A 230,686-nucleotide genomic window follows, 5' to 3' on the forward strand; every position below is an offset into this window, starting at 1 on the left:
GATCATCCAATGTGTATATGTTTAAAACAGCTATTGCAATTGGTGAAGGCAATTATGTTCCGAACGGACCATTATCTGTAAAACCTGAAGCATTTGATATGATGCGAAATCATTTCTATGAGTTTGGATTGGGTAAACGAACAGGTATCGATCTGCCCGGAGAACAAATTGGCTACAAGGGGACAGAATTGGGTGCCGGTAAACTGATGGACTTGGCGATCGGGCAATATGACACATATACTCCGTTGCAGCTTGCCCAATATATCTCTACCATCGCCAATGGTGGATATCGTATTCAGCCTCGTGTTGTTAAGGAGCTTCGTGAACCAGTACTTGAAAAAGGAAAACTTGGACCAATCTTCCAAGAAATTGAACCTAAATTCCAAAACCAATTGAGTATGAATGAAGATTGGATTAATCGTGTTAAAGAAGGGTTACGGCTTGTTACCCAAACGTCAACAGGAACCGGATACAAAGAAATGGGTAGAGAACCATATAGACCAGCTGGCAAGACAGGTACAGCAGAAGCCTTCTATGATGGACCAAAATGGACACCAGGAACCGAACAACCGGAAACATGGAATATCACATTTGCTGCGTACGCACCACATGATAATCCGGAAATCGCTATAAGTGTTGTAGTACCGTGGGCGTATCAATCAAATGGACATCGTATGAATATGGATATTGGGAAAAAGGTATTTAGAGCCTACTTTGGAACGGAAAAAGAGAAGGAAGCAAATTAAAGAGACAAACCATACAAAAGGAAATAATACAATACATTCTGTTTGAGCCATCGCCCATCTTTTAGACGAATAAGCTCCTTCTTTATATAGACACATATACTATAAGGAACCAGTTCAGAAGGAGTGAATGGAATGCCAAATGAATATGATCAGCAAAATGTAAATTTCCCACATGAAATGAGACAACAAGGCTATTATGGCAGCGGTTATGGACATGGGCAACACGGTCATTATGGTGGTGGTATGGGCCATCATCAACATCATCACGGATATCACGGCGGTATGGGATACCCTCATTATTCAGGCGGAGGATATGGACACCATATGCCTTACCATCCAGGCCATCACCATCATCAACATCACGGATATGGCGGAGGCCACGGATTCCCACATCACGGCTGGCAAGGACAGCAGTGGGGCCAAGGATGGGGTCAAGGACAATCAGGTTACGGAGGCTTTTCATCTCAAGGTCGCGATCCGTATTCCTATGAGGAATTTGCCACAGATCCATCACAATATTCAAACCCATATTACCAATATTAATAGAGTAAAACACACAGGTTTATCCAATCTGTGTGTTTTTTTCGTAAAATTTATCCAGATTAACTTTACGCTTTCAAGGGTAAAAACCTTCAATAAGCTTATTAAGTACTTAGAAAGGAATTTTTCTCATGAAAGAGCTCTCGATAACTGAAAAACAGGTTTCTAGTGCCAACTTCCAATTTGTATTCCCATTTTCGCTTATACGCGGAAAGGAAGATGATTTGGTTGAGAAATTGAAAAAAAATCAGTTTAAATGGTTTAGACTGGATAACCTTGAAAAAGAAGATGATTTCTATGGCAGGTTTGAAATAAATCACGAGAACATGGAAAATTTTTTTCTTCCTTTTACAAATCGAATTATGTTCCCTAAAAAGGAGGATGGAAAAGGATTTCAACGGTATTCGAAAATGTATCAGGTTCCTAGTACATTAAAGACAAAGTATTGCAACACAAGATTTGTAGTTGAATCCATTGATATAACCGTGTGTCCATATCAGTTAGGTTTTTTAACCATACGTATTCACTTGGAAGACCAGGATCAATCATTGGATCTTACTGAAGCTATTCATTTTGCTTCAGAATTTAGAATCATGGAACAAAATCAGCCGACTTCCAAAATAATCTATGAAGATCAGGAGTTCGAACATGTTGAGCGCTTTTTGCTAGACTGTCTCATGCCTGAAATTAAAAAATATATGGATGATAGCACTGAAGATAATGCTTACTTTGAATCCTTCCCATTTTTTGAAAATAATCATTTATACGTCCAGTCCTTGATTGGATTAGTACCTGATGAAAAAATTGAGGATTACGATGTTTACCGATTAGGTAATCTGGATGGGTATTCCCAAAATAAAAAGCCATATATCAGTTGCAATAATCAACAATTTATTGATCAATATATGGAGTCGATCGTTTATACCCGTTGGGCACCGTTTACTTATTACATACCCGATGAACAGGGAATTGCTTGTATAACCAATCGTACAAATGAAGCATTTAATAATATTGCCAGTACTTTTTATGGCGAATACTATTACGGATTAATGCTCACTTTATTTCATAAAATCACCTTGCTTAAGGTGGCAAACGAATACTCACGTGTGAGAATTTCACAGGATACAAAACAAGTGGAAAAATTAATTCATGCGATCAATGCCTTCTCATCCAATTATTATTTTTTTGAACTGGCAACCAACTCGAAGGGCCGTGATATTTTTATCCGGCTAAGAGAAAGGTTTAAGGTAGACGATCTATTCGAGGATACACGTGCAACGCTGCAAAGTTTAAATCAATATCAAGAAAATTTCACATCTAAACAAGGTAATATGCTTTTACAAATTTTAACTCTCTATTCTGTCATAACTGGAATATTCGGAATGAATTTAGTTTCTGAACAGCTTAAAGGGAATATAAATTGGTCCAGTTTATTATCAAGTTATAATCGGCTCGAATACTTAGCATTATTTGTAACATTAACCGGTGTATTTATCTCCATTATCTTAGGACTTAGATTTATTTTTTTATGGATAATAGATAAAAGGGACCGTAAAAAATGGAGAAAGGAAATTGAGTATCCAAATACAAAGTAAATTTTATAACAGATAAACCTCCGTTTACATCAATGTAAACGGAGGTTTTTATATTCCTCCCCCTCTAAACTAAATCAAAAAGATTTAACTCCAGAATTATCCATGAATCAAAGACCTAATTTGCTTACTATTACTTTTGGCTATCTTATTTTCAATCAAGTTTTGCAGCAATTCATAATCCAGCACACCTGCAATCATTTGAATAATATTCCTTAGTTAACTAATACTAACGTTTATCAATTAAGGTTTAGGTGATGGATATGAAATTCTTTAAAAAGAGAACGACAAACCAGACTAACGAACAAGTACAATCGAACGAGGCATCTACTCCAGATATACGGAGCTTACAAACAACCTGTCATGTAGAAGATAATATTGAAAAACTGAAAACAGCCTTTTCTAGTACACAAGATTTCGATACACGTTATTTCTCAAATGGTGATCAAAAATATGGAATGGCATTCATCAAAACAATCGTTAAAAAGGATATTATTGATCACTTTCTGATAGAACCATTAGTGATTAACTCTTCACTCAGCCCTGCTAACTTACCTGTGGCACATGTTTCTGCTTATACCTGTTTTGAAGATATTATTAATAATATGCTCGACGGTAATATTGCTCTGTTTAAAGAAGGTGATACAGCCTGTTATTTAGTAGAAGCAGCAGATTTTAAGACTCGTTCTATTGAGGAACCTGCATCGGAACAAAGTATACGTGGTTCTCATGAAGGGTTTGTAGAGAAAATTGAAGATAATTTAAATCTGATAAGAAAAAGGGTCAAAACGGAGAACTTGGTGGTTAAAACAAAAACACTTGGTTCATATCCAAAGGCTACTGCCGCTCTTTTTTATATAAATGGGAAAGCAGACCCGGAGGTTATAGAAAAAATAGAAAAAAAATTAGACTCTATTCATCTTGATACAGCTATCAATACAGAAGTTATTCAAAATTATATAGAAGACTCAGTTTATTCACCATTTCCGCAAATTTTGAATACAGAAAAACCTAATCGGGTTGCACATCACTTATCAATGGGTGCCGTTGGCTTAATGACTGAAGGAAGCTCTACTGTCTTCCTGATGCCAATTACATTCTTTACTTTTTTTCATGCAGCGGATGATATTGAAAGCCGTTTTTATATAAGCTCATTTGAACGGATTTTACGCCTGTTTGCCTTATTTCTGGCCATTACCTTACCATCATTTTATATCGCTCTTGTATCATTTGATTTCGAGATTATCCCGTTAAATCTTGTAGCAAATGTTAAAGGATCTTTGGAGAACATTCCCTACTCCCCCTTAATCGAAGCTCTTATTATGGTGGTCATATTGGAACTTCTTAAGGAATCCGCCATCCGTTTACCCAGTTCCGTTTCACCAACGATTGGTGTGGTAGGTGCTTTGGTCATAGGTACTGCAATTGTTCAGGCTAACCTGGTTTCTAATACGATGTTAATCGTGATTGCGATTACAGCCATTTCGGCATTTACTATTCCAAATCAGGAAGTCGCACAAATGATTCGTATTCTAAACTTCCCGCTCATCATTATAACTTATATTTTTGGCTTAGTTGGAATAGCGATTGGATTCACTTTAATTATCTATCATTTATGTGAATTGGAATCTATGGGAAAACCTTATTTAGCACCGGTCGCGCCGTTTAATTTTAAAAGCTTGTCGAAAATGCTATTCAAAATACCATTTAAGAAGGAGAGTTAAATGGACTATGATAGCTTCTAATAAAAAGTTATTGTCAGCTCACCAATTATACTTTTTAACCGTCCAATCCGTTAGCTCTGTCATGATTTTTGCCATTCCTTATCTTGTTAATGAGCATAGTAAACATAATGCCTGGATATCTGCCATCATCACTTTAATCTTCTTTCAACTAATTGGATGGGTCATCTTTTCATTGCATAAACGATTACCGGATAAGAATCTATTCCAAATGACAGAGATTCTAACAAGCAAATGGATCGGAAAAATAATGAATTGGCTGTATATCATCTATTTCATTGGCCTTGCTACCTATACGGCTTTATATTTTACGTATTTATCAAAGGAATGGACACTGCCTGTCACACCGCTATTTGTTGTTTACCTAATCTTTATTTTAATGGGACTCTATATAGCCAAAGGGACGATAACTACACTCGCGCGGTTCAGCGGCATAACATTCCTAGCGTTAACAGGCTTTCTCCTGTTCTCTATTTCTTTTGCCATTCCTAAAATGCATCTTTTATTTCTACTGCCAGTTGGGGATGTTCCGGTTACTAAAATTTTGAATGGTTCATATCATATGGGGATTGGTTATGCAGGCCTAAGTTCATTACTTGTATTATTACCACTTCTTCATGACAAATTAAAAACAAAAAAAAGAGTAATTACTTTTTCAATCCTGACTATTTCATTGATTTATCTTGTTTTATTAGTAATCTGTCTTGCCCATTTTGGTACATATTCATTAGGTCTAGTTCCAATTCCAGTTCTCTATTTACTAAAAATATTGACGATACTTAGCATTTTTGAACGGATGGATTTGATTATTATGTGCGCCTGGATTTCTCCAATGCTCGTTTCCTATGTCCTATATATTTTTATAGCAGGAATAGGAATATCAGAAAATACTCGATTCAAGAACAAAAAAATCATTGTATTGGTTATTACTTTGATAATCTCACTTCTATGTGCTCTTTTTCCGGAAGCGCAGGATAACATGATTCGTCTTAATAATTATTTGCTACCCTTTACTTATGTGTTCATGATAGGGTTTCCCATTCTTCTACTGGCTATTGCTATGATTCGAAAAATAAACCAGAGTCATCAAAATCAGGCAGGTGATTGATCCATGAAACTATTAAAGATAGGTTTAATATTATCAATATTGATTGCTACCACAGGATGCTGGGACCAAAATTTTTTATCTAAAACTTCCCTGGCATTCAGTTTAGGTTTTGACAAAGCTAAAGGCCCGGAACCACTGGAATTAATTACAATTATTCGTGCATTAAAGCCTGCAGGTGGGGGACAAATAGAACCCTATAATACCAGTTATAAAGTAAAGGGAGCATCTCCATTAATTTTAAGGGAAAAAATGAATCAAATTACGCCCGGCGAATTCTCAATAAATAAATTAAGTAATGTTTTAATAGGCGAGGAATTGGCGAAAACAGATATCTATCCCCTGCTGGATGTGTTATATCGTGATGCAAAAAGTAATGTAAACGCAAAAGTCTTGATTACAAAAGGAAAATCACGAGACATTTTAAAAGACGAGTATATTAAGGGCACTTTAATTAGTAGAGCCATACAAGAATTACTCGACAGTGCAGAAGACCATTCCATGATTCCTGAGCAATCATTAGCTACGATTATGCCTGCCATGTTTGATCCAGGTCAGGATTTTGTCCTTCCCTATGTAGAAAAACTTAAGGGTGGCCTGGTAAAAGTAAAGGGAGTAGCTTTATTCGATAACTTAAGTTATACCGGTAAAAATTTAATTGGGGAGGACTCTTCTTTATACTTATTAATGGTTGGCAAAGAAGGAACCTATACTCAATTTACAATAAATAATCCGGAGAAAAAAAATGAAATTGATGAAAAGGTTAGCTTTTTTATTCGAAAAAACACCCATAAAATAAAATTAAAAATCAAGGACTCTAAACCGGTCTATACAGTTTCATTAAACTTAAGGGTTTCTGTATCTGAATATACAAAGGGTTTGCTTAAAGAGGACGAAATTAAAACCCTTGAGGAGCATATTTCTAAGGACTTAACGAAACAAGCTAGAAAAGTAACTGATACGTTAGTGAAAAGCAATTGCGATGCACTCGCGCTTGGCCGTAAGCTGATGGTTAAGGATCCAAAATTGTTTGATGAGTATAAGAAGAATGGAAAGTTAGATTTAAAAAAAGTTGAGATTAACCCAACTGTTAAAATAAAAGTTGTGGACAATGGAATTTTAGATTGAATAGATTTTTGATAAGAGCGAGGACGACGTATGAATACTGCTCAGTATATTTTCAATAAACTTCATTTAGTTGCTCGTCTGATTATTATTATCGTTGGCATTATTCTGGTCTATGGAATCCTTATGCATCTGATTGAGCCTTCAACATTTACCAACATTGGTGAAGGAATATGGTTTACCATTGAATCAATTACAACTGTGGGGTATGGCGAAATTGTGCCCAAAACTCTTTTAGGGAGGTTAACTGCCAGTACATTAATCTTAATTGGTGCAGCATTTGTTTCTTACTACTACGCATCTATGTCATCCTATGTGATTAAACGGCAGACAGCCCTGCAGCTTGGTTCTGCCATCTATACAAAACGTAAGCATCTTATTATAGTTGGTTGGAATGAATGTACTAAAATGCTAATCGATACATGGCATAAGGAGAATCCACGAAGAAATATAGTCATCATAGACGAGACATTAGAATCTCATCCAATGCCAGACACTCATATCTTTTTTTTGAAAAATGACAGTACAAATGAACAGACATGGATTCATGCAAATGTAACCGAGAGTGAATTCATCATTTTAACAGCAGATCGCTCGAAAACTGAACGTGCTTCTGATTTGCATGTCATCGCTTCCTTACTGTGTATTAAAGGCCTTTATCCAGAAGCCACTTGTATTTGTGAAATAATGGCTCCCTTTCAAATGAAAAATGCCAAACGAGCTGGTGCAGATCGTATTATTGCAACTAATACGATTATTAGCCAAACCATTATAGAAACAGTCGAACAAGAGCCGTCTTCAAGATAATTTTATTCATATCCCAACACAGCAATTTCCGCTTCATTTACTAATACTCTGCCTAGATCTAAATATCTTTCCAAACCTGAATCACCACCGTACACATTATCTGATGGATTTGAGTAATGATCAAATTCACATTCATCTGAATATGGGTGGTGATTCATATAAAATTGGGCACCGGTTTTAGCTTCATAAGATAATAAGTAAGGAGTCCCAAAGCGGATTACTCCGTTTTTATCTTCTATAGACCCCTTAATGGTGGTAAAGGGAATCCTAATATAATTTGATTTACTACCGCTATCCATTAGATAATCAAAATAACCATGCTTATAATCCCAGTTCCCGCCAACGATAAACCCATGGCTTCCAAGCTGATGATGGGCATACACATAATTTGTTATAGTATTTGTTAGACGTGATGGTATTTCAATCATGTTATCCCTTCCTTCCTTTAGATCCTTTATTAATATCCACTGATAGAAGGAAAGGTATGTCTGGTATTGGCAGCCTTCAACACCTAATATTCTCAACTATGGTACATATAAAAAATACCCGGTTCATTTACCGGGTATTTTTTGCACGAACATAATATTAAGAATTTAATCGTTTTTCAAGCTCAGCTTTCTTTTCTTCAAAGCCAGCTTTGCCAAGTAAAGCGAACATATTAACTTTATACGCTTCGACACCTGGTTGATCAAATGGATTTACCCCCATTAAATAGCAGCTCATTGCGCATGCTTTTTCGAAGAAGTAGACCATATAACCAAATGTATATTCATCAAGTGCCGGAATGCTCACAACCAAGTTCGGAACTCCGCCATCTGTATGAGCTAATAATGTACCCTCAAATGCCTTATTATTCACGAAATCTACTGTTTGTCCAGCTAAATAATTGAGGTTATCCAAATCATTTGCTGCCTCTTCAAGAACTAATTCATGGCGTGGCTTTTCTACTTTTATAACTGTTTCAAACAGATCTCTGCGACCTTCCTGCACGTATTGTCCTAATGAGTGAAGATCAGTTGAGAAGTTCGCAGAAGATGGATAAACTCCTTTTTGATCTTTTCCTTCACTTTCACCAAAGAGCTGTTTCCACCACTCGGAGAAATACTGTAAGGATGGCTCATAGTTAATCAACATCTCAATGGTTTTCCCTTTACGATAAAGAAGATTACGAACAACTGCATATTGATACGCCTCATTGTTCTCTAATTCAGATTCAGAATAATCTTGCTCAGCTGCAGCTGCACCTTTCATGATAACATCGATATCCGCTCCGCTTGCAGCAATCGGCAGTAATCCAACAGCTGTAAGAACAGAATAACGTCCGCCTACATCATCAGGAATGACAAATGTTTCAAACCCTTCTTCATCAGCAACTGTTTTTAAAGCGCCTCTAGCTTTATCTGTAGTTGCATAAATGCGGCCCTTTGCTGCTTCTGCGCCATATTTTTCTTCCAATAGCTTACGGAAAATACGGAAGGCAATCGCTGGTTCAGTAGTTGTACCGGATTTAGATATAACATTAATCGAGAAATCTTTTCCTTCAAGAAGATCCATTAAATCGCGCATATATGTAGAACTGATATTGTTACCTGCAAAAATGATTTGCGGAGCTTTACGCTTTTCACTAGGCAGAATATTAAAGAAGCTGTGTTGAAGCATTTCAATTGCCGCTCTAGCTCCAAGATAAGATCCGCCAATCCCAATAACTAATAAGATATCAGAATCGTTTTTAATCTTTTCTGCTGCTTTCTTTATACGTGCAAACTCTTCTTTATCATAATCAGAAGGCAAAGATAACCATCCAAGATAATCATTACCAGCTCCTGTTTTTTCATGGATTGTATGATGCAGTTGCTTTACAGTATCCTTCATATAAGACACTTCATGCTCTTGGAAAAATTCTAGTGCTTTTGAATAATCAAATTTAATATGAGTCATTTTTTGTCCTCCATTCAGTTTCCTCATTTTCACTTTACAGAATCCGAAAATGATAATCAAGTTGCGACTAATAGCTTCAAAAATTTCAAGCGTTTACATTTCGTAACATTGAGAAAAAGGTCTTACAGGAAGACCTTTTTCTCAAACTATAAAGATGCTTTGAGAATAGATAGTACATCCTCTTTATTAAGCTTTTTAAAGTTTCCGAACTCTCCATTCACCATTGCTTTGTCTGCTATTAACTCTATTTTGGAATCGTCTATATCATAATCAGCCAATCGGGATGGAGCACCGATTCCTGTCCAGAAATCTCTTATATTACGGATACAATCATTAGCGATTTCCTCTTTTGATTTACCAGCTGGATCAACGTCAAATACCTCAGTTCCCAATCTGACTAACTTATCAAGATTTTCGTGCATACAGTGCTTCATCCAGTTTGGAAATAAGATTGCAAGCCCCCCTGCATGAGGAATATCATAGACAGCTGAAACAGCATGTTCGATATTATGCGTTGCCCAATCGCCACGGATACCCACACTCAATGTACCATTTAAAGCCACCGTTCCACAGTAAAGAATAGTTTCCCGATATTGATAATTTTCCATATCGTTCAATAATTTCGGAGCCGTTTCTTTAACTGTTTTTAACACTGATTCACACATTCTATCCTGTAAAGGAGTATTTTCTGTGTGGTTAAAATACGTTTCCAACACATGTGACATCATATCAACCATTCCGTAAATCGTCTGATCGCGAGGAACTGTGAACGTATTAACCGGATCCAGGATAGAAAACTGAGGGTATGTATAGGGTGAACCCCACCCGTGCTTCTCCTGTGTCTCCCAATTCGTAATCACACTGCCAGAGTTCATTTCAGAGCCTGTGGCTGCCAGTGTTAAAACTGTACCAAACGGCATAGCGCCCTTTACTTTGGCTTTCTTGGTGACTAAATCCCATGGATCTCCCTCATACACAACACCTGCCGCAATTGCCTTCGTACAATCAATAACACTACCTCCGCCAATAGCTAAAAGAAAATCAACCTCATTTTCTCGGCATATATCGACACCTTTGCGCACAGTAGAGATACGCGGATTTGGTTCTACTCCAGATAATTCATGATAGGTTAGTTCTCTGTGCTTCAGCTCATCAACAACACGATCATATAAGCCATTTTTCTTTATGCTTCCCCCACCATAAATTAATAAAATATTTTTTGAATCGGCTGGTATTAAATTTTTCAGTTCTTTAACTGTATCCTTACCAAATACTAAATTTGTCGGATTTTTATATGTAAAATTTTGCATAATTCTATTTCCTCCCTATTATTCCGTTTTCTTTATCTTTAATTCCTTTAATTTCATTAATAAAACCTAAAATCATGTATAATATTTTCTTTTTTTAACCACTCTATAACTGAACCATGCTTTTTGAAGGAGGAAATCAAATGAGTGGTATACAACGTACCGCACTTGTCTTAACAATTATAGGCGCCATTAACTGGGGACTTATCGGATTTTTCCAATTCGATTTGGTTGCCACTGTTTTTGGGGGCGGAAGCCAAGCTGGTGGTTTCGCACGTGTTATTTATGCACTTGTTGGAATTGCAGGCCTTGTCAATCTTGGATTATTATTCAAGCCAAGCGAACAAACAAGCAGCCAGGAACAACCAAATCCATCAAAATCATAATATCTAGAATAGGCCCATCCCTTTATTTGGATGGGCCTATTCATTTATACAGACAATACCTTTTTAATTTTTGAAATCGCCCAATCAAGCTCTTCTTTGGTAATGATAAGTGGTGGGGCAAAACGGATGACATTATCATGAGTTTCCTTACATAATAAGCCCTCATCCTTTAACCGTTCACAATATGGGCGTGCTGATTCCGTTAATTCCATACCAATAAATAAACCACGGCCTCTGATTTCTTTTATAATAGGATTTTCAATCTTCCTTAATTCTTCACTCAGATAGGCTCCCAGCTGTTCGGATTTTCCAGCCAAATTCTCTTCAACTAACACATCAATAGCCTCCATAGATACTGCGCAGGCTAATGGATTACCACCAAATGTAGATCCATGGGATCCCGGATTAAAAACATCAAGAATATCATGATTGGCCAGAATACAGGAAATTGGGAATACTCCGCCACCAAGGGCCTTACCCAAAATATAAATATCAGGAACAACATCCTCCCACTCACACGCAAACATCCTGCCCGTTCTGCAAAGCCCTACCTGAATCTCATCTGCAATAAATAAAACATCATTAGCCTTACATACATTATATGCTTCCTTAAGGAACCCTTCAGAAGGTATATTAATTCCTGCTTCACCTTGGATCGGCTCAATCAAAAAGCCTGCTGTATTGGGAGTAATCGCTTCCTTTAAAGCTTCTATATCGCCAAATGGGATAAGCTTAATGCCTGGCAGCATTGGACCAAAACCTCTTTTATATTCTTCATCAGAAGAAAGAGAAACAGCGAGCATCGTTCTGCCATGAAAGTTCCCAGTGCAGGCGATAAATTCTGCCTTGTCCTTTTCCACTCCTTTTACATCATAGGCCCATCTTCTTGCAGCTTTAAAAGCTGTTTCAACCGCCTCCGCACCAGTATTCATAGGAAGTGCTTTGTCTTTGTTTGCTAGCTTACAAATTTTTTCATACCATGGACCAAGCTGATCATTATGAAAAGCTCTTGACGTCAGAGTTACACGATCTGCTTGCTCCTTTAAAGCTCGAATAATTCTTGGGTGACGATGTCCCTGGTTTACAGCCGAATAAGCACTCAGCATGTCCATATATCGGTTTCCCTCTGGATCCTTCACCCAAACACCCTCAGCTTCTGCTATAACAATCGGCAATGGGTGATAGTTCCTGGCACCATATTGTTCTGTTTGTTCAATCACTTCGTTGGAAACAGTTGTCTTTGTCACATGAATCGGCCCCCTATCTAAGTTTTTCATTCGTATAAGGTATAATTCCATTCGACTAAAAACCCATTTAAACGATAATTGAGTCTTGTCTATATTATCCGATAATTTACGAACAATTGGAATTAATAACTGTTTACAACAAAAAAACTGCCCTCATCACAGTCGAAACAAGTGATGAGGGCAGTTTCTGCATTTCTATTCAATTATTTTTTAATAAGATCTTCGCGTTTGGATTGTTCAATCCACTCTTCCAATTTATCTTTAAGTGTATTGAATCCTTGTGGTGTTTCAGCAGGCGGAATTTTAACTGAACCTTGTTGAGATTTTTTCTTAGGCTTACGAGCTTCCTGTTTAACTGCTGGTGGCTCTTCTGTAGCACGAATAGATAGAGCGATTTTCCCAGCTTCTTCATTAACGGAAAGAACTTTAACTTTAACTTCATCGCCTAATTTTAATTGATCATTAATATCTTTCACAAAACCGTACGTAATTTCGGAAATATGAACGAGTCCTTGTGTATTTTCGTCTAAAGCAACGAATGCTCCGTAAGGCTGAATGCCAGTTACTTTACCTGTAAGAATTTGACCTACTTCATATTTTGTAGTCATAATAACACTCCTATAAATGTTTAAATTTTTCGTTTATATACGCAATATAAAATTATAGCACAATGTTTAACCATTATCAAAAATGACCTACATACCTTTCTATTTTTATTTACCCTATTGCCTAATAATAAACACCTTTATCGGCAGGAATAACTTACCTGTTTAATCAGATTTAATATTCTGGCAATTATTCCTGTATAATGCTACTATTATACGATTAATAAGATTACAAGCTATGAGGTGCATACATGCAAAAACATGAACAATGGTCATCAAAGATTGGATTTATTTTAGCTGCTGCCGGTTCAGCAATTGGACTGGGTGCCATTTGGAAATTCCCCTACATGGCTGGAACAAATGGCGGTGCAGCCTTCTTCCTTTTATTTATTGCGTTCACACTTTTTATCGGTGCTCCTATTTTAATTGCCGAATTTGTCATTGGACGAAATGCACAAAAAGATGCAGTCAGTGCCTATAAAGTTATAGCCCCTAATTCTAAATGGTTTTTATTGGGGTGGATGGGTGTAATTGCTTCCGTTCTGTTGCTATCCTTTTACAGTGTGGTAGGCGGCTGGATTTTATCCTATCTAGGCAGAAGTCTACTTGGGCAGATAACAGGGGTAGCTAATTATGAATCATTATTTAATAACATTATTGAAAATCCATATGAATCAATCATTTCTCAGATTCTGTTCATATTATTGACAATATGGGTGGTTCAGGGAGGAATCAAAAAAGGGATTGAACGGGCAAGCAAGTATATGATGCCGGCATTATTCATTTTGTTTATTATATTGGCCGTTCGATCGTTAACCCTGGATGGAGCTATGGAAGGTGTTAGATTCTTCTTGCAGCCAGACTTCAATAAAATCACGGGTGAATCCGTATTGCTGGCACTTGGACAAGCCTTTTTCGCTCTTAGTGTGGGAACATCTGTAATGGTAACCTACGCTTCCTATTTGCCGAAAAACGAGAATTTGATGAAATCCGGCTTTTCTGTTGTGGGATTAAATATTTTAATCTCCTTATTAGCAGGACTTGTTATTTTCCCTGCCGTATTTGCGTTGGGATATGATCCTGCATCAGGTCCAGGGCTAGTTTTTGTCATACTGCCAGCTGTATTTAATGAGATCGCATTCGGAGGATTTTTTATGATCATCTTTATGGTCTTATTGTTATTTGCGACTCTTACCTCCGCCTTTTCCATTTTGGAAATTGTTGTAGCAGTCATTTCAAAAGAAAATCCCGAGAAACGAAAATCTTCCGCATGGCTGGCTGGAATCATCACCTTCATTGTTGGGATTCCGAGTGCTTTATCCTATGGAATCTTAAGCGATGTTCATATTGCAGGTAAAACTTTCTTTGATCTGGCAGATTTTATTGTTTCAAATCTTGCCCTGCCGCTCGGTTCGCTGTTTATTTCTATATTTATAGGTTACGTTATGGATAAAAATGCAGTCAGAACAGAGTTACAAAATGGCTCGAAATTGAAATACTGGATGTTTAACGGTTGGTATATCTTAGTCCGTTACGTATGCCCTGCCGCAATTTTATTAGTCTTCCTGAACTCTATTGGAATTATTTAGTAAGGTGGTAGAATATAAGGAGAACTATTAATTTAAGGAGGGATTGATAATGGCTACAATTGGCGAAAATATTCGTAAGTACAGAATTGACAAAGGAATGAGTGTGGAAGAGCTAGCGTTACGCTCCAGAATCGGCACTCACAAACTTGAGCAATACGAGGAAAATGAATTAACACCAAGCCTCCAGGTTCTCCTGACTATTTCAACTGCATTGGATTGCCCTGCCTCCGAATTAATGGAGCATGCCAATCCAACAGGACCATGCCAACTAGATCCCGAACTCCATCACCTCATCAACACAATGGGGCAAAAGCGAGCGAAATTAATACTAAAGAAAACCCAAGACATAACCGAAGCCGACTTCCTAAGGATAATGGGGAATTTAAAAGGCTGAAACGACTGCCCAGGCCCGAAAAGCATAAGAGAGAGGCACGCAGGGAGGTGTTCTTCCCTCCCGCAGTGGCTATCCTTATGACTCGAGGGACTAGGAGTTGAAGCTGGATTATTAAAAGGCTGAAACGGCTGGAAAAGGAACGAAGACTAAGAACGCCACGTCCTGTGGCAACGTCTTCATGACCAACATCCTGTAGCCCTCCGCAGTGGCTATACTTATGTACCGATACCTTACGCCTTGAAGAGGCTGGGACATAACTAAATTTACTATGTCTAAAGCCGAATGATATATTGGATTTTTATTAATCTAAATAGAAAAAGCCGAACTATTATAAATAATGCTAACACTGCATTTAATAATAGTTCGGCTTTTTTAGTTATTGGAAACCTTTTGTCCCAGCCTCTTTTTGATCAACATTCTGTTTTAATAATTGAGCTTGGCTGGAATTTGGCTGGGTCGGCTGGATTTCAATAAGATTCGGCTGAATTCCCATCCAACTTGGCTCTATTTCTATTAAAATACGTGTTTATTTAGAACCGGATTCCCAAGTAAGCAAACATATTGCGGCTAATTGCCTTTATTAGCTGCATTGATTTCTATAGCCTGGTGTGTCTTTAAGAATGCTTTTCCTTTTAAAGGACTTAAAATTAAAATAATCAAATCCTTATGAACAAAACAAAGGGGAAACCATAGGTCATTTAACGACTTATGGTTGCCCCCTCATTTTTTATATTTGAAAATCTTTTCCCTATACTCAGAAAACTCTTAGTAAAAGTCCTTAAGGAAATTTATGAATGATTGTTTAAAAATCGTTCAATCCTGGTTAAGGCTTCCCGTAATTGATCGATAGATGTAGCGTAAGAGCAACGGATATGCCCTTCTCCGCCTATACCAAATACATTGCCTGGTACTACTGCTACCTTTTCCTCAATCAATAATTTTTCTGCAAATTCTTCAGAGCTCATGCCAGTAGATTCAATGGATGGAAAAGCATAAAATGCTCCACCCGGTGTGTGGCACTTCAAACCAATCTCATTAAATGAACTAACAATATAATTTCTTCGATGATTATAGCTCATACGCATTTCTTCCACATATCCCGCCCCATATCGCAGGGCCTCCAAAGCAGCATATTGGGCAGATGTAGGGGCACACATAATCGCATACTGGTGGATTTTCAGCATAGCTTCAGAGATTTCTTTGTTTGCACATACAAAACCAAGCCTCCAGCCTGTCATAGCAAATCCCTTTGAGAAGCCTGATATTAAAATCGTCCGTTCATACATCCCTTCAATGGCTGCAAAGCTGGTATACGCGTCATCATAAACAAGTTCCGCATAGATTTCATCGGAAATCACAAGAACATCATGTTTAATAGCAATTTCAGCTAATGCTTTCAAATCATCCTTAGACAATTGGGTTCCTGTTGGATTATTAGGTGAACAAATCATAATCGCCTTCGTTTTCGGTGTTATAGCTGCTTCTAACTGTTCGGGTAACAATTTAAAATCAGATTCTTTCATGGTTCCAACCGAAACAGGCTTACCTCCTGCCAATGCCACTAATGGAGCATAGGATACGAAGCATGGTTCAACGACTATTACTTCTTCTCCTGGGTTGAGAATGGCTCGTAAGGCGATATCGATTGCCTGACTTGCACCTACAGTTACAATAATTTGATTTTCAGGGGAGTATGTTACCTGAAAACGTCTACTCATATAGGCTGCAATTTCCTCGCGTAAATCAAGCAATCCTGCATTTGCTGTGTAAGACGTATAGCCTTCTTCCATCGAGAGGATAGCAGCTTCCCTGTATCGCCACGGAGTAACAAAATCTGGCTCACCTACACCAAGCGAAACGATACCTTCCATGCCTGCTGCCAAATCAAAAAATTTACGTATTCCGGAGGGCTTCATTTCTCGAGCCGTATCAGATAGATAACTCGTTTTAATCATGGAGTTATCACAATCCTTTTATCCTCATCAAGAGGTGCAAATACAGTCCCATCATGTTTATACTTTTTAAGAATAAAGTGAGTCGTTGTAGAAATAACTGAATCAAGAGTCGATAATTTGTCTGAAACAAATCGCGCTACCTCATTCATCGACTTGCCCTCAATGACCACAGATAAGTCATAAGCACCTGACATTAAATAAACGGATGTGACCTCTTCATAGCGATAAATTCGTTTTGCTGTCTCATCAAAGCCTACGCCTCTTTTAGGGGTTACTTTCACATCAATCATGGCAGTAACTCCTTCGTGATCTTTAACTTTCGACCAATCGACCAAAGCGGCATAGCCAACAATAATATTGGATTCTTTCAGTTTTTTTAAGGCTAGTTCAACTTCCTCTTTAGACATTGCTGTCATTTTTACTATATCATCCAGAGGGATTCTGGCGTTTTCTTCGAGAATATTCAAAATCTCAATTTCCTTAGCTGTAAGGTTCATACCCTCACCTCCATTAAAAGTATCATTAGATATAAAGATATCTGAAAATTTAATTTAAATTAAACTTTTTCCATTATAACACTCATTTTATACATATGAATATGTAATCAATTATTTTCATCTCACATACCATATTTATTTGAGAAAACAAGCCAATTAATAAATCTTCTAAAACTGCCAGTCTGTAAATATATGATAAAATAAGGGAATCATATAAAGGCGGGGTGAAAAAATGAATAGTACAACAAATACAGAAACCATTATAGATCGTAAAGGAACAGCTTCGTATAAATGGGATAACGTTGATTCATTATTCGCAGGCAGTGACTTATGGCCGATGTGGGTGGCAGACATGGACTGGGCTTCGCCTGTTCAGGTACAGGAAGCTTTAATTACCCGCATACAGCACCCAATATTCGGATATACATATGCCTCCGATTCTGTATACCAGGCTATCATAAATTGGATGAACGAAAAGCATAAATGGTCACTTAAAAGAGAAAATATTTCTTTTAGTCCAGGTGTAGTTCCGTCCTTATCAGCAGCTGTTCTTGCATTTACTGAAGCTGGAGATCAAGTGATGATTCAAACACCTGTCTACGGTCCATTTCATAATGTCGTTAAAAGTAATGGCCGAACTCTTGTTACCAATAGAATGAAAATCAACCAAAATCAATTTGAAATTGATTTTGGAGACTTTGAAAACAAGCTTCGTAATGGAGTAAAATTATTCATCTTATGCAGCCCGCACAATCCTGGCGGAACGGTTTGGGCAAAGAAAGACCTTGAGAGAATGATTAGCCTATGTCAGCACTATCAAGTGCCTGTCATTTCCGATGAAATTCACGCTGACCTGATTCTTTATGACAATATTCACACACCTGCCGGAATCATCAGCAAAGATGTTATTACACTGATGGCTCCTAGTAAAACCTTTAATATCGCTGGATTGCATGGCTCTCTGATCCTAAGTGAAAATAAAGATTACCTCTTAAAAATGGAACAGCAATTCCTCAAGCAAGGTATTGGGGGCATTAATGTACTTGCCTATACTGCCATGGAAGCGGCCTACACACATGGTGCTGAGTGGGTGAGTGAGACCGTATCCAAAATTGAAGAGAATATTGAAATCCTGACTGATTATGTTTCTAAGCATTTACCGAAAATAAACATCATGATTCCTCAAGCATCTTTCCTTGTTTGGATCGATTTACGGGATTTAGGAATATCAGATATTGAAATCACAGAAAGGCTCATCCATAAAGGGAAATTGGCTCTTGAACCCGGTGCGAAATATGGGCAGGATGGCCAAGGATTTGTTCGAATGAATATAGGGTGCTCTAAGGATACTCTCACTGAGGGCTTGCGCAGATTGCACGAAGCATTCCAAGACCTCAACTAATTATGTAACAAGCATTTGCCAATCAGTCTGGCAAATGCTTGTTTAATTTTAAGAAGAATCCACTCAGATATCGGCAAAAAAACTGCACACTTTGCATGTGCAGCCATCATTGAATATTTTGCTCTTTTAATTTTTCTTCCAATTCCTTTGCCTTCTGTACCTGCTTACGATTATAAACAATGATAAACCGCATCGTTAACACTGCAAACAATGTAAAAATGGCCATCGTTAATCCGGCTGGAATGTATTCTCTTTTATCTTCAGGAAAATACAAGAATAATCCTATAATAAACGCTAATGGCTGAGACATGTTTGGAGACACCCCTTCCTGATTTGAAAACATTTGAATTTTAACCATATTATAACACGACCAGGGTGAGTATAAGTGATATTTGATTATCCTCATTTATAAATAAGAAAAAAGCTGCCGAGTCATCGACAGCCTACTTACATTATAGGGATTATTTTAGGATGTTGATTTTTTCAATCACTACATCATAAACCGGTTTATCGTTAGGACCTACTTTAGTAGTTGCGATGTCATCTACAACATCCATTCCTTCAGTAACTTGTCCAAACACGGTATGTCTGTGGTCAAGCCAAGGAGTTCCGCCTATTTCCATGTATTTTTCCACTGCTTCCTGAGGATATCCCGCTTGTTCCATTTGTCCTTTTAGATTCGCTTCAACAGCACCTTTTTGAACAATAAAGAATTGACTTCCATTTGTACCAGGGCCGGCATTTGCCATAGACAAAGCACCACGGAAATTAAATAAATCCATCGTGAATTCATCTTCGAATGATTGACCCCAAATGCTTTCTCCACCCATTCCTGTTCCAGTTGGATCTCCGCCTTGAATCATGAAATCATTGATCACGCGGTGGAAAATGATCCCCTCGTAGTATCCATTTTCTGCATGAGTCAGGAAATTTTCAACCGCTTTAGGAGCTTGGTCAGGGAATAATTTGATTTGGATGGAACCTTTATTAGTTACCATCTCCACTAATCTTTCATTACCTTGTACTTCTGTAAATTGAGGTAATACTGTCATTTTATCTTCGCCTTCTTTCTCTTTAATGGTTTGATCCAGCTTTAAAGTTGTTTGATCACCAGATTGGAATACCTTATCTTTTATATACAGATTCCAAATCGCTGCACCAAGGAGGATTATTAATAATAGTATCATGGTCTTCCATTTCATTTAAACTACCTCCAATTTTTCACTTTACACGATTCTCAAAAAAAAAGCATCTTTCTGAAGAGCTTTTTATAGGATTGATTATGGTACATCGGTATGATAGAGAAGAACAGATATGAATGGGGGATAAAAATGAATGAACTCACTATTGGCGACCAAGTGATTGCACATTATAAAACCGGTAAATATGTAGGCGAAATCACCAATATCCGAACAAATGGATATATGGTTGTTAAAATACTGGCTGTATTAAAGCACCCTATGCAGGGAGATCTTCATCATCCAAAACAAACAGAAGTTGATTTTTTCCATGAGCGAAAGGCTTTAGCTTACAGGGAACAAACCAACATCCCGGTAAACATGGTGAAACCGTTTAAAGGGGAAATTCCTGATTACACAGAATCCCTGCGCCAGTCTCTTGAAACATTAAAACAGGAATTGCAAAAAGAAGAATCAAAGTGGTCAGATATGTCTTTGTCAGCTATATCGAATATAGAGCGCGAGTATTTTCCAATATGATAAACATAAAAAACCAAATCACTCTTTACTGATTTGGTTTTTTACGTCAACCCATTAAATAACTGTGAAAAATCCACAACGTCTCCGATTGTCGTTGGCTTATAGTTATCCACATACCTCCTGTCCTGCTCAATTAATGTAAACAGTTCATAAGTCATTCTGGCATCATCCAAAGCACGATGCCAAACGCCTTTAGCCTTGTCCCCATATTGCTGAACTGCTTTCCATAGGCCTGTCTGATTTCGGTCACCAAAGAATTTTTGATACTCAATCGATAAATCCAATTGCTTTCCCGTTAAAGGGAATATATGTCCTGAATACTGACAGTTTTGCTTTAACACCTTCATATCCATGTTTCCCCATGTAGCAATCGTTGGAGAGTTAGGATGATCCAATTCTCGCAGTAAACTGTGAAAAACATCAAATTCCACCCCTGTCTTAAGATCATCTTCGGTAATGTGCAAAAAGTTCTTACATCGGTTCGTTAACGACTGAAATACTCTGGGCAGGACATAAGAATTGTATTGATTGACTATTGTTCCACTCTTTACCTCGATAATTCCATATTCAATGATTTCAGGAAAGAACCCATTCGGATTATTTCGATCCTCTGGCATTGTAAATTCAAAATCTATGAATAAATAGTGGTCATCCTTCTTCACAATGATACAACCTCCTTGTTTTCGTGTAATCTATTGCTCCTTCCAAATTTTCCTCTTTTAACCATAAAATCAATACGATATAGTTAAATATACGAATAGAATTCCAGGTGGGTAAAAATGAGAAAATCAATTGGATTTTGTATGATTTTATTACTGGTTCCATCCTTATACGGATTGAGTACATTAACACTGAATGAGTTTTCCAAATTGCAAAGCCTCAATCATGTTTTGGACACCAATTTACAAATAGATCAATCAGCCATGCAGCTTAACAGTACAATCACAGATTCCGATGGACAATTATCAGAGAAATCTATCAAACAGAGAATCGGAAATATATAAAGGATGCTGATATCCCTCAAATTTTAAAGGATATTTACGTAGTTTCAGAGGATCAACATTTTTATTCACATAAGGGGTTTGATTTATCAGCTATTAGCAGAGCGTTCATAATTAATACGGAAAGCAGGGGAATTCATCAAGGGGGCAGCACCATTACACAACAGCTCGCTCGAAATTTATTCCTCACAAATGAACGTACATATAATCGTAAATTAACTGAACTGCTTTACGCCTATCAGCTTGAGCGTGATTTTTCAAAAGATTAACTATTAAATACTTACATAATTGCAATTTACTATGGTAACAGTTCCTATGGAATTGAAGCTGCTGCTCATTTTTATTTTTCCAAATCAGCAAAGAATCTCAAGCATGGTGAACTCTCTTTTCTAGCGGCAATTCCTAATAACCCTAGTCTTTATGACCCGCTGACTAATTTCCAAAATACAAAAAAACGCCAGGTTAGACTTCTGCAGCAACTTGAGAATAAGAATTTCATAACGAATGGAGAAAAAGAGCAAATTTTAAAAGAATCAATAAAATTAAATCTTTCCAAACGAATCCAAGAATTTCCTGATTATACCGATTACACGCTGGCTGAATTTCGTCAGCTGGTCGCAGAGCAGGATGGTTATCAGTTTTCTGGTTTATCTGAACAAGAATCTAATCAATTAACAGAGAAATTAGATAACCGCATCACGGAACTGCTGCATTCAGGAATTACGATCCACACTTTTTCTCGATTCAGATATTCAGAAAAAGCCAAATCAGCCGTTAGTAGCATCCTGCCTTATAAAAACGTTGAAGCATCAGCGGTAGTTATTAATCATTCTACTCATGAGCTTGTCTCATTGATTGGGGGAAAAACATATAAACCCTCAACATTTAATCGAGCCCATTAAAGTTTTCGTCAGCCAGGATCTACGATTAAACCATTGCTGGTATATGCGCCTTATTTGAAAACTAATAAGGATCCAAAAAATAGACGCTTCAGCGATATGCATCGAAAATTACTGCCCAGAGAACTATGGTCATTCAACATATAGCAATCTTCCACTCAATCAGGCAATGGCCAAATCGGTTAATACTGCAGCTGTTCGATTGCTTCAAAAAACAGGTAGCTTATATAGGAGGAAAAACCGGTACAACAAATGATTATCATGATTTATGGTTTATTGGGATGACTGCTTCGTATACTGGTGGGGTCTGGGTGGGCAAGGATCAGCCGTCCAGTATTGATTTTTTAAATAAAAGTCAGCCGCAAATACAAATATGGAAAAGCATGATGTATTCTCTCTATTAGAGGTTCATCATGCTTTTTCCTTTACAGCGGAAGTCCCGCCATTATACTATTATATAATTTTAAGACAGAGAGACAGACTGCCAATAACAGAACGGCCCAGATAGTTACATGAAAAAATATAATCCCTATCAATCAGGTACCCGATAAGGATGAACTGATTTTATACAGAAAGTATATAAAAGCGAATAATGAAGTAAGTAAAAAGCAGCCTGCAAGCAACCAAAGACAACATAACATAGATATAAGTCCACCTATCAGAAAAATGATAGAAGTCCCTCTCAGCTTTTGCAGGTCTTCTCCCACCTTATCCTTTGAGAAAAATAAAAGTGACAGTTCCAAAAAGGTATCGACAAGAAGCTTTAACGCAGCAAGTAACATAAAAAAACAGATAAAGAACAATAATATTTAATATGGATCTCTGATAACAATCCAGTCATGCCTGAATAGAGCCCATTGCTTTTTAAAAATGCAATCATTCTTACCATAAGATGAACAGCAAAGAACAGACTAAATGCCATTATCGATAATAAGGGAAAATAACCTGTTACATATGTATTCTTCATTTTCATTATTCCTTATACTTCACATTTTCCCATTATAAACCATTTATCGGAAAGGAGAATTAAATTTTTAAATTTTTTCCTTCATATAATACATGGTTAAAACACATGAATACCAGTCTTTTCAAGTACAGTCTAATATAAATTTGCTGTATAATTTGCTATGCTGAATGTACGGATTGGTACATTTTGTTGTAATTTTTCAATATTTTATAATTTTTTAAGGGAGGTCCTTATGTCAATGCTTCACTTGAGTATATTACTGCCTTTTTTGGCTGCGATATGTATTCCGTTTATAGGCAAATATGCTCGTAAAATACATACCGGATGGTTCGTACTCATTATACCTATCGTATTATTTGGTTATTTGTTTACGTTCCTGCCTGAAATAACGGATCATCAATCCATAACAGCTAGTTTTGAGTGGATTCCTTCACTAAACATATCATTTGATGTTTATGTAGACGGATTAGGCCTGCTCTTCGCTATGCTGATCACAGGTATTGGTACACTAGTTATTCTGTACTCCATCTTTTATATGGACAAAACAAAAGAAAAACTGAGTAATTTTTATGTTTATTTACTATTATTTATGGGGGCTATGCTTGGGGTTGTCCTATCTGACAACTTAATCGTCCTTTATACGTTTTGGGAATTTACCAGCCTTTCTTCCTTCCTGCTGATTGGCTATTGGCATGAGAGAAAAGGATCTCGCTACGGAGCGCAAAAATCATTATTAATCACCTTTTTAGGTGGCTTATCCATGCTAGGAGGTTTTATAACCCTCTCTGTAATGGGAAATACCTTCAGCATCAGAGAATTAATTTCAATGGCTCCTGATTTGGTAAACCATCCTCTTTTTTATTTTTTCGATGATACTCGTTTTATTAGGGGCATTCACGAAGTCTGCCCAATTCCCATTCCACATTTGGTTACCTGATGCAATGGAAGCACCTACACCAGTCAGTGCATATCTTCATTCAGCAACGATGGTTAAAGCAGGTATCTATTTAGTAGCACGTTTGAGCCCTATATTTGCTTTATCAGGTGAATGGGTATGGATTATCGGCCTGGTCGGTATCATAACCTTAATTTGGGGTTCCTTTAATGCAGTACGTCAGTATGATTTAAAAGGGATTCTTGCCTACTCAACAGTCAGCCAGCTCGGCTTAATCATGTCCCTGCTTGGCATCGGTGCGGCTTCCCTCCATTTTGGATCAGCCGAGAATAATGTATATATTGCCGCTGTTTCGGCAGCTGTTTTTCACCTAATTAACCATGCAACCTTTAAAGGTTCATTATTCATGGCAGTCGGTATAATTGATCACGAAACGGGAACTAGGGATATTCGTAAACTGGGCGGATTAATGACCATAATGCCAATCACTTTTACTATTGCTGCAATCGGAGCATTCTCAATGGCAGGCTTGCCTCCATTCAATGGCTTCTTGAGTAAGGAAATGTTCTTTGGCAGCCTATTAGATATAACAAAAGCAGATTTTCTTAACCTGCAAACATGGGGTAATTTATTCCCTGTTATTGGATGGCTGGCAAGTGTATTCACATTTGTTTACTGTATGATTCTTTTATTTAGAACATTTGGCGGCAAACTTCAGCCTGAAAAATTAACGAAAAAACCACATGAAGCACCGATTGGATTATTGATTTCACCAATCACGCTTGCAGCCTTGGTTATTATTTTTGGATTATTTCCAAACATCCTTACTTCAACAATTATTGAGCCAGCTACTGCAGCTATCCTGCCGAGCCTTTATGAAAACGGAAACCCTCCGCATCTTCATATACAAATGTGGCACGGAGTAAATGGCGCATTATTAATGACAATCGGAGTTGTCATCTTAGGAATTATCTTGTATAAGTTCTATCCAAAATGGAGCAAGATTTATACGTATTTCTCTGATAAATACACATTAAACAATGCATATAATATGGGATTAAGATCACTGGATACAGGTTCACGTCTCATTACCCGCGGATATATGAACGGGAGTATCCATGATTATTTAGTTTATATATTTGGCTTCTTGATTATCAGTTTACTTTATACGGTTTGGAAAACCGATAGCTTTGCATTCGAAACAACCAGTATGACTCCAATTGGGGTATACGAAGTTATTTTGATCTTTATCTTAGTTCTGGCTTCAATCATGATTCTATTTGCAAAATCGAGACTGACTTCAATCATTTTAATGGGAGCGGTTGGTTATACGGTATCACTTTTATTTGTTCTATTTAGGGCACCTGATTTAGCCTTAACTCAATTTGTCATTGAAACAGTATCTACATCGCTGTTCTTGCTTTGTTTCTATCACTTGCCGAAGTATAAACCAAAGGAAAAGCGTATGCGTTTTAAATTGACAAACCTGGCAATCTCTCTCGGTGTCGGAATTACGATGACACTTATCGCGCTGGCTTCTCACAGTACGAAGCTATTTGAATCCATCTCTGAATTTTATAAAGAGGTTACGTACAAAGAAGCTGGTGGAGAGAATATGGTTAACGTAATCCTGGTTGACTTCCGTGGTTTGGATACCATGTTTGAAATCACCGTATTATCCATTGCAGCCATGGGAATTTACACCATGATTAAACTCCGTCTCACGAAAAGAGGAGGGGAAGAATGAAAACAAATGATTTAATTTTACAGACGGTTACTAAAATCGCAACTTTTATTATTATTTTGTTCTCTATACACATTTTCTTTGCCGGACACTATACGCCGGGCGGTGGATTTATCGGTGGTCTTATGACTTCTTCTGCCATCATTCTTTTATTGCTGGCATTTGATTTAAAAACCGTAAAAAGTTTTCTGCCGGTAAATTATTTATCGTTGATAGCTGTGGGGTTGTTGTTATCTGTCGGGACTGGAGCTGGTGCGTTATTCTTCGATGCTCCTTTCCTGACGCACGCCTTTGATTATTTTGATTTGCCGCTCCTTGGAAAAACATCCCTTCATACAGCAGTTATCTTTGATACGGGTGTTTATCTAGTTGTAATCGGCGTGACAATGACCATTATTCAAACGATTGGGGAGAGTGAATGATGGAGATTTTAATGTGTTTTGCTATAGGAATTCTATTTACGATTTCCACCTATTTACTTTTATCAAAAAGCTTGCTTCGTATCATTATTGGAACAAGCATATTGAGCCATGCGGTGAATTTATTGGTTCTTACCATGGGAGGATTAAAACAAGGAGCTGTGCCTATCTTAAGTGAACACGCCAAATCCTATGTGGATCCGCTGCCACAGGCATTAATCCTGACAGCGATTGTAATTAGCTTCGGTGTCACATCTTTCTTCCTGGTATTGGCCTATCGTTCCTATCAGGAACTTGGAACGGATAACATGGATCAACTGAGAGGAAATAAGTCATATGAATAACCTTGTTATATTACCTATTTTACTTCCGTTATTGACAGGAATTTTATTGTTATTCCTTGCGAAAAAAATAAATGCCCAACGAATAGTCGCCTTGGCCTCATCTATACTGGTCCTGGTAGTTACCTTTTCACTTTTAATAGAGGTAAAAACAAATGGCATTCTAACCTTGCAGGCCGGCAGCTGGGATGCCCCTTTCGGAATTAGTCTTGTAGCGGATATGCTGGCAGCCTTACTGGTTTTAACTACATCTCTTATTACATTAGTAACGATTATTTATTCTTTTAAAAATATTGATGCAAACCGTGAAAAATATTTCTACTATGCCCTTATCCAATTTTTAATTGTAGGTGTTAACGGGGCATTTTTGACCGGAGATATATTCAACTTATTTGTATTTTTTGAAGTAATGCTGATGTCATCTTATGTATTACTTGTGACAGGTGGTACAAAAGTACAGCTTCGCGAGTCTATTAAATATTTGCTTGTAAATGTAATTGCTTCTGGCCTTTTTGTTGCTGCTGTTGCATTCTTATACTCTGTTGTAGGTACGCTGAATATGGCAGATATCTCAGAAAGAATTGCGGAAGTAGACCAGCCGGGAATCATCACGGTTATCGCTGTTCTGTTTCTAATCGTGTTTGGATTGAAGGCAGCCATTTTTCCTTTATATTTTTGGATGCCCGGCTCATACTTTGCGCCGCCAATTCCAATCCTGGCTTTGTTTGGTTCATTATTAACGAAGGTTGGTGTTTATTCCATCCTAAGAACCTTTACCATTATGTTTTATCATCATACTGATTATACGCATACATTGCTGGAGTACCTTGGAATTTTAACCATTGTATTTGGCTGTATCGGTGTATTGGCCTATATGGATGGTAAAAAAATCATCATTTACAATATCGTAATTGCCATTGGTGTTATAATCTTCGGTATTTCAATCATGAATACCGCATCCATATCCGGTTCAATTATGTATACAATTCATGACATGATGATTAAAGCAGCCCTGTTTCTGCTTATTGGAGTAATGATGGCCAAAACAGGGACAAGTAATATTAAGCGCATGGGTGGGTTAATTCACGAATCTCCACTTTTAGCTTGGATGTTCTTCATAGCGGCTATATCGTTAGCAGGGGTTCCACCTTTCAGCGGTTTTACAGGAAAATTACTAATCATTCAGGGTGCCTTTGATGAAAGGCATTACGTAGGAGGATTGGTAGTCCTATTCTCAAGTTTAATTGTTTTATATTCCGTGATGCGCATTTTCATATTCGCGTTCTGGGGAGAGAAAAAAGTTTACGATGAGAACTTCTCCAAGAAAGATAACCGTTTTTTACTATTGCCGATCGGCATTTTACTTGTAGTCTCAATATTGTACGGATTGGGCTCTGAAGTTGTTTATACGTATGTTTCTGATGCGGTTGATGTTTTAATGAATCCATCAGATTACATTCAGGCCGTACTAAAGGAGTGATGAAGATATGTCTTATCAAATATTATTAAATGTAATTCTAGCCTTGACCTGGATGTTCCTGACGACGTCAAATACAGCCGCTTCCTTTATTATCGGCTATTTAATTGGGGCGATTATTCTTTTTCTATTCAGACGCTTTTTTTCGACTCGGTTTTATTTGCATAAGGTAGTGGCTGTCCTTCACCTTCTGGGGATATTTATACGAGAATTATTGATTGCAAACTTCGACGTTTTTAAAACAATCATCAGACCAAAGCTTGAACTGAAGCCAGGAATTTTTACTTATGAAACCAAACTTAAATCGGATTGGCAGATCACTCTTCTGTCCTGTCTGATTACCTTAACTCCCGGTACATTAGTTCTGGATATTTCTTCTGATAACAAAACATTATTCATCCATGCATTAAACATATCGGAGATTCCAGAGATGCAAGAAAGTATAAAAAATTCATTTGAGCGACTTATTCTGGAGGTGAGTGAGTAATGATTAATTTCATCCTTCAGCTTTCTTTAGTCTGTATAGCTATTTCGATGCTCATTCTAATTTATAGAGTAATTAAGGGACCAAGCATCCCTGATCGTGTAATGGCATTGGATGCTATTGGCATGAACTTAATTTGCATGATTGCCATACTATCTTTATTGCTCAGCACATCCATGTTTTTAGAGGTTATCCTTCTGATCAGTATTCTTTCGTTCACTGGTACGGTTGCCTTTTCGAAATTCCTGGAGAAAGGGGAAATCATAGAAAATGAACGAAATTAGTTCCTATATTTTTGTTTGTATCGTTTTAATCGGTTCTATATTAACCGTTGTATCAGCTCTTGGAATACTCCGTTTACCCGATGTCTATACGCGGAACCATGCAGCTTCTAAAACATCCACTTTGGGTGTAACCCTTGTATTGCTTGGCACATTCTTATATTTCTGGATTACAGAGGGCCATTTTAACTCCCGTATCCTGTTAGCTATCTTCTTTATTTTTATGACAGCTCCGGTTGCCGGACATTTAATCAGCCGTGCAGCCTATAATACAGGCGTTAAATTGTGGAAACATAGTGTGCGTGATGATTTAAAAAAGGCAAAAAAACAAAAAAATAGCTAATGACAGAAAAAGAGGATGCTTACAAGATCGCTTTAGACCTTGTAAAACATCCTCATTTTTTTATTTGAATAACAGCAAGCGTACATCTGCTGATACATATTAATTCGTTCTCTTCATCCGTTATTTTAATTTCCCATACCATTGTTTTTTTTCCTCTGTGTACAATATTTCCTGTTGCGGTCACCAAGCCTTCCCTTTTGCTTTTAAGATGATTCGCATTAATCTCTAAACCAACGACTGCTTCTTTCTCCTCGTCAACCATTGTATATCCACCAAGACTGGCGACCGTTTCGGCAAGAGCCACCGATGCGCCACCGTGAAGAAGTCCCATCGGCTGGTGTGTCCGATGGTCAACAGGCATGGTTGCAACAACTCTTCCTTCACAGACCTCAACTATTTCTATCCCTAATGTACCCATCAATGTTTTACTTAAATCCAATTAAAGGCATCCTTTCCATTGCTTATTTGTTATGAATTAGATAAAGAGCGGAAAAATAAAGGAGTAAAGCTTTCTTACAACTGATTCCTATTCTGATTTTTAAGGTGAATCCCTTCGAAAAAAGATGAACTGGATATCTGTAAGACTTTACAAAAAGCATATCTAGATGATGGAGGATTGGTCAAATGGATCTTCGAGAAGGAATGGTTCCAACTGTATTAGGTACCGCTGTTGCTGCTACTGGTTATGCCCTTAAACAAAAGCATAATAGCAATAAAATGATTGCCAATGCACTATTTGGATTTGGGCTTGCCCATATTGCTCTTGGTGTTATTGATTTAGTCGAGCATCGCAACGATATCTAAACGAACATCATCTATCCCCTAAATAAGCAACCTAACCGTTGCTTATTTTTTGGTCTAATACAATCTACCTTCTCTTATATATAGTTATAAGGTATTTTATTTCGTAAGAGGAGGTGCCCATATGTATGCAAATCAACAGTTTTATAACTGGGCTCAAAGTCTAGGTCCTCATTACCACATACCCACATGGATCCATCCATCTGTTACTGGTATGAATTCTTATTCTTCATATAACAGAAAAGTTCCTGCTATAGATACAACAAAATTTAAGAATTCTGCCAATCGAACCGCGTCCTATCTGACTGAAGCATTAAGAATTGCCAATCAGATCTCTGCATCTCAAGATTTAGCTCGTCAAATTATGGCAGCCTCTGAGTTTAATAACCTAAGCGAAGTGAATCGATTATTGCTTTCAACCGGTATTCGAATAGCTCCTTCCATCTATTACGATCCGGAGGGAATTCGGCTGGTTTTTGCTGATAAACAAACCAGTCCTCCCTGTTGTGAAGTTGGGGTAGTCATACGATGGAGCTAAAAACCAGCAGTTTGATAACTGCTGGTTTTGTTTACAAATTATTATTAATAAAATCCGCCACCATATCCCCATGGGGACCCATATCCATACGGAGGATAACCATATCCATATCCCCATGGTCTGCTAAGCAATGCTCCACCTATTAATCCGCCGGCTAATCCTAAACCAAATCCCCCGATCGGACCTCCAAATCCAAAACCAAAACCTGGTCTACCCCATGGTCTTCCCCACGGTCCGCCCCACGGTCTGCCCCATGGTCTTCTCTGTCTGTAATCCATCTGTAAAATACCTCCTGTTTGTTTAAATGCCTACACTATTATGTATGCAGAAACCTAACAGCAGGTAAGGGCGTATGCCCTCTTACAAGGATAACATTCACATTTAAATCTATTTATGAGATTAGATTAATCTTCACCATCCAAACCAAAACGTTCAACCAATACAGCCAATGTCCTCGCCATTACACCAGTAGCACCTGATGGTCCAAGTTCATAGCTGGAACGTCTTGTAGATGTACCAGCTATATCTAAATGCACCCATGGAGTCTCCTCGGCAAACTCACCAACAAATGCACCTCCCATAATGGCATGCCCCTCTGCTCCCGGCGAATTATTAAGATCAGCTATTTTGCTATTGCGAACACGCGCTTTATCCCTTTCGGTAATTGGCAATCTCCACATGGGTTCTCCAGCTTCATCAGATGCTTTTAAGACTTCCTCAAACCAGCTTTCATGATTTGTCATCGCACCTGTCATTTCTACACCTAATGCTGTAATAACTCCCCCGGTTAATGTAGCTACATCAACTAAATAATCCGCTCCATGCTGTTTAGCATATGTAATCGCATCTGCCAACACAAGACGCCCCTCGGCATCTGTATTCAAGACCTCAATTGTTTTACCAGCCATGGAAACTATGACATCATCCGGTTTGAAGGCATTTCCGGAAATCATATTATCTGTTGATGGAATAACAGCCACAACATTTTGTTCAGGTCTCAATTCCCCAATTATCTCCATAGCTCCAAGGACAGCGGCTGCTCCCCCCATATCCGTTTTCATTCCAACTATCCCTGCTTTTGTCTTTATTGAATATCCGCCTGTATCAAATGTAATTCCTTTGCCAACCAAACCAATTACATCTGTCCAGTCAGATTTCCCTTGATATTTTAGGACAATCATTTTAGGTGGTTCAGCAGATCCTTGGTTGACGGCAAGCAAGGCTCCCATTCCAAGCTCCTGCATATCTTCTTTTTCAAGGATTTCGCACTCAAACTGATACTTATCAGCCAGCCCTTTAGCATAATTGGCCATATCTGTAGACGTTAGCATATTACCTGGAAGATTTACTAAAGTCCGAGCTGAATTGGTTCCTTTTCCATATGTATATCCAACAAAAAGGGAAGACTCAACTAGCTCTCGGTCGGCTTCCGTATATACAGAAACCTCTTCTATTTTCTGATCTGGTTCATTTTTCTTATGCTTATATCCTTCAAATTCATACGTAGACAAGGCTAATGCTTCTCCTAAAGCATGTGCTGCATCCTCCACCGTAATGACATCTGTCAGGAATGACGTTAAGTCGACGCTAATCTTTGTCCATCCACGACCTTCGACTTTCTGAAACATTTTGCCAAATGCTTCTTTCAGCTCTTCGAATGTTAAATCTTTTTGTTTCCCCAATCCAACGAACACCAATCTCTCCGGTGGAATAAGATCAAGTGTATGCAATGTCGAAACTTTTTTCTTCCGAGCGGAAATATCTCCAACCTTGGCAAGCTCCTGAAGCTTACTATTCATCATTTTATCCGCTTCCGATAAAGTCGCTGCAAGCGTAACTGGATGATTAAATGCTCCAGTTACCAAAACAGGCATATGTATTTGACTCGGATTTTCATTATAAACTTTAAACATACTACTCCTCCTGATCGTTTATCTTTATTCATGCCTTTTCTTACACATTAACTATCCTTACCTATTATCTTACCATTGACATCATAATTTAGAACAAATGACGCATTCTATTCACTGAAAAATTAAACGATTTACCCCGACATATCTTGCCTATTTTACCCTTCCTTTAGACATAAAAAAACAGAGGACTATTATCCTCTGTGAATTAGTTGCGGAGGCCAACAGGATGTTGGTCACAAAGACGTTGTCACAGGACATGGCGTTCTTAGTCTTTGTTCCTTGAAATGGTCGCCTCAGCTTTTATGCAATCCAGCTTCAACGGCTAGAAACTCAGGTCATAAGCATGACCTCTACAGGAGGGAAGAACTCCTCCTTCCGAGCCCCTGTCTTATGCTCCTCGCTTCTGAGCAAGCCGTTTCAGCACTATAGTCAATCCGGCTTCGGCTCCTAGCTCCTCGAGTCATAAGTGTAGCCACTGCGGGAGGGGAGAACGCCTCCCTACGTGCCTCCTCTTATGCTTGTCGGAGCTGACCAGTCGCCTCAGCACTATATCCAATACATACCGGTGCTTGGTCATATGGGTCGATGATGATTCTGGCTTCTATTTGAAATACGGTTTTTAGTACTTCTTGGTTAATGATTTCGGTTGGTGTGCCGGATTTGATTATACTGCCGTCTTTCATGGCTATGATATGGTCTGAGTATCTGGAGGCATGGTTAATATCATGAAGAACCATTACAATTGTACTTTTTTCTTGGCGATTGAGTTCCTGAATAATTTGCAATACATCCAGCTGGTGGGCCATATCCAAGTATGTTGTGGGCTCGTCTAAGAGGATGATATCTGTTTTCTGAGCTAGGGCCATGGCTAGCCAAACCTTTTGTCTTTGCCCACCAGATAAGCTTGCGATGCTTCGGTTTCGGAAAGGGGATGTTTTAGTTATATCCATTGCCCATTCAATGATTTCCATATCTTCATTCGTCATTATTTTATTATTTTTACGATGTGGATAACGTCCATAGGATACCAATTCCTCCACACCCAACAAGCCCGGTGCAACCGGGCTTTGCGGCAGCATAGAAAGCCGTCTGGCAATCTCCTTCGTTGAAATCGTGTTCATATCTTGCTCTTGCAAAAATACCTTCCCTTGCTTTTGTTTCAGTATACGTCCCATTGTTTTTAATAAAGTAGATTTTCCACAACCGTTCGGTCCAATAATAGTCGTTATTTTTCCTTTAGTAATGTCTAAGTTTAAATTTTGAAACACGGTCTTTTTTTCATAACAGGCCTCAAGATTTTCTGTACGCAGAATACTCATATCAAATATCCCCCCTTTATGCTTTCGCCTTTTTGAGTAAATACAAGAAGAATGGTACCCCAATAATGGATACGATAATACCAACTGGCAGTTCAGCAGGGGCAATGATTGTTTTGGCAATATAATCAGAAGAGACTACCAACAGCGCACCGATTGCTGCACTCACAGGGATAACAAATCTATTTTGAACACCAACAAGATAGCGCGATATATGCGGCGCCATTAAGCCAATAAATCCAATACTGCCTGATACTGATACACAAGCGCTTATTAAGCCGATACTGCTGAGAAGTAAGATTGATTTTTCTTTATTAATGGCTATACCTAAACTGATAGCGCTACTATCCTCTAATTGGAGCAAATCAAGTATATAGGCCTTTTTTAGAATGATCGGTATACATATAAACAGCCAGGGGGCCATGGCAAGTATGTAAAGCCAATTGGCATCATAAATGCTGCCTGTGATCCACACAACTGCCATTTCAAAATCAGTTGCTTTCATTTTCAGCGACAAATATAAGGAAACGGCACCAAAAGCTGAACCAATCGCTATTCCAGTCAAGATGAGTCGTTCTACATCAAGGGAACCATTTTTCCATGAAAAGGCGAATATAATTAAGGCCGCCAGCAATCCTCCAACGAGACCAAATAAGGGCATAGCCATAATGGAGAGCCATGTCATTCCTTGAAATACGCTATGAAAGAAAAACATAAATAAAACTACAGCCGTACCAGCACCGGCATTAATACCAAGTATTCCTGGATCGGCCAAGCCATTCTTCGTCACTCCCTGAATCACAGCACCGGCTATTCCAAGCCCAATCCCAACCAGACAGCCAATCAGAATCCTCGGTAACCTAAAATCAAAGATGACCAAATCGTGTTCCGGATTTACGTCTATTCGAGCTAATGTCTTTATTACATCGATAACAGACAATTGAAAGGTTCCGGCCATCAAGCTATAAACGATGACTGCTGTAATAGCGAGTACAATCAGCCATAATGTTATGTAATATCTTAGTTTTGAAACTTTATGCAAGGCCTCTTCCTCCTTTTGTTCTGATTAAATAGAGGAAGAATGGTACACCAATCAATGCAGTCACAACGCCAATCGGTGTTTCAAAGGGATAATTAATAAACCTGCTTAAAACGTCACATAAACCAAGAAATACAGCCCCGAGTATGCCTGCACAAGGAATTATCCATTTATAATCAACGCCGACAAGCATACGGCTAATGTGCGGAATGATTAAGCCTACGAAACCAACTTTTCCTACTAATGCAATTGCCGTACCCGTTAAACAAATAACAGACAGAATACAAATTACTTTGACTAATCCGGTACGCTGGCCCAGGCTGATTGAAACTTCTTCACCAAGAGAAAGAATCGTTACGGATTTGGAAACTAGTAAGGCAAGGAAGATTCCAACTATTCCAATTGGTACAGCCAGTCCAAGGAGCTCTGAATCTATTTGATGCAATCTCGCATTATACCAAAAACTAATATTCTGGGAGACTTGGTAATAGGAGGCCAATGCTTGAGACAGGCTGCTCAGAAACGTCCCAATTACAGTACCTATAATTGCCAAACGAACAGGTGATAAACCATTGGGAAGCATAGAGCCAAATCCATAAACAATTCCTGCACCGAGCGCTGAACCAACCATTGACAACAAAATCATTTCAATAGATGTCATATTCGGTAGGAAAATCATTGATACAGTAATGATAAAAGCTGAACCGTCTGCCACCCCCATAATGGAAGGGGATGCAAGATAGTTTCTTGTCATCCCCTGCATTAGTGCACCTGATATGGCAAGGAAAGCTCCAACAAGAAGTGCGCCTATTGCTCTCGGTAAACGGGATGTCATAATAATGGCATGGTCTACATTACCGGCATCATAATGAAAAAGGGCATTCCAAATCGTTATATAATCTATATTTTTGGCTCCATAAAAAACGGATAACAGGATGATAAGGAGTATAAGAATGGGTGCCGCACATATTATCAATAAAGGTAATTCCCTCTTATCCATACACCTTCAACCTTACTCAGTCAAAGAGCTGGTTGCAGCTTCGAGGAAAGCCGTCTTACTCCATGCCGTACCGCCCTGGGCAAGAGGATCCACAGTATTAACGAATACTTTTTCGTTTTTAGCAGCATTCATACTTTTCCAAATTGGATTAGCTTCTAGTTCTTCTAATGCTTTCGGTTTATCAGCATTTTCACTTTCTTCGAATTGAAGGAACACATAATCCGGATTCACTTCCGCAAGCTTTTCCATTGAGATAACTTCCTGTGCCTTCGCAGATTTTACCACTTCCGGTACCTCAAGTCCTAAATCATTGTATAGAACTGGGTTAAGGTACATACTTTCCGGATACACATAGACATTGCCTCCTCGGATACGAAATACCATTGCCTTTTTCCCTTTCAGAGATTCACCCAATTGTTCTTTTGCTTCCTCAGCATCTTTCTTATAACCAGAAATAATCATATCTGCTTCAGTTTCTTTACCTGTCAAATGAGCCATTAAATTTAAGTTATCTTCCCAATTTGTTGAGATATGGGAGTATGGGAATGTTGGTGCAACCTTCGTTAATTGTTCAGTAACATTCTCCTTCGCTTTGGAAGTCCAAAGGATTACATCAGGCTTTAATCCAAGTAACGTTTCATAATTTGGCTGTGTTTTTTCCCCTATCGACTTGGCACCAGCCAAATCTTCAGCCAAATAAGCAGGTAGTTCTCCGGCAATTGTAATAGCGCCTACAGGCTTAACTCCTAAAATTGCTGCATCCTCCATGGATTCAAGACTCGCTGTAGCAATCTTTTTCACTTCAGAAGGTACCGTATATTCTTTATCTAGGTATGTAATCGTTTGAGTTTTATCTTCTGATTTCTTGCTTTCATTAGCTTGAACTTTATTGTCGGATTGTTTTATTTGTGTCTCCGTACCATTGCATGCTGCCAAACCAAGGCAAATCATTGCGGATAAACCCACTATTAATAAATTCTTTTTAATACTCATTTTCCTCTTCCTCCATCTAATCTTTTTTCTATGTACTCGCTTTCACTCTAACTTAACTATTGTTTTTCCTACCCCCATATTTATCGCAGAAAGTATTGAAAATGATAATCATTATCAAGTATTATATAAAATATATACTAACAAACTGGAATTTTCAATTAATTTTATGTAAATTTTTGAATGATTTATACTTAATTTGTCAAATAATCTTTTGAATCAAATGAAAAGAGGTCAATAAATGAGAGAGACACCCAAAAAAAATCCTATGGAAGACAGCTTGCCTTGGCAGCAAAATATTTCTTTACCCAATACCTGGGAAATAGATATGTACAATCAGAAACAGGACCGGTTTTATCGTATTTTTATTTACAAGCCGGATACTGTTCCTCCTCCTGAAGGATACCCGGTTATCTATGCGTTGGATGCAAACTCTGTATTTGGCACCTTTGTTGATGCAATGCGTGTGCAGATGAGAAAGCCGGAAAAAACTGGCGTGTATCCAGCGATTATTGTTGGAATTGGTTATCACACAGATCAGCCATTCTCTCCTTACCGTGTCTATGATTTTACTAGGGCAATATCAAAAGAGGATTTACCGCCGCACCCAGCAGGCTTGGAATGGCCGTCTCATGGCGGAGCTGAATCTTTCATTACATTTATTAAAGAGAAAGTTAAACCTGAAATTGAGCGCCATCTGCCGGTCAATATAGACAAACAAACACTATTTGGCCATTCACTAGGCGGATTATTTGTTTTACAAACTCTTTTTTCAGAGCCAGATACTTTTCATACATACATTGCAGGAAGCCCCTCTATTCATTGGGATATACAGTTTTTTAGAAGTGAGAAAGAAGCATTCATCCATAAGGTAAAGCAATCTCAACGGCAAATAAAGATTTTGGTCGGGGTAGGCGAGCTGGAAAAGCTACACTTTAGCGGAATGAATAAAAATGCTGCTGAAATTTCCGAAGAACTTAATCAATTGCATCAATACGGTATTCACATACAGTTCAGAGAGTTTACAGAGGAAAGTCATGTATCGGTATTATTACCACTTATTAATCGTGCAATTAAACTGGGGAGTATATAAAAAAGCTATATAGCGAACACCGAATTTAAATCATAAAAAAACCGCCCATGAGGAACGGTAAAGGAAGAAAAATATTTCACTACTTGTTATTAATAATTTGATTTCTAAATACTTGCAAGCTCTCTGTTTCATTCAAAGCTTTTAGCTCAGGTTCAGTCAGCTTGCCTGTTCCCATACTGACTACATACACCTTCAGCTGCTTTTTCCCCCATTTCTGATATACATCGTCCACGGTATCGTAATAAAGATCTATTTTATTCCCCTTTATGGCTGAACCTGTATCAGCAACCACTCCATACCCATAGGATGGGATAAAAAGAATGGTCCCAATTGGAAAGACACTTGTGTCCGCTGCAATCGTTGAATATAAGTCACGTTTTACCCTAACACCGGAATAGGTGATTCCGTAGCTGGGATGGTTTGGATTTTTCCCAGTTGACTCGTATCCTGCTGTATAACCTGTAGCAATCACTTCTTTAGCCGGGTATTTATTCCAATTATCATTTTCTTCCAGCGTGGACGCTGATTTTATTTGTTTAACAGAGGAAGTTGTGTCATAGCTTGATAACGATATTTGCTCTTTGGGCTTAGGATTTTCCCTTACTATTTTAGAATGTATATGGCGAAAAACAGGAAACTCATGAACACTAATTCCTGTAAAATATGAAAGGGTTACAACGGTAGCCAGTAAGAATAAAAAAACGAGTGAAATTGCTCTGATAAATTTAAAAGTATGGTCCATGTGACGATTTCTCCTTTCACACAAACCATTTTTCCCAATACCAGATTATCTATTCGTTTTTCAGAACTATCTATATTTTTTCAAATAAAAAACCCTTTAACGATTGCTCGAAAAGGGTTAAAACATTCTGTATCCCATGGTACGAAGTATTCTTATAACGATACCTGAAACAATCGACCCTGCTAAACCTGCGGCTAGAATAATTGCATCTGCAGAGGCAAGATTGAATAAATGCTCTTTTAATGATTGAAAGCTAGAAGATGGATTTACAAAGTACTCCGTTAACTTAACACTGTTAATAAAATATAATGCTGCCAAAGGATAAATAACGGCCATAATCCATGTCTTTCTAAATAACATATTTAAAATAAAGCCCAATCCGAAAAAAAGAATAAAGAACAATACAACTGATATAATTACAACCGGAATTGACATGCCCATTCTCTATAACTCCCCCTTAGTCGTACAAAAGTAAGTTTATAGGATGGAATAATTTTCGTCAATTGGGTTGTTTTTGAAAAATAACATTTATTTAGTGTTTTTTGTTTTACCACTTCCTCCGCAACATGAGCATGTTTCAGATCCTCCAAGCAATAATTGAAAATATCCCTTTCCATAGCAATACGGGCACTGATAGGCTTTTTGATTCATAATATGATCAACCCCTAATTTAATTGAATTTTCTGATAATATAACAGAAAATTTGGTAAATGAAAAGCACCCCAAAAGACTCAGTAATTTAATGTAAGCGTATACAAGTTAAATTTCCTTTTAAATACTCCCTTATACACCGCTTATAAATTATATAAATAATTTATAAGCGGTGTATTGAAAGACATCCCCAGGATTGATTCCTTCAAGCGGTTTCTTATGAAGGGATGCATGCTTTTCATTTAACTCCGTCAATAACAATGAACTGTCCGGATCCTTTTTAATTGTCTCCTGGTCCATAAAAGCGACATCCAATAATTCAGTTTTTTGTATCGAAATCTCTCCGGAAATTGGTTCCAATAAAAACAGCAGCATATTATCACTGATTTCATTACGTATAACACCTGTTCTAAGGCCAAATAATCCAATGATTTTCGTCTCAATCCCCGTCTCTTCTTTAATCTCTCTAACCACTGCTTCATCTGCTGTTTCTCCCGGCTGTACAAAACCTGCCGGCAATGACCATTTCCCTTTTAAACCGCCATAAGACTTCTTCACAACAAGCCATCTGCCATCCTTTGTTACGACCAATCCTGCTACACCTAACCAGACATATTTGCTTCTTTCTAACATATGAGCACCTTTTCCTAGATTTTTTTAATTATCTATACAAAAAGCTGTCTCGAGTATAATCGGACAGCTTTCTTTCGAAGTATATTATACCTTTATTAGATTAATTTAAATTTACCCTTTTTCATGAGAAGCGGCAAGCCACCCATCATGTATAAGGCACGATTATCAATGATTTTTTTCATCGCAGCTGCTTTTGTACCTTTTAATTTTTTGCCAAAAACGACTCCAATAGCATCATCATCCCCAAGTGAACATACAGTGCCTTTTGGTTCAAATACGAAATCTTTCATTTTCTCTCCTCGAATAAGGGCAGCAATATTTTCAGAGCAAACTTCTGCCTGCTGCATAGAAATTTGAGCTGTTGGTGGGTAAGGACGATTAATCTCTTCATTAATGATTAACGCACAATCTCCAATGACAAAAACATTTTCAAGACCGGGCGCCTGCAAAGTAGGCTCTACTTTCACACGGCCTCGCATCGCCTCAATACCTGACTTTTCAATGATACTGCTTCCTCTGACACCCGCAGCCCAGATAACTGTACCGGCTTTTATTAATTCTGTATCGTCTTCGCCTTTTCCGACAAGAATTCCCTCTTCCGTGCAGCCTTTGACTGGTGTGCCAATCATAAACTCAACACCTTTTTTCTCCAATCGTGCAACAGCATATTGTACAAGCTCCGGATCAAAGCCTGGCAATGCTGTAGGTGCTGCTTCTACACAAATAATACGCGCTTTATTAGGATCAACATCATATTCTTCACAAAGAGCTGGCATACGATTAGCAAGCTCTCCAATAAATTCAATACCTGTAAATCCAGCACCGCCTACTATAATAGTCAGTCTTTCTTCCTTTTTATCCGTTTGGTATTGGGAGAACTGATAATCAATATGTTCACGAATATGACGTGCTTTATTCACACTGGAAATACTGAATGCATATTCCTTTAATCCTTCAATACCAAATGTTTCAGATTCAGCACCTAAAGCAACTACTAAATAATCATATGAAACAGTACCATTCTCGCAAACTATCACTTTCTCATCTTTTTTTATTTCTACAACGGTATCTTCAATCATGGCTACCTTATTACGATCGATGATACTGCTAATATCATAACGTACTTTATTGTGATGTATGGTACCCGCTGACGCTTCATGCAGCCAAGTTGTTTCATAATGATAACGATGCTTATTAATTAGTGTAATTTCAGCTTCATTCACATTAATTTTATTTTGCAAACGCTTAGCTGTTAACAATCCGCCATAACCGGCTCCTAGAATAACAATTTGAGGCTTTTTCACTAGTATCACGTCCACCTTTTTTATATGATATAAAAATTCAAACATCTTGTGATATCATTCACGTATATCACGTCAAAAATGTCACAAAATATTAACATTTCGCTATAGATTACTATATTCTCTTTTGGTTATTTTTTCAAGCACTGGATATAAAAAGGATAAAAAAATAAGTAACGGTATTACCTTTGACTTTTTTGAATATTTACTCTTATTATCTTTATATACACACATATCCTTTAGAGGAACGTTATACCAAGATATATGGTACTATTTATTAAAGATTTATTTACAATATAGGGGGTAATCAAGTGAAAGAAGATCAAAAAGTATATGACGTAACGATCATAGGTGGAGGACCTGTAGGATTGTTCACTGCTTTCTATGGTGGTATGAGGCAAGCCTCAGTGAAAATCATCGAAAGTCTGCCCCAGCTAGGCGGACAATTATCCGCACTCTATCCCGAGAAATATATTTATGATGTAGCGGGTTTTCCCAAAATACTCGCTCAAGAATTAGTTAATAACCTAAAGGAACAAATGGCTAAGTTCGATCCAACCATTTGCCTTGAACAAGCTGTCGAGAATGTTGAAAAACAGGCAGATGGCGTTTTTAAAGTAACAACCGATAAGGAAGTTCATTATTCAAACACGATCATCATCACAGCCGGTAATGGAGCATTCCAGCCAAGGCGCCTTGAACTTGAAAATGCGTCTAATTATGAAGGGAAAAATCTTCATTATTTTGTTGATGATTTAAATAAATTTGCCGGTAAAAAAGTCGTCGTATGTGGCGGAGGGGACTCTGCAGTAGACTGGGCATTAATGCTTGAGCCTATCGCCGAGGAAGTAACCCTTGTTCATCGCCGTGATAAATTCCGTGCCCATGAACATAGTGTGGAAAATCTTAAAAATTCAAGTGTAATCATAAAGACTCCATATATACCATCTGAATTAGTTGGCGATGGGGAATCCATTAAACAAATCGTGTTGGATGATGCAACCGGGGATCATAAAGAAACGATTGATGTTGATGACGTATTAGTTACGTTTGGCTTTGTTTCTTCACTTGGACCTATTAAAGAGTGGGGACTTAATATCGAGAAAAATTCCATCATTGTGAATAGCAAAATGGAAACTAATATACCTGGTATATATGCAGCAGGAGATATTTGCACATATGATGGGAAAGTGAAGCTAATTGCCTGTGGATTTGGTGAAGCTCCTACGGCTATTAACAATGCAAAAGCATATATGGATCCTAAAGCAAGAATCCAGCCCCTTCACAGTACAAGTATGTTTAAGGATTGATTTATTGAATTAAAACTGGTCAAGACGCGCCATGCAGAATAAATAAAGGAATTCAGGATGTAAGCTCCTATGCTAACACATTCTGAATTCCTTCTTTTTTTAGAACCCAACCTTCCCTCTTTGTATGTATACAAATTCTTCCCTTACGTACTAGTAAATACCAGAGTCAGGCCCCCTATGAAGCGGGTATGAGTTACTAGTGAGGTGATTACAATGAATGTGTTAATAGTCGGTGCAAACAATCGCACAGGCCAGCGAGTACTTGAGCTTTTGAATAAGTCTTCTCATCAGGCATACTGTTTAGTACATGATGAAAATCTTGCTTCATTAGTTAGAAGTCTTGGTGCTGAACCCATGTTCGGAGAAATAACCGATTCTCTCCAATTGGAGGGCATGCACGCAGTTATTTACGCAGTCGATGTAACAAATCCTAGTATTCATGATACGATCTCCCATGTAACACAGCACGGAGCTATCCACTTTATACGAGAGTGTGAAAAAGCGGGCATAGAGCGCTTCGTCATGCTAAGCTCCGTTTATGCTGACAAACCGGATGAAGCACCATGTGTTCTTTATTCCTTATTGGAGGAAACAAGGATGACGGAGAATTATTTAACTGGATCCAGTAGGTTAAAGTATACAATTGTCCGTCCAGGCAAAATGATTGATTCTGATGGCACATTTAAAATACTGGCGGCAGAATCTATCGATGATGATGGAATGATTTCACGTAATGAAGTTGCACAGATTTTAGTTGATACATTAGAAATAGATACGACTTTTAATAAAAAATTTTATTGTATTGAAGGCCCTTTTCCTATTAAGGAAGCCTTGGCTGAAGTGTAATATAAAAACAACTAGTCTCCCTCTCCCCGCTCTTATTGGGAGAGGTTATTTTTGTATTTAGCAGGAACCTTAAAATGCCTTAGTCTCATATAAAAAATTCCTTCTCAATAGATACCTTTTTGATCGCATCTGTTTAAAGAAGGAATTCCAACTAAATCAGTATTGATTTGTTAGTTTAACATTGCTCTGGATTACCCGTAACTTTAGCTGTACGAAATGAAGACCCACAACCACATGTGGCAATGGCATTCGGATTATCAATCGTAAAACCTCCGCCGAGCATCGATTGTTTATAGTCTATACGCGTTCCAGTCAGGATAGGCGCGTCCTCTTTATTCACAAGAAAATGAATTTCATGCTGTATGGTTTCAATATCACTATCTTGTTTTTTTTGCTCAAAGTTCATGCCATACGATAAACCGCTGCACCCTCCACCATGGACGGAAACACGCAAATATGGCTGATCTTCCCCGCTTTCTTTTATCATCGTATTTATTTGAAAAGCTGCTGCTTCTGTTACAATAATGACATCATTATTCATTACCATTCTTCCCCCTTATAAAAAGTTAGAAGGAAATTAAATCCTCTATTTATTAGTATATACATTAACCGGTGTCCTCTCAACCTTAAAACTGCCCATAATATGCTGCTGTTCGCACGTTTTTGAATAAGATATACGCTTTTAAATAACACTTTACCTAAATGACTATATTATTTTATCCAAAAGATTAATTAATATTTTTTACATAAACAGCAGCGGAATGAAAGAAAATAGAAAGACGAAATTGAAAGGAGTTTCCTTGATGCTTTCTTCCGAACAACAATCCAATCTTCAATCAAAATTAGCAGATGAAAAAAAGGAACTTGAACATCACATTTCCCTGAATAATCATTTTGGCATAGGGGAAGATGAAAATTTTTATAATTATGTAGGAGAACTCTCTACATATGATAACCATCCTGCGGATACCGCCACTGAGCTATATGAACGTGGTAAAGACCTAGCCTTAAATGAACATTTTGAGAATGAACTTAATCAGGTAAATAGAGCTTTACAGGCAATTGAACAAGGAACCTATGGTAAATGTGAAGTATGCGGTAAAGACATCCCTTTTGAGCGGCTTCAAGCAATACCATCTACCACTTATTGCATCGAGCACAGTACTGAGCAAACCGTTTCTCACGAACGTCCAATAGAAGAACAGGTCCTGCATCCATTATATGAAAAAAAGCATGAGACAGAAGTAAATGGCTTTGATGAAGAAGATTCCTGGCAGGCTGTTGCGGAGTGGGGGAGTTCAGATACCCCATCTGATTATTATGATCCAAAAGAGCACTATGATCAGGTCTATTTAAATTCCGATGAATATATTGGATATGTGGAGGATATTGAAAATTTCGCTGGAAACGATATTGAAGGGAAAAATGTTCAAATCTATCCTACAGCAGAACTTGAGCAATTAAAGGATTTATTGGATGAAGAAGGTATCATGACATCCTTTGGCGATTTAAAACCATATGAGGAAGATCCTTATACTGAAGATACCAATGATGATGAGTAATTCTTTATACAAAAAATAGGGAAGAAATAAGCAGAGTATGCCTATTTCTTCCCTTTTTATTATATTAAAACATTGGGTTCTCTTCCAGATATTCATAAATATGATCTACTAATTCTTCCGGACTGTCCCCTGTTACGACTTCTCCATTTACAAGGGCATACATACTGGCAGAGCAAATTCCACAATAACTAAGACACCCATATTCAATAACATCCAAATTAGGATCTTTATCTAAAATCTCCATAGCGGCCTGTGAACCGCTGACAAGATTACTGACACAAAATTCAATTATTGGTTTCATACTATTGTCACCCCTTAGCACAACCAAAATCCTACTCTAAAATGATATAATAGTCAATTAATTAAGGTGAATCAGTTACCTTTTTATACTCCATCTGCCGAGAGATGTGATAGAGAAAATGTTTTTAAATTAGGACATCCGAAACGGAGTAATAATGTGACTTTTCACAAATTATACACAATTCAGTTGTTATTTTTTCCTATTTTCGATATACTTTGTATGGAATTTTACAATATTGACATCTATTATAATAATTTAATATTTTTATAGCACTACTTTGAATTTAGTATTCTAGCATAGTTTAAAATTAGAAAATTGTATCCCAACAAAGGAGTCGTCATTTCTATGAAAAACTTAGTCATCCTCGGTGGTGGGTATGGTGGTATGAGAATACTTAACAAGCTCACTGATCATCATTTTCCCGCAGATATTCATGTTACTTTGGTCGATCGAATTCCTTATCATTGTTTAAAAACTGAATTTTATGCGCTTGCCGCTGGTTCCATTTCTGACCACACTATTCGTGTATCATTTCCTCAGCACGAAAGAATTCAATACAAGTACGGTGAAGTATCCTCTATCGATTTATCAAATAAGAAAGTTCTATTAAAAGATCAGGAACCGCTTACATATGATGAACTGATTATCGGCCTGGGCTGTGAGGACAATTATCATAATGTGCCTGGAGCCGCAGAATATACCTATAGCATACAGTCTATTGATAAATCTCGCAGTACCTATCAAGCACTGAATAACCTCGGACCAGGTAAAGTAGTTGCCATCATTGGCGGAGGATTAAGCGGAATTGAACTAGCTAGTGAATTGATTGAAGGACGCCCGGATTTAAATATTAAGCTTTTTGACCGTAATGACCATATTTTATCAGCATTTCCTAAAAAACTTAGTAATTATGTGGAAAGCTGGTTTCATGAACATCGTGTAGACTTAGTCCCAAATAGTAATATTACTAAGATAGAACCTAACCTGCTTTATAATGGTGACGTTTCCATTCCATGTGATGCCATTGTTTGGACCGCTGGCATTCAGCCAGTACAGCCAGTCAGAGAACTGCCTGTTGAAAAAGACAGCGGTAACAAAATAAAACTGACAGTCCAGCACACCATCCCAGGCTATCCAGATGTATTTGTCATTGGAGATTGCGCAAGCCTTGGACATGCCCCAAGTGCGCAATTGGCAGAGGGGCAAGGTGAACAAATTTATCAGGTACTGGTTAAAAAATGGGCCGGAGAACCGCTCCCAGAATCCTTCCCTCCAATTAAACTGAAGGGAATTCTAGGATCCCTTGGTAAAAAACATGGTTTCGGGCTAATGTCTGAACGTACTATTATTACTGGCAGAATGGCGCGGCTGTTAAAGTCAGGGGTTTTGTGGATGTACAAGTATCATAATGGATAATAGGACCCTATGTTGATGGTTCGAATATATCGATTATTAAAAAACAAGCTTGCAGACCCTAAAAGTAGGCTGCAAGCTTTATCCAAATAATTATTCACTTTTATATCCGTAATCTCGTAAAGCTTCAGTTATTACCTTTAATCGAGGGCTTCCTTCTCCGACTACTTTCCCGTCCAAGATGACTAAAGGATAAAAATATTCTCCTTCGGCAACTTTCTCAGCTATTTCTTTAATTTTCGGATCTTCTGGTGGGTTAAAAATATCGATGTATGTGATCGTTAATGGGTGACTTGGGAATTTTCTCGATAAGGCAGCCTGCAGCCACTCATATGTTTCTTTTGATGATGGCATTCCAACACAGCTTGCACATATTTGTGTGGCTCCGTATACATATAAATTTGCAACCGTCACCTGTTTTCCCCCTATTTTATCGCTTTTCTTTTCATCATACATAAATTTAATATAGGAAACAAATTTTAACTATAAGCTAAGGAATGTAGATAGCTTTTTTAAGGTAAAATCATTATAATATGATTAGGAAAGGAGTCGATAGCCATGGCAGAACAAGAATTATTTGGGCAAGTTCAGGAAGTACTAGATAAATTACGTCCATTTCTTCTTCGCGACGGCGGCGACTGTGAGCTGGTTGATGTGGATGATGGAATTGTAAAATTACGTCTTTTAGGGGCTTGCGGAAGCTGTCCCAGCTCCACAATCACATTGAAAGCTGGCATCGAACGTGCACTTCTTGAAGAAGTTCCAGGCGTTGTTGAAGTTGAACAAGTTTTCTAATGATCAAAACACAAATAGCAGCGATTCCCCAATTATAGGGGAATCGCTGTTTTTAATTTAAATCCGTCAGTTGTATAATAGAACCCGTATTGACCATTGGAATATGAAGGATATTCATTTCAGGAAACTCTCCTTTAAGACGTTCACAAATAAGTGGAACAGAATGTGAAGGAGCTAAAGAAAAAATGGTTGGCCCGGCACCGCTGATTGAACTGCCATAAGCTCCTTCCTCTTTTGCTAAACGTTTAATTCTAGAATAGTGAGGCATTAACTCACTTCGATACTTTTCATGGAAATCATCTCTTTCCATCATCTCTCCAACCAGTTTCCAATCATTTGTAGCAGCAGCGGCTACCAAAATGTTCGCTGCAGCACTTGAAGAAACAGCTTGAGAATGGGACAGATGAGTTGGCAATACTTCACGTGCTCTTTCAGTGTTCAACTCAAACGGAGGAATCGTTACAATTGCCCCGACATCCCCAATCGGTAATGATACAAGGGTTGATTCACAATCATTATGAATGCCGACAATCATGCCACCGTAAATGGATGCACCCACATTATCTGGATGCCCTTCCTCTAAACTCGCAAATCTTAGTTTTTCTTCCTTGCTCAAATTCAGATTACAAAAGACATTGGCAAGCTCAAGTCCCGCTACAATTGCTGACGCACTGCTGCCCAGACCTCTTGCCAACGGTATTTCACTTTTCACCATCAATCTGCAGACCGGCATTTCTGCCCCAAAATAGGCTGCAGCTTTCTTAGCCATACGAACAATAAAATTACTTTCATCCGAAGGAGTTTTCTTTAATTCATCCGATTTGATAATAACCATCCATTCATCTGATGGCATTGCTTCTATCGTCAAATACAAGCCCAGTGCGATTCCAATTGAGTCAAATCCCGGTCCCAGATTGGCTGTACTTGCCGGTATTTTAATACGCAACATGTCAGGCTGGTTCATGATGAGACTACACCGCCAAAGCATCTTACCAATTCTTCTTCATCGTTTTCAATAACAGTTGGTTGTATTTGACTGTACTCCACAGCCGTATTTGGGTCTTTAAGCCCGTTACCGGTTAATACTGCGACAACTGTTTGTCCCTTCTTTATTTCTCCTGTTTGCAATTGTTTATAGATACCTGCAATGGAAGCACAGGAAGCTGGTTCGGCAAATATTCCTTCTTTTCTGGCTAATAACTGATAAGCCTTGATAATATCATCATCATTGATTTCATCTATTTTTCCGTTTGATTCCTTTACCGCCTCAACGGCATATTCCCAACTGGCCGGATTTCCGATACGAATCGCAGTGGCTATGGTTTCTGGTTGTTCGAACACCCGATTATGTACAATCGCAGCCGCACCTTCCGCTTCGAAGCCTCTCATTTCCGGAAGCCCACTCTGGCATTGCTCATGATATTCCTTAAACCCTTTCCAATACGCTGTAATATTACCGGCATTTCCAACCGGTATTGCGAGCACATCAGGGGCCTTACCCAATTGTTTACATATCTCAAAAGCAGCCGTTTTTTGCCCTTCAATTCTGTAAGGATTCACCGAATTGACAAGTGTGATGGGAAATTTGGCACTGATGGAGCGGACCATAGCCAATGCCTGATCGAAGTTCCCTTTAATGGCATAGATTTCGGCTCCATACATAACTGCCTGAGCTAACTTACCCATGGCAATTTTCCCATCAGGAATAACAACAATGCAGCGTAGCCCGGATCGGGCTGCGTAGGCTGCAGCTGCAGCGGATGTATTGCCGGTTGAAGCACATATAATCGTATCACTGCCTTCTTCTATGGCTTTTGCTACTGCCATCACCATTCCCCGATCTTTAAAGGAGCCTGTTGGATTGGCACCTTCATATTTAACATATAAATCAATCCCCAACTCCTTTGAAAGATTATGACAGCGAATTAACGGCGTATTCCCCTCCAACAGACTTAAATTCGGGGTCTGGTTATTCACCGGTAAAAATTCTTTAAATTCCTGCAGTAACCCATTCCAGCTCATTCTATGCTCCCCCTTCAACTCGATACGTACTTTTTATGGAGTAAACTTTTTCATTGGTTTCCAGCTCACGCAATACGTTTTCAAAATTAGCCACTGGAGCCTTATGTGATACAAGTACAATTTCCGATAATTCGTTGACCTTAATTGGCAGCTGCATGATTTTCTCAAAGCTTATTCCATGGTTAGCAAAAATAGCAGTTAGCTGTGCAAAAACACCAACTTCATCCTTCACATGAATCCGCAGAAAAAATTTGCTATTAATTTCTTCATTCGTTTTTAATTTTTTATCAAATTGAGGTATAACTGCACTTCGCCCATTTACATCCAGCCTCATATTTTTCATGATGGCAACAAGATCCGATACTACTGCTGTTGCTGTTGGCAGACTGCCGGCTCCAGGTCCGTAAAACATGGTCTCACCAACTGCCTCCCCATATACATACACCGCATTATATTCGTCATTTACGGTAGCAAGAGGATGTTCCTCCGGTAAAAGGGTGGGCTGGACGCTCACCTCCACTTTATTTTCGGTTCGATTGGCAAACCCAAGCAGCTTCATAGTGTATCCAAGCCTTTTGCAGAGCGCTAGGTCCGCATCAGAAACAGTTGTAATCCCCTGTACCTTCACATCTTCCAATCCAATATTCATTGAAAAGCCCAAGGTTGCCAGAATCGCCATCTTTCTTGCTGCATCTAAGCCTTCTACATCGGCAGTTGGATCTGCTTCAGCAAAGCCAAGATCCTGTGCTTCTTTTAACGCTTCCTGATAAGAGACTTTTTCCTTGGTCATTTTCGTCATAATATAATTCGTAGTACCATTTACAATGCCCATTATTTTTGTAATATGATCTGATGCAAGTCCATCTACCAAGCTTCGTAAAATAGGGATTCCCCCAGCTACACTTGCCTCATAAAATAAATCACAGCCATTCTCTGAAGCAGTACGCAATAAATCCGGTCCATAGACTGCCATCAGATCTTTATTAGCTGTTACTATATGTTTTTTATTATTTAAAGCCTGCATCAGCAACAAGTAAGTATCTTCCACACCGCCTATTACCTCAATAACGATATCTATTTCAGGATCAGAGATGATGTCTGTTGCGGAAGTCGTTATAAGTTCGGATGATACATCCATTGCTCTATCTTTATATTTATCTTTAACAAGGATTCTTTTAATCTCTACCGGGCAACCAACCTGATGCATCAGTTTTTCCTGGTGATTCTGAATGATTTGTACCACACCTGTTCCGACAGTTCCCAGTCCCAGTAATCCAATTGTAATTGGTTTCACCCTATCTCCCCCTTTTTGTCTACCACAAAAATACATTTGTTTATGTATAGAAGACATTATAAATATAAACATAACCGTTTACAATATTAAATTAATTAAAAATTAAAATAATTTTACCCTACCGTTCTATTATACACAATATTCTAAAAATATATTTGAACCATAAGCAAAGTAAATTCTTCTCCGCATACTAAATGGGTGTCTTCTTATGGATGCAAATTTTATTCAGCAAATAATCACCTCTTATTAGCATGCTTACTAAGATATAAAAAGAAGAATATTTCATAATTAAAGCGATATGGATTTTACAAAGATTGCAAGGATAGATGATTAGCCGATAAGGAAGAAGGCCTTTTAATATGCTCATCAACCACTATTTGTACGTATTATAAATGGAAGTCGGTGTACACTTAATGAAAGATAAATCAATTGATAAAACGGAACAGACTGCAAGACAATGGCTAATGGATCGCGGCGTATCGGTAAAAGATATCGGTGAATTAGTTATGTATCTCCAGCATAAATACCATGATGATTTGCAATTGGAAGATTGTATTTACAACGTGGAACGCGTACTTTCAAAACGCGAGGTTCAAAATGCCATTTTAACCGGCATTCAATTAGATATGTTAGCTGAAAAGGGCTTATTGGAGGAACCAATACAATCCATTATTGGTGTCGATGAAGGTTTGTATGGCGTGGATGAGATTCTTGCATTAAGCATTGTTAATGTATATGGCTCCATTGGCTTTACCAACTATGGATATGTAGATAAACTTAAGCCCGGTATCCTGAAGCGATTAAATGATAAATCAACCGGAGAATGTCATACCTTTCTAGATGATATTGTCGGCGCCATCGCAGCTGCTGCCTCTAGCCGGCTGGCACACCGTATTGAAAACGTGGAGTAAAATCATTAAAGAAGGCTCACACTCGAGAATTAATCATGAGTTGTGAGCCTTTTTTTAGATTAAATAGTCCATTGATCCAATGAATCAATTGTATAAGTTGGCTTGCGGTCATAGCCTTTTAAATGTTCTCTGGTCGTAACACCAGTATGAACAAGCAATGTATCAACCCCAGCATTCATACCAGCCATAATATCCGTATCATAGTTATCTCCAACCATCAACGTCTCTTCTTTAGAGACACCCAGCACCTTCATCGCCTGTTCCATAATGATTGATTCAGGCTTTCCGATAAATATAGGCTCCGTTTGAGTAGACACAGTAACAACAGAAGTTAATGATCCATTACCTGGTAAGAGCCCTCTCTCAGTTGGAATGGCAATATCAGCATTGGTAGAAATGAATGTTGCTCCATTACGGACTGCAAGACAGGCAACCGATAATTTTTCATATGTAATTCCACGATCAATTCCAGTAATCACAAAATCAGCATCTTCATTCTTAAAGGTAAATCCTTTTTCTTTACAGGCTTCAATGATACCGTCTTCCCCAATAATGAAAACAGATGCATCTTGTTTTTTCTCATATATATAATTTGCTGTAGCCATACTTGTTGTAAAAACTTGTTCCCCTGTAGCAGGAATGTCAAATTGGCGCAGCTTTTCAGCTACCTGCTCAGGAGTACGTGATGAATTATTCGTTACAAATAAATAAGGAATCTCTTGTCTTTTTAGTTCCTGCACAAAATGGACAGCCTCCAAAATTCGTTCTGTTCCCTTATACATTGTTCCATCTAAATCAATTAAATAACCTTTATACTTTTTCATACGCATTGTTCTCTCCTGGACGTGTTAGATTTACTTCATTTACTTTACCACAGTAGCATTCAATCGAAAAGCGGAAGCCCGTCTAATTATCTCCTGATGCTAATTAGGACATACCCAAGTAGTTTAATCCTCTTTTTCTACTTTTAAGCCTTCTATTTGGCCAATTAACTTCCTATAAAATTCCGAACGAATGGAAAATCCACCGAACTCCTCATGTGTAGTACAGGTGAACCATGCAAAATTGTTCAAGTATTTCTTGTTTATAAGTTAATTCTTTCCGTGTTACAAAATAGAATGTGTCCGAGTAATCACATAAGACTTCTAATAATTGCTGATAAGTATTACCTACAGGATTTTCAGTTAAGTTCCAGATTTCCATCATAGCACCTTCTTTTATCAGGGTATTTAAAATTCAAAAGTACCCAAAATGTCTAACTCAAACGATTATCACAATCATTAAAAAAACGATAAGCATATTGGCTCATCGTTTATGTACGTATCATTTATCATATGGTTTAAAAGCTGTTACGACACCTAATTCAGTTTCAATATAGCTTCTTATACATGCAGGGAATTGTTGAATAGTGTTCAAATTTTCATATACTGCTTTTTGCAGTTGCTCGTGATGAATAGCTGTGTAGGCTTGCACGAGTTCTTTCCTGTATGGGAGCAATGTTTTTAAATCAATCTCCATCGCTGAATCAATCACTTTTTCATCCAGCAGGATATCGATTATGTCTTCATAGCTGCCTGGATCTCTCATAATAAAACCATCTATCATTGAATTCCCTACATCCAGAACGGCATCAATGATGGTTTGAAAGATACGCTCTAATGCCAGTTTCTCAATAGTCGACTCAGTCCATTCTCCTTTACTTTTCAGAAGATTTGTCTGAGTTTCTAAATAAAGCAGTTTATCCTCAATTGCTTCTCGATCTACGAAGTACATCCTGTATTCCTCCTCATCAATCTCACCACATATACTATCCATTTTTAAGCTTAAATGGTTGCTAATGAAAGTTCAAGAAATTGGGGTCTCCCATAAAAATAACCCTGAGCAAGGTCTACCTTATTCCGTACCATCACCATAGCCTCATCTTCATTTTCTATTCCTTCTGCAACAACAAGAGAACCCGTTTCTTTAGCAATGAGCAGCAGACCCTTAAGCATAGATTCTTTCACACTGTTTGAATGAATATTTTGTATAACTGTACGATCGATTTTTATGATATCCGGCAATACTTCTCCTATAATATGCAAACTTGCATAGCCAGCTCCTGTATCATCAATAGCTATTCTAATTCCAAGTGAACGTAAATAGCTGACATTTGATCTTAATAGATGAACTCCTTCAATCGAATCTCTCTCGGTTATTTCAAACACTACCACGGATGGTTCAATCTCATATTTTTTTAATAACATCTCTACATGGCCAGGAAAATTACGTTCTCCCATTGTTATTGGTGTAAAATTGATATAGATATCACCCTCTATATCCGTCATTTGGATGTGTTGAAATACCTTTTCCAACACAATCATTTCAAGAGTAAACAATCTGCCAGTTTGTTTAGCGACTGCAAATAACGTTAACGGATTTTCAAGCTTCGTTCCGGACGGTCCTCTTGATAGCATTTCCCATGCTTTAACCTTACCCGTTTCTACTTCTAAGATAGCCTGTGACATCAAGCGAATCGATTTATCATGGATAATACCAGTAAGCTGATGAATCATATCATTATAATCTGGCTCCACCTCATTACGAGCCATGGAATGAGCTAAAACAAAGGCCCGATTAACCGTTGTTTCAATATTTATATAGGTCCGGTCACAGTACATATATCCACGTCCGATTGTAAGCTCAATTGGCGAATATCTATATATGTCAGATTCCTGTACTGACTGGTGTATATTCCCTATTATATTATCCAACTGGTCAGTTCCTGGTGTGCACAAAGGACTCCTTACATACAAGACAATGCTATCCTGATTAAAATCTTGTACTCCCATAATATTTGTTCTGTAAATATATTTTTTAATAGCTATTTCAAATTCTTTTTTTAAATCATGAAAGAAGGAGTAATAGGCTTGCTCACCAGCCATTTCCTTTAATTCATCCATTTTGCTAATATGAAATACAACAATTGCAATTTCACCTTGATTTCCAAATGCTTTTTTTATCCTTGATACAATTGGGTTTCTTATTGTAAATTTCGGAGGATAGAACAGAAGTCTCGAATCAAGAAGAAAAATGGACATCCACTTACTCCATTTTGTTCCTCCATTATAGGAATGAACCATATTACACAATCCTCTCACAAAAGCATAGTTGGGATTTAACATTAGAGCCTTAAACTTTCAGTATATTCCTATTATATCCTTTTTTTAAAATTTTTTGTTGAAAAATGTTAGAATAAGACTAGAAGTCTCCAGTATAAAAACCATAGGATTTAGAAGAATCAAATGATAATAACAAAATGGAGGAACCCATATGTCCGAGCGATTTTTTCTTTACGATGACACGTATGATACAAAAACTAGATTTGTCAGTTTCATGGGTGAAAACAGCAGAATTGACCTAGCTTTAACCAGAACCGATCGTTTCTATGGAAAAACACTTGTGTTGGATATGCAAGGGAACCGTTTCGCCATTATTGGACCAGACGATTTAGAGGAGCCCGGCTATTTGGAATATGCTTTTTCTATAACGAGTGATGAGGCATTGGAGTGGAAAAAATTCTTAGACGAGGTCATTTAACTCTGCACAGCGGTTAAAATAATAGCCCCTCAATTACGAAGAATTGGGGGCTTTTCACTCACTTTTTAGTTTTCTTTAAAATAAAGTACGAACAGCCAAAGTTACAGTATTCATACAGATATTCTTTGATGGTACTTATTTTATTATCGTAGGATGCTTTCTGATTCTGGTCATCAAAAAACCCTTTAAGGCGAAGTTGTCCATATCCCCAGTCCCCAAGTATATAGTCATAACGGTTCAATATCTCACTAAAACGGCTTTTAAAGGTCTCTTCATTAAACCCGTCTCCATGTTCTTCTACAATCTCATATTGAGTGTTATTAATGGTAATCATTTGTTCACCTCTTACTCATTTATTCCGTAATTTGTTTCCTTATTATATCATTCCCCACATATAACCATGAAGTTTTTTATTTATGATGTGGATTTCTCTAGCCCTCCATTTTCTTTATCCATGTTTACCTACTGTTATTATAATGAGCTACCTTACAGATTTTACAATCACTTTCCAATTTCCTACTAAAATAATCATCCTCATTTATCGGTATACTAACGAACAGTAAAGGAGTGTTCCAAATGTTCTATCGTATATTGATTCTATTCATTCTGGCAGCTTATATCTCCCCCTGCATACCTGTGCAAGCATCAGCCAGTCAAGATGAGCAGCAACTATTAAAAAAACGGATGGAAATGTACAAACGTGTAGAAGACTCCACCCAACTCCCTTGGTACTATATAGCTGCTTTTGATCAATATGAACGAAGTATCAGATTGGCTCGAAAAGACCTATCGGACCCAAATACACTTGGTATTCTAATTCCAGCAGATAAGTGGACCGGAATCTCAAATCCAAATACCAAAGACACTAACCCTTTAACCATTTCTTTTTTTGGTGGCATGGGGATTGATGGTGATCAAGATGGTAAAGCAGATCCCTTTAATGAATATGATCAATTAGCTGCGATAAATCAATATTTACTATCCTATGGAGTAGATAAAGATAACTTCCGTATCGGTATATGGGAATACTATAAAAGAGATCGAGCAGTAAGTATTATTATGAGCAATGCTCAATTATTTAAAAAACATCAAACCATTGATTTGCAGAAAAAAGCTTTTCCTGTTCCACTTGGCAGCCATTATACATATACAAGCACATGGGGAGTTGCCCGTGGCTGGGGTGGCCGTCGTTCTCATGAAGGTACAGATATTTTTGCAGGCTATGGTGTACCCGTAAGATCCACCTGTTATGGAATTATAGAGCTAAAGGGGTGGAATAAATTTGGCGGGTGGAGAATTGGCATTCGTGATATCAATAACACCTATCATTATTTTGCACATCTAAATGGATTTGCAAAAGGGATTGAGGTTGGTCAATTAGTTGAACCAGGCACTCTCCTTGGAGGTGTTGGCAGCTCTGGATATGGTCCCCCCGGTACATCTGGAAAATTCCCTCCTCATCTTCATTATGGGATGTATAAAGAAAACGGCCGCACTGAATGGTCCTTTAATCCATATCCGTATTTAAAGCTTTGGGAAAGAGCTGAAAAAGCCGCGAAGGCAAAGTAAACTAGAAAGGCTTGGGTCCTGTATAAAACAAGATTCAAGCCTTTTTCTATTGAACAGACCCCTATTTTGCAGGTAGTTGGATAGCAGGGGATCCCCCTGTCCCACTCCCATTGAAATAAGTAGGAACATGACCGGACACGACTCTCATTCCCATTGGAATAGTGGTTTTAATCTTCGTCGGCTTTGAAGCAAATGGGATAATAACCTGGGCATGAACTTCAACCTCTAAATAGACCTTAATCAGGGCGTTATTGATTCCGTATGGCTCCAGGGTCGTTTTGACATCACTTTGTATATCACTGATTGTTTCCATTTCCACCGGGATTTTTGGACCAAGATTACCAAGCAAGGCATTATTCGTTGCTTTCCCGAGCGGAACCTCATGTATAATTCCCTTTGAACCATTTTCCTTCACCCTTACTCGATCCTTCAGATAGTCAAAGGATGATAAATTACCATTTTCTATTTCACTTAATTGATTTTGGATAAGCAAAGAGGTTTCCGAACGGATTCTATTAATAATTTCTGTGTTAAACTGGATTCCATCCACAGCTATATCGTCTCCCTGCTTGGGTATATCTGTAATAATTTTGTCCATATCATTATGTGTGGAAAGAGTTTCTTTAATTGCTTGATTAATAACCAAGCTGGTAAGTTTTTTCGTTTCAGATTCTGCATAACGCATCAATGTAGGTTCAATAGCCGCATTCACGATCCAAAGACTGATTAGGCTCGTTCCCATAAAGAACAAAAATGTTATAATAAGGACATGCTTAACCGGCAAGGGACCCCGCATAATAGATCGTTTCCTTTTAATCCGTTTACGTCTATACATAAAAAATCCCCTCCTTACAAGTATACCTATGCTTGTAAGAAGAGGTTTATTAGCTTAATTTCATTGTATGATTGCTGAAGGTTGTATCACATTTTTTAATGGTTACATCCAGCTGTATTTTCAAATCAACTTCATATCTAAATGGGAGCTGCTCACCATTTCTTTCATACACTTCTATGACAGGGCGATCACTGTAGCCTGCATTCTGCCTAGATACGATTCCTTTTCGTCCATCATTTAATTCAACAGTGATGCCGACTGGATAAATGGCAATCGACCTCTTGAATGCATCCACAATCTCCCGATCAAATTTAGTACCTGTACCTGCATACAACAGTTCCAGAGATTCACTTGGCAGCATCGCTTCCCGATACACACGTTTAGATGTAACAGCATCAAAAACATCTGCTACAGCAATAATTTTAGCCATGTATAAAATTTCATTGTTTTTTAGTCCTCGAGGATACCCGCTGCCATCAAGCCGTTCATGATGCTGATATGCACAATGAGCCACGAGCAATGAAAGATTGTGGACCTGTCTGAGTATATGGAATCCTTCTTCCGAATGCCGTTTAATAATTTGGAACTCACTTTCCAGAAGTTTTCCTGGTTTAAAGAGGATTTCCTCCGGAACGGCCATTTTCCCCACATCATGCAAGATTGAACCAAGTCCCAATGTTTTTAATACATCTGGCTTTAACTTTAATTCCAGACCGATGGCCAGTGAATATAGTGCCACATTTAAAGAGTGGTTAAAAACATAATTGTCAAATGCATAGATATCAGAAATAATATGAAATAAATCCTGATGTCCTTTTAATTCGGCTGTCAGTTGATCAACCAGCTTTGACATAGTCAATGCAGCCTTTTCTATGACTATACTTTTAGATTGCTTGACTTCATTCTTCATATTATCAAAGGTATCTTTAATTGTTACAATAGCTCCTCTTCGGATTTTATCTGAAATGATATCCTCAGGAATTATATGACTGGTTTCTATATCATCAATATAAACATAAGGAATATTATATTTCTGCAGCCGTTTAATCTGCCAATCTGTAATTTGCACACCTTTATGCAACAGGGTACGCCCCTTGATATCAACGATTGGCTTTCCTAAAACGGCACCCGAAGTTAAATAAGCTGTCTGAACGATTCTCATTTTTATACCTCTGTTTAGGAAAAGATTTAATGTCTATAATTTGACATCTTATCCTATATTATAACAGATTAACCTAAAATTATTTTCAAATTTTGGAATATATTATAAAAAATTGTTTGTTAATCACACTATTCCATTAGTTCGTTAACATAAAAAAAGAGCACCCCTTTAGGAGTTGCTCTACATAAATTGAATTGCATCTTTTCCAAGCATTCCTGGAACAATCCCTCTTCTTTTGGCTTCTTCCGTTACTGATTCGAGCGGAGCATTCAATAATTCCTCTAGGGTACGTACCCCTACCGCTCTTCCGGCAATAATCCTACGTTCGTTGAGCCTTTCATTCAATAATCCAATATCCAGTGCTCCGCACATAATATATCCCTTCTGTCCGGCAATTGCCAGTAGAGATGTCTTTGGAAGCTGTACACTCACACCCTTATATAATTTACCGTCTATTTCAAAGGGCACAAATTCAATCATGAGCACCACCCCTTATTCCAGTACCATTCATAAAGTATATGGCTGCTCACCCTAAAAAATGCCGTTAAGATGCAAGCTGCGCTAATTTCCAGGCAAGAATATCTCTAAGAAATTCTGGCATCAAATAGGTTTTGTTCTCAACCTCTCTGACTTCCGGAAAAAGATGGCCAAACGTAAACATATCAGGGATGGCCACCCTGTACAGCTCCTGTGTATTAATTTGTTTACCATTATGTAACCAACAGCTCTGATTATCCCTATCTATCAATTGAACACCGTCATAAACAAATGCTCCCATTATTTTCCCCCTAAAGCCAAGACCCTTTACTTGCAGATGAGGCCAGTCGGGATTACGAGTCAAATTTAAAATTTGTATTAATTTTTCTCCTGTAATGGTTAATATACATGGATTAATTGGGTGAGGACAAATTTTGTGGATATCATATTTAGTCACATCTTTAGCATCCAAACCATCCAATAGTAGACCTGAATTTAATAAGGCGATGTCCACTTCACACCATTCCTTCACCCCTTGGCAAAGTAATTTAGAAAGATCTGAATCATGAAACCAGTCAGTTTTTAACGGCTGTTCTAGAGTTAGTATCGTTTCATTGAGAGTTGTCTTTCCGATTTCATACAGTTTATCTGCCATCAACTGATCTGCTACCGTTAATCCATCCGATCGCATATCTACAAGACCGGCCCGTGTAGAAATAAATCCTTCATCTATTGTTACTTCTGCATGACCGACGTACATTCCATATTTACCTGCACAACATAAAAGAGTTTGGTTAATCCTTTTTCCACTATGCAAAATATGATGAGTATGCCCTCCAATAATCAGAGAAATTTCCGGATGTTTGGCTGCGATAACCTCATCACTTGGTAAGCCTAAGTGAGATAATAAAATTATAATATCTGCTTTTCCCTTTAATTCATTTATAATACGTTCGACCTCATAAAATGGATCTGTGATGGACCACCCTAGGAGATGATACAATTCAGTAAATGGAGCTGTTACGCCAAAAAAAGCAATACGCCTTCCTTTAGGCGTTACCCTAATATAATATGGAAAAGCCCAGCTAGGTCTGCTTCCATCAGGTTTATAAAGATTGGCAACGGTAACTGAAAATTCGGCTTCCTCATATAAATGATCCAATTCATCATGGGGTAATGTAATTCCCTCGTTATTGCCAATCGTTGCACCGTTTATGCCCGCTTCATTTAATAATTGAATATTTCCTTTTCCCATTGTACCTTCCGTAAAAGGATGAAATCGGTCAACATGATCGCCTATATCGAGCTTAAACACAATATCTCCGGCTTCCTCATATGCCGCCTGCTGATTATTCATATATGTTACAATTTTATTCCAATGCTCAAAATGACTATGTATATCATTTATATGAAACAAATGAATTGTTTCCTTCATATTCCCACCTCTAAATTAACGCTTGTACCCCTTCCCAGATCAATTTTATGCCAACTACTACCAGCATGATTCTGAGTGCGATGACCAAGGTTGTACTTTTCATTTTCGTATTTACAAAGGCACCCAATTTTGCTCCAATATATCCACCCGGTATTAGCGCCAATGCATAAAGCCAATTGACATGGCCTTGAAAAATGTGGCTAATGGATCCAATAATGGAAGAGAAGAATATTAACAACATCGATGTCCCGACAGCGACATGGGGAGGAAAATGGAACGCAATCAACATAACCGGTACCATCAAAGAGCCTCCGCCTATCCCAAATAACGAAGAGAGAAAGCCGACCGCAAAAGAGACCAATATGGCGCTACTTTTTTTGTAACCATATTGATGCTCACGCCCTTCCTTATCTATGTATGTACGTGTAACCATCCCGTTGAAATTCTTCTTTTTTGGCTTCAGTTTATTTCTGACCATAAGGAGAAAGGACATGAAAACCATAAGGATTCCAAACAGGATATTAAAGGCATCCACATTTAAATAGGAATTGGCCCATCCTCCAATCAAACTGCCTGGCGCAATCCCAATCAAAAATAAATATGCACTTTTATAGTCCACAGTCTTCTGCTTTAAATAAGCAAGAGTAGAAGACAGCCCCGTAAAAATCAGGGTAAACAGAGAAGTACCCACTGCCATTTGGGGGCTGAGGGCACCGAGGATTCCACCTGATAAAAATAATAGAATCGGAACGATGATAATACCTCCGCCCAATCCAACAAGGGAACCGAAAAAGCCGGCAGCTACCCCCACAATTATTAATAAAATATAACTCATATAATCCGCCTTCCAATGATTTAGTAATAAAGAGACAAAGCTGCTTGATTATAGCTCATCGGTTGTTTATATCATTAATAACACCTCGACGTTATTGCAGAGAAAAATCGTCCAGGCGTATCTGCCTAATAAATCCTTGCGATGTTCCTTCCAACCGCTGGAGGCTTTTAACTTGATTCAGTCGAAGTTTGAACTCCTACTGATTTATCTCACGACCTAATCGAGGTGGGGAGACTTCTGCTGAATCAAGTTAAAACAAATCCATTTGTCTCGGATTTAAATCTTGATAGCTTATCCCGAGCATTTGTTGAAATTCCTTTGCGTTACCAGCGGCGTCTCCACCGGAATTATTGTTAAATAAGACAATGATATCCCTTGTATCCTTTGCTAACTCCTGGATTCTCATTCTCCATTCAAGCAGTTCTTCTTCATTGTATTTATATAAATATCGAACTTCCCGCCAATTTGCATCATTCGGTTTATTCCAGCCATACACATTTCTTCCATGCATCCGCACAAGTGTAACTTCGGAATCGGTTGCAACTGGTACTGTCGGGATTGAACCCTCGCCTGCTTGCGGTTCATCCACAATTGAATGAATCCACCCTTCTTCTTTCATAAAAGACAAGGTTGCTTCACGATATTTCTCACTAAACCATGATTGATTTCTGAATTCCAAGACCACCTTACAATCGCCCATCATTTCCTTGCAATACCTTAAATAACTGACGTTTTCTTTTTTACAATCAAACCATGGGGGAAATTGAAACAAAACCAAGGCCAGCTTATTCGCGTTACTGTACGGCTTTAAGGAATCCTTAAAAGCATGGAACATGTCTTTTTTTGATTCAAAAGGGATATCGCCACGCTGATGGCCCGTCATTCCTTGATAGGCTTTAACTATAAATTTAAAAGAATCAGGTGTCTCTTTAACCCATTTCTCAGCGTTCCTAATCGGCTGTACCGCGTAAAAGGAGGCATCAACTTCCACTACCGGAAAATGGCTGCTGTACTCAGCCAGCTTATCTTTAGGCTTAATAGTTGAAGGATAAAGGGTATCATGATCACCCCAACCAGTTACACCAATATAAATCATAAAGGATCTCCTCCTACGTCATATAATAGCATATGAATACAGATCCTTGGTGAATGGTGCTCCTTTGTTATGGAGGACTACATTTAATCCTATATACAAAAAAGACGGCACATTTCATGCCGTCTTTTTTACCAGATTATTAAACTCCTTTGTACGCTTCTCTTAAGATTTCTTCCAGTTCACTGATTAGAGGTAATTTTGGATTGGCAGTTGTACATTGGTCTTCAAATGCACGCTCTGCTAATATTTTTACATTTTCCTCAAATCTTTCTTGAGTTATTCCTTGTCCTTTAATGCTCATATCGATTTCCAATGATTTACCCAGCTCAGTGACAGCCTCTATTAATGACTGAACCCCTTCTTCAGTTGTGCTTGCAGGTAGTCCCAGTATTCTGGCTATTTGAGCATATCGCTCATCCGCACAGTAGTATTCATATTTAGGGAAGAGCGCATGTTTTCTTGGACGAATGGCATTGTAACGAATAACATGCGGCATAAGAATTGCATTAGAGCGGCCATGCGGGATATGGAATTCAGCTCCAATCTTATGTGCTAGGCTGTGATTAATACCCAGGAAGGCATTGGAGAAGGCCATCCCTGCCATACAGGATGCATTATGCATTTTCTCACGAGCTTCCTCATTCGCTCCGTCATGGTACGCTGTTTTTAAATTATTAAAGACTAGTTCAATAGCTTTTAAGGCTAAACCATCTGTATAATCATTTGCCATTACAGACACATAAGCCTCAATGGCATGTGTTAAAACGTCCATCCCTGTATCAGCTGTGATATTTTTAGGAACAGTCATGACAAACTGGGAATCCAGGATTGCTACATCCGGTGTTAAGGCATAGTCAGCCAGCGGATACTTTACATTCGTTTCTTTATCCGTAATAACCGCAAATGGCGTTACTTCAGAACCAGTACCGGAGGTGGTCGGGATGGCAACAAATTGGGCTTTTTCACCTAAGTCAGGATATTTATACGTACGTTTCCTGATATCAATGAATTTTTGTTTAATGTTAAAGAATGATGTTTCCGGTTGTTCATAGAATAACCACATGCCCTTCGCTGCATCCAGCGCAGAACCACCGCCCAGAGCGACAATTACATCCGGCTCAAAGCTATGCATTAATTTAGCACCCTTGAATACTGTTTCATCAGATGGATCCGGTTCAACATCCGCAAACATTTCGATTGCTTCAATCCCTTTATTTTTCCATAAATATTCTTTAACAATATCAACATAACCAAGGCTTACCATGCCTGGATCCGTTACAATAAAGGCACGTTTGATTCTTCTCATTTTTGCTAGATACTGTGTGGAATACTTCTCAAAATAAATTTTTGGCGGCAATTTAAACCATTGCATATTATTACGACGCTGTGTCATCATCTTCACGTTAATCAAGTGAGTAGCTGATACATTTTCAGAAACTGAGTTATTTCCATAAGAGCCACAACCAAGTGTTAAAGATGGAATGAAGGCATTATAGATGTCACCAATTCCTCCTTGAGCAGATGGGGAATTTACAATAATACGACATGCTTTCATTTTTATTCCGTATTCCCGTTGGATTTGTTCATTGGTGCTATGAATAACGGCCGAGTGTCCAAGACCACCTAAGTTCAGCATATCCATACATGCACCAAAGCCCTCTTCCGTAGATTTAACACGGATACACGCCAATACCGGACTTAATTTTTCACGAGATAAAGGATATTGTGGACCTGCACCATCAATTTCGGCAATTATTATTTTGGTATGCTCAGGTACTTTAATTCCAGCCATTTCAGCTATCTCATTAGCAGATTTTCCAACAATATGAGCATTAACGGCACATGATTGTTCATCAATAACAAGACGTTCAAGTTTCTTTAATTCTTTATCATTTACAAAATAGCAGTTATTTTTTATAAACTCTTGTTTAACTTCTTCATAGATCTGATCATCTACAATAATAGCTTGCTCAGAGGCACAGATCATGCCGTTATCAAAAGACTTCGATAAAATAACATCATTGACTGCACGCTTTACTTTAGCTGACTTTTCAATATAACAAGGTACGTTACCAGGACCTACACCTAGTGCCGGCTTACCTGTAGAATAAGCTGATTTAACCATTCCTGCTCCGCCTGTCGCAAGCACTAATGCGATATCTTTATGATTCATTAATTGCTTTGTAGCTTCAATGGATGGGTGCTCAATCCATTGAATACATCCTTTAGGAGCACCTGCAGCTACGGCAGCATCATGCAGGACTTGCGCCGCCTTCTTGGAGCATTCTTGTGCTGATGGATGGAAAGCAAATATAATTGGGTTACGTGTCTTAATAGATATTAAAGCTTTAAACATAGTAGTCGAAGTAGGATTCGTAACTGGTGTGACACCTGCAACAATTCCGACAGGCTCTGCAATCTCCATGACACCTGTTTGTTGATCTTCACGAATGACACCAACCGTTTTATCGTATTTAATACTGTGCCAAATATATTCCGTTGCAAACATGTTTTTAGTACATTTATCTTCGTAAATCCCTCTGCCAGTCTCTTCCACCGCCATTTTAGCTAAAAGCATGTGTTGATCAAGACCGGCAATTGCCATTTGATGAACAATCTCATCGATTTTTTCTTGATCAAATGTCTCAAATGTACGCAGGGCCGATTTTCCATTTTCGATTAACTCTTCAATCATCTCAGATACCTTAAGGACTTCTTCTATTTTTTCTTCTTTAACAGCCATTTCAATTTCCTCCTTATAGAAAACTTAGTATTGGTCGTAAATAGTCCCACAGGGATAAAATACGTCCCTATTAGTGAAAAAAATTACTGAACATCCTATCTGACAATTTAATTTTATCAGATTATTTAAAATCAGTCTGTAAACAATTTGTGAACACCTTCACCTTACAGATTGTGAAATACTTCACATACTTATTATATGCCTGCTTTATGTATTTGTCTAACTGTAGTCATTATTTTTTGAATTTAAGTCCTTTGTCATAGATCCACTTCTATCGGATTGACAGAGAAGTCTTTATATTGACAAAATAATAAACTCAAGTAAAGTAATTCTTAAATAGAACTGAAGGGAGAATGATTCCTATGTACAAAAAAGCCCTCTTACTGGCAGGCTTAGTTTTTTCTTTAACTGCATGCTCTTCTGGTAATGAAGAAGAATCGCAAAAACCACTAACAGAAGAAGAAAAAATATATGCCAATAACTGTGCTTCCTGCCATGGCAATGCTTTAGAAGGCTATGCCGGACCAAAGCTTGAGGATATCGGAAATAGTATGAGTAAGGATGAAATCCTGGATATAATCAATAACGGTGCGAAAGGAATGCCTGCAGGAATAATCAAAGGCGAGGATGCAGAGAAAGTTGCTGCATGGCTTGCTGAGAAAAAGTAGAATAGAGATTTAAAGAGAGATATGGAATCAATGGTTTATGGTTTAATGAAAATTAAACAGCACTAAGAAATGCCGTTACCACTACGTAACGGCATTTCTTAGTGTTCTATATAATCCTTTTGTCTATCTTGTACGGCAAATTGTTGCGATGCTAAACCAATACGATTTTCATACATTTTCTGCGCCATAACTTTCTTAGCCATTTGAGCTGCTTCCATATAGTACTCATCGCTTACTGTAGCTTTGATTGAAAATCGTAAGCCATACAATGAAGATAAGCCATGAACTTGATAGGGTTCGAGATATTCTCCTTTTAAATCAGTTTTGAGATAATGGATTTGCTTTTGGTTGAGTTCATCACATACCTCAGCAAGTAACTCTTCTATTTTTGCAGGATTCTCTTGGAAACTAACAATTACGCTCTCAAAAATTCTTCTCCTTTCAACATTTCCGTTTTCTACTTTGCGAATTTCACCATTTGGAACTGTCATTAGTTTTCCGTTAAGTAATCGGATTTTCACCACTCTAAATCCCATATCCTCTACTGTCCCACCATCTATTTCCCCATTTACGTGGACAAAATCCCCTCGCTGAAATTGTTTTTCGAATATCATAAAAAACCCTGCCAGAAGATCAGTCATAATTTTTTGGGCACCCAGTCCAACTACAATTCCTACCACTCCACCGGCAACCAGTATATTTTTGATATCCACGAAGGGTTTAATCATAGCAAGAATAATAATAAAGAAACCCAAATAATTAGACGTGTTGCGTACTACAGATTCAATTGTTTGTTCCTTTTTCTCAATCAAAAAATTTGTATGCTTAAAGAACTTGTGAAGAATAAACCTGACGAGATAAATCAAAGCATAGGTGATGATAAAAGTGTATAGGATTGTTAATCCATAACTTTTGAGTTGAGGCCAATCAATGCTGATATAACTTTGTAACCTGTTAATAAAGTCCATATCTATCCTCCCTAATTATAAAAACAATATAAGGATTACTAAATACTACTAAATATTCTTTTATTATCCAAGTGTTATTGTTTAATAAAATCCATTAGACCTATTTAAATAAAATAGAGGCAGATGCTATGGAGTCTAAATTATATGGTTCATGGCTAATATAAGTTGCATTGCTTATTCTTCCTTCGGTAAAGATGGGGCATAGCCGCGTCATAGGTGGCTTCCTCCACCTTTCCTGCACCTTTACCCCGGTATAGGTGGGGCATAACTACGCCATAGGTAGGGTATAGGTGATTCCCCTTCAACTTTGGAGACGATAAAAAAAGAATCCGAAAATAAATTCGGATTCTTAATATAGTGGAAAGAGTTGTCTCAGTATTAACCGATAGAACCTTCCATCTCAAATTTAATTAATCTGTTCATTTCAACTGCATATTCCATTGGAAGTTCTTTTGTGAACGGTTCAATGAATCCCATAACGATCATTTCTGTTGCTTCCTGTTCTGAGATACCGCGGCTCATTAAATAGAAGAGCTGCTCTTCAGATACTTTGGAAACTTTCGCTTCATGCTCAAGTGAGATATTATCATTGTGGATTTCATTGTATGGAATCGTATCAGAAGTTGATTGATTATCCATAATGAGTGTATCACACTCGATATTAGAGCGTGCTCCATCAGCCCTTTTACCAAAGTGCACAACCCCACGATAGCTCACTTTACCGCCATGCTGAGAAATTGACTTAGATACAATCGTAGAAGATGTATTTGGAGCTAAGTGAATCATTTTAGCACCTGCATCCTGGTGTTGACCTTTACCTGCAATAGCAATGGAAAGCGTCATACCACGGGCACCCTCACCGCGTAAAATACAAGCTGGATATTTCATGGTAAGCTTGGAGCCGATGTTTCCATCTACCCATTCCATTGTACCGTGAGCATCTACTACTGTACGTTTAGTAACAAGGTTATATACATTGTTTGCCCAGTTTTGGATTGTTGTGTAACGGCAATAAGCATTTTCTTTAACAATGATTTCAACAACAGCACTGTGAAGTGAATTTGTTGTATAAACAGGAGCCGTACAGCCTTCTACATAATGTACGGACGCATCTTTATCAACGATGATTAAAGTACGCTCAAACTGACCCATGTTTTCAGAGTTAATACGGAAATATGCTTGCAATGGTGTATCTACTTTAATACCTGGTGGGACATAGATAAATGATCCACCGGACCAAACTGCAGAGTTCAATGCAGCAAATTTATTATCAGATGGCGGAATTACTTTAGCAAAGTGTTCACGGAAAAGATCTTCATTTTCACGTAAAGCGGAATCTGTATCTTTGAATACGATTCCCATTGCTTCCAGGTCTTCCTTCATATTATGGTACACAACCTCGGATTCATATTGAGCTGATACACCGGCTAGGTATTTTTGTTCAGCTTCAGGAATACCAAGTTTATCGAATGTACGTTTAATTTCCTCAGGAACTTCATCCCAAGATTTCTCAGACTTCTCAGATGGTTTTACATAATACGTAATCTCATCAAAGTTTAAGTCTGAGAGATTGCCTCCCCATTGTGGCATTGGCATTTTATAAAAATGTTCAAGAGACTTCAAGCGGAAGTCAAGCATCCATTGTGGTTCGTTCTTCATACGAGAGATTTCTTCAACAATCTCTTTAGTTAAACCGCGTTTAGAACGAAAGATGGAAACGTCCTTATCATGAAAGCCATATTTATAATCACCGATATCAGGCATTTTTTTAGCCATCGATCGCTTCCTCCTTCTTACTTAGTTTTAGCTGTTTTTCACTCTCAGCTAAAACATGTCATTTTAGTTTTCGTTAAGCCCTTTTTCCATAGCTTTCCAAGCAAGTGTCGCACACTTAATACGTGCTGGAAATTTACTCACACCTTGAAGGGCCTCTATATCACCAAGATCAAGATCGCCTTCGTCATATTCCTTGCCCTGTATCATGTTCGAAAATATACCAGCAAGCTTTAAGGCTTCCTCACTACTTTTGCCTTTTACGATTTGAGTCATCATGGAAGCTGATGACATAGAGATGGAACAACCTTCTCCATCAAACTTTGCATCTTGCACAATACCATCCTCTACTTTAAGTGTAAGATGAATACGATCTCCACAAGTAGGGTTATTCATATCTATCACAAGACTGCCGTCTTCTAGGCTTCCTTTATTCCGTGGATTTTTATAGTGATCCATGATCACTTGCCTGTAAAGGGTATCTAAATTATTAGAAGCCATTACTGAAATACTCCTTTGTTTTAACGAGTCCTTCGACTAAACGGTCGATATCTTGTTCTGTATTATATACATAAAAACTTGCTCTCGCCGTAGACGAAGCTTTTAACCATTTCATAAGCGGTTGTGCACAGTGATGCCCGGCACGAATAGCTATTCCATCTGCATCCAGAACGGTAGCGACATCATGCGGATGAACATCCTCAAGGTTAAAAGTTACTACACCAGCTCTTGATTCCGGATTTTTAGGTCCATAGATTTGGAGCCCCTCTATACTTGATAATTTATCAAGTGCATAAGCAGCAAGCTTATGCTCATGCGCCTCTACATTATCAAGACCAATCTCATTCAAGAAATCAATTGCAGCTCCAAGTCCAATGGCACCTGCAATGATTGGAGTACCGCCTTCAAATTTCCAAGGCAGCTCTTTCCATGTAGAATCCTGCAATCCTACAAAATCAATCATCTCTCCGCCAAATTCGATTGGTTCCATATTCTCGAGGTATTCCTTTTTCCCGTACATGACACCAATGCCAGTTGGTCCACACATTTTATGTGCAGAAAAGGCAAAGAAATCACAGTCAAGATCCTGAACATCCACTTTCAAATGCGGAGTGCTTTGCGCACCATCTACAACCATTACTGCTCCATTTTCATGGGCAATTTTCGCAATTTCTTTAACCGGATTGATGACACCAAGCACATTCGATACATGCATAACTGAAACGATTTTCGTGTTTGAAGTAATCACTTCTTTGACTGTTTCAAGTGAAATAGTACCGTCTTCTTCAAGCGGGATATATTTCAATGTCGCACCGGTTGCTTTAGCTACTTGCTGCCATGGAATGATATTACTATGATGTTCCATCATACTGATAACAATTTCATCACCAGCTTTTAGGTTAGCTTTCCCGTAGCTGGCAGCAATTGTATTAATCGAAGTCGTTGTCCCTCTTGTAAAGACAACTTCTTCGATGGATTTCGCATTAATGAACTTTCTTACCTTTTCACGTGCTCCCTCATAAGCATCCGTGGCCATCGTTCCAAGTGTGTGAACACCACGGTGTACATTAGAGTTATACCGCTTGTAATACTCATCAATAGTCTGAATAACGGATGCTGGCTTCTGCGAAGTTGCGGCACTGTCCAGATATACTAATGAATGACCATTGACTTTCTCATTTAAAATTGGGAAAAGTTCTTTAATATTCGTTGGAATCATTATTTAACTTTCCTTTCAATTACCTCAGTCAACTGCTTTTTAACAGCTTCAACAGGTAATTGATTTACTACTGGGGCAAGGAACCCATGGATAATTAAACGTTCTGCTTCTGTTTTACTGATCCCTCTGCTCATTAAATAATAAAGCTGAATTGGATCCACACGGCCTACAGAAGCTGCGTGTCCAGCTGTTACATCATCTTCATCAATTAACAGAATAGGGTTTGCATCCCCACGTGCTTTCGGACTAAGCATTAATACTCTGGATTCCTGTACAGCATCAGCTTTAGTGGCACCATGTTCAATCTTACCGATACCATTAAAAATGGAGGATGCTTCATCCTTCATAACACCGTGCTTCAGGATATATCCATTTGAGTTTTTACCAAAATGAACAACTTTAGTTGTAAAGTTTTGAGTTTGTTTACCAGTACCAACCACTACTGTTTTAGTATCACCATATGAACCATTACCATGTAGGTTTGTAATATTCTCTGAAATAGTATTACCATCGTTCATTAAGCCCAATGCCCATTCCACTCGTCCATCATTTCCTACATATGCATTACGGTTTACATAGGTTTTCATATCTTTAGATAATGTATCAACTGCACCATATTTAACGACCGCATTGTTGCCGACGATAACCTCAGAAATGATATTTCCAATAGTCTCTTTGCCGTCAACCAATGAAATATAGTTTTCAACGTACGTTACGGAGCTGCTCTCTTCAGCAACAACAAGTACGTGATTATATAATTCAGTCTCAGCATTATCAATCATGAAGATAGCCTGGATGGGTTCTTCAATAACCACGTTGCGTGGGATATAAAGAAAAGCTCCACCATTAAAGAGTGCTGCATGTAAAGCTGTAAGCTTATTCGTTTTTACAGGAACACTTGTAGTCATGAAGTATTTTTGCAAAAGTTCAGGATGTTCTTTAGCAGCAGTCCTGATATCTGTAAAAATAACACCTTTATCTTTAAGTTCCTGAGATACTGTCAAATAAGCAGCTGTATTGTTTCGTTGTACATACAAACTTCTGTTCTCATCAGGATTGATCAGCTTTTTCACGTCTTCAGCAAGTTCATCAATAGATGTAAATGTCTCGCTTGTAACGGAGTTCACTTTCATATCCTCTAATTGCCATTTATCAATCTTCGTTTTATCAGGTCTCGGCATAGGTAGCTCAGCTGAGGCAGAAAGGGCGTCTAAACGGAAGCTTTCAAGCCAGGCAGGCTCACTATGTGCTTTTGAAAAAGATGATACAACATCTTTTTCGAGTAATGTAGTTTCGATTGTCATAACGATCCTCCTATTGCTTATGCTTCAATTCCTACTGTTTCGTCTTCAATACCTAATTCTTTTTTAATCCAGTCATATCCTTCTGCTTCTAAGCGTTGCGCTAGTTCTGCTCCACCGGATTTCACGATTTTACCTTGCATCATTACGTGAACATAATCTGGAGTAATGTAGTTCAATAAGCGTTGATAGTGAGTAATCATTAGGCAGCCAAAATCTTCGTTTCTCATTTGGTTGATTCCTTTGGAAACAACTTTCAGCGCATCAATATCTAAACCGGAGTCGATTTCATCAAGAATCGCAATGGCTGGTTGCAGCATTAATAATTGAAGAATTTCATTACGTTTCTTTTCACCGCCGGAAAAGCCTTCATTTAAATAACGTTGAGCCATATCTTGATCCATTTCTAATAGATCCATTTTTTTATCCATTTCTTTAATGAATTTCATTAAGGAAATTTCGTCTCCTTCTTCACGTTTACTGTTAATAGCAGAACGCATGAAGTCGGCATTAGTAACCCCAGTAATTTCACTTGGGTATTGCATTGCTAAAAATAGACCGGCACGAGCACGTTCGTCAACTTCCATTTCAAGAACATCTTCACCGTCCATTGTGATGGAACCACTTGTTACTTCATATTTTGGGTGACCCATGATAGCAGATGACAATGTAGATTTTCCTGTACCATTTGGCCCCATAATTGCATGGATTTCTCCACCTTTAACTTCAAGGTTTACCCCTTTAAGAATCTCTTTACCTTCTATTGAAACATGTAAATCTTTAATTGTAAGAACTGAACCAGCCATTCTTATACCTCCAATATATAGTCATCTAAAGTTTTAGATTATTTCTATTCTCAATTTATTCTCATTACAATCTTATAACAAATCAAATCTAGATTCAACTTTTTGAAACGAGAAAATTACATAAAATGGACATAATATTTTAACATAATACTTAGCTTTACTGACATTATAATGTTAATTTTCACGAAAGAAAAGAACCAGCATGATCTTTACCAACCACCCTGATTTTAAAGACGGCAGTAACATTTTTGCACTAATTGAAAACATAAAAACAGGTAGAAGGAGAAATTGATTTTTCTTCCGCTACCTGTTTTTATGATTATCACTTTTAGAATTATTCACTTTATCACTTGATTCATTTACCCATGTACTCTTCTATTCACATCATTTAAGATTTGATTACTCTTCATATAACTACGTTCACGCTTCTCTTCTACTTTCATACGCACTTCAAGATTCTGACTGTAAACTTCATAGCCAACTCCATGTGCCTGCCTCATCGCTTTTTCCATTTCATCTGTTACTCTAAGCTGTAACTGATTGTCAAAGATAATGAATCATTCCTTTCCATTTATTATAATAAGGGTATCACTTTGCAGAAGAACCCTCAAAGTCTATATACCACACTGAGCACATCTTAAAAGTGATATTGCGTATTTCTTCTAGGAAATCCTTGATTATCCTGAAAAATAATACCAGAGAAGAAAATAATTCATTGGAAAAGCATCTTATAATACACCTATTATATGATAAAAAAGGTGCAGCTAAATGAATAGCTGCACCTTTTTTGTCTATTATTTATTTGATGGGATAACGGACCCTTTGTAGTTTTCATTAATGAAATCCTGGATATCTTTAGAATGAAGAACTTCAACCAATGTTTTAATTTCTTCCTTATTCTTATCCTCAGATCTAACAGCAATAATGTTTACGTATGGATTATTATCAGCACTTTCCAATGCAATCGCATCCTCAGCTGGTACAAGATCCGCTTCAATGGCATAGTTGGAATTAATCAGTACTGCATCGCCTTCATCATTATTGTAAACCTGCGTAAGCATAGGTGCTTCAATATCCGTTTTAAACTTTAAATTCTTCGGATTTTCCGCAATATCATCCACAGTTGCTTTAGTTTTATCAATGCCTTCTTTTAGCTTTATTAAGCCTTCTGTTTCCAGCATAGATAACATACGTCCATGATCAGCTACTGAGCTGCTCATAATGATGCTTGCGCCTTTTGGTAGGTCATCCAGGCTGTCGTATTTTTTAGAATAAACACCAATCGGTTCAATATGGATTCCGCCTGCATTGGCGAAATCATACCCATTATCCTTCACTTGACTCTCAAAATAAGGGATGTGTTGGAAATAGTTAGCGTCAATTGAGCCATCTTCCAATGCTTTATTCGGCATTACATAGTCTGTAAATACTTCAACTTCAAGTTTAATACCTTTTTCTTCAAGAAGAGTTGCTGCTTCTTCCAATATTTCTGCATGTGGAACATTTGATGCGCCAATTTTAATCGTTTTTAGTTCTTTGTCCCCGGAATTGGATTCATCTCCTGATCCACCGCAGGCTGCCAATAATAGGGTTAATCCTAAAACAAGTATGAACGATAACTTTTTCACTTTGGTTTCCTCCCTAGCGCTTATCTAATTTTCTTGTTATAAAATCTCCAATAAATTGGAGAATAAACACAATAATCAATACTAAAATAGTAGCAACAATCGTGACATCTGTCTGTCCGCGGCTAAACCCTTCCAAATAGGCAAGGTTTCCAAGTCCGCCCGCACCAATCATACCTGCCATCGCTGTATAACCTACAAGCGCAATTGCCGTAACTGTGATACCAGAAACAAGTGCAGGCAGAGATTCAGGAATTAGCACCTTCCATATGATTGTAAAGGAAGTGGCCCCCATCGATCTTGCTGCTTCGATTACACCTTTATCAATTTCACGCAATCCAATCTCAACCATTCGCGCATAGAATGGAGCAGCACCTATAATTAAAGCTGGCAAAGCCGCATTGACACCGATAATACTTCCTACTAATGCCTTTGTGAAAGGAATTAACAACACGATTAGAATAATGAATGGAATGGAACGGAATATGTTAACGAAAGCACCTACAATTCCGTAAATCACTTTGTTTTCCCACATATTCCCCTTTGAGGTCAAGAATAATAGCAGACCCAATATAATTCCAAGGAAAAAAGTTGCGATTAATGAGACACCTGTCATATACAAGGTTTCCCATGTCTTTTCATAAATTCGTTCCCAAACTACATTTGGTAATAATGTTTCCATCATTCTGAAATCACCTCCACACCAATTTCCTGATTGTGGAGATAGTCAATCGCTTTCGCCACTTCAGCAGCATCACCGTCTACATGAATAAATAACGTTCCATAGGACCCGTGCTGAGTCTGCGAAATTTTACCCTGTAATATGTTTACATTGATTTTGTAAGAGCGGATAACCTCTGATAAAACAGGGGTTTCAGCTGATTCGCCAATAAAGGATAATTGTACAACTTTCCCCGTCGGATATTCAGCAAGCAAATGCTCAATCGTCTCTTTCGTTTCTTCTGGCTCAGTCACTTGCTGTACAAATCGTTTAGTAATCGGAGCATTTGGTTTTTTAAATACATCAAGTACTTTTCCGCTCTCGACCACTTTCCCCATCTCCATCACAGCAACGCGATGACAGATTTTACGAATAACATGCATTTCATGTGTAATTAATACGATTGTCAAGCCAAGTCTTTTATTTATATCAACGAGCAAATCCAAAATATCGTCTGTAGTCTGAGGATCAAGTGCTGATGTCGCCTCGTCACAAAGAAGAACCTGTGGATTGTTCGCTAATGCGCGCGCTATACCGACCCGCTGCTTCTGACCGCCGCTCAACTGAGATGGATAAGCATTTTCACGGCCATCTAATCCTACCAGACTTACAAGTTCCTTCACTCTTTCTTTACGTACCTTGCTTGGTACGCCCGCAATTTCTAAAGGAAACTCTATATTTTCGCTGACTGTCCTTGACCAGAGGAGATTAAAGTGTTGAAAAATCATACTTATTTCCATTCTGGCTTTTCTTAATTCAGCGCCTTTTATAGCAGCCATATCTTTGCCTGCCACCAAGACACTGCCTTCTGTTGGCTTCTCTAAACCGTTCAGCATTCTAATGAGGGTACTTTTTCCCGCACCGCTGTACCCAATAATTCCAAAGATCTCGCCTTTTTCAATAGATAATGAGACTTGATCCACTGCTTTGACAGCTGATGAACGTTTAAATGTTCCTGAGAAGGTCTTCGATACATCACGTAATGTAATCATGAAAAGTTCACCTGCTCTTTCTATCAACCTATAATTAAAGAATAACTTCAGTTAAACAAAAATGCCTTTCTGCGGAGGCAGAAAGGCATGATTTATTTATAACATGTTCCTTTCTCTCATCTCCCAGGATTTATTATCCTGTGTGAATTGGCACCTTTTCAATCATAAATGATTGCCGGTTGCCGGGCGTCAAAGGGCACTTCCCTCGGCCTCTCTTGATAAGAGTACTTAAACTATTCAATTAAATCTAACTGTCTGCTATCCTATCATGTTGAAGAAAGAACTGTCAACACCAAAGTCTGCATAGCATGTTCAATATTTATTTCACAACCACCTCAGTGGAAGCTATACCTGTTGCTTTTTCAATCGCAAGCTCCAATTCTTCAATTAGATCTTCTGCATGTTCAATTCCAACAGACAGTCTGATTAAATCCTCCTGTACACCTGATGCTTTTAATCCCTCTTCACTTAGTTGCTGATGAGTCGTGCTTGCCGGATGGATAATTAGGCTCTTTGCATCTCCCACATTGGCCACATGGGACCACAGTTCAACGGAATCAATCAGTTTTTTACCTGCCTCACGTCCACCCTTTATTCCAAAAACAACGACTGCTCCAGCACCTTTGGGTAAATATTTCTTCGTTTTTTCGTAATCAGGGTGATCTGAATCTCCTGGATACAAGACCCACGATACAGCCGGATGCTGTTTTAAATAGTCAACTATTAATCTCGTATTGGCTACATGCTCCTTCATCCTCACATGCAGAGTTTCCAATCCGAGAATAAATTGAAAGGCATTGTACGGGCTTAAGGAAGGACCTAAATCTCTCAACAGCTGAACTCTGGCCTTCACAATAAATGCTGCTGCACCAATTGCTTCACTGTAAATCAGATCATGATAGCTTGGATCGGGTTCAGTAAAGCCCGGAAATTTAGATGAATTCCAGTCAAACTTCCCTCCATCGACTATGACCCCGCCTAATGTGGTTCCATTTCCAAGCAGCCATTTCGTAGCTGAGTGTACGACGATATCCGCTCCAAACTCAATCGGACGGGATAAATAAGGAGTTGCAAATGTATTATCAATGATTAACGGAATTCCAGCTTCATGAGCAATTTCCGCCACCCGTTCAATATCAAGAACCTGCAGGCTTGGATTTCCAATCGTTTCTCCAAAAATAGCTTTGGTCTTTGATGTAATCGCTTCTCTAAAATTTTCAGTGTCACTTGGATCCACGAACCTTACGTTAATACCATACTTAGGGAGAGTATTGGCAAATAAATTGTAGGTTCCGCCGTATAGAGTGGACGCAGAGATAATTTCATCACCTGCTCCCGCAATATTTAGGATTGAGAGTGTTATAGCTGCAGCACCACTTGATACCGCTAAAGCTCCAATGCCACCTTCTAATTCTGCTATACGTTCTTCGAATACACTTGAAGTTGGATTATGGATTCTAGTATAAATATAGCCAGTCTCAGCTAATCCAAATAAATCCGCAGCATGATCTGTGTCTTTAAATAAATAAGCATTCGTCTGGTAAATCGGCACGCTTCTCGCTCCAGTTACCGAATCCTGCTGCAATCCTCCGTGTATACCTACTGTTTCAAACCGATACTTCTTTTCTTCATTTGCCATTCTACATCTCTCCATTTCATTTTAAGTAGAGAAGTGAGTAAATGAAAAAACCTCTTCACATAAGAAGAGGCAGGCATTTTCCATCTCTCCTTATCTCCCGGATTTATTTGTATCCGCAGGAATTGGCACCGTGTATTATAAAAATACCGGTTGCCGGGCTTCAACGGGCCAGTCCCTCCACCTCTCTTGATAAGAACCAAGTATTAAGTTGTTAAAACTATAGCATATGGAAAAATATGAGTCAATTGATTATTCAGAATTTTCGAATTAAATAACGAGGAGCTTCTTTTACTATAATAAATGCCTCCAGTTAGCCACTTAACAATCGTCTAATCGGTTGAGATTACAGGCTATTATAGAGAATTCTACAAATCAATTAAAACTTCTGACATAGACAGCGTAAAATAGAAACAGCACCTTTAAAAGATTCTAGTTAAATATTCATCGACATATTTCCTGAGAAATAACTGCTCTTATTCTGTAATTCTCTTTAATTGATCAACAAGATAGGGAACTGAGTGGAAGGCATAGATTTTCTCGATTAGCTGGTTATCCTTGATTAAAATGAGGCATGGTACACTTTGAATTTGATATTCTTCTGCAAGTTCCTTAGCATAGTTAAGATTGACTTTTTCCAAAGAGGCATTTGGGAGGACTTCCTTTGCAATATCAAGCATTTTACCTGCTAATTGACATGTTCCGCAAAGAGGAGTAAAAGTATAGATCGCTTTATTTATCGTGGTTTGATTGTTCATTTTTCATTACATCCTTCATTTGTTTTAAAAATTCGGCTTTTACATCTATATTGGCTGCCAAAAGAACCGTTGCTAAATGATATCTTGGCGCATTAGCAACTTCACGGTATGTACGATCAATATATATGTGAGATGCATTTGGCATTTCTCGTCTTAACTGTTTTCTCAGCTTTTCTCCGGATTCATCTGCATCAGCCAAAATATACACGTCTCTCTGTTCAAGTTCGTCTACTAATTCATCCATTTTCGATAGACTGATGGTTCCATTTGTACATCTTATATCGACAGATTCGTTAAGTACAGATTGTATTTTTTGGCGGTCGGTAGAACCTTCCACAATAATTACTTTCTCACTTTGAGCATCCTGCATGATTGATCACCTTTTATTAGGAGAGTACGTTCTATGTGATTGGACAATTGCCTTCGTCTTTTTCATTATATGTATCTTACCCTAACATAGTGGAAAGTAACAATTGATCTAAAAACATAATAAAAAGGAAAGAAGCTGACGAATGACCCCAAACTTCTCCCCTCTATTGACTACTCTTCTTTAGTCGCTGTTTCGTATTGGCCAGCATCCATTAATTCATCATATTCGCTGATTTCGGATGGTTCAACAACTACCATCCATGCTTTTTCATATGGAGATTCATTAACATATTCTGGACTATCCGCTAATTCTTCATTTACTTCAACAACTGTCCCACTGATTGGCGCATACAATTCAGATACTGTCTTAACTGATTCTACACTGCCAAACGGTTCATTACGGGTCAATTGATCACCTATTTCCGGTAGTTCCACAAATACGATGTCTCCCAATTCTTTTTGAGCAAAATCAGTTATTCCAATTCGAATCTTACCATCCTCTTGTTTAACCCATTCATGCTCAGCTGTATAACGTAATCCCGCTGGAATGCTCATGATTTAATCCCCCCAAAATGTATGTATGGTTCCTATTTATCATGACATCAAACTGGTTATTTGACAATTGTTTCATGCCCAGATTTTCTGGTAATTTACCTCTTTGAATCCTACTGTTACTTTTTCTCCATCAAATGCGATTGGGCGCTTGATTAGCATCCCGTCTGATGCAAGCAAGGTAAGAATTTCATCTTCAGACATATCCTTCACTTTATCTTTTAACCCAAGTTCTCTGTATTTCATCCCACTTGTGTTAAAAAATTTCTGAAGAGACAATTCACTTTTTTGATAAATTATTTCTAGCTCTTCTTTCGATGGAGGATTTTGCGCTATATCAACTTCTTGATAGGATATTCCCTTTTCATCAAACCATTTCTTTGCTTTTCTGCATGTCCCGCATTTAGGATACCAGTAAAATGTAATCATCGTTTTATCACCTCAATTGAAGCATACCACATTTTTTCATCTATCTTAAACGGATATACTTCTGCTCTAGAAAAGGTAACAGGTCTAACATAGCAGGAAAAGAAAAAGCCTGGTTTTCACCAGGCCTCCATAGTATAAAGGATTAAACAGTGTAACGCTCAGCATCAACTAACTTTTCTGAAGCTTCACGTTTAAGTGCGATTACATTGATTGGTGTGAAACGTGTGAATTTACGTAAAGCTGATGTCATCATACGTAATGTATCACCAGTTTCTGTTGCCACTAATGTTTCTTTAGCATGCTTCTCGATTTCGCCAAATGCTTCCTGGCAGAAGATTTGAGTATAAAGAAGTTTTTGTTTGTTCTTTTCTAAGCCATCTTTTTTGATTGCTTTTTCTGTACGAAGAACAACTGATTCCATCGCATAAACGAAAGAAGCAATATCCGCAATATTAACAAGAATTTCTTGTTCTTTTTCCAGCTCAGTACCATATTTTTGCGCAGCCAATCCTGCAATCATAATACCAATTTTCTTAGCATTTTTCACAAGATGTTTTTCTTGATCAAGTGGCTCTGTACCTGGCTCTTCAGGCATTAGCATCATGAGTCCTTCAGAAAGTTCCTGTGCTTTTTGTAATAACGGCAATTCACCTTTTAAAGCTTTTTTCAGGAATGTACCTGGTACAAGCAGACGGTTAATTTCGTTTGTTCCTTCAAATATACGGTTAATACGAGAATCACGGTACATTCTTTCAATTTCATACTCAGCCATAAATCCATAGCCTCCATGAAGCTGAACCGCTTCATCCACAACATAATCTAAAACCTCGGAAGCAAAGAACTTATTTAAGGAGCATTCGATTGCATATTCAGCAATTGATTTTGCTACTTCTTTCCCATCTTTTACTTCTTCATCACTTAGGCGGCTCATTCTTTCCTCGAATAAACCAACTGTCCTATAGACGGAACTTTCAGCTGCGTATATTTTGGAAGCCATTGTAGAGAGCTTTTCTTTTGTTAAATTAAATGAAGAGATTGGTGTTTTAAACTGTTGGCGTTGATTAGCATACGTAGCAGCTAATTCAAATCCTCGTTTGGAAGCACCAACAGCTCCTACTCCCAATTTATAACGACCGATATTCAAAATGTTAAAGGCAATTACATGACCTCTTCCTGCTTCTCCCAATAGGTTCTCAACAGGTACTTCTGCATCCTCAAGAATTAATGTTCTAGTTGAAGAGCTCTTAATCCCCATTTTCTTTTCTTCCGGTCCAGTAGACACACCTGGATACTCTCTTTCTACGATAAATGCAGAGAATTTGTCACCGTCGATTTTTGCATATACGACAAATACATCAGCAAAGCCTGCATTTGTAATCCATTGTTTTTCACCATTTAAGACATAGTGAGTTCCTGCTTCATTCAATTTTGCTGTTGTCTTTGCGCCAAGTGCATCAGAGCCTGAGCTTGGTTCTGTTAAGGCATAGGCTGCTAGCTTTTCCCCGGTAGCCAATAATGGAAGGTACTTTTGTTTTTGTTCTTCGTTACCAAACAAAACGATTGGCAAGGAACCAATACCAACATGTGCTCCATGAGAAATAGAGAAGCCTCCTGCACGGGATAGTCTTTCTGAAATAAGGGCGGAACTAACTTTATCCAAGCCTAATCCACCGTATTCCTCCGGTACATCTGCGCCCAATAGACCCAGTTCTCCAGCTTGTTTCAATAGTTTTACAGAACGGTCAAACTCATGATCCTCTAAATATTCCACCTGAGGCAATACTTCATTTACTAAATAATCCTCAGTCGTTTTTGCAATCATTTTATGCTCATCTGTATAGTCCTCAGGTGTAAACATATTCTCTGCTTCAATATCCTCAATTAAAAACGCTCCGCCTTTTAACACTTCTTCTGTTTGATTAGCCATTTTTCTTCCCCCTTATTTAGAGATGACTGGGCTCTCGTTGCCAATCATCTCATCGCTTATAACTTTTTATGCTAATAATTCAAATACTCCAGCCGCGCCCATTCCTCCGCCAATACACATCGTTACGACTCCAAATTGCTCATTTCGTCGTTTCATCTCGTGAAGGAGACTCAAGGTTAATTTAGCTCCAGTACACCCAAGTGGATGTCCTAATGCAATGGCACCGCCATTTACATTCACCCTCTCCTCATCCAATCCAAGTTGACGAATTACCTGAATGGATTGGGAAGCAAACGCTTCATTCAATTCGAATAATCCAATATCAGATAAACTTAATCCTGCCAGCTTAAGAGCTTTTGGAATTGCTTCTACCGGACCGATTCCCATAAGTTCCGGCGGCACTCCTGCGACTGCAAAAGAACGAAATTTTAAAAGTGGCTTGAAGCCATCCGCCTCGGCTTTTTCCCGATCCATCAGTAATACCGCTGCTGCTCCATCACTGGTTTGTGAAGCATTCCCGGCTGTTACTGTTCCTGTGAGTGAAAATGCAGGCCTCAGTCTAGCAAGCACTTCCGTTGTTGTCCCTTCTCGTACTCCTTCATCTGTTGTAAATTGAACGGAGCGCTCTTTTAATTTATTGTCTGATCCTACTTGACGAAAAGTGACATCAACAGGAACGATTTCATCTTCAAATTTCCCATCCCGAATGGCCTGTGCTGCTTTTTGGTGACTGCGTACTGCAAAGGCATCCTGGTCTTCACGGGTAATCCCAAATTTCTTAGCAACTTCTTCAGCCGTATGTCCCATACCCATATAATATTCAGGAGCTGCTTCTGCCAGTTTCGAATTGGGACGAACTACATGTCCCATCATCGGAACCATACTCATCGATTCAACCCCACCGGAAATGACCGTTTCAGAATGTCCGAGCATAATTCGCTCTGCTCCATAAGCAATGGATTGCAGTCCTGATGAACAGTAACGATTGATCGTTATAGCGGGTACATTGTATGGTAAACCTGCCAAGGCACCGATATTACGAGTCACATTGAGCCCTTGCTCTGCTTCAGGCATAGCGCATCCAAAGATCATATCATCAATTGGTCCATCGTAATTTTCTGCTCGTTTTAGCGTTTCCTTTACTACTAATGCACCTAAATCATCTGGTCGAACATTTGCAAGAGTTCCTTTTTTGGCTCTGCCTACCGGGGTTCTGGCTCCGGCTACAATCACTGCTTCTCTCATGCCAATCCTCCTCTTAATCACTCAAAATACGGATCTATTAATTGCGTAATGGTTTTCCTTTAACAAGCATATGTTGCATGCGCTGCTGTGTTTTTCCTTCTTGGACAAGGCTGATAAATGCTTCTCTTTCTAAATCAAGTAAATACTGTTCATCTACTTCTGTTCCATAAGGCACTTTACCGCCAGCTAAAACATAGGCAATTTTTTGGGCAATCTTCAAATCATGCTCTGAAATATAGCCTGAATACAGCATGGATTGCGCTCCTAGTAACAGAGCCGCATAACCAGGTTCTCCTGATACCGGAATTTTTTTGCGCACCGGTGGCTTATAACCAGTATCATGTAAAGCAATAACAGCCTGTTTCGCATCGTATAACTGATGATCCGGATTAAAGCTGATTCCATCGTTACTATTCAGGAAGTTATTCTCTCTTGCTTCATCAGCGGAAGTAGATACTTGGGCAGTAGCAATCGTTTCAAACACTTTAATAGCAACTTTAGTAATATCGAAATCAATACCATTCGGTAAGCTATCCAGATGTTTAATATACAGCTCTTTATTTCCGCCTCCGCCAGGCAACAAACCGACACCCGTCTCAACCAATCCTATATATGACTCAGATGATGCCTGGATTTTTGCGGCTGGCAAGCAAATTTCAGCTCCTCCGCCAAGCGTCATATTAAATGGCGCAGCGACAACCGGTTTATTGCTGTATTTAATATTCATCATTGCTTGCTGGAATTGACGTGTAATCATTTCTACATCAAATATATTGTCGTCCTGTACTTCCATTAAAATCATGGCCAGGTTGGCTCCAACGCAGAAGTTTTTGCCCTGGTTTCCGATAACTAATCCTTTGTAGTTTTTATCCACTTCTTCAATTGCATAATTGATCATTTGAATAATATCAAAGCCAATCGCATTATTCGGAGAATGGAATTCTAGCAAAGCCACACCATCACCAATATCAATCAGGCTCGCACCGCTATTTTTCTTAATGACCCCTTTTTGTTTCTTAATCAACTTCAGATTTATGATTTTTTCGTTTACTTCAACCTCTTGATATTCACCATTTGCATAATAAAGGGTTCCGTTATCCCCTTCTTTATAGAAGGTTGTGTTACCGTTTTCAATCATTTGTGTGATCCATTCAGGAATATTGCGTCCTTCCTCCTGCATCCTGGCAACGGATTTCTCTAGGCCAATTGCATCCCAGGTTTCAAATGGTCCAAGCTGCCAACCGAATCCCCATTTCATGGCCTGATCGATTGCAACAATATCATCGGCAATGTCGCCAAGTAGTTCTGCTGAATAGAGTAAAGTAGGGCTGATTACATTCCATAGCAATTCACCGACACGATCTTTCGCATAAATAAGCGCTTTCAATTTTCTCGCGGCGCCTTTCTCCTGCTTTACCATATCAAGCGAAGGTGCTTTTAGCTTTTTACGCTCTACATATTCCAAAGTGGATGGGTCAAGCTCCAGTATTTCTTTCCCTTTTTTCAGGAAGAATCCCTGCCCTGACTTACTTCCCAACCAGCCGTTATCAAGCATCTTTTTCATAAATTCAGGTACTTCAAATACAGATTTTTCTTCCTCATTATCTACATTGTCATAAACATTTTTAGCTACATGCGCGAATGTATCCAGTCCCACTACATCCAGCGTACGGAAGGTTGCACTCTTTGGACGGCCAATTAAAGGACCAGTTACAGAATCTACTTCCCCGACACTGTAGCCGCGCTCCATCATTTCACGAACAGTTACCAATAAACCGTAAGTCCCAATGCGATTACCGATAAAATTCGGGGTATCTTTAGCAATTACAACCCCTTTTCCTAAAACATCTTCTCCAAATTGTTTCATCGCTTTAACTATTTCAGGCGATGTTGCTTCTGTCGGGATAATTTCCAAAAGCTTTAAATATCTAGGTGGATTAAAGAAATGAGTGCCAAGGAAATGTTTGCGGAAATCTTCTGAACGCCCTTCCGCCATTGCCTCAATGGAAATTCCGGATGTATTTGAACTAATAATACTGCCCGGCTTTCTATATTCGTCAATTTGTGAAAACACACTTTGTTTAATATCAAGTCTTTCAACAACGACCTCAATAATCCAGTCGCAATCATTAATTTTTGACAAGTCGTCTTCAAAGTTTCCTGGCTCAATTAAAGATAAATTTTTCTTGGAGGTTAACGGTGCAGGTTTTTGTTTAAGTAGTTTTTGAATGGACATTTGAGCCAATCGATTACGGACTTGCTTGTCTTCAAGAGTTAGCCCCTTTTTTCCCTCATCCGCGGTAAGTTCTCTTGGAACAATATCCAATAGCTTAACCGGAATTCCAATGTTGGCTAAATGTGCTGCAATCCCTGAACCCATGACACCTGATCCAAGTACAGCTACTTTTTTAATTTTAAGGTTCAACATTAATCCCCCTTTAATTTGAATGAATACTCATTCATTTTTATGACAAAAAAATATGGAATAAAAATCCTACATCTTTAACTATAAAAGATTTTCGAAAATTCCGCAATTAAAAAAGCCATAAAAATGGTAATTTGTTAGAAAGTTTTTATTTGGTCAAACTACTACTGGAGGTGAATTTAATGGCGAAGCTTAAAAAGAATCCAAGCAAAGAAGGAGTCAGTGCGGCAAGTGTAAAAGGCAATGCTGGTCCGCACCATGAAAAACATTATAATAAGGTAAACAGCCAAAATAACCAGTTTAAAAAATAGTCTGCACCTGTTTTATACTATGTACAAGGCGTACTTTTTCGCTCCTATTAAACGCACATAAAATACCCCAAATCTAATGATTTGGGGTATGTGTTTCATCATTATGCCATTACTGTCTCTTCCTGCATAGATATAATCGTTCCCGCATTTCCTTTCAATGCATCTAATGCTTTTTCGAGAGATGTAATAATAGTAGTACGGCCAGGTCTTGATTCTGCAAATTGAATAGCAGCTTCTACTTTAGGAAGCATACTGCCCGGTGCAAAGTGACCTTCTTCAGCCAATGCCTTTATTTCATTGGTTGAAATAGATTCCAGTTTTTGCTGATTAGGCTGATTGTAGTTTATGTAGATATTGTCTACAGCAGTCAAAATAATTAATGAGTCTGCATCCACTAATTCTGCTAACTTCTCAGAAGCAAAATCCTTGTCGATTACTGCCTCAACACCAATCAACTCGTCGTCAGATTGCATAACTGGGATACCGCCGCCTCCTGTAGAAATAACAATTTTTCCACTTTCCACAAGACTATTAATGCTCTTATGCTCCAGGATGCTGACCGGTTTCGGTGAAGGAACGACTCTTCTCCAACCTCTGCCTGCATCTTCCTTAAAGGAAGCACCAGTCTCCTGGATCAATTTCATCGCTTCCTCTTCTGTATAAAAAGGACCAATCGGTTTTGTAGGATTCTTGAAGGCGCCATCGTTTTCATCAACTACGACCCTTGTTACAATGCCCACTACATCTTTATGAATTCCTCTTTTGCTTAGGGCTTTGTCCATGGCATTTTCCAACCAGTATCCAATCATACCTTGTGACATCGCTCCGCAAGTATCAAGTGGCATTGCTGGATTTTTCTCTGAATCAGCCGCTTTTTGCTGAAGAAGGATATTTCCTACTTGTGGACCATTACCATGCGAAATGATAATATCCATTCCATTTTCAACAAGCGTTGCAAGCTGTTCAGCTGTCTTTTCTAGTGCCAGCTGTTGAGCCTTTGCACTGGCATCTCCGGATTGAATGGCATTACCGCCTAAAGCTATCACTACTTTTTTTCTTTCCATAGTTGATTCAATACCTCCAAAAATCAGTCTGTATTTAGAACTCATTAAATGGAAATAGTTCCATTGATCAATCCAACAATCGCCATACCGGCAAATACAACAAACGCTGCTGCAATAGCCAATTCTGTTTTCGTAAATACTTGTTTAATATTCGCTTCTTTCTGTACAGCTCTGTAAATCAGGATACCTGGTGCATATAAAAGCATGGTTAATAGTAAGTATCCAATACCGGCTGCATAAACCATCCAAACACCATATACACTTGCCACAATACCAACAATAATGTTTTTCACGCGATCTGCGGCAGTATCTTGTAAGGAATATTTCAATTGATAGAATGCTGTAAATGCATACGGAATTAAAATAGCTGAAGATGCCAATGAAAATGCAAAGTTATAAGCTTGCTCAGATACAAGGAATGTCAATAGGAACACTTGAATCAGACCATTTGTAATCCATAAAGAATTAGACGGAGCCCCATTTTTATTAACTTTTGCAAACCATTTAGGGAATAATTTATCCTTACCTGCTAAGTAAGGAATCTCGGATGCCAGCAATGTCCAGCCCAACCAAGCACCTAGGACAGAGACTATTAATCCAAGATTGATGAATGTTGCTCCCCATGGACCTACCATTTCTTCAAACACATATGCCATAGACGGATTAGCCAAACCGGCTACTTCTGCACGATTCATTGCACCGATAGACATAATATTAATTAATACGTAAATGATTAACGTACTAATCAAACCAATGACAGTCGCTTTACCAACATCCTTTTTGTCTTTCGCACGGCTGGATAAAACAACCGCTCCTTCAACCCCAATGAACACCCAAAGTGTTACAAGCATAGTGCTCTTTGTTTGGGACATAACATCACTAAATTTGAAGCCAGCACCAGTTCCCCAGAAGTCGTCTAAGAAAATATCCGCATTAAAAGCAAAAATACCAATAATGATAAATAGGAAAATAGGAACTAATTTTGCAATTGTTGTTATTGTATTTACAAGTGTTGCTGAGTGAACTCCTCGTAAAACTAAAGCATGCACAGCCCATAGCAATACGCTGGCACCAATGATTGCAGCTATGTTTTGTCCACCTTCAAACATAGGGATAAAGTAACCAATGGAAGAGAACAAAAGTGTAGCGTATGCTACGTTACCTAACCATGCAGACAGCCAGTAACCCCAAGCACTGTTGAATCCCATAAATTTACCAAATCCAGCTGAAGCATAGCTGTAAACTCCACCATCAAGATCCGGTCTTTTATCATTCAAGTTTTGGAAAGATAACGCTAGCGCGACCATCCCTATACCAGTAATTGTCCATCCTAAAATAATTGCACCGGGAGAAGCTGCACCAGCCATATCTGAAGCAAGGTTAAATGCTCCTCCTCCAATCATAGAACCTATAACAATGGCAATTAAGGCAAATAAGCCAATCTTTTTATCTTCTGCCATTTTTTCTTCACCTCGTTAATTTGATAATGGTAGCAGGGAATTGTGTAGAACCAATTCCCTGCTCATCTACTTATTCAATATTTCCTAATGTCAATGCCATTACAGATTTGATTGTATGCATTCTGTTTTCAGCTTGATCAAATACTTTGGAATGCTTGCTGCGGAAGACTTCATCTGTAACTTCCATTTCAGCTAATCCGTGCTCTTCATGAATCGCACGACCATAAGAAGTTTCTAAGTCATGGAATGCCGGTAAGCAGTGTAAGAAGATCACGTTGTCATTTCCAGTCATTTTGATCATATCCATATTCACTTGATATGGAGCTAATAAAGCGATACGTTCTGCGAACTTGTCTTCTTCTCCCATTGATACCCAAACATCTGTGTAGATAACATCAGCGCCGGATACTGCCTCTTCAACATTAGATGTGATTGTTACACGGCCTTGGGACTCTTTTGCTAATTCCTTAGCAAGTTCAACAATAGATGCTTCTGGGAATAAAGATTCCGGTGAACAGATACGTACATCCATACCAACTTTTGCACCGCCGACAAGTAAGCTGTTTGCTACGTTGTTACGGCCATCCCCAACGTATACGAATTTAACGCCTTTTAAGTGGCCTACATTTTCTTTCACTGTTAAGAAGTCCGCTAAAGTTTGAGTTGGATGCCATAAATCTGTAAGACCATTCCATACAGGAACTCCGGAGTGCTCAGCCAAAGATTCCACTTTTGCATGTTCAAAGCCACGGAATTCGATACCATCAAACATACGGCCTAAAACTTTAGCAGTATCTTCAATAGATTCTTTTTTTCCAAGTTGGATATCATCTTTTCCAAGATACTCAGGATGAGCGCCTAAATCAGTACAAGCTACCGTAAAAGCACAACGTGTACGAGTTGATGGTTTTTCAAATAATAAGGCAATATTTTTACCTTCCATATAACGGTGAGGAATGCCTTGTTTTTTCTTTTCCTTTAACTCAGCAGCAAAATCAATCATGTGTAAGAATTCTTCTTCAGTGAAATCTTTCTCAGCCAAGAAACTTCTACCTTTAAGGTCTGGTCTTGTTTTAATCATTTTATATACTCCCTCCAACGATAACCTTTTAATCAACTAAATCTTTTATTAAATGTCTTCACGTACTAGAGGCATGCTCATGCAGCGTGGGCCCCCACGGCCACGAGACAATTCAGAGCTTTTGATTTCAATAACTTTTACACCATGTTTGCGTAAGCACTCGTTTGAGATATAGTTACGGTCATATGTAACAACTACACCAGGTGCAATCGCCAGTGTATTGGAACCATCATTCCACTGTTCACGTGGAGCTGCGATTTCATCTCCGTCACCACAAAGGATGATTTCAAGTTCAGGCAAGTTAAGCACTTCTTTTAAAGTCTCTTTAATGTCAGTACGGTGTGTGATATTTACATTAAATTCATCAGCGCCTTTTTCAAGGATGTAAATATTCATTTTACCGCCAGGTCCCTGAATCATCGGATGCATTGTAAATTTATTGTAGTCTACCATTGTAAATACAGTATCCAGGTGCATGAATGCACGGCAGCTAGGTATTTCAATAGCTATTACTTTCTTGAATTGATTTTGTTTATTCAAGATGCTAAGCGCGAATTTTTCGATTGCTTTAGCAGATGTTCTTGCTGAAACACCGATTGCGACTACTTCTGGGCTTAATACCAGTTCATCTCCCCCCTCAATTGGGTTATGATAAGTACGGTCAAGCCATACAGGAACATCTTTACCAGCAAAACGTGGATGATGCTTGATAATATATTCCATGAACATGGACTCTCTGCGTCTTGCAGGTTCGCGCATGTTATTAATTGTTAAACCGTTTCCGATAGCTGCTGCCGGGTCCCGCGTAAAATACAGGTTTGGCATTGGATCTGTATAGAATGGATAATGGTCTTCCATCAATTCATACAAATGTGTTTTTTTGCTGATCTCCAGTTCATTTTTGCGGATACCGGACATAATTTTGTCAACCATGTCTTCATTTGAAAATGATAATAAATACTCTTTAAGATTTTCAAATGTACCCTGTACCTTTGCATTGCTTTCTTCAAGCATGCGGCTAACAAATTCCTCTTTCACTTCAGGATTTGTAAGAGATTCTGCAGCAAGCTTCTCAAGGTATAAAACTTCTATTCCTTGATCTCTTAGTGTATTAGCAAAATAATCGTGCTCTTCCTGAATAATCGGCAAATAAGGAATATCATCAAACAATAGTCTCTCCAGATATTCCGGAGTAAGATTTTCTACTTCTTTTCCGGGACGCTTTAACATTACAGTTTTTAAAGTGCCGATTTCAGAAGTAACATGAATTGGATTTGTCATATTGCCTTTCCTCCTGCACACCTTATTTTTCTTACATTTTTAGTGTAAAGGAACGAAAAAAAGAGATTTGTGATTTTTTACACACAAAAAATGTGTAAATCCTCACATAAATCTCTTTAAATAGAAAAGTTTATGTATGAATATTCAATTAATTATTTTTAATTTCCTATTATTTCGCATAACTATGTATATTTTTTTGCATATCATACTTGAAATATAAAAAAATATTTCTTATAAATTTGCAACTGTTCTTAACCTTTCTTCCAGGGCCTCTGCTTGATGGATTGTACGGCAAATAATCATACAGGTATCATTCCCACATATAGTTGCCGCCTTCTCTTCCCACTCAAGTTCATCTAAAATTGCCCCAAATGAGTGGGCATGGCCAGGTAATACTTTTAGGATAATAAAATATTCTATTCTTTCAATATTTAATAATGCGTCTTGCATTTTTTTACGTAGTTTCATTGTGTCATTGTACTTATGATCTCCGATAAATCCATACTTCGTCCCTCCGGTCTTAGATGGATATTTTACCAGGCTTAATTCCCGGATATCTCGAGAAATGGTGGCTTGTGTAATATGCAACCCTTGCTTAGATAATTCTTCGACCAGCTGTTCCTGAGTTTTAATTTCATTATTCTGAATTACCTGCTTAATAATAGCGAGTCTTTTTTCCTTATTCATAATAAAATACTCCTTTTACTAAGTTCTATAATTCTATTTATACTCATTTGTGCATAGATGAGCAATATATTCATACAAAAGAATATTTTGTATTGACTTTCTATTCGGAATTTCTATACTATTTGTATATAAAATAATAAAGATAATATTTATGATGAAGAATAGTACTTAAAATACAAATTATAGCGAGCCGGGAATGGTGAGAGCCTGGTATTAATGGTTTTAAGGAACGCCCTTCTGAAATGCTCATTCGAACAACTTTAGTAGTTTGGGCCGGACTTTTCCGTTATAAAGTTAAGGTGGTTCATTAGAACAAGCAGAGTGGTACCGCGGGTTTACAGCCCGTCTCTTAAAGATTTTTAAGAGGCGGGCTTTTTTTATTATATTTTACTGGAGGCTGAGGATATGGATATAAAACTAGATGTAGCTTCTCATATGAATGAAGTACTAAAAGGTGACTTAAATCTTGAAACATGCTTGTCTTTGGTCGAAACCCCAAAGAACAAAGAGCATGGAGATTTGGCATTTCCCTGTTTCACTCTCGCAAAACTGTGGAAGCAATCTCCGCAGAAAATTGCAGTAACATTAGCTGACCAACTAAAGGATGAACGTTATGAGGATGTAAAAGCTATTGGACCGTATGTTAACTTTTTCCTCGATAAAAAGTCTATCAGTGAAAGAGTAATGAATACGATATTAACTGATCAACATCAGTACGGCACACTTTCTCTTGGACATGGTGAAAATATCGCAATTGATATGTCTTCACCCAATATCGCCAAGCCCTTTTCGATGGGGCACCTTCGCTCCACAGTAATCGGAGCCTCTATAGCCAATATTATTAAAAAATGCGGTTATACCCCTGTTAAAATTAATCACATTGGTGATTGGGGCACTCAATTCGGAAAATTAATTGTAGCCTATAAAGCTTGGGGAAATGAAGAAAAAGTTAAAAAGAGTCCCATCAGCGAACTTTTAAAGTTATATATTATCTTTCATGAAAAAGCCGAAACAGAACTTGAGCTAGAGCAACAGGGACGTGACTGGTTCAAAAAGCTGGAAGATGGGGACGAAGAAGCCACGAAATTATGGAAATGGTTCAAAGAAGAATCCCTGAAGGAATTCGAGAAAATATATGAGCTGCTTGGCATTCAATTCGACTCTTTTAATGGGGAAGCTTTTTATAATGATAAGATGGCAGAGGTTATAGAAATAATTGAGAATAGCGGCCTGCTTGTAGAAGATCAGGGTGCCATGGTAGTCAAATTAGAGGAAGAGGGATTAACACCTTGTTTAATCAAAAAATCCGATGGTGCGACTCTTTATGTAACACGGGATTTATCAGCTGCTTTATACCGTTACCGTACCTACGACTTTGCCAAGGCTGTATATGTAGTCGGAAATGAACAATCCTTACATTTTAAACAGCTTAAAGCTGTTTTAAAGAAACTTGGATTTGACTGGGCTGACGACATTTCACATGTACCATTCGGAATGATTATGAAAGACGGCAAAAAAATGTCGACTCGTAAAGGAAGAGTGGTCCTCCTCGAGGAAGTGCTGGCCGAATCAATCGAGCTTGCTCGTAAGAATATTGAGAATAAAAATCCTGATTTAAATAACAAAGATGAGGTTGCAAGACAAGTAGGCGTAGGAGCTGTTATATTCAACGATTTGAAAAATGACCGTATGAATAATATTGAATTCTCGCTCGAAGACATCCTAAAATTTGAAGGTGAAACTGGTCCCTATTTACAATATACAAATGCTCGTGCCCATTCTATTCTTAGAAAGGCCTTTACTCCTGCTAGTGCATCAGCAGGCTTGAGTGATGAATATAGCTTTGATATTGTAAAGCATTTGCTGGCATTTCCATCCGTGATTGAGCGGTCTTTCAAAAAAATGGAGCCATCCGTTATTGCTAAATACTTGATTGACTTGGCTCAATCATTTAATCGCTATTATGGACATATACGCATATTAGAGAATGACAGTGAATTGCAAAATCGCTTGGCTTTAATAAAATCAATTACCATCGTTCTTGAAGAAGGCATGCATTTATTAGGAATGGAAGCACCGCAGGAAATGTAATCCCAGCTAACCTTCAATAAAAAATATCGGAGAACCGCTTCTATGATACACGGTTCTCCGATATTTTCTATTAAGACCATTATGATTGAATTGTAAATTCAGGTACCCCTTCGAAAGCGGCTAATTCATCAGCTGTAAATTGCACTCTAATCTCTTTTTTTTCATGAACCTGTAAATAAGCTGTTACTTGTTTTTCTTTCTTTACCGAATCGGAAACAGGAAAATGCAACGTTACCTGCTGTGATTGATGCTCATAATTTTGCAGTATAATTTTGCATTCATACAGATTACCTTCATCCTGCTCTTCTATTGTACATTCGCTTTCCAAATATTCTATAGCATTAGCTCCATTCTCAGCAGCATAAATATACGTTTTGGCAGAAGTACTTAATAGACTGTTAATTACAAAAGGAATAGCAAACAATAAGACAACCAAGAATACCGGTTCAAATTTCATATATTTCTTTAAAATCTGAGGATGCTCCATAAATAGCCATTTCAAAAATAACAAGATTCCGCTGACCTGAATGATAATGGATACAATCCAAACATAAGAGACCCCAATCTCGGCTGTAACAGGAATAGAGTACGCTTGAAACAGTTGATGGCCTATAGTTTCATCCTGACCGGGCCATTTCAGTTGTAATACTAACCCCCAAATAAATATAACTGCTCCCAGTGTATGATAGGAAGTTTTGATCACATTACCCCTCCATCCCTTTAGTATAATATTCCTATTATAGTAGGGAGATGGAGAGATTTTCAATTAATCAGTTCATAAATTTTCCTCAAATAACTTCTTCTTCAAAATATTCAGGTTTATGAATATGAAGCATTCGATCTTTTATGGATAGAATCTGATCCTTCTTTAATTTATTTACGACCATACTTACGGTTTCTCTGGAGGTTCCGGACATAACAGAAATTTTGGTTGTTGTAATCGGACAGTTAATACGAATGACCCCTGATTCTTCTTCACCCAAATCATTCATTAAATAATCAATCGTATTCAACACTCTTACATGTGCACTAGGGGTCATAACGTTTTTAACTCGATTTTCTTGTACCGCAAGCAACTCATTGACTTGTAGGATTACTTTTTTAAGAAGTGCAGAGTTTTTTGCCACAATACTTTCGAATGCATCCGCTACCATATAGAAGACCCGAATATCTGTTTCTGCAACGGCACTGTGATTGTAGTCCTCATTTTTAAATAAGCCCATATAAGGAAAGACCGTGTTCTTTTTGACGTAACTTGTATATAATAAGCTACCCTGTTGATTCGATTTTTCAAGCATAACAAAGCCTTCAAGCAATATATATATCCTGAGTCTCGGATCTCCTTCAAAAAATAGATATTGACCCTTCTTATATGTTCTTTCATATATAAAAGGCTCCAGTTCTTTTATCTCTTTTTCTGATAAGCACGAAAATAGGTCAACTTGTCTTAATAATTGAATTGCTTTTGCTTTCATTCGAACACCCACTTATATGTATTGTTCAGTTTACTATCAATTCTTCTATTAAATTCAGCTTGCAAACAAAATATGTTTAGAGCTGATAACAATATAAAAATCCCTTTAAGGCAAGATTCTACTTAACCTTATTTCACTCCATTGACATTTAAATTATTTTACAAACATACCGGATGCTGATCGATTGGACCTTATCCTTGCAGTAATATAGTATGGGAGCGAGTAACCATACGTATGATTTGAATATAGTTTCTATTCTATTACTATCAAAATGTATAATATCTCTTCTTTAATATTATCAAAAAATTATATTAAAATAATTAAAAGTAGATAAAAAAACAAAAAAGTATGTATTTTTAATAAATTTATTATTAAAATACATACTTTTTTTAACTCTATACATATTTGTTTAATTGGAACGTCATTTACATTCTCGCAGCACTACTTATTTTTGCCTGATTCAATTCAACATTTGCTTCTTCTATAAGAATAGAGTAATCTAAATTGTCTGTCGCTACCCGTGTAGACGCTCCCATAGATACAGTGAAATCAATTATATTAGATGCTAATTTATTTTCATCTACAAGCTGAATAAGCCCATTTCTTAATTCGGCTTGCCTCTCTCTTATTTGTTTACCAAATAGTCCTGAAAAGATGACAGCAAATCTGCTTCCCTCTATATGAGCTACCACTCCCTCTCCGTTCACTGCCACGCATAATTTTTTAGATACTTCCATTAATACTTGGTCACTATAGGTAAATTCCTGATCTCTCCTATACTCCTTCGTATAATCAATTTCGATTAAATATAATGTAACAGGTGTTCCAGACTTTTTAGATTCAAGCCAAACCTCAGTTAAATAAGAATTAAAATAACGTCGATTTGGGATATTTAAAATATAATCTGTGAATGACATTTGCCGTAATTGTTCATTTTTTTCATTTAATAGTTTTATTGAATTAAATTGGTCAGTTATCTCACTGAATACGAGTACAACTGCTTCTATATGTTTATCTGCATTTAAAACAGGATTGGCACTAACTTCGAGCCAAATAGGCTGTTGAAATTTGAAATTTTTTATGCCTATAACTTCTTTTTCAACCGGTTTACACGTATTTAATGAAACCGATATTGGGATATCATTTTTATGCATTAGATTTCCATTTCTGTCTACGAGTCCCCATAGGCCATCAATCAATGATACAGAAGAAGCACTTTCAGCTGCTATTCCAAGGATCTCACTCCCAACTCGATTTATATCAATAATTTTCCCTTGGGAATCACTGATAATGATTCCATATAAAATCGAATTAATAGATTGTCCCCTCTCCATATCACCCACGTTTATTGGCTGTCTGGATATGTAATAGGATTGAAGACTAATAACAAAAATCAATAAACCAGAGAGGAGGATTGTTCCAAATTCCAAATGTTCATAATCAAATAGGATTACTATAAAATTCAAGCCTAATAACAAGAGAAACAGAGTGAGAAATACCGGATAATATCCTATAAATAAACCCGGTAATTTTCCATATGACTTTTGTCTCATTCATTCACCTTTTCTTTACATATTATTTATATAGTTCGCACTTATGTGGTTTTATATGACTATCTCTTTATTATAAAATAAAAAATAACAATAACTTCCATGTAACATATTCTTAAACTAAATATAAAATAGTAATTTATCATTCATAAAAAACATCTATTTTGAGCCATATTAGATTGTTATTAAACAAAAAATACCCCCTGCCGATTTAAGATCAGCAAGAGGTATTCAATGTTAATTTCCTTATGAAGATGTAGAAAACATGTATTTCTTATGATGGTATCTTATGCTGAATATTAATCCGAGCGCCATCATATTGCCGAGCAATGAACTTCCCCCATAGCTTAAAAATGGTAAAGGAATACCGGTAATCGGCAGCAAGCCGATCGTCATCCCAATATTTTCAAACACATGGAAAGTCAGCATACAGATTACACCAACACATATATAGGTATTAAAATCATTTTTAGTTTCAAGTCCAATTTTTGTCATGTTATAGATCAATAAGAAGAATAAGCTGATGACAATACTTGAACCAAGGAATCCGTATTCTTCTCCAATGACAGCAAATATGAAATCTGTGTGACCTTCTGGCAAGTAAACTTCCCTATTTCCAAATCCCTTACCGGATGTGGTGCCGGATCCAATCGCTAATAGTGATTTAATTAACTGGTATCCTTCTGAGGAAGTATAGTTATACGGATCAAGCCATGCATATATACGCCCAAATTGATACTGTTTAACATGGAAATATTTCTCCATAATATTTGGATGCCATACAACGAGGTAAAAAATAACTCCAACTAACAGTGTGCCACCGCCAAATATCGGTAAAAGCAATTTCCAAGTGATACCCGATACAAAAATCATCCCAACCATAATCGCAATCATGACAAGAGAAGTACCCAAATCGGGCTGTTTCATGACAAGCAAAATCGGAATAGCTGTAGTAAGTACGATTTTACATAAAAGGATGAAGTCCGTTTGAAGTGTTTTAATCCGATGCTTCAAATGATGATTTTGGATAAGAGCCGCCAACGCCAAAATTAGAAATACCTTCATAAATTCCGATGGCTGAATTGAACCAATACCAGGAAATCTAAACCAGCTCTTTGCTCCATTGACAACTGGAGCAATACTTGTTGGTGCAATTATAATGGTCATCAATAGAAATAAGCCAAAGAAGTATAAATACCAGCTCATTTTTTTCATTTGGTCAGCATCAAATCTCATGATCACAAATGCAAGGCTGATTCCTACGATATACCAGACAATTTGCTTTACAAGAAAGTTTTCGGCATATTGACCTGTCGTTTGTGCACTATATATAGCCATACAGCTTGTTATAAAAAGCAAAAATACAATAAATAGAAGACCATAATCTATTCTCGACGTGAAATTTTTATTGTTAGACATGATAAACCACCATATTCATTACTAGTTAGGCCAGTAGCCATTTTCTTTATTATACTTGAACAAGATAAAATCACAACTGACACGGCATCAAGAATATAATTCCTGAAAAAGATAATTATACATATAAATCATTATCAATTCCACTTTCTGCAATACAGTTCTTCTTTTTACTATTTTTAATGGATTCTAATTGTATCAGTTTTATAGATTTGAACTACAAACATTTGCATCTGCAAGGAATCTTAAAATCGTTAATTTTTTCTATTTTCCATGATTAGTGTTAATGAGAAAAGTAATAAGGGTACATACTACTAAAGAGCTGACTAAAGGAGTGATCTTTTATGGAACATAAATCTAAACAAACATTCCGTCATACATATATTCCTTTAACTTCCTCTACAAGCGGAATGGGTATTGAGGTAAAAGAAGATATTTATGTCCTGAATACGCAAATTGTCAATGTGACACTGGCCGGACTTCCTAATCAAGACAATTTTGTTCTGATTGATGCCGGTATGCCTAAAGCAGATGACGAAATTATTGAAGCAGTAAACAAACGGTTCGGTGAAGGCAGTATGCCAAAAGCGATTATTTTAACACACGGCCACTTTGACCATGTTGGTGCACTCGAAGAATTACTGGATAAGTGGGATGTGCCCGTATATGCACATGAGCTGGAAATCCCTTATTTAACCGGACAAAAGAATTATCCTGAACCTGACTATAAAGCAGAGGGCGGACTTGTTCCGGATATTGCCCGCTTCTTTCCTAATCACGGCATTGATCTTGGCAATAAAGTGCAACCTCTTCCTGCTGATGGGAGTGTTCCTGAAATGCCTGGATGGAGATGGATCCATACGCCTGGGCATACACCTGGACATATTTCATTATACCGAGAAGATGACGGCTTCCTGATTGCCGGAGATGCATTTGTTGGTGTAAAACAGGAATCCCTTTATAAAGTCCTTACTCAAAAACAAGAAATCAGCGGTCCGCCCCGTTATTTCACAACAGACTGGAAAGCCGCAAAAGATTCAGTCATACAATTAAACCAGCTAAATCCAAACTTTGCTGTAACAGGTCATGGTCTTCCTCTCCTTGAGGAATATTTAAAAAAAGAGCTTAACATCCTAGCATCCAATTTTGATGAGATGGCCATTCCGAAACACAGTATTTACAAGGAAGAAGAATAGGCACTTTTTTCAAATGGACACCCTTTTTGATGCCTCTATAGACAATCGAGAATGTCCTGTTAAATCACCTTCTATAAAAATAAAAAAAGAGATTAGATAGTTTCTCTACCTCTAATCTCTTTTTTCATTTCTCTATTTCCGTAATCGAAGGATCCTTCAATTAACATACAAAGAGACTCAATCATAAACAGCTGATAAATTTAAAATACATTTGTCATCGGTTACTTATAAAATACGAATCAGCTGATTGTGCAGGTTCCGTATTCTAACATTACAAGAAACTTAACTGTATATTATTTCTCTATCCCTGTATCCTCTATCATATCCCTTTACATAATCTGTAAGATTAGAATAATTCGCACACTTTATGCTGCGATTCCATTTAATTTCAAGGATATAATAAATATTTTTACTTTGTTCGCCTTTTCCAGTGACTTACCTCTACGAAACAAACACGTTGATTGAGCCTCTTTATAGGTTAAAACTTTGTATATGATCCTTCTGCCTTAATAATAACTCATATCCCATTCAAATAAATGCCTACATTTTGAACTTTTTGTTAATTATTACCTATTTATTTTACACACCCCTCCATATTTCCTTTATGATTATCTTAGAAATGCTGAAAAGGAGCTGCCAAAGGTGAAAAGGATTCTATTGATAAGTTTTACAGCTATTATCATAATCTTACTTATTTACATATCCATTCTTCAATTCAATATGTATCGCTACGCAAATCAAGAACAGGAGAAAACAATTGATTATATTATTGTACTCGGGGCAAGAGTAAAAGGTGAAACACCATCTCTGTCACTAAAGTACCGTATTGATGCTGCGGCTGACTTTTTAATAAATCATCCTAAATGTATGGCAATCCTATCCGGTGGCCAGGGAGATGGTGAGGATATTTCAGAAGCTGAGGCAATGAAAAGAGGATTAGAGGAATACGGTATACCAAGCAACAGATTAATTCTCGAAGATGCTTCGACAAACACGAAAGAAAACATATCATTTTCTAAAGAACTTATACCAAGCCACCTAAATTCTGGTGCCGTTGTAACAAATGATTACCACCTCTATCGAACAATCAAAATAGCTGAGAAACTAGATTTAAAATTAACTGGAATCCCAGCTAAAACACCTAAAATTTCAAGGCTGAAGTCACATGTCAGGGAGTACGCGGCTATAACATCCTATCGGCTAAAAAAAGACATTAGCTGGTGATTGGAATCAAAAAAAAGAAATGTAGATCATGGCTGTCCCCATTTTCTGCATTTCTTTTTAGTAACATCTTGTTATTCCCACGGTCTTTTTGTTGTGATGTATTCAGCAAGCTCCTTACTTTGGATACGATGAAGTTTTCGTTTAGCAGCGCGAATGCTCCCTGTCTCATTCAGTTTCTTCTCTTCCTCAGTTTCAGGGACGATGGTTGGAACACGACATGGCTTTCCTCCTTCATCTAGTGCAACAAAAGTAAGAAATGCTGTGGCTGCAATTTTACGTTCTCCACTCATTAAATTTTCAGCAATTACCTTTACAAATACCTCCATAGAGCTCTTACCAGTATAGGTCACATATGACTCCAAACATACAGAGTCCCGGGTTGTAATGGGATTTAGAAAATCTACAGAATCTGTTGAAGCCGTAACCACCGTTTTACGGCTATGTCTCGTCGCTGAAAGTGAAGCTGTCATATCAATATCACTCATTAACTTTCCGCCAAATAACGTATTATGATCGTTTACATCGCTCGGAAATATACGGTTTGTTTTTACAATTCTTGTTTCACTGCATGTCTTTGTTTCCAAGTTGTTACCTTCTTTCCTTCTATACGCTCATTTATTCTTTTTATATCTTACTATATGGAATGTTTCAACCAATACGATTCAGTGTACAGACAATATTAGTACAATTTAAGGAATCATCAAATTTGATAAATTGTTGTATAAATTATTTAATTAAATTATGGTATGCGTATAATTCCCATAACCTTTCCTGAAGGAGGAATTTAATTGAAGAGATTATTAGCCGCACTAACAGATAGGGTTACTACTAAACGCGGCATGTGGATAACGTTAATTGCATGGTTAGTAGTGACCTTAGGATTATTCTTATTTGCACCAAGTGCCAAAGATTATGATGTGTCGAGTATACAAACATTACCTGATGATGCAAAATCCGTTATTGCCAACGAAGAACTGAACAAATATTTTAAAGATGATCAGGGGGTCCCAGCCCTTTTAGTATTCTCAGCTGAGTCAGGAAAAGCAGACACGCAGACAATAAGTCAAGCGATGGATGTGATCATTAAGGAAGATATAAAAGGAGTTAAGGAAGCTGTTCCTTTTTCTTCACTGCCTCCACAGGCACAGGTACAATTCTTATCAAAGGATGGAACAACAGCTGTTGTACCGCTTAATTTTGAAAGCTCACTTGAGTCAAAAGAGATTCAAGCCGGTATTGAGGATATCTATGCTGCAGTAGAAGATACCACTGCTGATATGACATTCAAGATTACTGGACCGGCGGGAATTGCCGCTGATACATTGGGCTTATTTTCAAAAGCCGACCTTGTCTTATTATTTTCAACAGTTGGATTGATTTTAGTCCTGCTAATTGTTATTTATCGTTCCCCATTATTGGCACTTATTCCGCTTTTGGCTGCTGGTTTTGTGTATATAGTAGTAGATCAGTTGCTCGGAATAATGGGGAAAGCTGGTTTGGAAATGAGCACGCAATCTCTCTCCATTATGACCATTCTCTTATTTGCAGCTGTAATAGATTATTCTCTATTTGTCTTTGCACGATATCGAGAAGAACTGAAACGTTATACCAGCAAGCATGAAGCAATGAGTTTGGCGATGCGAGAAACAGGCGAACCTGTTTTCTTCTCAGGCGGGACGGTTTTGGCTGCCATGCTTGTCCTATTCCTAGCTAAAAATGGGGACTATCAAAGCTTTGCACCTACCTTTGCCACAACGATGTTTATCATCATGATCGCATCAGTGACACTCGTTCCGGCTTTATTTACCCTATTTGGCCGAAAATCCTTTTGGCCTAAGGTCCCTCAGGTTGGGGAAAGCAATCAAACAAAAGCTACTTTCTGGTCCAGAACTGCAAACTTTGTTACCACCAAGCCTTTAATGGCTGGAGGAATTGTATTTGCTATTCTACTTATCTCTGCCTTAAACATATTTAATATAAAATATGAATTTGATACAGTAAAAGGATTCCCAGAGGATATGCAATCTCGCGAAGGCTATGAGATTGTGGAAGAAAAGTTCGATAAAGGTGACTTGGCACCAACAACCGTTTTACTTAAATCTGAACAATCTATTTCAAAAGACCAAAGTGAAAAACTTGCAAAAACACTTGAAGAACAAAATCTAGTGGCAAGTATTCGCCAATCAGGTGCTACTGAAGATGGAAAAGCACTACAGTACAGCCTTTCATTTTCAGAAAGTCCATATGCATTAGAATCCTTAGATGCTTTAGAGTCCATACGAGACAAATCAGATAAGCTCTTAAAAGATGCAGACATTGAAGGGGAGCTATACTTCGCTGGAGAAACTGCTACAAAAGTGGACGATCGAACCATTAATGATCGGGATATTATCGTGATTGTCATTGCAGAAACATTACTCATTTTAGTCCTACTGTTTGTTCTGACCAGATCCTTCAAGATGCCGATTTATATGATGGGAACGATTTTGCTATCCTTCCTGGCAGCTCTAGGCCTTGGAACATTTTTAACAGATATCCTATTTGGTATTGATGCTATTAACACCCGTGTACCGCTGTATGCTTTCGTTTTCCTTGTAGCACTGGGTATCGATTATAATATTATTTTAATATCCAGATACAAAGAAGAACGTGAAAAGCACCCTGTTAAAAAAGCTGTAGAAATCGCGGTGGCTAATACAGGCGGTGTCATTTCCTCCGCTGGAATCATTCTTGCGGCCACATTCGCTGTATTAATGACACAGCCCATAGCCGTTTTATTTGTTTTTGGTTTTATTGTAGCAATAGGCATTATATTGGATACATTCCTTGTAAGAGGCCTATTACTGCCTTCTCTAATCCTGTTCTTTGAAAAAGATGCAGATCAACAGAAAGAAGTTCATTCAACTAAACTGTAATTTAACCCACCAATACCCGGTATTGATGACAGGATTTAAATGTCACCGATACCGGGTATTGATATTTTATAGTTTGGAAAAGAATAATTTGATCCGTCTTTCATTATATTCACCAAAATCAACCATTATAGAAAGTATGACTGTGTATCAATATCCGAATCACTAGGAGGACAGGATATGACCGAACAAAATTTTGCTAAACAACAGGAAGAACAACGACTATCAACCATTATCAAGATTATTGAGAATAAAGCCAATAAGCTGAACCAATCATCAGGTGGACTCAAGGATGAAGTCATTTATATTCGCAAAACCTTTTGGGAAGATGTCACCGTCAATATGGACAATGTTGAGGATGCAGTCGAAACATTGGCGAGCATAAAACAGCAATCTGAATTACTGTCAGAAAGAGAAAGAACCCAACATCAGATTACGAAGCAACTAAAAACACTGGACCTACTTAAAGACTCCCCATATTTCGGCAGGATTGATTTTCATGAAGACGGTGAAGAACAAATAGATCAAGTCTATATTGGAATTGCTTCTCTAATGGATCAGAACAATGAAAATTTCCTGATCTATGATTGGCGTGCCCCAATCTCGAGTCTATACTATGACCACTCACCCGGACCCGCTGAATATCAAACACTCGAAGGGTCCATCACGGGCACGATGGAGCTAAAGAGACAATATATCATCAAAAATGGAAAGCTTAAAAGTATGTTTGATACCGGCTTAACAATAGGGGATGAACTCTTAAAAGAAGTTCTTGGCACCCGTGCGGATAATCAAATGAAGAATATTGTTGCCACGATTCAAAAAGAGCAAAATAAAATTATTCGTAACGTACAAAGTAAGTATTTGGTCGTCCAGGGTGTGGCCGGAAGCGGTAAAACTTCGGCTGCCCTTCAGCGCGTGGCTTTTTTACTATATCGTTATTTTGGGAAGATCAAATCAGATCATATCTTATTATTTTCTCCAAATCCCTTATTCAACAGCTATATAGCCACTGTTCTGCCTAATTTAGGTGAAGAAAACATGCAACAAATTACTTTTCAGGATTATATCGAAAAGTATGTAGGTAACGAATTTGATATCGAGGATCCTTTTCAGCAAATGGAATACGTATTGAAAAATGAACAGGATGAATATTACCAGGCTCGACTTGAAGGAATTCGTTTTAAATCCCATTTGCAGTATAAACAATTGATAGATGCCTATATTCACCATCTCAGTCGACAGGATTTAAAATTTAAAACAATTTCTTTTCGCGGTGAAACACTTATTTCGGCAAGTGAAATTGCGGAATACTTTTACTCTCTTGATAACAGGAGTCCTATCCAACTTCGTATGCAGACCATGAAGGATTGGCTTTTACAAAAGCTGGATCATAAAGAAAAACTCGAATATAAAAAAGAATGGGTAGAAGATGAACTAGAGTTACTTGAAACAGATGAATATACCGAGACTTATTTGGAGATTCAGGCAAAAGATCGCTGGTCAGAGGACACATTTAATGATTTTGAACACGAGAAAGATGAATTGGCAAAAAAATTAGTTCGTAAATATTTTAATCCAATAAAAAAAGCCATTAAAAATCTAAAATTTATCCATGTAAAAGCTATCTATAAGAACTTCTTCCTTAATGGCTATAAATATATCAATGATGCAGATTATCCTGAATCATGGCCAAGGATTTGTGATTACACCTTAGACAAATGCAAACAAAACCAATTAGCCAATGAAGATGCAACAGCTTATATTTATTTAAAGGCACAATTGGAGGGGCGAAAAACTAATAATATTATCCGGCACTTATTTATTGATGAGGCACAGGATTATTCGCCATTTCAATTTGCTGTTCTTAAACAACTTTTTCCAAATAGTAAAATGACCATTTTAGGCGACTTTAATCAGGCTATTTATGCTCATTCGATGAATGCGCCAACCCTTCTGTCTAATGAGCTGTATGAGTCAGAGAGCTTTGAGAAGATGGTTCTGACAAAGAGCTACCGATCAACCCGTCAAATTGTTGACTTTACGAAGGAAATTTTGGGCAATGTCCAAATTGAGCCATTTAATAGAACTGGGCCAAAACCTACAATAAAAATCGTAAATAACAATTCAGAACGGACCCAGGAAATAATGAATCTGATCGCTTCTTTGGAGAACGCTGGTCATCAAACCATTGCGATTATATGCAAAACAGAAGAAGAAACTCGGAATGCCTACGTAGAATTATCAAAAAACCTCGATGTCCAGCTCATGCAAAAAAACACCTATTCGTATAATAAGGGAATATTAATTCTGCCTTCCTATTTATCAAAAGGAATTGAATTCGATGCTGTCATTATTTTTGATGCATCAAAAGAAACCTATAGCCGCGAATTGGAGAGAAAATTATTCTATACGGCTTGTACAAGAGCTATGCACGAACTCTATCTGGTTAGCAGTGATGAAATGAGTCCATTTCTTGATGGGATACCGACTGATTTATACCATATTGATTAAAGGCATAAAAAGACCTGAATGGGCTATAACCCTTCAGGTCTTCTCCATTTATGGAGTTATTTATTCTTGTCCCGGAAAATAGATGGTAAAGGCTGTCCCTTCACCAGGCTTGCTTTTTACACGGATTGACCCTTTCATCGAATCAATTATCCGATATACCGCCATCATTCCAAGACCTGTTCCTTCTACCCCTTTTGTTGAATAATAGGGCTCGCCCAAACGCTTTAATTGTTCATTGGTCATACCAATGCCCGTATCGATGATATGTATATCTACACCTTTTCTCTTATGATCCGTGTTGATTGTAAGAGAACCCCCATGACCCATTGATTCGATTCCATTTTTTAAGATATTAACGAAACATTGCTGAAATAATTGCTTTTCTCCTCTCACTATAAAGGAAGCTACTTCAATCTGAATACGTACATTTCGCATAGTAGCCAGCGGCTGAACAATATCAGCTACTTTATTCAACTCTGCTTGAATATTGATATCTTCTTTACTGTTAATATGCGGTTTAGCAAACGCCAGAAAATCTTTAATAATGTTATCAGCCCGGTCCAATTCGGATAGCGCAATATCAATATACTGCTCCTTTTTTTCCTTCGTAAGATTCTCATCACTTCTTAATAATTGTAAAAATCCTTTCGTGGCTGTTAATGGATTACGAACTTCATGTGAAATTGAGGCTGCTAAATGACTGACAGACTGCATCTTTTCCGTATCAATCAATTTACTCTTAAAGTTTCTGTTTTTCTCTAGCCTTTCTATTGAATAAACAAGCCAGACCGTTCCAGTTATATACAAGAAAACATATAAAATTTGATTTAGTGTTTTAATATCGTTAATCATTATAATTGTAAAAATCTCCATAATAGCCAAAGAGGAAATAAGCGCCGTTACAAAGGAGGCAACTAAACGCTGCCTGGTCATTAGTTTGAAGTATTGCTTTCTCATAACCATTGCAGAGAAAAGGACAAACATGCCTGAAAAAAAGTGAAACCATTCAAATGAAGAGGTGTAAAGGATAGACGCAGTAAATGTCAGCATGTATAAACTGATACCGATTGCATACCCACCATAAAATATACCGATAACAATGGATATAGAACTAAAATTCATGATCTGAATGCCAGGAGGTGATTCAGCAGTGAAGAATACAATATTAACAAGAATCGCAATCGCTTGACCAATTCCAACGATTAAAGGATTAATCACTCCAAGTACCCCATATTTAACATGCCAAAAGTAAATGAATTGAATAATAATCAGAATGATAAATAGATTAATAAATAACTTTGCAATGAATTCACTTGTCATCTGATTCTCCTTCTAAATACATCTATACTTGAAGTTTAGAGGAAAATATATCCAAAGTAAATTATTATTTTTAGAAGTCTCAGTATATTAATCTAAACTCATAAAAGCTAGAACTCTATATTATTAATCTTTTCGTAACCTTCAAAGGCGAGCCTCCAAAACATACTGCAATAATCCCCCTTCATTTCCGGGATAGAAAGTCCTGCATACATTAATTCATCTCCACCATATATTAAGGATGTATGTTTATCGAGGTATTCTTTCTCGGGATTTAACCCCCTGAGCCTCAGAATACGGAACGGTTCTGCAGACTGTGCCATCATTCTGAAATACATCACAACCGTTTCAGATAAATCTTGACTAACAAATTGCCAAGCTGCCTGATTTCCTGCAAATGGGCTAAGTAATCGATAATACGTGCCAAATTGTATAATCGAACGAATTTCCTTATACAAGGAAATCTGGTCTTTAATCATTTTCTTTTCTAATTGACTCAGTTTGGAAAAATCCAGCTCGTATCCTAGATTTCCTGACATAGCAACATGTCCACGCATGTTTAAAGAAGTGTGACGATGCACCTGATGATTTGGGCTTGCTGACACATGAGCACCCATTGTCACCGGTGGATACACAAGGCTTGTTCCGTGCTGGATTTTTAACCTTGAGATAGCATCTGTATTGTCACTCGTCCATACTTGAGGCATATAAAACAGCATCCCTGGATCATATCTTCCCCCTCCCCCCGAACAACTCTCAAATAAGACCGTTGGATGGCGGGTAGTCAACACCTCTAATATATAATAGAGTCCCAGAATGTAGCGATGCCCTGTTTCTCTTTGGCGTTCTAAAGGTAAAGCAAGTGACCCCACTTCCGTCATATGTCGATTCATATCCCACTTCACATAGCTAATAGGAGCAGATAATAAGACATTTGAAACCGATTCAATAATGTACTCACATACCTCGACTCTTGTTAGATCGAGGACCAATTGATGACGTCCTAATGATTTCGGGCGATTGGGAACTTGAATACACCAATCGGGATGATTTCGATATAAGTCACTTTCCATAGATACCATTTCCGGTTCAAACCAAAGCCCAAAGTTCATCCCAAGCCGATTAATTTGCTCTGCCAGCTTTTTTAACCCACCAGGCAATTTTTGCTTATTTACAGACCAATCTCCAAGAGAAGTTTTAGTGTTGTTACGTTTTCCAAACCATCCATCATCCAGAACAAATAATTCAATTCCAAGATCCTTGCCTTCTTGTGCAAGCAGTAAAAGCTTGTCAGAGTTAAATTTAAAATAAGTAGCTTCCCAGTTATTCAACAATACTGGCCGCAGACAATCTCTGTACTGCCCTCTCGCCAATCGAAAACGATATAATTCATGATAAGTTCTCGACATGTCACTGAAACCCTTATAAGAATAAACCATAACGACTTCCGGTGTTTGAAAGATTTCTCCACTCCCCAAATGCCAACTAAAATTAAAGGGATTAATACCAATGGAAAGGCGCGTGGTTTCATACTGATCAACCTCAGCCTGCGCTATAAAATTCCCACTATAAACCAGGCTGAAACCGTATACTTCTCCATACTCTTCATTTGTATCTGGCTTTGCCAGGCACATAAAGGGATTATGCTGATGACTGCTGGCCCCACGTCTGCTCTCGATGAGATGGCTTCCGGCTGTTAAACGTTTTCTGGATAGATTACATTCATTTGCATGGGCGCCATATAAAGTGAGCAAATCAAATTCGCTTTCTCTAAAATCAACAGAAGCACTCATGGCTTTCAGTATACTCACTGGGTTATCTCCATGATTGATAAACCGGACTGACCGAGTGATCACATTGGATTGTTCGTATGTACTATACGTCAATATCGCCTGAAGCCCCGTTTGATTATCCATAAGGGTAAAATCTATAGAGGTTGCTTCCTCTTCTTCTTCAATGTACGTAGCAGGTAATCCGGTTAATTTTCGTTTCCCCTTATATATGTGAAAATGTTTATATTTTAAATCAGTAACGGCTGAACCATCCGAAAATTGAACTTGATAGGCCGGCGTACGAAAATCAGTGTTGTTTGCTGGATATTCCTGAGGCAACGTATCAAGGGAAAACGTTCTGTCAAACCCTTCTGGTTGTGGAGAGAACAATCGGTACTTAAACTGTAATTGATTGCTTTCATTCACATCCTTGATCCTTTTCCCCCAATATAAATGAGACAGATATGCTTGATGATAGATTTTTATCACATAGCTCATTTCACCAGCTTGCAAATGGAATATTTTCCGTTTAGGACAGTACGACACTCCCATTTTGATCTCCCTCATATCTTTTCTTCTATATATATGTACACGAAAATACCAACTTGCTCATAAATGCAAAAAAAAGAAGCCTTAAAATAAGGCTTCAAAGCGAAATCTTCATCTATTTAAATAATGTCTTCTACCCAAGGGGGCAAGGCAGTCGACAGTTATTCTCAGTTATTATTTCTCCGTTACTGTAACAGATACGGTTTTCTCCACTCCATTTCGATAAAGCTTGATTTTGACCTTATCTCCATTTGCAGCATTAGAATACAAGTATTTTCTGAACTCCCCAAGTGTAGTGACTTCCGCATCATTGATTGCCACTACCACGTCCTTAGCCTCTATACCTGCTTCAGCAGCGGGAGAACCGGTTTCCACCTGAGTTACTAACACTCCACTTGTTATCTCGGAAGGAAGATTCAATTGTTGCTGCAATACATATTGAGGTATTTCGGATATAGATTGCAAGCCTACACCAATATATGGACGTTGTACTTTTCCATCGGCAAGAAGGTCATTAACAATATCTGAAACATCCTTACTTGGAATAGCAAACCCTATTCCCTCAACCTCTTCAGATGATATTTTCATACTGTTGATACCAATAACTTGTCCGTCGGAATTGACAAGCGCTCCGCCACTGTTCCCAGGGTTTATAGCTGCATCCGTTTGAATTGCATCCATATCCCATTCACCAGCAGATGTAGCAACCGTTACTGTACGCTGCAATCCGCTGATAATTCCCTGGGTTACGGACCCCGAGAAGTCAAGACCCAAAGGGTTACCTATTGCCAACACTGGTTCACCAACACTTAGCTTTTCAGAGTCTCCGAATTCGGCTACTTTTGTCACTTTGCTTCCATCAATTTTTAATACCGCCAAGTCTGTTAATGGATCTGTTCCAACCAGTTCAGCCGTTATCCTTGTACCTTCTGCCAAGGACACCTCAATAGTATCTGCATTCTCAATAACATGATTATTGGTCACAATAAATGCATCTTTTCCCGATTTTTTGAAAATAACCCCAGAACCAGTCCCGCTCTCCTGGCTGTTATTGGACTCCTCATTGATTGTTGGTTGGCGGTAGTCATAGTAATTAGATGAGTTTTGTATATTCACTATACCTACAACCGCAGGAGAAACCTCCTCAATCATTTGAATTAGTTCAGAGGTTGTTTTCGTAGAGTCAACAATCTTCAGGCCATCCTCATCATTTACCTTATCATTTGTAGCAATGGCTGTTTTAACAGGTCCATCATCACCTGGCAGTACGCCTGATAAATCAACAAAACCTAAGTAAGAACCTGCTCCAAGTGCCACCATTCCACCAAGAATTGCGGTAATGACTGGTGTCAGCCATCTGGACCTTTTTTTCTTCTCTCTTTTAGATCTAACCTCTGCTTGATCATCAGATGCTTGAAGCGGTTGTACTTCCACGCATTCATTTACTTGTTCATTATTTTCATCTGTCATATCTTCTTCCTTGGCAGAGCTTAGTTCATGATATCCACGATATGAAATAATTTCTGTTTCAATATCTTTCTCATCTGGTAATGCAGGAATCTGAATATTATCCTGATTAGCAGTATCTATTGGTCTATCAAAATCATCATAATCACGACGGTTATTGTTTTCCATCCAAATTCCTCTCCTCACTCATTAAACTGTCTATTTAATATATTACGATAATTGTAGAATAATTGCATTTCTGCTCTTCTCACTATCTAATTTACTAACTGTATGTGTCAACAAAATGTCAAAATCTTTTCTCCTCTTAAAAAATTTAAAAGCTGCCTGTTCTTTGGCAGCTTTTAAACATAATCATTATGTTCTGGGGGCCTACAGGATGTAGGCCACAAAGACGTTGCCACAGGACGTGGCGCTTTTAGTCTTCGTTCCTTAAACGAGGCTCTTCAGCACTATGGTAATCCGGCTTCAGAGCCTAGGAGTTCGGGACATAAGCATAGCCTCTTCGGGGAAGAACATCCCCTTCGAGCCTCTGTCTTATGCTCCTCACTCCTGGGCAAGGCTCTTCAGCACTATGGTAAACGTTGTACCTTCTTCACTGCTATTCGTTAATACCAAATCTCCATCCATTGCATTGGCGAGCATTCTGCTGAATGGGAGTCCTAGTCCTAGACCGCGGATTTTGTATTTTTTATCTTCTCCTCGATAAAAACGTTCAAATATTAAATCCTGCTCGGCAAGCGGGATTCCCGAACCGCTGTCCTGTACATCGATTGCGACATGATCCTCATCATATTTATAAATACGGACCTCTATCGTTCCCTCTCCTTGAATAGCATGCTTGGAATTATTCAAGAGATTAATCATAATTTGCTGCAATCGCAGAGGGTCCGCCGATACTACCATATCTTCTTTTGGTTGCTGTACAGTAACTTTAACAAGTTGATCATCCTGCACAATATCCCATTGGTAAATCATTTCATTAATGACCTCACCAATTTTTACAGACTCTCTGTTAACAGGGATGGCATTGGCTGTAAAGGAGTTGAACTCCAATAAGTCTCCCACCATTTTTTGCATACGAGTCGTTTCCTGTAAGGATATGGCCAGAAACTCTTTTGCTTCTTCCCCTGTTACAACTCCATCATTAACGGCTTGAAGCAAACCGCTGATAGACGTTACAGGCGTCTTTAATTCATGTGTTACACCTGCCAGCAATTCAGCTCGCATAGCTTCAAGCTGCTCCAATTTAATAGCCATTTCCTTAAAGGAATGGACTAAATCATAAACTTCCTGTTCATTTACCTCTTCAATAAGTTCAATATTATAATTTCCTTTTTGAACCTGCTTAGCTGCTTCAGCTACATTCTCAATCGGCTTAACCAGTCTTTTGGATAAAAAGTAAATCGCAACCCATCCGAGCAAGGCCAAACTTAAAATCATAATCAAAAGTAATTTGTATTCCTGATCTACTGCAGTTAACTCATCCTCAGATTGCATAACGACAATCCAACTAATCACCGTATCATTCACAATCATAGGCCGCTTAACCAAATAATAATCTCTGCCACCAATATTGTTTAATTGTTTCACTTCATCCTTACTATTAAGCAGTGCAGTTGAAAATGAAGATACATTAAGGTGATTACTTGAACGATTCTCAATTACTATTTTTCCATTTACATCCACCACATAAATGGACGGATTGCCGCTGACCTCTAATAATTTTTTTCGATTGGCAAAAACCTCTGGATTCTGCTCTGTTTGAATATCAGTTCCAACCGTTTGATCCAGTATTCGCGCTGCTACTTCCTCAGCCAAATATTTATTAATATCCAGGTTCTTATTAAGAGTGGATTGCCTGATAATGATTCCTGTAAGGAATCCTATGACAATAAGTCCAATAAACAGGGTAACCAGATATCGTGTCGTCCAGTATTTCAACAAACTGACACGTTTAGTCGGATGGTTTTTCTTTTTTTGACCCAAGTGCTTCAGAAAATACATTTGCAGTTTATTATTTTTTTTCATAGACACTTAATTGATACCCCAATCCTCGCAGAGTTTTAATTTCTCCTTCAGATGCAGGCCAGTTTTGCAGAGACTTTCTCAGCCTTTTGATGGACAAATCTACCGCTCGGTCACTGCCGTCGTAATCCATCCCCCATACATGATCAATTAATTGATCTCTCGTAAATAATTGATTAGGATTTTGTGCCAAGAAGATGAGCAGTGAGAGATCGCGCGGTGTTAAGTCAAGCTCTACTCCATTTAATGTAACATTATGAGCTTTCATATTAATGCACAACGCGCCAAACTGTTTCTTTTCCTTATCATCAATGACCTGTCCAGATCTTCTCAATACTGCCTGGACACGGGCAACCACTTCATCTCCAATGAAGGGTTTAGTGATATAGTCGTCAGCTCCATCATTTAAGCCTGTGAGCTTGTAATTAATATCACCAAGTGCTGTGAGCATAATAACAGGGCATGCGCTTTTCGTACGAATTTCTTTTAATATATCCCATCCACTCATACCTGGAAGCATAACATCGAGCAAAACAAGATTCGGTTGAAACTCCTCAAATTTAGCAATGGCTTCACCACCTGTAAATACTTGTTCAACTTCGTAGTTTACTTTCTTCAAGTAAGCCTTTAAAACCTGGCTGATGGCTTTTTCATCTTCTACAATCATGATTTTTTGCATCTTTCGTACTCACTCCTCGAGGATTAAAAGATAGGACAAAAATCCCCGATAACTCGGAGATTTTCATTAAACAAAATTCACTTATTGGTGCGAATGTTCGCTTATATTATTAACAATCGTTATTTGGCCTTTAGAAAGACGAATCGTTTGATCTGCAATGTCAGCAATATGCTGATCATGCGTAACGATGATGACACATTTATTTTCCTCATGTGCCAGCTGCATAAATAACTTAATGATGTCTTGAGCGGTATCCTCATCGAGGTTTCCAGTCGGTTCATCTGCTACAATTAAATCTGATTTACAGCAAAGGGCTCGTGCAATGGAGACACGTTGCTGCTGACCGCCACTCAGTGTGAGCACCTTTTGTCCAGCCTGCTTTTCATCGATGCCCACTTTTCTAAGCATCTCGAGTGCATACTGTTTTTTGTCCTTAACCTTATTTCCGGTAATCTCCATCGCTGTAGTGACATTTTGTAACGCAGTCATATAGGGCAGTAAATTATAGGATTGGAAGACAATCGAAACATATTTATTTCGAAACGTGGTATATCCAATTTTTCTAATATCTTTTCCTTCGTATAATACCTGTCCATCCTTAGGAGCATCCAGCGCACTCGCCAAGGCGAGAAGCGTAGTTTTTCCTGAACCAGAAGGACCGACAATTGCATAAAATAATCCTTTATTAAAAGAAACATTAATTTTCTTTACTATATCATGCTGTTTATTATTATGTCTGTACCAATAACTTAGATCCTTAAACTCCAATAATGCGCTCATTTACGGTTCCTCCTAATCCTGTCTTGAAAGTATTGCTTTTGGCTGCAATCGAAGTATGGATAATGATGGGATCAATGTAGCCAGGATGGCAATCAGTAAACCAATACCGGTTAACATACCAAGATCGGAAGCAGTTACTTTAACATCTAGATCATCCACTTGAGCTGTTTCCACCAGTGCCTGATTCGGTGCACCAGGAGCGTTTCCTCCTCCCATTCCAGGGCCCATGCCGCCTTCCATTTGCATTCCTTTACCGACAAATGGATCCATTGTGGATTGTGTATCCGTTTCTACTTGTTGGGATAATAATTGATCGCCGATTTTATCAGCTGCTACATTACCAGTGACAGAAGCTATACCAAGTGCAAATACAGCAATGATTAGTATTTCTACAATAAACTGCCCTATCAACTTGCTCTTCTTTTCTCCAATGGCAAGCAGTACGCCCATTTCATATTTACGCTCCCGTATACCAAGCATTACAATCAGTCCTAAAATAATCGCACCTGCAATAGTCACGAGATAGACAACGTTCTTAGAAAAGGATGCTACATTGTTAATTGGTTCAACCATTTGTTGATACAACTGATCGTTGGCATCCAATTTAAATATGTCCGTATCAATAGCTCCGGTCGCTTCTGCATCCTCAATAAAAGAATCCGTATCCGCTGGGTCATTCATGTAGTAGACTGCGCTTTCGATTGTATCCTTGTAATCTTCACCCTTCAATTCATTAACAAGTGTGTATGGTACATATACTTTGTTATACGGATTCATGGCAGTGAAGTTCATCATACCTGAATCAGTAGATATTGAAGAAGTTTTGTAAATGCCGATTATTTCGACTTCAACAGTTGTATCTTCATCTGTTGAAGAGGTCACCTCTAATTGGTCCCCAACTACCAATTCGTTCTCTTCAGCCAGTGTCTCTTCGATAATGGCTACATTTTTATTTAAATGGTCATCTGATAGATGAGTGCCCTCTACCATTTCGGCATCTCCATCCATAAATTCGCTTGTTGTATCTGTAAAAGCTACTCCCTGGAGACTAATATCGGCATCCGCCATACTTGGACTGCCGCCTCCTCCAAATCCCGGACCTTGGCCATTTTTGTTCGTTTCATTTGTTGTACTTGTTGACTCTGTTTCTATTGGATCAAAATTTCCAGCCACTCCAAATGTAGTAGAATAATAGTTATATCCTTTTATCTGTGACAAAGATAGTAATTCATTTGCATCCTCAACCGCGACAGGCTCTTCTGTTAATCTAACAGGTTCTCTGTTTTCTTGATTTTCACGCTCCTGCCGTTGCTGCTCCATTAATTTTTCTCGATCAGCACTTAGTGTGACTTCACTGCCAAGACTCTGTTTTGCGAGCTCTGCTGATTTGTTTGCTGCTGTTTGTATCGATAAGCCAGATAAAACAAGCACACAGATAACTGTGAATACAACTAACTGTAGAATGCTCTTCCCTTTTCTGGCTTTTACACTTAAAAAAGCCCTTTTTATAAAGTTCATCTTTTTCATCCTTTCTGACAATCTATACCGGGTAAATCCTTAGAAAAGCTTTTCTATAAAAAATCTTACGACCATAATGTGTCGATAAAATGTCAAACAAAACTAAAAATATTTGTGTAGGCGAAACTATTATATTTGTATGAAAAGCTTTACAATTGACGTTAGAAATATTGATTATGTACAGTTGAAAAGAATATAACTATTAATATAACCGCTTGATACATAGATTTTTTTATACTTCATAGACACATAATTATCTAAGCATTTTAAGCGGTTTTAGAGGAGAAACTCATGGAAAATAAAAAAATATTGCCCGTTCTATTCCTGGTCATGTTTTTAGTGATGGTTGGCTTCGGGATTATCATTCCGGTCCTTCCATTTTTAGCAGAAGAGGTCGGCGGCACACCTACCCAGCTTGGCTTACTAATGGCAGTTTATTCGTTAATGCAGTTAATTTTCGCTCCGATTTGGGGAAAGATATCGGATCGAATCGGCAGAAAACCAGTCATGTTAATCGGTATATTTGGTCTGGCTTTATCATTCTTCATCATGGCCATAGCCAATTCATTATGGATAATGTTTGTGGCACGGATCATTGGTGGTATCCTTTCCTCAGCCAATATGCCAACTACCATGGCCTATGTAGCAGATATTACGACTGAAGAAGATCGTGGAAAAGGAATGGGGATTATAGGAGCAGCGACCGGGTTAGGCTTCATCTTCGGTCCAGCAATTGGCGGGATTCTTTCAAAATCCAGCTTAAATACGCCTTTCTTAATTGCCGGAATCCTCTCTACTTTGACGTTCTTATTAGTACTTATTGTTCTTAAGGAATCCTTAACAGCTGAACAATTAGGAAAACAAAGCTCGGGCAACAAATCGATGTGGATGAATTTTAGCGGTGCTGCTTCTATCTTGTTTGTGCTTCAATGCGTCGTATCTTTGTCTATGGCTGGTCTTGAAGCAACTTTTGCTTATTTTGCCGCTAATAAGGCTGGAATTGATACGGTCCAATTAGGATATATCTTTATGATTATGGGATTTGGCAGTGCGATTGTGCAGGGAGGACTCATTGGAATTATGACGAAGAAATGGGGAGAAGGCCGAGTCATTCAAATCGGGCTAATCGTTTCAATCATCGGGTTTATACTAATCCTATTTACCAATAGCTTCTGGACTGCAACACTCTTTATAACAATCTTCGGGTTAGGCAATGGACTTATTCGTCCAGCTGTCACTGCATTGCTGACAAAGACCTCAACAGGAGGACACGGCAGCTCAACCGGACTACTTTCATCCTTTGATTCCCTTGGCAGGATCATAGGCCCGCCACTTGGAGGTTTACTGTATTCATTCGCCGTTGGACTCCCTTATATTTCAGGAGCTATTCTGACTGTAGGTGCATTATTGCTTTATCAGGTTTACCATGCTCAGGCAAGAAAAGTTCAAGCTTTATAAAATTATAGTATTGAAGCCTTCGATTTTTTACCATCGGAGGCTTTTTTGTTTTATAAGAGGTAATCTTAAGCGCTATGGGCAGGCGCTGGCTGGTTTTTTCCTCAATCCGGCTTTATTATTCCTGCTTTCCGCTGGTTTATTCACCTAATTGGCTGGTTTCTGCCTCTTTCCCGCTGGATTTCCTGCCGAATCGGCGGGATTCCCCCTGTTACTCTCCCTAGAATATCCTAATCATCAGTTTCCTTTCCGCTATTTCACTTGCAATCTAGATTCGGTCTATATTTAGGAGGAATTTTGAGTGAATTATAGAATATAGGTATATCATAACTAACATTTTGTTAGCGGGGAGCCTTTACTTAATTTTATGCAACTTAATGGCTAGTAAGTTAACCGGAAGGATTCATGCTGAAAGAAGGAATATGATTCTTTTTGGAGAATTGAATATACATGAAACTAATTATGGACTTGGGAGACTTCTAATGGAACTTACAATAAGTAAAGATTATTTCAACGAGGCATTATCCGATGTTAGCAGGGCAGTGACAACAAAATCGCTTTTACCAATTCTAACAGGCATAAAGTTGGTCGCTAAGGAGGATTGTTTAATTCTGATTGGCAGCAATTCCAATATTGCAATAGAAAAAATAATTCCTTTAGAAATGAACGGTATCCGGATATTAAACATAGATGAAACTGGCAGCGCAGTTCTTCCAGCTAAATATTTATGTGAAGTTGTAAAAAAATTATCTGATGATATTCATATAAAGGTAACTGGAAATAACGTAGCTAAAATTCAATCTGATGAAGTCATGGTATACCTAAATGGATTTAATCCTGGCAAGTATCCCACTTACCCTTCAATAAAGACAAACCATTTTATACAGATACACAGCTCTGCCTTAATGGAAATAATCAAACAAACTACATTTGCAGTCTCCAAAAGTGAAACAAGACCTGTTCTAACTGGTGTGAATATGTCGTTTAAAGAGAATAAGCTAACCTGTGTTGCGACCAATTCCCATCGACTGGCTTTAAGGAAAGTACCAATAAACTCACAAATTGAAGCTTCTTTCATTGTTCCTGGTGCCAGCCTTACTGAGCTCACAAAACTAATGAATAATGAAAAAGATCTTATACATATTTACATATTAGACAATTATATCGTATTCAAATCGTCGACTACCTCATTATATTCCAGACTTATTGAAGGTAATTTCCCTGGCATCTCTAAACTTATACCAGCCGATTCGAAAACCGTCATGATACTAGATACAGTAAAGTTATTAAAGGGGATAGATCGGGCTCGGCTGTTTGCAAGTGAATGGAAAAATAACAATATATTGATTGAAATGATAGATGGTAAACAAATAAAGATTGCATCAAACTCAACAGACATGGGGAAAATCGAAGAAATAATGGATATCAGAATGGTTCAAGGTGAAATTAATTTAAGTATATCTCTTGATGGAGAATTTCTACTCGATGCTTTAAAAGCCATAAAAGAAAAAGAAGTAAAATTAAGTTTTGGCGGATCCTTAAGACCCGTCTTGATTGAACCAGTTAACAATCCGTCTCATCTTCACCTTATATCCCCTGTACGATCGTATTGATGTAAATCTATTTCTTAGAAAAAAAATAACGGCTGCTTGTACACGGCAGCCGTTATTTTTTATTGAATTCTGTTTTCAACTGCCTGACATACTTCCTCAGCAGTAAGACCATCAGCGTTGATCACTGAAGCTTTTGTTGCTGTATCCTGCATACCCATTACGTTAATATCCAGGCCGGATACAACACAGCAGTCACACCCTTGTGTGTCATTTTCCTGTTTTAATTCGATTACATTATGTCCTTTATCACGTAAAGCTTGTTGAACGTCTGATAAAGATTGCTCCACACCAATTTTAGCCATAACATCCACCTCCTTCTTATGTAAATTGTCCATTAAGGCGACAAATTATACCAAAAATGCAGAAGGTCAATCGAAATATTGGTATATATATTATTATTACTGGTATAGCATTTAGTATTACAATCATGTTAATATTTGAGCAAAACTATTTACTTATAACCAATTTAAGACTATTATTCTATAAAAAGGAAAGAAAAGTGGTGTGAAAATGAAGTCAACTGGGATTGTTAGAAAAGTCGATGAACTCGGCAGAATTGTACTGCCGATTGAACTTAGAAGAACTCTTGATATTAACATAAAAGATTCTATAGAGATTTTTACGGATGAAGACAAAATTATCCTGCAAAAATATACACCGGGTAAGGCTTGTGCCATTACAGGTGAAGTCAGTAATCAGAATATTTCATTAGCCAATGGAAAGATTGTGTTAAGTCAGGAAGGATTACGAATACTAAATTCAGAATTAAATCGAGTGATTGAAAGATAAAAGGCGATTCTTTATCGCCTTTTACCTCGAATTCAAGAGAATTTTATACTTACTTACTTACTAGCATCGACTGTAATATGTTTAAATGCTTGGAAATTAAAGAGTCCTTGATTTGTTAATTTAAGTTGCGGACTAACTGGCAGTGCCAAAAAGGATCACATTAAAAAGGATTAACATCCTTTGAGGCACCGAGTTGTTCTAATCCTTTATGCAGCCGTCCAACTTTCTGATTTATCATGCAGGCAAAACAAAAAGCATGAGTCCAGTAAAGTACCGAACTCATGCCCTAAATCATCTGCAAAACAATATGTCATTTACTCAATTATTCTTTCACTAGATCCTCGATTGAATCTATATCCATGTAAGTAGGAACAACGAGTCCACTCTTGGCACCTTTTAGATTTGGACCCAGATCGGTTAAATCTTCCTTATACTTATCATAGTAGGCATTATGAGTTAATGGCAGCCAAGCCGCAACCATGGCATCTGCTTTTTGATTGGCAATTGATGCAAACATCGGCCCAATTTCTACCTGCTTTAATTCCGGACTATATCCATGCATTCTTAATACTTCACCAATAACATTTGTTGATGCGATCTCTGACTCCCAGGCAACATAGATTAGACTAATACTTTGTCCTTCTCCCTTTTCTGCACCTGTCAGCCATTGATCCACCTTATTTGGATATTTTTCAATCCATTTGGCGGCTGCCTCTTTTGGTGTCATTCCTCCTTCCATGTCCACCATTACCTCTTCCATATCAGCTGGAGTCCAGTAAAATTGATCTAAGATTTGTTCTGCTCCAGGCAACTCTTCTTTCAAGCCTTTTCGGACCAATGTATGGATGTTTTCACTTTGGCCATATACATTCTTGGGATCATCTAAATATTTCAGATCATATTTTTGGAACTTCCAATGCGGTGTCCAACCTGTCAGAATAATTGGATCCTGATTATCGTAAGCTTTTTGAAGCTCAGCAACCATAGCAGCAGATGATCCTTCCTGCAAAGTCCAGTCTTCTTTCAGTCCATATTTCTTCAACACTTCTTCAGTTGCTGACATAATTCCTGCTCCAGGCTCAATACCCACAATTTTATAATCCACCTGATTGCCCACATAAGCATCATCTTTTGTACCTGTTTCTGCAGAAGAAGATAATGCTATATATGCGTATCCTCCAAGGAAAATTAAGATGATGAAACTATAAACCCATTTCTTAGCAATTACTCTTTCATATACAGGAGTTCTGAGGTTTTGCGATAATCTGTCTAAAATAATTGCAATGATAACAAGTGCTAAACCAGCTTCGAATCCTTCACCTACTGCTATTTGCGAAACGGCACGGTATACCTCGGCACCCAATCCAGGCGCACCAACAAGGGATGCCATAACCACCATAGATAAAGAAAGCATGATACTTTGGTTGATTCCGGCCATTATCGTTGAAACAGCCAATGGCAGTTGGACCTTTGTGATTTTCTGCCACGTGGTGGAACCAAAGGCTTGAGAAGCTTCTATTAAATCTGCCGGAACCTCCCGGATTCCTAAGTTCGTCATTCGAATCGTCGGCGCAACAGCGAAAATAAAAGAGGCCACGATTCCCGGAACGACTCCAATTCCAAAGAAAAGGATGGCAGGAATCAGATAAACGAAGCCAGGCATCGTTTGCATGAAATCCAGAATCGGCATTACAATTCTCTTCACCGTATTACTCTGTGACGCCCAAATACCAATTGGGACTCCGACAATAACCGTAATCAGTACGGATGCCAAGACTAATGCCAATGTTTGAATCATAGCATCCCATAATCCTAAATTATCAATCAATAATAATCCTATAAACGTTAATAATGCCATGCCCCAATTATTTGTATATAAAACTAGCAGAGTAATCAGGATAATTAACAGAATGGAAGGTCCTAAGCCCAGTACTTCCACACTTGTATCAATAATAGTTTGAATGAACATCGAAATCCAATTAAATAGTGGTCCACATACTTCTGTTACCCAATCAATAAAACGATCTACTCCAGAAGCTATCGGTAATTTTTCTAGGTTCATTGACTTTCCTCCTTATCTTGGAGTACATCTTTGTTACCAGCCAATGCTCCAATGACAACACCACGTACAAGAACACCCTTCAATCTGTTAGCTTCATCAACGATTGCTAATGGGATTTGTGCATTTGCCATATCGTCGAGCAAATCAGATAGAATCGTATTTTCCAATGCTGTTGGCACTTCTTTTGTCATGACCTCTTCTATAGGGATTTTCTTTAGAATAGCTTCTCTTGCCTGGTCGGCGGAGAGCGCCCCAAGCAGTGTCTGCTTGCGGTCTACGATAAATATACTGGAGTATCCCCTGTCTTTCATAATTTGTAAGGCAACACGAGGACCTCTGTCAATTGTAATACGTTCCGCCCGAGTCATAATCGAAGACGCAGTCAGAACATGTGACAAATCGATATCTTCAATAAATCGTTCAACATAATCATTGGCAGGATTCATCATGATTTCCTCAGGAGTTCCCACTTGAATTACCCTGCCATCACGCATCAAAGCGATCCGGTCACCTATTCTTAAAGCTTCATCCAAGTCATGCGTAATAAACACAATTGTTTTTTTGTAATTATCCTGGATCTCCAGCAGCTCATCCTGCATGCTTTTGCGGATAAGTGGATCAAGGGCACTAAATGCCTCATCCATAAGAAGAATATCTGTATCACTGGCCAAAGCCCTCGCAAGTCCAACACGCTGTTGCATCCCGCCGCTCAATTGGGATGGATATTGATCTTCATATCCTTTTAGGCCAACTACTTCGAGTGATTCCATTGCCTTCTGTTTTCGTTCCTGTTCAGGTATTTTTTGAATTTCCAATCCATACTCTGTATTCTCCAGGATAGTTTTATGAGGAAATAGGGCGAAGTTTTGAAACACCATACTAATTTTCTTTCTTCTAGTTTCACGTAATTCAGCCGGTGACATGTTAACTATATTCTCATTATCAATCAAAATCTCACCGGATGTCGGGGCAATTAGACGGTTTAACATTCGAATCAACGTGGATTTCCCACTCCCCGATAATCCCATAACTACAAAAATTTCTCCTTCATAGATATCAAGATTGGCATTATTAACCCCAATCGTACATCCTGTTTTCTTTAAGATATCTTTTTTTGAAGAGCCCTGCTTCAATAATTCAAGTGCAGATTGTGGAGATTTTCCAAACACTTTTACAACATTTTTTATACTTATTTTTGGCTGCAAACAACCACTCCTTCTATGTATTTTTTTGAAACAAACCATTTTCCCCTACTTATTACTATATCCTATTTCGGGAAAATCTAAACTTTTTTGCTCCTTTATACCCTTTTGCATAAGAATTGACACTAAAAAAGCCCCTCTTTTATGAGGGGCCAGACATTCAATTTATCAAATTCTATTCTTCTTCACCAATTATTTTTACTTCTGTTTCCAGGCTGACGCCAAAATTAGCTTTAACCGTGTCCTGAACATGCTTAATTAATGCCAGATAGTCAGTAGCAGTAGCATCTCCAGTGTTAATAATGAACCCAGCATGCTTTGTAGAAACCTGTGCTCCACCAATTTGAGCCCCTTGCAAACCGCTATCCTGAATCAGTTTACCTGCAAAATAGCCCGGCGGACGTTTAAATACACTTCCGCAGGAAGGATACTCAAGCGGTTGCTTGGACTCCCTTAAAAAGGTTAACTCATCCATTTTTTCTTTAATTTCTTTTACATCTCCCGGTACTGGGGCAAAACGGGCTTCTAAAACGATATAGTTTTGCTTGGCAATCAAACTGCTGCGGTAAGTAAGCTCCATCTCATCTTTCGTCAATGTAAGAAGCTCACCCTTCTCATTTAACACGATCGCTGACTCAATCACCTGGGAGATTTCTCCACCGTAAGCACCAGCATTCATATACACAGCTCCACCGACTGAACCGGGGATTCCGCACGCAAACTCTAGTCCCGTCAGCTTCTGTTCTAAAGCAAAGCGTGATACATCAATAATGGTTGCTCCGCTCTGGGCAATAATTTTCCCATCTTCCATATAAATCTTATCCAAATGATTTAGAATCAGGACAATTCCTCTTATTCCACCATCTCTAACAATTAAATTCGACCCATTTCCTAAAATAGTCAACGGTATATCATTCTTATTTGCATAAAGTATCGTACTTTGAACCTCTTCATAGGTTGTAGGCAACACCAAAAAGTCTGCATTCCCACCCGTTTTAGTAAATGTATATTCACGTAAAGGTTCATCCTGTTTAATATGTTCTGCCTGAATAATCTGCTGCAATTCTTCAATTGTTTTTTGTTTATTCATACTCTCAACCTTCTGAATTTATATTTGTCATATCTTATTATATACATGATTCACTCTGGTAAATCACTGCAAATGGTTGGAAATCGCTAAAACTACATTCATGAGTAAAACGATAATCCTGTTAGTGAGATATCTTTAGAACAACCTCATTGACTATCATACTATAAATATGCCCTATAAAAAAATAGTTATATCTATACCAAGATACATCGAGTTAATTAAATGAACCATTTTTCTTTATGTATATGACATATACCTAAACTAATGTGCAAAAAGCATCATCCCTCCTTAAGGATGATGCTAAGTACACACTCTAAGCCCTTTTAATCTCTAATGTTCTTGCAACTAAGGATAAACCGTAATTAACCACAAAATACATAAGTGCAACGAGAATCAGGATGGGGTAAATATAGTTCCCGTTTTGCGCGTAAATAATCTGGCCGTTATGTGTCAGTTCTGGCAATGCAATAATAACCGCTAATGATGTATCTTTTAACAAGGAAATAAACTGACTAACAATAGGTGGAACCATGTTCCGCAAGGCCTGTGGCAAAATAATATGAATAAGTGTCTGTATGTAATTTAAACCTGATGAACGAGCTGCTTCTATATGTCCTTTTGGCACTGAGTTTAGGCCACTTCTGATAATTTCTGAAATCATGGCAGATTCAAAAATGGTTAACGCCATAATGGCCGCAGTCGTTACACTCATATTCAAGGACCAGCCTCTGCTTGGATCCTGTAAACCAAAATAAACAAAGAAAATAATTAGGATTAGTGGCAGATTTCGGATCGTTTCTACGATAACCGCCACAATCTTTGATAACAATGGTACCTTGGCATAACGGATTATTCCTAATATCCCCCCGATAATAAAACTAAGGATAATAGAAATTACAGCAACCTTTAGCGTAACAAGAAATCCATCTACTAAAAATTTAAGATTATCGGGCGTATATGCTCCTGCAAAATCCATGATTACGCCTCCTTACGAGCTTTTTGCCAGGTGTTTTTCTAAATACCCTACACCTAAACTGAGTGGAATGGTGATAACCAAATAGAATATAGCAACAAAAATATAGACATCAAATACAACAAATGTGTGGAGAGAGATCAAATCAGCCTGATACATTAATTCACCGCCAGCAATGACAGCCAAAATGGATGAATTTTTGACTAAATTAATAAATTGATTGCCTAATGGAGGAATAACAACTTTTATAGCCTGAGGCAAAACAATCATTCTCATGGCCTGCCCATAGGTTAAGCCTGATGAACGGGCTGCTTCCATTTGCCCTTTGTGAATTGAAAGAATCCCTGCACGAATGGCCTCTGCTATAAAAGCCGCCGTATAGATCGTTAATGCTAATGATCCCGCCGCAAAGCCTGGCATTTTCGCCCCATAATAAAAGAGAAATGCAATGATCAACAAAGGGATATTTCGTACAAATTCAACATAGGCAGTCCCAATCCAATTAAGTGGCTTGAAAGGCGCAATCCTCATGACTGCGATCACTGCTCCTAAAAAAAAGCTTCCTACGAGGGCTAATAAACTTATTTGTATCGTCTTTAGAAAACCCTCTAAATACATATCCATATTTTCTGCGAGTATAGAAAAATCCAGCAATTGATTCACTCCTCTTAATCAATCAGGATGAGCCTGTATGCCCATCCTGATTGGAGAAATTATTTATTTTTGATCCATTTATTAAGTATCTCATCATAAGTTCCGTTATCTTTAATTGTTTTTAGAGCTTTATTTAATTCATCCACTAATTCTGTATTACCTTTTTTAACAGCGATTCCATATGGCTCTTCCGTAAATTGTCCGCCAACTAATTCATACGAAGGATCTTCATCAACCATTCCATACAGGATGGCATCATCCGTTGTTAAAGCATCTCCTTGTCCGGATTTAAGTGCTGTAAAAGCTTCTGCATAGTTTTCATATTGCAGAACTTCTGCATCCGGTGCTTTTTCAGCTATATTTATAGCAGAAGTAGAACCTTTAACGGCAAGAACTTTGGTACCCGCTTTTAAATCATCTATGCTTTTAATTTTGCTTCCCTTTTTAACAAGCAATGATTGACCTGCTTCAAAATAAACATCTGTGAAATCTACTTCCTTTTTACGCTCCTCTGTAATTGTCATAGTGGCAACAACAGCATCAATCTTTCCATTCTGCAGCAATGGCACACGTGTTTTAGAAGTCACTTCTACGAACTCTACTTTATTTTCATCCCCAATTACCTCTTTAGCCAGTGCTTTTGCAATGTCCACATCAAAGCCTTCTACTTTACCAGTGCTCGTATTTTTCAATCCAAACAGGCGTGTATCATTTTTCACGCCAAATACGATTTTATCTTTATCCTTAATTTTTTCCAGACCCTTTTCAGATGATCCTCCGGTTGTTTCTTCTTTACTACCGCAGGCTGCCAACATGAATACAGCAATGATTGAGAGTATTGATACCTTCCAAAACTTTTTTAATGACATTCTTTTTCCCCCTTATTAATGATTTAAAATACGGCTTAAGAACGAACGAGCCCTTTCTTCCTGTGGATTCGTAAAGAATTCAGCCGGTGTGGATTCTTCTAAGATTTTTCCTTCATCCATAAAGACAATACGATTAGCAACCTCTTTCGCAAAGCCCATTTCATGCGTGACGACAACCATCGTCATACCTTCCTTCGCCAGCGCTTTCATAACATCCAATACTTCACCAATCATCTCAGGATCGAGAGCGGAGGTTGGTTCATCAAAAAGCATAACTTCCGGATTCATCGCTAATCCTCTTGCAATAGCTACACGTTGTTGCTGCCCGCCGGAAAGCTGGGCAGGATATGCATTTGCCTTATCAGGAATCCCTACTTTTTCAAGATATAGTTTTGCAGTCTTTTCGGCTTCCTCTTTAGATTTACCCAACACTTTCATAGGAGCCAATGTTATATTTTGAAGAACTGTTTTATGAGGATATAAATAAAAATGCTGAAATACCATACCGATATCACGACGAAGCTCGTTGATATTTGTCTTTTTATCCGTCACCGAAATACCATTTACTTTTAAAGTACCGCTATTAATCGCTTCGAGACGATTAATGCATCTGAGCATCGTACTTTTACCAGATCCCGAAGGACCAATTACGACTACTACTTCTCCCTTTTCAATTTGTAGATTTATATCTTTTAGAACATGAAAATCACCAAAATACTTATTTACATGATCAAAGACAATCAAAATACTTCCCCCTTGCTGATATTTGCAGCAATATTTTATATTTTCTGATATTATATGGACTACTTAGAATTATATGTATATAAAGTTTGTCCGTCAATCAAATTAAAACAGAATTTTCCGTTTTTGGAATAATTATACTTAGATAGGATCCATTAAATAACCTCTTATTATCATGACAATATACTATTTTTTTCTGAAAATATGTTTATGTGCGTAGTGGTTTAATCATTCTAATAGAATTTATTGAAGTAGCAAATTCATCTCATCTAGATGTAAAACTTGCTGTACTAAGAAATGTCATACTCTGAGGTAATAGAAATGTAGATCTAAAGATGTTTAAAAGGAATATTTCCTCCGATAAATGAAAAAGCAAAATAGGAACATGTTACTACATTTGTTCAATCCTATTTTACCTATATTTCATCATATAATTTAGATTTTACTGGTATATTATAACATTATCAATTATATTTTTTAAAAATTATAACATATTCTACTTAAACCAGCCTTTTTCTTTAAATCGAGAGATAGCTTCTATTCGATTATTGACGTCCAGTTTATCAAGTATGACAGAGATATAGTTTCGAACCGTCCCTGTTGTTATAAATAGTTGATTGGCAATTTCCTTCGTATTTTTCCCATCAGCTATTAAGCCCAAAACCTGCTGTTCACGTTCCGTAAGAGGGTTTTCCTCTTCATAAATCATGTCAACCAGTTCGGGTGCATAAATACGTCGTCCATCCATAATAACCCTGATAGAGTTGGCCAGTTCTTCACTCGGACTGTCCTTTAACAAATACCCGCGTACATCCGCTTTTCGTGCCCTTTCAAAATAACCTGATCTCGCAAAGGTTGTAAGTATAATTACTTTGCATGCGCTTCCTTTTAATTCTTCTGCGACATCGAGTCCACTTTTTCCAGGCATTTCTATATCCATCACACAAACATCTGGCTTATGCTGTTTGATCATGGATATAGCTTCCTCTCCATTTTTAGCTTTACCAACTACCGTCATATCTGGTTCTAAATCTAACAATGCGCCTAATGCACCAAGCAGCATTCTTTGATCTTCAGCTATTACGATTTTAATCATGCCATTACCTCCTGTTGAACGTTCCGCTCTATCAGTGGAATTTTAAAAATTAATTCTGTTCCTGAATTAACCCGAATATCAAGGCTTCCATTCACAAATTCAAGCCGCTCCCTCATTCCCTTTAATCCATTCCCTTTCCCCATTTCTTTTTCAACAATTCCTGTTCCATTATCCTGAATAATCATTGTTAATTCTGTATGCGTTTTTTTAATATCGAGTCTGCATTCATTAGCCCTGCTATGCTTCACGATGTTAGTAATAGCTTCCTTTAAACACATACTCAATACATTTTCCACAAGCAGCGGAATCTTCTGGATACTCTCTTCTCCTTCAACATAAAATTCCATTTGAGCTGCTCTCAATATTTGCTTGATACGGATTAATTCATCCTCCATTTTGGTGCCCCTCATATCAGCTACAATGTCACGCACTTCTTTTAATGCTGTTCTTGCAGTCACTTGAATATCTTTCAATTCATTCTTTGCCTGCTCCGGATTTATTTGTACCAGCCTACCGGCCAAATCACTTTTCAGTCCGATCAACGAGAGTTTCTGACCAAGAATATCATGTAAGTCCCTTGCAATTCGCTGGCGTTCCTGAAGCTTAACTAAATCTGATATTTGTTTGTGAGCATCTTTCAGCTCAGCCTCCAGCCTTTCTCTTTTGTGAATATTATAGGAGCTCAATGGAAGTAAAATAACACCAATTACACATATTAAAATAAAAGGAAATTGTGAAAAGAAGAGTGGATTCTGAGTAATGAATCCCCAATTAACCGTCAGTACTGTGCCTCCAACATGAATACCATATAAAATAAAGAAACCTACCTTATTCTCAACAGTTCCAATATAATAAGCCAGAAAGAGCGAAAAATAAACAAACCCAAATATTAATGACATAGCGATACAAATCGCCATTTGGATTCCTACCCAGAAATAAACAAATCCACCTTTCGAAATAGCTGAAATACGATTGCTTATAAAAAATAACAGAATAAGAATGATTCCTAACACAATCATAAAAATGGATTTTGCATGAAAAATAAAATAGAAAGGGAGAATACTAAATACGAGCCAAACATAAAGATTCAGTCCTTTATTAGTTGGAAATAACTGATTCAAAGCATTCAATTGTCCTCTCCCCCTCCATTAATTTTACTTCAGCATATACCAGTAAATAAAAAAAATACAGTAAATTTACTGTATTTTTTTGTAACATCTAAATTATGACTTTACCTTACCAGCACGCCTATTTATGTCTTTAAAGCTCACAAAGCCTTTACCTTTTTCATCCCATAAGCGAAAACGGATTGCCTTTAAGCTTGAAGATATCGTAATGGTTGTAGCTTGCTGTAAAGGAGCAGTCTCATTATGGACTTTTTCAAGATGATAATTTGGTACTCTTGGGCTTAAATGATGGACATGGTGAAACCCTATATTCCCCGTCACCCATTGAAGAATTCTTGGAAGCTTATAATAGGAGCTTCCGTCGATTGCCGCTTTGACATAGTCCCAATCTTTTTCTTCCTCAAAATATGAATCTTCAAATTGATGCTGTACATAGAATAACCAGATTCCAAGAGCACCTGCAATAAACAAGATCGGCAATTGAATCAATAAAAATTCTTTCCAACCGATGAGCAAGCACATAGATGCATATATGACGACGATAGATAGATTGGTAATATACGTGTTTATGCGTTCTTTTCTTCTGGCACCCTTACGATTGAAACGATTTGTAACTAAAAATAAATAGATAGGACCTAACCCAAACATGACAATTGGATTCCGATATAGTCGATATATTAACTTTTCCTTAAACGAGGCCATCTTGTATTCCTCGACAGTCATGATCCAAATGTCTCCGGTTCCACGCTTATTCAAATTACTGCTTGTCGCATGATGAATGGAATGACTTCTTTTCCACTGTTCATATGGAAACATGGTAATAACTCCAGTTATCGTCCCTAAAATGTCGTTCCATTTCCTATTTTTAAAAAAGGATTGATGGCAGCAATCATGGAAGATAATAAATAATCTAATAACAAATCCGGATGTAAGTACCGCAAAAAACAATGTCAGCCAATACGAAATCTCCAGGCTTTGATAGGCAGCAAACCAAAGAATTAAAAATGGAATAAATGTATTTAGAATTTGTTTTACGCTTGATTTTGTATTCGCCTTTTCATAGGGAGCAATTTGTTTTCTTAAGGATATATTCTTCTCCTTGGACATTTTATTCACCTCTATAACAATATTTATTCTTAATGTTATAGAATAGTTCAACTCCAAACTAGTCATAAACGTCAATAGGTGAACATGACATATGTCATATACAAACATTTTTGAATAAACTGAATAATTCATTTGCAAATCAAAAAAAATTAAACTATAGTTAATGTAATCACTTACTTAAAGGAGGAATGTATTATGGAACCTCAAATAGCAAACATCGTTAATGTCAATTTCATATCACAGCCCTCTGGTAAGGATGCATAAAATTCCTTTATTTTAACATGATTGAATTTGCATATTTCCGTGGGCTGTGTGCGCCCACGGTTTTTATTTGTCCGAATCTGTCTATAACACAGAAACGACATAAAGGAGACCAACGTATTTGGCCTCCTTTTTATTTTGCAATCAAAAACAATCATTTGGAGGAATTTAAATTGAATTTAAAACAATTAGGCTGGAATAAACATTTTGAAGAAGCTTTCAAACAATATAGCAATAAAGAATATACAGTAGGCCGTATAGCTTTGGAGCATAAAGGTATGTATCGTGTTTTCTCAGCTGATGGTAATCTTTTAGCTGAAGTTACAGGCAAAATGCGTCATGAAGCAAAGGAAAGCTCAGATTTTCCTGCAGTCGGTGATTGGGTTACCATCACTTCCCGAAAAGATGAGCAAAAAGCAACCATCCACGCCGTACTGCCAAGAAAAAGTAAATTCTCAAGAAAGAAAGCTGGAGTGACAACTGAAGAGCAACTTGTCGCAGCCAATATCGATACCATTTTCTTAGTCAATGCACTAAACACCGATTTTAATATGCGCAGGCTGGAACGTTACTTATTGATGGCTTGGGAAAGCGGAGCAAATCCTGTCATTATTTTAAGCAAATCTGATTTATGTGATGATGTTGATCAAAAAATCAGAGAAGTAGAGGCAATCGCATTAGGTGTACCCATTCATGCTATCAGTGCGGAAAACAGGATGGGTTTAGAGCAATTAGACCCTTATATCCAAGAAGGTAAAACAGTTGCTTTACTTGGTTCATCTGGTACCGGTAAATCAACATTAACAAATGTACTATACGGCGACAGCATCCTAGAGGTTAAATCCATTCGGAAAGATGATGATAAAGGGAGACACACAACTACACACCGAGAACTAGTTATCCTTAATGGAGGAGGGATCATAATTGATACTCCCGGAATGAGGGAATTACAATTATGGGAAGCCGACGAAGGAATCAGTCATAGTTTCACTGATATAGAAGAATTAGCTTCACAATGTAAATTCACAGACTGTAAACACAAAACCGAACCAAGTTGCGCAGTACAGGAGGCAATATCCAATAAAACGCTGAGTAAAGAACGCTTTGCCAGTTACCTAAAACTCCAACGCGAACTCGCCTACCTAAACCGAAAAGAAAACCAACGCGCCGCACTCGCGGAAAAAGCTAAATGGAAAAAAACAAAAGGCTGAAGGGCCCCGCTCAGCCGCGACAAGCGTAAGAAGAGGCGCGCAGGGAGAACGATTCTTCCTCCCGTAGCGGCTAGGCCCTGAAGCTAGATTAAGCAAAAAGCGGAGACGGCTTGCCCAGAAGCGAGGAGCATAAGACAGGAACTCGGAAGGAGGTGTTCTCCCTCCTGTAGAGTTCATACTTATGTCCTGAGCTTCTAGCCGTCGAAGCTAGATTAAAACAAAAGGCTGAAACGACTGGGTTAAGGATCGAAGACTAAGTTCGCCACATCCTGTGGCAACGTCTTCGTGACCTACATCCTGTAGGCCTCCGACAAGCATAAGAGGAGTCATGTAGGGAGGCGCTCTATAAAGGACCAAAGGCTATGGGCGCCACGTCCTGTGGCAACGCCTTTGTGACCTACATCCTGTAGGCCTCCGAAGTGGCTATCCTTATGACTCGAGGGACTAGGAGTTGAAGCTGGATTAAAACAAAAAGCTGAGACGACTTGCCCAGAAGCGAGGAGCATAAGACAGGGGCTCGGAAGGAGGTGTTTTTTCCTCCTGCAGAGACCATGCTTATGTCCTGAGCTTCTAGCCGTCGAAGCTAGATTAAGCAAAAAGATGAAGGGCCTAGCTCAGGAGCGAGGAGCATAAGACAGGAGCTCGGAAGGAGGTGTTCTCCCTCCTGTAGAGGTCATGCTTATGTCCTGAGCTCCTAGGCCCTGAATCTGGATTAAGCAAAAGGCTGAAGGGCTGGGTTAAGGAACGAAGACTAAATTCGCCACATCCTGTGGTAATGTCATCGTTCTTTTTCTTTTGTACTACCTTATCTTTCTGAGTGAACTGCCCACTCAAATCAAACCTCTCTTATACAAACCCTCTTACATAAAAAAATTACAAAATTCTCCTCCCAGTGCAGAATATTCAATCATTTAACCAAAATATGTTAAAATCATCATGACAAAATGATTATCCATATTTACAAGATAAAAGGCAGGCCTTTGTACAGAAAGAGGAGATTTAAATGAATAGTCCAATAGGAAGAAAAAAGCGGACAGAAAAATTATTAAAAGAGATGGGAATCCCAATAAATACACACTTACATACATTAGAAAGTGAAAATAGCCTGCATTTTAAAGATATTGAACAGGTGATTGACCGAATTATTGCCATCACTATAGTATCGGCTAAAGGCAGCGGTGCCCCCGATGAAACGATCGACGAATTTTTAGAGAGTTACAATGCGAAAGAATTATTTTCTCCTGAGGAAAAAGAGTTCATTGAGAATGAAGAACCTGACCAGGACGAATATAACACCTACTCCTGGAAAATTGAATGTAACTCTGCCCTTTTATGGGCCATTAATCTGATACCCGATCTTCCATTCCCACATACTTTATCCGATGTAGAAACACTTTATGATCTTGTATTGCATTCTACCAAGGAAGAGCTATTGGAACGGGCTTCCTATCGGGACAAAAATGAAATACTGGATGCACTCGATCTTTTGTACAGACTCCATTGGGCTATTGCCGAAACTCGTATGAATAATGAAGAATTTCCGATTGAAATTAGTCCCGGTGTTGTTTACGAGAGAAGATATGCTCTAAATTGGATGATTAATATCTTGGATGAGGAATGGGACGATATATCAATGGATACAATCTAAACCTATACTATATTCGATCAATTCAGATGGGGATGCCTTGGCTTGCAGTTTCGTCACTACTTGTTACGAACTTACCATATCCCCTCCATTTGGATGAAGGATTTGCCCCGACATATAGCTCGAATCATCTGATGCTAAAAATACATAGCTGGGGGCAATTTCAAATGGTTGGCCTGCTCGCTTCATCGGTACCTCAGGAGTTAATGTTCCAAAAGTCTTTACCTCTTCAGCTGAAAATGAAGACGGAATCAGCGGTGTCCAAATTGGTCCTGGAGCTACACCATTTACCCGAATCCCCTTTTTTATTAAAGAAAGAGAAAGCGAACGCGTAAATGTAACAACCGCCCCTTTCGTTGCTGAATAATCCAATAGCTTAGGGTGACCATTATATGCTGTTACGGAAGCTGTATTTATAATAGAAGACCCACGCTGGAGATGTGGCAGGACAGCCTTCACCATAAAAAAATAGGAATAAATATTCGTACGAAATGTTAAATCAAGTTGTTCCTCCGTAATATCCTCAATCCGTTTTTGAACAAACTGTACAGCATGATTATTTACCAAAATATCGATCTTTCCAAATTCGTCCAAACATTGACGAACGGCAGCCACTGACATATCCTCATGGGTAAGATTTCCACATATAAGCAGGCACTTAACCCCTAGCTTCTCGATTCTTTCTTTTGTTTCCTCGGCATCCTCATGCTCATACAGATATACAATAGCAACATTCGCACCCTCTTTCGCAAAAGAATAGGCGACCGCTCTGCCAATACCTGAATCTCCTCCTGTAATAAGCGCAGTCTTCCTCTCCAGCTTTCCGCTCCCTTTGTAGTATGGATTTTCAGATATAGGTCTAGGATTCATTACATATTCCAACCCCGGATGCTCGCTTTGATGTTGAGGAGGAAAAGCAATCGGTACATCTTTACAATATCTTTCCTTCCTTAAATACTTATAGTATGGATACATATAATTCAGACCTCCCGAATTTTAGCCTCACTATTATGCGTATAGCAGAAAAGTGTCCTATATGCACCCTGGGGTTATATATTTATTAAAATAGCCTATCAAGAGACAGGTGGCTTCCTATAATCCCTTTAACATAAAAAAGACACCCACTCTGGGTGCCCTTCATTTAAATACTTTTTACATTTTGGATAATGAATCCACTTTTTGGGTAGGTTGGTATTCTGGTCTTACTGATTGCTAAGTCCTGTTCGGGTACTTCATAATCAATATCTTTAACTAGAAAATCAACAGTTGTTTGCAAAATCTTGACGGTAGCCCATTCCCCTGCACAACGGTGTCCCTTATCATAATCTCCGCCGCCTTGTGGAATAAAGGCAAATGGGCTGTCCTTCCATTCTCTAAATCGCTCAACGTTAAATGTATCTGGATCATCCCAAAGATTCGGATGATGATTGGTTCCGTATAGATCCAAAAGAACCAATGTCCCTTTTTTGAACGGATATTCATTCCAATAAAAGTCTTTGCGGACTCTGGCTCCTAAAAATGGTGCAAAAGGATAATAGCGACGTACTTCCTGTACAAACATTTTATTGTACACTTCATTATTGGTTTTCAATAATTTACGTACCTCAGGATAATCATGCATCGCTATAGCACAGAATACAACAAAATAACAATTAGCCACCACAGGTCGAATGATATTAATTAATTCGACCGCAGCCAATTCCGGTTCCAACAATTCACCAGTCAAATCACGATGATTAGCTATGATCGATAAAGCAGTACCTTGCTCAGCTCTTAGTTTCCCATCCCGTACTTGTCCAATAATATCAGCAACCCACTTATCTGAGTCTCTTCTTGCCCATCTGCCTTTTTGGTATCTTGGACCCACTCCACCAATAGAATCAACTAAATTAAACATTTCTTCTGCTCTCTTTTTTACTTCCTTTTCTTTTAACGGAACTCCAGCCCACTCACAGGCAATCCTGTAAAGAACTTGTTTAGCCTCTTCCATTAAAATCACTTTTTTACTCTTTTCCCATTTAGGGATAACCGACATCCATTGTTTTTTTGTGATTTCCTGGAGTTTGTCCAAACTTTGGTGTGTCATAATCGACATGAACATCCCTTTACGATGTCGGTGTTCTTCTTCATCCAGCGTTTGTACACCATTTTTACCAAAAAGAGATTTCTGAATTCTCATCGGAATTGCCGGTTTACGAATAAATCGATCTTCATCATAGAAGGCTCTTCCAGCTTCCTCTCCTGTCATACAAATAACCTTCTGTCCCAGAAGGCGAGTCTGAAATATGTCCGAATTGAATTGCTTTCGCCTGTTAGAAATAAATTCGTACCCTTCTGATAATAGGGTAAGGGTGTTATCAACGGTTTTTTCACGAGGAATTTCTTTTATACCTTTCATATCAACAGCTCCTCATATATAGTCCATAATAAAACAGGATACCCCTCAGAAAAGTATATAAACATACTATTCATGCATGCCATTTCCGTTCTGTACCAACTAGCTGCCCTAATAGAAATAAGACTTACGTAATCCGTAAGTCTCTAATCAATTTTCAATATATACATGCTGGGAAAGTTCATGTTTTAAATGTTGCGGTATAGGTTCTGTTTTCTGAGTCTCCAAATTAAAATTAACATATACTGCTGTCCCTTTGGCACAAACCTGACCATTCTGGTGAATCTCCTCATACAGCTCCAAGCTTGTATTTCCAATGTGTTTAACCCATGTGAAAACTTCGACATTTGTACCGAAATATATTTGTCTACTATAATCTATATTCATATTTAGAATGATCATTTTCCATTTCTGAAATGAGAGATCTGGAGTAAACAGTTTAAAAATCGGGTTCCTTGCTGCTTCAAGCCAAATGGGAATCGTCGTATTATTGACATGGCCAATGCCATCTGTTTCAGAAACTCTCGGCTCTATCGTTTTCTTATACATACCGGCCTCCCGCCTCCCTACTCAAAGGCACTCCTTTATATGCATGCTGATAAATGTTCAATATATCATCCTTATTTAAAGGGAGCGGACTTCTGGCCAGCAGCCTTGTCTGTTTGTTCGCATCATCGGACAATCCTACCAACGAGGCTTCCTTCACACCATATTCTTTCAATGTGACAGGCAATCCAACGTCCTCTATCAATTGATGAAACACCTCGAATGGCGTCTGCTTTTCATCTCCCAGCATCGTTACTAGATGACTCATTTTATCCTGGCAATGTTCCTTAATATAGTCCATTACATAAGGCAGCAATACAGCATTCGATTCACCATGAGGCAGTTTGTATTGACTTCCTAGTGGATACGCAAGTGCATGGACACCGGCTACACCTGCATTGTGAAAAGCCAGGCCAGCCAGATAACTCCCATGGCTCATTGCTGATCTTGCTTCCGGGGTCTCACCATTTTGTACAGCCCTGCGGATTGCCCCTCCAATAAGCTTAATTGCTTGAATGGCAATCCCATCCGTCACATCATTCGCTCGGACTGAAAGATATGACTCTATCGCATGTGTCAAAGCATCCACACCGGTAGCAGCCGTAATTCGTCTTGGTACAGAAACAGTCAGCTGCGGATCGACAATTGCCAGATCAGACAACAAATACTTATGGGTAATGACATCTTTTGTTCCATCAAGTGATAACACGGCAATATCCGTCACTTCACTTCCAGTCCCCGAGGTGGTCGGGATTAATATTTTTTGTTTCCCTTTACGGAGGATTGGTTTTGTCCCAGTTAAATTTAAATAGTCGGCAACATCCCCTTCATTGTCAGATATAACCGCGGCCAGCTTAGCTAAATCCAATACCGATCCTCCGCCAATACCTACAATACAATCAAAATCTTCTATTCTTGCAAAATCGACCAATCGTTGAGCACAAGCAAGAGTCGGCTCTGGCTCTACATCTGTGTAAATTTCAACTCTATATTTTGATTGCAATGGAGTCATATAAGGTGTAAGCAATCCAATATCAAGTAATATTTGGTCAGTGATTAGCAGGATTTTATTACTTTTCATAGATTGCAAACCTTCATCCAGTCTCTCCATTGAACCCCAGCCGATAAAAGTTTGACTTGGTAATTTAATAGTAGACAACACCATCACAGCCTCCTTTTCTCTATTAATGACTCTTTACTGAAAATCTAAAGACTTCTTTTACATACTTCGTTATAAACCGTCTATTTCCTGTTATATTTTTAACAACTACACAATTTTCTTCCAATTAAATATAAATTTTACATCTATTATCTATTTTAATATGATAGAAGTAACCACTTTCCCATCGATATAAAACTAATATGCCAAGGATTGCAGGAGATGAAGATGCATGAAAATCAAGAAAGTCCTTAATAATAATGCCGTTATTGTCATGGATGAAAATCAGGAAAAAATTGCGCTGGGTCCAGGAATTGCATTTAATAAAGGGAAAAACGATATCATCAATAGGAATAAGATCGATAAACTATTTGTTATCAAAAACAGTGATCATTTTGATCAGCTTTTGCCCCAAATCCCCAGTGAGCATATGATTCTAACACAGGAGATTATTCATTATGCTGAGGATTGCCTTCAAGTAAAATTAAATCCCCATATCTTTATTGCTCTCGCAGACCATCTTACGTTTGCGATTGAACGCCATGAAGATGGTATATTTATAAAAAATAAACTTATCCCCGAAATAAGAGTTTTATATAAAAAGGAGTTTGACATAGGCATTTGGGCGATCAATCATGTTAAGGAGAAAATAGGTATACAAATGCCCATAGATGAAGCTGCCTTTATCGCGCTCCATCTGCATACGGCATCTATTCCGTCTGGAAATCTGCAAGTCTCCCTGCGCCAAACTTCTATTATTAATGAAATTGTACATATGATCAGGGACTATTTTTCTATCAGTTTAGAAGAAACAGGACTTTCCTACGAGCGCTTAATAACTCATTTTCGCTACACCCTGTATAGAGTCAATGAAGCTCCTGAACGCACAATGGATGAAGAAATGCTAATGATGATAAGCAGTAAGTTTCCTTCCTCTTACCAATGTGCTAAAACAATCGCAGAACATCTATCTACACAGCATGGCATACATCTTCCCTCTGAGGAAATTGGCTATATTACGATTCATATTGAGAGATTGCGAGGCAGAAAGGGATGATTATGTTATTTATTGCTGATAGCTTTGACCGCTTCTCTCATAGTTGAACTTGTAATACTAAAAAAAGCTCTTTCCATATCGACTGGAAAGAGCTTTCGTTTGAGTTGCATTATAGGCTAGATGCCTGCAAAAAATGAAGCTAAGTTGCCAATTTAATAGGATCCACTTGAAATTCTATGATTGTATCTTTCATTTAAAACGATTATGAACTAGTTCTTTACTAATTTTTTTAATTCATCAGCAACAAACTGAACGTTTGTACCGACAATAACCTGCAGACTTTCCCTTCCGGTTATCTTAATACCATGTACACCGGTTGATTTAATTTTATTTTGATCAACCGCTTCCATATTTTTGACTTCCAGTCTAAGGCGAGTTGCACAATTATCAACAGAAACGATATTTTCTTTCCCACCCAATCCTGTATAAATCTCAGCAGCTAAACTAGCATATTTATTTTCAATAGAGGCCGCAGCAGATTGCATTCCATTTGCCTCATTCTCCAATTCTTCTCCTCTTCCAGGTGTATTAAGATTAAATTTCACAATAATGAATCGGAACAAGAAATAATAAATGACTGCAAAAATTAATCCCTGGACAATCAGCATATAAGGCTGATTTGCAAGCGGTAATTTGAAACTTAGGGCAAAGTCTATAAAACCAGCACTGAATCCAAACCCCGCTGTCCAATGAAAAGTGGCGGCAACCGCTAGAGAAATTCCTGTCAATACAGCATGGACTAAGTATAATAATGGGGCTGCAAACATAAAAGCAAACTCAAGAGGTTCTGTCACACCTGTAAAAAATGCAGCAAAGCCTGCAGCAAGCATTAAGGAAGCGATCTGTTTCTTATGTTTTGTTTTCGCCGTATGATACATAGCCAATCCAGCAGCAGGTAACCCAAACATCATTACCGGGAAGAATCCGGCCTGATACATTCCAGTGACACCTTTTACACCTTCACCTTTCCAGAAGTTACTGATATCATTAATGCCCGCAACATCAAACCAGAATACTTGGTTTAACGCATGGTGTAGACCGGTTGGTATTAATAATCGATTGAAGAATCCGTAAAGACCGGCACCTACAGCTCCCAATTTAGAGATACCTTCACCAAATGAAATCAGTGTTGTATAAACAGGAGGCCAAACAAAGAGTAAAACGATAGAGACAACCAGCATGGCTAAGGCTGTCATAATTGGTACCAAACGTTTACCGCTAAAGAAAGCCAATGCATCCGGAAGCTTGACATGACTGAATCTGTTATACATGGAAGATGCTATAATACCTGATATGATTCCGACAAATGCATTTTTGATTTTATCAAAGCCTGGTTGCACATTTTCTAATTCAATCCCTTTTAACATCGCAACCGTCTCCGGTGCCAGCAGGGTCGTTACAACTAAAAAGGCAACTAAGCCACTTAAAGCAGCTGAGCCATCCCGATCCTTTGACATTCCAAGCGCCACACCGACTGCAAACAGGATTGGAATACTGTCTATAATTGATGATCCGGCTTTGATTAAGAAGGCTGCCACAGGACTCTCAGCACCCCAGCCACTCGGGTCAATCCAGTAACCAAGTCCCATCAAAACAGCAGCAGCAGGCAAAACTGCGACAGGCAACATTAACGAGCCGCCCAGCCTTTGTATATACTTCTTCACTTTACTCCCTCCACTTCTTTTAATTAGTGAGCTAGACTACGCTTTCAAGCCATAAATTTGACCAGATTTTGAAAACGTTTTCAAAATAATGCACTTTCCTAAAGTTCTCATCACCTCCTTTCATGTATAATAAAAAATAGTTTTAGATTGTCATAATAACCGTTTCACCTTGTGTACACGTTCCCTTACTGCCGTAGGTAATTTCCTTATCGCTATTCATCACTATAATTGGAGTAACCGTACTTTCAACTCGCTCCTCTAAATACGCCCAATCCACCTCTATCAACAATTGTCCAGCTCTCACCTGTTCTCCTTCTTTAACAGAAGGCTGAAATCCTTCTCCATTTAAGGCAACAGTTTCAAGACCAATATGAATTAAGACCTCAATACCAGATTTACTGCGGATCGCAATGGCATGTTTGGTTGGAGCAATCATGATAATCTCTCCATTAATAGGCGCATATACATGGCCGCCCGATGGCTGAATTGCAATACCTTCTCCCATCATTTTTTGGCTAAATACCGGATCGGGAACCTCTTCAATTGAAATAACTGTACCATTTAACGGTGCCACCAAATTATTCTCTTTCTTCTTAAAAAAACTAAATGCCATTCTTAATTGCTCCTCTCTGTCTATAGATATGAATTGTATTTAGAAATTAATCTTCATCCTGTCCCATTGACCAAAAAAAGGCATGGCGGAATTAGAAATAGGTTACTACTAACCTATCACTATACCACCATGCCTGATCGTATCAGTTACATGTGAGACAGATAACATTTCTATCTCCATAGTATCATTTTTCCTATGTAAATTACAGGATAATTTTGGATGCACTTACAATCTTTTTATATTTTCACTACCCTTATACCATTCATGAAATTCGACAACGACTTCCTTTGGTACATCAGGTAATGAAGTAATGACAACCGGCTTGGAGCGATTGGTGAATTCCAATGTAGCCACGTTAAATTTACGCTGCAGCCATGAATATTTACTCACGGTTTGCTGAATATTCTTACGTTTTGTTAAAAAGGTTTCTGTAATTAAACCGCCATTTCGTACTTGGATGAAAGCATCCGTTTGCAAATAGCTTGTAAATTTATAATTAAGGAGGCGGAGAATCAGCTCAATTACAAATACACCTATCGCCAACCAAATCCAGTCTTTCTTGAATAAAAAGAGACCGATCAAAGCAGCAATCGTCCAGTAATAAGGGCGAATTAGCCTTAGCCATAATACGTGCTTCGGTAAATGAGTCATTTCTTCTTCAATATGATAATCTGGCAATAATTCATTCGTTAACGAATAGGCTTCATGCTTTGGTAAAAATGGATAAAGTGAACTAATCTCCTGTTCACTACTCTCTGTTTGGCCGGCACTTACTACCTTGACCTCGGCCATCCCCAGAAGACGCTTGATTAAAGACTGTTTAATCGTAATCGCCTGAACCCTGCTTTTTTGTATAGAAAAAGTGTTTCTGTTCAACACTCCTTTAGAAATATAAATCCTTTGATTATCACCGGCTATTTCATAATTCCCATACTTGATGACAGTTTGGATATATCCTATTCCAAAAGAAAGAAGAAGCGCAATTATAATCAACGGAACCAATAAACCTAAGTGATTCATAAAGTAGGTAAACACTGCTTTAGTGGATTCCTCTACATTAAAAAAATCATCAATATTTGAGTACACAGCTGCCAGAAGAGGGAAAATGGCTAGAAAACTGAATGACGTCAGCGCAGCTTTTAGGTTATCTTTTTGAGTGGAGCGGAAGTAGATCTGTTTTTCAACGACTTCTTCTTCTTTTGCTTCATCTAACCGATTGGAATTTTTCCTGTATACTAAATCAAGGATGCGATCCGCTTCCTCTGAACTAACAGCCTCAAAGATTAGAGTCGATTCGTCATCCGTAGTCCCGGTTTCAAGTTTAATCGTTGTTAGCCCAAGCAGCTTATGAATAAAGTTTGTTTGAATATGATGGTCCTGAATTCGTTCATAGGTTGTTGTACGCAGCTTTTTAACCAACACACCCTCATGAAGAACGATCGCTTCTTCGTTCAATTCATAGGTATTTGAATACCATTTTAATGGAATGTATATAAGGGCCCAGGCAACAACAGCCCAAAATGCATATCGCGCCCATACAACCCAACCGGTCTCTGTGCCAGCATTTAAAATAAATAGGAAGATGATAATAAATAAGAGACTTTTAATAAATGAAACGATTTCTATAAGAATCCAGGCAGGATGCTGTCTTTTTTTAGAGTGATTCATAACTCCTGCTCCATTCCTTTTTCATCACGGTCTTTAACCTTCGCGAAAATCGCAATTTGCTCCCTTAAAGCGATCGCTTGTTCAGCTGGTATCGCTGGAATCGTATGATTTGTAGTTGTGGTTCCTATTTCAACATCATAAAGCTGATACTTTCGTAAGAAGGGACCTTGATGTGTCGATACATATTCTACTTTTGCCATCGGAATCACAATGTGCTCTACAATAAAATGGCCACGCTTCAATTGAACGTATTCCTCGTCAATCTCGTATCTCCAGGTTTTATATTTATAGTACGGTTCAAATAAAATTTCATAAATAGCTGAAAGCACTGTCAAACCTATAAGCACGATTAAAGTATAGGTGATCCACGTTTTCCATTCATACATTTCAGATAGATACCATAATACCCCAGCTACGAGGATAGTGGCTCCATGCCCAAGTGTTTTGGACAGCCTCCAAACCAATATACTGTCCTTCGATATTCTCTGCGTCGGTTCTTGAATCTGTAAATACATTGCTCCACATCCCTGCTTATCTTTTACTATCTATACGTGAGGATAGATATTTACTCTGTTATGCTCCTATCCCTTATTTCGACAAAAAACCTTCTATTCCTTTCAATCAAATAAAAAAACCCGGTAACTAGCCTTACCGAGTTGTATCCTTCCAGGTTTATCCCAGCTTGATTGAGATACTGCATTTAGCCTGTAACTCATCGTGCGCAGGTAAACGAACAACACCTTCCATCTGTTCAAATCCACCAGGTAATGCCATCCATGGTTCAAGACATACATATTGATTTGGCCGTTCTGACCACACAACAATGGTAGTAAAGTCGTTGCTATACTCTACTTCTATAGTGTCTTGATTATTACTTAGTCTGGATATCCCTTCAGATACCGGATTGAAATTCTTTGCATCCTGAATAGGTAAATCTTTTAGATTTTCTTCGTACTTTTTTGTTATGCCATCTTCATTATCAACATATTGAGTTGCTGGAATTTCATAACGACTGTTTGGATGATTCGCATTAAAATAAGGATGAAAACCAGCATAGAATGGCATGGTTTCTGATGATAAATTTTTGTAGGTTTGGTAGATACTTAGTTTTCCGTCTTCCAATTTATACGTAAATTCTAGAGAAAAATGAAAAGGGTATTGTTTAAAGCTTTCTTCATCATCCTGCAGTTGTAAAGTAGCCCAATTTGAAGCTTGATCGATTACTTTCCAAGCTTTATTCCGGGCAAATCCATGCTGTCGCATTGTATATGTATGTCCGTTTAATTGATATTCATTGTTTGGTAATGGACCACAGATTGGAAACAGAACCGGGTTTCCTCCGCGGATATTTTTTGCTGGATCCGCAAACGTTTCCTCTTGTAAATATAAAATGTCCTTTCCATGAAGAGTTAGCTGAATTAAGATGCCCCCTCTTTCCGGACATAAAACCGCTCTTGAATCTGTGGCTTTTTCCGTAAGAACGATTACGTTATAACCCGCCATTACTTCCATCGTCATTCCGTTCACTCCTTAAACCTAAATTGATTTATATTTGTGAATTATACCACAATTCATACTCATATTGATTAATGGCTAGACAAAAAAACACAGTTTCGTTAGCAAACTAGGTTGCTAGGAAACTGTGTTTTTAGTTGTTTAGTCTTCTACTATATCCTTACGATTCTTCTTAAGCATTTTAGAAAGTACCTCATAAACAATCGGTACTACTACTAAAGTTAATAGCGTGGAACTAATCAAACCGCCAATAACGGTAATAGCCAGGTCTTTTGAAACAAGACCTCCACCGCCGCCATCACCGAGTGCCATTGGTATCATTGCACCAATTGTAGCAATAGCAGTCATGAGAATTGGGCGCAATCTTGTTGCTCCAGCCTCAAGAATGGCTTCACGCATCTTCATTCCTTCACGTTCCATGTGAATGATACGGTCAACTAACACTATGGCATTTGTAACAACAATACCAATTAACATTAACAGACCCATCATAACAGATACAGAAATGGTTTGATCAGTTAGATATAATCCAACAAATGAACCTATTACTGCAAATGGCAAGGAGAACAGAATGGCAAATGGCGCCAATCCTTCACGGAATGTGACAACTAGGATAAAGTAGACAATTGCAACTGCTGCAATCATGGCCACCCCTAGCTGTGTAAATGTCTCAGTCATATCTGCTGCAACGCCCGCAACTCCCGTCGTTACACCCTTAGGTAGATCGAGTTTATCCACTTCTTCATCTGCTGCAGTTGAAGCCTTGGATACATCTTCACCGATAATGGTTGCAGACACAGTCGCATAATACTCACCTTCAGAACGAGCTAATGTGTTGAGTGTTGTGCCTTCTTCAACTTTTACTAACTCGGATAAAGGCATTGCCGTACCCTGTGCAGTTGGTATTGGCGTTTTCAGTAAGTCATCCATTGATTTCGGATCAGCTTTCGCTTCACGTTGAACGACTACCTCTATATCATTGCCATCATTTTCAACTGTCGTTAATACTTCTTTTTGATCAGATGCATTTAGTGCCATAACAATTTGGCCAGTAGTTAAACCATATTGCAGGACATCCGCCTGATCCACATTTAATACGTGCTCAACATATGGATCCTCGGCATCAGAAGTCACATCTTCAACTTCATCCACATTACCGAGAGCGCCTTCCACTTGTTTAACAGCATTCTGCAGATCATCCAAGTCCTTACTGTAAATCGTGTAGCTTACTTCATTGGATGACATGCCGCCCATAGCTGCAAAGTCTTGCAGCTTCCATTCACCTGATTGGCCGATATTAAGTAAATATTCTTCAACTTCTTCTTTTGCCTCACTGAAGTTTTCCATATCAGGATCAAAGATGAGGAACATTAATGCTCCGCCAGCACCGCCGCCCATAGCCATAGATGCTGCCATATCAGCAGAATCAGAATCGTTTACGGATATCTGGATTGTATCTATATCTTTCCGATCCATTAACTTCTCTTCGACTTGCTCAATGTTTTTCAATGTATCTTCCTGTAACTCACCAGTAGCTGGTGTGTACGTAATATACATTGTTTTCTCTTCCTGTGATCCCATAAAGCTGAATCCAATTAACGGTGTTAAGGCTATTGAACCAACTAGCAGAACAACAGCGATAATGGAGGTGATGATTTTATGGTTCAGCACCTTCGCCAATACACCTTTATACCATAATGCTAGTTTACCTACTTCTTTATGCTGACCTTCTTTTCTTTCACCATATATTCCTTTACGGAATAAGAAGTGAGATAGTGCCGGAACAATTGTAATGGCCACGATTAACGATGCAATCAAGGCAAATGACATTGTTAAGGCGAATGGCATGAACAATTCTCCTACCATACCACCAATGAAGACCATTGGGGCAAATACTGCTATCGTTACTAATGTTGAAGACAATATAGGCTTGAACATTTCAAGCGTTGCTTCACGAATCAGTGCACGCCCTCTAAGCTTCTCTTCTTTCAAGTGCATTCTTCGATAAATATTTTCCACAACGACAATGGAGTCATCAATTACCCGTCCAATCGCAACCGTAATCGCACCAAGTGTCATGATATTTAAAGTAATATCCATCCAATTCAAGAGCAACAATGCCATGAAAATGGATACTGGTATAGAGATAATGGATATAATCGTAGATTTGATATCCCGTAAAAATAACAAGATAACCAGAATCGCAATTAATCCGCCAAATAAAGCTTTTTCAATCATCGTAAATACAGAGTCTTCAATTGGTTTACCCTGGTCAAGCGTAACATCGATCTTCAATCCATCGATTGCCTTCTCCTGGTCATCAATTAAATCTTTAACAGCATTCACGACTGTCACGGTATTTGCTTCCTGCCCTTTAACGATTTGAATCGCTATGGCATCCTTACCGTTCGTACGTGAAACGGATTCTACTTTACCAACCGTTTCAATTTTTGCAATGTCACTCAATTTCACAAATGGCGTTGGATTTTCCGCAGATGGTGTAACTGGAATGACCATGTTTTTCAGGCCATCAACTGTTTTTAGTTTACCATCTACATAAACCGCTTCTTCGCCTTCCTCAAACTCATAAAGACCGAGTGAAAGCTCCATATCACTCGCCTGAATCATTTCCTTCACTTTGTCTTCAGTCAGTCCAAATTGCTTCATCTTTTCCTGATCGTAACTGAAGTTTACTTCTTCTATATGCTGTCCTGTGATAGTTGCAGAAGCTACACCATCAATATCTTCAATCTTAGGCAGGATTGTATCTTCAACAGTCGAGGTTAAATCTACAATGTCCTCTTCCTCACTGCTGATGGATAAGGATAGAATCGGCATCATATTCATACTGATTGCCATAATAGATGGTTCTTCAGCATCCTCCGGCATTTTTACTCCGTCAATAGATGATTCAAGCTGACGCTTTTTCTCATCCATATCTACTCCGTACTCATACTCTACCTGAACCTGAGATACACTGGATGATGAATTGGAATATACGGCATTGACATCTTCAAGTCCTTCTATTGCCTTCTCCATTGGAATGGAGACTTCATTCATTACTTGCTCTGGAGCAGCACCGGGATATACACCCATTACAATTAAGTAAGGAATAGATATATCTGGAATTGACTCCATTTTCATTCTTGTACCTGAATAGATTCCTGATGCTGTAATAATAATCGTTAATAGCCACACGGCCAGTTTATTTCCTAAAACAAAGTTGACTAACCCCTTCACCCTTACACCTTCCTTTAACTAAAAAAATTCAAACAATTGACTCAATTCCTACAATTAATTATAATAATGACTGGTTGGTCAGATGTCAACTAAATGAACAGGGGTGTCGGCATGGTTAAAAAACAATTAATAATGGAAAGGGCCTTTGAGCTTTTCGCAAAGAATGGAATTGAAGCAACATCTGTTCAACAAATAACGGAAGTATGCGGAATCTCAAAAGGCGCATTCTACCTATCTTATAAATCTAAGGATGAATTAGTTTATGCACTTATTGATTACTTCCTGAGCGATATGGCAGCGAATATTGAACAGGCGGTCAGTGAATCTAATTCAGACCATTCACTGCTTTATCATTTTTATTTTAATATTTTTAGTTCGTATCAAAGCCATTCCAACTTTGCAAAGGTTTTAATAACAGAACAATTTACCTCCTGTAGTATGGAATTATTTGAACAGTTATCAAAATATGATCAATTTATGAACTCTATTATATTCTCTATTGTTGACCGACAATTTCCAAATGTGGATGATTCGATGCGACCAGATTTGGTTTATACCATTAAAAGTTTCTCTAAACTATATGCAGAGCTATTCATATCAAATTATCCTTTTGAGCTTGATACAGTATGCAAATCGTTAGTTGAAAAGGTAACCATTCTAGCTAACCAGGCAGACATTCCGCTTATTTCAGCAGAATATTTAACCTATACAAGCTCAAAATCTATCATTCCTACCAAGGGGGAACTGGTGGATTTGCTCACTGCAAAAAAGGATGAAATATCAGATCAAACCATACAGCAATCATTAGAGCTATTAAAAGATGATTTATTGAACCCCCAATATCCAGGAGTCATCATTCAAGGGCTACTAAAAAACTTAAAGGCAAATTCCCACACTAAATGGACTGCTTATTTATATGAAACATATTTGGAGACATTACAATAAATTTTAACAACCGGAATTATTCATAAATCCCAAACGCAGAAAATGCCTGGGATTTTATTTATACTTATTGATAGTTCCATATCAAATATTCTATTTATTCTATTAATATTTATTACACCCTGCGATATTGCAGTATAATAAATAGAATAAGATGATTTCACCAGGGAGGGGTTTTCGTAATTGAAGGATTTAGGAAACAGCCTTTATACCATATTGGAATGGGTTATGAGGTTTGCTTATGTAAATATATTATGGATTTTATTCACGCTGGCCGGTGTAATTGTTTTAGGGATATACCCCGCCACCACAGCCATGTTTTCTGTAATGAGAGAATGGTTGAGAGGGAATTCGGATTTACCTGTGTTCAATACTTTTTCGTCCTATTACAAAAAAGACTTTTGGAAAAGTAATCATTTAGGAATTTATACATCCATTATCTTTTTATTGATAGGTATTGATCTTTTTTACATACAGAGCGAGGCAAGCAAGCTTATGACCTGGACTCATATCCCGATATTTGCTTGCATTCTATTTTTTATCTTTTTACTTTTTTACCTGTTTCCTGTGTTCGCTCATTATGATTTAACGGTACGATCCAATTATAAACAAGCATTCTTCATTATGTTAATTAGCCCAATCCAAATTATCATGATGGTCATTTGCCTTGTTGCATTTTCAATCATCTCGTTCATCTTCCCTGCACTTGCATTTATTTTTGGTTTAAGCTTTTATTCCTTTATTACATCATGGTTAGCCTCTTCCTCTTTCAAACGTTTAGAGGCAAACAACAAAATCAAACAGACTGATTTATAACTCTGTCAGTTAATTAAAACGCAAAGCACAAATGCTCCTTTATCGCACTTGTGCTTTTATTGATTTCATTGAATAAATTCCTTAACCATAAAAACGACATACTCCCCATGCCAGGTGTATGTCGCTTTGGTTTATCCTATTATCCTTTTACTGCGCTAGCTGATAATCCTTCAATTACTTTATTACTAAAGAAAATAAAGGCAAGCAATAATGGTAGGAAACTGATAATTAATGTGGCACCGATGGCACCCCAGTCAGTCATATACTGTCCAATAAAATTCTGAATGCCGACTGTTAAGGTTTTATATTTATCAGAGCTGATAAACGTATTAACAAAAACGAATTCATTCCAATTGTAAATCATATTGATGATGACTGTCGTAGAAAGAATAGGCATGGACATTGGCAGGACAATCCGGAAAAACATCCGGTTGATTGAGCTTCCATCTATGATCGCAGCCTCTTCAATTTCTCTTGGCAATGTAGTATAGAAGCCAAGCAGAATCATCATCGTAATCGGTAAATTATATGCAGTGTAGGTAAGAACAATCGACCATGGATTATCAATTAAGTTTACGTTCAAAAACATATTGAACAATGGAATTAATGCTGAGTGAATTGGAATCATCAACCCGATCATAAACAAACCAAGCACCAGCTTACTGAATTTCCAATGCATCCTCGTAATCGCATAAGTTGCCATACTTGCAAAAAGAACTGTCAAAATAATGGCTACTCCTGTAATCCAAATACTATTAAAAAAGTATAATCCTATGCCTCCATCCCAAACCTTCAAATAGTTTTCCCATCTAAATTCGGAGGGAAGAGCAAAGGGCGAACCCGCAAATATCTCCTGATTGCTCTTTAATGAAAACAGGAAAAGCCAAATAATTGGGAACACCTGAAAGACCGCAACAACTGTCAAACAAATATATAATACTATCTTTCCAAAACGAGCCATTCTTTTCCTCTCCTCTCTAATATTGGATTTCTTCCTTGGATGCAGTCAGTTTATTGATAATAAACGTCACAATTAACGTAATGACCAGTAACAGGAAGCCAATTGCACTGCCGTAACCAAAATTAGAGGATGAGAAAGCCAGCTTATACATATAGGATGCCATTACTTCACTGGATCCGTTCGGACCTCCGCCTGTCATAACATAAATAAGATCGAAATATTTAAGTGAACCAACAATAGCCAGTACAATTGTAACTTTTACAACTCCCATGATTAGCGGCAATTTAATCTTCATGGCAATCTGCCATGGAGTAGCACCGTCTATTTTTGCTGCTTCAATTAAAGATTCAGGTATATTTTTTAGGGCTGCATAATAAATCAAAATATAAAATCCTGCATACTGCCATAGGATGGGGATAAAAATAGCATATAAAACGATAGATGTATCAGATAACCATAATGGTGGATTTTCAACCCCAAACCAAACCAATATCGTATTTAATATTCCGTTCGATGGATTGAACACTTTAATCCAAAGCTGCGCAATAGCCACTGAAGATAGCAGCATTGGAATCAAATAAATTTTCCTTAATAAATTTGCCCCTTTTATTTTGGAAGCAAGAATGAGAGAAATAGCTAAATAGATAATTAAACTCAATGTTGAAAAGATAGCCAGTAAAATGGAATGCCAGGCACTATCCCAAAATTTCGCGTCCTGGATTGCATTTATATAGTTCTCCAATCCAATAAACTTCATGGCTCCAATGCCATCCCAATCCATAAGTCCATAATAACCTGTCAAAATAAGCGGGATAAAAATCAGTACACTGACCAATAACAAAGCCGGCAGAATATACATAGCTATAATCCACTTATTGGACATCACCTTATTCATAAAAACCACCTCATCTGTATGTAGGAAAAGGATTCATCGTATCAGGATGAATCCTTTTCCTTTGTCGTTTTACTTTGAAGAAAGCGCCTTTTCATGCTCTTTTGCAAATTTCTCTGGAGTTGTTTCCTTGCCGAATAAAGCTTGAATTTGATCTAAGTGAACCTGTGCTGCATCGGAGCTTAATTGTACATCCGCATATAAGGTAATATTAGTTGCTTTATTTAATTTCCCTAAAACATCTACATACATTTGCGGCAAATCTAGCTTCTCAGCATCAATTTTAGTAGCTGGTATTACGCCGGCATCCGTGACAGATTTTTCTCCCCACTGCTGAACAAAGTAAGATACGAAATCCTTCGCCTCTTCTTTTACTTTAGAGTCTTCAGAAACAAACAATCCTACTCCAGGTCCACCAACATAACTGTTCATATCCCCTTTTCCATCAACAGATGGGAAGTCAAAGAAACCAACCTGATCTTTAAATTCCTGAGGTACATCTGGATTTGTTGTGTAGTTTGGCAAATCCCATGTAGCAATTAGATACATAGCGGCTTGGCTGTTCATGAACATACTTTTTGCTTCTTCATCAGATAAACCGTTGAATCCGTTTACAAATCCATTTGCATCAACTAATTCCTGTACTTTTTCAGCGGCAGATACAAGCGCTGGATCTTCGAAAGAACCTGAACGATCAATGGCACCTTTCAATGCTTCAGTCCCGCCAATTCGATCTGCTAAATACATATACCATAATGAACCAGTCCATTTATCCTTATTACCTAGCGCAATTGGCTCAACTCCATTTTTATCAAGCGTTTTTGCGGCCTTTACTAACTCATCAAATGTTTTTGGAGCTTCTAAGCCATTATCCTTAAACATTTTCTTATTATAGAAGACAGAGGCTATATTAAGCTCCAGTGGCAGACCGTACGTTTTACCATCGATTTGGTAAGCTTCCGAAGTACCAGCTACAAAAGAATCCTTTAAATCTCCTTCTAGAATGTCATCCAGCGGCGCAAACTTTTTGCCATCCACGTATGGTTGAAGGTATCCTGCTGACCATGTCATTCCCACATCAGGAAGTTCATTGGAAGCAGATAAAACTTTAATTTTATCCTTGTATTGTTCATTGCTAAGTACTTCAAGCTCAACCTTAACATCCTTATGTTCCTTCTCATAATCAGCAACGATTTTCTGAACAATTTCATGATGTTGTTTAGAGCTTCCTTCCGGCCATAGGTGCATAAACTTAACAACTTTCTTTCCATCACTGTTTGACTTTTCAGTTTCTGACGAACATCCCGCTAGAACTAAAAATAAGGCCAAGAACCCAGCAAGAAATGAAAACGCTTTCTTTTTACGCATAATTAAACCCCCAATAGTTAATTTTACTTACTATTAAACTTAAATTTAGAATATCATGGAATACTTTGTTTGTCTACTAGATAAACAAAGTATTAGATGTTACTATTATAGTAAATGTGATAGAAATGAGGCGGACCATTGAAAACGTATAATCAGCAGGTTGTAAAAAAAGAAAATAAATCTTTGGTCATGCATGTTATTAAGGAATCTCCTCCTTTATCACGCACAGATGTGGCCAATAAAACCGGCCTTAATAAAGGAACAGTCTCTTCATTGGTTTCCGAGCTTATAGAGGAACAGCTCGTATCTGAATCCGGACCTGGCAAATCCAACGGTGGCCGACGGCCAGTTATGTTATTCTTCAATGAAAATGCAGGCTATTCCATAGGAGTTGATCTTGGAGTTAACTATATTTTAGGAATCGTAACCAACCTACAGGGGAAAATCCACAAAGAAAAACTGGAAAAATTCCAGGAACTAACCTATGAAGATATTAAAAAAAGACTGTATGAAATGATTGATTGTATGATTGCTTCCATTCCTGATTCACCATATGGTTTAGTCGGGATTGGTATTGGTGTACCGGGCACAGTTGATACAACTGGAAGAATTTTAATGGCTCCCAATTTAAACTGGAAAAACATCGATTTGAAAAATATGGTCGCAAAGAAATACTGTGTACCTGTTAAAGTTGAGAATGAAGCAAACTGTGGGGCATATGGCGAAAAAAAATTCGGTGTCGGAATAAACTTCACCAACATGATATACATCAGTATTGGGTTTGGAATCGGCGGCGGCTTAATCCTGAATAACCAACTTTATCAGGGCAATAATGGACTTTCAGGGGAGCTGGGTCACATGACAATCGAAAGAAGCGGAGAAAAATGCCGCTGTGGAGACCATGGATGCTGGGAATTATATGCATCAGAGAGAGCCCTAGTCAGTCAGGCGAAGCTCATGATGAATGATCCCGCCATTACACTCGAACACTTAATTGATCTTGCTGAAAATGAAGACCTAACAGCAATTGAATTATTCAGTGAAATAGGGAAATCGATTGGGATTGGCATTAATAATATCATTAATATTTTTAACCCTAATCAAGTTATTCTTGGCAATCGCCTGGCCGCCTGTGAAAAATGGATTCACTCTTCATTAGTAGAAACCATAAAAAATCATTCTCTATCTAATCATCAAAAGAACTTACATATACAATATTCAAGTTTAGCGAGTCATTCTTGCGCACTGGGCGTAGCTGCTTTTTCAACTGAACATTTCTTAGATAACGACCTGTATCATCAAAGTATTCAGACCTATCCATTAGTGCATCAATATTAGCTGCTTTCTTTGCTGACGCAATCAAGATTACACATTTATGAAAGCGCTTCTATTTTTTTATATATTAAGGAGGCTACAATAATGAAAATTCAAAACCCTATTTTAACTGGCTTTAACCCTGATCCAAGTATTTGCAGACGTGACGAAGATTATTATATTGCCGTTTCTACGTTTGAATGGTTCCCCGGGGTCGGTATTTATCACTCTAAGGATTTAAAAAATTGGTCATTAGTTTCCCGCCCATTAAATAGATTAAGCCAATTAAATATGATGGGAAATCCTGATTCAGGGGGTATTTGGGCTCCTGCTCTCTCCTACCATGATGGGAAGTTCTGGCTCATTTATACAGATGTCAAGGTGACAGGCGGACAGTGGAAAGACAGCCATAATTATCTCAGTACCTGTGAAACGATTGATGGCGAATGGTCTGATCCAATCCATCTTAATAGCTCTGGCTTTGATCCATCTTTATTCCATGATGATGACAGCAAAAAATATCTTGTGAATATGGTCTGGGATCATCGCCTTGGAAACCATAGTTTCTATGGAATTGTACTTCAGGAATATAGTGTAGAAGAGAAAAAGTTAGTTGGAGATAAAAAAATTATCTTTAAAGGAACCGACATCAAACTGACAGAAGCTCCGCATTTATATAAATGGAATGGCTACTACTATCTGTTAACGGCAGAGGGTGGAACAAAATATGATCACCAGGCAACCATTGCCCGCTCCAAAACGATTGATGGACCATATGAAGTACATCCGGAAAATCCGTTAATTACATCGTTTCCTTATCCAAGAAATCCATTACAAAAAGCGGGCCATGCTTCTATCGTTCACACTCATACAGATGAATGGTTTTTAGTTCATTTAACCGGACGCCCTCTTCCTAAAGAGAATCAGGCATTGCTGGATCCAAGAGGGTTTTGTCCGCTCGGCCGTGAAACAGCCATTCAACGATTGACTTGGGAGAACGATTGGCCGTATGTAGTGGGCGGTAATCAGCCTTCTCTTGAAATAGAAGGACCTAAGATGGAGGAAGTAAAATGGGAAAAAGATTATCCTGAAAAAGATGATTTTAACGAGAAATCATTGAATCTTAACTTCCAAACTTTACGGATTCCTCTAGGAGATCATCTCTCATTGGAAGACAAACCAGGTCACTTGCGATTGTACGGTAAAGAATCACTCACTTCAAAATTCACACAGGCTTTTGTGGCAAGACGCTGGCAGCATTTTAACTTTACAGCTGAAACTAAATTGGCTTTTAACCCGGACACATTCCAGCAGGCCGCCGGCTTAGTAAACTATTACAACACGGAAAATTGGAGCGCCCTTCAGCTTACATGGAACGAAGAGAAAGGTAGAGTTCTAGATTTAACCGTATGTGATAATTTCACCTTTGATCGACCATTGAGTGGTAATGAAATTCCGGTACCGGATGAAATTGAATATGTTTATATACGTTCCGAAGTCCAAACAAACACGTATCACTACTCCTATTCATTTGACGGAGAAGCTTGGACACAAATCCCAGTAACCCTATACTCTTATAAACTATCTGATGATTATATCCGCGGTGGCGGATTCTTTACTGGAGCCTTTGTAGGCATGCAGTGCCAGGATACATCTGGAGAAGGCAAGGCTGCTGATTTTGATTACTTTACTTATAAGGTCAATGAATAATTTGCGTAGGGGTAAAATAGACTGCATTAGCTTAAGAGAGGATATCCAGACCGGATATCCTCTTTTCTCATGTATAAATACATCGTAAGCATTCCTATGTTTAAGTCCTTACTGTTTTAGGAAAGGTATAGGATAACGAGGAGGTTTTCTGATGGATACATTTTTGTATATACTGTTTGCTTGTTTTTATGCCGGCTTGCTCATCATGATGCTTCAATCCATAAAAAAGAGTGGTGTTAGCATAGTATCGAATGTATTAATTCTGGTTATTGTACCGCTCATCTATGATAATGCCATTCTTGGCATCGGAAAGTGGATTGGGGAGGGAGAAGTTTTAGAGAATTTGAATGCTGCTCGATACTGGATGCATGCGATTTTTACACCTTTGTTAATTTTATTTTCCTGGGATGTACTTAAACGTGCTAGGGTCAAGTGGGTGAATACCACCTCAGCCATACTGATTACAGTTGCCTTTACACTAATTGCTTTTTTGATAGAACTATTTACAGTTGTGTGGGACCTCTCACTAAAAGCGGAAAAAAGCTATGGCATTCTAAGCTATTCTTCAACCAATTCTCCACAAGGACCGCCAATCATGATTTTAATGGTCACACTGGCACTTCTTGTGTCATCCATTATTCTTTGGAAAAGGACAGGTTGGTATTGGATATTCGTTGGAACCGCACTTATGATTGTCGGGAGCATGGTCAAGATCCCAATTGAAAGCGGCGCAATCACCAATGCGTTTGAATTAATCTTACTCATCTCTCTTGTGTTTACAAAAAGGTATCAGGATCGTTATCAGGGGGGCAAAAAACTGGCTCTCGGTTGAATATCCAAAGAGACCAACCCAATGAAAATCAGCTTGGTCTCTTTAAAGCTCTATTTCTTATTAGGTTAAACTCCATTTACGATAAATAACAGATGCGCATTTAAAGGAAATATAAGACAATAAAATAAATCATAGTTATTGGGGGAGTTCATTTGAATTGGCTAGAACCTTTTAATAGAGATTTTTTTATTGATGAAGAAGAGGATAGCTCTCCTTTCTTCAGGAGCAAATCCATTGATGGTAATGGAGTGCCAAAACAATATTCCCTTCTGACGCAATTTTTCCTATTATTAAGTGCACAGTTGAGCGATAGCGTTACTTATTATCCGATAAAAAATGGCCTTATCAAGGATAAGGAGCTGCGAGAAATCATCTTGCACTTCGATGAGCGAAAAGAATTTATAGTGAATGATAAACCGATTGAGATCATGTTGGCTAAGCCCAATAATGATTCTTTAAAGCATCTCATGTCTAATCCCTTAAACCCTGTTATTAAGAGCCTTTTTCCACAAAGCAAACAACTTCAACAAGTTCAATTCTCACCTTCAAGTCCGTATAGAGTAATTCCAGAGAAAATCAATTCCTACGAGGACAAGGAGTTTGATCTAGTACTAGCCTATTTAAAAGAAAACACGGAAAGCCCTTCATTTGGTTTTCAACTCTCAAATTGGATTCTGAATGATTCCCTAAAAAATTCGCATGCTCTGCGTTATTTCTCTCATCACACACAAACACTTTGCCTGTGGATAGATGAATCAAAAAGAATTATCTCCATCGAAATGCAATTTTAGCATTAGCTGAAAGGAGAAAAACAATATTAAACAACACTAGCAGTAAAATATCTAACCTAAAATAACCCCTTGTTCTGAAAAACACACCAACCATGCTTAAGTCGCATAATACGTCTCAATGATGTATTTAAGGAAGGTTAGACAAACCTTCATCAATTATGGCGCTTTACGAATGGTAATGCGCCAATTACTGCCCGTACTAATGTGATAAGTATCAGCGAATGATTTTTGATTTAGGGCCAGCCCCAGATTATCAAGTGAATTAACATAAAGAATGGCTTCCTCTAATGCACTGTCTGCAAAAGATCTGCCATATACAACCTCTTCCTCAAACCTCACTGTTCCATCCTTTTCAATTTGAACCCAGACCTTATCTCCCAGTGAGATTTCCAGTTTTCTAAAGAGTTCTCGCGAAATATTCGTCCATAGATTTCCAAATCGAATATCAAGAATTTCAATAATACCGGTAATCTTATGATCATGTATGTATGCCTCATAAAGAGGTAGTTCAATAAGGGAATCAACAGGTATTTCCGGCCCCACTTCCTCAAAACTAATCACCCCAGCTGCAATCCTTGCCCCTGTATACGCATAAACATCACGCCCGTGGAAAGTGTAGGATTCTCCTGAACGCGGCAAACGATTTACCTTCTCATCTATCACTCTTGCTTCCGTGATGCCAATTTTATTTTTGATATGGGATAGGGTACCGTTATCAGGCGTGACCACATAGTGTCCACCAGAGGTCTTTGCAACGATACTTCGGCGATCGCATCCTACACCCGGATCTACCACCGATACAAACACCGTTCCTTCCGGCCAATAAGAAATAGCCTGCAATAGACGGTATGAGCCTTCCCATATATTAAACGTTGGAATATCATGCGTATTATTACTAATCTTTAAAGATGGATCGACAGAAAGCGCTACTCCATACATAGCACTTACAGCCCCATCACTTAATCCAAAATCTGATTGAAAAACTAATAAACGTTTCAACTTCATCCCACCCATTTCTTTGTCCAAAATAAAAAACACCACGTCCTTACCATGATGAGGACGTGGTGTGACTTCACGTGGTTCCACCTTAATTCGCTGCTTACTCACATAAACAGCCTTCTAAGCGTAAAAACGAATCAACGTTTCCTACACTCTGGTATGGATAACGAGTACCAAATCTCGCCGAAACCTACTCATATAATAAATTATACTTTCAGCACGAGGCTCAGAGGCCATTTTCAATAATGGTATTTCTCGCTCCTTTTCAGCTCCCGAAGCTCTCTAAAAGAGAAATATCCAGAATCTACTCTTCTCTTCATTACGTTTAAATATTTAGAATAATTAAAATTATAGTGAGGTCGATTATGATTTGTCAATAGTCATTATCAAAAACTATAACCGATAAAAATAAAAGCACTCCCTGCTTTTCCTTCCTCAGGTAGATTCTACTGAGAGGAATTTTTATATTATCTTTATCTCATGATTGCTAATGGGATGGAAGTGAATATGCAGACAGAAGGCGCGGTCGAGAGAGATGGTAGTTTGATTATCGCAGACTCAATGATATAACCATTGAGGCTTGGTCACCTTTTCAACTTGGTTTCTTTGAAGGCGTTTTTATCGGTAATTATGATAAGTTCCCTGAATTGAACCAAACCCTCGAGCAATTAGGTGAGAAGTACGAGACTACACCAAGCGCCATTGCAGCAACTTGGATCTTGCGGCATCCAGCGAATATTCAATTGATTGCGGGCACAACCAACCGTATGCGGATGGCCGATATTATCAAAGGCAGCGAAATTCAGCTCAGCCGTGAGGAATGGTATCGTCTTTATTTGAACCGCGGTCACATCCTGCCTTAAGGCTTTAGTAAAGGACTTCTTTTTGAGCATAAACTATTAAATTATTGGTTGTGAAGGATTGATTTCCATGAGTAAAGAATAATCAAGTATATGAAATATCCTCATACGGCAATCCAGCTTTTGGGGATGATTATTCTGCAGGTTGAATTTATGTGGATGGCGGAAAGAATATAACTATAGATACCATGTAAAAAGGATAATCTCAATAGATTATCCTTTTTATATTAAAAAATATGAAATATTACTTTAGTAATTTTCTAAGATTTCATCAGTTACTTCTAAAAAGTATTCGAATGTATTATTAGCTTTAATTAATTCATCATATAATAAATTCAATCTATTTCCATTCCCACCATCTTCCGAATCATTCGGTTGTCCTGGATTTGTATCTGAATCTGTTTGATTATTGCTATCTTGAGAACCACTGGATGAATGATCATCATTAGTACCACTATTACTTTGGGTATTCTCCCCAGTATTACTATCTAATAAACCATTCCCATTATCGGTAGTTTGATTATCAATATCTTGAGAACCACCCGGTTGATTATCACTAACGTTATTATCTTGCATATTATTTCCAGCACCATTCACTAAACCATCTTTATTATTAGTATTTTGATTAGTGCTGTCTTGAGCTCCACTTGATAATTTATCATTATTAGTAGTTTGATTATGATCTGTATTATTACCTTGGTCTAGATTGTCTTCGTTATCTTTTCCCTCATCTTTTATTACTTCAGTTGTAACGTCTTGTTCATCTTTAGGATCTTCATTTATTGAGCAAGATTTAACTAAAAATACAAGAGCTAGTAACAACACTACTATCATTACTATTAATAAATTTCTTTTCTTAGAGCCGTTATGAGATGATTGATTATTTTCCATTATTCTACCTCTGATTTTTCGCTAGATTGAGGTTTTTTTTCTTGATCAACCTTATTAGACTCTAAGCTTTCTATTTGTTCTTCTAATGCTTTAATATAGTCTGCTTGTTTTTTATTTTCTTTTTCTTGAAGTACTTTTTTGGACTCCAAGTCTGTTATCTCTTGTTCTAAATCGTTTATATGATCTGCTTGTTTTTTATTTTCTTCTTCTTGCTTATTTAAATCCTCTCTTAAACTCTCAACCTTTGATTCAGATAATGCATCAGGATTTTGTTCAGTAGCCTCTTTTAATTTAGTGTATTCTTCATATAATTTCATATATTTCTTTACTAATTTCTCTTCGTTTTTAGAATAAGCTACTACTTTATCTTTTAAATCATTCACATTTTTTTCAATCGATTCTATCGGAGCAGAATCAAACCCTGCTGATGCTGCTATAGCTGCTGTAGCTATTACCGCGCTACCAACAACCCCAAGTATTATACTAATCAAGACCTTGTTCATTTTTACTCCCTATATCTCTAGATTTTAAAATAAGGACTAATAAAATTAGTCCTTATTTATAAAAAGTATCTATATATTATTTCACTTTTGTTATTGTTTTTACTTCATTATTATTTGTAGTTACCGTAATCATAACTTTAGCTACATTATCCTTATTTAGAGTCGTGGTATATGTGTTTCCAGCATATAATTGATTTGAATAATTAGCATTATTTTCAAGGCCTTTACCATATTTGTTACCTTGAGAGTCATTTAAATATCCAGCCCAAGTTTTATTTTTTGTTTGTATTGTATTGTCATTAGCATCCATAAATTTTACTACAATATTTCCTTTAGCTAAAGGCGCAATATTGATATCCTCTTTCAAGTTTATAGAAACTTGAGTATGCCCTTGATAGAAATGAGCTTCTGCTGTTGCTATTTTTTCTTCTGCAACTGTATCTCCATCTAATCCTGGTAAAGAATCAGCATCTGTTATTGTATGTGAGTTAGCTACCTTAACAGCATTATCTGACTGTATTTCTAAGCCTTCTATTGCTGCATTAGCTAAATTCAATTGATCTTCCAGTCTTTTTATCTCTGCTTGTAGCTCTTCTTTTTCCGAATCAGATGCTTCTCCATTATTTTTTAATTGTGCCTCTAAGTCAGCTATTTTAGTTTGTGCCTCTTCTCTTAAATCATTATATTTTTCAACTAATGATTTTTCATTTTGAGCAAATTCAACTATCTTCGATTTTAGAGCTTCAATATTATTCATTACCTTTTCTGCGGCACCGGAATTAAATACTAAAGTACCAGCTATAACGGTTGCACCTATTAACCCTGCACCTGTTAATGTACTCAATTTCATTTTATTATCTCCCTTTTTAAAATGTAATATTATTACTGTAGGAGATTATAACACCTAGAATACTAGTATACAATTTAACAATTTATTAAAAATTTAAGTGCAATATATAATTTTCATTTATATAAAAAAACTAAAAAATTTATATTGTTTTCTAATCATACTTATAAATTTTCATCAATATCCACTACTAATGGATAAACAAAACTGTCCGTGATAAGCCTTGTTAGTAACACTAGCACATGGCACTTCAGCGTAATCGACAGTAAAATTAACTTTGCATAAAATAAAAAAGCTCGGTAGAAACCGAGCTTTTTTTGTTAAACCATTATTGATGCTATAATAATGAATGTCTAAATAAAATAAAAACCACCAAAATTATGTATTTGGTGGAGACGGTGGGAGTCGAACCCACGTCCAAAGATAACGGCACTTATGCATCTACGAGTGTAGTCGATATATTGGCAATTCGCTGTGCCTTATGCCTATCGACAGGCGTCCGGACAGCTAGTCTGGTTATTCTCTTCCTTCTCCCTCAGACGGTGAGATCCGGCGTAGTCCACTAAAGTTGAGTCCCTTACCCTACCACATGGACGATGGAGGGAGGAACAGCTTATCGACTGTTATTAAGCAGCGAAAGCTAAGTTGTTGTTTTGTTTGCCAGTTATAGGCTGTGACGTTTTAACGAGGCCGATCCCCTCGACTCGCAACATAAGCTCGAACTACCCCTGTCGAATCCGTAACGTCCCCATGATAAGAATGTGGATCGTACGAAATGAAGAAGCGTACTTTGAGCGTTGCTTCTATTCAATTGTGGTACATAAGTAATTATAACATAATGAATATGAAATTCAATTGTAAGAACTTGGTGAGAGTACCAGTCAAAGCTTAACGCTGACGTTCTTTGAACGCTCGTTCGATTTCACGCTTTGCTTCTTTTCTCTTCAAGTCTTCACGTTTATCATAATTCTTTTTACCCTTACCTAAACCGATCAAAACTTTTGCAAAACCGTTCTTTAAATACAGCTTCAATGGAACAAGTGCATATCCCTGTTCTTTTGTGGAACCAATTAATTTACTGATTTCCTTATTATGCAAAAGTAGCTTACGCACACGCAATGGGTCGTGATTATAGCGGTTACCCTGCTCATATGGGCTAATATGCATTCCCATTAAGAATACTTCCCCATTAATAATCCTTGCATAGGAATCCTTTAAGTTCACACGACCATTTCGAATCGATTTAATCTCAGTTCCCTGCAAAACAATTCCTGCTTCATAGGTTTCCTCGATAAAGTAATCATGGTACGCTTTTTTATTTTGGCCGATTACCTTTCCTGAACCTTTTGGCATATAATTGCCCCCTCTCTCTTTATATGGGTTAGGTGAATAAAGAGCCCAGAATATCAGGCTCTCCTTTTATCATACTACAGCAATGGCTTCTATTTCTACAAGTCCGTCTTTTGGAAGCCGCGCTACTTCTACCGCACTCCTTGCCGGAAAGCTGCCGGTAAAGTAGGTTGCGTATACTTCATTAACTGCTGCAAAATCATTCATATCATTCAGGAAGACCGTTGTCTTCACAATTTGGTCCAAACCAAGGCCTTCTTCGTTTAAAATGGCCTGAATATTTTTAAATGCTTGGTGAGTTTGTTCCTTCACACCATCTTTTAATTCGCCCGTCTCAGGATCTAATCCTAGCTGGCCTGATGTATAAATAAACCCATTCACTCGAATGGCTTGAGAATATGGCCCGATTGCGGCCGGTGCTTTAGCTGTTTGAATCGTAATCTTACTCATTCTAGTATTCCTCCATTTCGCTAAATTCCATACCTTTAGTATTCGATTGAAATGTCCTCTTATCCTTCCATCAGGAATGGGATGCGGACTTAAAGAAAAAAGGAAGATGCAACAATTACGCATTCTTCCTTACTCTTTTATGCTTCAAGTGAATTCATTTCAACCATTTTACCATTGTATACTTCTTTGTTCAATTCGCCTGTCATACGGCCGGTTACTAATCCTGCTGTTGCTGAACCGCTGACATTAAGAGCTGTTCTTCCCATATCAATTAATGGTTCTACAGAGATCAGTAAGGCTGCTATACCAATTGGCAGGTTCATGCTGGATAATACGATTAATGCGGCAAAGGTAGCTCCTCCGCCAACACCAGCTACACCAAATGAACTGATAGCTACAATGATGACTAATTGAATAAGGAAAACGGGATCTAGCGGATCAGGTGCAATCATTACAGCCAGCATAGCCGGGTAAATTCCTGCACATCCATTTTGACCAATAGACGCTCCCAATGAAGAAGAAAAGTTAGCAATCCCTTCAGAGTTACCAAATTGTTTGGTTTGAGTCTCTATATTAATAGGAATAGCTGCCGCACTGGACCGGGATGTAAAAGCAAACGTAAGTAATGGACCCATTTTCTTAACATATTGCATTGGATTTAAACCGCTAAAGAATAATATAACTAAGTGGATCAGGAACATCACGATCAATGCTACATAGGAAGCAATAACAAATGTAGATAATTCAATGATTCCTTGTACATTTGTATTGGCAATAGTTGTAGCCATTAACGCTAAAATACCATACGGTGTTAAACGAAGAATCAACGTAACGATTCGCATGACAATTTTATATAAGGCATTAATGATTTTCTCAAATGTCTCAAACTCCGCTGGCGCCTTTCTTCTAACTCCGATTGCCGCAATTCCAACAAACGCTGCAAAAATTACGGTTGCGATTGTAGAAGTAGGTCGTTGGCCAGTCAAATCAAGAAACGGATTTGTTGGGATGACCTGCAAAATACGTTCCGGAAAGCTCTGGTTCTCTACTTGAACCATTGTTTCTTCTAATTGAGCTGAACGTGCCTCCTCTGCTTCGCCAGATTCAAGATGGTCCGCTGATAAATCAAACGTTAAAGCACTGCCAATTCCAACAGCGGCTGCTATAGCTGTTGTTAAAACCAGAATACCGATAATAGAAAAGCTGATTTTACCAACTCCAGCTTGCCCTTTTATGCGAATGATAGCTGATATAATCGACACAACAATCAAAGGCATGACAATCATTTTTAAAAAGCTAACATAACCTGTTCCAACAATGCTGTACCAATTTTTTGTATCTGCCAATACAGCACTCTCAGGATCAAATGCAAATTGAAGGAATACCCCTAAAAGAATTCCTAATCCGAGACCTGTAAATACTCGTTTTGCAAAAGAAACATGTTTCTTTTGCATATAGAAAAGTACACCGACTAATGCTAACAAAATAAGAATATTTATAATAACTAAGGTCGTATCCAATTCAATCTCTCCCCCTTTTAATTCACACTAAATACATATGTATTATATAGATTGTACTGTCTATTGTACAGTATTATGACTAGACAAGCTGTTTTTCTATATCATCAATTCTTTTTTATCTATATACCTCAGCATGGTAAATATAACTACAAATCTAACACAAAGAAAAGAGAGCCAACATAAGTCAGCTCTCCTCTGCTTATTATCGTTTTTTCTTCTTACCGGATTTGCGCTTGGCAGCCGGTGCGTTTTCGTAAAACTTCTTTTTCTTTCTTGGGCCTTTTTTATCGGAGCTTTCTCCAGGCTTACCTTTGCCTTGGCCTTTCGGACCGCGCTTGTCCCCATTTCCTCCCTGTGGTTTGGAAGAATCCTTGCGGCGGTTTTTACCCGGTTCTGCTCTAAAAATACGTTTTTCACCGGAAACTCGTTCACGGTTGTCTTTCATCCCAACAATTTCAAAGTCAATGGTACGCTCATCTTTATTTACATTAATGACCTTTACGGTGATCTCGTCTCCGATTCGGAAAACCTTAGCTGTACGTTCACCAATCATCGCATATTGACGGTCGTCAAAATGATAGTAATCATCAGTCATGTAGCTGACATGGACAAGACCTTCAATTGTGTTGGAAAGCTCAACAAACATACCGAAGTTTGTGACAGAGCTAATAATCCCGTCAAACTCCTCGCCAACTTTATCTTCCATGTATTCAGCTTTCTTCAGATCATCTGTTTCACGCTCAGCATCAACCGCGCGTCTTTCCATTGAGGAAGTATGCTGCGCAATCTCACCAAGTCTTTCATTCCATTTTTCCTGCGTCTCTTTGCTTAGATCCCCATTTATTAAATACGTACGAATTAAGCGGTGGACAATTAAGTCCGGATAACGGCGGATCGGTGATGTAAAGTGAGTATAATAATCGGTCGACAATCCAAAGTGTCCCAAGCTTTCAGGATCATACTTTGCTTGTTTCATGGAGCGAAGCATGACTGTCGATACGACCATTTCCTCCGGTTTTCCCTGTACTGCTTCAATGATTTCCTGCAAAGCACGCGGGTGAATGGAATTGGCTGTACCACGAACGATATAGCCAAAGTTCACGATAAAGTCGAAGAATTTTCTCAGCTTCTCTTCATTAGGATCTTCGTGAATCCGATAAAGGAAAGGCACGTCCATCCAATGGAAATGCTCAGCTACTGTTTCGTTGGCTGCAAGCATAAATTCTTCAATTAATTTTTCTGCAACAGAACGTGTACGAAGAACAACATCGGTTGGTTCTCCATTCTCATCAACAAGGATTTTTGCTTCTTTAAAATCAAAGTCAATGGCTCCTCTGCGCATCCGTTTTTCGCGAAGAATTTCAGCCAATTTCTCCATTTCCTCAAACATCGGAACAAGCGGTTCATAGCGCTCAATCAATTCTGCGTTCTTATCAACAAGAATCTCATTCACATCTGAATACGTCATACGCTCTGTTGTTTTAATTACGCTCTGGAAAATCTCATGGGAAACAACAGTTCCTTCAGAATCAATCTCCATTTCACATGATAATGTTAAACGGTCAACACGTGGATTCAATGAACAAATTCCATTTGATAGTCGATGTGGTATCATCGGAATAACTCGATCCACAAGATAGATACTTGTTGCACGCTCTGCCGCTTCCTTATCAATTGGCGATCCTTCGGTTACATAATGAGAAACATCGGCAATATGTACACCCAATTTATAATTTCCATTATCAAGTCTCGTTACTGTAACAGCATCATCCAAGTCTTTCGCATCCGCACCATCAATCGTGACAATCGTTTCATCCCTAAGATCACGACGATTGGCCAGATCTTTTTCATCTATGACTTCAGGTGTTTGATTAGCTTGTTCCAGTGCATCCTCTGGAAATTCTCCTGGCAAACCAAACTTATGAATAATGGATAAAATATCAACACCCGGGTCATTTTTATGCCCTAAGATCGTGATAACTTCACCTTCTGCCGACATTCTGCCTTCTGGGTAATTTGTTATTTTAACAACTACTTTATGACCTTCAACGGCACCGTTCTTCGCCTCGTTAGGAATAAAGATATCATTAGCCATTTTTTTATCATCTGGGATTACAAAACCAATCCCTCTTGTTTCCGTATATGTCCCTACGACATTTTGGACACCGCGTTCAATGATTTTAACAATGGTGCCTTCCCGTCTTTGGCCTGATGATTGTGAAGAAACACGGACCATAACAATATCTCCATGCATCGCATTATTTAACTCATGCGGAGGAATAAAAATATCATCCATGCCTTTCTCTTCAGGTAGCACAAAAGCAAATCCCTTAGCATGACCAGATACCTTCCCTTTTACAAGGTTCATACGTTCTGGCAGTCCATAACGATCAGAACGAGTTCTCACGATTTGGCCATGCTCCTCCATATACACAAGAGCCTTCACAAAATCCTTGAAATCCCCGGAGTCTTCTACCCCCATTGCTGCCTCTAATTCTTGTACGGTCATGGGTTTGTAAGCTTCTTCTTTCATATAAGAATACAGCTTTTCTACATGTTGACGTATCATGTCATCCATCACAAACCCCTCCTTTCTTTCCTTTATCATTGATCTATCTATTAATTTGCCCAATCAAGACTCTCTAAAAACGCAAAAACATCCTGATGAAGCTGATCACGTTCTTTATCCAGTGTTATCACATGGCCTGATTCCTCATACCATTTTAATGTTTTTTGTTCAGTAATTGCAGAATTATAGATAATATTAGCGCTGTCAGTATTGATCATATGATCGTGGCGTGCCTGAGCGACAAAAAGCGGAACATCCACTTGATTCACATGATCTCTTACATTGCCAATCAATTCTTGCAAGGCTTGCAGGGTATTCATTGGACGAAAACAATTCATTTCTGCCTCAATTTGTTCCTGACTTTTACCTTCACGCTTTTTATACTGACGGGCATACTCAAGTACCCCATCATACATAACTTTTTCACTTTTTATATACATAGGTGAACACATGGTAACGATACCCTTAACAGGTACAGTGTAACCTAATTTCAAGGAAAATACCCCTCCTAACGAAAGACCTGCTACCGCAATTTCCTTATGGCCCATTGCCCGCAATCGATCATAGGCTTTCATACAGTCCTTCCACCAATCAGTTGGTCCGAATTCTACCAACTCCTCCGGAGGTACTCCGTGCCCTTTATATTGCGGTGCATGACATGTATATCCCCTGCTTTCAAGATATCGGCCTAACATCCTTACATCAGCGCTATTCCCTGTAAAACCGTGAAGCAATAAGACTGCACGGTTTCCTCCCTCGAATGTAAATGGTTTTGGCTGAGTTAATTTCATATAAAAAATCTCCCTTTGTTAAAACTTATACTATGTACTATTAGTTTACGATGTTAGAGGAACAAAACGCTATTAATATGAACGATTTACACATCAAAAAAGCCTGGCAAAGCTGCCAGGCAATGTTTGTTTTCGCACTATTACTTTGCAAAGAAAGAAACCAGAATGGTTAAAACAAAAAATAATACTGATAAAACAATAGTAGCGCGGTGTAAATATAAATCAAGTCCTCTCGCCTTTTGTTTACCAAAAAGCTGTTCAGCACCACCGGAAATCGCGCCGGATAAACCTGCACTTTTACCGGATTGCAGTAAGACCACAACAATTAAACTAATACATGTAATAACCAATAATACCATGAGCGTAGTATGCAACACGAACAAATACCTCCTAATTACGGTCTTATCAATACTATTACTTTACCATAACCACCTTTTTTTCACAATAACTAACAAGGAGGTAATAGTTAAATTCACCGCAGGCAGGGTATAATCAAATAAGAGGATTCAAAAACCCGGGACAGAGGGGGACATGATTATGTTTACCGATTGGTTATATAAAGTAAATTACATAAATATGATCGGATTTATATTTGGCAGTTTAATGATGTTCTTCGGATGGAATGCCCCCTTAATGGGAGCTCTTTTACTCGCGGCCGGTGTACTATTAATCATTTCTAAACTTAATGGAAGGCCGTTCATCTATTTTATGACCTATTTTGTACATCTATGTTTGATTGGTTTATTGATTTTTGAACTCTTATCTATAGAATGGTTGTCTATTAACCCCATCCTTTTCGTAGTTTGTATAGCAGCACTGATTAGCTTAATAGCAGTCATTATTCGCTCGAATACGAGCACTCTAAGCCTCTTTTGGTTGGCATTACATATCTTAATACTTGCCTATGGATTTATTGGCGAAGGCACTTTCTGGTCGACTGTTTGGAGTCCGGGATCTGTCCAGGTCGTATTTAAAACCTTCTATTCTATATTAATCGCATTTTTCCTGATTGGCGTATTTTTGGACCGTTTTCAAAACGAACTAAGGAGAGAGTACCGCGATAGAAATTAAATGAAAAGACGCTCACTTTTTAGCACCTCAAGTTAGATATAAAATCTAACTTTTGGAGTAAACTAAAAATGGAGCGTCTTTTTTGTTGATTTATTTATACACTTTCACACGATCTTCAATTGGATTGAATTGGTTTTCACCAGCAGGAGCAACTGGTTTACCAAATGGCATTTGGGCGGATAATCTCCAGCTTGCAGGTATATTCCAGGTTGCCTTCACTTCTTCATCAATCAACGGATTGTAATGCTGAAGTGTAGCTCCTAATCCTTCCGCTTCAAGAGCTGTCCAAACGACGAGCTGCAGCATTCCGGAGGCTTCATTAGACCAAATAGGGAATTTATCTGCATATAGATCAAATTGTGACTGCAGCCCCTCTATGACCGATTGATCTTCAAAGAAGAGTACAGTGCCATATCCAGCATTAAACATATCCATTTTTTCCTGAGTGCCACCAAAATTTTCGGCAGGTACGACTTTTCGTAATGTTTCAGTTGTGATACTCCAAAACTTATTACTTTGTTCTCCAAATAATACGACTACTCTTGCGCTTTGTGAGTTAAAGGCAGATGGTGTATGCTTGACGGCGAATTTAACAATCTCCTCTACTCTTTCTTCAGAAATTACCTTTTCATTACTAATCGCATACAGTGAACGTCTTTTTTCAATTGCTGATAAAAATTCATTTGTATTTGTCATGATTTATTCCTCCCCAATGTTTTTATACATACTAAAATCTATTTAGACAGATAACCGAATAGATAAACCAAACGGGTCTGTTGTTACCCAAATTCCATTCTCTTCTCGAACTTCAGCACCTATATTATTCAAACGTGAAATCACTTCTTCTCTTTGTTCATGATTAGGATAATGAATAGTGAATGTTTGGAGTCCCACACTTTCTTTTGAAGCAGCCGGTATATTCCTGCCATTCCATACATTTAAACCGATATGATGGTGGTAGCCACCTGTGGACAAAAACAGTGCCTGATTTCCATAACGAGTAACTACATCAAATCCCAATCCCTGGCAATAAAACTCCTCCGCCAGTTCAAGATTGCCAATATGCAAATGAATATGCCCCATTGCCGTATCAGACGGAAGGCCTTTCCACATCGTGTCTTCTCCTGCTGCCAATACTTCTTCTGCCTTCAAAGGCTCCGTAACCATATGAACCTCTTTGTCTTTCCATATCCATGAGGAAGCTGGGCGATCTGCGTAAATTTCAATTCCATTCCCATCAACATCCTGTAAATATAGTGCTTCACTAACATGATGATCTGAAGCACCCAATGGGTAATTAATTTTTGCAATATGATGCAAAAAGCTTCCTAAATCTGCACGTGAAGGCAACAATAAAGCAAAATGGTACAGCCCGGTTTTATGTGCCTCTTTTGGTATAACATTTTCAGGTTGAATCAAAGTTAATAATGGTGTTTCCCCATCAGCTGTTAAAACTGTACGATTCTCCTCTTTCTCCAGCACTTTAAAACCAATGATGTTTTCGTAAAAGGCGAGCGATCTTTCCATATTAAGTATCTTCAATTCAAGACTTTTCACAAACGTATTTGTTTTCTGATGAAAGTTCATATTACTCTCTCCCAAATGGCATTTTGTTTTTTTATAATTTAATCAGCACATAACTTACTTTATGTAAGTAATTATACTTTAGTAATAAATTTATATCAAGTAAATTATTTCCTATAAATAATTATATGATTTTTCAATAATACGATATAATATAGACCAGAGGGGTGATGTAATATGAATCAATCTCACATTTGTCCTAAATTTGAGAAAGCTATGGATATCCTCAGCCGCCGTTGGTCAGGGTTAATTATTTATCAACTGCAATCCGGTCCTCAGCGTTTCTGTACGCTGGAATCCTCAATTGGTATCAGTGGGCGAGTACTATCTGAACGGCTAAAGGAATTGGAAAAACAAGGGATTGTCAAACGCGAAGTTTATCCGGAAACGCCGGTCCGAATTGAATATTCCTTAACAGAAGCAGGAGAAGCCATGAAACCTATGATGCAATCCATTGCAAAATGGGCCGATGAATGGATGAAAAAGGATTCTCCAGAAACTGATCAAAAATAAATGCCGATTGCGCTGGCCGCAATCGGTTTTTTCTTTTTTTGATTGAAATTCATATCAGCCTACAATAAAAAAAAAGAGAATAGGAGGTTTCCCTACTCTCCCATCCCTTCATTATTTTTTAATCATCACTTGTTTAGGTGCTGGTTATAAAAAGCCCTAATACAAGCGTTAATTATATACGCTTTCATTTAGAAGCTATGTATTCAGTATCTTTAATTTTTGATCTACTTATATATAAAGTGAAATATTTTAACTTTTCTGATAAACTTAATCAAACGTTTTATTCTAGATAGTAAGTGAAAGTGCAGGACAAATTAGAGAAGAGACAAAGGGGGATCACAGATGGATTATGCATTATTAACATCAGTCATTATTTACATGATTTTAATGCTCGGGATCGGATATTTTGCCTATAAAAGAACATCCAATTTATCTGATTATATGCTTGGCGGCAGAACACTCGGACCTGCCGTAACAGCATTAAGTGCAGGAGCTGCTGACATGAGTGGCTGGCTGTTAATGGGATTACCCGGAGCTATGTACGTATCCGGCCTTAGCGCAGCATGGATTGCCATCGGTTTAACTATAGGAGCCTGGGCTAACTGGATTTATGTAGCGCCAAGACTGCGTACCTATACACAAATAGCCAATGATTCCATTACAATTCCTGGCTATTTAGAGAACCGCTTTGGCGATACCTCAAAAATACTGCGCTTGATTTCTGGACTTGTTATTCTTGTATTCTTTACCTTTTATGTTTCATCGGGGATGGTTTCCGGCGGTATACTATTCCAAAGTACATTCGGGCTTGATTACCATACTGGATTAATAGTGGTTACTCTAGTAGTAGTCGCATACACTTTGTTTGGAGGATTTCTTGCCGTCAGCTGGACTGACTTTGTGCAAGGGATCATCATGTTTATAGCACTGATTCTTGTTCCAATCGTCACTCTTATTGAAGTGGGCGGATTTGGAGAATCAATTGATACAGCACGATCTATCAATCCAGCCTTATTAGATATTTTCAGAGGCACAACGATACTGGGCATCCTTTCTTCCATTGCCTGGGGACTTGGTTACTTCGGCCAGCCTCATATCATTGTCCGCTTTATGGCCATTTCATCTGTTAAAGAAATTAAAAAGGCCCGTCGAATCGGAATGGGATGGATGATTTTCTCTATTATTGGGGCAATGCTGACTGGATTTATCGGGATTACGTATTTCTCACAAAATGGCTCACCATTAGAAAACCCGGAAACGGTCTTTATCGTTTTAGGAGAAGTATTATTCCACCCGATTATTACTGGATTTTTAATCTCAGCTATTTTAGCTGCTATTATGAGTACCATTTCTTCGCAACTTCTCGTTACATCCAGCTCGTTAACAGAAGATATCTACAAAACATTTTTCAGACGATCAGCATCTGATAGAGAACTTGTTTTCTTAGGAAGATTGTCCGTTTTAATTGTCTCGATTGTCGCGTTATTTTTATCCTGGGAAAAGAACTCCACAATTCTCGAACTGGTTGGTTATGCTTGGGCAGGCTTCGGATCATCATTCGGTCCGCTCATCCTTTTAAGTCTCTTCTGGAAACGTATGAATAAATGGGGAGCATTGGCAGGTATCGTTATGGGTGCCTTCACTGTTATTATATGGTCCAGCTTAGGTCTCTCTGATACGCTCTATGAAATGATTCCTGGCTTTGGAGCAAGCACACTTGCTATCATCATTGTCAGCTTACTGACCGCTCCACCGAAGCAAGAAGTGGGTATCCAATACAAGCAATTTAATGATTTAATGAGGCAATAGAAAGTAAAAAGCATTGGGGCGAGCCCAATGCTTTTTTTTGAAAAATAGCCCCATATGACTGGACTACTAGTCCGCAATTCCCCTCCAACTTTTTTATTAAATTCAATATATTGTCATATTCTCGCTATCTTTTTATCTATGAAAGCGCTATAATTAATTTATGGGACGATGTACCATAATGTGGAACAATTTCAAAATTAATTAAAAATTGGAGAGTGGTAACCAGAAGACTTGATTCTGGAAGAGCTGCTACTTGTACTCTTTTAAGCAACCAGCAGTTTGTTCCCAACAACTAAAGTAAAGAGCTTCATTGATTGCTGCACAAAATTTTATAAATTAAATGAAGGAGATGTGAATAATGGAAATAAGATATTCTACTCACCCTGATCATGCGAAAACTTTTACAACGGAGGAAATCCGTAAACATTATTTAATTGAGGAATTATTTGTACCAGGAGAAATTAAGCTTGTGAATACAATGGAAGACCGCGCTATTATCGGAGGCATTACTCCTTTAAACGAATCTATCTCTCTAGAGGGTTACGATGAAATTAAAGCAGATTATTTCCTTGAGCGCAGAGAAGTCGGAATTTTCAATGTTGGAGGCGGCGGTAAAATTACCGTTGATGGTGAAGTATATGAAATGGAGAATAAAGACTGTTTATATGTTGGCTTAGGCAAAAGAGAGTTAATTTTCACAAGCAACCAATCTGATCAACCGGCAAAATATTATTTGTTCTCTGCCCCTGCACATAAAGAGTATCCTACCCAACATGTAGCATTTAATGATATTGAGGGCGACCGATTAGGATCAGCAGAAAATGCAAATGACCGTGTGATTAGACGAATGATTCATAATGAAGGAATACAAAGCTGCCAAGTCGTAATGGGAATGACGCAATTAAATACAGGAAGCGTATGGAACTCCATGCCAACCCATACACATAACCGCAGAATGGAAGTATACCTATATATTGATTTAGATGAAAATGCGAGAATGTTCCATCTGATGGGTGAACCTACAGAAACTCGCCATATTGTGATGAAAAATGAGCAGGCAGTTATTTCACCTCCATGGTCTATCCATTGCGGAAGTGCTACTAGTAACTATACATTCATTTGGGCGATGGCCGGTGAAAACAAAACCTACAATGATATGGATGCCGTATCAATAGATGAGCTCAGATAATTTCAGGAACAATTTAAAACAATTGCATTAATTTTTCTTCGCCATTCCAAAAAAACACAGATTTTAAAAATAATGTTTAAGGTGGTTTTCAAATGAGTCTAGAAAACTTTTCACTTGATTACTTTAATTTAACAGACAAGGTAGCCATCGTAACCGGCGGCAATACAGGCCTAGGACAAGGATATGCGGTTGCACTAGCGAAAGCCGGAGCAAATGTATTCGTTGTTACCCATAATGATAATTGGAAGGAAACGCAGGACTTAATTGAAGCTACCGGAAGGAAAGCTCATTTTAAACAGGCTGAACTGACGAATAGAGAAAGTATAAAAGAAATAGTTGAAGAATGCGTAAGTGTCTTTGGTCGAATTGATATTCTCGTTAATAACGCAGGAACAATTCGCCGTGCTCCCTTACTTGAATATAAAGAAGAAGACTGGAACGCAGTCATGGACATTAACTTAAATGCTGTTTATTTCCTTAGCCAAGAAGTAGCAAAAGTGATGGTCAAACAAGAAAGCGGTAAAATCATCAATATTGGATCCATGCTTTCCTTCCAGGGCGGTAAGTTTATCCCACCATACACAGCGAGTAAACACGGTGTTGCCGGGTTAACAAAAGCGTTTGCCAATGAATTAGGACAATACAATATTCAAATTAATGCGATTGCACCTGGTTATATTGAAACCGCTAACACTGATCCTATTCGTGCTGATGAGAAACGGAATGCGGAAATTCTATCAAGAATTCCTGCTGGAAGATGGGCTAAACCAGCTGATTTGATGGGAGTCGTTGTGTTCTTGGCAAGTAAAGCATCCGATTATATGAACGGACATATTCTCGCAGTAGACGGTGGTTGGTTAGCGCGTTAAAAAGGGCTTACACCAATTTGAATGGGGCTGATTTCATTGATTACCGGCAATATAGATGACCTGATTGAGCAAAAGAGTCTTGCTGAGAATTTACAATCAAAATTAACATTTTTAAAAGAGTTCGATAGCTCCCAGTACTCTGCTGGGCGCCATGACATTGACGAGAATTTATTTTTCTTCCTCAATGAATATGAAACAAAGGAAGAACCTGACTGTATTTGGGAAGCCCACCGAAAATACCTGGACATCCATTATATTCTTGAAGGCAAAGAAAACATTGCCGTTGACCATATAAATCGTCAACAAATCAAGGAAAATTACGATGAAGCAAAAGATGCTATCTTTCTTGAAGGTGATGTCCAAACGCTTATAGCCATGAATCCAGGTGATGTGATGATTTGTTTCCCAAAAGATTCCCACAAGGTTGGAATTATAACTGAAGAAAAGCAAATGGTTAAAAAAATTGTTCTTAAAGTAAAACGGTAAATCCTAAAATCCCTGGATATGAAGATTTAATCCAACCAAAGAGAATATGTATGTGAACAAGAGAAATCTATCAATCATACAAAATCATAATTCCAGCTTTATATCCATAAATCTACCATCTTAGACCTTACATAATTGTGACCTCATTTTAATCCGGAAGGTAAGGTAGATCATCATGCGAATTTTAAAGACGATTGAAAAAATCCCAGGCGGGCTCATGCTGGTACCACTATTTTTAGGGGCCATTATACATACTTTTGCTCCAACATCAGGTGAATACTTTGGTTCATTCACAAACGGATTAATGACAGGAACGGTTCCAATCTTAGCCGTTTGGTTCTTCTGTATGGGTGCCGGTATTAATATTAAAGCAACAGGAACTGTATTACGTAAATCCGGAACCCTTGTTATAACAAAAATCGCGGTTGCCTGGCTTATAGCATTAGTGGCATCTATGTTTATTCCTGATGGTGGAATCCAGACTGGAGTTTTCGCAGGATTGTCCGTTCTCGCTTTAGTGGCAGCCATGGATATGACAAACGGCGGACTTTATGCATCCATCATGCAACAATATGGCACCAAAGAAGAAGCCGGCGCTTTTGTCTTGATGTCCATAGAATCCGGCCCGCTTGTAACAATGTTGATTCTGGGTTCAACCGGTCTTGCTGCATTTGAACCACAAGCTTTTGTAGGTGCTGTATTACCTTTCTTACTAGGATTCCTTCTTGGAAACCTTGATTCTGATTTACGCGACTTTTTCAGCAAGGCTACTACTACTATGATTCCATTCTTTGGATTTGCATTGGGTAACTCAATCGATTTAGGTGTTATTCTTCAAACAGGTATTGGAGGAATCTTGCTGGGTGTATTAGTTATTATTATTACGGGTATTCCATTGATACTGGCAGATAAATATATTGGAGGCGGTAACGGAACAGCTGGTCTTGCTGCATCAAGTACAGCAGGAGCTGCTGTCGCCAACCCAATGATCATTGCAACAATGGCACCTGAATTCATGCCTGTTGCTCAATCTGCTACTTCTCTGGTGGCCGCATCTGTTATTGTAACATCGATATTGGTACCAATCTTAACTGCATACTGGGCTCAATATATGAAAAAGAGAAACAAAGATACGATATCACCAGATAGCAAAGCTACCGTTTAATATTCTAGTCCCGGGGGGCAAATGGCTTGCCCCTTCTGGAATGAACAGGAGGATCCTATGAGTAAAATTATCACCGTGGGAGAACCAATGGCCCTTTTTGTTTCTGAAAAAGAAGGTTCATTAGAAACCGCCGACCGTTTTGTTCGTTTTGTTTCAGGTGCCGAGGTTAATTTTTCAATCGGTATGGCACGTTTAGGCCATCAGGTCACCTATATAACCCAATTAGGCCAAGATCCGTTTGGAAAAAGCATAGAAACTTTTCTTCAGCAAAATTCGATTAACACCGAATATATTAAATATGATTCAACCCATACAACAGGTATGCAATTTAAGCAAAAAGTTAGTGCTGGCGACCCGGAAGTATTTTCGGCACGGAAAAATTCAGCCGCTTCCCATATGAATCGGGAAACAATCGCTCATATAAACTGGACCGAGTATAATCATATTCATTTAACTGGTATACCACCAGCTCTTTCAGGGGGCTGCAGAGATATGGTCTATGAATTAATGGATACAGCAAGAGCCAATGGTGTGCAAATTTCTTTCGACCCCAACCTTCGTCCAGGTCTTTGGGAGGATAAACAAGAGATGGCTGAAATTATCAATGATTTGGCATGTCGCGCAGATATTGTCCTTCCCGGCATTAAGGAAGGGGTACTGTTAACCGGCCAGGATGATGTTCAACATATTGCGGACTACTATCATGCAGCAGGTGTTAAAACCGTCGTTATTAAACTTGGTGAAAAAGGGGCATTTACCAGTTCAGAAGGCGAACGTTTCTATACCGACCGTTTCCCTGTCAAACAGGTTGTTGATACGGTAGGTGCCGGAGATGGCTTTGCAGTTGGAGTAGTGAGTGGTCTATTAGAAGGACTTCCCATCAAGGAAGCTGTAAGACGCGGAGCCGCAATTGGGGCACTTGCCGTTATGTCTCCGGGAGACAATGATGGATTGCCTAACCATGAAAGTTTACTAGCTTACATGGAGGATTCAATCGCAGAGATTTAAATAAAGGCTCATAAAGAGTAAAGATAATGGCATCCATTATCTTTACTTTTGCTTTTTAAAATGATCAGAATAAATGCCATTCCCTGTAATTCTGCACATGCGCTCCCTAAGAGATTAGATATCCTAATCTCCTAATAGGATCTTTGGATAAAATCAATCAAAGGCGCAGAGATTACTTTTCAGTTTATACTTCCTATGTATCCCAAGTTTCTAGAGATGGCCATACTGTAGTGTTTCATTTTTTCAATTAGCGTTTCATTAATCAAGTCCATAGTCACGCGATTATTGGGCCCAGATATACTGAAACTCGCGATGATCTTCCCTTTATGATCATAAATAGGCGCCGCAATACATCTTAAGACTTCTTCATTCTCTGAGTTATCCAATGCGTAGCCTTCTATCTTTATTTTCTCGATTTCTTCTAAAAGCTGTTCTTGCGACGTGATTGTAGTAGGAGTCTTAGCAATGAATTCTGTTTTGGAAAGAATAGAATCAAATTTTTCCTGATCCATTCCAGATAATAACACTTTACCGACTGCCGTACAGTACATCGGCGCCCGGCTACCAATACGTGAAAACATGCGAACCGTTTGATTACTTTCTATTTTATCGATATAAACAATCTCACCAAGGTTCTCTATACATAAATGAACCGTTTCATTGACTTCAAGAGATAATTTTTCGAGATAAGGCTTTGCCACTGTGATGACATCATTGTTGTTCAGAAGATTTCTAGATAAAAAGAGAATTTGCAGACCAAGTTTATACTTATCGGTCTCTTCATCTTTTACAACATAGTTCATATTGGACAAGGTAGTCAGAAGCCTGTGGACGGTACTCTTTGTTAGTCCCACCTGTTCAGACAGACGTGTAACCTGGAGACCATTCGGATATTCTGAAAGTTTATTTAATATAGTTAAAGCTCGTTCAATCGATTGAACATTAGACATGATTTTCTACCTCTTTTAGTTGATTTGTATAGAGAGATTTCCGTTGTTTCCTAATATCCTGCTCTATTTATAATGATACGGGAACCTACAATTTTTGTAAATTCGAATTAAGAACTATTATAGAAAGAGTAAACTCAGCAAATACGTATAGAAATGATTACAATACAAAAAGGAGTGTTCACAATGCAAAAACAAGCAATCTTACAAAAGGTTACGGAATGTGGAGTAGTCGCTGTTGTTAGAGCAGACTCTAAGGAAGAAGCTCGTTTGATATCTGAAGCCTGTGTAAAAGGTGGTATTCAGGGGATTGAAGTGACTTTCACAGTCCAGTCAGCAGACGAGGTCATCAAGGAATTGGTTTCTGTCTATAAAACTAATAAAAAGGTAGTCATCGGTGCTGGAACCGTCCTGGATGCTACTACTGCAAGAATTGCTATTTTAGCAGGTGCCCAGTTCATTGTCAGCCCGGCATTTGATGGGGAAACAGCTAAGTTGTGTAACCTCTATCAAATCCCTTATATGCCTGGGTGTATGACGATTACAGAGATGAAAACAGCATTGGAAGCTGGGGTTGATATTGTTAAACTATTCCCTGGAAATGCGTTTGGCCCTGGGTTTATAAAAGCCGTAAAAGCCCCTCTCCCTCAGGTAAATATAATGCCAACCGGCGGGGTGAGTTTAGATAATATTGAAGAATGGATTTCAAATGGCTGCGTTGCTGTCGGAGTCGGCGGCAATCTGTTAGCACCGGCCAAAACAGGCGATTACGATCAGATTACTGAAATCGCAAAGATGTATATTGAAAAGGCTGTAGCAGCAAGAAAAAAATAAGAATTCATTCTATTAACTAAGTTGAACAGTCATCCTTTATAATAAAAGAATAGTTAGAAAAAACCAAATTAGACAGAGGAGGATTCAGATATGCCAACAAATCTCAAAGATACAGTCACCTTACATAATGGCGTTGAAATGCCATGGCTTGGATTGGGCGTTTTTAAAGTTCAAGAAGGTGAAGAGGTTATCCAGTCTGTTAAAGCAGCCATCCAAAATGGATATATCAGCATTGATACAGCTGCCATTTACGGTAATGAAGAAGGCGTAGGCCAAGCGATCAAAGAATCAGGTGTGCCACGCGAGGATTTATTTATTACAACAAAGTTATGGAATAGTGAACAAGGATATGAATCTACCTTAAAAGCCTTCGATGAAAGCATGGAAAAGCTAGGCTTGGATTACTTGGATCTTTATCTAATTCATTGGCCTGGTAAGGATAAATATAAAGAAACATGGAAAGCCTTTGAAAAACTCTACAAAGATGGACGAGTTCGTGCAATTGGCGTAAGTAACTTCCTGGTTCATCACCTTGAGGATTTAATTGCTACAGCTGAAATTAAACCAATGGTGAATCAAGTGGAATTCCATCCTCATCTAACACAAGAGGATCTTCGTGCATATTGCAAAAAAGAAGGAATTCAACTTGAAGCTTGGTCTCCTTTAAAACAAGGACAGCTTTTGGACAATCCAGTTCTTAAAGAAATTGCCGAGAAACACAATAAATCGGTTGCCCAGGTTATCCTGCGCTGGGATCTGCAACATGGTGTCGTAACGATTCCGAAATCAATTAAAGAACATCGCATTATTGAAAATTCCAGTATCTTTGACTTTGAATTATCTGCAGAGGATATGGAAAGAATTGATCAATTAAATCAAGATAGCCGTGCTGGATCTCATCCTGATACAATGAAAGCAGGCTTTGAATTTTAATAATAATCAGGAGGCAGCTTATATATAGGCTGCCTCCTTTCTATTGTTACTCTGCGTATGCTCTCTCTTCTATTAATCTTGCATGGACCACCCTTCTTCCATCCTTTAGACCTTGACTGCATGTGGAGAGCGTTAAAACCTTATCCTTATCAGATAACGGTTCTACCTTATAGCTAAAATCTGACCTTGATCGTAATTGGTTTATAAAAGCAAGATACTGTTCACTAGTTCCAAACTCAGTTTGGATATAATTAAAGCTTGGATCTGTGTTATAAGTAGAGAAAACCTCCCACTTATAATAGCCCGTTTTCCCATAAAAGTTTATGTATCTATGCTCGTATAGGAAGTTTTCATCCTTGTATTTATTCAAATCATGAAACATCGTACCGTTCTTCATATTATGTCCATAAAGAATGATATGATTGTCTGCAAAACCTTCCTGATTACGATAATCCATAAAAATACTTCCCTGAATGGATGAGCTATTGTTAAAATCATGTGTTAAATAGTAACTGTTATCATCACCCTGTACAACGGGGTAGTCAATGGCTGTTCCATCAATGGTGATCCAACCAACCGATTGGTCATTCAGCTCTACCAATTTAGTAAAATCGGCATTACCTGTTTCTTCTGATATGACCTTGTGTTTATCTTGAACCAGCTTCTTCTCCAATTTATACATCTGATATTCATCCATTGCATATTGAAACAAATAAATTCCTGACCAGCAAAACACAATCAGTAGTCCTAAACCGATTAACTTTGATATAATTGTCCGACTTCGCTTCATGCCTCTCAACTCTCTTAAGAAAATTATTATTCTTATATAATATAAGTTTAATAACAGACATTTCAGAATACAATAGCTTATCAAATAAAACAAAACCCCCACATTTTAAGCATAAGGAGGTTAAAGTCTGACTAATTCTATCCCTTTAAAGTTTCAAAAACTTCTCAAGCGATTTTTGGGAATCATATACATACTCGGATAGGAATTTTACTTCGTAGAATTATTCTTTTTACTCCCTTTCACAATCTATATTGGTATTTAAGTATTCCCTCACCAAATTCCATTGAAGTCTCTTCTTGTTGTAATTTAGTCATCTCAGATCCTCATTCTAGTTGTTCATCTTTTATCGAAACAATCAATCGTCCGTTTGTATGCTTTTAAATGATAAACTTAGTTGCTGAACTGTTTCTTCACTTAACTCCAATTCCCAGTGCATAATCTTATTCCTGTCACCTTCTCATCCTTATGTCTTTCTCGAGAACCGTACCAATTTAGGGAGAACATGGATATTTTTCGTCATTATTCGACAATATTTGCATAAAACTTGACTGAATTTTCTCTTTAATGTTACCTTCAATATGGTTAACCAAAAGTTTACTATTTAAATTGTTAGATAGATTGGTTGTTTATATGCGAATAAATATTATTAAACTAGTATTCCTAGGCATTAGTTGATAATATACCTAAACCGCAATAATGCAGACTTATCCGTGGTTGCTTACACGAAAGCTGTGGATATGTCAGAAAACGGTTATTTCGCCCATACATCACCAACATACGGAAGTCCCTTTGATATGATGAAGGCTTTCGGAATCACATATGTAGCAGCAGCTGAAAACATTGCGCAAGGCCACAGAACAGCTGAAGCCGTTATGGAAGGTTGGATGGACTCAGAGGGTCACAGAGAAAATATCCTAAATCCAAACTATACTGATTGGTTATGAAAAGTATGAGCATTACTGGGTGCAAATGTTCATTCAAAATTAATCAACCATTATTCTAACAAAAACGCCTCTTTCAAATAAGGAAAGAGGCGTTTTATTGTAAAAAAAAACTTCTTATACTGAAATTCAGTATAAGAAGTTTCCCTTTTGAGCTTTTATAATACTTCTCAAGCGTCCTTGAAAATCATATAAAATACTCATCAACTCATCAAAAATTTCTACTTCGTTAATTATTTCTTAAGGTTGTAGAAAGATTGAAGACCTTTGTATTCAGCTAAATCGCCAAGCTCATCTTCGATACGAAGAAGTTGGTTGTATTTCGCGATACGGTCTGTACGGCTCATAGAACCAGTTTTGATTTGGCCAGCGTTTGTTGCTACTGCAATGTCAGCGATTGTAGAATCTTCTGTTTCACCGGAACGGTGGGATACAACTGCAGTGTAACCAGCGCGTTTTGCCATTTCGATTGCATCGAAAGTTTCAGTTAAAGTACCGATTTGGTTAACTTTAATTAGGATAGAGTTAGCAATACCTTTTTCGATACCTTCAGCAAGCTTTTTAGTGTTTGTAACGAACAAGTCATCACCAACAAGTTGTACACGATCGCCAATGCGCTCAGTTAACAATTTGTGGCCTTCCCAGTCGTTTTCATCTAAACCATCTTCAATAGAGATGATTGGGAATTCGTTGATTAATTCTTCATAGAAGTTAACCATTTCTTCGGAAGAAAGACCATTGCGTCCTTCGCCTGCTAGATCGTATTTCTTAGTTTCTTTGTTGAAGAACTCAGAAGAAGCTACGTCCATTGCAAGGTAGATATCTTTACCAGCTTCGTAGCCAGCTTTAGTGATTGCTTCAATGATTACTTCAAGAGCTTCACGGTTAGAACCAAGGTTTGGAGCGAATCCACCTTCGTCACCTACTGCAGTGTTTAAGCCTTTGTCGTGAAGAACTTTTTTCAAGCTGTGGAATACTTCAGCACCCATACGGATTGCTTCTTTGAAAGTTGGAGCTCCAACAGGCATGATCATGAATTCTTGGAAGTCAACGTTGTTATCAGCGTGAGAACCACCGTTGATGATATTCATCATTGGAGTTGGAAGCTGTTTCGTGTTGAATCCGCCAAGGTAACGGTATAAAGGAATGTTTAGGTAATCAGCAGCAGCGATTGCAGCAGCCATGGAAACACCAAGAATTGCGTTCGCACCTAATTTACCTTTGTTTTCAGTTCCATCAAGGTCGATCATCGCTTTGTCGATTCCAGCTTGATCAAGAACATGCATACCGATGATTTGTTCAGCAATGATATTGTTTACGTTATCTACTGCTTTTTGAACACCTTTTCCAAGGTAACGGTCTTTATCGCCATCACGAAGTTCTACTGCTTCGTATTCACCAGTGGAAGCACCACTTGGTACCATAGCACGGCCGAATGCGCCAGATTCTGTTTCAATTTCTACTTCAACTGTTGGGTTACCACGGGAGTCTAATACTTCACGTGCATAAACGTCAATAATAATTGGCATTAAATTTCTCTCCTTTTAATTGGAAAATATAGTACATTTTATAGTTTGTACAACTTACTTTTTAATTAATGATTTTCCAGTCATTTCTTTCGGTTGCTCTACATGCAATAGTTCAAGCATAGTTGGAGCTAAATCACCCAGAATTCCACCGTCACGAAGTTCTACCTCTTTATCAGTGACAATCACTGGAACAGGGTTTGTCGTATGTGCTGTCATCGGATCTCCATCTGGAGTGATTACCTCATCAGCATTACCATGGTCAGCTGTGATAATGGCTTTACCACCCATAGATAGGATTTTATCGACGATTTTTCCAAGGCATTCATCCACAGTTTCAATTGCTTTGATTGTTGGTTCAAGCATTCCGGAGTGCCCAACCATATCAGGGTTAGCAAAGTTTAGGATGATCGCATGATGATTATCTTCATCCAATTCCTTCATAAGGGCTTCAGTCACTTCATAAGCGCTCATTTCAGGTTTAATGTCATACGTGGCAACCTTTGGAGAATTAATCAAAATACGTTTCTCGCCTGGGAATTCATCTTCACGCCCACCACTCATAAAGAAGGTAACGTGTGGGTATTTTTCAGTTTCGGCAATGCGAAGCTGTTTTAAGTTGTTTTGCGATAAGACTTCACCGATTGTGTTATCCAGATTTGTTGGTTTAAATGCAACATATCCTTTAACAGTTTCACTAAAGTGAGTCAAGCAAACAAAATACAAATTCTGCGGGAATCCTGGGCCTCTGTCAAAGCCGCGGAAATCATCATTTGTAAATACGTTAGAAATTTGGATAGCACGGTCAGGACGGAAATTATAGAAAATAACAGAATCATTATCTTCAATTTTCGCCACAGGCTGTCCATCAGCTTTCGTAATTACAGATGGTAGAACGAATTCATCAAAAATCCCATTACGGTAGGAATCCTCTACTACTTCCATTGCGGAAGAATAAGAAGGTCCTTCACCATAAGTCATGGAACGATACGTTTTTTCTACACGATCCCAGCGTTTATCACGGTCCATGGAGTAATAACGTCCTGAAATAGTCGCGAACTGGCCTACACCAATTTCTTTAAACATATTTTCAGTTTGTTGAATGTACTTTTCAGCAGTTTGAGGACCAACATCACGTCCGTCTAAAATGCCGTGTACATAAACATTTGTAAAGTTTTCTTTAGCACACAAGCGAAGTAATGCAAATAAATGCTGAATATGGCTGTGTACTCCACCATCAGATAATAATCCCATTAAGTGTAGAGCCTTATTATTTTCTTTCGCATGTTGAATCGCGCCTAAGAAAGTTTCATTCTTTTCGAATTCACCTTCACGAATCGCAAGGTTTACTCGAGTTAAGCTTTGATAAACAATCCGGCCTGCACCGATATTTAAATGGCCAACTTCTGAGTTACCCATTTGTCCCTCCGGCAAACCAACTGCTAAGCCACTCGCTATCAGGTGATTATGTGGATACTCTGCCCAATAACGGTCAAAGTTAGGCTTTTTAGCCTGTGCCACAGCATTACCCTGTGTTACATCTCGAGATCCAAACCCATCGAGAATGATTAACGCTACTGGTTTCTTACTCATTTAGAAACAGCCTCCAATAATCCTAAGAAAGAAGTTGGTTCAAGGCTTGCTCCGCCAACTAAAGCACCATCGATATTATCTTCTGAAAGATATTCTTTGATGTTTTCAGGTTTAACAGAACCGCCATATTGAATCCTAATTGCTTCTGCCACATCAGTTGAAAAGCTATCAGCGATTGTTTGACGGATATGACCGCAAACTTCATCAGCATCAGCTGCTGTGGAAGACTTTCCTGTACCAATTGCCCAGATTGGTTCATAAGCAATAATTGTCTTCTTAGCTTGTTCTTCCGTAAGGCCTTTGAATGCCTTTTTAATTTGATCAGCTACAAGAGCTTTTGTTTTACCAGCTTCACGCTGCTCCAACGTTTCCCCACAACACACAATAGGGATTAAATTGTGTTTAAAAGCAGCCAATGTCTTCTGGTTAACTGATTCATCTGTTTCATTGAACATTTCACGACGTTCGGAATGTCCAATGATAACATAGTCTACCCCTAAATCAGAAAGTGCTTCCGGACTTACTTCACCCGTATATGCGCCACTTTCTTTAAAGTGCATATTTTGTCCACCAACTTTAAGATCCGTTCCTTTTGTTGCTTTTACAAGCGATTCAAGAAATAGCGGAGAAGAACACACAACCGCATCCACTTTTTCTGGAGTAGGAATGGAACCTTTAACTTCATCTACAAATTGTAAAGCTTCGCCAACCGTTTTATTCATCTTCCAGTTTCCTGCGATAATTGGTTTACGCACTTTTCTCATCCTCTCGTATGTGTCCGTATAATGTATTTATTTGTCGTTTAACGCTACCACACCAGGAAGCTCTTTACCTTCCATGAATTCCAAGGAAGCACCGCCTCCAGTAGAGATGTGGCTCATTTTATCCGCAAGGTCGAACTTTTCAACTGCCGCAGCTGAGTCCCCACCACCAATTACGGAGTATGTATTTTCCGCATTTGCAAGTGCTTCTGCTACTGCTTTTGTACCGCCAGCGAATTTATCAAATTCGAATACACCCATTGGTCCATTCCAGATCACGAGTTTGGAATTTTTAATAGTGTCTTCATATAATTTTGCAGTCTTTGGTCCGATATCAAGCGCTTGCCAATCAGCTGGAATCGCATCAATATCTACCACTTTAGACTCTGTATCAGGTGAAAATTCTTTTGCAATAACCGCATCCACCGGCATTAAGAAGTTAACACCTTTTTCTTTTGCTTTATCCATAAAGGATTTAGCCAATTCAATTTTATCTTCTTCTAAAAGAGATTGACCAATTTCATAACCTTGAGCCTTGATGAACGTATATGCTAGTCCACCGCCAATGATTAGGTTGTCCACTTTCTCAAGAAGATTATCAATTACACCGATTTTATCCTTTACTTTTGCTCCACCAATAATTGCTGTGAATGGACGTTCTGGATTAGAAAGAGCTTTTCCAAGCACTTCTAATTCTTTTTCCATTAGCAAACCGGCTACAGCAGGGATATGTTTTGCAATTCCTTCTGTCGAAGCATGTGCACGGTGAGCTGCACCGAATGCATCATTTACATACACATCTGCAAGATCTGCAAATGCTTTTGCCAATTCTGCGTCGTTCTTTTCTTCGCCAGGATAGAAACGTACGTTTTCTAGAAGAAGTACATCGCCATCTTTCATCTGCCCGATTTCAGCTTGTACAGCTTCTCCGTATGCTTCATCCGTTTTCTTAACACCTTTGCCAAGTAATTCGCTTAAACGCGCAGCAACAGGAGTTAAGCGTAGCTCTTCTTTTACTGCACCTTTTGGACGGCCCAAATGGCTTGCCAGAATTACTTTTGCGCCTTTTTCAATTAAAAGTTGAATAGTCGGTAAAGCCGCACGAATTCTTGTGTCATCAGTTACTTTGCCATCTTGCATTGGTACGTTAAAATCAACGCGGCAAAATACTTTTTTTCCTTGTACATCAATGTCTTTAATCGATTTTTTGTTCACTTAAATGAACCTCCTTTAAAATAAGGGACCAGCTAAAGACTTAATCAGGTCTGCCCAAACTCTGATTAATTGCCGTTAAAATAAAACAGGGAGAAAGGGGAATTTTCCCCTCTCCCCCCTTAAACAAATTCATTATACCTTTAATAAGGTTTTCTATCTACTACGTTAAAGATTAAAGACCTTTTTTAGCAATGTAAGCTGCAAGGTCAACTACACGGTTGGAGTAACCAGTTTCGTTATCGTACCAAGAAAGTACTTTAACCATGTTGCCTTCCATAACCATTGTAGAAAGAGCATCAATAGTAGAAGATTGAGTAGTTCCATTGTAGTCACGAGATACTAATGGAAGTTCGCTGTACTCAAGAACTCCTTTTAATTCACCTTCAGCAGCTGCTTTTAATGCTGCATTGATTTCTTCTGCAGTTGCTTCTTTTTCTAATTCAGCAACAAGGTCAACAACAGATACGTTTGGAGTTGGTACACGCATAGCCATACCGTTCAATTTACCTTTCAATTCAGGTAATACTAGAGCAACAGCTTTAGCAGCACCAGTAGTTGTAGGGATCATGCTTTCAGCAGCAGCACGAGCACGACGGTAGTCTTTGTGTGGCAAGTCTAAGATTTGTTGGTCATTTGTGTAAGAATGAATTGTAGTCATCATTCCGCGTTTGATACCGAAGTTATCGTTCAATACTTTTGCAAATGGAGCCAAGCAGTTTGTAGTACAAGATGCATTAGAGATTACATCATGGTTAGCTGCGTCATATTTATCTTCGTTAACACCCATAACGATTGTGATATCTTCATCAGATGCAGGTGCAGAAATGATAACTTTTTTAGCGCCAGCTTCAAGGTGTTTTGCAGCATCTGCGCGTTTAGTGAAACGTCCAGTAGATTCAACAACGATATCTACTCCAAGATCTCCCCAACCAAGTTGAGCTGGATCTCTTTCAGCAAGAACTTTTACACGTTGTCCAGCTACTACTAAGTAGTCTCCGTCAACTGTTACATCTTGATCTAAAGTTCCATGAACGGAATCATATTTTAAAAGATGCGCAAGCATTTTTGCATCAGTTAAATCGTTAACTGCTACAACTTCTACTTCCGGATTATTTAACGCTGCACGGAATACGATACGTCCAATTCTACCAAAACCATTAATACCTAATTTTACTGCCATTAGAAGGTTCCTCCTTTTGGAATCTTAGAAATAGATTTTAAATTATATTCAAAAGGGTGTTATCCCTTAAGTAACTGTAGTGCCGCACCTTCATCCGTAATTAAAATCGGTTTTTTAGGTGCCATTTTGATATAAGCTTTTATTGCCTTAGCTTTTGAAGCTCCGCCCGCGACGGCGATTACATGTTCCGCATTAACCAGATCATCTAATTGAAGGCCGATTGTATGGACTTTTTGTATTATGTTGCCATCTTCATCGTAATAATATCCAAACGCCTCTCCGATTGCCTTTTTATTCTCAAGCTCCTGGAGACTGTCATTGGATGATTTCCTTCTTTCAGCCATTGTTTTGGCTTCCCCTATACCATGAAGAACGATATTAGCTGATTTCAGCAAATTCAATACCTCATGTATAGCAGGTTCACTGGTTAGCGTATTGTATGCTGCTTCACTTAGGTTGTCCGGTACATACAGGACACGATATCGTGAATGCATCTTTTCTGCCATTTGTTCGCAAACTGTATTGGCCTGGTATTGAACACCCTTGCCAAGACCGCCTCTCGCTGGTACAAACAAAATGTCATCCACATCTGGAAGCTCTGAGACATCAGGTAACATTCTTCCTATTGCTGCCATTGTTGTTCCACCTGTTACGGCAATGATATTTTTACCCGTTAAGAGACTTTTCATACGCGACGCACCGGCACGTCCAAGCTCATCTATTACCCATGGGGATTGGTCACTATCACCGTTAACGATGATAATTTTCTCCAAATTAAGTTTTTCCTGTAATAGGCGTTCCATATCATCTATACCCGATAATTGCCTTATTACACCACCCAGATGGTCGAGTACCTCTTTCCCTTCATTGGTAACAGTCATTCCAGAGCTCGCAATGAGTATAAGATTTTGGTTTTTCAAAAATTCCACTTCGCTGCGCAAAATCCGCTCCGTAATGTTCAAAGTCAGTGATAAGCTTCGTCTGCCTACCGGCTGCAAAGTACGAATCGTTCTTAAGATATTGTATCTTTTTTGCATGACCTCAAATATATCTGGAATTAATTTCTTCTGTAAATGGAGTATTCCGTCCATATCCTTCAAACTCCTTTTATACTTTGGTCATTTTTTGTCCTAGCAAGACGTTTAGCGTCCCAGTTTATGTAAAAAAATAGCTCCTGATGTAATTCCATTCTAACAGGAGTTTCGAATAGTTGCAAGGTTCTAAATGTGAACATCACGTTAAATAGCGACGAATCTCATCTAAATCTATACGGCCGTATTGAATAATCTGATCATTGATTTCGACTACAGGAATCATAAGGCCATATTGTTCCAGTAATTTATCATTAGAATATATATCGACTTCAAGGAGAGTAAACGTCATATCTCTTTGCAAAATTTTCAAAAGATCCTTTGCCTCTTCGCATAATGGGCAATTCTTTTTTGTATAAAAATGAATGATTGGTACACTCACTCTCTTTCCCCCTGCTCTTTCTTATTTTCTACATTTATAAATTAATTATTCACTAACCTCATATCGTTTTCTTTTTGAAGAAGATGGTATATGAAGCTGATTCCGATATTTCGCGATTGTCCTCCGTGATACAAGAATACCAAAATCATCCTGAAGTTGCTTTGCAATTGCCTGATCGGATAAAGGTAATGTTTTCTGCTCTGCCTTTATCAACCGCACTATTTCTTGCTTTACTTGTTCTGATGAAGAGTCTTCCAATTGAGCGTTCGGGATGCTGCTCGTAAAAAACATTTTCATCTCATAAGTCCCAAACGGCGTCTCTACCACTTTGTCTCTAATCGTCCTGCTTACTGTTGACTCATGCACATCGACCATTTTGGCGATTTCCTTCATAGTTAATGGCTTTAAGGTGACACTTTTTCCAGTATCAAAGAAGGCAGATTGCTTTTCCATGATGGCATATGTAACACGCCTTAAAGTCTGCTCTCTTTGCTCAAGAGCTTTTTTTAGCCAGTTAAGCTCCAATTTCTTTTCGTCCATATACTTTTTAGTTATGTCATCACTTCCATTTATAGGGGAAGTAAATTCATTCGTTTTAAATTTTCTCATTGATAAAACTTTTACAGTGGGTACTCCTTTTGAAATAGAAACACTTACATCCGGTATGAAATATTGGAATTCACCACTATTAAAAGCTGAACCAGGTTTGGGGTTATATGCCTGTATTAAGTCAAAAATAGATTGTATATCTGCAATTGTTACACCAACCAGCTTGGCAAGCTCTTTCCACTTTCTATTCACGAGCATATCGAAATGATTAACCAAAACCTCTTCTAGCGGCAGATCATCGATATAATCACGTTTAGCCTGTATGAGCAAACATTCACTTAAATTCCTGGCCCCCACTCCGATCGGCTCCAATGCCTGCAAAACAGATAAGGCAACATCCCATTCTGCCTGACTAACCTCCACAAGGGATTGAGCTTCCTCAAGGGTAATACGTAAATATCCATTTTCATCGATACAATCAATCAAAAACAATAAAACGCACTCTTCCCTGTCTGTTAATACTTTAAATGGAATTTGGGATCGTAAATAAGATTTTAATGAAACAGTCTCCTCGCTGATTTGATTGATTGATAAATCGCCATATGTTCTGCCTGAGGCTTTTGGATAATCTTCATCTATTTCAATTAAGGGATTCTCTAACGCTTTTCCATCGATATAGGCAGCTAATTCAATTGCAGGATATTGAAGTAAGTTTATTGCCTGATTTAATTCCGGCGTCATTGTCAGCTTTAACCTCTGTTGCTGGTACAAACCAATCTCAACATTCAAATCCCCGCCCCCTTATAAGATAGACCGCTTACATTAATAGTAGTAAAGAGGACGTCATAGGGCAAGAAAAATGAGAGAATATTTACAAAATATTGAATATGATAAATAAAAAATGCCCCAGTGCTAAGCTACTTTCAGCACTGGGGCATTTCCTACAATATTATATACGCCCTCGGAGGGAATCGAACCCCCATCGTAAGAACCGGAATCTTATGTTCTATCCATTAAACTACGAGGGCAAAATGTTAGCCTACAAAATTATATTATAAGGAAGAGAAAGTCTTTTTGCAAGAACTATTCCTTAGGTTTATAAGCCTTTATGTTGGGTAAGATGGATATCAGGGATTATTTTGTTTCTATACATAGAATCAGTTGCAAATTAAGCGCAGACCAATCAGATAAACTAGACATCAGTCCTTAATAAAAAACATATAGTAATGTAAGCGTCTTTTGTTTGACCTTTATTGACCATAAAGTGTATGATAAAGTCAAAGCCAAATGTATTATTTTTTTACATATAAGGAGGAGAAAATAAATGAATTTAATTCCTACAGTTATTGAACAAACAAATCGCGGGGAACGCGCATACGATATTTATTCCCGTTTATTAAAAGACCGGATTATCATGCTTGGAAGTGCAATTGATGACAATGTTGCCAACTCTATCGTTGCCCAATTATTGTTCCTTGAAACTGAAAACCCAGAGAAAGATATATATCTTTACATCAATAGCCCAGGCGGAAGCATCACAGCTGGTATGGCAATCTACGATACAATGCAATATATTAAACCAAAGGTTTCTACGATCTGTATCGGTATGGCTGCTTCAATGGGTGCATTCCTTCTTGCTGCCGGCGAAAAAGGAAAGCGTTTTGTGTTACCAAACAGTGAAGTGATGATTCACCAACCACTTGGCGGAGCTCAAGGACAAGCGACTGAGATTGAAATCGCTGCTAAACGCATTCTCTTTATGCGTGAGCGCTTAAACAAAATTTTGGCTGAACGTACTGGTCAATCTTATGAAACAATTGCTCGCGATACAGAACGTGATAACTTCATGACAGCTGAACGTGCGGTAGAGTACGGATTAGTTGATAAAATTATCACCCGCAATGTAGTAGAAGAAAATAAAAAATAATAAACTGATTAAGAGCTGTCGAGATATTCGGCAGCTCTTTTGTTTTATCAAAAAAATAATGTAGATATCCCCCTCTACTCCCCTACCTCACAATATTTTAGTTCTCTAATTGTTTATCACTTTACCAAATTAAAGTTTGATGTTAATATGAAAGCACAATTTAATAATTAGTCATTCTGAAGAGAGTTTATTGTGTTGAATTTCATACTTAACAATCTCAACCAATAAGCCACCGGAATGATCAAATTATAATTCGGGTATAGAATTATAACGATTTGTACCACTAGCAATAATTTATCTTATTATATTTTTCGCATATTTTTGAAAACAGAAGGGGTCTTTCATCATGAATAATAAAAAATGGGGATTTTGGATATTAACCATGTTTGTTGTCGGCAACATGGTTGGTGGAGGAATATTTATGCTTCCGGCAAACCTAGCTGGTGTTTCTAGTCCGTTTGGAGCATCAATGGCCTGGATCTTAACAGGAGCTGGAGTATTAATGGTTGCTCTTGTATTTGGAAATTTGGCTATCAGAAAGCCGGAATTAAAAACGGGACCGCAAAGCTATGCTCAAGCCATGTTCAGTTCACCAAGGAAAGGGAAAATCGCTGGTTACAGTATTGCTTGGGGTTACTGGGCTGCTAACTGGGCTGCAACGGCATCAGTCATTATCTCGTTTGCCGGGTACTTATCTACCTTCTTCCCAATTATGCAAAGCCAGTACATCCTTTTTTCAAGCGGCAATTTTGATCTGGAATTAGGGAAATTCTTAAACTTTATGGTATGTACAGTTATGCTGTGGGGCATTCACTTTATTCTCTGCAAAAGCTTTAACAGCGCTGGAAAAATCAATTTGCTGGCAACCATCACTAAAGTAATTGGGTTCGCCCTTTTTATCGTCGCAACCATTTTCATATTTGATTCTACTAATATAATGAACGGTAAAGAATTCATCGATGCATCTGGGGTTTCCCATTCATTGGGTGGACAAGTAAATAACGCAGCTATTGCCACGCTATGGGCCTTCATTGGGGTAGAAGCTGCTGTGATGCTATCTAATAGGGCAAAGTCTCAGACTGATGTGAAAAAAGCGACAATCACCGGACTGATTATTGCCATTGCGATCTATATTGGTATAACACTATTAACAATGGGCGCTTTATCCCAAGAGGCATTGCAACAGTCACATAAACCTTTGGTTGATGCTCTGCAAGCTGCAATCGGATCTAGCGGTGCTTATATTTTAGGATTCCTTGCCTTAATTTCATTATTCGGATCCACAGTCGGTTGGATTGTCGTTAGCTCCGAGGTACCATATCAAGCTGCTAAATCCAACTTGTTCCCGGCATTCTTCGGAAAAACGAATAAAAAAGGAAGTCCAGTCAATTCTTTGACTATCACAAACCTTTTAACGCAATTCTTTTTATTCGCTACTGTTTCCGGAACGATAATGGAAGCTTATGAATTCGCAATGGTCGTTGCTACATTAGCTTACTTAATCCCGTATTTCGTTAGTGTTCTTTATCAGGTAAAACTGATTATTACCGGTGAAACATACACAGGGATGAAGCGATCACGATTGATAGATGGCATAATAGCGATAGTGGCTCTTGTATACACCCTATGGGTAATTAAAACCGGAACAGCCGACTTAAAAACCTTCTCGCTCGGTATAGGTTTATTTGTCCTCGGTCTTGTTCTCTATCCAATCCTGATGAAAAACAAGAAACCAAAAGAAATTTCTAGAAGTTTGACAGAAGATAGATAATCATAAGACGAAACCACTCTTTCAAAAAGGGTGGTTTTTTTATGTCTAATTACCCACTTCTTTTTCCTCAACTACTCCTAATCTACCATTTTCTACTATTAAAGAGGTTTTTTAACAGAATAGTTAGAATATTTATAGATGTTAATTAAAATTAAGAGGAGGAAACCATTTGCGAGGAAAATCTATTTTGGCATCGGCCTTCGCTGCTGCTTTAACATTCAGTGCCTTTGCACCAGCCACTTCTGCTCACCAAGTTTCGACAATAAGTAATCATGCTGCAACCGAGACCAGTCATAATCATTCAGTTACCTATACAGGAAGCTCTTTTGATTTAAGCATTGCCAACGAGGAACGATTAATTAAAATGCTTAAAAAGGAAGGTGCTATCAAGAAAAATGCAACAGATAAAGAAGCACAGGCACAGTTGAAAAAGTACCTAAAGAAAAAAGAAGAAAACGCTAAAAAGGACTCATCAAAAAAATTCGATAAGCAAATAAAAGAGTTGCAAAAGAAGTGGAACAAAAAGAAAAAAGGTAAAAAAACTGGCAAAGGTTCCAAACCTAGTAATGGTGTTGTTCAACCAGTAAAAGAAGAGAAATATAAAGGGTCTGTAGTAAAAGATAAAGTTTTGGTTCTGATGATTGAGTTCCCTGATTACAATGGTGACAATGTCAGACCAGAGGATACAGACATGTACTATCAAGATTATACTAAGGATCATTACCAACAAATGATTTTTGGTAAAAAGGGATATACAGGTCCTAACGGCGAAAAGCTAATTTCTATGAAGCAATATTATGAACAGCAATCTGGCGGTAGCTATACCGTAGATGGTGAAGTAGCTGGTTGGTATATGGCTGAAAAACCTGCTGCTGAGTATGGTGGAAATATTCCCACACCTGATGGAAATGACAAGGATGCACGTAGCCTTGTAGAGGAAGCACTTGAAGCTGCAGCAAACGATCCAAATGTAGATTTTGCTGAGTATGATCAGGAAGATCGCTACGATTATGATGGGGACGGCAATAAACGCGAGCCAGATGGATTAATCGATCACTTAATGATTGTCCACTCTGCTGTAGGTGAAGAAGCAGGTGGCGGCACACTGGGTGGAGATGCAATCTGGTCCCATCGTTCGAATTTGGACGGGATATTCGACGGGATATTCCCAATTGCTAATACGGAAACAGACATACCTTACTGGAATGGACAAATGGCTGCTTACGATTACACAATCGAACCAATTGATGGAGCTGCCGGAGTATTTGCCCATGAATATGGTCATGATTTGGGTCTACCGGATGAATATGATACGCAATACTCAGGATCTGGTGAAGCCATCGGCTATTGGTCAATCATGGCAAGCGGCAGCTGGGCAGGTAAAGTTCCAGGAGGAGAACCAACTGGATTCAGCCCATATGCCAAAGAATATCTTCAGGAGAGCCTCGGTGGAAACTGGCTTAATTATGAAGAGGTCGATTTGGATGATCTGACTAGACGGGGATCTGAATTCCTTCTCGATCAAGCCAATACAAAGGGAAGAAACCTGGATGCGCTTAAAGTGAATTTGCCACAAAAGAAGACCACAGTAAATACTCCTTATAGCGGGAAGTATGAATATCATAGCGGAAAAGGTAATAACCTAAATAACTCTTTGGTTACTTCTCTTGATCTAACAAATAAGTCGACAGCCCAGTTATCTTTCAAGACATGGTACCAAATAGAGCAGGATTGGGACTATGCATCTGTTCAAGTGCGTGAAGAAGGACAAACAAACTGGACAGGCGTAGCAGGGAATATAACCACTTCTACTAATCCATATGAACAAAATCCGGGTAATGGTATAACAGGAAACTCCAACGGATGGGTAGATGGTATATTTGATTTAAATGCCTATGCCGGCAAGAAAATTGAATTACGCTTTAATTACTGGACTGATATAGCAGCTATTGAACCAGGTTTTTATGTAGATGACATTACAATTACTGCTGATGGACAGGAACTCGTAAAAGATAATGCAGATACTTCAACCTCTGCCTTTACATTAGATGGCTTCACCAAGAATGAAGGCTTCTATACAAGCGATCAATACTATTTGGCAGAATGGCGAAATCATCAGGGGGTCGATTTAGGACTTGCTCATATCAAACGCGGAGCCAGCCTAATGAAATATGATGGTGGATTAGTAGTTTGGTATGTGGATGACAGCTATTCAGATAACTGGACAGGCAGTCACCCAGGTGAAGGCTTCCTAGGGGTAGTCGATGCTGACCAAGGAACATTAAAATGGAGTGACAAATCCTTAGCTGCAACTCGTTATCAAATTCATGATGCTGCATTTAGATTAGATAAAACAGATAAAATGTATTTGGATTATAAGAGTGTAAATGGTTTAACATTGTCAGATTTTGACACGAAACCATTTTCTGTGTTTGATGATAGCAAAAATTATTTAAACCCTGGCAAACCGGACGCGGGACGGAATGTTCCTAAGTTTGGCGTAAAAATCAAGTTAACGGGTCAAAGTAAAGACCGTACTGTCGGAAAAATTCTTATTAGTAAATAAAGCAGAAAAAGAGGCGGCTCATAGATAGCCACCTCTTTTCTGTTTGTATCGTAATGATTCTTCGTATTACTACTCTTTTGTCATAAATGCTTCTAAAACCTCTATAGCCTCTTCTTCATCCTGACCATCTGCTGCAAGGATCACTGTCTTACCTGTACCAATCGCCATACTCATTAAACCCATAATACTTTTTACATTGACCTTCTTTTCTCCATCTATAATAAATATATCAGATGAAAAACGACTTGCCTCCTGAACAAATAGAGCAGCCGGGCGTGCCTGCAAGCCTGTTTTAAGCTGTACAGTGACTTCTTTTTCAATCACAGCGATTCCCCTCCATTAAATATTATTTATATCATAATGCTTGGAATACTTATTTAGATTCACCGGCTCGTAGCTTTTCGGCAATTTCATCTATTTTACGTAGACGATGATTGATACCCGACTTGCTTATTTTATCGCTTGAAACCATTTCCCCAAGTTCTTTTAGGGTTACATCTTGGTATTCGACACGCAGTCTTGCAATTTCACGTAGTTTATCAGGCAATATATCCAGACCAACTGTATTTTCAATATACCGTATATTTTCAACCTGGCGCAATGAAGCGCTGATTGTTTTATTCAAGTTTGCAGTTTCACAATTTACAAGTCGATTTACAGAATTTCGCATGTCTCTTACAATACGAATATCCTCAAATTTCAAGAGCGCATTATGCCCTCCAATAATATTCAGGAATTCAGAAATCTTTTCCGCTTCCTTCAAATAGGTAATAAATCCTTTTTTTCTTTCGAGCGTTTTGCTTTTTAATCCGAATGAGTTCATCAACTCACACAAAGAATCATTATGCTCTTTATATAAAGACGATATTTCTAAGTGATACGAGGAAGTCTCAGGATTATTAACTGATCCGCCTGCAAGAAATGCACCACGTAAATATGATCGTTTACAGCATTTCTTGTGGATTAATTCCTCGGATATATCATGGATAATCGTAAATCCATTTTCAATGATATTCAAGTCTGTAAGTACTTCCTTCGCTTTCTCAGAAAACCGTACAATATAGACATTATTCTTTTTCAGCTTCATCTTTTTACGAACAAGCAAATCAACCTGGAGATTATAAAGCTTCTTTAAAAACGTATAAATTCTCCGGGCAATCGCTGCATTTTCTGTTTGCACATCCACAATAAGATGACGATTGGAAAAGGATAAGGATCCGTTCATCCGGATTAGCGCAGATAGTTCTGACCGTGCGCAGCACTCTTTTACTTCTAAATTGGTTAGTTCTTTTTTTGTTTCCGACGCAAACGACATCCTTTTTTTACACCTCAATCCCTTTACAACTTACACTTTATTCTTTTCCTTTAATAAATTATAGATAATAGAAGCAACAACGACTGTATCATGTCTGACACGGTTATTTTGAATCGTTACTATATTATCCTTAATCACTTGCAGTCCCATTTGTTCAAGTCTGTTTATATCAAAGATAACCGGTTGGGCATACTCTTCTTTATATTTTAATTTTAAATGCGCAGGGATATCCTCTTTATTGACTAGGATTGTATCCATACATGACTCACCTAAATGCTCATTTATTACTTTCAAATGGTCACTTGCTGTATAATTCAGGGTTTCCCCAGCTTGAGTCATTAAGTTACAAATATATACCTTGGATGCTTTGGAATTTGCAATTTCAGCTGCAATTGTAGGCACAACCAAATTAGGTAATATACTTGTATAAAGGCTTCCCGGCCCCATCAAAATTAAATCTGCCTGTCTGATGGCCTGAATGGTTTCATGAGGAGGCTGAATATGCTCAGGACTGAGGAATACCCGCTTTATGCGCTTCCCGGAGTACGGAATTTTTGATTCACCGGAAACAACCGTCCCATCCTCGAGTTCTGCATGCAGGATTACGCTCTGGTTAGCAGAGGGCAAAACCTGTCCTCTTACATTTAAAACCTTACTCATCTCCTGAATAGCATGTACAAAGTCACCCGTAATAGAGGTCATCGCAGCAAGAATTAAATTCCCTAGCGCATGACCTGATAATTGTTCAGAGCCTGTAAATCGATGCTGAAACATTTGCTCAATTAATGGCTCTACATCAGACATAGCTGCTAAAACATTCCGTATATCACCAGGAGAAGGGATGTCCAGTTCCTCTCTCAGTCTGCCAGAACTGCCACCATCATCCGCAACGGTCACTATAGCGGTAATGTCGAGGGGATATGCCTTCAGCCCTCTTAATAGGACTGGAAGGCCCGATCCACCACCTATGATGACCACTTTAGGTTGTGCTGATATGGATGTCATCTGTGCGTACCTTCCTTTTATCAATATCACGATGCGTTACACTCGTATGGTACTCATTGTTATACCGTTTACCCAGATATTCAGCTAAAGTTACGGAACGATGCTGGCCTCCAGTACATCCCACAGCGATAATTAACTGGGCTTTCCCCTCACGTTTATATTGAGGAATCATAAAATCAAGTAAATCCGTCCATTTTTCAATAAATTTCTGGGTTTCACTCCATTTCATTACGTAAGAAGAAACCTCTTCATCCAGTCCAGTTTGCGGACGCATATTTTCTATATAAAACGGATTAGGCAGGAATCTTACATCAAAAACTAAATCTGCATCGATAGGGATCCCATGTTTGAAACCAAATGACATGATATTAATTGAGAACTCTACCCGTTGATTTACGGAGAACTGTTTGGCAATTTTCTCACGCAGCTCTTTTGGCTTAAAATTTGATGTGTTATAAATCGTTTGAGCACGTCCTTTTAATTCCTCAAGCAAATCTCGTTCAAGTCTAATCCCTTCCAACGGCGATCCTGATGGAGCCAATGGATGAGTACGTCTTGTTTCCTTATATCTTCTTACTAAAACGGAGTCATCCGCATCCAGGAATAAAATTTCAGGAACAAACTTGGAGGATTCATTAAGATCATCCAAGGCTTTGAATAAGTGTTCAAAAAATTCCCTGCCTCGTAAGTCCATTACTAATGCTACCTTATTCATTTTCTTTCCTGAATTGTTCATAAGCTCCATGAATTTAGGAAGAAGCGTAGGGGGAAGGTTATCCACACAGTAGAAGCCCAGATCCTCAAAGCTCTGTATTGCAACTGTCTTACCGGCACCTGACATACCCGTAATAATGACCAACCGATTCTCTGATGCTGCAGTTTCTATTTTTTTCTCTTCCATTAGTTATTCCCCGTTTCTTTCAAGCTTGTAATCGAGTAGTATGAAATCTTCTGTATATTTAAATGTACCTATTAGTATTCCTTGTCCATTCATCATATGATCCAATATTTTGCGATCTCCCTCTGCCATTGGCAATGCCAGAATATCGTTTAAAGGATGCCATTTCAGAATCCCTTCCTCATTCTCCTGATATGCTTCTCCCTCAAATGCGTAGGCACGAAAAGAAAAAAGCATCCATTCATGAACAATTTGGTCATCTTTCATATTAACCATGGTGAAAATGCCTTTTAACTCAGGACGCTCGATTTTCAAATTGGTTTCTTCATAGAATTCACGCATGACAGAGTCATGTATGGATTCTCCAGATTCCATTTTGCCGCCGGGCGCTACCCACCAATTTCTTCTGGGCTTCTGAAGCATAAGGGCCTTGCCATCTGCCATTAACATACAATTGGTTACTCTTTGCAAACTATTTCACCTCAGTTGCTACAGCACAAATTAGATAGACTTCTCTTTATTATACTATTTTAGATGTGCATGAACAATGTACGTTAATCATCATAATTTTTTCAAGTCATCCCTATATTTTTCGACAAACAACAAAAAAAAGCGGCATAGGTTTTATAACCTATGCCAAAAAAATATATAAAAGGGGGTCAATTTCTTATTTTTATTCTACCCCAAATGTATTGCACTTTGATTACAGCTACATTAATTAATAATGACTTTAATGTAAATTTTTTACTCATCCTTCAAGCTATTTTATTTTGCTTGTGCTTTTAATTGCTCCATCAACTCTTCAACATAATGCTGTGCGGATTGAGCAGCTATACTGCCATCACCTGTTGCCGTAACAATTTGTCGTAAATTCTTTTCACGAACATCTCCGGCTGCAAAAATACCAGGAATTTTTGTTTCCATGCGATCATTGGTTTCGATATAACCAGCTTGATTCGTAATTCCGATAGTTTGGAATGGTTTTGTTAACGGCAGCATTCCAATATAAATGAATACGCCATCTGCCGGATACTCGCGCTCAGTACCATCAACAGTGGATATCAATGTTACACTGCCAACCTTACCATCTTTCTCATTAATGCTTTTTAACGTTGTATTCCAAATAAAATCTACCTTTTCATTCTCAAAGGCACGCTGCTGCAGAATTTTTTGAGCACGAAGTTCATCCCTGCGGTGTACAATCGTTACTTTAGAAGCAAAGCGAGTTAAGTACACACCTTCTTCAACAGCAGAATCTCCTCCGCCAATCACGAAAAGTTCTTTGTTCTTAAAGAAAGCTCCGTCACAAACTGCACAATAGGAAACACCGCGACCACCTAGCTCTTTTTCACCTGGTACGCCGATTTTCTTATATTCAGCACCAGTAGCAATAATAATAGTACGCGTTTTATATTGCTTAGAACCAGCATCAATGGTTTTATATTCTTTTCCATCAATAATTTGTTTTACTTCACCATAAGCATATTCTGCTCCAAATTTTTTCGCATGCTCGAACATTTTAGTTGATAAATCTGGTCCAAGAATGGTTTCATATCCTGGATAGTTTTCAACCTCTTCCGTATTCGCCATTTGCCCGCCCGGAATGCCACGTTCAAGCATTAATGTCGAAAGATTGGCTCTTGACGTATATACAGCTGCTGTCATACCCGCCGGTCCGGCTCCAATAATAATTACATCATAAATTTTTTCCTCAGACATTATGAATCACTCCTTCTTACGATAGAACTCGAAGCCTCTCACATTCATTTCATTTCTCGTCTTATCCTCGAACTAATCGTATTAAACTATACATATTAGGTCCAAAAATTTGCTCATTGCAACAATTCGGCTACAAGCTTTACATACTTAGAAAGTGTCGAGTTAGATATTCCATATCGTTCCGCCACTGTTTTTTGAGATTCTTTTTCACCGCGCAGCTTGTGCCATTCGTAATCAATAGCAGCTGCCCAGGCAAGTGGATTTGAGAACCGTATACCATTCTCTTTTCCTTCTGCATATACAGAAAACCAGAGAAAATAAAGGCCGGACTCAATCAATTTTACCGGCTGATAAAACCTATATAACGTGTCTGCTACCTCTGCCGCAAAAAATTGACGGTTATCGGATAGCTCGATGCTATTTTTATATTCTCGTTCCATCGCTGTGAAACGTTTATTAGTTTCGTAAGAGGGATGAGTTTTAATTTGATTAAATTCCCCCGAATGACTCGCTAAAAAGAGACCAAACAATCTCTCCTCCAGATACTCACTTTCCAACTTTTTAATGATGGAAGGCGCATGCTCTTCAAATCCAGATTCCTCATCTTCAGTCATTTCGCCCCAAGGCTCAAGTCCCTCTTTATCAGGACTGTATTCAACCACTTTAGCCCAGGCATTTTCAGCAACTCTCTTTTGCCCGATTTGATGGGCAGATTTACTGAGCCAATAATAGAAGGTTCCGTCCCCTTCATAACCCTTTTTCTGCAGCTGGCGAAGCCAGATATAAGCTTCCTCATAATAACCAGTCAGCGCAAAGGTCGCTCCTAATTTTAACCGGTGTTCATCAAGAATAGGTCTGACTTTTTTTAGGACAGCGAAAACCTCATCAAGCTTATCCTGCTCCATCTGATAATGGTAAAAGACCATTCCATTGCACAGAGCATGCAGATTGCCAGGGTTCTTCTCAAGGACTCGATCGAGCGTCTCAAAAGCTTTCTCTGTTTTACCTACATAGAAATAAGCCAGTGCCAAATTATTATAAGCCGACCAAAATTCAGGATATAAATCGATTAATTCTTCAATTTTTTCAACGGCTTTCACAAAATTACCCGCTTCAAGCAACTCACGTGCCGCCTCTTGGCGCATCATTAAATCATCCTGAACTTCCAAGGTCTCTTCTGTTTCATCCGTCTCAAATGTGATTAAATCCAGCAAATCTTCTGCATCCTCACTGAATTCACCAAACTGATCTTTATTTAAATATTCGTTAGCATGCTTATAGGCCTCTTTAAATAAACCCATATGAGCAAAATTATTAGCCAGGAAATAATGGCACTCCGTCATAAACGGATCCAACTCCTGAAGAATATTCTCAAGCAGCTGATTCGAAAACTGATATTCACCTAATTCCGTACAAATCACAGCCAGCTGGCAAGCAATCATCGGCTCACCCGGTTCCAGCTGCAACGCACGGTTCATATATTTCTTAGCTCTATATAATTCCCTTCGCTGGAAAGCTTTTATTCCCTTTGTAAAATAGAACTCTCCCGTGGGGTTAAACGAAACAACTTTTGCCTTATTAGTCAAATTAAAATTATTCCCCATCTAGTCCTCCAAGCACATATACTTTAACCCTACAATTATACCATATTAAGAGAATTATAGAAAGAAAAGCGGAAGGGCCTTGCCCAGGAGCGAGGAGCATAAGACCAGAGGCTCGGAGGGGGATGTTTTCCCCCGTAGAGGCTATGCTTATGTCCCGAGCTCCTAGGCCCTGACGCTGGATCAGATGAAAAGCGGAGGCGACTGGTCAGCTGCGACAGCATAAGGAGAGGCGATCTTCTCCACCTCCCACCTGCCTTTCACCCAACTATCACCCACCTTTATCCGGGACATCCCCCTGGCATAACCACTACATACCAACACTCCCCCCTGCCACCTTCATCAAACAAAAAAACTCAAAAGGATATCATTCATCCTTTTGAGTCAGTTTCTTCATCATTCTGTTTAGTAAGATGGCGTTCACGGAGGTTTTTTTGAATTTCAGAGAATGGGAGATTTTGTTCTTTTAAGAGGACAAGGACATGAAAGAATAAATCGGATACTTCCCATTTTAATTCTTCTAGGTCGCGGTTTTTGGCAGCGATGATGACTTCGGCTGCTTCTTCTCCCACCTTTTTAAGAATCTTGTCTACCCCTTCTTCAAATAAATACGTTGTATAGGAGCCTTCGGGACGCTCTGCTTCCCGTTTAGCAATGATTTTCTCCAAATCATACATAAAATCCTTTGCTTCATCTGCCGGCTGAATTAAATTAATATCATCAGCCTGATAGAGCGATTCCGTAAAGCAGCTTACCGTGCCGTTATGACAGGCTGGGCCTGCTGGTTGAACCAATACTACTAATGCATCCTGATCGCAATCATAGCGGATTTCCCGTACGGCTTGAGTGTTTTTGCTTGTTTCCCCTTTATGCCAAAGCTCCTGGCGGGAACGACTGTAAAACCAGGTTTCTCCCGTTTGAATCGTTTTCTCCAATGATTCCTTATTCATATAAGCCAGTGTCAGGACTTCCTTCGTTTCTCCATCCTGAACAATGGCCGGCACTAATCCGTTCGTATCAAATCGTATATTCTCTATATTCATCTCACAAGCACTCCTTGTTCTCGCAGTCTACGTTTAACTTCCTGTACGCTTGTCTCTTTGTAATGAAAAATGGAAGCAGCCAGTGCTGCGTCTGCTTTTCCTTCTGTAAACACCTCAGCAAAATCTTCCTTACTTCCCGCTCCACCGGACGCAATCACCGGGACTGTAACAGCCTCACTGATCGCCTTGGTCAGTTCAATATGGAATCCGCTTTTTTCCCCGTCACAGTCCATACTCGTTAGTAATATTTCACCGGCACCGAGCGCAACGGCTTGCTTAGCCCAATCAATAGCATTTAATTCGGTAGCTTTACGGCCGCCATGTGTATAAACTCGAAAGCCGTTCATCTCCGCATCATACTTTGCATCAATAGCAAGAACGATACACTGATTCCCAAAATAGCTGGCTCCCTCTGCAATCAGCTCCGGCCGAAGCACTGCCGCCGTGTTTACAGATACCTTATCCGCTCCGGCACGCAGAATGGTCCTCATATCAGCAACTGAGTTAATCCCTCCACCAACTGTAAATGGGATACTCAGGACAGTCGCCGCTTCCCGAACCACTTCCACCATCGTCTTTCTTCCTTCATGGGACGCTGAAATATCAAGGAATACTAGCTCATCTGCTCCTTGGTCATCATACATTTTCGCCAATTCAACTGGATCACCTGCATCCTGAAGCCCAAGGAACTGAATCCCTTTCACGACACGGCCCTCTTTTACATCTAAACAGGGAATAATTCGTTTCGTAATCATAAGGATTCAACCGCCTTCGCTAGGGCCTGCGGCAATGTAAAGCGATTTTCATAAAGTGCCTTCCCGATGATGACTCCTTCAATTCCATCCGCTTGATAGGCCTGTAAAGCAGCGATATCCTCAAGCTGACTCATTCCTCCTGATGCGATGACATTCTTTCCGGTTGCGCGCGCAAGTTCAGCTGTTGCCTCTACACTGGGACCATTAAGCATCCCGTCATTGGCGATATCCGTAAAAATGAACCATTCTGCCCCTTTATCGGCAAAATACTTGCCTAAGTCAACGACAGTCCATTCACTTGTTTTCAGCCAGCCATCAGTCGCCACCTTACCGCTTTTACCATCCAGTCCTATAGCAACTTTCCCCGGATATTGCTGAATCATCCGTGTGGCAAATTCCGGTTCTCTTACAGCCACACTGCCAAGAATGACACGCGATATACCATTCTCCAAGTAACGGGCTACCTGCTCCTCATTGCGAATCCCGCCTCCGACTTGAATGGATACGCTCTTTAATTCCCGGGCTGCCTTTAGTACGTGTTCCTCATTAACTGGATTTCCCTCTTTGGCACCGTCTAAATCGACCATATGAATCCATTTGGCTCCTAAATCAGAAAAGGACTTGGCCATTTCAAATGGAGAATCTCCATAAACCGTTTCCTGCCCATAATCTCCCTGCAGAAGACGGACACATTTACCGCCTCTCATATCAATTGCCGGATAGATTGTAAAATTAGTCCCCATCACTTATCCCCCGCCTTCTCTATTACCAGATTCACGAAGTTCCCGAGCAAACCTTTTCCCATCTGTCCACTTTTTTCAGGGTGAAATTGCATTCCCATCACATTCCCTTTTCCTACAATTCCGGGTACCTCGACATCATACATTGCTGTTGCGATTAATTCCGCTGAGTCCTTTATTTGTGCATAATAGGAATGGACAAAGTAGACATAATCCTCTTCCAATCCTTCAATTAAAGGATTCACATTCTTAAATTGCAGTTTATTCCATCCCATATGAGGAACTTTATAGGTTTTACCGGTTTGATCAATCCCCGTAAATTTCGCAATATGTCCTTCCAAGAAACATAGCCCCTCGGAAAACCCGTGTTCATCACTGCTCTCGAACAATAGCTGCATTCCAAGGCAAATGCCGAGCAGGGGCTTACCACTTTCGACATACTCCTTTAAAAATACGTCCAATTTCTGCTCTTTTAATGCAGTTATTGCATCCCGAAAAGCACCCACGCCGGGTAAGATTAACCCATCACAGCCGGCCAATACAGTCGGATCACCGCTTATCACAGGATCCGCTCCCAGCCTGTCTAATGCGTTATAAACGCTGAATAAGTTTCCCATCCCGTAATCAACGATTCCAATCAAGACTGCCACCCCTCTCCACTTACAGCATCCCTTTTGTAGATGGAATTCCTTTCACCCTTGGATCGTGTGATGTCGCTTCATCAAGCGCACGTCCAAGCGCTTTAAAAATGGCTTCAACAATATGATGGGAATTGCGGCCATAATGGACGACGACATGAAGATTCATCTTCGCCTCAATCGCAAGCTTCCACAGGAATTCATGTACAAGCTCTGTATCAAAGGATCCAATCATCGGTGCCGGAATGTCTGCTCTAAATTCAAGATGCGGCCGATTGCTCAAATCAACAACGACCTGTGCCAGTGCTTCATCCATCGGAACAAAGGCATTTCCATATCGCTTAATCCCTCTTTTATCTCCAAGCGCCTGACTCAACGCCTGCCCTAAACAAATACCAATATCCTCTGTTGTGTGATGCCCATCCACTTCTATATCCCCATCCGCATCTACTCGTAAATCAAAATGGCCGTGCTTCGCAAATAGATCCAGCATATGCGAGAGAAAAGGCACACCTGTTGAAAGCTCCGTCTTACCTTCACCGTCAAGGCCTAAAGCAAGCTTAATTTTCGTTTCGTTCGTTCTTCTATATATTTCGGCTGTACGTTTCATTGACCTTCCTCCTTCGAAATAAATCGCGATTCCACGGCCCGCGCATGAGCCTCTAATCCTTCTAATCTAGCAAAAGCAGCGATTTTAGATGCATTAGCCTCAAAATCCTGTTGACTGTACATAATTAAGCTCGTTTTCTTTTGAAAATCATCTACATTCAATGGGCTTGAAAAACGGGCTGTACCATTTGTAGGCAGCACATGATTGGGACCTGCAAAATAATCGCCAACCGGCTCAGAACTATATTTACCGATAAAAATAGCACCTGCATGCCGAATTGCGCCCGCCACATTCATCGCATCCGCTGTTTGAATTTCCAAATGTTCAGGGGCCAGCTCATTTACAGCCTCAATCGCCTCTTCCAATGTGTTTGCTACGTATATACCGCCAAAATTATTCCAGGCAGCGAGCGCAATCTCTTTACGCGGTAACACGGCCAATTGTTTCTCCACTTCCACTTTGACCTGGCTCGCCAATCTTCGGCTCGTGGTAATCAGCACACTGCATGCCCGTTCATCATGTTCAGCCTGTGATAGCAAATCTGCCGCAACATGCCGAGCCTCTGCCGTTTCATCAGCAAGCACCGTAATCTCACTAGGACCGGCAATCATATCAATATCCACATCCCCATATACTTCCCTTTTGGCAAGCGCGACGTAAATATTACCCGGTCCTGTAATTTTATCTACTTTTCCGATTGATTCTGTTCCATAGGCAAGAGCTCCGATTGCTTGGGCACCGCCTACCTTATAAATTTCAGTGATGCCTGCAATATGCGCGGCAGCAAGCACGGAGTCAGGTAATCTCCCGTCTATTCCCGGCGGCGAAACCATGACAATCCGCTTTACACCGGCCACTTTAGCCGGGATGGCATTCATTAATACGGAGGATGGGTAGGCGGCCGTACCGCCTGGAACATAGATGCCGGCTGAATCCAGCGGAGTAAGCCTTAAACCAAGCATAGTTCCCGTCACGGACATGTCTATCCATGAATTTTGCACTTGTTTTTCATGATAGCTTCGAAGATTTGAAGCAGCTTCAGTCATGATTGAAATCATCTCTTGCGGCATGTTGGCGATTGCTTTTTCCATTTCATCGTTTGTTACTTTAAGAGAATCCATCTCTGTTTGGTCAAACTTTTTTGTATAAAAAAATAAAGCCTGATCTCCGCGTTCCTTTACATCCTGCAGGATTTGTTGGACAACCTTCCTTTGAGCATCGGATCCGCCATCCACCGTACGTTTCAACGATAATCCACTCGTTAACGATTTAATTTCCATGCCTTCTCCCTCCAATTATTCCTTCGGCTGCAAAACCTTCCCCAGTCGAGTTACCATTTCAGCGATTTCTTTTTCCTTCATTCGATAACTTACCGGATTTGCAATAAATCGTGATGTCACATTTTGGATTGCTGCATACTCTACCAGTCCATTCTCACGTAAAGTTTGTCCGGTCGATACAATATCAACGATTCGATCAGCAAGGCCTATCATGGGAGCCAGCTCAATGGACCCGTTTAACTTAATAATTTCAACCTGTTCACCCTGCTCACGAAAATATTGGGAAGCGATATTTGGGTATTTACTGGCAATCTTCGGAGCAATCTTGTTCATTTCTGTATTCGGCATGCCTGCCACTGCTAAATGGCATTCACTTATTTCTAAATCCAACAATTCATACACATCACGTGCTTCTTCCATCAGAACGTCTTTACCGGCAATCCCTACATCAGCCACACCATGCTCGACATAAGTGGGAACATCCATTGGTTTAGCCAGGATAAAACGAAGATTTTCATTCTCTACATGAATGATCAATTTTCTAGTATCGTCAAAATCAGGAGGAATCTGATAATCTGCTTTTCTTAATAATTCCACTGCTTCATCCAAAATCCGTCCCTTTGGCATGGCAATCGTTAATTGTTCCATTATCCCTCTCCCCCTGATCCATCTGTCATGTCAATCATAAATTCAATATTCAGAAAATGATTTGTAAATGTATTTACATCCTTTATTCCATTCACATTTTGTAAAACCACGCGCATGCCGGATTGTCGCAGCTCCGTTGCCCGGCTTATCGCTTTCTGTTGCTGTACAGGGTGATAAATGATGCAAAGGGGCGGCTCTTCTTCAACTCCTGAATCGAGCGCCTCCAGTATACGGTCTAAACGTAAACCAAATCCTGTGGCAGGAGCATCTGTCCCGAACTGTTTATATAGCTCGTTGTATCTTCCTCCATTTCCAAGTGGAAAGCCTACATTTTCCCCAGATACTTCAAACAAAATACCTGTATAATAATCCATATGGCTGACAAGTGATAAATCATACGTAATCATTTCTGTATGATCTGTTAAAAGAAGGATATCGGCCAATTTTTTCAACTCTTTAACCGCATGCTGACCAAGCTGCCCATTTGTCAGTTTTTCAGCCATTTCCAGAATCTCGCGGCCCCCTTTTAAATAAAGAAGCTGAAACAGAGTCTCTTTATCCTTTAATGAGATTGGCAATTGATTCACATACTGTTTAAAACCAACATAGTTTTTTTCAAACAGAAATTTCCTCATAATCCCTGCAGTTTCTGCGCAACCGCCAAAATGAAGGAGTAAATCCTGTACAAAGCCAATATGACCAAGCGTAATATGGAATCTTTCCAAACCAGCACATTTTAAAACATCAGACAGAAGACAAAGCACTTCAGCATCAGCCGAAAGGGTACGATCCCCTATCAATTCAATCCCAAATTGCTCAAATTCTGCTGGACGTCCTCCCTCTTTTTCCTGTGCTCTGAACACATTTGCACTATAGGCGAGCCGCTCGGGATTCCCTTCCTTCAATAGATGGGAAGAAGCAACCCTGGCAATAGGCGAGGTCATATCCGGTCGCAACACTAAACTATGACCATCTTTATCTAATAACTTGAATAAATGAACATCACGGATAGCAGATACCTTACCGACCGTCTCATAATATTCGAGTGATGAAGTTTCCAAAAAACCATATCCGTATTGAACCGTTTGATCCATCATCCTTTGTTTCATGGATTGTTTTATCTTATATAAATCCGGCAATGTGTCACGCATGCCCAAGGGCTTTTCAAACATAAATAAATCCGGCATAATTAACAGTCCTTTATTATAAGTTTTTAGAATACTTTAGTTCGCTAATATGCTAATATGATGAAGTTAAGTTAAAGTGTATCGTTCCTTCCAAATAACGTCAAGTGATATGGATATTCCTTTCCACCAATCTATCATTAGGCCTGCAAATTACACAATTAAAAACCCCGCTCTAATGAACGGGGTTCCTCTTTTACCGAAAGAAATCATCTTCCTTTATTCTAATTTTCATTTCTTCCGCACTATAGATGATTTTCATCGGATTACCTCCTACAAAGGCCCCTGCCGGAACATCCTTATGAACGAGGGTCCCTGCCGAAACAATCGCACCATCACCTATTTCAATTCCGGGCAACAGAGTAGAGTTGGCACCAATCAACACCTCATCACCAATAATTACACTCCCTAAACGGTATTCGTTTATTAAGTATTCGTGCGCGAGAATCGTTGTATTATAGCCAATCACCGAGTTACGTCCAACGGATATTTTTTCTGGAAACATAACGTCAAGCATAACCATTAAGGCGAAGGAGGTCTTCTGCCCAACCTTCATTCCTAAAAAAGTCCGATAAAGCCAATTTTTCATGCTTAAAAAAGGTGTATATCTCGCAAGCTGTATAACGATAAAATTCCGAACAACCTTCCAAAAGGGAACGGTTTTATAAACATACCAAAGGGAATTGCCATCACCTTTTACCGGATAACGCTTAGTTCTTCTCATTGCTTTACAATCGTTAAGAGATCGCGCATATTTTCAAGCATATAATCTGGCTTGAATTGCTCAAGATACTCTCTTCCCTTGATTGTCCAGGCAACGCCCGCTGTCTTCGTTCCAGCGTTTTTCCCAGCCAAAACATCATGGCTATTGTCTCCAACCATAATCGTTTCAGAAGGCTCAGATCCGATTAATTTCAACGCTAACTGGATTGGCTCCGGATCTGGCTTTGGCATTTGAACATCATCAAGTGTGACAACAACATCAAAAAAGGATTCAAGGCGGCCTTTAATCAAGCCCATCTTAACAGCATTGCGCATTTTAGTTGTCACAATACCGACTTTATATCCACTTTTTTTAAGTATTTCAATCGTCTCATATACACCTTCATATTCACGAACAAGTAAGTCATGATTGGCAAAATTGTGTTCACGGTAAAATGCAATCATCTCATCCTTACGCTCAGGATCCAATCCTCCAAAGGTTTCAGCCAGGGAGGGACCAATAAATTGGTAGACGTCCTCACGTGAATATTGGCCTGGATAGTAGTGATTAAATGTATGCAAAAATGAAGCAATAATTAGTTCATTCGTATCAATTAATGTTCCATCTAAATCAAATAGTAATGTTGTGATTTTCTGCTTCACGCTGTTCGTCCTTCCTCTTTCTTAATTCTACCTTTTTCCATATAAATGCAATTGTTACGGCTAAAAGAATGGCTGTCACCAAACGGATGAGCAGCAGGGGCAGAACTGGCACGCCAAGAGGGATAAAAATGACCGTATCCTCCACCACTGCATGGCAGGCGATTAGAAAGATAAAGGCGATCGTAATATCCTTTTTACTAACCCCATCTTCACGAACGGCATCAAGCATAACTCCCGCTCCATAAGCCAGACCAATGACCAAGCCCGCAACCAAAGTCATGGATGTGTTTTCTTTCATCCCCAGCATCCTAGTGATAGGCTTCATCCAGTCCGAAAATTTATTTAGCCAATTAAGATCCTTCATAATTTGGATAACTAGCATCAATGGAATAACGATCAATGCCAGCTTTAATGTTCCATAGGCTGCTTTTTCCAATGCCAGCAATAACACAGGTATGAGGCCTGATACCACTTCCTCATTGCCGCTGATTCCATAATATATTCTCTCTGATCCGCCCTGCCATACTAAATGAATGACAATGGCTGATAATAGCGCGAGTCCAATACGTGTGAGCAGGACAACCCATAGTTTAACTCCTACCTTTAGCGCAACACCGGTTTCAATAAAGAGATTATGGGAAAAGGAAAGCATTACGGCAATAATAAATACTTCTTTAACAGTTAAAGAATCGAGTGCCAATATGCCCCCAATCCCGGCATAGAGATTCAAAAAGTTCCCGAGTACCAACGGAATTGCTGCGTCTCCCGGAAGTCCAATCAGTCCCATGGCAGGACTTATCAAATCAATGATCCAAGGTAATACCGGTGTATATTGCAAGATGGATATTAAAAATGTAACGGGAAAAATAATCTTCCCGAGCATCCACGTAGTTCTTAACCCAGTCATTATCCCTTTTGATATGGTATCTTTTTTCATAAATTCCACCCCTTTAGCTGTTCACGATGTACAACCTGCAATCTGAAATTCTAAAGATGTGGTTATGAGCAATGGACATCATATGTCTAAATATTTTTTCTCTGAATATCCCATTTTCCGTCTTACAACAAGCAGGATTATTCCACCAATAATCAATGAAAGCGATAAGACCTGCGCCATTCGGAATTCACCAAACAGCATGAGGCTATCTGTTCGCATCCCCTCTATAAAGTAGCGGCCGATGGAATACCAAATTACGTATGTCAGGAACATTTCACCCTGACGCAGATTAACTCTTCTTAACAGAAGCAATAAACCAAATCCAAGGAAATTCCAAAGGGATTCGTACAAGAAAGTCGGGTGGTGGTAAGCACCATTGATAAACATTTGATCAATGATGAAGTCGGGCAACATTAAATTCTCAAGAAATTGGCGGCTAACCACATCACCATATGCTTCCTGGTTAATGAAGTTACCCCATCTGCCAATACCCTGCGCGAGAATAAGAGATGGCGCTGCAATATCAGCAATTTTCCAGAAGGATATATTTCTGGAGCGAGCAAAGAAAATGGTTGTAATGACGGCCCCAATCAAGGCTCCATGAATGGCAATTCCGCCATTCCATATTTTATAAATATCGCCGAGGTGATCTTTATAATAGGACCACTCAAAAATAACATAGTAAATACGTGCACTGATAATAGAGATTGGAACTGCATAGATCAACAGGTCAACAAACAAATCTTTGTCCAACCCACGGCGTTTTGACTCACGCATGGCAAGCCAAAGCCCAATAAAGACACCCATTCCAATAATAATTCCATACCAGTAAATCTGGATGGAACCGATATGTATGGCAACACGGTCTATCGTATTCATCTACCCTAACACCTACTCTAATTATTTTTCTTTTTCAATTGCTTCATTCAATTTTTCGGTAAATTGCTGAGCTGTATTAACGCCCATTCGTTTCAGACGGAAATTCATAGCCGCCACTTCAATAATAACCGCAATATTTCGGCCCGGCCGAACTGGTATATTCATTCTGGTGATATCCGTATCAATAATTCGTACCTTTTCTTCTTCCAAACCAAGTCTATCGTAATTCTTCTGCTGATCCCATAGCTCCAGATTGATGACAAGGGAGATTCTTTTATGGCTTCTGACTGCTCCCGCACCAAACAAAGTCATCACATTAATGATGCCTACGCCTCTAATTTCCAAAAGGTGCTCGATCAATTCAGGTGAATTTCCGACCAGTGTGTCGTCATCTTCCTGGCGAATTTCCACACAATCATCGGCAACTAAACGATGTCCTCTTTTTACAAGTTCAAGCGCAGTCTCACTTTTTCCGACTCCGCTCTTTCCGGTAATCATGACACCTACGCCATATATATCTACCAAAACGCCGTGAACAGCAGTCGTTGGAGCAAGCTTGCTTTCAAGGAAATTAGTCAGTCGGCTGGAAAACCGGGTCGTTTTCATCGATGTTCTTAAAACCGGTACAGAAACGCTTTCAGAAGCCATCAATAATTCCTTCGGCACCTCTAAATCACGCGTGATAACGATACAAGGTGTAATATCACTGCATAGCATTTGCATTCTTGAAATTCTTTCTTCATCATTTAACTTAGAGAAAAACGATAATTCTGTCATCCCAAGGATTTGAATACGGTCAGCAGGGTAATAATCGAAATAACCTGCAATTTCTAAACCAGGTCTTGAAAGATCGCTCGTAGTGATAGGTCTATTTACACCTTCTTCACCACAAACCAGTTCAAGCTGGAATTCATCAATGAGGTCGATTGTTTTAACTTTTGCCAAAAAATTCACTCCCTGATCTAGTGATTATTAAATTTGTGCTTTCATTTTATCATTATTTCCTACATAACCATACAATTACAATAATATAATTCTGGTTTTTCTAAAAAGTTAAAAGTACCATAAGGATAGGACAACTTACCTGGGGGTTTAAGAGAAATGACACTACTGATACAAAACGCAACGATATATCAAGAGAACACCATCCTGCAAAACGGATATATTTTAATTAAAGATAATCAAATTAAAGAAGTGGGTCTTATGGAAAACTCACCACAGCACGCTGATGAAATTATCACTCTTAAAGAGGGACAGCTAGTTCTGCCGGGTTTCATTGATATCCACATTCATGGCGCGGCCGGGGCTGATGCCATGGATTCTACAGAAGAAGCACTTAGAGTCATGGCAAAAGAGCTGCCTAAAGAGGGAACCACATCTTTTCTTGCAACAACAATGACACAGGATCCTGCCAATATAAATAAAGCGTTAAAAGCTATCTATAGCTTTAGGATTAACGGAAATCCTGCCGGAGAAACTGAAATGCTGGGCGTACATTTAGAAGGTCCATTCATCAGTCCATCAAAAGCAGGAGCACAACCATTGCATCATATCAAGAATGCCGACGTTGATATATTTAAGGAGTGGAATGAATCATCAGGTAATGCAATCAAACTGGTCACTCTTGCTCCGGAACAGCCTGGTGCAAAGGAATTAATTAAACACCTGCGCGCTTCAAATATCATCTGCTCCATGGGTCATACTAATGCCACATACGAACAGGCATCAGAGGCGATTGAACACGGAATATCGAATGCTACACATTTATTTAATCAAATGACCGGCTTACACCATCGTGACATAGGTGCCGCTGGAGCAGCTTTGCTGCATGATCAGGTATTCGTGGAGATGATTGCGGATGGAATTCACATATCACCTGAAATGATAAAGCTTGCTCTCAAGGTTAAAGGCACAGAAAAGGCCATTCTTATTACGGATGCCATGCGGGCAAAAGGAATGGCGGATGGACAATATGATCTTGGCGGACAGGAAGTAACCGTTACAGGTGATGAAGCGCGTCTTGCAGATGGTACTTTGGCAGGCAGTATTCTCAAAATGAACGATGCCATAAAAAATGTATGTCATTTTACCGGATATTCATTGCAAGAAGTTGTCCAAATGGCTTCTGTTAATCCAGCTAAACAGCTTAATATTTATGATCAAAAAGGAAGCATTGCTGTTGGGAAAGACGCAGATCTTGTGATTATGGATACAAACTTTAATGTATCCATGACAATCTGCCGTGGTAAAATAGCTTACAGAGGTGAAGAGCAATGAATCAAACAACTATGAGGATTATTAAAGCAGACAATTATGATGAAATGAGCCAAATTGCAGCAGAAATTTTCATCAGCAAAATCAAGCAAAAACCGGATGCAGTCCTTGGACTCGCTACCGGAAGCACCCCACTCGGTCTCTATAAAAATCTTATAGAGGATCACCAGAAAAATGGAACAAGCTATCAGCAAATCCATACCGTAAACCTGGATGAATATATAGGGCTTTCAAAAGATAATCCAAACAGCTATCACTCCTATATGATGAATAATCTATTCAAATACTTGGACATTCCACAAAATCATATTCATCTTCCACATGGGGATGCAGAGGACCTTATGCAGGAATGTGAGCGATATGAAACGGCGATAAATAATCTTGGTAATGTAGAGCTTCAGGTATTAGGAATCGGAAAAAATGGTCACATTGGCTTCAATGAACCTGGAACTCCATTTTCCAGTAAGACACATATCATTGAATTAAAAGAAAGCACTCGACAAGCTAATGCCCGCTTCTTTAATCATCTGGATGAGGTTCCAAAACAAGCGATCACAATGGGGATTTCTACAATTATGAAAAGCAAAGAGATTATACTGCTCTCTTCTGGTGAAGCAAAGGCAGAAGCAACCTACAAACTGATTCACGGTGATTTAACAGAACAATTACCAGCAAGTATTCTAAAGCAGCATCCGGCTGTAACCGTAATCGTAGATAAAGAAGCAGCTTCTATGCTCGATTAATCATTGGCTTTCCACATTCTATGGAGTGCTATAACGCATATTAGATGAAGCCATTACATACATTCTGACAGCCATGAAGCTGACTGAGATAAAATATCCATTTTAATCAAGAGATCCTGTCCTTTTAATTTAAAACGATGACCATAGATGGGCCATTTAGATGGCTTGCCTCATATTATGGTAGTAAAAGGACAGGGGGCTTTTAAAGTTGAAGATTATGATTGATGCAGGCCATGGCTATAAAACACCTGGAAAGTCATCACCGGATGGAATGAAGGAATATGAATTTAATCGAAGTGTTGCTGAATATTTAAAGGATTTATTAACCAACTATCAAGTTAATACTTTCTTTGCCCATTCGGACATAGTAGATGTTCCTTTACAGGAAAGAACGAATCGTGCAAATTCTCTCCATGTAGATTTATATGTATCAATCCATGCCAATGCCGCCGTAAATCGAGGTTGGCATAAAGCAGAAGGAATTGAAACGTATATTCATACATCAGGGCCTAAAGAAGCCCTCTCTCTCGCTACAAAAATCCAGAATAAATTGATTGCCACCACCGGTTTACAAAATCGAGGAGTTAAAACGGCTGATTTTCATGTGCTGAGCGCAACAAAAATGACAGCTGTACTGGTTGAATGCGGGTTTATGACAAATGAAAAGGAAATAAAGCTGCTTAAAAGCGATCACTACCGAAAAAAATGTGCACAAGCAATTGCCGAATCTATCATCTCTCATTATTCATTGAAAAAGAAATTAAGCAATCCTGCCAAACAATCAGATCCAGAAAAAATACTGTACAAGGTTCAGTTAGGTGCCTTTTCAGACAAACAGAATGCAGCCAACTTAGCAACACAGCTAAAACGTCTTGGTTTTGAAACAACCATCATAACGGACAAGCAAGAATGCTAAAAAACATGAAGCCTAGTAAACAGGCTTCAGGTTCTTTATTTATCATCCATTACACTTTCCATAATCGTATTAACCAATGAAAGAATAATCGATACCAGGAATGTCAGCCAGAAGCCATTGATATCAAAGGCACTTCCCATTGCTGCATCCGTAATCATTAACACAATGGTATTAATGAAGAGCAGAAATATTCCTAGCGTAATGATCGTTATAGGTATCGTTAGGATGGTCACAATTGGTTTGACAATTACGTTAAAGATGGATAATACAATGGCTGCAATAATGGCTGCACCAAACCCGGTTACATGAACACCTTCAAATATCTGTGTCAGCAATACGAAAACGACTGCATTAACAAGTATTTTGGCTATCCATTTCATATGTCCATCTCCTTCACTTCTTCTCTCGGCATAAAACAGCTAAGAATCGTATAGGGAATAATCAGCATAAAGCTAGTTGGAATGAGCGCGATTATAAATAGGATACGCAAAAGCTTTGAACTCATACCAAAATATTGTGAGATTCCTCCAAGGACACCCGAAACAATCTTATCTGACCTTGAACGGACAAAACGCTTTTTTTCCTTCAAAATACCCCGCAGCTCCTTTTAATCCATTAACGTATTGATTAATGTTTGATTTTAATATTACCGGCTCTTGATTCGGCCAAAATATGAATGGATTCCTCATAATTACCCTCTGACTTGAATCGGAGCATCTTTTGGACCACATCACTTTTTTCCTCAATGATGTGAATACCCTTCAGGTCAATATTAAAACTGCCGAGATTGGATTTTAACTCCCCATCACATCCAGTATTTGCTGGGATTTGCAGATTAATACTTCCTGCCGACGCCTTAGCTCGGATCGTTTCTCCATAACGGCCGGTTTGTTCACATTGAATACTTCCATTAATCGTCTGGAAATCTCCTTTTCGGAAGCCTCCCTGGATTTGGATTGCACCATTCATCGTTTCGACTTCCAATTCGCCTACATCAAATCCTTTAAGATTGACAACACCATTGACCGTCTCAAATTCTGCTTCTCTTGCATTCAAATCCGTAAATTGAATTTGCCCATTACCCGTTTTGGTCATAACCGTATCGACTTTAACATTTTCACCGGTAATTGCTCCGTTAAATAGTCGAATTTTCAATTCCTCATAGCGATTGTCTGGCACACGAATGATTGCTTGTAATTTAATGGATTTGTCGTGTGCAGCAAATCGAAGTCTTCCTTCTTCAAGCGAATAAGTTACTTCTTTAAGCAGTTTTTCTCTCGCTTCAGTCGTATTTTCTGCCCTATACACCTTCGCCTGGCATTCAATCCTAATCTCGTCCTTATCCCATGGGAGGAACTGGACACTGCCGTTTGCCAGATCGACATCTATTTTACGCAAAGATACATGATCATGATGATAAATATGCTCGATATCAACCGCTGAGCCAAAATTAAGGTCAAAATCTACATCTTTTATCTTTTTAACAACATCGTCTACGATTCCTAATAGTTTATCCATTGTGGATGCAGACTTTTTGGATGGTGACCCCTTATATTCTGATTCACTTTGGTTTACAACCGTTGATAATTCACTGGTTTCTGTCCTTTGCTCATCTTCTTTAATCAGTTTGTCTTTCTTTTCAATTTGCTCAAGTAATAATAATGCTTCATCGGCGTTAAGTAAGCCTTCCTTCACCATTTCCAAAATTCTTTTTTTCTCTTGATTCATTCTTACCAGCTCCCTTTTCCATGGTATGTACCTATCAATCCTTTACTAGTTTAATACCCTGAATGACGTTCCAAATCATCACAATAAAGCTAATCAAACCGAAAAGAAACATAGCCAGTATAGCAGTATAGGGCAAGGCCGTTATTTCCGAACTCGAGGCAAGCTGAGTTAGAAATACAAAGAACACGATAATGCCCATGACTAATGGAAATAGATGTGAGATTAAAGCTCGTTTAGCATGCCCTTTTAGCTCAAAATCATCTACAGCTACGAAATAAATAACCGTAGGAAAGATGAAGCCTAAAAAGAAGAAACTGAAATAACATAGAGCAGCCAGAAATCGATTAGTTGTTGTCATAGATACAGACACCTCTCCTAATTGTACGTATAAATTGAAAGAAAGTTTCTTATATATCAACAATACCTTACAACAATTGGAAAATGGTAACTTTTCGATTATACCCTGGCCAGAAATCGTTAATCTATGAGTTTTCTAAAGGTGCACGGGCAAACGTATGAGTAAGTTCTCTGAAGCAAATACGCCGGATATGGATAAAAAGCAAGCCGTTTTATCTGGCGGCTTGCTTTTCCTTGATTTTATTATTCATACGGTCCTGATCACGTTCTAGAACGGGCTTTAAATATTTTCCTGTATAAGATTCAGGTGTCTCCGCTATAACCTCCGGTGTTCCGGTAGCCAAAATGGTTCCGCCTTTTTCTCCACCTTCAGGACCTAAATCAATTAAATAATCAGCTGCTTTAATGACATCTAAATTATGCTCAATGACAAGCACTGTATCGCCATTATCAACCAAGCGCTGCAATACTTCCAAGAGACGCGAGATATCATCAACATGAAGTCCTGTTGTCGGCTCATCCAAAATATAGAGTGAGCGGCCATTGGAGCGACGGTGTAATTCACTCGCCAGCTTAACCCTTTGCGCTTCTCCGCCGGATAGTGTTGTGGCAGGCTGACCCATCTTAATATATCCCAGACCAACATCATAAATGGTTTGGATCTTCCGTTTGATTTTCGGATGATTTTCAAAGAACTGAAGTGCTTCTTCTACTGTCATATCTAAAATATCAGAAATATTCTTCCCTTTATAGGTTACTTCCAATGTTTCCCGATTATACCGTTTTCCATGACAAACCTCACAAGGAACATAGACATCCGGAAGGAAATGCATTTCTATTCGGATGATTCCATCTCCACGGCATGCTTCACAGCGTCCGCCTTTAATATTGAAACTGAAACGGCCTTTCTTATATCCACGGACCTTCGCTTCATTTGTGGAAGCAAACACATCCCTGATATCATCAAACACACCTGTATAGGTTGCCGGATTGGATCGCGGCGTACGACCGATTGGTGATTGGTCAATATCAATCACTTTCTCCAGTTCCTCCACACCTTTTATCTCGCGGTGGTTTCCTGGTCTCGCTTTCGCCCTGTGCAGCTTTTGAGCTAATGATTTATGGAGAATTTCATTCACTAATGTACTTTTACCTGATCCGGATACTCCTGTAACAGCTACAAATGTCCCAAGCGGAAAAGATACATTTACATTTTTGAGATTATTCTCTTTAGCACCTTTAATCTGAATTAATCGTCCATCGCCCTTTCTGCGTTCCTGTGGCAAAGGAATGAATTTTTTCCCTGATAAATATTGGCCCGTTAAGGAATTAGAATCCTCCATCACTTCCTCCGGCGTACCTGCTGAGACAATCTCACCGCCGTGCGCTCCTGCTCCAGGACCGACATCAATCAAATAATCCGCTGCCAGCATCGTGTCCTCATCATGCTCCACCACAATAAGCGTATTCCCGATGTCACGCATACTTTTCAGCGTCGCAATCAATCGGTCATTATCACGTTGATGAAGACCAATTGAAGGTTCATCCAAAATGTATAAAACACCTGTTAAGCGCGAGCCGATTTGAGTAGCCAATCTGATTCGCTGTGCTTCTCCCCCTGAAAGTGTTCCGGCTGCTCGGTTTAATGTCAGATATTCCAAGCCAACATTATTCAAAAAGCCCAGCCTTTCTTTGATTTCCCTAAATATCAAACGGCCGATACTCATATCTTTCTCGGATAGATTCAAATTTTCAAAGAAATCGTTAGCATCTTTAATAGAGAGGGCCGTAATCTCGCCAATATGCTGTCCTGCTATTAATACCGCCATCGTTTCCTTCTTCAGACGATAGCCTTTACAGGTTGGACATGCCTGCTCGGCCATATATTTTTCCATCTGATCACGTGTATAATCTGAACTTGTTTCGTTAAACCGGCGTTCTACATTAGCCAATACGCCTTCAAATTCCACTCTGTTTTCCCGTATTTGCCCGAAATCATTCTCGTAACGGAAATAGATTTTCTCCCCATCCGAGCCATAAAGAATTTTATCAAGCTGGCTTTCCGGTATTTGAGAGACTGGAACATCCATATCTATACCATAGTGATTGCATACACATTCAAGTAATTTAGGATAATACTGAGAACTGGTAGGTTCCCATGGAGCGATTGCATGCTCCCTTAATGTTAATTCCGGGTCAGGAATTACGGCAGCCCGGTCAACTTTTACTTTAAAGCCCAGTCCATCACATGTTGGGCAGGCGCCAAATGGACTGTTGAACGAGAACATCCGAGGCTCCAATTCCCCAATTGAAAATCCACAATACGGACAGGCATGATGCTCACTGAAAAGCAACTCTTCCTCGCCTATTACATCAATGATAACTTTACCATCACCCAGACGGAGTGCAGATTCAATTGAATCAGCTAAGCGGGCATTGATTCCCTCTTTCACGACAACCCGGTCGATGACCACTTCAATCGTATGCTTTTTATTTTTATCCAGACGAATATCATCATCCAAATCATACATTTCTCCGTTTACACGGACACGGACATACCCTTGCTTTTTAATATCTTCAAGCATTTTGACATGGGTACCTTTTCTGCCTGTTACAACCGGAGACAGAATCTGCATTTTCGTGCGTTCTGGATAGGACAAGATTCTGTCTACCATTTGCTCAATTGTTTGAGATGTAATTTCAATCCCATGCACAGGACAGACTGGTTTGCCGACTCTGGCATACAATAAACGCATATAATCATAAATCTCTGTCACTGTCGCAACGGTTGAACGAGGATTGCGGCTTGTCGTCTTTTGGTCAATTGATATCGCTGGAGACAGCCCTTCAATCAAATCAACATCCGGTTTATCCATTTGGCCGAGGAACTGCCGGGCATATGCGGAAAGAGATTCCACATAGCGGCGCTGGCCCTCCGCATAGATTGTGTCAAAAGCCAGGGAGGACTTTCCGGAACCGGATAAACCCGTCAGTACAACCAGCTTATCCCGGGGGATTGTCACATCAATATCCTTAAGATTATTGGTCCTGGCCCCTTTAATTACAATTTTATCAAGTGCCATCCTATGTTCATCCTTCCACTTTTAACTCTAAAATTAAATCTCTAAGTTCGGCAGCACGTTCAAAATCAAGCGCTTTGGCTGCTTCCTTCATTTCTTTTTCCATATTTGCAATTACTTTTTGACGCTCTTTCTTGGAAAGTTTCTCGTATTTATTTGCAGCTTTTTCTTCTTCATCTTCCGTTATATGAGTGGCCCGAATGACATCGCGAATATCCTTCTGAATCGTCTTGGGAACGATGCCATGTTTCCTGTTATACTCTTCCTGAATCGCACGGCGCCTTTTAGTCTCTGAAATCGCTATTTCCATGGAATTCGTTATTTTATCTGCATACATAATAACATGACCGTTTGAATTACGGGCAGCACGGCCGACCGTTTGAATAAGAGACCGTTCTGAACGCAGGAATCCTTCTTTATCCGCATCAAGAATAGCTACGAGTGAGACCTCCGGAATATCAATCCCTTCACGCAGTAGATTTATTCCAATCAACACATCATATTTTCCAAGACGCAGATCTCTGATGATTTCGATTCGTTCGAGTGTTTTAATCTCAGAGTGTAAATATTGAACCTTGATGCCAAGCTCTTTTAAATAATCCGTTAAATCCTCAGACATTTTCTTAGTCAATGTAGTGATTAGGACACGCTCATCCCTTGTGATTCTCTCGTTAATTTCCCCTAACAAGTCATCAATTTGACCTTCAATCGGGCGAACATCAATAGTTGGATCCAGCAGTCCTGTTGGACGGATAATCTGTTCAACCATTTCCGGTGAATGCTCCTGTTCATAAGGCCCCGGTGTAGCAGATACATAAACAATCTGGTTGACATGTTCTTCAAACTCCTGAAATTGCAAAGGCCTATTATCCATTGCGGACGGCAAACGGAAACCATGATTGACAAGTACCTCTTTCCGGGCGCGGTCTCCATTATACATTCCGCGAACCTGCGGGACTGTAACATGGGATTCATCTATAACCATTAAAAAGTCTTTAGGGAAATAATCGATAAGGGTATAGGGGGTAGAGCCCGGCGGCCTTAAGGTCAGATGTCGGGAATAGTTCTCGATTCCTGAACAAAAGCCCATTTCTCTCATCATTTCAAGATCGTAACGGGTTCTTTGCTCCAACCGCTGTGCTTCGAGAAGCTTTCCTTCACCTCTTAAAAAGGTGAGCTGCTCTTCCAATTCCGTCTCAATATTTTGAATAGCAATCCTCATCTTTTCTTCTCTTGTAACGAAGTGGGATGCAGGGAAGATAGCTACATGATCTCTTTCGCCGATAATTTCTCCAGTCAGCGCATCCACCTCTCTGATCCGTTCCACTTCATCGCCGAAAAATTCAACACGTACACAGTGTTCATCCTTTGAGACTGGAAAAATCTCTACTACATCTCCTCTTACTCGAAATGCTCCGCGTTGAAAGTTAATATCATTTCGTTCATATTGAATGTCGACCAATTTACGTAATAGCTGATTCCGCTCCATTTCCATGCCAACTCGTATGGATAAAACCATTTCCCCGTATTCTTCTGGAGAACCCAAGCCATAAATACAGGACACACTGGCAATAATAATGACATCCTTCCGCTCAAATAATGCAGATGTTGCAGAGTGGCGCAGTTTATCTATCTCATCATTAATACTGGCGTCCTTTTCTATAAAGGTATCAGTCTGAGGTACATACGCTTCAGGCTGATAGTAGTCATAGTAACTGACAAAATACTCGACTGCATTATTCGGAAAGAACTCTTTAAATTCACTGTACAGCTGTCCAGCAAGCGTCTTATTATGAGCAATGATAAGGGTGGGCTTATTAGTCTCTTTTATCACGTTTGAAATCGTGAATGTTTTTCCGGTTCCAGTAGCGCCAAGCAGCGTTTGATGCTTAACGCCATTATTAATTCCATTCACTAGCTCTTTAATTGCAGTTGGCTGGTCTCCTTGAGGAGTATACTTGGAAACCAATTCAAATTGTTTACTCACACAAAAGCCCCTTTCATCATTTTCATCTCAAGTCTCGTTTTATTTGATAACAATATTTTACCACAATCATCTATAAACAAACCAATAAAAAGCGAACAAACATTCCCTTTTTTAACTTTAATAATATCATTTATGCCCATCCTGCAAAAAAATAAAAGAGTCTTCCTCAATAATATGGAAGACTCAGTCTGTTGTTTATGCACTTTTAGGTGTTCTTTTGATCATGCGCTGAGAATACCAATACCCGGCCGTTAATGAAAATGCGTCAATTATAATCAGAGGCCAGGATGATGTATAGCCTTTATACGCTGATGCGGCGATTAGGGCAACCGTTAAACACAAACCGACTATGCAGCTATATGTCACTCTTGAAAAGAGCACAACTAATAAACCTGGAGCTAAAAGAGCTATTAAAATCTTCATCTGAGGTCTCACCTGCTTCCTCTGGAATCACGCAGCTATTTTCCAGCAATTCTATTCAGCTACAAATATATTACATTTCATGTGATTAATCCAGCAGGATACTAAGTTAATCGCTGACTGGCCCTCCATTTGGCACCCCTCTGACTTCAAATGTGTCCATAGGCCTTTAGGATCATGTATGAAATTTTATCCAAAATTAGGTTTCGTTAACCAAATCTAAAGGAATTTATAAAGAAGCAAGTATTCATTAATATAGGAGGGAAAATATGAAACTTAAAAAATGGTTATCCATCTCTTCTGCTGCTTTCTTAGGGATTGCCTTAACAGCATGTTCGGATGCCGAAGAAACCTCTAATGATGAGAACGATTCAAAAGAAGAAACAGTTGAAATTACATATGCCAGAGGAGTCGATACGACAGGCAGTACAGAAAAACTGATAGAAGCATTCGAGAAAAAACATCCGAATATTAAGGTAAACTATCAGGAAATGCCGAATAGTTCTACTCAACAGCACGATCAATATGTAACCGCATTCAGTAGTAAAAGTGCTGAAATTGATGTATTTGATGCAGATGTTGTTTGGCCGGCAGAGTTCGCCCAAGCTAACTATGCGATGGAATTAGACCGCTTCATCGATCAGGATAAAATAAATCTCGAAGACTACTTCCCCGGTCCAGTTGAAGCCGGGAAATTTGAAGGCAAGCAATGGGCTCTGCCAAAATACTCAGATGCCGGTATTCTTTATTATCGAACAGATTTGGTTAGCGAACCCCCAAAAACATGGGATGAGTTGATAGAAATGGCTAAAGAAGGAAACGGGAAAGAAGGCACAAGCTCAGGCTTTGTCTTCCAAGCAAAGCAATATGAAGGTATTGTTGTGAACGCCATGGAATTCATTGCCTCCTACGGCGGCAAAATCATCGATGAAAACAATGAAGTCGTCATTAACAGTCCAGAAGCCAAAAAAGGACTTAGTAAAATGGTTGAAATTGCAAACGCAGATTTCATGCCAAATAACATTTTAACTTTTACCGAAACGGAAACTGAATCTGCCTTTAAAGAAGGCCAAACTGTATTCGCACGCAACTGGCCCTATATGGAAAAAACAGCTGCTGATAAAAGTACCTCAAAGGTAGCTGGCAACTTTGCCTTTACCTCCTTGCCTGCTGGTGATTCAGGCTCAGCTTCGACACTCGGAGGCTATATGGCCATGATTAACCGCTATACTGATCATCCAAAAGAATCATGGGAATTTGTGAAATTCATGACTGGGGAAGAAGGACAAAAAATCTCTGCGACCGAAGGCGGACGTGCTCCAACCATAAAAGCTTTATATGAGGATAAGGAAGTACAGGATGCGGCTCCTGTTTTCAAAGAAAAGTCTTTTGTTGAAACACTAGAAAACGCTGTACCTAGGCCGGTTACTCCAAATTACCAGGAAATATCGGATATTTTGCAAATCGAAATTTCTAAAGCATTAACAAAGGATATTACAGTTGATGAAGCCATTGAAAATATGGAATCGAAAATGAAGGCTGCATTGAAGGAATAGATAACTTAGCCTAATAGGAACGGCAATGGGAGGGAGATGGGCACAAAAGCTTGTCTCCTATTTTTTAGCTTTTGAAGTCCATCCTGAAAGGAGTAATGATATGAAAAAGAAATTTTCGCTATCCGAACGACAATTAGGATATGCCATGATTATCCCTTCTCTTATACTAATTGGAATTGTTGTTCTCTATCCAATTGCCATGTCTTTTTGGAACAGTATGTTTGATTATCGATTGAATACTCCAGAGAAATCCGTACGAATGCTATCTTCTCAAGTTGACCTTGAACGGTATGCCACTGATTATTATTATCTACAAAAAAATCTAGAAGAATTGAATAGCGATAAATCCAGCCAATGGGCAGAACTCATTGAAAAAAATCATCAAAAACTTTTAAATGAATCCGATATCGAAAAGCAATATGAATATGTAGAGAAAAAGGTTGCCAACTTTGAACCTATTAAGGAGAAAGATGAAAAATATGCCTCCATTAATGAGGATACAGCAGAAGCCTATAAAGCTGATTTAAAATCCATCAGTGGTGAATTGAAAGCGATCGAGGGAGAGCAGTCAGAACTTGCAAAGGATACAGCTGCTTTATCTGCTTCTGTCTCTGATTCTATTTTGAAGGAAAACTTTGTTGGGTTAGGTAACTACAGTAAATACCTATCTGATGCACGCATGTGGAAATCGTTATCCAATACGATGATTTTCACAGTTATTACAGTCTTTTTTGAATTGGTGATTGGATTAGCCATTGCCTTATTAATTAATCGAGCGTTCTTTGGCAGAGGTGCGGTCAGAGCAGTTGTATTAATTCCCTGGGCGATCCCTACCGCTGTATCAGCGATGATGTGGATGTTCCTCTATGATGGGCAATCAGGTATTATCGCCCACTTGTTCGAAGAGCTTCATATTATTTCAAACGCCGGGGATTTATTAAGCACAGGTGCCGGAGCGATGGCGTCTGTTATTCTAACGGATATATGGAAAACAACACCCTATATGGCTTTGTTATTGTTAGCGGGCTTGCAGACCATCCCCAAGGATGTTTATGAAGCTGCTTCAGTCGATGGAGCAAGCAAGTGGTACCAATTCCGCAGAATAACACTACCTTTATTAAAATCCAGCATTCTTGTTGCCCTGCTCTTCCGTACACTTGATGCGTTCAGAGTATTTGACCTTATTTTCGTCTTAACAGGCGGCGGACCTGCAAATTCAACAGAAGTGATTACCATATATGCATATAAAACCTTATTCGCTCAACAAAATTTCGGCGAAGGCTCCGTCCTCTCGATGATTGTGTTTGTTTCAGTGGCGATTATCAGTCTGATTTACATTAAATTCATAGGTTCTGACCTATTTGGAGACCGCATAAACGGAAAGGGGGAAAATTAAATGAAGAAGCCTGTAAAAACCATACTTTTCTATGTGTCGATTGCTCTTTTTATCTTTGTTATCATGTTCCCATTTCTCTGGGTCTTTCTTACATCCTTAAAAGAACCGGGTGAAATTTTTGCCTCGTATAAATGGTGGTCCAAGAATCCATCTCTAGATTCATATAAATCTGCTTTAACTTCAAGGCCCCTGCTCGGTTACATGAAAAATAGTTTAATCGTTTCTACCGTTACGACCGTAATCGCCATCACGTTTGCATCATTTGCAGCTTATGCGTTAACACGTTTACCGATTAAAGGAAAGGGTATTATATTTGCTGTAATACTAGCATCATCTATGTTTCCGCATATCGCTATTATTTCACCAATCTATAACTTTGTAACCGACTTCAATTTACGTAATACGTATACAGGGTTGGTGATTCCCTATATTACATTCAGCTTACCTTTGGCTATTTGGCTATTATCCACGTTCTTTCAGAAAATACCAAAGGATCTTGAGGAATCAGCGAAGATGGATGGTGCTACACCATTTCAAACCTTTAGAAGAATCATTTTCCCATTGGCTGCACCCGGCGTATTTACGACAGCCATCCTTGTATTTATCGCAGCTTGGAATGAATATTTATTTGCTTTAACTATTAATTCAAAAGAAGCAGCACGAACTGTACCAGTAGGTATATCCCTTTACCAAAGTGATTACACCATTCCTTGGGGTGATATAACGGCAGCAACTGTCATCGTCACCATTCCAATTGTTATATTGGTGTTGATTTTCCAAAGAAAAATAGTATCCGGTTTGACATCAGGATCAGTGAAGGGATAAAACGAATGTACTGTTTCAACGTTGAGGGGGATTTTGTTGGAAAAAAAACCGTATATTACAGAAGCAATCATTGGTAATTCAAGCATGCTGGTATCTTTAACAAAAGATGGGCAGGCGCAAAGGATCACATGGCCAAATATCGATTTTCCCCAGCATCTAAATCTATTTTATACAGGTATTCGCGGCATTGAAGGCTCGGTAAAGACCTTCTTCCTTCATGAGAATGTTTGGAATCATAAACAAGCCTATATGAACCGCACGAACATTTTAGAAACCATATCCACACTCGGCGGTTCTGGCTTGTCTATCAGGCAGCTCGATTTTGTGTTACCCAAAAAAGATGTCTATGTTCGGCACTTTACCTTTAAAAATCTATCAGATCGTCCACAAAATATAAGCTTCGTAGTTTACAGCGATTTTATGATTGATGAAAAAAGACGCTATCAAACTGTTATGTTCGAGGAAGATACAGATAGCTTTACCCATTACCACAGAGAATATGGATTTGCAGTTGGCTCCACTCATAACGTTAAGAAATTTCAATGTGGAGCTACATTTAAGGAGCTAAATGACGGTATTCTTAGGGGTAAAAGAATTGCCAATAAATCATCATGTGGAATTGAATATGATCCGCTTTCTCTCGATCCCAACGAGGAAAAATCCATTACGCTTTATATTGCAGCAGGCAACGGCTCTCAAGGAGCGATTGACATCTTAAAGGATGTAAAAGAGATTCCCTTTGACGAACATTTCAAGGAGACCTTGCACTATTGGTATGAATATTTGGATCAAGCGAAGCCAGTTGAAATTAAAGATGAACGAACAAAGAAAATTTATGAGCGTTCTTTACTTATGTTTCATTTAATGAATAATAAAAATGGCGGTTTCATTGCTGCCCCTGAGGTAGATGAGGAATATGCCTTTTCAGGTGGATATTCCTATTGCTGGGGTCGTGATGCAGCCTACACCGCCACTGCATATGCTCGTGCAGGCTATCACAGACAGGTTAAAGAGTTTTACCGATTTGCCAGAACTCTTCAGGATGAGGAAGGAAAATGGGATCAGCGCCACTATTTAGACGGACATTTAGCTCCTGCCTGGGGCTTGCAAATTGATGAAACAGGCTCCATTCTGTGGGGACTCCATCAATTTTATGAAATTACCGGTGATGAGGACTTTGTAGTTGAAATGTGGCCAGTCATGGAAAAAGGGGCGGACTTCCTTACTAAGTTTATCGATCCCATCACCCATCTTCCTCTTCCTAGCATGGATATATGGGAAAAAAGAGAAGCTGAACACTTTTATTCAGCCGCCGCAGTATATGGAGGGCTGTTAGGATCTTCTGAATGGGCCGAGAAATTAGGTCATCCCGAAAAAGCTATTCTTTATAGGAATACTGCAGCAGCTATTAAAAAGACTATCATGCAGATTGGCTACAATGAGACGAATGAAGCGTTTTTCCGAGCTTTTCATTTAAGACTCGATGAACCGGCCTACTTAAATAAGAAAGCTCAGGGCAAGGATGTCTCAAAGGAATATGATGCCAAGGGATATCCAATCTATCGTCAGGTCAGGGATGATGTCATCGATATCTGTTTACTTGGCCTTCAGGTACCCTTCAATATGATTGATGCCAATGATCCAAAAATGAAACAAACAGCTGCCACCATTGACCGACTGTGCCGCTCCAAGATTATTGGTGGTATCGAACGCTTCCCGGGGGATATCTATATTAGTGGTGACCCTTGGATCATATCGACGCTCTGGCTCGCGATTTATTATATTCGCATTAATAAACAGCTTGAAGCAAAGAAATTATTTAAATGGGTCGTCGATCATGCCACTGATTTGGATCTTTTAGCAGAGCAAATTGACAAAATTACAGGCAGACCTGCCT

Annotated in this window: 220 protein-coding genes, 1 tRNA gene, 1 other RNA gene, 5 pseudogenes, 2 riboswitches and 2 other annotated features (2 of these 231 only partly in view); of the genes and pseudogenes, 75 read left to right on the top strand and 152 right to left on the bottom strand. The window is 38.6% G+C overall.

Going from position 1 to position 230,686, the window contains the following annotated elements:
• The 7 genes from F7984_RS16105 to F7984_RS16135 all read left to right on the top strand — a co-directional run.
• Nucleotides 1–746, top strand: partial view of a penicillin-binding transpeptidase domain-containing protein gene (locus tag F7984_RS16105; RefSeq protein WP_225983623.1) — the 3' portion only. Its footprint begins 1,336 nt before the window's first position; only the last 746 of its 2,082 coding nucleotides appear in the window; its start codon lies beyond the left edge, outside the window; it ends in the stop codon at nt 744–746.
• Between the two features lie 132 nt (nt 747–878).
• Nucleotides 879–1,289, top strand: coding sequence for a hypothetical protein (locus F7984_RS16110; RefSeq protein WP_140461705.1), 411 nt, complete (start codon nt 879–881; stop codon nt 1,287–1,289).
• Between the two features lie 128 nt (nt 1,290–1,417).
• Nucleotides 1,418–2,881, top strand: a complete 1,464-nt coding sequence (locus F7984_RS16115) for a hypothetical protein (RefSeq protein ID WP_140461706.1) — start codon at nt 1,418–1,420, stop codon at nt 2,879–2,881.
• A gap of 260 nt (nt 2,882–3,141) precedes the next feature.
• Nucleotides 3,142–4,602: a spore germination protein gene (locus F7984_RS16120; protein ID WP_181162020.1), complete on the top strand. Its 1,461-nt coding sequence runs from the start codon at nt 3,142–3,144 to the stop codon at nt 4,600–4,602.
• Between the two features lie 7 nt (nt 4,603–4,609).
• Nucleotides 4,610–5,728: a GerAB/ArcD/ProY family transporter gene (locus F7984_RS16125; RefSeq protein ID WP_139892311.1), complete on the top strand. Its 1,119-nt coding sequence runs from the start codon at nt 4,610–4,612 to the stop codon at nt 5,726–5,728.
• Between the two features lie 3 nt (nt 5,729–5,731).
• A complete protein-coding gene (locus F7984_RS16130) occupies nt 5,732–6,853 on the top strand; it encodes a Ger(x)C family spore germination protein (RefSeq protein WP_066106703.1) in 1,122 nt (373 codons plus the stop codon).
• A 30-nt stretch (nt 6,854–6,883) separates the two neighbouring features.
• Nucleotides 6,884–7,657 carry a potassium channel family protein gene (locus tag F7984_RS16135; protein ID WP_066106697.1) on the top strand — a complete coding sequence of 258 codons (774 nt, stop codon included), beginning with the start codon at nt 6,884–6,886 and terminating at the stop codon, nt 7,655–7,657.
• 2 nt (nt 7,658–7,659) lie between these two features.
• On the opposite strand, the gene F7984_RS16140 is transcribed toward F7984_RS16135, so the two are convergent.
• The 3 genes from F7984_RS16140 to F7984_RS16150 all read right to left on the bottom strand — a co-directional run bounded on the left by F7984_RS16140 (nt 7,660) and on the right by F7984_RS16150 (nt 10,905).
• Nucleotides 7,660–8,085: a YugN family protein gene (locus tag F7984_RS16140; protein WP_066106694.1), complete on the bottom strand. Its 426-nt coding sequence runs from the start codon at nt 8,083–8,085 to the stop codon at nt 7,660–7,662.
• A 157-nt stretch (nt 8,086–8,242) separates the two neighbouring features.
• Nucleotides 8,243–9,595 carry a glucose-6-phosphate isomerase gene (locus tag F7984_RS16145; protein ID WP_066106687.1) on the bottom strand — a complete coding sequence of 451 codons (1,353 nt, stop codon included), beginning with the start codon at nt 9,593–9,595 and terminating at the stop codon, nt 8,243–8,245.
• Nucleotides 9,596–9,741: 146 nt separating this feature from the next.
• Nucleotides 9,742–10,905 (bottom strand): iron-containing alcohol dehydrogenase, encoded by a 1,164-nt coding sequence (locus tag F7984_RS16150; protein WP_066106679.1) that lies wholly within the window; start codon nt 10,903–10,905, stop codon nt 9,742–9,744.
• A gap of 140 nt (nt 10,906–11,045) precedes the next feature.
• On the opposite strand from F7984_RS16150, the gene F7984_RS16155 reads away from it, so the two are divergent.
• On the top strand, nt 11,046–11,288 hold the full coding sequence (locus tag F7984_RS16155; protein ID WP_066106678.1) for a DUF378 domain-containing protein: 243 nt from the start codon (nt 11,046–11,048) through the stop codon (nt 11,286–11,288).
• A gap of 44 nt (nt 11,289–11,332) precedes the next feature.
• Here the strand turns inward: F7984_RS16155 and F7984_RS16160 are convergent, their stop codons facing one another.
• Complete coding sequence (locus F7984_RS16160) at nt 11,333–12,535, bottom strand: ornithine--oxo-acid transaminase (RefSeq protein ID WP_181162021.1); 1,203 nt, start codon at nt 12,533–12,535, stop codon at nt 11,333–11,335.
• Nucleotides 12,536–12,738: 203 nt separating this feature from the next.
• Entirely contained in the window at nt 12,739–13,143 is a 405-nt protein-coding gene (gene yugI, locus F7984_RS16165; protein ID WP_140461708.1) for a S1 domain-containing post-transcriptional regulator GSP13, read from the bottom strand.
• 248 nt (nt 13,144–13,391) lie between these two features.
• Here yugI and F7984_RS16170 point away from each other — a divergent pair, with 248 nt between their 5' ends.
• Both F7984_RS16170 and F7984_RS16175 read left to right on the top strand, forming a co-directional pair.
• Nucleotides 13,392–14,729, top strand: coding sequence for a sodium-dependent transporter (locus F7984_RS16170; RefSeq protein ID WP_140461709.1), 1,338 nt, complete (start codon nt 13,392–13,394; stop codon nt 14,727–14,729).
• Nucleotides 14,730–14,778: 49 nt separating this feature from the next.
• Complete coding sequence (locus tag F7984_RS16175; protein ID WP_140461710.1) at nt 14,779–15,123, top strand: helix-turn-helix domain-containing protein; 345 nt, start codon at nt 14,779–14,781, stop codon at nt 15,121–15,123.
• Between the two features lie 788 nt (nt 15,124–15,911).
• Here F7984_RS16175 and F7984_RS16180 read toward each other — a convergent pair.
• Together F7984_RS16180 and F7984_RS16185 are read right to left on the bottom strand one after the other, a co-directional pair.
• Entirely contained in the window at nt 15,912–17,078 is a 1,167-nt protein-coding gene (locus tag F7984_RS16180; protein WP_066106660.1) for an aminotransferase, read from the bottom strand.
• A complete protein-coding gene (locus F7984_RS16185; protein WP_066106655.1) occupies nt 17,075–17,575 on the bottom strand; it encodes an Lrp/AsnC family transcriptional regulator in 501 nt (166 codons plus the stop codon). The genes F7984_RS16180 and F7984_RS16185 overlap by 4 nt, the downstream gene beginning before the upstream one ends.
• 232 nt (nt 17,576–17,807) lie before the next feature.
• Here F7984_RS16185 and F7984_RS16190 point away from each other — a divergent pair, with 232 nt between their 5' ends.
• A complete protein-coding gene (locus F7984_RS16190; RefSeq protein WP_140461711.1) occupies nt 17,808–18,977 on the top strand; it encodes a MalY/PatB family protein in 1,170 nt (389 codons plus the stop codon).
• A 106-nt stretch (nt 18,978–19,083) separates the two neighbouring features.
• Here the strand turns inward: F7984_RS16190 and F7984_RS16195 are convergent, their stop codons facing one another.
• Nucleotides 19,084–19,287 carry a hypothetical protein gene (locus F7984_RS16195; protein WP_066106649.1) on the bottom strand — a complete coding sequence of 68 codons (204 nt, stop codon included), beginning with the start codon at nt 19,285–19,287 and terminating at the stop codon, nt 19,084–19,086.
• 151 nt (nt 19,288–19,438) lie between these two features.
• The gene (locus F7984_RS16200; RefSeq protein WP_140461712.1) at nt 19,439–20,179 is read right to left on the bottom strand and encodes a peptidylprolyl isomerase; all 741 of its coding nucleotides are present in this window, start codon (nt 20,177–20,179) and stop codon (nt 19,439–19,441) included.
• Between the two features lie 129 nt (nt 20,180–20,308).
• Here F7984_RS16200 and F7984_RS16205 point away from each other — a divergent pair, with 129 nt between their 5' ends.
• Complete coding sequence (locus tag F7984_RS16205; RefSeq protein ID WP_139892300.1) at nt 20,309–20,695, top strand: kinase-associated lipoprotein KapB; 387 nt, start codon at nt 20,309–20,311, stop codon at nt 20,693–20,695.
• A gap of 41 nt (nt 20,696–20,736) precedes the next feature.
• Here F7984_RS16205 and kapD read toward each other — a convergent pair whose 3' ends face one another.
• Complete coding sequence (gene kapD / locus F7984_RS16210; RefSeq protein ID WP_066106643.1) at nt 20,737–21,357, bottom strand: 3'-5' exonuclease KapD; 621 nt, start codon at nt 21,355–21,357, stop codon at nt 20,737–20,739.
• 117 nt (nt 21,358–21,474) lie between these two features.
• Here kapD and F7984_RS16215 point away from each other — a divergent pair, with 117 nt between their 5' ends.
• From F7984_RS16215 to F7984_RS16230, 3 genes and pseudogenes are all read left to right on the top strand, one after another.
• Nucleotides 21,475–21,699, top strand: a complete 225-nt coding sequence (locus tag F7984_RS16215) for a hypothetical protein (protein WP_066106641.1) — start codon at nt 21,475–21,477, stop codon at nt 21,697–21,699.
• 11 nt (nt 21,700–21,710) lie between these two features.
• A pseudogene (locus F7984_RS19715) lies at nt 21,711–22,598 on the top strand (transglycosylase domain-containing protein).
• A gap of 125 nt (nt 22,599–22,723) precedes the next feature.
• Nucleotides 22,724–22,999 (top strand): hypothetical protein, encoded by a 276-nt coding sequence (locus F7984_RS16230; protein WP_066106638.1) that lies wholly within the window; start codon nt 22,724–22,726, stop codon nt 22,997–22,999.
• Between the two features lie 21 nt (nt 23,000–23,020).
• On the opposite strand, the pseudogene F7984_RS19720 reads toward F7984_RS16230, so the two are convergent.
• Both F7984_RS19720 and F7984_RS16235 read right to left on the bottom strand, forming a co-directional pair.
• Nucleotides 23,021–23,377, bottom strand: a pseudogene (locus tag F7984_RS19720) (DUF5366 family protein).
• The gene (locus F7984_RS16235) at nt 23,359–23,562 is read right to left on the bottom strand and encodes a hypothetical protein (RefSeq protein ID WP_151675542.1); all 204 of its coding nucleotides are present in this window, start codon (nt 23,560–23,562) and stop codon (nt 23,359–23,361) included. Before F7984_RS16235 ends, F7984_RS19720 begins: the two are co-directional and overlap by 19 nt.
• Before the next feature lie 232 nt (nt 23,563–23,794).
• Between F7984_RS16235 and F7984_RS16240 the strand changes: the two are divergent.
• The 7 genes and pseudogenes from F7984_RS16240 to mnhG all read left to right on the top strand — a co-directional run bounded on the left by F7984_RS16240 (nt 23,795) and on the right by mnhG (nt 29,546).
• A pseudogene (locus F7984_RS16240) lies at nt 23,795–26,204 on the top strand (Na+/H+ antiporter subunit A).
• The gene (locus tag F7984_RS16245) at nt 26,201–26,623 is read left to right on the top strand and encodes a Na(+)/H(+) antiporter subunit B (protein ID WP_066106630.1); all 423 of its coding nucleotides are present in this window, start codon (nt 26,201–26,203) and stop codon (nt 26,621–26,623) included. The pseudogene F7984_RS16240 and the gene F7984_RS16245 overlap by 4 nt, the downstream one beginning before the upstream one ends.
• On the top strand, nt 26,623–26,964 hold the full coding sequence (locus tag F7984_RS16250) for a Na(+)/H(+) antiporter subunit C (RefSeq protein ID WP_066106626.1): 342 nt from the start codon (nt 26,623–26,625) through the stop codon (nt 26,962–26,964). Before F7984_RS16245 ends, F7984_RS16250 begins: the two co-directional genes overlap by 1 nt.
• Nucleotides 26,957–28,441 carry a Na+/H+ antiporter subunit D gene (locus tag F7984_RS16255; protein WP_139892294.1) on the top strand — a complete coding sequence of 495 codons (1,485 nt, stop codon included), beginning with the start codon at nt 26,957–26,959 and terminating at the stop codon, nt 28,439–28,441. The genes F7984_RS16250 and F7984_RS16255 overlap by 8 nt, the downstream gene beginning before the upstream one ends.
• 7 nt (nt 28,442–28,448) lie before the next feature.
• The gene (locus F7984_RS16260; RefSeq protein ID WP_066106620.1) at nt 28,449–28,925 is read left to right on the top strand and encodes a Na+/H+ antiporter subunit E; all 477 of its coding nucleotides are present in this window, start codon (nt 28,449–28,451) and stop codon (nt 28,923–28,925) included.
• Complete coding sequence (locus tag F7984_RS16265) at nt 28,925–29,206, top strand: Na(+)/H(+) antiporter subunit F1 (RefSeq protein WP_066106615.1); 282 nt, start codon at nt 28,925–28,927, stop codon at nt 29,204–29,206. Before F7984_RS16260 ends, F7984_RS16265 begins: the two co-directional genes overlap by 1 nt.
• Nucleotides 29,193–29,546, top strand: a complete 354-nt coding sequence (mnhG, locus tag F7984_RS16270; RefSeq protein WP_066106612.1) for a monovalent cation/H(+) antiporter subunit G — start codon at nt 29,193–29,195, stop codon at nt 29,544–29,546. Before F7984_RS16265 ends, mnhG begins: the two co-directional genes overlap by 14 nt.
• Before the next feature lie 52 nt (nt 29,547–29,598).
• Here mnhG and F7984_RS16275 read toward each other — a convergent pair whose 3' ends face one another.
• Nucleotides 29,599–29,964, bottom strand: coding sequence for a hotdog fold thioesterase (locus F7984_RS16275; RefSeq protein WP_066106926.1), 366 nt, complete (start codon nt 29,962–29,964; stop codon nt 29,599–29,601).
• A 206-nt stretch (nt 29,965–30,170) separates the two neighbouring features.
• Between F7984_RS16275 and F7984_RS16280 the strand changes: the two genes are divergently transcribed.
• Nucleotides 30,171–30,350, top strand: coding sequence for an asparagine synthase (locus F7984_RS16280; RefSeq protein WP_066106609.1), 180 nt, complete (start codon nt 30,171–30,173; stop codon nt 30,348–30,350).
• Between the two features lie 121 nt (nt 30,351–30,471).
• On the top strand, nt 30,472–30,885 hold the full coding sequence (locus F7984_RS16285; RefSeq protein WP_066106606.1) for a YuzC family spore coat inner layer protein: 414 nt from the start codon (nt 30,472–30,474) through the stop codon (nt 30,883–30,885).
• A gap of 44 nt (nt 30,886–30,929) precedes the next feature.
• Here F7984_RS16285 and F7984_RS16290 read toward each other — a convergent pair whose 3' ends face one another.
• The 6 genes from F7984_RS16290 to F7984_RS16315 all read right to left on the bottom strand — a co-directional run bounded on the left by F7984_RS16290 (nt 30,930) and on the right by F7984_RS16315 (nt 37,140).
• On the bottom strand, nt 30,930–31,163 hold the full coding sequence (locus F7984_RS16290; protein WP_066106603.1) for a hypothetical protein: 234 nt from the start codon (nt 31,161–31,163) through the stop codon (nt 30,930–30,932).
• Nucleotides 31,164–31,289: 126 nt separating this feature from the next.
• Nucleotides 31,290–32,798 carry a leucyl aminopeptidase gene (locus F7984_RS16295; RefSeq protein WP_140461713.1) on the bottom strand — a complete coding sequence of 503 codons (1,509 nt, stop codon included), beginning with the start codon at nt 32,796–32,798 and terminating at the stop codon, nt 31,290–31,292.
• A gap of 512 nt (nt 32,799–33,310) precedes the next feature.
• Nucleotides 33,311–34,117 carry an ABC transporter ATP-binding protein gene (locus F7984_RS16300; protein WP_140461714.1) on the bottom strand — a complete coding sequence of 269 codons (807 nt, stop codon included), beginning with the start codon at nt 34,115–34,117 and terminating at the stop codon, nt 33,311–33,313.
• 16 nt (nt 34,118–34,133) lie between these two features.
• Complete coding sequence (locus F7984_RS16305; RefSeq protein ID WP_066106594.1) at nt 34,134–35,156, bottom strand: FecCD family ABC transporter permease; 1,023 nt, start codon at nt 35,154–35,156, stop codon at nt 34,134–34,136.
• Nucleotides 35,149–36,153 (bottom strand): FecCD family ABC transporter permease, encoded by a 1,005-nt coding sequence (locus tag F7984_RS16310; RefSeq protein WP_140461715.1) that lies wholly within the window; start codon nt 36,151–36,153, stop codon nt 35,149–35,151. The genes F7984_RS16305 and F7984_RS16310 overlap by 8 nt, the downstream gene beginning before the upstream one ends.
• Nucleotides 36,154–36,165: 12 nt before the next feature.
• Complete coding sequence (locus tag F7984_RS16315) at nt 36,166–37,140, bottom strand: iron-hydroxamate ABC transporter substrate-binding protein (RefSeq protein WP_140461922.1); 975 nt, start codon at nt 37,138–37,140, stop codon at nt 36,166–36,168.
• A 244-nt stretch (nt 37,141–37,384) separates the two neighbouring features.
• Here F7984_RS16315 and F7984_RS16320 point away from each other — a divergent pair, with 244 nt between their 5' ends.
• The gene (locus tag F7984_RS16320; RefSeq protein WP_140461716.1) at nt 37,385–38,236 is read left to right on the top strand and encodes an alpha/beta hydrolase; all 852 of its coding nucleotides are present in this window, start codon (nt 37,385–37,387) and stop codon (nt 38,234–38,236) included.
• A 79-nt stretch (nt 38,237–38,315) separates the two neighbouring features.
• On the opposite strand, the gene F7984_RS16325 is transcribed toward F7984_RS16320, so the two are convergent.
• From F7984_RS16325 to F7984_RS16340, 5 genes are all read right to left on the bottom strand, one after another.
• On the bottom strand, nt 38,316–38,978 hold the full coding sequence (locus tag F7984_RS16325) for a 3D domain-containing protein (protein WP_139892282.1): 663 nt from the start codon (nt 38,976–38,978) through the stop codon (nt 38,316–38,318).
• Nucleotides 38,979–39,095: 117 nt separating this feature from the next.
• Nucleotides 39,096–39,419, bottom strand: a complete 324-nt coding sequence (locus F7984_RS16330) for a YuiB family protein (RefSeq protein WP_066106581.1) — start codon at nt 39,417–39,419, stop codon at nt 39,096–39,098.
• Nucleotides 39,420–39,506: 87 nt separating this feature from the next.
• Complete coding sequence (locus tag F7984_RS19195) at nt 39,507–39,629, bottom strand: YuiA family protein (RefSeq protein WP_175354293.1); 123 nt, start codon at nt 39,627–39,629, stop codon at nt 39,507–39,509.
• A 150-nt stretch (nt 39,630–39,779) separates the two neighbouring features.
• Nucleotides 39,780–40,262: an NUDIX hydrolase gene (locus F7984_RS16335; protein WP_140461717.1), complete on the bottom strand. Its 483-nt coding sequence runs from the start codon at nt 40,260–40,262 to the stop codon at nt 39,780–39,782.
• Nucleotides 40,263–40,357: 95 nt separating this feature from the next.
• Nucleotides 40,358–41,575 (bottom strand): NAD(P)/FAD-dependent oxidoreductase, encoded by a 1,218-nt coding sequence (locus F7984_RS16340; protein WP_225983739.1) that lies wholly within the window; start codon nt 41,573–41,575, stop codon nt 40,358–40,360.
• Nucleotides 41,576–41,874: 299 nt separating this feature from the next.
• On the opposite strand from F7984_RS16340, the gene F7984_RS16345 reads away from it, so the two are divergent.
• Together F7984_RS16345 and F7984_RS16350 are read left to right on the top strand one after the other, a co-directional pair.
• Nucleotides 41,875–42,873, top strand: a complete 999-nt coding sequence (locus F7984_RS16345; protein ID WP_066106573.1) for an NAD(P)/FAD-dependent oxidoreductase — start codon at nt 41,875–41,877, stop codon at nt 42,871–42,873.
• Nucleotides 42,874–43,086: 213 nt separating this feature from the next.
• Complete coding sequence (locus F7984_RS16350; protein ID WP_140461718.1) at nt 43,087–43,719, top strand: NAD(P)H-binding protein; 633 nt, start codon at nt 43,087–43,089, stop codon at nt 43,717–43,719.
• Nucleotides 43,720–43,894: 175 nt separating this feature from the next.
• Here F7984_RS16350 and F7984_RS16355 read toward each other — a convergent pair whose 3' ends face one another.
• Nucleotides 43,895–44,260, bottom strand: a complete 366-nt coding sequence (locus tag F7984_RS16355; RefSeq protein WP_066106916.1) for a HesB/IscA family protein — start codon at nt 44,258–44,260, stop codon at nt 43,895–43,897.
• A 220-nt stretch (nt 44,261–44,480) separates the two neighbouring features.
• Here F7984_RS16355 and F7984_RS16360 point away from each other — a divergent pair, with 220 nt between their 5' ends.
• Nucleotides 44,481–45,281, top strand: coding sequence for a TraR/DksA C4-type zinc finger protein (locus tag F7984_RS16360; protein ID WP_318839187.1), 801 nt, complete (start codon nt 44,481–44,483; stop codon nt 45,279–45,281).
• A gap of 64 nt (nt 45,282–45,345) precedes the next feature.
• Here the strand turns inward: F7984_RS16360 and F7984_RS16365 are convergent, their stop codons facing one another.
• The gene (locus tag F7984_RS16365; protein WP_066106566.1) at nt 45,346–45,582 is read right to left on the bottom strand and encodes a YuzB family protein; all 237 of its coding nucleotides are present in this window, start codon (nt 45,580–45,582) and stop codon (nt 45,346–45,348) included.
• A 345-nt stretch (nt 45,583–45,927) separates the two neighbouring features.
• Here F7984_RS16365 and F7984_RS16370 point away from each other — a divergent pair, with 345 nt between their 5' ends.
• Nucleotides 45,928–46,998, top strand: coding sequence for an NAD(P)/FAD-dependent oxidoreductase (locus F7984_RS16370; RefSeq protein ID WP_066106563.1), 1,071 nt, complete (start codon nt 45,928–45,930; stop codon nt 46,996–46,998).
• Between the two features lie 90 nt (nt 46,999–47,088).
• On the opposite strand, the gene F7984_RS16375 is transcribed toward F7984_RS16370, so the two are convergent.
• On the bottom strand, nt 47,089–47,451 hold the full coding sequence (locus F7984_RS16375) for a YuzD family protein (RefSeq protein WP_139892277.1): 363 nt from the start codon (nt 47,449–47,451) through the stop codon (nt 47,089–47,091).
• Between the two features lie 102 nt (nt 47,452–47,553).
• On the opposite strand from F7984_RS16375, the gene F7984_RS16380 reads away from it, so the two are divergent.
• The gene (locus tag F7984_RS16380) at nt 47,554–47,790 is read left to right on the top strand and encodes a NifU family protein (protein ID WP_066106557.1); all 237 of its coding nucleotides are present in this window, start codon (nt 47,554–47,556) and stop codon (nt 47,788–47,790) included.
• A gap of 52 nt (nt 47,791–47,842) precedes the next feature.
• Here F7984_RS16380 and thrB read toward each other — a convergent pair whose 3' ends face one another.
• Genes thrB through F7984_RS16395 form a run of 3 tightly spaced genes read right to left on the bottom strand, consistent with a single transcriptional unit; the run spans nt 47,843 to nt 51,106 of the window.
• Nucleotides 47,843–48,754 carry a homoserine kinase gene (thrB, locus tag F7984_RS16385; protein WP_066106554.1) on the bottom strand — a complete coding sequence of 304 codons (912 nt, stop codon included), beginning with the start codon at nt 48,752–48,754 and terminating at the stop codon, nt 47,843–47,845.
• The gene (thrC, locus tag F7984_RS16390; RefSeq protein WP_066106550.1) at nt 48,751–49,812 is read right to left on the bottom strand and encodes a threonine synthase; all 1,062 of its coding nucleotides are present in this window, start codon (nt 49,810–49,812) and stop codon (nt 48,751–48,753) included. Before thrC ends, thrB begins: the two co-directional genes overlap by 4 nt.
• 1 nt (nt 49,813) lies before the next feature.
• Nucleotides 49,814–51,106 carry a homoserine dehydrogenase gene (locus F7984_RS16395; protein ID WP_180349984.1) on the bottom strand — a complete coding sequence of 431 codons (1,293 nt, stop codon included), beginning with the start codon at nt 51,104–51,106 and terminating at the stop codon, nt 49,814–49,816.
• Nucleotides 51,107–51,519: 413 nt separating this feature from the next.
• Here F7984_RS16395 and F7984_RS16400 point away from each other — a divergent pair, with 413 nt between their 5' ends.
• The gene (locus F7984_RS16400; RefSeq protein ID WP_066106546.1) at nt 51,520–52,017 is read left to right on the top strand and encodes a phosphatidylglycerophosphatase A family protein; all 498 of its coding nucleotides are present in this window, start codon (nt 51,520–51,522) and stop codon (nt 52,015–52,017) included.
• A gap of 59 nt (nt 52,018–52,076) precedes the next feature.
• On the opposite strand, the gene F7984_RS16405 is transcribed toward F7984_RS16400, so the two are convergent.
• From F7984_RS16405 to F7984_RS16415, 4 genes are all read right to left on the bottom strand, one after another.
• Complete coding sequence (locus F7984_RS16405) at nt 52,077–52,841, bottom strand: TIGR01457 family HAD-type hydrolase (RefSeq protein WP_066106910.1); 765 nt, start codon at nt 52,839–52,841, stop codon at nt 52,077–52,079.
• 211 nt (nt 52,842–53,052) lie between these two features.
• Nucleotides 53,053–53,223: a hypothetical protein gene (locus F7984_RS19200; RefSeq protein WP_192796818.1), complete on the bottom strand. Its 171-nt coding sequence runs from the start codon at nt 53,221–53,223 to the stop codon at nt 53,053–53,055.
• 117 nt (nt 53,224–53,340) lie between these two features.
• Nucleotides 53,341–53,790 carry a DUF86 domain-containing protein gene (locus tag F7984_RS16410; RefSeq protein ID WP_139892273.1) on the bottom strand — a complete coding sequence of 150 codons (450 nt, stop codon included), beginning with the start codon at nt 53,788–53,790 and terminating at the stop codon, nt 53,341–53,343.
• Between the two features lie 50 nt (nt 53,791–53,840).
• On the bottom strand, nt 53,841–55,139 hold the full coding sequence (locus F7984_RS16415) for an EAL domain-containing protein (RefSeq protein WP_181162023.1): 1,299 nt from the start codon (nt 55,137–55,139) through the stop codon (nt 53,841–53,843).
• A 190-nt stretch (nt 55,140–55,329) separates the two neighbouring features.
• Between F7984_RS16415 and F7984_RS16420 the strand changes: the two genes are divergently transcribed.
• Nucleotides 55,330–55,596: a DUF3055 domain-containing protein gene (locus tag F7984_RS16420; protein WP_066106537.1), complete on the top strand. Its 267-nt coding sequence runs from the start codon at nt 55,330–55,332 to the stop codon at nt 55,594–55,596.
• 58 nt (nt 55,597–55,654) lie between these two features.
• Here F7984_RS16420 and F7984_RS16425 read toward each other — a convergent pair whose 3' ends face one another.
• A complete protein-coding gene (locus F7984_RS16425) occupies nt 55,655–55,930 on the bottom strand; it encodes a YutD family protein (RefSeq protein WP_066106535.1) in 276 nt (91 codons plus the stop codon).
• Between the two features lie 242 nt (nt 55,931–56,172).
• Here F7984_RS16425 and F7984_RS16430 point away from each other — a divergent pair, with 242 nt between their 5' ends.
• Nucleotides 56,173–57,165 carry a M23 family metallopeptidase gene (locus F7984_RS16430; RefSeq protein ID WP_066106532.1) on the top strand — a complete coding sequence of 331 codons (993 nt, stop codon included), beginning with the start codon at nt 56,173–56,175 and terminating at the stop codon, nt 57,163–57,165.
• 61 nt (nt 57,166–57,226) lie between these two features.
• On the opposite strand, the gene yunB is transcribed toward F7984_RS16430, so the two are convergent.
• From yunB to adhE, 7 genes are all read right to left on the bottom strand, one after another.
• On the bottom strand, nt 57,227–58,000 hold the full coding sequence (yunB, locus tag F7984_RS16435) for a sporulation protein YunB (RefSeq protein ID WP_140461720.1): 774 nt from the start codon (nt 57,998–58,000) through the stop codon (nt 57,227–57,229).
• Nucleotides 58,001–58,049: 49 nt separating this feature from the next.
• Nucleotides 58,050–59,162, bottom strand: coding sequence for an HD-GYP domain-containing protein (locus F7984_RS16440; RefSeq protein WP_140461721.1), 1,113 nt, complete (start codon nt 59,160–59,162; stop codon nt 58,050–58,052).
• A 180-nt stretch (nt 59,163–59,342) separates the two neighbouring features.
• A complete protein-coding gene (locus tag F7984_RS16445) occupies nt 59,343–59,642 on the bottom strand; it encodes a YunC family protein (protein WP_066106526.1) in 300 nt (99 codons plus the stop codon).
• A 64-nt stretch (nt 59,643–59,706) separates the two neighbouring features.
• On the bottom strand, nt 59,707–61,074 hold the full coding sequence (locus F7984_RS16450) for a bifunctional metallophosphatase/5'-nucleotidase (RefSeq protein ID WP_140461722.1): 1,368 nt from the start codon (nt 61,072–61,074) through the stop codon (nt 59,707–59,709).
• Between the two features lie 10 nt (nt 61,075–61,084).
• Entirely contained in the window at nt 61,085–61,909 is an 825-nt protein-coding gene (locus tag F7984_RS16455; protein WP_140461723.1) for a sulfite exporter TauE/SafE family protein, read from the bottom strand.
• Nucleotides 61,910–62,159: 250 nt separating this feature from the next.
• A complete protein-coding gene (locus F7984_RS16460; RefSeq protein ID WP_140461724.1) occupies nt 62,160–63,005 on the bottom strand; it encodes a DUF72 domain-containing protein in 846 nt (281 codons plus the stop codon).
• Between the two features lie 139 nt (nt 63,006–63,144).
• Nucleotides 63,145–65,748 (bottom strand): bifunctional acetaldehyde-CoA/alcohol dehydrogenase, encoded by a 2,604-nt coding sequence (gene adhE / locus F7984_RS16465; RefSeq protein ID WP_140461725.1) that lies wholly within the window; start codon nt 65,746–65,748, stop codon nt 63,145–63,147.
• Between the two features lie 362 nt (nt 65,749–66,110).
• Between adhE and F7984_RS16470 the strand changes: the two genes are divergently transcribed.
• A complete protein-coding gene (locus tag F7984_RS16470; protein ID WP_066106511.1) occupies nt 66,111–66,416 on the top strand; it encodes a c-type cytochrome in 306 nt (101 codons plus the stop codon).
• Nucleotides 66,417–66,514: 98 nt separating this feature from the next.
• Here F7984_RS16470 and F7984_RS16475 read toward each other — a convergent pair whose 3' ends face one another.
• The 18 genes from F7984_RS16475 to F7984_RS16555 form a co-directional block, all read right to left on the bottom strand.
• Nucleotides 66,515–67,384 carry a mechanosensitive ion channel family protein gene (locus F7984_RS16475; RefSeq protein WP_140461726.1) on the bottom strand — a complete coding sequence of 290 codons (870 nt, stop codon included), beginning with the start codon at nt 67,382–67,384 and terminating at the stop codon, nt 66,515–66,517.
• A 378-nt stretch (nt 67,385–67,762) separates the two neighbouring features.
• The gene (gene sufB / locus F7984_RS16480) at nt 67,763–69,160 is read right to left on the bottom strand and encodes a Fe-S cluster assembly protein SufB (protein ID WP_140461727.1); all 1,398 of its coding nucleotides are present in this window, start codon (nt 69,158–69,160) and stop codon (nt 67,763–67,765) included.
• Nucleotides 69,161–69,223: 63 nt separating this feature from the next.
• A complete protein-coding gene (gene sufU, locus F7984_RS16485) occupies nt 69,224–69,658 on the bottom strand; it encodes a Fe-S cluster assembly sulfur transfer protein SufU (RefSeq protein WP_066106504.1) in 435 nt (144 codons plus the stop codon).
• A complete protein-coding gene (locus tag F7984_RS16490; RefSeq protein ID WP_140461728.1) occupies nt 69,648–70,877 on the bottom strand; it encodes a cysteine desulfurase in 1,230 nt (409 codons plus the stop codon). The genes sufU and F7984_RS16490 overlap by 11 nt, the downstream gene beginning before the upstream one ends.
• On the bottom strand, nt 70,877–72,181 hold the full coding sequence (gene sufD, locus F7984_RS16495; RefSeq protein WP_066106498.1) for a Fe-S cluster assembly protein SufD: 1,305 nt from the start codon (nt 72,179–72,181) through the stop codon (nt 70,877–70,879). Before sufD ends, F7984_RS16490 begins: the two co-directional genes overlap by 1 nt.
• A gap of 17 nt (nt 72,182–72,198) precedes the next feature.
• The gene (sufC, locus tag F7984_RS16500) at nt 72,199–72,984 is read right to left on the bottom strand and encodes a Fe-S cluster assembly ATPase SufC (protein WP_066106490.1); all 786 of its coding nucleotides are present in this window, start codon (nt 72,982–72,984) and stop codon (nt 72,199–72,201) included.
• Nucleotides 72,985–73,343: 359 nt separating this feature from the next.
• Entirely contained in the window at nt 73,344–73,496 is a 153-nt protein-coding gene (locus F7984_RS19205) for a YuzK family famiily protein (RefSeq protein ID WP_175354290.1), read from the bottom strand.
• A 282-nt stretch (nt 73,497–73,778) separates the two neighbouring features.
• A complete protein-coding gene (locus F7984_RS16505; RefSeq protein WP_066106487.1) occupies nt 73,779–74,612 on the bottom strand; it encodes a MetQ/NlpA family ABC transporter substrate-binding protein in 834 nt (277 codons plus the stop codon).
• 13 nt (nt 74,613–74,625) lie between these two features.
• Entirely contained in the window at nt 74,626–75,294 is a 669-nt protein-coding gene (locus F7984_RS16510; RefSeq protein WP_066106484.1) for a methionine ABC transporter permease, read from the bottom strand.
• Nucleotides 75,291–76,322, bottom strand: coding sequence for a methionine ABC transporter ATP-binding protein (locus F7984_RS16515; protein WP_066106481.1), 1,032 nt, complete (start codon nt 76,320–76,322; stop codon nt 75,291–75,293). Before F7984_RS16515 ends, F7984_RS16510 begins: the two co-directional genes overlap by 4 nt.
• 113 nt (nt 76,323–76,435) lie before the next feature.
• Nucleotides 76,436–76,547: riboswitch (SAM riboswitch) on the bottom strand.
• A 94-nt stretch (nt 76,548–76,641) separates the two neighbouring features.
• Nucleotides 76,642–77,961 carry an O-acetylhomoserine aminocarboxypropyltransferase/cysteine synthase family protein gene (locus tag F7984_RS16520; protein WP_066106478.1) on the bottom strand — a complete coding sequence of 440 codons (1,320 nt, stop codon included), beginning with the start codon at nt 77,959–77,961 and terminating at the stop codon, nt 76,642–76,644.
• Nucleotides 77,962–78,048: 87 nt separating this feature from the next.
• Nucleotides 78,049–78,157, bottom strand: a riboswitch (SAM riboswitch).
• A 277-nt stretch (nt 78,158–78,434) separates the two neighbouring features.
• The gene (locus F7984_RS16525; protein WP_140461729.1) at nt 78,435–78,716 is read right to left on the bottom strand and encodes a thioredoxin family protein; all 282 of its coding nucleotides are present in this window, start codon (nt 78,714–78,716) and stop codon (nt 78,435–78,437) included.
• The gene (locus F7984_RS16530) at nt 78,691–79,086 is read right to left on the bottom strand and encodes a toprim domain-containing protein (RefSeq protein ID WP_066106472.1); all 396 of its coding nucleotides are present in this window, start codon (nt 79,084–79,086) and stop codon (nt 78,691–78,693) included. The genes F7984_RS16525 and F7984_RS16530 overlap by 26 nt, the downstream gene beginning before the upstream one ends.
• 170 nt (nt 79,087–79,256) lie before the next feature.
• Nucleotides 79,257–79,640 (bottom strand): glycine cleavage system protein GcvH, encoded by a 384-nt coding sequence (gene gcvH / locus F7984_RS16535; protein WP_066106469.1) that lies wholly within the window; start codon nt 79,638–79,640, stop codon nt 79,257–79,259.
• Nucleotides 79,641–79,712: 72 nt separating this feature from the next.
• The gene (locus tag F7984_RS16540; RefSeq protein ID WP_140461730.1) at nt 79,713–80,066 is read right to left on the bottom strand and encodes an arsenate reductase family protein; all 354 of its coding nucleotides are present in this window, start codon (nt 80,064–80,066) and stop codon (nt 79,713–79,715) included.
• A 142-nt stretch (nt 80,067–80,208) separates the two neighbouring features.
• Entirely contained in the window at nt 80,209–81,993 is a 1,785-nt protein-coding gene (locus F7984_RS16545) for an acyl-CoA dehydrogenase family protein (protein WP_140461731.1), read from the bottom strand.
• A gap of 66 nt (nt 81,994–82,059) precedes the next feature.
• Nucleotides 82,060–83,238: an acetyl-CoA C-acetyltransferase gene (locus tag F7984_RS16550; protein WP_140461732.1), complete on the bottom strand. Its 1,179-nt coding sequence runs from the start codon at nt 83,236–83,238 to the stop codon at nt 82,060–82,062.
• Between the two features lie 37 nt (nt 83,239–83,275).
• Nucleotides 83,276–85,618, bottom strand: a complete 2,343-nt coding sequence (locus F7984_RS16555) for a 3-hydroxyacyl-CoA dehydrogenase/enoyl-CoA hydratase family protein (RefSeq protein ID WP_413242781.1) — start codon at nt 85,616–85,618, stop codon at nt 83,276–83,278.
• 227 nt (nt 85,619–85,845) lie between these two features.
• Between F7984_RS16555 and F7984_RS16560 the strand changes: the two genes are divergently transcribed.
• Nucleotides 85,846–85,974, top strand: a complete 129-nt coding sequence (locus F7984_RS16560; RefSeq protein ID WP_077248114.1) for a YuzL family protein — start codon at nt 85,846–85,848, stop codon at nt 85,972–85,974.
• A gap of 101 nt (nt 85,975–86,075) precedes the next feature.
• On the opposite strand, the gene arcC is transcribed toward F7984_RS16560, so the two are convergent.
• The 5 genes from arcC to argR form a co-directional block, all read right to left on the bottom strand.
• Entirely contained in the window at nt 86,076–87,038 is a 963-nt protein-coding gene (gene arcC / locus F7984_RS16565; RefSeq protein ID WP_066106453.1) for a carbamate kinase, read from the bottom strand.
• Nucleotides 87,039–87,082: 44 nt separating this feature from the next.
• Entirely contained in the window at nt 87,083–88,498 is a 1,416-nt protein-coding gene (gene arcD / locus F7984_RS16570) for an arginine-ornithine antiporter (protein ID WP_066106450.1), read from the bottom strand.
• Between the two features lie 70 nt (nt 88,499–88,568).
• Nucleotides 88,569–89,579 carry an ornithine carbamoyltransferase gene (gene argF / locus F7984_RS16575; protein ID WP_066106447.1) on the bottom strand — a complete coding sequence of 337 codons (1,011 nt, stop codon included), beginning with the start codon at nt 89,577–89,579 and terminating at the stop codon, nt 88,569–88,571.
• 48 nt (nt 89,580–89,627) lie between these two features.
• Nucleotides 89,628–90,860, bottom strand: coding sequence for an arginine deiminase (gene arcA / locus F7984_RS16580; RefSeq protein ID WP_066106443.1), 1,233 nt, complete (start codon nt 90,858–90,860; stop codon nt 89,628–89,630).
• Between the two features lie 231 nt (nt 90,861–91,091).
• Nucleotides 91,092–91,547, bottom strand: coding sequence for an arginine repressor (gene argR, locus F7984_RS16585; RefSeq protein ID WP_066106440.1), 456 nt, complete (start codon nt 91,545–91,547; stop codon nt 91,092–91,094).
• Between the two features lie 142 nt (nt 91,548–91,689).
• Nucleotides 91,690–91,900 (top strand) — a binding site (T-box leader).
• Between the two features lie 52 nt (nt 91,901–91,952).
• Between argR and argS the strand changes: the two genes are divergently transcribed.
• Nucleotides 91,953–93,638, top strand: a complete 1,686-nt coding sequence (gene argS, locus F7984_RS16590; protein WP_140461733.1) for an arginine--tRNA ligase — start codon at nt 91,953–91,955, stop codon at nt 93,636–93,638.
• Between the two features lie 79 nt (nt 93,639–93,717).
• Here argS and F7984_RS16595 read toward each other — a convergent pair whose 3' ends face one another.
• From F7984_RS16595 to rodA, 4 genes are all read right to left on the bottom strand, one after another.
• Complete coding sequence (locus F7984_RS16595; RefSeq protein ID WP_139892259.1) at nt 93,718–94,341, bottom strand: hypothetical protein; 624 nt, start codon at nt 94,339–94,341, stop codon at nt 93,718–93,720.
• 85 nt (nt 94,342–94,426) lie between these two features.
• Nucleotides 94,427–95,113 carry a Crp/Fnr family transcriptional regulator gene (locus F7984_RS16600; RefSeq protein WP_066106431.1) on the bottom strand — a complete coding sequence of 229 codons (687 nt, stop codon included), beginning with the start codon at nt 95,111–95,113 and terminating at the stop codon, nt 94,427–94,429.
• 425 nt (nt 95,114–95,538) lie between these two features.
• Nucleotides 95,539–96,666 (bottom strand): sensor domain-containing diguanylate cyclase, encoded by a 1,128-nt coding sequence (locus F7984_RS16605; RefSeq protein WP_066106428.1) that lies wholly within the window; start codon nt 96,664–96,666, stop codon nt 95,539–95,541.
• A 243-nt stretch (nt 96,667–96,909) separates the two neighbouring features.
• Nucleotides 96,910–98,082 (bottom strand): rod shape-determining protein RodA, encoded by a 1,173-nt coding sequence (rodA, locus tag F7984_RS16610; protein ID WP_066106425.1) that lies wholly within the window; start codon nt 98,080–98,082, stop codon nt 96,910–96,912.
• 341 nt (nt 98,083–98,423) lie between these two features.
• On the opposite strand from rodA, the gene F7984_RS16615 reads away from it, so the two are divergent.
• Nucleotides 98,424–99,275, top strand: coding sequence for an MBL fold metallo-hydrolase (locus tag F7984_RS16615; RefSeq protein ID WP_066106422.1), 852 nt, complete (start codon nt 98,424–98,426; stop codon nt 99,273–99,275).
• A gap of 642 nt (nt 99,276–99,917) precedes the next feature.
• A complete protein-coding gene (locus tag F7984_RS16620) occupies nt 99,918–100,499 on the top strand; it encodes a YdcF family protein (protein ID WP_066106420.1) in 582 nt (193 codons plus the stop codon).
• 71 nt (nt 100,500–100,570) lie between these two features.
• Here F7984_RS16620 and F7984_RS16625 read toward each other — a convergent pair whose 3' ends face one another.
• Nucleotides 100,571–101,083, bottom strand: a complete 513-nt coding sequence (locus tag F7984_RS16625) for an acyl-CoA thioesterase (protein WP_140461734.1) — start codon at nt 101,081–101,083, stop codon at nt 100,571–100,573.
• A gap of 204 nt (nt 101,084–101,287) precedes the next feature.
• On the opposite strand from F7984_RS16625, the gene F7984_RS16630 reads away from it, so the two are divergent.
• Nucleotides 101,288–103,414 carry an MMPL family transporter gene (locus F7984_RS16630; RefSeq protein ID WP_066106414.1) on the top strand — a complete coding sequence of 709 codons (2,127 nt, stop codon included), beginning with the start codon at nt 101,288–101,290 and terminating at the stop codon, nt 103,412–103,414.
• A gap of 177 nt (nt 103,415–103,591) precedes the next feature.
• Nucleotides 103,592–105,925, top strand: coding sequence for an RNA polymerase recycling motor HelD (gene helD, locus F7984_RS16635; protein ID WP_140461735.1), 2,334 nt, complete (start codon nt 103,592–103,594; stop codon nt 105,923–105,925).
• Nucleotides 105,926–105,985: 60 nt separating this feature from the next.
• On the opposite strand, the gene F7984_RS16640 is transcribed toward helD, so the two are convergent.
• From F7984_RS16640 to F7984_RS16670, 7 genes are all read right to left on the bottom strand, one after another.
• Entirely contained in the window at nt 105,986–107,245 is a 1,260-nt protein-coding gene (locus F7984_RS16640) for a sensor histidine kinase (RefSeq protein ID WP_140461736.1), read from the bottom strand.
• 107 nt (nt 107,246–107,352) lie between these two features.
• Nucleotides 107,353–109,566: an alpha-galactosidase gene (locus F7984_RS16645; protein WP_140461737.1), complete on the bottom strand. Its 2,214-nt coding sequence runs from the start codon at nt 109,564–109,566 to the stop codon at nt 107,353–107,355.
• Nucleotides 109,567–109,737: 171 nt separating this feature from the next.
• Nucleotides 109,738–111,198 carry a S1C family serine protease gene (locus F7984_RS16650; RefSeq protein ID WP_140461738.1) on the bottom strand — a complete coding sequence of 487 codons (1,461 nt, stop codon included), beginning with the start codon at nt 111,196–111,198 and terminating at the stop codon, nt 109,738–109,740.
• A 375-nt stretch (nt 111,199–111,573) separates the two neighbouring features.
• Nucleotides 111,574–113,058 carry a HAMP domain-containing sensor histidine kinase gene (locus F7984_RS16655; RefSeq protein ID WP_225983625.1) on the bottom strand — a complete coding sequence of 495 codons (1,485 nt, stop codon included), beginning with the start codon at nt 113,056–113,058 and terminating at the stop codon, nt 111,574–111,576.
• Complete coding sequence (locus F7984_RS16660) at nt 113,045–113,734, bottom strand: response regulator transcription factor (RefSeq protein ID WP_139892251.1); 690 nt, start codon at nt 113,732–113,734, stop codon at nt 113,045–113,047. The genes F7984_RS16655 and F7984_RS16660 overlap by 14 nt, the downstream gene beginning before the upstream one ends.
• An 81-nt stretch (nt 113,735–113,815) precedes the next feature.
• Nucleotides 113,816–114,514 carry an ABC transporter ATP-binding protein gene (locus F7984_RS16665; protein ID WP_066106398.1) on the bottom strand — a complete coding sequence of 233 codons (699 nt, stop codon included), beginning with the start codon at nt 114,512–114,514 and terminating at the stop codon, nt 113,816–113,818.
• A 12-nt stretch (nt 114,515–114,526) separates the two neighbouring features.
• A complete protein-coding gene (locus F7984_RS16670) occupies nt 114,527–116,032 on the bottom strand; it encodes an ABC transporter permease (RefSeq protein ID WP_140461739.1) in 1,506 nt (501 codons plus the stop codon).
• 291 nt (nt 116,033–116,323) lie between these two features.
• Here F7984_RS16670 and F7984_RS16675 point away from each other — a divergent pair, with 291 nt between their 5' ends.
• Both F7984_RS16675 and dnaN read left to right on the top strand, forming a co-directional pair.
• A complete protein-coding gene (locus F7984_RS16675) occupies nt 116,324–117,490 on the top strand; it encodes an MFS transporter (protein ID WP_140461740.1) in 1,167 nt (388 codons plus the stop codon).
• 479 nt (nt 117,491–117,969) lie between these two features.
• Nucleotides 117,970–119,100 (top strand): DNA polymerase III subunit beta, encoded by a 1,131-nt coding sequence (gene dnaN / locus F7984_RS16680; RefSeq protein WP_066106897.1) that lies wholly within the window; start codon nt 117,970–117,972, stop codon nt 119,098–119,100.
• A gap of 59 nt (nt 119,101–119,159) precedes the next feature.
• Here dnaN and F7984_RS16685 read toward each other — a convergent pair whose 3' ends face one another.
• The gene (locus F7984_RS16685; protein WP_066106389.1) at nt 119,160–119,402 is read right to left on the bottom strand and encodes a YkuS family protein; all 243 of its coding nucleotides are present in this window, start codon (nt 119,400–119,402) and stop codon (nt 119,160–119,162) included.
• Between the two features lie 208 nt (nt 119,403–119,610).
• Here F7984_RS16685 and F7984_RS16690 point away from each other — a divergent pair, with 208 nt between their 5' ends.
• Nucleotides 119,611–119,889 (top strand): AbrB/MazE/SpoVT family DNA-binding domain-containing protein, encoded by a 279-nt coding sequence (locus F7984_RS16690; protein ID WP_066106388.1) that lies wholly within the window; start codon nt 119,611–119,613, stop codon nt 119,887–119,889.
• Nucleotides 119,890–120,211: 322 nt separating this feature from the next.
• On the opposite strand, the gene F7984_RS19655 is transcribed toward F7984_RS16690, so the two are convergent.
• The 10 genes from F7984_RS19655 to F7984_RS16740 form a co-directional block, all read right to left on the bottom strand.
• A complete protein-coding gene (locus tag F7984_RS19655) occupies nt 120,212–121,951 on the bottom strand; it encodes a glycine betaine ABC transporter substrate-binding protein (protein ID WP_140461741.1) in 1,740 nt (579 codons plus the stop codon).
• Entirely contained in the window at nt 121,948–123,156 is a 1,209-nt protein-coding gene (locus F7984_RS16700; protein ID WP_066106383.1) for a quaternary amine ABC transporter ATP-binding protein, read from the bottom strand. Before F7984_RS16700 ends, F7984_RS19655 begins: the two co-directional genes overlap by 4 nt.
• A 172-nt stretch (nt 123,157–123,328) precedes the next feature.
• The gene (gene murB / locus F7984_RS16705) at nt 123,329–124,243 is read right to left on the bottom strand and encodes a UDP-N-acetylmuramate dehydrogenase (RefSeq protein ID WP_140461742.1); all 915 of its coding nucleotides are present in this window, start codon (nt 124,241–124,243) and stop codon (nt 123,329–123,331) included.
• A 313-nt stretch (nt 124,244–124,556) separates the two neighbouring features.
• A complete protein-coding gene (locus F7984_RS16710) occupies nt 124,557–125,219 on the bottom strand; it encodes an amino acid ABC transporter permease (RefSeq protein ID WP_139892246.1) in 663 nt (220 codons plus the stop codon).
• 12 nt (nt 125,220–125,231) lie between these two features.
• Complete coding sequence (locus tag F7984_RS16715; RefSeq protein WP_140461923.1) at nt 125,232–125,867, bottom strand: amino acid ABC transporter permease; 636 nt, start codon at nt 125,865–125,867, stop codon at nt 125,232–125,234.
• 62 nt (nt 125,868–125,929) lie between these two features.
• Entirely contained in the window at nt 125,930–126,739 is an 810-nt protein-coding gene (locus F7984_RS16720; protein WP_140461743.1) for a transporter substrate-binding domain-containing protein, read from the bottom strand.
• Nucleotides 126,740–126,754: 15 nt separating this feature from the next.
• On the bottom strand, nt 126,755–127,483 hold the full coding sequence (locus F7984_RS16725) for an amino acid ABC transporter ATP-binding protein (RefSeq protein ID WP_140461744.1): 729 nt from the start codon (nt 127,481–127,483) through the stop codon (nt 126,755–126,757).
• A gap of 493 nt (nt 127,484–127,976) precedes the next feature.
• On the bottom strand, nt 127,977–128,576 hold the full coding sequence (locus tag F7984_RS16730; protein WP_139892244.1) for a response regulator transcription factor: 600 nt from the start codon (nt 128,574–128,576) through the stop codon (nt 127,977–127,979).
• Nucleotides 128,573–129,706, bottom strand: a complete 1,134-nt coding sequence (locus tag F7984_RS16735) for a sensor histidine kinase (RefSeq protein WP_066106359.1) — start codon at nt 129,704–129,706, stop codon at nt 128,573–128,575. Before F7984_RS16735 ends, F7984_RS16730 begins: the two co-directional genes overlap by 4 nt.
• A gap of 93 nt (nt 129,707–129,799) precedes the next feature.
• Nucleotides 129,800–130,810, bottom strand: a complete 1,011-nt coding sequence (locus F7984_RS16740; protein WP_066106354.1) for a Delta(5) desaturase DesA — start codon at nt 130,808–130,810, stop codon at nt 129,800–129,802.
• A 434-nt stretch (nt 130,811–131,244) separates the two neighbouring features.
• On the opposite strand from F7984_RS16740, the gene rsgA reads away from it, so the two are divergent.
• On the top strand, nt 131,245–132,282 hold the full coding sequence (gene rsgA, locus F7984_RS16745; RefSeq protein WP_140461745.1) for a ribosome small subunit-dependent GTPase A: 1,038 nt from the start codon (nt 131,245–131,247) through the stop codon (nt 132,280–132,282).
• Between the two features lie 1,003 nt (nt 132,283–133,285).
• Nucleotides 133,286–133,930 carry a DUF4272 domain-containing protein gene (locus F7984_RS16750; RefSeq protein WP_066106350.1) on the top strand — a complete coding sequence of 215 codons (645 nt, stop codon included), beginning with the start codon at nt 133,286–133,288 and terminating at the stop codon, nt 133,928–133,930.
• Between the two features lie 63 nt (nt 133,931–133,993).
• Here the strand turns inward: F7984_RS16750 and F7984_RS16755 are convergent, their stop codons facing one another.
• The 4 genes from F7984_RS16755 to F7984_RS16770 all read right to left on the bottom strand — a co-directional run bounded on the left by F7984_RS16755 (nt 133,994) and on the right by F7984_RS16770 (nt 138,033).
• Nucleotides 133,994–134,902: an SDR family oxidoreductase gene (locus F7984_RS16755; RefSeq protein ID WP_066106347.1), complete on the bottom strand. Its 909-nt coding sequence runs from the start codon at nt 134,900–134,902 to the stop codon at nt 133,994–133,996.
• A gap of 166 nt (nt 134,903–135,068) precedes the next feature.
• Complete coding sequence (locus F7984_RS16760; RefSeq protein WP_140461746.1) at nt 135,069–136,325, bottom strand: CYP152 family fatty-acid peroxygenase CypC; 1,257 nt, start codon at nt 136,323–136,325, stop codon at nt 135,069–135,071.
• A gap of 147 nt (nt 136,326–136,472) precedes the next feature.
• Nucleotides 136,473–136,871 (bottom strand): acyl-CoA thioesterase, encoded by a 399-nt coding sequence (locus F7984_RS16765; protein ID WP_140461747.1) that lies wholly within the window; start codon nt 136,869–136,871, stop codon nt 136,473–136,475.
• Nucleotides 136,864–138,033 (bottom strand): iron-containing alcohol dehydrogenase, encoded by a 1,170-nt coding sequence (locus F7984_RS16770; RefSeq protein WP_140461748.1) that lies wholly within the window; start codon nt 138,031–138,033, stop codon nt 136,864–136,866. Before F7984_RS16770 ends, F7984_RS16765 begins: the two co-directional genes overlap by 8 nt.
• Before the next feature lie 226 nt (nt 138,034–138,259).
• On the opposite strand from F7984_RS16770, the gene F7984_RS16775 reads away from it, so the two are divergent.
• Complete coding sequence (locus tag F7984_RS16775) at nt 138,260–139,084, top strand: PRD domain-containing protein (RefSeq protein ID WP_140461749.1); 825 nt, start codon at nt 138,260–138,262, stop codon at nt 139,082–139,084.
• 209 nt (nt 139,085–139,293) lie between these two features.
• Here the strand turns inward: F7984_RS16775 and nagE are convergent, their stop codons facing one another.
• The 6 genes from nagE to F7984_RS16805 form a co-directional block, all read right to left on the bottom strand.
• Complete coding sequence (gene nagE, locus F7984_RS16780) at nt 139,294–140,748, bottom strand: N-acetylglucosamine-specific PTS transporter subunit IIBC (RefSeq protein WP_140461750.1); 1,455 nt, start codon at nt 140,746–140,748, stop codon at nt 139,294–139,296.
• A gap of 142 nt (nt 140,749–140,890) precedes the next feature.
• A complete protein-coding gene (locus F7984_RS16785; RefSeq protein WP_066106329.1) occupies nt 140,891–141,361 on the bottom strand; it encodes a PTS sugar transporter subunit IIA in 471 nt (156 codons plus the stop codon).
• A 225-nt stretch (nt 141,362–141,586) separates the two neighbouring features.
• On the bottom strand, nt 141,587–143,029 hold the full coding sequence (locus F7984_RS16790; RefSeq protein WP_139892237.1) for a PH domain-containing protein: 1,443 nt from the start codon (nt 143,027–143,029) through the stop codon (nt 141,587–141,589).
• On the bottom strand, nt 143,026–143,544 hold the full coding sequence (locus F7984_RS16795) for a PH domain-containing protein (protein WP_066106323.1): 519 nt from the start codon (nt 143,542–143,544) through the stop codon (nt 143,026–143,028). Before F7984_RS16795 ends, F7984_RS16790 begins: the two co-directional genes overlap by 4 nt.
• 157 nt (nt 143,545–143,701) lie before the next feature.
• Entirely contained in the window at nt 143,702–144,547 is an 846-nt protein-coding gene (locus F7984_RS16800) for an aldose epimerase family protein (protein WP_140461751.1), read from the bottom strand.
• 138 nt (nt 144,548–144,685) lie between these two features.
• Complete coding sequence (locus F7984_RS16805; protein ID WP_140461752.1) at nt 144,686–147,784, bottom strand: efflux RND transporter permease subunit; 3,099 nt, start codon at nt 147,782–147,784, stop codon at nt 144,686–144,688.
• Nucleotides 147,785–147,895: 111 nt separating this feature from the next.
• On the opposite strand from F7984_RS16805, the gene F7984_RS16810 reads away from it, so the two are divergent.
• Both F7984_RS16810 and F7984_RS16815 read left to right on the top strand, forming a co-directional pair.
• Complete coding sequence (locus tag F7984_RS16810) at nt 147,896–148,729, top strand: TetR/AcrR family transcriptional regulator (RefSeq protein ID WP_181162024.1); 834 nt, start codon at nt 147,896–147,898, stop codon at nt 148,727–148,729.
• Nucleotides 148,730–148,909: 180 nt separating this feature from the next.
• On the top strand, nt 148,910–149,542 hold the full coding sequence (locus F7984_RS16815) for a YesL family protein (protein WP_139892232.1): 633 nt from the start codon (nt 148,910–148,912) through the stop codon (nt 149,540–149,542).
• Nucleotides 149,543–149,681: 139 nt separating this feature from the next.
• Here the strand turns inward: F7984_RS16815 and F7984_RS16820 are convergent, their stop codons facing one another.
• From F7984_RS16820 to F7984_RS16830, 3 genes are all read right to left on the bottom strand, one after another.
• Complete coding sequence (locus F7984_RS16820) at nt 149,682–150,503, bottom strand: carbohydrate ABC transporter permease (protein ID WP_139892231.1); 822 nt, start codon at nt 150,501–150,503, stop codon at nt 149,682–149,684.
• 16 nt (nt 150,504–150,519) lie between these two features.
• The gene (locus F7984_RS16825) at nt 150,520–151,398 is read right to left on the bottom strand and encodes a carbohydrate ABC transporter permease (protein WP_140461754.1); all 879 of its coding nucleotides are present in this window, start codon (nt 151,396–151,398) and stop codon (nt 150,520–150,522) included.
• Nucleotides 151,399–151,467: 69 nt separating this feature from the next.
• A complete protein-coding gene (locus tag F7984_RS16830) occupies nt 151,468–152,763 on the bottom strand; it encodes an extracellular solute-binding protein (RefSeq protein WP_066106303.1) in 1,296 nt (431 codons plus the stop codon).
• A gap of 138 nt (nt 152,764–152,901) precedes the next feature.
• Here F7984_RS16830 and F7984_RS16835 point away from each other — a divergent pair, with 138 nt between their 5' ends.
• The 4 genes from F7984_RS16835 (at nt 152,902) to F7984_RS16850 (ending at nt 157,410) form a co-directional block, all read left to right on the top strand.
• On the top strand, nt 152,902–154,101 hold the full coding sequence (locus F7984_RS16835) for an ROK family transcriptional regulator (protein ID WP_066106300.1): 1,200 nt from the start codon (nt 152,902–152,904) through the stop codon (nt 154,099–154,101).
• A 78-nt stretch (nt 154,102–154,179) separates the two neighbouring features.
• Nucleotides 154,180–155,787, top strand: a complete 1,608-nt coding sequence (locus tag F7984_RS16840) for a glycoside hydrolase family 43 protein (protein WP_140461924.1) — start codon at nt 154,180–154,182, stop codon at nt 155,785–155,787.
• 151 nt (nt 155,788–155,938) lie between these two features.
• A complete protein-coding gene (locus tag F7984_RS16845) occupies nt 155,939–156,619 on the top strand; it encodes a hypothetical protein (RefSeq protein ID WP_139892229.1) in 681 nt (226 codons plus the stop codon).
• Nucleotides 156,620–156,771: 152 nt separating this feature from the next.
• Nucleotides 156,772–157,410 (top strand): hypothetical protein, encoded by a 639-nt coding sequence (locus F7984_RS16850; protein ID WP_066106296.1) that lies wholly within the window; start codon nt 156,772–156,774, stop codon nt 157,408–157,410.
• 156 nt (nt 157,411–157,566) lie between these two features.
• Here the strand turns inward: F7984_RS16850 and F7984_RS16855 are convergent, their stop codons facing one another.
• A complete protein-coding gene (locus tag F7984_RS16855) occupies nt 157,567–158,415 on the bottom strand; it encodes an SAM hydrolase/SAM-dependent halogenase family protein (protein WP_140461925.1) in 849 nt (282 codons plus the stop codon).
• Between the two features lie 47 nt (nt 158,416–158,462).
• Nucleotides 158,463–158,738: a binding site (T-box leader), on the bottom strand.
• A 243-nt stretch (nt 158,739–158,981) separates the two neighbouring features.
• Between F7984_RS16855 and F7984_RS16860 the strand changes: the two genes are divergently transcribed.
• Entirely contained in the window at nt 158,982–159,272 is a 291-nt protein-coding gene (locus tag F7984_RS16860; RefSeq protein WP_225983742.1) for an aldo/keto reductase, read from the top strand.
• Nucleotides 159,273–159,343: 71 nt separating this feature from the next.
• Nucleotides 159,344–159,415, top strand: a pseudogene (locus tag F7984_RS19455) (hypothetical protein); the annotation flags it as partial.
• Between the two features lie 103 nt (nt 159,416–159,518).
• Here the strand turns inward: F7984_RS19455 and F7984_RS16865 are convergent.
• The 10 genes from F7984_RS16865 to secG form a co-directional block, all read right to left on the bottom strand.
• A complete protein-coding gene (locus tag F7984_RS16865; protein ID WP_140461755.1) occupies nt 159,519–160,160 on the bottom strand; it encodes a hypothetical protein in 642 nt (213 codons plus the stop codon).
• Complete coding sequence (locus F7984_RS16870; protein WP_140461756.1) at nt 160,160–160,663, bottom strand: hypothetical protein; 504 nt, start codon at nt 160,661–160,663, stop codon at nt 160,160–160,162. Before F7984_RS16870 ends, F7984_RS16865 begins: the two co-directional genes overlap by 1 nt.
• 76 nt (nt 160,664–160,739) lie before the next feature.
• Complete coding sequence (locus tag F7984_RS16875; protein ID WP_140461757.1) at nt 160,740–161,513, bottom strand: hypothetical protein; 774 nt, start codon at nt 161,511–161,513, stop codon at nt 160,740–160,742.
• Between the two features lie 384 nt (nt 161,514–161,897).
• Nucleotides 161,898–162,260, bottom strand: a transfer-messenger RNA (tmRNA) gene (gene ssrA, locus F7984_RS16880).
• Between the two features lie 138 nt (nt 162,261–162,398).
• Nucleotides 162,399–162,863, bottom strand: coding sequence for an SsrA-binding protein SmpB (gene smpB, locus F7984_RS16885; protein ID WP_066106290.1), 465 nt, complete (start codon nt 162,861–162,863; stop codon nt 162,399–162,401).
• A gap of 69 nt (nt 162,864–162,932) precedes the next feature.
• The gene (locus F7984_RS16890) at nt 162,933–163,310 is read right to left on the bottom strand and encodes a RidA family protein (RefSeq protein ID WP_066106287.1); all 378 of its coding nucleotides are present in this window, start codon (nt 163,308–163,310) and stop codon (nt 162,933–162,935) included.
• Nucleotides 163,311–163,447: 137 nt separating this feature from the next.
• Nucleotides 163,448–164,830: an L-cystine transporter gene (locus tag F7984_RS16895; protein WP_140461758.1), complete on the bottom strand. Its 1,383-nt coding sequence runs from the start codon at nt 164,828–164,830 to the stop codon at nt 163,448–163,450.
• A gap of 202 nt (nt 164,831–165,032) precedes the next feature.
• A complete protein-coding gene (gene rnr / locus F7984_RS16900) occupies nt 165,033–167,408 on the bottom strand; it encodes a ribonuclease R (protein WP_140461759.1) in 2,376 nt (791 codons plus the stop codon).
• A 41-nt stretch (nt 167,409–167,449) separates the two neighbouring features.
• Entirely contained in the window at nt 167,450–168,190 is a 741-nt protein-coding gene (locus F7984_RS16905; protein WP_139892225.1) for an alpha/beta hydrolase, read from the bottom strand.
• A 140-nt stretch (nt 168,191–168,330) separates the two neighbouring features.
• Nucleotides 168,331–168,549, bottom strand: coding sequence for a preprotein translocase subunit SecG (gene secG, locus F7984_RS16910; RefSeq protein ID WP_373925489.1), 219 nt, complete (start codon nt 168,547–168,549; stop codon nt 168,331–168,333).
• 178 nt (nt 168,550–168,727) lie between these two features.
• On the opposite strand from secG, the gene F7984_RS16915 reads away from it, so the two are divergent.
• Nucleotides 168,728–169,261, top strand: coding sequence for a hypothetical protein (locus F7984_RS16915; RefSeq protein WP_066106276.1), 534 nt, complete (start codon nt 168,728–168,730; stop codon nt 169,259–169,261).
• Between the two features lie 90 nt (nt 169,262–169,351).
• Here the strand turns inward: F7984_RS16915 and F7984_RS16920 are convergent, their stop codons facing one another.
• Nucleotides 169,352–169,957, bottom strand: a complete 606-nt coding sequence (locus F7984_RS16920; RefSeq protein ID WP_140461760.1) for a nitroreductase family protein — start codon at nt 169,955–169,957, stop codon at nt 169,352–169,354.
• A 42-nt stretch (nt 169,958–169,999) separates the two neighbouring features.
• Entirely contained in the window at nt 170,000–170,848 is an 849-nt protein-coding gene (locus tag F7984_RS16925) for a VOC family protein (RefSeq protein WP_140461761.1), read from the bottom strand.
• 174 nt (nt 170,849–171,022) lie between these two features.
• Between F7984_RS16925 and F7984_RS16930 the strand changes: the two genes are divergently transcribed.
• From F7984_RS16930 to F7984_RS16960, 7 genes are all read left to right on the top strand, one after another.
• Nucleotides 171,023–171,358 (top strand): winged helix-turn-helix transcriptional regulator, encoded by a 336-nt coding sequence (locus F7984_RS16930; protein ID WP_139892222.1) that lies wholly within the window; start codon nt 171,023–171,025, stop codon nt 171,356–171,358.
• A gap of 342 nt (nt 171,359–171,700) precedes the next feature.
• Entirely contained in the window at nt 171,701–173,167 is a 1,467-nt protein-coding gene (gene putP, locus F7984_RS16935) for a sodium/proline symporter PutP (protein ID WP_066106265.1), read from the top strand.
• A gap of 358 nt (nt 173,168–173,525) precedes the next feature.
• Complete coding sequence (gene kduI / locus F7984_RS16940) at nt 173,526–174,356, top strand: 5-dehydro-4-deoxy-D-glucuronate isomerase (protein ID WP_140461762.1); 831 nt, start codon at nt 173,526–173,528, stop codon at nt 174,354–174,356.
• A gap of 92 nt (nt 174,357–174,448) precedes the next feature.
• Complete coding sequence (kduD, locus tag F7984_RS16945) at nt 174,449–175,225, top strand: 2-dehydro-3-deoxy-D-gluconate 5-dehydrogenase KduD (protein ID WP_140461763.1); 777 nt, start codon at nt 174,449–174,451, stop codon at nt 175,223–175,225.
• Between the two features lie 36 nt (nt 175,226–175,261).
• Nucleotides 175,262–175,711 carry a NanQ anomerase/TabA/YiaL family protein gene (locus F7984_RS16950; protein ID WP_066106254.1) on the top strand — a complete coding sequence of 150 codons (450 nt, stop codon included), beginning with the start codon at nt 175,262–175,264 and terminating at the stop codon, nt 175,709–175,711.
• A gap of 175 nt (nt 175,712–175,886) precedes the next feature.
• Nucleotides 175,887–176,876: a 2-keto-3-deoxygluconate transporter gene (kdgT, locus tag F7984_RS16955; protein WP_066106251.1), complete on the top strand. Its 990-nt coding sequence runs from the start codon at nt 175,887–175,889 to the stop codon at nt 176,874–176,876.
• Between the two features lie 57 nt (nt 176,877–176,933).
• Entirely contained in the window at nt 176,934–177,884 is a 951-nt protein-coding gene (locus F7984_RS16960) for a sugar kinase (RefSeq protein WP_140461764.1), read from the top strand.
• Between the two features lie 179 nt (nt 177,885–178,063).
• Here the strand turns inward: F7984_RS16960 and F7984_RS16965 are convergent, their stop codons facing one another.
• Nucleotides 178,064–178,834, bottom strand: a complete 771-nt coding sequence (locus F7984_RS16965) for an IclR family transcriptional regulator (protein ID WP_140461765.1) — start codon at nt 178,832–178,834, stop codon at nt 178,064–178,066.
• 183 nt (nt 178,835–179,017) lie between these two features.
• Here F7984_RS16965 and F7984_RS16970 point away from each other — a divergent pair, with 183 nt between their 5' ends.
• A complete protein-coding gene (locus F7984_RS16970) occupies nt 179,018–179,665 on the top strand; it encodes a bifunctional 4-hydroxy-2-oxoglutarate aldolase/2-dehydro-3-deoxy-phosphogluconate aldolase (protein ID WP_140461766.1) in 648 nt (215 codons plus the stop codon).
• 90 nt (nt 179,666–179,755) lie between these two features.
• The gene (locus F7984_RS16975) at nt 179,756–180,598 is read left to right on the top strand and encodes an aldo/keto reductase (RefSeq protein WP_066106239.1); all 843 of its coding nucleotides are present in this window, start codon (nt 179,756–179,758) and stop codon (nt 180,596–180,598) included.
• Nucleotides 180,599–180,644: 46 nt separating this feature from the next.
• Here the strand turns inward: F7984_RS16975 and srtB are convergent, their stop codons facing one another.
• Entirely contained in the window at nt 180,645–181,388 is a 744-nt protein-coding gene (srtB, locus tag F7984_RS16980; protein WP_140461767.1) for a class B sortase, read from the bottom strand.
• Between the two features lie 695 nt (nt 181,389–182,083).
• Between srtB and F7984_RS16985 the strand changes: the two are divergent.
• Nucleotides 182,084–182,375: pseudogene (locus tag F7984_RS16985) on the top strand (CAP domain-containing protein); the annotation flags it as partial.
• Nucleotides 182,376–182,562: 187 nt separating this feature from the next.
• On the opposite strand, the gene eno reads toward F7984_RS16985, so the two are convergent.
• From eno to F7984_RS17030, 9 genes are all read right to left on the bottom strand, one after another.
• On the bottom strand, nt 182,563–183,858 hold the full coding sequence (gene eno, locus F7984_RS16990; RefSeq protein ID WP_066106229.1) for a phosphopyruvate hydratase: 1,296 nt from the start codon (nt 183,856–183,858) through the stop codon (nt 182,563–182,565).
• 54 nt (nt 183,859–183,912) lie between these two features.
• On the bottom strand, nt 183,913–185,448 hold the full coding sequence (gene gpmI, locus F7984_RS16995; protein WP_140461768.1) for a 2,3-bisphosphoglycerate-independent phosphoglycerate mutase: 1,536 nt from the start codon (nt 185,446–185,448) through the stop codon (nt 183,913–183,915).
• Entirely contained in the window at nt 185,445–186,203 is a 759-nt protein-coding gene (gene tpiA, locus F7984_RS17000; protein ID WP_139892217.1) for a triose-phosphate isomerase, read from the bottom strand. The genes gpmI and tpiA overlap by 4 nt, the downstream gene beginning before the upstream one ends.
• A 36-nt stretch (nt 186,204–186,239) precedes the next feature.
• Complete coding sequence (locus F7984_RS17005) at nt 186,240–187,424, bottom strand: phosphoglycerate kinase (RefSeq protein ID WP_140461769.1); 1,185 nt, start codon at nt 187,422–187,424, stop codon at nt 186,240–186,242.
• A gap of 172 nt (nt 187,425–187,596) precedes the next feature.
• Complete coding sequence (gene gap, locus F7984_RS17010; protein WP_066106217.1) at nt 187,597–188,604, bottom strand: type I glyceraldehyde-3-phosphate dehydrogenase; 1,008 nt, start codon at nt 188,602–188,604, stop codon at nt 187,597–187,599.
• 59 nt (nt 188,605–188,663) lie between these two features.
• Complete coding sequence (locus tag F7984_RS17015; RefSeq protein ID WP_139892216.1) at nt 188,664–189,695, bottom strand: sugar-binding transcriptional regulator; 1,032 nt, start codon at nt 189,693–189,695, stop codon at nt 188,664–188,666.
• Between the two features lie 142 nt (nt 189,696–189,837).
• Nucleotides 189,838–190,077, bottom strand: a complete 240-nt coding sequence (locus tag F7984_RS17020) for a glutaredoxin family protein (protein WP_225983626.1) — start codon at nt 190,075–190,077, stop codon at nt 189,838–189,840.
• Between the two features lie 45 nt (nt 190,078–190,122).
• Nucleotides 190,123–191,415: an RNA polymerase factor sigma-54 gene (gene rpoN / locus F7984_RS17025; protein WP_140461770.1), complete on the bottom strand. Its 1,293-nt coding sequence runs from the start codon at nt 191,413–191,415 to the stop codon at nt 190,123–190,125.
• Between the two features lie 167 nt (nt 191,416–191,582).
• Nucleotides 191,583–191,654: transfer RNA gene (locus F7984_RS17030), tRNA-Arg, on the bottom strand.
• Nucleotides 191,655–191,950: 296 nt separating this feature from the next.
• Between F7984_RS17030 and clpP the strand changes: the two genes are divergently transcribed.
• From clpP to F7984_RS17045, 3 genes are all read left to right on the top strand, one after another.
• Nucleotides 191,951–192,553, top strand: a complete 603-nt coding sequence (gene clpP / locus F7984_RS17035; RefSeq protein WP_066106206.1) for an ATP-dependent Clp endopeptidase proteolytic subunit ClpP — start codon at nt 191,951–191,953, stop codon at nt 192,551–192,553.
• A 346-nt stretch (nt 192,554–192,899) separates the two neighbouring features.
• Complete coding sequence (locus F7984_RS17040; protein WP_140461771.1) at nt 192,900–194,324, top strand: amino acid permease; 1,425 nt, start codon at nt 192,900–192,902, stop codon at nt 194,322–194,324.
• Nucleotides 194,325–194,493: 169 nt separating this feature from the next.
• Entirely contained in the window at nt 194,494–196,890 is a 2,397-nt protein-coding gene (locus F7984_RS17045) for an immune inhibitor A domain-containing protein (protein ID WP_140461772.1), read from the top strand.
• Nucleotides 196,891–196,959: 69 nt separating this feature from the next.
• On the opposite strand, the gene F7984_RS17050 is transcribed toward F7984_RS17045, so the two are convergent.
• The 20 genes from F7984_RS17050 to hprK form a co-directional block, all read right to left on the bottom strand.
• Entirely contained in the window at nt 196,960–197,214 is a 255-nt protein-coding gene (locus F7984_RS17050) for an HPr family phosphocarrier protein (RefSeq protein WP_140461773.1), read from the bottom strand.
• A 49-nt stretch (nt 197,215–197,263) separates the two neighbouring features.
• The gene (gene whiA, locus F7984_RS17055) at nt 197,264–198,205 is read right to left on the bottom strand and encodes a DNA-binding protein WhiA (RefSeq protein WP_140461774.1); all 942 of its coding nucleotides are present in this window, start codon (nt 198,203–198,205) and stop codon (nt 197,264–197,266) included.
• A 30-nt stretch (nt 198,206–198,235) separates the two neighbouring features.
• The gene (locus tag F7984_RS17060; RefSeq protein WP_308810541.1) at nt 198,236–199,210 is read right to left on the bottom strand and encodes a gluconeogenesis factor YvcK family protein; all 975 of its coding nucleotides are present in this window, start codon (nt 199,208–199,210) and stop codon (nt 198,236–198,238) included.
• A complete protein-coding gene (rapZ, locus tag F7984_RS17065; RefSeq protein WP_373925482.1) occupies nt 199,185–200,111 on the bottom strand; it encodes an RNase adapter RapZ in 927 nt (308 codons plus the stop codon). The genes F7984_RS17060 and rapZ overlap by 26 nt, the downstream gene beginning before the upstream one ends.
• A gap of 3 nt (nt 200,112–200,114) precedes the next feature.
• Nucleotides 200,115–200,579, bottom strand: coding sequence for an 8-oxo-dGTP diphosphatase (locus tag F7984_RS17070; protein WP_140461775.1), 465 nt, complete (start codon nt 200,577–200,579; stop codon nt 200,115–200,117).
• A 294-nt stretch (nt 200,580–200,873) separates the two neighbouring features.
• Nucleotides 200,874–201,827: a thioredoxin-disulfide reductase gene (gene trxB, locus F7984_RS17075; protein ID WP_066106186.1), complete on the bottom strand. Its 954-nt coding sequence runs from the start codon at nt 201,825–201,827 to the stop codon at nt 200,874–200,876.
• Nucleotides 201,828–201,940: 113 nt separating this feature from the next.
• Nucleotides 201,941–203,431 (bottom strand): tetratricopeptide repeat protein, encoded by a 1,491-nt coding sequence (locus F7984_RS17080; protein WP_066106184.1) that lies wholly within the window; start codon nt 203,429–203,431, stop codon nt 201,941–201,943.
• 368 nt (nt 203,432–203,799) lie between these two features.
• Nucleotides 203,800–204,471, bottom strand: a complete 672-nt coding sequence (hisIE, locus tag F7984_RS17085) for a bifunctional phosphoribosyl-AMP cyclohydrolase/phosphoribosyl-ATP diphosphatase HisIE (protein WP_140461776.1) — start codon at nt 204,469–204,471, stop codon at nt 203,800–203,802.
• Nucleotides 204,468–205,226, bottom strand: coding sequence for an imidazole glycerol phosphate synthase subunit HisF (gene hisF, locus F7984_RS17090; RefSeq protein WP_139892209.1), 759 nt, complete (start codon nt 205,224–205,226; stop codon nt 204,468–204,470). Before hisF ends, hisIE begins: the two co-directional genes overlap by 4 nt.
• Complete coding sequence (hisA, locus tag F7984_RS17095) at nt 205,223–205,969, bottom strand: 1-(5-phosphoribosyl)-5-[(5-phosphoribosylamino)methylideneamino]imidazole-4-carboxamide isomerase (protein WP_066106172.1); 747 nt, start codon at nt 205,967–205,969, stop codon at nt 205,223–205,225. The genes hisF and hisA overlap by 4 nt, the downstream gene beginning before the upstream one ends.
• Nucleotides 205,969–206,607 carry an imidazole glycerol phosphate synthase subunit HisH gene (hisH, locus tag F7984_RS17100; RefSeq protein ID WP_066106169.1) on the bottom strand — a complete coding sequence of 213 codons (639 nt, stop codon included), beginning with the start codon at nt 206,605–206,607 and terminating at the stop codon, nt 205,969–205,971. Before hisH ends, hisA begins: the two co-directional genes overlap by 1 nt.
• A 19-nt stretch (nt 206,608–206,626) precedes the next feature.
• Nucleotides 206,627–207,214 carry an imidazoleglycerol-phosphate dehydratase HisB gene (hisB, locus tag F7984_RS17105; RefSeq protein ID WP_140461777.1) on the bottom strand — a complete coding sequence of 196 codons (588 nt, stop codon included), beginning with the start codon at nt 207,212–207,214 and terminating at the stop codon, nt 206,627–206,629.
• The gene (hisD, locus tag F7984_RS17110; protein ID WP_140461778.1) at nt 207,211–208,494 is read right to left on the bottom strand and encodes a histidinol dehydrogenase; all 1,284 of its coding nucleotides are present in this window, start codon (nt 208,492–208,494) and stop codon (nt 207,211–207,213) included. The genes hisB and hisD overlap by 4 nt, the downstream gene beginning before the upstream one ends.
• 15 nt (nt 208,495–208,509) lie before the next feature.
• Nucleotides 208,510–209,145: an ATP phosphoribosyltransferase gene (gene hisG, locus F7984_RS17115; protein ID WP_139892206.1), complete on the bottom strand. Its 636-nt coding sequence runs from the start codon at nt 209,143–209,145 to the stop codon at nt 208,510–208,512.
• Nucleotides 209,142–210,329 (bottom strand): ATP phosphoribosyltransferase regulatory subunit, encoded by a 1,188-nt coding sequence (locus F7984_RS17120; RefSeq protein WP_140461779.1) that lies wholly within the window; start codon nt 210,327–210,329, stop codon nt 209,142–209,144. Before F7984_RS17120 ends, hisG begins: the two co-directional genes overlap by 4 nt.
• 193 nt (nt 210,330–210,522) lie before the next feature.
• The gene (locus tag F7984_RS17125; RefSeq protein WP_066106154.1) at nt 210,523–211,050 is read right to left on the bottom strand and encodes an acyltransferase; all 528 of its coding nucleotides are present in this window, start codon (nt 211,048–211,050) and stop codon (nt 210,523–210,525) included.
• Nucleotides 211,047–211,691 carry a pyrophosphatase PpaX gene (gene ppaX / locus F7984_RS17130; RefSeq protein ID WP_139892204.1) on the bottom strand — a complete coding sequence of 215 codons (645 nt, stop codon included), beginning with the start codon at nt 211,689–211,691 and terminating at the stop codon, nt 211,047–211,049. The genes F7984_RS17125 and ppaX overlap by 4 nt, the downstream gene beginning before the upstream one ends.
• Nucleotides 211,660–212,628, bottom strand: coding sequence for a nucleoside recognition domain-containing protein (locus F7984_RS17135; RefSeq protein ID WP_140461780.1), 969 nt, complete (start codon nt 212,626–212,628; stop codon nt 211,660–211,662). Before F7984_RS17135 ends, ppaX begins: the two co-directional genes overlap by 32 nt.
• A 78-nt stretch (nt 212,629–212,706) precedes the next feature.
• Entirely contained in the window at nt 212,707–213,507 is an 801-nt protein-coding gene (gene lgt, locus F7984_RS17140; protein WP_139892202.1) for a prolipoprotein diacylglyceryl transferase, read from the bottom strand.
• Between the two features lie 21 nt (nt 213,508–213,528).
• Nucleotides 213,529–214,452: an HPr(Ser) kinase/phosphatase gene (gene hprK / locus F7984_RS17145; protein WP_066106142.1), complete on the bottom strand. Its 924-nt coding sequence runs from the start codon at nt 214,450–214,452 to the stop codon at nt 213,529–213,531.
• Between the two features lie 156 nt (nt 214,453–214,608).
• On the opposite strand from hprK, the gene nagA reads away from it, so the two are divergent.
• The 3 genes from nagA (at nt 214,609) to F7984_RS17160 (ending at nt 217,440) form a co-directional block, all read left to right on the top strand.
• Nucleotides 214,609–215,784 carry an N-acetylglucosamine-6-phosphate deacetylase gene (gene nagA / locus F7984_RS17150; RefSeq protein WP_140461781.1) on the top strand — a complete coding sequence of 392 codons (1,176 nt, stop codon included), beginning with the start codon at nt 214,609–214,611 and terminating at the stop codon, nt 215,782–215,784.
• An 11-nt stretch (nt 215,785–215,795) separates the two neighbouring features.
• Nucleotides 215,796–216,524 (top strand): glucosamine-6-phosphate deaminase, encoded by a 729-nt coding sequence (gene nagB / locus F7984_RS17155; RefSeq protein ID WP_140461929.1) that lies wholly within the window; start codon nt 215,796–215,798, stop codon nt 216,522–216,524.
• A 217-nt stretch (nt 216,525–216,741) separates the two neighbouring features.
• Nucleotides 216,742–217,440 (top strand): N-acetylmuramoyl-L-alanine amidase, encoded by a 699-nt coding sequence (locus F7984_RS17160; protein WP_225983743.1) that lies wholly within the window; start codon nt 216,742–216,744, stop codon nt 217,438–217,440.
• A gap of 35 nt (nt 217,441–217,475) precedes the next feature.
• Here F7984_RS17160 and F7984_RS17165 read toward each other — a convergent pair whose 3' ends face one another.
• From F7984_RS17165 to F7984_RS17195, 7 genes are all read right to left on the bottom strand, one after another.
• Nucleotides 217,476–217,820, bottom strand: a complete 345-nt coding sequence (locus tag F7984_RS17165) for a phage holin family protein (protein ID WP_066106135.1) — start codon at nt 217,818–217,820, stop codon at nt 217,476–217,478.
• The gene (locus F7984_RS17170) at nt 217,817–218,029 is read right to left on the bottom strand and encodes a PspC domain-containing protein (protein WP_066106133.1); all 213 of its coding nucleotides are present in this window, start codon (nt 218,027–218,029) and stop codon (nt 217,817–217,819) included. The genes F7984_RS17165 and F7984_RS17170 overlap by 4 nt, the downstream gene beginning before the upstream one ends.
• A 38-nt stretch (nt 218,030–218,067) precedes the next feature.
• Nucleotides 218,068–219,168 carry a DUF4097 family beta strand repeat-containing protein gene (locus tag F7984_RS17175; protein WP_066106130.1) on the bottom strand — a complete coding sequence of 367 codons (1,101 nt, stop codon included), beginning with the start codon at nt 219,166–219,168 and terminating at the stop codon, nt 218,068–218,070.
• 34 nt (nt 219,169–219,202) lie between these two features.
• Nucleotides 219,203–219,526, bottom strand: coding sequence for a magnetosome magnetite crystal formation protein family (locus F7984_RS17180; RefSeq protein ID WP_066106127.1), 324 nt, complete (start codon nt 219,524–219,526; stop codon nt 219,203–219,205).
• 211 nt (nt 219,527–219,737) lie between these two features.
• Nucleotides 219,738–222,608 (bottom strand): excinuclease ABC subunit UvrA, encoded by a 2,871-nt coding sequence (gene uvrA, locus F7984_RS17185; RefSeq protein WP_140461783.1) that lies wholly within the window; start codon nt 222,606–222,608, stop codon nt 219,738–219,740.
• A 7-nt stretch (nt 222,609–222,615) separates the two neighbouring features.
• On the bottom strand, nt 222,616–224,592 hold the full coding sequence (uvrB, locus tag F7984_RS17190) for an excinuclease ABC subunit UvrB (RefSeq protein WP_140461784.1): 1,977 nt from the start codon (nt 224,590–224,592) through the stop codon (nt 222,616–222,618).
• Nucleotides 224,593–224,787: 195 nt separating this feature from the next.
• Complete coding sequence (locus F7984_RS17195) at nt 224,788–225,015, bottom strand: CsbA family protein (protein ID WP_066106119.1); 228 nt, start codon at nt 225,013–225,015, stop codon at nt 224,788–224,790.
• A gap of 266 nt (nt 225,016–225,281) precedes the next feature.
• Here F7984_RS17195 and F7984_RS17200 point away from each other — a divergent pair, with 266 nt between their 5' ends.
• The 4 genes from F7984_RS17200 to F7984_RS17215 all read left to right on the top strand — a co-directional run.
• Entirely contained in the window at nt 225,282–226,568 is a 1,287-nt protein-coding gene (locus F7984_RS17200; protein ID WP_139892197.1) for an ABC transporter substrate-binding protein, read from the top strand.
• Between the two features lie 100 nt (nt 226,569–226,668).
• Nucleotides 226,669–227,964, top strand: coding sequence for a carbohydrate ABC transporter permease (locus F7984_RS17205; RefSeq protein WP_140461785.1), 1,296 nt, complete (start codon nt 226,669–226,671; stop codon nt 227,962–227,964).
• Complete coding sequence (locus F7984_RS17210) at nt 227,965–228,789, top strand: carbohydrate ABC transporter permease (RefSeq protein ID WP_140461786.1); 825 nt, start codon at nt 227,965–227,967, stop codon at nt 228,787–228,789.
• A gap of 36 nt (nt 228,790–228,825) precedes the next feature.
• Nucleotides 228,826–230,686 carry the 5' portion of a glycoside hydrolase family 15 protein gene (locus F7984_RS17215; RefSeq protein WP_139892194.1) on the top strand. The gene runs 80 nt beyond the window's last position, so only the first 1,861 of its 1,941 coding nucleotides appear in the window; the start codon lies at nt 228,826–228,828; its stop codon lies off the right edge, out of view.

Source organism: Pradoshia sp. D12 (genome assembly GCF_008935075.1).
GTDB lineage: Bacteria > Bacillota > Bacilli > Bacillales > Pradoshiaceae > Pradoshia.

Excerpts from the sequence above, each read along its gene's own strand:
- F7984_RS16110 (WP_140461705.1), top strand. The coding sequence starts at position 879 with ATGCCAAATGAATATGATCAGCAAAATGTAAATTTCCCACATGAAATG.
- F7984_RS16115 (WP_140461706.1), top strand. The coding sequence starts at position 1,418 with ATGAAAGAGCTCTCGATAACTGAAAAACAGGTTTCTAGTGCCAACTTC.
- F7984_RS16120 (WP_181162020.1), top strand. The coding sequence starts at position 3,142 with ATGAAATTCTTTAAAAAGAGAACGACAAACCAGACTAACGAACAAGTA.
- F7984_RS16125 (WP_139892311.1), top strand. The coding sequence starts at position 4,610 with ATGATAGCTTCTAATAAAAAGTTATTGTCAGCTCACCAATTATACTTT.
- F7984_RS16130 (WP_066106703.1), top strand. The coding sequence starts at position 5,732 with ATGAAACTATTAAAGATAGGTTTAATATTATCAATATTGATTGCTACC.
- F7984_RS16135 (WP_066106697.1), top strand. The coding sequence starts at position 6,884 with ATGAATACTGCTCAGTATATTTTCAATAAACTTCATTTAGTTGCTCGT.
- F7984_RS16140 (WP_066106694.1), bottom strand. The coding sequence starts at position 8,085 with ATGATTGAAATACCATCACGTCTAACAAATACTATAACAAATTATGTG.
- F7984_RS16145 (WP_066106687.1), bottom strand. The coding sequence starts at position 9,595 with ATGACTCATATTAAATTTGATTATTCAAAAGCACTAGAATTTTTCCAA.
- F7984_RS16150 (WP_066106679.1), bottom strand. The coding sequence starts at position 10,905 with ATGCAAAATTTTACATATAAAAATCCGACAAATTTAGTATTTGGTAAG.
- F7984_RS16155 (WP_066106678.1), top strand. The coding sequence starts at position 11,046 with ATGAGTGGTATACAACGTACCGCACTTGTCTTAACAATTATAGGCGCC.
- yugI (WP_140461708.1), bottom strand. The coding sequence starts at position 13,143 with ATGACTACAAAATATGAAGTAGGTCAAATTCTTACAGGTAAAGTAACT.
- F7984_RS16170 (WP_140461709.1), top strand. The coding sequence starts at position 13,392 with ATGCAAAAACATGAACAATGGTCATCAAAGATTGGATTTATTTTAGCT.
- F7984_RS16175 (WP_140461710.1), top strand. The coding sequence starts at position 14,779 with ATGGCTACAATTGGCGAAAATATTCGTAAGTACAGAATTGACAAAGGA.
- F7984_RS16180 (WP_066106660.1), bottom strand. The coding sequence starts at position 17,078 with ATGATTAAAACGAGTTATCTATCTGATACGGCTCGAGAAATGAAGCCC.
- F7984_RS16185 (WP_066106655.1), bottom strand. The coding sequence starts at position 17,575 with ATGAACCTTACAGCTAAGGAAATTGAGATTTTGAATATTCTCGAAGAA.
- F7984_RS16190 (WP_140461711.1), top strand. The coding sequence starts at position 17,808 with ATGAATAGTACAACAAATACAGAAACCATTATAGATCGTAAAGGAACA.
- F7984_RS16195 (WP_066106649.1), bottom strand. The coding sequence starts at position 19,287 with ATGTCTCAGCCATTAGCGTTTATTATAGGATTATTCTTGTATTTTCCT.
- F7984_RS16200 (WP_140461712.1), bottom strand. The coding sequence starts at position 20,179 with ATGAAATGGAAGACCATGATACTATTATTAATAATCCTCCTTGGTGCA.
- F7984_RS16205 (WP_139892300.1), top strand. The coding sequence starts at position 20,309 with ATGAATGAACTCACTATTGGCGACCAAGTGATTGCACATTATAAAACC.
- F7984_RS16215 (WP_066106641.1), top strand. The coding sequence starts at position 21,475 with ATGAGAAAATCAATTGGATTTTGTATGATTTTATTACTGGTTCCATCC.
- F7984_RS16230 (WP_066106638.1), top strand. The coding sequence starts at position 22,724 with ATGGTCATTCAACATATAGCAATCTTCCACTCAATCAGGCAATGGCCA.
- F7984_RS16235 (WP_151675542.1), bottom strand. The coding sequence starts at position 23,562 with ATGAAGAATACATATGTAACAGGTTATTTTCCCTTATTATCGATAATG.
- F7984_RS16245 (WP_066106630.1), top strand. The coding sequence starts at position 26,201 with ATGAAAACAAATGATTTAATTTTACAGACGGTTACTAAAATCGCAACT.
- F7984_RS16250 (WP_066106626.1), top strand. The coding sequence starts at position 26,623 with ATGGAGATTTTAATGTGTTTTGCTATAGGAATTCTATTTACGATTTCC.
- F7984_RS16255 (WP_139892294.1), top strand. The coding sequence starts at position 26,957 with ATGAATAACCTTGTTATATTACCTATTTTACTTCCGTTATTGACAGGA.
- F7984_RS16260 (WP_066106620.1), top strand. The coding sequence starts at position 28,449 with ATGTCTTATCAAATATTATTAAATGTAATTCTAGCCTTGACCTGGATG.
- F7984_RS16265 (WP_066106615.1), top strand. The coding sequence starts at position 28,925 with ATGATTAATTTCATCCTTCAGCTTTCTTTAGTCTGTATAGCTATTTCG.
- mnhG (WP_066106612.1), top strand. The coding sequence starts at position 29,193 with ATGAACGAAATTAGTTCCTATATTTTTGTTTGTATCGTTTTAATCGGT.
- F7984_RS16275 (WP_066106926.1), bottom strand. The coding sequence starts at position 29,964 with ATGGGTACATTAGGGATAGAAATAGTTGAGGTCTGTGAAGGAAGAGTT.
- F7984_RS16280 (WP_066106609.1), top strand. The coding sequence starts at position 30,171 with ATGGATCTTCGAGAAGGAATGGTTCCAACTGTATTAGGTACCGCTGTT.
- F7984_RS16285 (WP_066106606.1), top strand. The coding sequence starts at position 30,472 with ATGTATGCAAATCAACAGTTTTATAACTGGGCTCAAAGTCTAGGTCCT.
- F7984_RS16290 (WP_066106603.1), bottom strand. The coding sequence starts at position 31,163 with ATGGATTACAGACAGAGAAGACCATGGGGCAGACCGTGGGGCGGACCG.
- F7984_RS16295 (WP_140461713.1), bottom strand. The coding sequence starts at position 32,798 with ATGTTTAAAGTTTATAATGAAAATCCGAGTCAAATACATATGCCTGTT.
- F7984_RS16300 (WP_140461714.1), bottom strand. The coding sequence starts at position 34,117 with ATGAGTATTCTGCGTACAGAAAATCTTGAGGCCTGTTATGAAAAAAAG.
- F7984_RS16310 (WP_140461715.1), bottom strand. The coding sequence starts at position 36,153 with ATGGATAAGAGGGAATTACCTTTATTGATAATATGTGCGGCACCCATT.
- F7984_RS16320 (WP_140461716.1), top strand. The coding sequence starts at position 37,385 with ATGAGAGAGACACCCAAAAAAAATCCTATGGAAGACAGCTTGCCTTGG.
- F7984_RS16325 (WP_139892282.1), bottom strand. The coding sequence starts at position 38,978 with ATGGACCATACTTTTAAATTTATCAGAGCAATTTCACTCGTTTTTTTA.
- F7984_RS16330 (WP_066106581.1), bottom strand. The coding sequence starts at position 39,419 with ATGGGCATGTCAATTCCGGTTGTAATTATATCAGTTGTATTGTTCTTT.
- F7984_RS19195 (WP_175354293.1), bottom strand. The coding sequence starts at position 39,629 with ATGAATCAAAAAGCCTATCAGTGCCCGTATTGCTATGGAAAGGGATAT.
- F7984_RS16335 (WP_140461717.1), bottom strand. The coding sequence starts at position 40,262 with ATGTTAGAAAGAAGCAAATATGTCTGGTTAGGTGTAGCAGGATTGGTC.
- F7984_RS16350 (WP_140461718.1), top strand. The coding sequence starts at position 43,087 with ATGAATGTGTTAATAGTCGGTGCAAACAATCGCACAGGCCAGCGAGTA.
- F7984_RS16355 (WP_066106916.1), bottom strand. The coding sequence starts at position 44,260 with ATGAATAATGATGTCATTATTGTAACAGAAGCAGCAGCTTTTCAAATA.
- F7984_RS16360 (WP_318839187.1), top strand. The coding sequence starts at position 44,481 with ATGAAAGAAAATAGAAAGACGAAATTGAAAGGAGTTTCCTTGATGCTT.
- F7984_RS16365 (WP_066106566.1), bottom strand. The coding sequence starts at position 45,582 with ATGAAACCAATAATTGAATTTTGTGTCAGTAATCTTGTCAGCGGTTCA.
- F7984_RS16370 (WP_066106563.1), top strand. The coding sequence starts at position 45,928 with ATGAAAAACTTAGTCATCCTCGGTGGTGGGTATGGTGGTATGAGAATA.
- F7984_RS16375 (WP_139892277.1), bottom strand. The coding sequence starts at position 47,451 with ATGTATGATGAAAAGAAAAGCGATAAAATAGGGGGAAAACAGGTGACG.
- F7984_RS16380 (WP_066106557.1), top strand. The coding sequence starts at position 47,554 with ATGGCAGAACAAGAATTATTTGGGCAAGTTCAGGAAGTACTAGATAAA.
- thrB (WP_066106554.1), bottom strand. The coding sequence starts at position 48,754 with ATGAACCAGCCTGACATGTTGCGTATTAAAATACCGGCAAGTACAGCC.
- thrC (WP_066106550.1), bottom strand. The coding sequence starts at position 49,812 with ATGAGCTGGAATGGGTTACTGCAGGAATTTAAAGAATTTTTACCGGTG.
- F7984_RS16400 (WP_066106546.1), top strand. The coding sequence starts at position 51,520 with ATGAAAGATAAATCAATTGATAAAACGGAACAGACTGCAAGACAATGG.
- F7984_RS16405 (WP_066106910.1), bottom strand. The coding sequence starts at position 52,841 with ATGAAAAAGTATAAAGGTTATTTAATTGATTTAGATGGAACAATGTAT.
- F7984_RS19200 (WP_192796818.1), bottom strand. The coding sequence starts at position 53,223 with ATGATGGAAATCTGGAACTTAACTGAAAATCCTGTAGGTAATACTTAT.
- F7984_RS16410 (WP_139892273.1), bottom strand. The coding sequence starts at position 53,790 with ATGTACTTCGTAGATCGAGAAGCAATTGAGGATAAACTGCTTTATTTA.
- F7984_RS16415 (WP_181162023.1), bottom strand. The coding sequence starts at position 55,139 with ATGGTTCATTCCTATAATGGAGGAACAAAATGGAGTAAGTGGATGTCC.
- F7984_RS16420 (WP_066106537.1), top strand. The coding sequence starts at position 55,330 with ATGTCCGAGCGATTTTTTCTTTACGATGACACGTATGATACAAAAACT.
- F7984_RS16425 (WP_066106535.1), bottom strand. The coding sequence starts at position 55,930 with ATGATTACCATTAATAACACTCAATATGAGATTGTAGAAGAACATGGA.
- F7984_RS16430 (WP_066106532.1), top strand. The coding sequence starts at position 56,173 with ATGTTCTATCGTATATTGATTCTATTCATTCTGGCAGCTTATATCTCC.
- yunB (WP_140461720.1), bottom strand. The coding sequence starts at position 58,000 with ATGTATAGACGTAAACGGATTAAAAGGAAACGATCTATTATGCGGGGT.
- F7984_RS16440 (WP_140461721.1), bottom strand. The coding sequence starts at position 59,162 with ATGAGAATCGTTCAGACAGCTTATTTAACTTCGGGTGCCGTTTTAGGA.
- F7984_RS16445 (WP_066106526.1), bottom strand. The coding sequence starts at position 59,642 with ATGATTGAATTTGTGCCCTTTGAAATAGACGGTAAATTATATAAGGGT.
- F7984_RS16450 (WP_140461722.1), bottom strand. The coding sequence starts at position 61,074 with ATGAAGGAAACAATTCATTTGTTTCATATAAATGATATACATAGTCAT.
- F7984_RS16455 (WP_140461723.1), bottom strand. The coding sequence starts at position 61,909 with ATGAGTTATATTTTATTAATAATTGTGGGGGTAGCTGCCGGCTTTTTC.
- F7984_RS16460 (WP_140461724.1), bottom strand. The coding sequence starts at position 63,005 with ATGATTTATATTGGTGTAACTGGTTGGGGTGATCATGATACCCTTTAT.
- adhE (WP_140461725.1), bottom strand. The coding sequence starts at position 65,748 with ATGGCTGTTAAAGAAGAAAAAATAGAAGAAGTCCTTAAGGTATCTGAG.
- F7984_RS16470 (WP_066106511.1), top strand. The coding sequence starts at position 66,111 with ATGTACAAAAAAGCCCTCTTACTGGCAGGCTTAGTTTTTTCTTTAACT.
- F7984_RS16475 (WP_140461726.1), bottom strand. The coding sequence starts at position 67,384 with ATGGACTTTATTAACAGGTTACAAAGTTATATCAGCATTGATTGGCCT.
- sufB (WP_140461727.1), bottom strand. The coding sequence starts at position 69,160 with ATGGCTAAAAAAATGCCTGATATCGGTGATTATAAATATGGCTTTCAT.
- sufU (WP_066106504.1), bottom strand. The coding sequence starts at position 69,658 with ATGGCTTCTAATAATTTAGATACCCTTTACAGGCAAGTGATCATGGAT.
- F7984_RS16490 (WP_140461728.1), bottom strand. The coding sequence starts at position 70,877 with ATGATTCCAACGAATATTAAAGAACTTTTCCCAATTTTAAATGAGAAA.
- sufD (WP_066106498.1), bottom strand. The coding sequence starts at position 72,181 with ATGACAATCGAAACTACATTACTCGAAAAAGATGTTGTATCATCTTTT.
- sufC (WP_066106490.1), bottom strand. The coding sequence starts at position 72,984 with ATGGCTGGTTCAGTTCTTACAATTAAAGATTTACATGTTTCAATAGAA.
- F7984_RS19205 (WP_175354290.1), bottom strand. The coding sequence starts at position 73,496 with ATGGAAAAAGCGATGAGGCAGGCACATGGAGTTGGCTATGAAGTTTAC.
- F7984_RS16510 (WP_066106484.1), bottom strand. The coding sequence starts at position 75,294 with ATGATGGAAACATTATTACCAAATGTAGTTTGGGAACGAATTTATGAA.
- F7984_RS16515 (WP_066106481.1), bottom strand. The coding sequence starts at position 76,322 with ATGATTACATTACGTGATGTATCGAAGACCTTCTCAGGAACATTTAAA.
- F7984_RS16520 (WP_066106478.1), bottom strand. The coding sequence starts at position 77,961 with ATGGCAAATGAAGAAAAGAAGTATCGGTTTGAAACAGTAGGTATACAC.
- F7984_RS16525 (WP_140461729.1), bottom strand. The coding sequence starts at position 78,716 with ATGAACAATCAAACCACGATAAATAAAGCGATCTATACTTTTACTCCT.
- F7984_RS16530 (WP_066106472.1), bottom strand. The coding sequence starts at position 79,086 with ATGCAGGATGCTCAAAGTGAGAAAGTAATTATTGTGGAAGGTTCTACC.
- gcvH (WP_066106469.1), bottom strand. The coding sequence starts at position 79,640 with ATGAGCATTCCAGCGGGATTACGTTATACAGCTGAGCATGAATGGGTT.
- F7984_RS16540 (WP_140461730.1), bottom strand. The coding sequence starts at position 80,066 with ATGATTACATTTTACTGGTATCCTAAATGCGGGACATGCAGAAAAGCA.
- F7984_RS16545 (WP_140461731.1), bottom strand. The coding sequence starts at position 81,993 with ATGGCTAATCAAACAGAAGAAGTGTTAAAAGGCGGAGCGTTTTTAATT.
- F7984_RS16550 (WP_140461732.1), bottom strand. The coding sequence starts at position 83,238 with ATGAGAGAAGCAGTGATTGTAGCCGGAGCCAGAACCCCGGTAGGCAGA.
- F7984_RS16555 (WP_413242781.1), bottom strand. The coding sequence starts at position 85,618 with ATGGGTTCAGGGATTGCAGCACATTTAGCCAACATTGGAATTCCGGTT.
- F7984_RS16560 (WP_077248114.1), top strand. The coding sequence starts at position 85,846 with ATGGCGAAGCTTAAAAAGAATCCAAGCAAAGAAGGAGTCAGTGCGGCA.
- arcC (WP_066106453.1), bottom strand. The coding sequence starts at position 87,038 with ATGGAAAGAAAAAAAGTAGTGATAGCTTTAGGCGGTAATGCCATTCAA.
- arcD (WP_066106450.1), bottom strand. The coding sequence starts at position 88,498 with ATGGCAGAAGATAAAAAGATTGGCTTATTTGCCTTAATTGCCATTGTT.
- argF (WP_066106447.1), bottom strand. The coding sequence starts at position 89,579 with ATGATTAAAACAAGACCAGACCTTAAAGGTAGAAGTTTCTTGGCTGAG.
- arcA (WP_066106443.1), bottom strand. The coding sequence starts at position 90,860 with ATGACAAATCCAATTCATGTTACTTCTGAAATCGGCACTTTAAAAACT.
- argR (WP_066106440.1), bottom strand. The coding sequence starts at position 91,547 with ATGAATAAGGAAAAAAGACTCGCTATTATTAAGCAGGTAATTCAGAAT.
- argS (WP_140461733.1), top strand. The coding sequence starts at position 91,953 with ATGGATATAAAACTAGATGTAGCTTCTCATATGAATGAAGTACTAAAA.
- F7984_RS16600 (WP_066106431.1), bottom strand. The coding sequence starts at position 95,113 with ATGAAAGCAAAAGCAATTCAATTATTAAGACAAGTTGACCTATTTTCG.
- F7984_RS16605 (WP_066106428.1), bottom strand. The coding sequence starts at position 96,666 with ATGAGACAAAAGTCATATGGAAAATTACCGGGTTTATTTATAGGATAT.
- rodA (WP_066106425.1), bottom strand. The coding sequence starts at position 98,082 with ATGTCTAACAATAAAAATTTCACGTCGAGAATAGATTATGGTCTTCTA.
- F7984_RS16615 (WP_066106422.1), top strand. The coding sequence starts at position 98,424 with ATGGAACATAAATCTAAACAAACATTCCGTCATACATATATTCCTTTA.
- helD (WP_140461735.1), top strand. The coding sequence starts at position 103,592 with ATGACCGAACAAAATTTTGCTAAACAACAGGAAGAACAACGACTATCA.
- F7984_RS16640 (WP_140461736.1), bottom strand. The coding sequence starts at position 107,245 with ATGACAAGTGAATTCATTGCAAAGTTATTTATTAATCTATTTATCATT.
- F7984_RS16645 (WP_140461737.1), bottom strand. The coding sequence starts at position 109,566 with ATGGGAGTGTCGTACTGTCCTAAACGGAAAATATTCCATTTGCAAGCT.
- F7984_RS16650 (WP_140461738.1), bottom strand. The coding sequence starts at position 111,198 with ATGGAAAACAATAACCGTCGTGATTATGATGATTTTGATAGACCAATA.
- F7984_RS16655 (WP_225983625.1), bottom strand. The coding sequence starts at position 113,058 with ATGAAAAAAAATAATAAACTGCAAATGTATTTTCTGAAGCACTTGGGT.
- F7984_RS16660 (WP_139892251.1), bottom strand. The coding sequence starts at position 113,734 with ATGCAAAAAATCATGATTGTAGAAGATGAAAAAGCCATCAGCCAGGTT.
- F7984_RS16665 (WP_066106398.1), bottom strand. The coding sequence starts at position 114,514 with ATGAGCGCATTATTGGAGTTTAAGGATCTAAGTTATTGGTACAGACAT.
- F7984_RS16670 (WP_140461739.1), bottom strand. The coding sequence starts at position 116,032 with ATGAACTTTATAAAAAGGGCTTTTTTAAGTGTAAAAGCCAGAAAAGGG.
- F7984_RS16675 (WP_140461740.1), top strand. The coding sequence starts at position 116,324 with ATGGAAAATAAAAAAATATTGCCCGTTCTATTCCTGGTCATGTTTTTA.
- dnaN (WP_066106897.1), top strand. The coding sequence starts at position 117,970 with ATGGAACTTACAATAAGTAAAGATTATTTCAACGAGGCATTATCCGAT.
- F7984_RS16685 (WP_066106389.1), bottom strand. The coding sequence starts at position 119,402 with ATGGCTAAAATTGGTGTGGAGCAATCTTTATCAGACGTTCAACAAGCT.
- F7984_RS16690 (WP_066106388.1), top strand. The coding sequence starts at position 119,611 with ATGAAGTCAACTGGGATTGTTAGAAAAGTCGATGAACTCGGCAGAATT.
- F7984_RS19655 (WP_140461741.1), bottom strand. The coding sequence starts at position 121,951 with ATGAACCTAGAAAAATTACCGATAGCTTCTGGAGTAGATCGTTTTATT.
- murB (WP_140461742.1), bottom strand. The coding sequence starts at position 124,243 with ATGAATAAACAAAAAACAATTGAAGAATTGCAGCAGATTATTCAGGCA.
- F7984_RS16710 (WP_139892246.1), bottom strand. The coding sequence starts at position 125,219 with ATGGATTTTGCAGGAGCATATACGCCCGATAATCTTAAATTTTTAGTA.
- F7984_RS16720 (WP_140461743.1), bottom strand. The coding sequence starts at position 126,739 with ATGTCATTAAAAAAGTTTTGGAAGGTATCAATACTCTCAATCATTGCT.
- F7984_RS16730 (WP_139892244.1), bottom strand. The coding sequence starts at position 128,576 with ATGATTAAAATCGTAATAGCTGAAGATCAAAGAATGCTGCTTGGTGCA.
- F7984_RS16740 (WP_066106354.1), bottom strand. The coding sequence starts at position 130,810 with ATGTCCAAGGAGAAGAATATATCCTTAAGAAAACAAATTGCTCCCTAT.
- F7984_RS16750 (WP_066106350.1), top strand. The coding sequence starts at position 133,286 with ATGAATAGTCCAATAGGAAGAAAAAAGCGGACAGAAAAATTATTAAAA.
- F7984_RS16755 (WP_066106347.1), bottom strand. The coding sequence starts at position 134,902 with ATGTATCCATACTATAAGTATTTAAGGAAGGAAAGATATTGTAAAGAT.
- F7984_RS16760 (WP_140461746.1), bottom strand. The coding sequence starts at position 136,325 with ATGAAAGGTATAAAAGAAATTCCTCGTGAAAAAACCGTTGATAACACC.
- F7984_RS16765 (WP_140461747.1), bottom strand. The coding sequence starts at position 136,871 with ATGTATAAGAAAACGATAGAGCCGAGAGTTTCTGAAACAGATGGCATT.
- F7984_RS16770 (WP_140461748.1), bottom strand. The coding sequence starts at position 138,033 with ATGGTGTTGTCTACTATTAAATTACCAAGTCAAACTTTTATCGGCTGG.
- F7984_RS16775 (WP_140461749.1), top strand. The coding sequence starts at position 138,260 with ATGAAAATCAAGAAAGTCCTTAATAATAATGCCGTTATTGTCATGGAT.
- F7984_RS16785 (WP_066106329.1), bottom strand. The coding sequence starts at position 141,361 with ATGGCATTTAGTTTTTTTAAGAAGAAAGAGAATAATTTGGTGGCACCG.
- F7984_RS16790 (WP_139892237.1), bottom strand. The coding sequence starts at position 143,029 with ATGAATCACTCTAAAAAAAGACAGCATCCTGCCTGGATTCTTATAGAA.
- F7984_RS16795 (WP_066106323.1), bottom strand. The coding sequence starts at position 143,544 with ATGTATTTACAGATTCAAGAACCGACGCAGAGAATATCGAAGGACAGT.
- F7984_RS16800 (WP_140461751.1), bottom strand. The coding sequence starts at position 144,547 with ATGACGATGGAAGTAATGGCGGGTTATAACGTAATCGTTCTTACGGAA.
- F7984_RS16810 (WP_181162024.1), top strand. The coding sequence starts at position 147,896 with ATGGTTAAAAAACAATTAATAATGGAAAGGGCCTTTGAGCTTTTCGCA.
- F7984_RS16820 (WP_139892231.1), bottom strand. The coding sequence starts at position 150,503 with ATGGCTCGTTTTGGAAAGATAGTATTATATATTTGTTTGACAGTTGTT.
- F7984_RS16825 (WP_140461754.1), bottom strand. The coding sequence starts at position 151,398 with ATGAATAAGGTGATGTCCAATAAGTGGATTATAGCTATGTATATTCTG.
- F7984_RS16830 (WP_066106303.1), bottom strand. The coding sequence starts at position 152,763 with ATGCGTAAAAAGAAAGCGTTTTCATTTCTTGCTGGGTTCTTGGCCTTA.
- F7984_RS16845 (WP_139892229.1), top strand. The coding sequence starts at position 155,939 with ATGGATACATTTTTGTATATACTGTTTGCTTGTTTTTATGCCGGCTTG.
- F7984_RS16855 (WP_140461925.1), bottom strand. The coding sequence starts at position 158,415 with ATGAAGTTGAAACGTTTATTAGTTTTTCAATCAGATTTTGGATTAAGT.
- F7984_RS16865 (WP_140461755.1), bottom strand. The coding sequence starts at position 160,160 with ATGGAAAATAATCAATCATCTCATAACGGCTCTAAGAAAAGAAATTTA.
- F7984_RS16870 (WP_140461756.1), bottom strand. The coding sequence starts at position 160,663 with ATGAACAAGGTCTTGATTAGTATAATACTTGGGGTTGTTGGTAGCGCG.
- F7984_RS16875 (WP_140461757.1), bottom strand. The coding sequence starts at position 161,513 with ATGAAATTGAGTACATTAACAGGTGCAGGGTTAATAGGTGCAACCGTT.
- smpB (WP_066106290.1), bottom strand. The coding sequence starts at position 162,863 with ATGCCAAAAGGTTCAGGAAAGGTAATCGGCCAAAATAAAAAAGCGTAC.
- F7984_RS16890 (WP_066106287.1), bottom strand. The coding sequence starts at position 163,310 with ATGAGTAAGATTACGATTCAAACAGCTAAAGCACCGGCCGCAATCGGG.
- rnr (WP_140461759.1), bottom strand. The coding sequence starts at position 167,408 with ATGGATGACATGATACGTCAACATGTAGAAAAGCTGTATTCTTATATG.
- F7984_RS16905 (WP_139892225.1), bottom strand. The coding sequence starts at position 168,190 with ATGAAATTAACTCAGCCAAAACCATTTACATTCGAGGGAGGAAACCGT.
- secG (WP_373925489.1), bottom strand. The coding sequence starts at position 168,549 with ATGGTATTATTGGTTATTACATGTATTAGTTTAATTGTTGTGGTCTTA.
- F7984_RS16915 (WP_066106276.1), top strand. The coding sequence starts at position 168,728 with ATGTTTACCGATTGGTTATATAAAGTAAATTACATAAATATGATCGGA.
- F7984_RS16920 (WP_140461760.1), bottom strand. The coding sequence starts at position 169,957 with ATGACAAATACAAATGAATTTTTATCAGCAATTGAAAAAAGACGTTCA.
- F7984_RS16925 (WP_140461761.1), bottom strand. The coding sequence starts at position 170,848 with ATGAACTTTCATCAGAAAACAAATACGTTTGTGAAAAGTCTTGAATTG.
- F7984_RS16930 (WP_139892222.1), top strand. The coding sequence starts at position 171,023 with ATGAATCAATCTCACATTTGTCCTAAATTTGAGAAAGCTATGGATATC.
- putP (WP_066106265.1), top strand. The coding sequence starts at position 171,701 with ATGGATTATGCATTATTAACATCAGTCATTATTTACATGATTTTAATG.
- kduI (WP_140461762.1), top strand. The coding sequence starts at position 173,526 with ATGGAAATAAGATATTCTACTCACCCTGATCATGCGAAAACTTTTACA.
- kduD (WP_140461763.1), top strand. The coding sequence starts at position 174,449 with ATGAGTCTAGAAAACTTTTCACTTGATTACTTTAATTTAACAGACAAG.
- kdgT (WP_066106251.1), top strand. The coding sequence starts at position 175,887 with ATGCGAATTTTAAAGACGATTGAAAAAATCCCAGGCGGGCTCATGCTG.
- F7984_RS16960 (WP_140461764.1), top strand. The coding sequence starts at position 176,934 with ATGAGTAAAATTATCACCGTGGGAGAACCAATGGCCCTTTTTGTTTCT.
- F7984_RS16965 (WP_140461765.1), bottom strand. The coding sequence starts at position 178,834 with ATGTCTAATGTTCAATCGATTGAACGAGCTTTAACTATATTAAATAAA.
- F7984_RS16970 (WP_140461766.1), top strand. The coding sequence starts at position 179,018 with ATGCAAAAACAAGCAATCTTACAAAAGGTTACGGAATGTGGAGTAGTC.
- F7984_RS16975 (WP_066106239.1), top strand. The coding sequence starts at position 179,756 with ATGCCAACAAATCTCAAAGATACAGTCACCTTACATAATGGCGTTGAA.
- srtB (WP_140461767.1), bottom strand. The coding sequence starts at position 181,388 with ATGAAGCGAAGTCGGACAATTATATCAAAGTTAATCGGTTTAGGACTA.
- eno (WP_066106229.1), bottom strand. The coding sequence starts at position 183,858 with ATGCCAATTATTATTGACGTTTATGCACGTGAAGTATTAGACTCCCGT.
- gpmI (WP_140461768.1), bottom strand. The coding sequence starts at position 185,448 with ATGAGTAAGAAACCAGTAGCGTTAATCATTCTCGATGGGTTTGGATCT.
- gap (WP_066106217.1), bottom strand. The coding sequence starts at position 188,604 with ATGGCAGTAAAATTAGGTATTAATGGTTTTGGTAGAATTGGACGTATC.
- F7984_RS17015 (WP_139892216.1), bottom strand. The coding sequence starts at position 189,695 with ATGGACGGAATACTCCATTTACAGAAGAAATTAATTCCAGATATATTT.
- clpP (WP_066106206.1), top strand. The coding sequence starts at position 191,951 with ATGAATTTAATTCCTACAGTTATTGAACAAACAAATCGCGGGGAACGC.
- F7984_RS17040 (WP_140461771.1), top strand. The coding sequence starts at position 192,900 with ATGAATAATAAAAAATGGGGATTTTGGATATTAACCATGTTTGTTGTC.
- whiA (WP_140461774.1), bottom strand. The coding sequence starts at position 198,205 with ATGTCGTTTGCGTCGGAAACAAAAAAAGAACTAACCAATTTAGAAGTA.
- F7984_RS17060 (WP_308810541.1), bottom strand. The coding sequence starts at position 199,210 with ATGACATCCATATCAGCACAACCTAAAGTGGTCATCATAGGTGGTGGA.
- rapZ (WP_373925482.1), bottom strand. The coding sequence starts at position 200,111 with ATGGAAGAGAAAAAAATAGAAACTGCAGCATCAGAGAATCGGTTGGTC.
- trxB (WP_066106186.1), bottom strand. The coding sequence starts at position 201,827 with ATGTCTGAGGAAAAAATTTATGATGTAATTATTATTGGAGCCGGACCG.
- F7984_RS17080 (WP_066106184.1), bottom strand. The coding sequence starts at position 203,431 with ATGGGGAATAATTTTAATTTGACTAATAAGGCAAAAGTTGTTTCGTTT.
- hisIE (WP_140461776.1), bottom strand. The coding sequence starts at position 204,471 with ATGAATATAGAGAATATACGATTTGATACGAACGGATTAGTGCCGGCC.
- hisF (WP_139892209.1), bottom strand. The coding sequence starts at position 205,226 with ATGATTACGAAACGAATTATTCCCTGTTTAGATGTAAAAGAGGGCCGT.
- hisA (WP_066106172.1), bottom strand. The coding sequence starts at position 205,969 with ATGGGGACTAATTTTACAATCTATCCGGCAATTGATATGAGAGGCGGT.
- hisB (WP_140461777.1), bottom strand. The coding sequence starts at position 207,214 with ATGAAACGTACAGCCGAAATATATAGAAGAACGAACGAAACGAAAATT.
- hisD (WP_140461778.1), bottom strand. The coding sequence starts at position 208,494 with ATGGAAATTAAATCGTTAACGAGTGGATTATCGTTGAAACGTACGGTG.
- F7984_RS17120 (WP_140461779.1), bottom strand. The coding sequence starts at position 210,329 with ATGCCGGATTTATTTATGTTTGAAAAGCCCTTGGGCATGCGTGACACA.
- F7984_RS17125 (WP_066106154.1), bottom strand. The coding sequence starts at position 211,050 with ATGAGAAGAACTAAGCGTTATCCGGTAAAAGGTGATGGCAATTCCCTT.
- F7984_RS17135 (WP_140461780.1), bottom strand. The coding sequence starts at position 212,628 with ATGAAAAAAGATACCATATCAAAAGGGATAATGACTGGGTTAAGAACT.
- lgt (WP_139892202.1), bottom strand. The coding sequence starts at position 213,507 with ATGAATACGATAGACCGTGTTGCCATACATATCGGTTCCATCCAGATT.
- nagA (WP_140461781.1), top strand. The coding sequence starts at position 214,609 with ATGACACTACTGATACAAAACGCAACGATATATCAAGAGAACACCATC.
- nagB (WP_140461929.1), top strand. The coding sequence starts at position 215,796 with ATGAGGATTATTAAAGCAGACAATTATGATGAAATGAGCCAAATTGCA.
- F7984_RS17160 (WP_225983743.1), top strand. The coding sequence starts at position 216,742 with ATGATTGATGCAGGCCATGGCTATAAAACACCTGGAAAGTCATCACCG.
- F7984_RS17165 (WP_066106135.1), bottom strand. The coding sequence starts at position 217,820 with ATGAAATGGATAGCCAAAATACTTGTTAATGCAGTCGTTTTCGTATTG.
- F7984_RS17175 (WP_066106130.1), bottom strand. The coding sequence starts at position 219,168 with ATGAATCAAGAGAAAAAAAGAATTTTGGAAATGGTGAAGGAAGGCTTA.
- F7984_RS17180 (WP_066106127.1), bottom strand. The coding sequence starts at position 219,526 with ATGACAACAACTAATCGATTTCTGGCTGCTCTATGTTATTTCAGTTTC.
- uvrA (WP_140461783.1), bottom strand. The coding sequence starts at position 222,608 with ATGGCACTTGATAAAATTGTAATTAAAGGGGCCAGGACCAATAATCTT.
- F7984_RS17195 (WP_066106119.1), bottom strand. The coding sequence starts at position 225,015 with ATGAAGATTTTAATAGCTCTTTTAGCTCCAGGTTTATTAGTTGTGCTC.
- F7984_RS17200 (WP_139892197.1), top strand. The coding sequence starts at position 225,282 with ATGAAACTTAAAAAATGGTTATCCATCTCTTCTGCTGCTTTCTTAGGG.
- F7984_RS17205 (WP_140461785.1), top strand. The coding sequence starts at position 226,669 with ATGAAAAAGAAATTTTCGCTATCCGAACGACAATTAGGATATGCCATG.
- F7984_RS17210 (WP_140461786.1), top strand. The coding sequence starts at position 227,965 with ATGAAGAAGCCTGTAAAAACCATACTTTTCTATGTGTCGATTGCTCTT.